This is a genomic window from Intestinimonas massiliensis (ex Afouda et al. 2020), assembly GCF_900626285.1.
GTDB lineage: Bacteria > Bacillota > Clostridia > Oscillospirales > Oscillospiraceae > Flavonifractor > Flavonifractor massiliensis_A.
In genome coordinates, this window is sequence record NZ_LR131147.1 from 2,255,436 (window position 1) to 2,485,439 (window position 230,004).

A 230,004-nucleotide genomic window follows, 5' to 3' on the forward strand; every position below is an offset into this window, starting at 1 on the left:
ACACTCTGAAGGCCCGCACCAAGGGCTACGCCTCCCTGGACTACGAGATGGACAAGTACGAGCCCTCCGAGCTGGTGAAGGTGGACCTGCTGCTCAACGGCGACCAGGTGGACGCCCTGTCCTTCATCGCCCACAAGGACAAGGCCTACCCCCGGGCCCGGCGGCTGTGCGAGAAGCTGAAGGAGAACATCCCCCGCCAGCTCTTTGAGGTGCCGGTGCAGGCCGCCATCGGCGGCAAGATCATTGCCCGGGAAACCGTCAAGGCCATGCGGAAGGACGTGCTGGCCAAGTGCTACGGCGGCGACATCACCCGGAAGAAGAAGCTGCTGGAGAAGCAGAAAGAGGGCAAGAAGAAGATGCGCTCTCTGGGTACGGTCCAGATTCCCACCGAGGCCTTCATGGCCGTGCTCAAGCTGGACGAGGAATGACAAAAAAGACCTGCCGCGATCGTGCGGCAGGTCTTTCCTTTATACGTGCTTCCGGCGTCAAGCCTCATTCAGCTCCATTACAGCCTGGAACAGGCGGTAGATGGCAATGTAGGACTGCTCACGGGTGTAGGTGCCCAGGGGGGAGAAGTTGTTGCTGCCGGTGCCGCTCATGACGTTGATCTGATAGACGAAGTTCACCGCGTCGGTGAACCATACGCCCACCTTGTCGCCGTCGGCGAAGCTGGCGCTCTCCACCTTGCTGGTGTCCATGCCCAGTACCTTGGCCGAGCGCATCAGGAAGGCGGCGGCCTCCTGACGGGTGATGGTGGCGTAGGGGTCAAACACGCCGTTGCCCCGGCCGGAGACAATGCCCAGAGCGTAGGCGGCGATGGCGTTGGAGTTGGTGGTGTCCTTGAAGGGGTACTCATCGATCCAGGCGTACAGGTCCTTGCCGGTCTGCTTCAGCACGATGTCCTCGATGTCCTGGTCCAGCACTTCCTCCAGGGCCTGGATGGTCAGGTCACAGAACTCGTCCCGGTTGATGTTGTTCAGGTACAGGTTCTGCAGATAGGTGGGCACCAGGTTCTCCTCGATGGCGGCGGTGACCTCGGCGTAGGCCCAGGAATCCATCTCACTCTGGGCGGGCAGGGGAGGCAGATACTCGATGTGGCCGTAGCCGTACTTGCCGTTCTCCTGGATGACCACGTACTCGTCAGGCTGGTAGACCACCTGGGTGCCGTCGGGCTGCACCAGGAAGTAGACGGAGGGATCCAGCTTGTCGGCGCCCTCAATGTCCTTGCCGGTGCGGTCGATCAGGAAGGCCTTGGTGCCGTCGTAGGCCACCGCCATGCCCATGTTGAAGCCGGAGGCGTTGGCATACTGGGCGGGAATGACCACCGCGCCCGTCTCGTCCAGATAGCCGTACTTGCCGTTCTGCTTAAAGACGATGAGACCCTCGTTCATGGGCCACAGCTCATCGTACTGGAAGGGGATGACGGTCTGATTGGACTTGTTGACGGCGCCGTACTTGCCGTCCTTCTGCACCATGGCCAGACCGGTGTCGCCGAAGAGCCGGTAGGTGGCGTTGACGCCGGAGTAGTAGTAGGCGGTGTACTGGGGCTGGATGACCCAGTTGAAGCTGGTATCCATAAAGCCCAGCTTGTAGGTCTCGGTATATTCAGAGGCGTCCGCCGTGGCCTGCCACACCGGAGCCAGGCCCTGGTTGAAGGGCAGGGTGTTGGAGATATAGCGGAAGTCCTGCACCGTGCTGCCCCACTCGTCGGTGGTCTGGGGGCCGAAGTATTCGTACTCGTCAAACAGCTTCACGGTGTTGCCCTGGGCGTCCATGTAGCCCGGGTAGCCCATGCCGTAGTCCCAGCCGGGGATCAGACCCTCGTTCAGAGGGCCGGTGGGGTAGAGGTCGGTGTCCAGGGACAGACCGTCGGTGCCGAACATGGAGCTGTCATAGCCCAGGTCCAGGAAGAGCAGGCCGTTGTGGAAGAACACCAGGCTGTCCGCATCCAGATCCTCCGGATACGCGGTGACCTGCTCCTGGTCGCCGAAGGAATAGCGCAGGGGGGTATAGCTGCCGCTGCGGTCCACAAAGCCCAGCTTGTACGCCTCATAGGCGTATTCACCCTCGCCCTCGGTGGTCAGAGTGGCCACCACCGCCTTGCCCTCATTGAACGCCAGGGCCAGATCGTACTGGAAGGGGATCACGGTCTTGCCGGTCTCGTCGATGTAGCCCCACTTGCCGTTCTGCTTCACCGCCGCCAGGCCCTCGTTGAAGGAGCCGGCGTCCTCATACTTGGGGGAAATGAATTCGCTGTAGGTCAGTACGCCCCGCTCCGGAGACTCGTCCCCGGCGGCCAGGGCCCCGGGGAGCAGGGAGAGGGTCAGACAGAGCGCCAGACCGGCCGCTGCCATACGCTTGGTCGTTTGCTTCATGTGCATCTTCCTTTCTTCCTTCGCAGCGCGAAATATTAGACAACTAAAAGTATAGAACAGGAAGGAAGGGAAGTCAATGGAGGGTGCGGTACAATTTTCCCAGGTAAAAAAACCGGCGGAGCCATTTGGCTCCGCCGGCAGAAAACTTATTCGTCTTCTTCCTTCTTGGTGCACACGATGTTCAGCTCGTCCAGCTGCTGCTGGGTGACGAAGCTGGGAGCGCCCATCATCAGGTCCTGGGCGTTCTTGTTCATGGGGAAGGGGATGATCTCCCGGATGGAATCCTCCCCGGCCAGCAGCATGACCATCCGGTCCACGCCGGGGGCGATGCCGGCGTGGGGGGGCGCGCCGTAGGTGAAGGCGTTGTACATGGCGGGGAACTTGGCCTTCACGTCGTCCTCACCCAGCCGAACCAGCTGGAAGGCCTCGATCATGATCTCGGGGTCGTGGTTCCGCACGGCGCCGGAGGACAGCTCCACGCCGTTGCACACCAGGTCGTACTGGAAGGCGGTGATGGACAGAGGGTCCACCTCGCCGGCAGCAGCTTTCTTCAGGATCTCTAGGCCGCCGTTGGGCATGGAGAAGGGGTTGTGGCAGAACTCCAGCTCACCGGACTCCTCGCCGATCTCGTACATGGGGAAGTCCACGATCCAGCAGAACTCGTACCGCTCCTTGTCCATGTGGTTGGGGCAGAAATTGCCCAGCTTGGTGCGCAGCACGCCGGCGGTCTTCTGGGCAGCCAGCAGCTTGCCGGCGGTCAGGCCCACGAAGCAGCCCTTCTCCAGACCCAGAGCCTGTACAACGGCGTCCTTGATGGGCTGGACGAACTTGGCAATGCCGCCCACGATCTCGCCGTTCTCGTCGTAGCGGAACCAGTAGGCCTTCTCGCCCGCCTGGACCTCCACGTCGGCGCACAGCTTGTCGATCTGCTTGCGGGTGCCCTCAAAGCCGGTGACCACCACGGCCTTGACGGTGTTGCCCTCAAAGGGACCGAAGCCGCAGCCCGCCAGCACCTCGGTGGCGTCCTGCACCACCAGGTCGATGCGCAGGTCGGGCTTGTCGGAGCCGTACTTGTCCATGGCATCCAGGTAGGAGATCCGCTGGAAGGGGGCCTCAGAGGCCACGTTGTAGGTGCCGAACTTGGCGAAGATGGGGGGCAGCACGTCCTCCAGCACGGCGAACACGTCCTCCTGACCGGCAAAGGCCATCTCCATGTCCAGCTGGTAGAACTCGCCGGGGGAGCGGTCGCCCCGGGCGTCCTCGTCCCGGAAGCAGGGGGCGATCTGGAAGTACTTGTCGAAGCCGGAGGCCATCAGCAGCTGCTTGAACTGCTGGGGCGCCTGGGGCAGGGCGTAGAACTTGCCGGGGTGCTTCCGGCTGGGCACCAGATAGTCCCGGGCGCCCTCGGGGGAGGAGGCGGTCAGGATGGGGGTGGTGATCTCCATGAAGCCGTGGTCGATCATGGAGGCCCGCAGGGCGGCCACCACCTGGGAGCGGAGGATGATGTTGTTCTTCACCGCCGGGTTGCGCAGGTCCAGGTAGCGGTACTTCAGCCGCTGGGTCTCGTCGGCCTCCCGGCTGCGGTTGATCTGGAAGGGCAGCTCGTTGTGGCGGCAGCGGCCCAGCACCTCGATCTTCTCGGGCACCACCTCGATGTCGCCGGTGGGCAGCTTGGGGTTCTTGCTGTCCCGCTCCCGCACCACGCCGGTGACGGAAATGGCGGACTCCTTGTTCAGGGCTTTAATGGCCTTGACCATCTCCTCAGTCTCAGCCACCACCTGGGTGGTGCCGTAGAAGTCCCGCAGCACCAGGAAGCCAAGGTTGGCGCCCACTTCCCGGAAGTTCTCCAGGAAGCCCGCCAGGGTGACGGTCTGGCCCACATGCTCCATCCGGAGCTCCCCACAGGAGTGGGTGCGGTAGTGGGTACGCACGTTGTCCATGAAAAATCAACTCCAAATCGTAATTAAAGCATGAGATATAACAAATTGAAATCAGAAATTGCCCTTCAGATCCAGGTACCGGCTGTAATACACCTGTACGTCAAAGCTCTGATACAGGGCGGTGCCGTCCTTCTTGGTGACCCCGAAGTGGTCCAGGGCGGTATCCTTCACGTAGTCCAGGAACGCCACGCCGTCCACGGTGTTGAACCAGTTGAACTCCATGCCCTGGGCGGCGCAGTCGGCCTCCAGGCCGTCAATGAGCCCCTGAACGTAGGGCAGGTACTGCCCGGCGGTGGTGCCGTTGGTGAACAGCACGTCAGAAGGTTTAAGGTAAGCGGCGGTAAACATGGTGTAGTCGGCGGGGGTGAAGGTCTCCCGCAGCTGGGGCCGGGCCACCCGGGCCACCAGAGCGGCGGTCTCCGCCCGGGTCAGGCTCCTGTCCGGAGCGAAGGTGCCCCAGCCGTCCACGCCGGTGAGGATGCCCGCGTTGTAGAAGCGGAGCACGGTGGCGTCGTCGGTGTCGGGCAGGGTGGTGATACTGTTGATGGGGGAGAGCATGTCCGCCGGAATCACGCCCCCCATGAGGGTAAGCAGCTCCAGCCGGGTGGCGGCCTTCTCCGGGTCGGGCACGTCGATGCCCAGCTTTTCCAGGTAGGTCACGTAGGAGAAGTACCAGGGCAGGGTCTCTCCGGCGGCGGGGGTAGCCATGGGGATAGCCTCCCCGGTGATGGCCTCGTTCATCCGGGCGGCGATGGCGGCCACCTCGCCCACGGTGAGGATCTTGTCGGGGGCGAAGCCGGCGTCGGTGCCGGTGATAAGCCCCACCTCATAGCACACCTGGGCGGCGTCGGCGTACCAGGCGGTGGCGGCTACGTCGGAGTAGCCAGGGTAGGTGTTCTTGTCGGGGAAAGCCTCCTGGGGGGTGACGGCGGCGGCGGAGCCCACCGTCAGGGCGGCGGCGAGCATGAGAGCGGCCAGTTTTTTCATGGAACGTTCCTCCTAGCAGTAATGGTGATCTTTAGACGGCAGGGGAGGGGGAAAGTTCCATTAAACCTGGGGCTCGGTAATGGGGGTGCCGGCCGCCCGGCCGGCCAGCCCGGCCTGCACCAGGGCCACGGCCTCCGCCGGGATGAGGGTGTTCTGTTCCCCGGTGGTCAGGTCCTTCACCGTCACCTTGCCCTGGGCGATCTCGTCCTCGCCCAGGAAGGCGGCGTAGGGGATGGCCAGCTTGTCGGCGTAGGACAGTTTTTGCTTGAACTTCTTCTTCTCGCAGTGGAGCTGGGCCCGCACCCCCGCCTCCCGCAGGGCGGTGGCGAAGGAGATGGCGGGGGCCAGATCCGCCGTCATGGGCAGAATGAGTACGTCCGCCGGGGCGGTGACCAGGTTGTCGTTCAGGTAGCCCTGGGCCTCCAGCACGGAGAACAGACGGGTGAGGCCGATGGAAATTCCAACTCCGGGGAGTTGTTTATCAGTATAATATTCCGCTAAGTTATCATACCGGCCGCCGGAGCAGATGGAGCCCACCTCCGGGTGGTCCAGCATGACGGTCTCGTACACGGTGCCGGTGTAGTAGTCCAGGCCCCGGGCGATGGTGAGGTCCACCATAAAGTGGTCCTCGGGCACGCCGAAGGCGGACAGGTAGTTCACCACGGTGGTCAGCTCGCTGACGCCCTGGTCGAAGAGCTCGTTCCTGCCCTTGAAGGGCTCCAGGGCGGCCATGGGGTCGTCGGCCGCCAGCAGGGCCAGCAGGGAATCCGCAGCCTCAGCGGGCACGTTGAAATCGTCCACCAGGATGGCCTTTACCTTCTCGGCGCCGATCTTCTCCAGCTTGTCGATGGTGCGCATCACGTCGCCGGCCTGCTCCTCCAGGCCCAGGATGGCGAACAGGCCGTTGAGGACTTTCCGGTTGTTCACCCGGATCTTGAACCGGTTCAGGCCCAGGGCGGTGAAGGTCTTGTAGATGATGGAGGGGATCTCCGCCTCGTTGATGATGTCCAGGGCGCCGTCGCCGATGACGTCGATGTCCGCCTGGTAGAACTCCCGGTAACGGCCCTTCTGGGCGCGCTCGCCCCGGTAGACCTTGGCGATCTGGAACCGCCGGAAGGGGAAGGTGAGCTCATTCTGATGGAGGGCCACATACTTGGCCAGGGGAACCGTCAGGTCAAACCGCAGGGCCAGGTCGGTGTCCCCCTTCTGGAAACGGTAGATCTGTTTCTCGGTCTCGCCGCCGCCCTTGGCCAGCAGCACTTCGGACGCCTCCACCGCGGGGGTGTCCAGGGGGGTGAAGCCGTAGAGGGAATAGCTTTTGCGCAGAATATCCACCATCCGGTCGAACTGCACCTGCCGGGCGGGCAGCAGCTCCATGAAGCCGGAGAGGGTGCGGGGTTTTACCTGAGCCATAGTAACGCTCCTTTATTAAGAAAGTAAAAAAGGCGCTCCCGTCCCTTGTCACGGGACGAAAGCGCCTGCTTTCGCTGTGTGGGCGGTAGTCCGCTAGCAATCGTATGCCAAAAACGGCCAAATGTCAATGAATTTCCGAAAAATCAGGCGGTAAAGGGCTTGGTTTTCGGGTTGACGATATCGCGCCAGTCCAGGTCGCCCCGCTCCAGGCCGTGGATCAGGATCTCGGCGGTGGCCACGTTGGTGGCGTAGGGTACGTTGTTCTGGTCGCACAGGCGGGTGATGTACTGCAGGTCCGCGTCCAGGTCGTTGGACTGGGGGTCGGAGAAAAACAGCACCATGTCGATCTCATTGTAAGCGATGCGGGCGCCGATCTGCTGGCTGCCTCCGTGCTCGTGGGAGAGGAAGAGCTGCACCGGCAGGCCTGTGGCCTCCGCTACCAGACGACCCGTCGTGTTGGTGGCACAGATCGTGTGCTTGGATAAAATGCCGCAGTAGGCGATACAGAACTGGACCATCAGCTCTTTCTTTCGATCATGGCTCATCAACGCGATGTTCATAAATTCATCCTCTCTTTTCCATAGTAAGAATAAGTATTATCGGATCCGCATGAGGGGCGTTTTCTGCCCCAGCAGGCGTTTGGCGATGTTCAGATAGGCTGTGGCTGCGCCCCGGTTGGCGTACAGGATCAGCGGCTGTTCCCGGTTGGCGCACAGCATCACCTGGGGATCCTCCGGCACGATGCCCAGCAAAGGCAGACCGGCGGCGTCCATGGCGTCGTCGATGGTGGTGTGCAGGCGGCGCAGCAGCTTGGGCTGTACCCGGTTGACCACCAGATGGATCCGGGGAACCGTGCCCCGCAGCAGGGTAACCGTCCGCTGGGCGTCCCGCAGAGCGGAGGAATCGGTGGTGGATACCACGATGGCCCGGTCGGCGCCGCAGCAGGCCAGCCGGAACCCCTCTCCCAGTCCCGCCGGGGAATCCATCAGAATAAAGTCATACTGTCCTTTGGCCTGCCGGATCAGGTCCCGCATGGCGTGCTCGCTCAGGGGCTCGGCCGGCAGGGTCACCGGCGCGGTGATCAGGCTCAGACCCTGGATCACCGGGTGGGGCACCGCCGCCTTCTCCAGAGGGCAGCGTCCGCACAGCACATCGGTAAAATCCATCAGCGCCCGGTCGCTGAGCCCCAGGCTCAGGTCCAGGTTCCGCAGACCGATATCCATATCGATGCACAGCACCTTTTTCCCCAGGGCCGCCAGGCAGGAACCCATGCCGGCGGTGAGGGAGGTCTTGCCCGTGCCGCCCTTACCGGAGGTGATGACGATTGCAGTGGACATAGGCACACTCCGTTTCAACTATCAATACCATATCATGGTTTCACAATAGAATCAATCATTTTTTGTGCAAAGTGCGATAAAAATTCCCGCTATATGGGCACTTTCTGCATTTTCGCCCAACGGCGGGGGTAGCCCTTGGGGGTGGGAGCCACTTTTTCCACCACCACCACCCGATGGGTGACCTCTGTGCCCGGAATGGTGTAGTCCACCCGGGGGAGGAGACGGCCCCCCAGCTTGGAGATGGCCCGGGCGGCCTCCTCGGTCTCCGCTCCGCTGTCCACGCTCTTCATGGCCAGGAATCTGCCCCCTACCTTTACATAAGGTAAGCACAGCTCGGCCAGAAGCTCCAGGGAGGCCACCGCCCGGGACACGGCAAAGTCGAAGCTGTCCCGGAAGCCGCTCTTCAGGGCCTGCTCCTCCGCTCTGGCGTGGAGGCAGGTCACATTGTCAAGCGAAAGCACTTCACAGACGGAGCTTAACCAGGTCACCCGCTTGCCCAGACTGTCCAGCAGGGTGAGGTCCAGGGAGGGCTCCAGGATCTTCAGGGGCAGACCGGGGAAGCCGGCGCCGGTGCCCACATCAATGAGGGTTTTATGGTGGAAATCCTCCCCGATGGTGAGCAGGGCGGCGGAGTCCAGGAAGTGGAGGTCCACCACCTGGTCGGGGTCGGTGATGGCGGTCAGGTTCATCACCTGGTTCTGCTCCAGTAGCAGACGCCCATATTCTGCCAATTGTTCGGCGCCGTTTGGGGTGTGGATACCCAGGGCGTCCAGCCCCTGCTGCAGCCGGGGGAGCTGAGGCAGGAAGTCGATAGGTTTTTCGTCGGGCATGGGTTTGGCTCCTTTTCAGAGACTGTTTCCGGAGGAAAAGCCGGTCAGGGTTTTACGGTGATTTCCTGGCGCAGCTCCGGCCGGATGAGGCGGGCCGCCATGGTGGCCAGCTCCCCGCGGCTCAGGGTCCCGTTGGGATCGAACGTGCCGTGGTCGTCTACGCCGGCCAGGATCCCGGCCTGATAGAAGGGCAGCACCGTCTCCTCCACCTCACCCTCGCAGTCGGGCACGTCGGTAATGTCGTTGATGGGCTCCAGCAGATCGCCGGACACCAGCCCCAGCAGCCGGACGAAGTCCAGCCGGGTGGCTGTCTGGCCCATGTAGCCCATTTGGTAAAGGTCGGCTCCAAGGACGGTCTCCAGGTACCAGACGGTGTCCCGGTACCACAGATCGGTGGAAGGCCGCCGGGTGGCCGTCCACAGGTCTTCATAGTAGGCGTCGTCGTACTGGTTGGGATCGCTGAGCTGGAAGCGGAGGGAGGGGGTGCTGTTCCAGATCATCCAGGTGGTGGTGCCGGTGTAGTCGGTGCCGTTGAGGTTCAGGGTGATCGGCTGGCCGTCAAATGCCTGCCAGCTCTGGTCGGCATTGAAATAGAGGTACTGGATGTTGCGGCCGTCCACCCAGTAGCCGGTGGAGATGTTGTTGTCAAAGGCGAAGGTGGATCCGTCCGACCGGGTGAGGGTCACCTGGCCCCAGTCCGCCGGGGCGTGGGGCAGATCGCCGCTGCCGCCATTGAGAATGTGGTGGATGCGTGCGGCCAGGGTGGCGGCTTCCCCGATGGTGACAGTGGCGTCGGGGGAGAACTTTCCCTCTCCGGTGCCGTTGATCAGGCCGGTCTCATAGCACAGGGCAACGGCGTCGGTATACCAGCTGCCGTCAGCCACATCGGTAAAGGAGGCGGGTTCCCGCACGGCGGGGAAGAGGTCCTCCTGATCGGTCCCGGCAGCCAGCGCGGGGGTCAGGAGCAGGGAACCGGTCACAAGCAATGCAAGCAGTCGTCTCATCGTGTTACCTCCCTTTCTCAGTCAGGCAAAACGGGTGTAGATTGCCATTATTACATCCTCAGCTAAAATTGGCCAGCAGGGGAGGGATGCCCAGCACCAGGCTGACCACCAGGCCCACCACGCATACCAGGGCCAGCACCCCCATGGAGGCTTTTTTGGAATAGGTTTCATCCGGCTGGCGCAGGGTCCACAGAGCGATGGCCAGCAGACCGGCAATACCCGGGCAGGCAAACAGGGGAGCCACTCCGGTCAGGTAGGCGCCCTGGTTGAAGAAGGGGTACAGGTTGAGGAAGATCAGGCATACCATGTATACGATGCCCACCCAGGCCAGGATGCGCTTGATGGGGGAGGCGGGGGTATAGGGCTCCCGCTCCTCCTCCTGGGGCCTGTTGTCCTCAGGCCGGTCACTCATGGCGGTCCTCCTTCAGCAGATCCCGGATCTCGGTGAGCAGCACTTCCTCCGCCGAGGGCTTGGGGGGCTGGGCGGCCTTGGGGGCCTCCTTTTTCCGGTGGAAGGCATTGATGCCCTTCACCAGCAGGAAGATGACAAAGGCCATGATGAAGAAGTTGATGACGGCGTTGATAAAGCTGCCCAGCATCAGCTGGCCGCCGCCGGGAAGCTGGAAGGTGAGGGAGGCGGCCAGAGATTCGCTGTCTCCCGTCAGCATGCCCAGCAGGGGATTGATCACGTCGTTGACCAGGGAGTTGACAATGGACTGGAAGGCGCCGCCGATGATGACGCCCACAGCCAGATCCATCACATTGCCCCTGGCCACGAATTTACGAAACTCGGCCAGAAAGCCGGTGGTTTTCTCTTTTGCAGACATAGGTTCTCCTTACGCTTTTTTGGGTACCAGTACTTCCTTGCCGCCCATGTAGGGACGCAGGACTTCGGGGATCTTGACGGAGCCGTCGGCCTGGAGGTTGTTCTCCAGGAAGGCGATGAGCATCCGGGGAGGCGCCACCACGGTGTTGTTCAGGGTGTGGGGCAGGTACATCTTCCCGTCGGCGCCCTTGACCCGCATCTTCAGGCGGCGGGCCTGGGCGTCGCCCAGGTTGGAGCAGGAGCACACCTCAAAGTACTTCTGCTGGCGGGGAGACCAGGCCTCGATGTCGCAGGACTTGACCTTCAGGTCGGCCAGGTCGCCGGAGCAGCACTCCAGCTGACGGACGGGGATATCCATGGAGCGGAACAGCTCCACGGAGTAGCGCCACATCTGCTCATACCACTTCATGGAATCCTCGGGCTTGCACACCACCACCATCTCCTGCTTTTCGAACTGGTGGATGCGGTATACGCCCCGCTCCTCGATGCCGTGGGCGCCCTTCTCCTTGCGGAAGCAGGGGGAGTAGGAGGTGAGGGTCTGGGGCAGCTTGTCCTCAGGGATGATCTGGTCGATGAACTTGCCGATCATGGAGTGCTCGGAGGTGCCGATCAGGTACAGGTCCTCCCCCTCGATTTTGTACATCATGGCGTCCATCTCGGTCTGGGACATGACGCCCTCCACCACGTTGCCGTGGATCATGAAGGGGGGCACGCAGAAGGTGAAGCCCTTGTTGATCATAAAGTCACGGGCGTAGGCCAGCACCGCCTCGTGGAGCCGGGCGATGTCGCCCATCAGGTAGTAGAAGCCGTTGCCGGACACCCGGCCGGCGGCGTCCATGTCGATGCCGTCAAAGGACTCCATGATCTGAGTGTGATAGGGGATCTCAAAGTCGGGCACCACGGGCTCGCCGAACCGCTGGACCTCCACATTGCAGGAATCATCGGGGCCAATGGGCACGGAGGGGTCAATGATGTTGGGGATCTGGAGCATGATGTGGCGGATCTTCTGGGCCAGTTCATCCTCCTGGGCCTCCAGCTCGGCCAGCCGGTCGGCGTTGGCCTTCACCTTGGCCTTGGCCTCCTCGGCCTCAGCCAGCTTGGAGGGGTCCTTCTTGGCCTGACCCATCAGCATGCCCACCTGCTTGGACAGGGCGTTGCGCTGGGTGCGCAGTTCCTGGGCCTCGGCGATGGCGGCACGGTTCTGGCTGTCCAGCTCCAGCACCTCGTCTACCAGGGGCAGCTTCTGGTCCTGAAACTTCTTTTTGATGTTTTCCTTGACGGCGTCGGGATTCTCCCGAACAAAACGAATATCCAGCATGGTTGATTCACCTCAAAATTTTGATTGTTCCACGTGAAACAGAAAAGACACAGGAAATAGCGTTGTTATGTTCAGCCCAGCCAGGACACCAGCTGCTGCCAGGCCTCCAGGGGGTTGTAGATCTCCAGGTCAGCGGGATCGGCGTACTGCTCGTTGTACAGAGCCAGCTTCTCCTCAGTGACATAGGTGTTGTCGGCGGTCAGCTCCTGGTGGGCCAGGAAGTCCCGGGCGTCGCTGTACCGGCCCTGGTTGTACAGGCCCCGCAGGGTGTTCAGATCGGACAGGGCCTGAAGGACGGCCTGCAGATCCTCCTGCTCCTGCTGGGACAGGGCGCTCTGTTCCTCCACCTGGGCGGTGAGCTGTTCATTCTCTTCCTGCAGCTCCTCCACCTGGGCTTTCAGTTCATCGTTCTCCTTCAGCTTGTTCTCCAGGGATTCCACCGCGGAGTTGGAGGTCTCCTGCAGGTTGTTCATGGCCTCCTGATTGGCCCGGTGCTGCATCATGAAGGACATGAGCAGCAGCACGAAGGCGGCGGCAAAGAGAATCATCAGGTAGAACAGCACCGGATTGCGCTTGGTGGGCTTTTCATGCTCGGCGGCATGCTGGAGGCTGTCCTCCGGTTTGTGTTCCTTGGGCGTGCTCAAAGCGTCTGACCTCCCTTCCCGGGAAGCTGCTCCAGCAGCTCCAGCAGGGCGTTGAGATCGTCGGGGTCGTAGTACTCCAACTCGATCTTGCCCTTTTTCTTGCCGTTGACGATATGGACCTTCCGGCCAAACCGGGTGGCCAGGGATTTTTCCGCTTCCTTATAATAAATAGATAAGTCGGGGCCGGCGGAAGCAGGGGAGGGGACCTCCTTTTCTCCGGCAGACAGCCGCTTGGCCAGGGCTTCGGTCTGGCGGACGCTGAGGCCGTCCTCCACCATCTTCTTGGCCAGCTGCATCTGCAGCCCTCCGTTGGGGATGGACAGGATGGCCCGGGCGTGTCCGGCGGACAGCTTGCCCTCCTCCAGCAGCTGACACACCGGATCGGGAAGAGCCAGCAGCCGCAGGGCGTTGGCCACGGCGGGACGGGACTTGCCCACCCGCTGGGCCACCTCCTCCTGGGTGAGGCCATACTCCTCCACCAGAACCTTATATCCGTTGGCCTCTTCAATGGGGTTCAGGTCCTCCCGCTGGAGGTTTTCGATGAGGCCCAGCTCCATGACCTTCCGGTCGTCGGCCTCAATGATGACAGCGGGCACCTCGGTGAGGCCGGCCAGCTTGGCGGCCCGCCACCGCCGCTCTCCTGCGATGATCTGATAGTAGCCGGAGGACAGCCGCCGCACCGTCAGCGGCTGGATGATGCCGTGGGTGCGGATGGAATCCGCCAGGTCCTGGAGGGCCTCCTCCTCAAAGCGTTTCCGGGGCTGTTTCAGGCCCGGCTCCACCTGGGAGATGGGCAGGGAGAGGGAGCCCCCCTCCTGGGACTGGAGGGCGGCGTCCCCCAGCAGAGCGCCCAGGCCCCGGCCCAGGCCGCGTTCGACAGCCATGTCATTCGCTCCTTTCCATGCGTGTCACGGCGTATTGATTGTGCTCCAGCACCTCGGCAGCCAGGGCGGCGTAGGCCTCGGCGCCCCTGGACAGGGGGTCATAGGCGGACACCGGCTTACCGTAGCTGGGTGCTTCGGACAGGCGGACGTTCCGGGGAATCACCGTGGCGTATACCTGACCGGGGAAGTGGCGCTTGACCTCCTCCGCCACCTGCATGGACAGGTTGGTGCGCCCGTCATACATGGTGAGCACCACGCCCTCCAGGGCAATGGACGGATTGAGGGAGCGCTTGACAATGCGGATGGTGGACAGCAGATCGCTGAGCCCCTCCAGGGCGTAGTACTCGCACTGTACCGGCACCAGCACCGTGTCGGCGGCGCACAGGGCGTTGAGGGTGAGCAGCTCCAGGGAGGGGGGACAGTCAATGAGGATGTAGTCGTAGTCGGAACGGACCAGAGACAGGGCGTCCTTCAGCCGGTACTCCCGCCGGTCCATCCCGATCATCTCCACGGTGGCCCCGGTGAGGGCCTTGTTGGAGGGGATCACGTCGGCATAGGGGGTGGAGACGATGGCCTTGGCGGTCTCTGAGCCGTTGAGCAGGACGTCATATACATTGGGGGCGATGGTCTTGTCCACCCCCAGGCCGGAGGTGGTGTTGGCCTGGGGATCGAAGTCGCACACCAGCACCCGCTGTTCCAGCTTTTTCAAGGCGGCGGCCAGGTTTACACAGGTGGTAGTCTTTCCCACGCCGCCCTTTTGATTCACGATTGCGATGGTCTTTGCCATAGGACACCTGCCTTTTTCTTCAATCACCAGCGTACCCACCTATTATATCTTCTCTTTCCCGCTAATTCAACCGAAAAAACATACAAGAACCTTGTTTCACGTGAAACGCCGCAGACAGAGCCAAGCCCCGCCTGCGGCGTTTCACGTGAAACATTATCCCTTTGGTATGGTGATGGTCAGCAGGATGGAATCCTCGGTCTCCTTCCGCTGGCAGTTGGCGTTGACCCCGGCGTTTTTCATCAGGGACAGCCCCCGGGTCACGGTGTTGAGGAACAGCCGCACATCCTTGATGACAAAGGTGGGCTTTTTCCGGGGCTTGTCCGCCTGGCGCAGCAGATCCTCCACATACTGCTCGGTGCGGGCCACCGTCAGCCCCTGCTGGGCCACATACCGGGCGGCCTCCAGCTGGGCCTGGGGGGTCGCCAGCCGCAGCAGGGCACGGGCGTGGCGCTCGGTGCAGCCGTGCTCCCGCAGCAGAGCCAGAGCCTCCGGGGGCAGCTTCAGCAGCCGCAGCTTGTTGGCCACCGCCGACTGGGATTTGCCGATCCGGCGGGCGGCCTCCTCCTGGGACAGGTGGTAGGTCTCAATCAGCCGGGCCAAAGCGGAGGCCTCCTCCACAAAGTCCAGGTCCCGGCGCTGGAGGTTTTCCACCAGAGCCAGCAGGGAGGACTCCTTGCTGTCCACGCTGACCACGATGCAGGGCACCTCGGTCAGCCCCGCCATCCGGGCGGCCCGCAGCCGCCGCTCCCCGGAGATCAGCTCATAGCCCTGGGTGCTCCGTCGGACCGACAGAGGCTGGAGCACCCCGTGCTCCTTAATGCTGGCGGCCAGCTCCTCCAGCCCTTCCCGGGAAAAGTGGCGGCGGGGCTGGTCCGGGTTTGGGGCGATCACGGCCACCGGTAAGTACAGCACCTTGTTGCTCTCAAACAGCCCCTTGCGGCGTAATAACGGCATAAAAAGCCCTCCTTCATGGCAAAACGGTAGGTTGATAACCATATATTACCATATTTTGCCGCGAAGGAGGGGGAAGTCCGTCGATTGGGAAATATTTTCCAGGGAAACCTGCTACGCCCGCAGGAAGCCCTTGCCGAAGATCTCGCTGGAGTTGGCCACGATGAGGAAGGCGTGGGGGTCCATGGCCTTCAGCTCGCGGCGGAGGACCACCGCCTGGCCCCGGGAGAGGACGGTGAGTACCACGTGGTGGACCTCATGGGTGTAGGCCCCCTGGGCCTGCCACACGGTGGCGCCCCGCTCCAGGTTGTGGGTGACATAGTCGCAGATGGCCTCCGGATTGGAGGTGATGATGAAGAAGGCCTTCCGGCGGTTGAAGGACTCGATGGCGGAATCCACCAGCACAGACTTGAGGGCCAGGCCCAGCAGGGAGCACAGGCCCGCCCGCACATCGAAGATCACCAGGGCGGCGGCGGCGATGGCCACATCGGACACCAGCAGGGCCCGTCCCACGTCCATACCGGAATACTTCTTCAGGATCATGGCGGCAATATCGGTGCCGCCGGAGGAGGCCCCGATGTTGAACAGAATGGCGGAGCCGATGGCGGGCAGGATGACGGCAAAGAGCAGCTCCAGCATCAGCTGGTCGGTGAGAGGGCCGTCCAGGGGGCAGACCCAGGAGAACAGCTGCACCAGACCGGCATAGAGGATGGAGCAGTACACCGTCCGGAAGCCGAAGCCCTTGTCCAGCAGCAGGAAACCCAGCACCAGAAACAGCAGGTTGATGATGGAGTTGAAGGTGGAGGGGGAGAGCTGAGGGAACAGCTTGCCCAGCAGCACCGCCAGGCCGGATACGCCGCCCATGGAGAAGTTGTTGGGGAATTTGAAAAAGTACACACCTACTGACACCAGAGCGGTGCCCAGGCTCATCAGCAGGAAATCACGAGCCAGTTCTTTCGGGGTGAGCTTCATGGCCCTTTGCCTCCTCAGCGGGTGCTCTCAACGGCACTCCACACATTATAGCCCGACGAAGCGGGGATATTGCCGATCCGCCACAGAGACACTCCGGTGATGCCGAACATCCGGGCCAGCTGGAGCTTGTCCAGCACGCTCTGTTCGTTCTCGTACCACACCTTGTACAGACTGCCGTCCTCGGTGGTGTACAGGGCGTAGGGGTTGCGGTATTTGTCGGAATAGGTCACCACCGTGTCCGGCTGGTTCAGCCGGGCGGTGAGGGTGGACAGGGCCGGATGGTAGATGGTGGTCTCCAGCAGGCGGCCGTCCGCATCCACGTGGAATCCTGCGGTGCCGAAGGAGATGGCCAGGGCCACCTTGCTCACGTCCTGCACCCCGGTGTCCTTGTCGGTGATGTCCCGCAGGGCCTCATACACGCTGGCGAAGGGGGTGACGGGGGAGTTGGTGTTGGCGGTGCCCACATAGGAGCCGGGCACGGAAGTCCACTGATAGTCGTGAGCCATCAGGATCACCTTGTCGCACACCTCACCCAGGCCCCGGTAGTCAAAGCCGGTGTACCAGGTATCCGGCTGGACGCAGACGTACAGGCTCTTGCTGGCGGGCAGGGCGTCCCGCAGTTCCTCCATAAAGGTAACATAATTCTTTTTTATGGTATCTCCCTTCAACGCCTCAAAGTCGATGGTCAGGCCGCTGTAGTCGGCGGAGGCCGCCACCAGGGCGGAGATGGCCTGGGACCGGGCCTGAGCCGAGCCGGTGACTGCCGCCACGGTGGAGGTGGCGGTGCCGTCGGCCAGGGTGATGCTGTCGGCGGCGGAGGCGTAGACGTTCAGGTTGTAGGGCACCTGATTGCTCTCAAAGTAAGAGGTAGCGGGGGTCACGTCGTTGGGCTTGATCCACTCGTTTCCATTGGCGGAGGTGGAGTTGAGGGTGGGGCCGTCCGCGCCGTACTCCATCCTTGCCCAGCCTACGCTGACGGCGTCCATATCGGCGGTCAGGTTGATCTGGGAGTAGGAGGAGAAGGCGTAGAAGCCGTGGAGCCATTCCGTCTTGGAGGTGTACCGCTCATATACCCGCACCAGCATGGCGGCCGCCTCCTCCCGGGTGGCGGAGTGGGTGGGCAGGAACTTCAGAGAGCCGTTGGGGCCGGCCACCCCGTTGATCATGCCGATGTCGTAGGCGATGGCAATGTAGCCCTGATTGCGGCTCACGTCGTCAAAGGGGAGGGAGAGGGAGGACAGGTCCTGGGCCAGGGTGTCGTACCCCAGGGCCCGCACCAGCATGATGGCCATCTCCTCCCGGCTGATGTAGTCCTCCGGCCGGAAGGCGCCCGAGGGGTCCATCACGTCGTGGGCCCGGGCGGTCTCCACGGCGGAGTAATACCAGGCGGAGGAGGGACAGTCGATGTACGAGGGGCTGGCGGGGGACACCATGTCCCAGCCGAACATGCGGCACAGCACCGTGACGAACTGGCTGCGGGTGATCTCATCCCCGATGCCGAAGGTGCCGTCGGGATAGCCCTGGATCAGGCCGTAGTCCGCAGCCTGCTCCACCACCTCCTGGGCCCAGTGACCCTGGGCGTCGGAAAAGGCGGCACGGGCGGAAAGGGGGGCGGCGGATACCACCAGCAGGGCGGCCAGCGCCCCGGTGCAGATTCGTTTGAGCATAGATAAAGACCTCCTTTATCAAAAGGAACAGGAAATACACCTGCATTGTACCAAATTCCCAGCCAAAGTACAAATGGAAAAGCGTCTCCCTTTTTGTGGAAAATGAGACGGCAAGCCGGATTCTTTCCACAAAATTTCTAAAAACGGATGACGAATCAAAGGTTTTTTGATAGAATATAGTCGTTGCAGGAGCCTTACCCATTGGGATACAATAGAAGTAAATTTTCTTGAAGGAGAAGAAGATATGAAGCAGCTGGAGGATCGTATTCGCGCTGACGGTAAGATCCGCGAGGGCGGCGTACTGAAGGTGGACAGCTTTCTGAACCATCAGATGGATGTCAAACTGTTTCAGGATATGGGCAGGGAGTTTCTGCGCTTGTTTGGGGACTGCGGAGTGACCAAGATTTTGACCATCGAGGCATCGGGGATCGGGATCGCGTGTGTTGCTGCGCAGTTTTTTGATTGCCCGGTGATCTTTGCCAAGAAGAACAAGACCAAGAACATCGCCGGCGACGTATACACCTCCAAGGTGGAATCCTTCACCCACGGCAAGGTATATGACATCATCGTGTCCAAGGAATTCCTTCATCCCGAGGACCGGGTGCTTATTATTGACGACTTCCTGGCCAACGGCAGCGCCCTCCAGGGCCTGATCAAGCTGGTGCGGGACGCGGGCGCCACCCTGGTGGGCGCCGGCATCGCCGTGGAGAAGGCCTTCCAGCCCGGCGGCGACCTGATCCGGGGCATGGGGGTAAGAGTGGAATCTCTTGCAAGAGTAAAGAGTATGAGTGTAGAGGGCGGCGTGGAGTTCTGCGACTGAGCTCCATCCGCAAGTTGACAAAGCGAGACCGGCTGCCGCAGACGGAGCGCAATGCTCCGTGATGAGCGGATGATGAAGGCAAATGCGCCCTATGGCGCCCGTCTGGGAGCGGGGGAAACCCTGTGAAAGGCAGCCGTTTGGAATAGAGGGACCTTACTGTAACATCAACATGATACAAGGAGGAACTGAAATGAAGAAAAGACTGCTTGCAATGCTCCTGGCGGGCGCCATGATTTTTGGCCTGGCTGCCTGCGGCAGCACCGAGGAGACCGCTGAGAGCCCCGCCGGTGAGAACACTCCCGCCGGCACCCAGGAGACCGGCGAGGCCAAGACCGTCAAGGTGGGCATGATCTGCATCGGCGACGAGAACGACCAGGGCTACACCTACAACTTCATCCGCGGCATGGAGGATGCCAAGGCCAAGCTGTCCGAGATGGGCATCGAGACCGGCGAATGGGTGGTCAAGTACAATGTGGGCGAGGATTCCACCTGTGAGGACGCCAACATTGAGCTGGCCGACGCCGGCTGCGACATTATTTTCAACACCTCTTACGGCTTTGAGGACTACATGCTGAAGGTAGCTCCCGACTACCCCAACATCCAGTTCGTGGGCTGCACCAACCAGCAGTCCGCCGTGGATGACCTGGACAACACCCACAACGCCTTTGCCAACATCTACGAGGGCCGCTACCTGGCCGGCGTGGTGGGCGGCATGAAGCTGCAGCAGATGATCGACGAGGGCACCATCACCGCGGACCAGGCCGTCATCGGCTACGTGGGCGCTTACCCCTACGCCGAGGTGATCTCCGGCTTTACCGCCTTCTACCTGGGCGCCAAGAGCGTGTGCCCCAGCGCCACCATGAAGGTCAAGTACGTCAACTCCTGGTCCGACGCCACTGAGGAGGCCAACGCCGCCAAGGCTCTGTGCGACGAGGGCTGCGTGCTCATCTCCCAGCACTCCGACAACACCACCCCCGCCACCGCTGCCCAGGAGGCCGGTGCGTTCCACTGCGGCTACAACAACGACATGACCGGCGTGGCTCCCGACGCCTCCCTGATCTCCACCCGCATTGACTGGTCCGTGTACATGACCTACGCCATCTCCGCTCTGGCCAACGGCGAGAACTTCGATCAGGACTGGACCGACAACATGGCCGACGGCGCTGTGGTGCTCACCCAGCTGAACGAGGCCATTGCCGCCCCCGGCACCCAGGAGGCCATTGATAAGGCCGAGGCCGACCTGGCCGGCGGCATGCACGTCTTTGCCGGCCCCCTGTCCGGCCACGACCACTGGGATACCACCAAGACCTGGAGCATCGGCGAGGGCGAGTACTTCGCCGAGTCCGACCTGAGCCAGGATGGCGGCCTGTCCGCCCCTCAGTTCGCCTGGATCATCGACGGCATTACTGAGGAATAAATCATCACCCCAAGCAATCACCCCAAGCACACCGGGAGGAGGGCCTGCGGCTCTCCTCCCGCTCCCTGCGTATAGAGAAAGTGAGAAAGAGGAGATTCCAATGAACAAGAAGCTGCTGAGCCTGCTGCTGGCGGGCGCCATGACCCTGAGCCTGGCCGCCTGCGGCAGCAGCGGAGACACCACCGAGAGCCCCGCCGCCGGCGAGACCACCCCCGCCCAGACCGAGAGCGGCGCCCCCGAGGGCACCACCGTCAAGGTGGGTCTGATCTGCAACGGCGACGAGAACGACCAGGGCTACACCTACAACTTCATCCAGTCCAAAGACAAGGCCACTGAGGCCCTGGCCGCCGAGGGCATCACTGTGGAGTGGGTCACCAAGTTCAACATCGGTGAGGACTCCACCGCCGAGGATGCCAATATCGAGCTGGCCGACGCCGGCTGCCAGCTGATCATCAACAACTCCTACGGCCTGGAGGACTACATGCTGAAGGTGGCCCCCGACTACCCCAATGTGCAGTTTGTCTCCTGCACCAACCAGCAGTCTGCCGTGGATGACCTGGACAACACCCACAACGCCTTTGCCAAGCTGCACCAGGGCAGCTATGTCTGCGGCGTGGCCGCCGGCATGAAGCTGAATCAGCTCATCCAGGAGGGCACCCTCACCGAGGACAACGCCTATGTGGGCTATGTCTCCTCCTTCCCCTATCCCGAGCCCCTGTCCATGCTGACCTCCTTCTACCTGGGCGCCAAGAGCGTGTGCCCCACCGTAGGCGTGAAGGTCAAGTACATCAACTCCTGGGGCAACCTGACCGAGGAGGCCAACGCCGCCCAGGCCCTGTGCGATGAGGGCTGCAAGGTCATCACCAACTACACCGACGGCTCCGCCGCCGCCACCACCGCCCAGTCCAACGGCGCCTACTATGTGGGCTACACCGCCGACGTCACCTCCGTGGCCCCCGAGGCTGCCATCATCTCCACCCGGGTGGACTGGTCCATCTACATGGAGTACGCCATCCGCTGCATTGCCAACGGCGAGGAGATTGCCCAGGACTGGTCTGACGACATGGCCTCCGGCGCCGTGGTCATGACCACCCTGAACGAGGCTGTGGCCGCTCCCGGCACCGCCGACGCCATCGCCAAGGCCGAGGACGACCTGGCGGGCGGCATGTACGTCTTCACCGGCCCCCTGACCGGCACCAACACCTTCGACGGCAGCGCGTGGAGCCTGGCCGAGGGCGAGCACTACGTGGAGTCCGACGTAGCCAGCGGCGGCCTGTCCGCGCCCCAGTTCTGCTGGGTCATCGACGGCATTACCGTGGAGTAATTCCCGGCGCCTGCCTGTGGGTAAAGATGCCCGTCCGGAAGGACGGGCATTTTGCCTTGGGCGGGCCCCGCCCCGTTTTTCCCGGGAAAGGGGGGAGGGCCTGCCGGAACCGGCGGCTTTTTTCAGTATTTCTCCGGGGCCGATTTACGCGGCAGAAAAAGTTTGATATAATCCAAACCAGAGAGTGTGCAGAAGGTACGCGCGCAGCGCGCGCAGAGAAAGGATGAGTGGCTTGGAACAGGTAAGCGCCATTCGGCTCCAGGGCATCACCAAGCGGTTCGGGCCGGTCGTGGCCAACGACAGCATCGACCTGGAGGTGGAGCGGGGTCAGATCCTCTCCCTGCTGGGGGAGAACGGCAGCGGCAAGACCACGCTGATGAACATGATCTCCGGCATTTATTTCCCCGACGCCGGACAGATCTGGGTGGGCGGAAAGAAGGTCACCATCCGCTCCCCCAAGGACGCCTTTGACCTGGGCATCGGCATGATCCACCAGCACTTCAAGCTGGTGGACGTGTTCACCGCTGCGGAGAACATCGTGCTGGGCCTGGACGAAAAGGGCAAGTTCGACAAGAAGGCGGTGGCCGCCAAGGTGCGGGAGATCAGCGCGCGCTACGGCTTCGACATCGACCCGGACAAGAAGATCTACGACATGTCGGTGTCGGAGAAGCAGACGGTGGAGATCGTCAAGGTGCTCTACCGGGGCGCCGACATCCTGATTCTGGATGAGCCCACCGCCGTGCTTACCCCTCAGGAGACCGACAAGCTGTTTGCCGTGCTGCGCAACATGAAGGCCGACGGCAAGGCCATCGTCATCATCACCCACAAGCTCCACGAGGTGATGGAGATCTCCGACAAGGTGGCGGTGCTCCGCAAGGGCAAGTACATCGGCACCGTCAACACCGCCGACACCAACCCCCAGAAGCTTACCGAGATGATGGTGGGCCGGGCGGTGAGCCTGAACATCGACCGCCCCGAGGCCAAGTACAAGGACCTGCGGCTGGAAGTGAAAGGCCTGACCTGCCGCAACCCCGAGGGGGTCAAGACCCTGGACGACGTGGGGTTCCAGGCCTTCGGCGGGGAGATCCTGGGCATCGCCGGCATCGCCGGCTCCGGCCAGAAGGAGCTGCTGGAATCCATCGCCGGACTCCAGCACACCGAGGGGGGCAGCGTGCTCTACTATCCCCCCCATCCCAAGAGTGAGATCGCCGGCCAGCATGTGCCGGTGGACCGGAACGGGGAGGAGCTGCTGGGCAAGACCCCCAGCCAGATCCAGAAGATCGGGGTCAACCTGGCCTTCGTCCCCGAGGACCGGCTGGGCATGGGCCTGGTGGGCAGCATGGACATGGTGGACAATATGATGCTCAAGACCTACAAGAGCCACCGGGGCCCCATGGTGGACCGGAAGCCCCCCAAGGCGCTGGCCCAGCGGCTGATCCAGGAGCTGGAGATCGTCACCCCCGGGGTATCCACCCCGGTGCGCCGCCTGTCCGGCGGCAACGTGCAGAAGGTGCTGGTGGGCCGGGAGATCGACTCCAACCCCACCGTGCTCATGACCGCCTACCCCGTCCGGGGCCTGGACATCAACTCCTCCTACACCATCTATCACCTGCTCAACCAGCAGAAGATGAAGGGTGTGGCCGTAGTGCTGGTGGGTGAGGACCTGGACGTGCTGCTGGAGCTGTGCGACCGGATCCTGGTGCTGTGCGGCGGCAAGGTGTCCGGCGTGGTGGACGCCCGTACCGCCACCAAGGAAGAAGTCGGCCTCTACATGACCCACGTAGGCGGCGGAAAGGAGAAGGCGTGATGCATACATCGGAACATAAAACGCCCCTGGTCCGGCTGGCCAAGCGGGAGCATATGAATCCCGGGGCCCAGTGGGCCATCCGCATCGCCGCCATCCTGCTGGCTCTGGTGGTGGGCGGCCTGGTGATCTGGATCTCGGGCAGCAACCCCATCGCCGGCTACAAGACCATCGTGGTGGGCTCCCTGGGCAAGACCAGCGCCTTCCGGCAGACGGTGAAGAACTTCATCCCCCTGCTGGGCACCGCCCTGGCCATTGCCCCCTGCTTCAAGATGCGCTTCTGGAACATCGGCGCCGAGGGTCAGATCACCGCCGGCGCCATGTGCGCCACCTACTTCGCCCTGTACTGGGCGGATAAGCTGCCCCAGGTGCCCCTGCTCATCGTCATGTTCGTGGCAGGCGCCATCGGCGGCGGCATCTGGGCCCTGATCCCCGCCTTCTTCAAGGCCAGGTGGGGCACCAACGAGACCCTGTTCACTCTGATGATGAACTACATCGTCATCGGCTTCGTCAAATACCTCCAGGGCGGCCCCTGGGAGAAGATGCCCCGGGGCAGCCAGCAGATCGCCCAGTTCGACTCCAACGCCTGCCTGCCCAAGGTGGGCGGCGTGTACTGCGGCTGGATCATCGTGCTCATCCTGGTGGGCGTCATGTTCTGGTACATGAAGTACACCAAGCAGGGCTATGAGATCGCCGTGGTGGGCGAGAGCGAGAACACCGCCCGGTACGCCGGCATGAACGTGCCCTTCATCATCATGCGCACCATGTTCCTGTCCGGCGCCATCTCCGGCGTGGTGGGCTTCATGCTGGCCTCCGGCGCCAACAACACCCTGTACGACGGGGTGGCCGCCGGTGTGGGCTTTACCGCCATCACCGTGGCCTGGCTGGCCCAGCTCAATCCCTTCGCCATGGTGGGCATCTCCGCCATCCTGGCCATCCTGGAGAAGGGCGCCGACAGCCTCCAGACCGAGATGCAGGTGCCCGCCTCCATTTCCGACATCATTACCGGCGTGCTGCTCTTCTTCATGCTGGGCTGTGAATTCTTCATCAACTACCGCCTGATCTTTGCCGGCAGCGGCAAGAAGCAGGACAACAAAAAGGAGGTGGGGGCATGAGCTGGCTGATCGCACTGATCACCGCCGCCGTCGTCACCGGCGCGCCCCTGCTGTTCGGTACCGCCGGTGAGATCCTGTCCGAGAAGTCGGGCAACCTGAACCTGGGCGTGGAAGGCATGATGTTCATGGGCGGCGCCATCGGCCTGGGCGCGGCGTTCTACTATGAGAAGGCCGTGGGCACGGCGGTGTCCGGCCCCCTGGCGGTGGTGCTGGCCATCCTGGCCTCCTTCGCCGCCGGCGCGGTGGGCGCCCTCATCTACTCCTTCCTCACCATCACCCTCCGGGCCAACCAGAACGTCACCGGCCTGGCCCTGGCCATCTTCGGCACCGGCGTGGGCCAGTACGTCGGCGAGCTCATGCGGGTGAAGGAGGGCGGCTTCGTGGCCGTCAGCAACGAGCTGAAGGGCTACTTTCAGAATTCCCCCTTCCCCCAGGCCCTCCGGGATATCCCGGTGGTGGGGGAGCTGATCTTCGACTACAACATCTTTGTCTACCTGGGCGTGATCATGGCCGTCATTATGGGCCTCTACCTCAACCGCACCCGGTCCGGCCTCTACCTGCGGGCGGTGGGTGAATCCCCCGCCACAGCGGACGCCGCCGGCATCAACGTGGGCCGGTACAAGTACCTGGCCACCGTCATCGGCGGCGGCCTCTCCGCCGTGGGCGGCATGGTGTACATTATGACCACCGCCGGCTGCGTGTGGAACCACGAGGGCCTGTCCGGCGAGGGCTGGCTGGCCGTGGCGCTGGTTATCTTCTGCCTGTGGAGCCCCTACCACGCCCTGTGGGGTTCGGTGCTCTTCGGCGGCCTGATGATCCTCTACCTCCGCCTGGTGCTCCCGTTTTTCCCCACCCAGCTCTACAAGATCCTGCCCTATGTGGTCACCGTCATCGTGCTGATCCTGACCTCCATGCGCAACAACCGCGAGAAGCAGCCGCCTGCAAGCCTCGGTTTGGCCTACTTCAGAGAAGAGCGGTAACAGAAAAAATCCGGCGGACGGCATTTGCCGTCCGCCGGATTTTTATAGTGGAATCACCTGCTGCCGGTCGGTGATGGGGACGCAGGCGGGGTGACAGTGCCCCTCCTCCCGGAAATATCTGCAGTATTTCCGGGGGTCCCGGTGGGCGTCGGTGCACAGGAAGGTGCAGCCGGCAGGGGCCAGATCCTCCAGCACCTCCTTGCCCACCGCCCGGCGGCTGTAGCCGCCGTTGGAGATGATGTACCGCTCCGCCGGGGGCAGGGCGGGGGAGAAGTACCGCCTGGTGCCGTGGTGGGGCAGCTTGACCAGTTGGTAGCGGGGCTGGAACCGCCCCTTCTCCTTCAGGAAGGAGATCACCGCCGGGGGCGCGTCTCCGGGGAAGAGCACCTTGTCCTTCCACTGAAAGATGATGCCACAGGCGTTGACCCCGTTCACCAGCACATGGTACTGCTGCCTGGCAAAATCGGCCAGAGGCTGGAGATCTTCAGGGTAGGGGGGCCGGAGGCCGTCTGTCTCGTCCCCCCACAGGTCCAGCCGCAGCCGGTCGGCCTGGCGCAGGGCCGCCTCCAGGGTATCCAGGGCGTCCAGACGCCCCGCCTCGGCCAGAGGGCCGTCGTGGAGGAGAAGCAGGTAGCGCTCCAGCGCCCCGGTCAGCCGGGGGCCGTCCTCCAGCAGCCGTCCGTTCCCGCCCTGATCCGCCAGGGCAAGGAAGGCGGCCTCCATAGCCCTGTCTGCCTCTTCAAAGCTCTTTCCGCCGCATACCGGCAGGCTCTTCAGGGCGGGCTCCACCTGGGGCCACAGCACCTCCAGCTTTTTCCCCTCCAGGGGAATCACGTCTCCGGCCTGGAGCATCTGCCGGTAGGCCGCCTCCCGCTCCAGGATGGGCAGCAGGTCCATCAGGCCCCGGGCCAGCTCGTGGGCCAGGGTGCGGGGCGGTGCGGTGAGGTACAGCCGGGCGTAAGCGGCGGCCAGTACCGCCCTTCCCCCCAGGATGGTCCAGGGCAGGTAGGCGGTATCCACCGGCGGCGCGGTACAGAACATGGGCGGGGCGTCCTTCCCCAGATTGAGGAAGCCCCGGTAGTGGTCGGTGTGGAGGTGGGAGATCAGGATATGGGTGGGCATCAGGTCGTTGATCTGAGCGGCGATGGCGGCGTAGGCAAAGTCCCGGGCGGTCAGGCTGCCGTCAGCGGCCTGATTGTCGCTGCCGCAGTCCACAATGAGCCGGGCCCGGCGCCCCTCCAGCACCGCGCAGTCGCCGCACCGCATCCGCTTGATCTGCAATTTCAAGGGTATCCCTCCCTCCGTTATCACCAGCATAACACAGGCGGAAAAAAACGGCAAGGGCCGGACGCCTGCTCCTGACGTCCGGCCCTCACCGAAGGAAAGAGGATACAATGAAATGAAAAGAAACTGTCTCTTGCAGTTCTTAAGATACAGGAGAATTGTTAAGGAAGAAACGGAAAATCTGTTACAGAAGTTTTAAATCCCCGACTTTTTCTGTAAACTTCCTGTAAGGTTGAAAAAACCTCCCAGAACGTGGAAACAGGCAGCGGTGCGCTCCGCTGCCTGCTTCTATGATTGGAGGATAGAATGAAAAGAAGCTTTGTCTCTTGCAGGTATTATGGTAACAAGGGTTTGTTACAAAAGCTAGGTGGGTTTTGTTACAAAACCATTAAATCACCGCAGCCCCTCAAAAAAATCCTGGAGGATCTTGGCGCATTCCCTCTCCAGCACGCCGCCGTAGATCCGGGGCTTGTGGTTGAACCGCTCCTCAAACAGATTGAGCACCGACCCGCAGCAGCCCGCCTTGTCGTCCTTGGCCCCGTAACACACCACCGGGATGCGGGCGTTGACGATGGCCCCGGCGCACATGGGGCAGGGCTCCAGGGTGACGTACAGGGTGCAGTCCTTCAGCCGCCAGCCCCCCAGCGTCTCACAGGCCATGGCGATGGCCTCGATCTCCGCGTGGCCCAGGGCGGTATGGCGGGTCTCCCGCCGGTTGCGGCCCCGGCCCACCACAACGCCGTCCTTCACGATGACGCAGCCCACCGGCACCTCGCCCTCGGCCATGGCCGCCCGGGCCAGCTCCAGGGCCTGGGCCATATAGGTCTCCCGCTCCGTCACGGCGCTCCCTCCTCCTGCATCTGATCTATCTTGTTATAGCATATTTGGGGCCGGTGTGCTATAATCTTTTTTTAAGTATGGCTTACTTTTCGTTTGCGCAGGTGATAGTTTGTGATTGAAATTTTCCTCATCGCGGTGAGCCTGGCTCTGGACGCCTTTGCCGTGTCGGTATCCAGCGGCATCGCCATCCCCGGCTTCGGCTGGAAGCAGGCGGTGAAAATGGGGATCTGGTTCGGCGCCTTCCAGTTCGCCATGCCCCTGGCGGGCTGGCTGCTGGGCAGCAGCGTCAGCCAATACATAGAGGCGGTGGACCACTGGGTGGCCTTCGGCCTGCTGGCCCTCATCGGCGGCCGCATGGCCTGGGGCGCCGTCCGGGGCGGCGGCGAGGAGGAGGAAGCCCCCGCCGACCTGTCCGCCAGGCGGCTGTGCCTGCTGGCCATCGCCACCAGCATCGACGCCCTGGCGGTGGGGGTGTCCATGGCCTTTATGAAGGTGGACGTCCTGTTTTCTTCCCTCATCATCGGCATCGTGGCCTTTGTCCTGTCGGTGGTGGGGGGCCTGGCCGGCCGGCGGCTGGGCAGCCTGTTTCAGAAGCGGGCGGAGCTGGTGGGCGGCCTGGTGCTCATCGGCATCGGCATCAAGATTTTGGTGGAGCACACCCTGGGGGGCTGACCATGGGTATCTGGGAGCGGCTGAAGCTGAATATGGATGCCCACCGGCTGGTGGCCCTGGTGGGGGCGGGAGGCAAGACCTCCACCCTCTATGCCCTGGCCAGGGAGGGGGTCCAGGCGGGCAAGCGGGTGGTGGTGACCACCACCACCCACATCATGCCCCACCCCGATCTCCCCCTCACCGACTGCATGGAGGAGCTGCCCGCCCTGCTGGAGCGGTATCCGGCGGTGACCCTGGGCAGGTTCCTCCGGCCGGACAAGCTGTCTGAGGCCGGGCGGCCGGAGGCATGTCTCCGCTGGGCGGATCTGGTGCTGGTGGAGGCGGACGGGGCCCGGCTGCGGCCCTTGAAGGCTCCGGCGGACCACGAGCCGGTGATCCCCCATGGGGCCTCGGCGGTGATCGCCGCAGCGGGGCTGGACTGCCTGGGCAAGTCCATCGGGGAGATCTGCCACCGGCCCGAGCGGGTGGCCGCTTTGCTGGGGGTGGGGGAGGACCACATGCTCACCCCCGCCGACGTGGCGGCGGTGCTGTCCAGCCCTCTGGGGAGCCGGAAGGGCGTGACGGAAGATATGGCCTTCCGCTGCCTGCTGAACAAGGCGGACACCCCGGAGCGGGAAGCCTGGGGAAAGGAAATTCAGGACATTCTGGCCCGGCAGGGCATTTACAGTATCGTGACCCACTATACAGAAAAGGAGCGGGGCGGAGCATGCTTGTTTTGATCAAAGGAGCGGGAGACCTGGCCACCGGCACGGCGGTACGGCTGCACCGGGCGGGGTTTCCCATCGTCATGACCGATATCGACCAGCCCACGGCGGTGCGGCGGACGGTGGCCTTCTGCCAGTGCATGTACGACGGCGTGACCGAGGTGGAGGGCATCACCGCCCGGCGGGCGGCCAATGTGGAAGAGGTCCGGGCCATCCTGGCGGCGGGGGAGATCCCGGTGCTGGCCGACCCGGAGGCCCAGATTCTGAAAGAGCTGCACTTTGATGCGGTGGTGGATGGGATTCTGGCCAAGAAAAACCTGGGGACGCGCATCACCGACGCCCCCATCGTGCTGGCCCTGGGTCCCGGCTTTACCGCCGGGGCGGACTGCCACGGGGTGGTGGAGACCAAGCGGGGCCACGACCTGGGGCGGCTGCTCCTGGAGGGTTCCGCCATTCCCAACACCGGCGTGCCCGGGAACATAGGAGGCTATACAACAGAGCGGATCATCCGCGCCCCCGACGACGGACCCTTTGAGCCGGTGGCGGCCATCGGCCAGAAGGTGGAGCTGGGAGAAGTGGTGGCCCGTGTCAACGGGATTCCCGTCACCGCCCAGCTCACCGGCATTGTCCGGGGGATGCTCCCCGCCGGGATCCCGGTGACAAAAGGCATGAAGTCGGGGGATATCGACCCCCGGTGTGAGGTCCACAACTGCTTCACCGTCTCCGACAAGGCCCGTGCCATCGGCGGCGGGGTGCTGGAAGGACTGCTGTACTTCGGAAGGAGGGCCGGCCTGTGGAACGACTGATCCTGTGCGGCGGGGGCCACGTGTCTTTGGAGCTGGCCCACATCGCCGCCCGGCTGGAATTTGAGCTGATCGTCATCGACGACCGGGCGGAGTTTGCCAACGGGGAACGGTTTCCCATGGCCAGCCAGGTGCTGTGTCTGCCCTTCCTGGAGGCCCTGGACCAGCTGGGCAGCCGGGAGGACGACTACTACGCCATCCTCACCCGGGGCCACGCCTTCGACAAGGAGTGCCTGGAGCATGTGCTCCGGGGGAAATACGCCTATGTGGGCATGATCGGCAGCAAGACCAAGGTGGCCGCCGTGCGGAAGGCCCTGGAGGAAGAGGGCTTTTCCCGGGAAACCCTGGACGGGGTGTATGCCCCAATCGGCCTGAAGATCGGGGGCCAGACCCCGGCGGAGATCGCCGTGTCCATCGCCGCCCAGCTGGTGGAGCAGCGGGCCAGGCGGGGCCCCGAGGCGGTCAGACCGCCTGAGGGGCCGGGAGTGCTGTGCACCATCGTGGAGAAGCACGGTTCCGCTCCCCGCGGCGTGGGCACCTGGATGCTGGTGCGGCCCGACGGCACCTGCGCCGGCACCATCGGCGGCGGCGCGGTGGAGTACCAGGCCAGGCAGGACGCCCTGTCCCTGTGGCAGGCGGGGGTGGCTGAAAGCACCCGGGAGTACGACCTGTCCCACGCCGCGGCGGAACTGGGCATGGTGTGCGGCGGCCGTGTGAAGGTGGAATTCAGGCTGCGGAAACAATAAGTCGGAGGGCCGCCGGGCGTATGCCCGGCGGCCTGATTTTTTTGAAACCGTTTGCCTCTCCCAACCGTGTATAGGGCAGAAAGGAGGGAGCCCGCTTGGACACATGGAAGGAGCCGGACTGGCTGGCCCGGCAGTACGGCCCGGCGGTGTACCGCCTGGCCTTTGCCCGGACGGGAAGCCGGGCCGACGCGGAGGACGTGATGCAGGAGGTCTTTGTCCGCCTGCTGAAGGCAAAGCCGGACTTTGCCGACCGGGAGCACGCCAAGGCCTGGCTGCTGCGGGTAGCGGCCAACTGCGCCAACGACCTGTTCCGTGCGCTCTGGCGGCGGCGGGAGGAACCTATGTCTGAATCCCTGCCCGCCCCGGAGGAACCAGAGCCGGGAGGAGTGGTGGAGGCGGTGCTGGCCTTGCCCCCAAAGTACCGCGCGGCGGTGCATCTGTACTATTACGAGGACCTGAGCGTGGCGGAGATCGCCGCCATTCTGGGCAAGAGCGAGGGTGCGGTAAAGTCCCGGCTGTTCCGGGCCCGTGCCCTGCTGCGGCAATGGATGGAGGAGGATGAAGATGTTTCGCACGGAGTATAAGCGGGAGATGGACGCCATGTCCCCCAGCCGGGAGGCCATGGCCCGGCTGGAGACGCTGACCAGGGGGGAGACCCGGGAAAAGCCTGAAAAGCGGTTTGGCCGCCGTGCGGCGGTAGCTCTTGCCCTGTGCGCCGCCCTGGCGGTGACGGCTGTGGCGGCGGGGCCGTCGGTGTGGAGCGCCCTGCGGGAGCATCTGGGGCCTTTTGAAACCTACGGTCAGAAGCTGGAGGGTGTCCAAACCGTCGACGGAATAGAGGTCAAGCTGCTGGAAGCGGTCACCGACGGGTACAGCGCCCGGGTGTACTATACCCTCACCGACCTGGAGGGGGATCGTTTGAGCGAAAACACCGTGGTTTCCGGGGGTGTGAACGGCGTCAGTCTGGGAGCAGTGAGCCGGGTGGAGGGACGGGTGATCTCCTACGACCCGGACGCCCGGACTTTGCTGGTGGAAAAGACCCTGATGGGCGCGGACTTCACCCAGCCCGCCGCCCTGACCGTCCAAGCGGCCGACTCCGCCCGGCGGGAGTTATACGCTGTGCTGCCCGTCACCATTCCGGACACCCCCATCCAGACCGTCCAGGGGGACGGCAGAGGGGCGGCTCTGCCGGGGCAGAACACCGTGACCGACCCCAACTGCGGCGACTATGTGCTCTCCACCGTGGGCTTTGACGCCCGGGGACGGTTCCACGCCCTGGTGCTCTTTGGGGAGCAGTTTAGCGACCTGACCGCCGCTGCCGTGCCCTATGTTCCCGGGGCGGAGGGCATGGACCGCTATCCGGGGGAGAGCGATTTTGTGGAGGTGGAGCACGGCGAGGACAACATCACCACCGGCGTGACCCCGGAGCAGGTATCCTATGTGGAGCTCAGCGGCTCCTACCGCGGGGAGGAGGAGCCGGTGGAGCTGAACGTGACCTTCCCCCTGGACCTCCAGCCGGTGGAGTGTTGGAGCCTGAAGCCTCAGCGGGCGGTGGGTGGTGTGGAGGTGGAGAAGATCCACCTGTCTCCCCTGAGCCTGGCGGTTTTCTACCGGGGCAGTACCACGGGCTTCGCGGGCCAGGCGACCATTGAGCGGAAGGATGGCACTCAGGTACCCCTGCGGCTTCAGATCGGCTGCTCGGAGACCGCGGAGGACCGGGACCTGCACTATGACTTCTGGAGCTTTGACGAGCCGGTGGAGCTGGAGGACATCGCTTCCGTCACCATTGCCGGGGAGACCTTCCACCTGACCTGACAGTAAAAATCAGGCGGCAAAAAGCCGCCTGATTTTTTTGCAGGAAAAAGGCCCCCTGCTCCGTCTAATCAGGTAAAATGGAGAAAAGGAGGGGAGAGCCATGGGAGGCAGACCGGGCAGCCAGGCCGATCTGGAGCGGCTGATGGAGCACTATGGCACGGATATCCTGCGGCTGTGCGCCCTCCACCTGGGGGATCCGGCCCTGGCGGAGGACGCCGCCCAGGAGACCATGCTGCGGGCCTGGAGAAATTACGGCTCCTACCGTGGGGAGGCGTCGGAGCGCACCTGGCTGATCGCCATCGCCCTGAACGTGTGCCGGGATCTGCTCCGCTCCCCCTGGCGCACCAGGCGAGCGGGCCCGGAGGCCCTGCTGAAGCTGGCGTCGGCGGGGCCGGAGTATGACGACACCCCCCTGCGGGCGGTGTACGCGCTGCCCCGGAAATACCGGGAGGTGATCCTGCTGCGCTACTATGAAGAGCTGTCCCTGGAGGAGATGGCCCGCATTCTGAGGGCCCCGCCGGGCACCGTGTCCGCCCGGCTCACCCGTGCCAAGCAAAAACTGCGGCCCATGCTGGAGGAGTGGTATTATGACTGAACTGGGCAGAGCCCTGGCCCGGCCTGTGGCGGGTCTGGTTTTTGACGAGAACAGGAAGGAAGCCGTTCGTCGGCGGGCGTGCTCCGCCGGTGGACGAAGGGTCCGCCGGGCGCTGGTGGCCCTGGCCCTGTGCGCCGCCCTGGCGGTGACGGCGGTGGCGGCGGGGCCGTCGGTGTGGAGCGCCCTGGCTGAGCACCTGGGGCCTTTCGGGGCATGGCTCACTCCCCTCACCGGCAGCAGCACCAGCGCCGGGGTAGAGCTGGAGGTGGTGGGGGTGCTGTCTGACGGAACGACGGCCCGATTCTACCTCACCGCCCACGACACAGTGGGCGGGCGGCTGGACAGGCATACCTCGGTAAAGTTTGACCTGGAGGGGGCGGTCAGCTGGGGCGGGTCGGCGGTGGCCTTTGACGGGGAGAGCGACACCCTGCTGCTGGAGCTGGAGGCCATAAACCTGACGGGGGAGGATCTCGTCCTGTCCGGCGGCACCCTCACCCCAAATTCCTATCAGGTCTCTGTGGAGCCGGAACTGGCGGACGGGCTGGAGGTCTCCCAAACCTATGAGGAATTGCCCGGCTTTTCCACCAGCATGGGCTTTGATGGGGAAAACAACTTCCACCTGCGGATAAAACTGGCTGAGGGATATGGTCTTTCCGCCCGCTCCGCCGCCTTTGTGACCTTCTCCGACGGCTCCGCCTGGTCCAACCAGGCGGAGCAGGTGTCTTACCTGTCCGACGGTCAGGACCTGCGGCTGGCGGGGATCACCCGGGAGAACTGGGACCGGGTGGAAAAAATCTGGCTGGTTACCGGCTATACCGGTCCTCTGGAGCCTATCCGGGGGGAGTGGACCCTCACCCTGGACCCGGTCGCCGCGGAGATACGGAGTACCGGGGAGGGCTTTTCCCTAAAACACGCCGGTGTGACCGTGACCCAGGTGCAGCTATCCCCCCTGGGGGCGGTGGTCACCTATACAGGGGAGGAGGATGCGCTTACCGCCGAAGCGCTCCGGGTGGAGACGGCGGCGGGGAAGGTCCCCGCCTGGGGGTCCTTCTCCGGCTGGAACTGGGGTGGGGAGGGGACGGCTATCTGGCGTTATGAGACCCCGATGGAGCCGGAGGACGTCGTTACCGTCACCCTCCTGGGAGAGACCATCCCCCTTACCCGTTGACCTTCCGGCGCCCTGTGGTATCATAGGAGCAGAAGGGCAGGTGACAGCTTTGCTGTTCCATCGGAAGGAGAAAACCTACGGAGACTATCTGGCGGAGTATATCGGACATGTGGAGGCAGGGGAGCTGGCCTTCGTGCCCTGGGTGTACTGCGCCCTGGCCCGGGGCACAGACAAGCAGAAGGAGGCCGCCGCCCGCACGCTGGCCCAGGTGCTGGCGGGACTGAGCTCCGACGGCCTGGTGGCCATGGACCTGCGGATGCGGGAGACCACCTCCATGGAGTGGAGCATCGACTGGCGCGCCCTGCACTTGGAGGACTTTTTTGCTAAAAATCTGTCTCCCGAGGCCTGCCGGGCGGTGCTGGTGTTCTCCACCTTTCACCCCAACGGCTACATCCGGGAACAGGCGGTGGCCGCCCTGGGGACCGACCCCCGGGCCCTGCCCGCCGTGCTGCTGCGGTGCAACGACTGGGTGGCCCAGGTGCGGCAGGCGGCTCTGGAGAGCCTGACACACCTGCTGGATCTCGCCGGTGTGGTGGAGATCGCCGCTTCCCTGCCCGTTCTGGAAAAGCTGCGGCGGAGCGGGCGGTGCCGACTGGACGATATATTGCCCCTCTTTGTCCGGGCCTTTCAGCGGGACCCCAATCTGCTCCCGCTGGGGCTGGAGAGCGGGGACGTGCGGGCCCGGCGGCTGTGCATCTCGCTGCTGCCAGACCTGGAAAATGTGGATATCCACGCTCTGACCGAGCGGGTGAAGCATGAGCCCGACCCCTTCCTGCGCAAGCTGCTCTATCAGACCCTGCTGGACCTGGGGGCGGACGGGATGGACCTGAGCCGCCGCTTTCTATCTGATAAATACCCGCCCAACCGGGTGCTGGCCCTGGAGTACCTGGCGGAGCACGGGGCGGAGGACCTGTTCCGGCAGGCCGTGGCCCTGCTGATGGACAAGAGCGGCCGGGTGCGGGCGGCAGCCCGTGAGGTGGTGGTTCAGGCTGACAAGGAATTCAACTTGCACCGGTTCTATCTGGACCGTCTGTCCCTCCGGCCTGCCGTGGCCATTCTGGGCCTGGGGGAGACGGGAAACCGGGAGGATTGCCAGGTAATTGGGAACTTTTTGGCCCATCCGCAGCCCGCTGCGGTGCGGGCGGCCATGACCGCTCTCATGGGGCTGGACCCGGAGAGCTGGACCGGCGCCGTCACCGAACAGCTGGCCACCGACCAGCCGGGGGTGGTCAAGACGGCGGCCCTGCTGCTGGGCAAACACCGGGGCTTCGACCAGGACCGGGTGTTTGCCATTTTGCAGGCCTCCCGGGTGGAAAACACCAGGCTGAAGTGCGCTGTCCTATTGTTCCGCACCGGAAAGTGGGATCGGCTGACCTATGCCCTGGCGCTGCTGGGGGGCGGGTACGAAAAGCTGGACCAGGCCTGCCGCCTGGAGCTGATGGCCTGGATCCACGCCTATAACCGCAGCTATGCCGCCCTGGGGGAGGGGCAGCGGCGGCGCATTCTGGCTCTGCTGGACGAGAAAGAGGCGCATCTGCACCCCGCCGTGGTGAATCAGCTCCGGTTTCTGAGCAAGTAAAAAATTCCGCCGGGACCCGGCGGAATTTTTTTGTTCCCGGCGAAACAAAACGGCCTGTCCTGTGGTGTAATAGACAGAGAAAGGAGGGAGGACCATGGCCTATACCAGGCAAGAGCTGGAGGAGCTGGTGAACCGCCACGCCCCGGCGGTGTACCGCCTGGCTTATGCCCGGACGGGCAGCCGGGAGGACGCGGAGGACGTGATGCAGGAGGTCTTTCTCCGCCTGCTTCGCCGGTCGCCGGAGCTGAACGGGGAGGACCACCTGCGGGCCTGGCTGCTCCACGCGGCGGCCAACTGCGCCAACAGCCTGCACCGCCGCCCCTGGCGGCGGCATGAACTGCCCCTGGAGGAGGACACCGCCCAGGCTGCCCCGCCGGAGCACGACGAGGTCTTGACGGCGGTGTTGGCCCTGCCGGAGAAGTACCGGGTGCCGGTATGCCTCCACTACTGCGAGGGCTACACCACGGCGGAGGTGGCGGCCATTTTGGGAAAGAAGGAGGCCACCGTCCGCACCTGGCTCTTCCGGGCCAGAGGACTGCTGCGGGACATGCTGACAGAGGAGGGAACTTATGAGCTTTAACGGAACAGACATCCGCCGGGCGCTGGAGGCGGCGGGCCCCACCCCGGCCCAGCTGAAGGACCTCACCGATAAACTGGAGGCGGCCCAGGCTGCTCCCACCCGCCGTCGTGCGGGCCGCCGGGCGGTCATAGCCCTGGCCCTGTGCGCCGCCCTGGCGGTGACGGCCGTGGCGGCGGGGCCGTCGGTGTGGAGCGCCCTGGCTGAGCACCTGGGGCCCTACGCCCCCTTTGCCCGGGAGATGGAGGGCACCGCCAGCGATCAGGGCATCCGGCTGGAGCTGGTGAGTGCCGTCAGCGACGGCTATACCGCCCGGATCTTCTACACCCTCACCGACGAGGCGGGGGACCGCCTCAACGCCGACCACACCAAGGTGACGGCCCAGCTGGAGGGGAGCGATCTGGGGGTTGTCCTGCTGGGCAGCAGCATTGTCTCCTATGATGCCGACAGCGGCACCCTGCTGATGGAGGCCGGCGTGGAGGGAGTGCATACCAGCCAGCCCCTGGAGCTGGTGATGGAAAAGATCGACCCGGCCTCCTACATGCTCTGGGACAGCCGCTTTCCGGCGGCGGTGCCGGAAGAGCCCCTGGAGACCGAGACTACGGAGGATGGGGACGTGGTGCTGAAGGCGGGCCAGAACCCTCAGACCAGCCCGGACACCGATGTGGTACAGATATCCTCCGTGGGCTTTGACGGGGAAGGCAACTTCCACATCCGCCTGGAGCTGGCGGAGGGCATCGACGGCACACTGGTGGCCAGGCCCTGCAACGCCGCCGGGGAGCCCCTGGGGACTGCCAGTGCGGTCCCCGTGGAGGGGGGCGTGGACTGCCTGGTGGAGGGATTTGCCCCGTCGGACGGGGCGGATCTGGCGTATATCCAGGTGTCCGGTCCCTACCGGGGCCCGGAACCTGTCATTGAGGGGGAGTGGACCCTGCCGGTGGAGCTGGAGGCGGCGGAGCAGAAGGTGATTCAGGTGGGCCGCACCCTGGAGGACGGGGTGTATGTGGACCGTGTGGAGATCTCCGGCATGAACATCGCCGTTTTTTTCCGCAGCGAGGACGTGGACTGGTTCACCCTCTGGGCCACCGACAGTACAGGGGAGACCTTCGGCGTGCCCCTGAAATACATGAACCGGGGCGTCGATCCGAAAAATTTGAGCTGCGGCCTGTGGAGCTTTGAGACCCCCATGGATCTGGAGGATATTTCCTCCGTCACCTTCCTGGGGGAGACTTTCCCACTGACATAGTGGAAACCCCCGGGCGGCCATTTGGCCGCCCGGGGGTTTGTTCATGCCAGATCGTCCGGTTTATCCACATCGGACAGCTCTTTTGGGGAAAACGCCTCTACCAAAATCAGCCGGTCCGGGTGGCGGCGGATCACCGCCCCGCCTCCCACGTCGCCTGCGAGGGCGGCCAGCTCCCCGAACAGATCCCGGGGGAAGATCACCGGATTGCCCCGCCGTCCCGCCCAGGACAGGGCGCAAATGGCGGTTTTTGATTGCTGAAAGGAATCTATTATCCTGATAATACTTTTAGTGGTCAGATAAGGCTGGTCGCACACCGAAAACAGCACCCCATCCAGGTCGTCCATGGCGGACAGGCCCAGCCGGACGGAGGCGGAAATCCCCTCTGCGGCGTGGTCGTTGCGCAGGGGGAGAAAGCCGGAGTTTTCCCCAGCCGCCAGGATCTCGGGGTAGGGGGAGCACACCGCCAGCCGGTGCAGCCCCGCTTCCGCCAGGGTGTCCATGGCCCGACGATAGAGGGGGACGCCCTCTACTTCCGCCAGCAGCTTGTTGGAGCCGAACCGCTTTCCCTGGCCGGAGGCCAGCAGGACCCCGCCGAGCCTCAACGCCAGAACTGGCTGGGTCCGCGGTGGACGTACCGGCCCAGACCCTCGGCCACCACCTTGCCGCCCTCCACGGCCACCTGGCCGTCCAGCAGCACGGTGTCGGTGCGGCCCGCCATCTCCATCCCCTCGTAGGGGGTGTAATCCACCCGCTGGTACTGCTGGTCAGCAGTAATACGCCAGGTATGATTGGGATCAAAGATTACGATGTCGGCATCGCTGCCCACCTGCAAAGCGCCCTTCTGGGGGAACATGCCGAAGAGCTGGGCGGGGTGCTGGGCCAGGGCCAGCATCATCTGATGGGGGGTGATGCGGCCGGATTGGACGCCGTAGGTGTACATCAGGGCGGGCCGGTGCTCGGTGCCCGGAATACCGCCGGGAATGGCGGAGAAGTCGTCCTTCCCCAGCTCCTTGGTGGGGTGGAAGTTGAAGGAACAGTGGTCGGTGCCGATGGTGTCGATCTCGCCGTTCTCCAGAGCCTCCCACAGGGCGTCCACGTCGGACTGGGGCCGCAGGGGAGGGGCGCAGACGTACTTGGCCCCCTCGAAGCCGGGGAGCCGGTACTTTTCCTCGGTCATGGTCAGGTACTGGGGACAGGACTCCAGGTACACCTTCTGGCCCCGATCCCTGGCCCGCCGGGCGGCCTCCAGGCCCCGCCGGGTGGACAGGTGGACCACATTCACCGGGTACCCCGCCTGCTCCGCCAGAGCCAGCCAGCGGGTGACCGCCTCCGCCTCCATGACGGCGGTGTGGGACAGGGGGTGGCTGGCGGGGGTCAGCTTTCCGGCAGCCTTCAGCTCGGCGATGGCGGCGTCGATCAGGTCGCCGTTCTCACAGTGGCAGCCCACGATGCCCCCCTCTTTGCCCACCGCCTTGATGACCTGATAGGCCACGGCGTCGGACACCCGGATATTGGCGTAGGCCAGATATACCTTGTAGGAGGTGACCCCCTGCTCGGTCATCCGGGGGATCTCCTCCAGAATCCTGGGGTCCCAGTCCTTGATGGTCATGTGGAAGCCGTAGTGACAGGAGGCGTGGCCGTCGGCCCGACTGTGCCACTCCTCCAGAGCGGACTGGAGGGAGGCCCCCCGGGCCGTCTCGGCGAAGTCCAGCACGCAGGTGGTGCCCCCGGCCAGGGCGGCTCTGGTGCCGCTCTCCCAGTTGTCGGCGGTCTCCCGGATGGTGCCCTTGTTCATCTCAAAGTGGGTGTGGGTGTCGATAAAGCCGGGAAAGACCAGCTTGCCCCCGGCGTCGATCACCTGGCTGTCCCCTGCGGGCAGGTTGGAGCCGATCTCCGCGATTTTCTCCCCATCCACCCGCAGGTCGGCCTTTACCGGCCCCTCCGGGCAGAGCAGAGTGCCGTTTCGAATAAGGATAGACATAGAAACTGCCTCCTTCTCAACTCAAAGCCGGACCAGGATCACCGGCACCGCCAGCTTGATGGCGCCCACCACCACGGTCATGAAGAACAGCAGCAGCAGGGCCTTGCCCCGGCTCTCAAAGGCGTCCTCCCACCGGTCCAGCATCCGGGTAAAATTGGCCACCCGCTGCTGCCGGCCGATCAGGTCGGCGATGCTCTTGATGGTGGAGAACACGGTGTAGGCCATCCACAGGGGCAGGGCGGCGATGGCGATGGACCCCATGCCGGTGGTGGTGATGTAGAAGACGACGGTGGTGACAAAACTGGCCAGCGTAAAGAGCATGTAGAACCAGACGCCCACCTTGGCGGCACGCACGTTCATAGTCGTTAATTCCTTTCCCTCGGTGTGATATGGTTTTCCGCAAAGGCGGCCAGCAGGGCGTCCATGTCCGGTTTCACCAGCATGGGCTCCCCGGCTGCCCGGATGCCGTTGGCCACGTCCTTCAGACCGTTGCCAGTGACGATGCTCACCACCGTGCTGTCCGGGGAGATGAGGCCCAGCTCCAGGGCCTTTTTCACACCGGCGGTGCCGGTGACCCCGGCGGGCTCCCCGAACACCCCCTGGGTGCGGCCCAGCAGGCGCATGGCGGCCAGAATCTCCTCATCGGACACGTTTACCGCCACGCCGTTGGATTCCCGGATGGCGTTGAGGGCCTTGTCCGGGTTCCGGGGCACGCCCACGGCGATGGAATCGGCCAGGGTGTTCTCCTCCATGGGCTCCCAGGGTTTGCCCGTCTGGATGGCACGGTTCAGGGGGCAGCAGCCCTCCGCCTGGACGGCAATGAGCCGGGGCAGCCTGTCGATGAAGCCGGCGGCGTACAGGTCCTTCAGACCCTTCCAGGCTCCGGCGATGGTGCAGCCGTCTCCCACCGACAGGGCGACAAAGTCGGGCACCTGCCAGTTCAGCTGCTCCATAATCTCCAGGGTCACCGTCTTTTTGCCCTCCGACAGGTAGGGGTTGATGGCGGCGTTGCGGTTGTACCAGCCCCAGCGGTCAATGGCGGCCTTGGACAGCTCGAAGGTGTCCTCATAGGACCCGTCCACGCTGATGACGGTGGCCCCGAAGATCCGCAGCTGGGCCACCTTGCCCTTGGGGGCCCGGCTGGGCACGAAGATATAGGTCTCAAATCCAGCGGCGGCGGCGTTGCCCGCCAGGGAGGAGGCGGCGTTGCCGGTGGAGGAGCAGGCGATGGTGTGGGCCCCGGCCTCCCCGGCCTTGGCCACCGCCATGGAAGAGGCCCGGTCCTTCAGGGAGGCGGTGGGGTTGAGGCCGTCGTCCTTCACGTACAGCTTCTTGAGCCCCAGCTCCTTTGCCAGCCGGTCGGCCTGGTACAGGGGGGACCAGCCCACCCGCAGGGGCGGCGGGGGAGTGGTGTCCTCCACTGGCAGGAAGGGCCGGTACCGCCACATGGAGCGGTCATCGCTCCGGGCCAGATCCTTGGGAGAGAAGTCCCGCCGGATGGCGGCGTAGTCGTATTGGATGTCCAGGATGCCCCCGCAGGTGCAGGTGGTGAGATCGGGGGCGGCCGCATACTCCTTGCCGCATTTGACGCACTTGGCGCCCAGGACGTATTTCATGGAAAAGCCTCCTTTTTACAGGATCTTGAGCACGCCCGTCTCCTCATTGAAGGAATTGATCAGCTCATCCAGATCGGCGGCCTGCCGGTGGATGCCCTTCCAGGTCTTTTCCTCGTCGTACCACAGGTCGTTCAGGTCGTGCATGTCCTTGCCCTGCTGCTCCACCCAGGTGTAGTACTTCAGGTTGTGGATGCGCTTGCGGTCGTAGTAGTTCAGCTCGGCCATGCTGTCGGTGCGCAGACCCAGCAGGTGGAGGGCGTGATCCACCGCGGCGTCCCTGCCGGTGTAGGGGCCGTACTGCTCCTCCAGCTCGGCGATGCGGGAGCGGTACATATCGGCGGAGTCGGTGAGGACGGTGCACACCACGTCGTGCCCGGTGAGCTCGTAGTACTTGGCCATCTTCACGCAGCACAGCACGTTGGCGATGCCGCTGATGCCCAGCAGGGACAGCTGGTCCAGGGTCTCCTCCGGCACCCCGGCCTCCTTCAGGTAGGCCCGGCCGGCGGGGTCGTTGAACAGCCGCAGCAGCCGCTGGGAATCCTCGTCGTCAATGTCGATGACCATATCGGTGTTCTTCACATTGTGGATCCAGGGGATGTGCTTGTCACCGATGCCCTCGATCCGGTGGTCGCCGAAGCCGTTCTCCAGGATGGTGGGGCACTGGAGGGCTTCGCCCACCGCCAGCTTCATCTGGGGATAGACCTCCTTCAGATAGTCCCCGCAGCCGATGGTGCCGGCGGAGCCGGAGGTGAAGCAGGCGCCCGCCAGCTTGTCGCCGGGGCGCTTGATGGCCTCAAAGGTTTCGGCAATGGCGCTTCCGGTGACCTGATAGTGCCACAGGTGGTTGCCCATCTCCTCAAACTGGTTGAAGATCATGCAGTCGGGCTCCTGCCGCAGCTCCCAGGTCTTGTCAAAGATCTCCTTCACGTTGGACTCGCAGCCCGGGGTGGCGATGACCTCGCCGGCGATCTGGCTGAGCCACTCGAACCGCTCCTTGCTCATACCGGCGGGCAGGATGGCCACCGACTTGACCCCCAGCAGCTTGGAGTTGAAGGCGCCGCCCCGGCAGTAGTTGCCGGTAGAGGGCCATACAGCCCGGTGGTAGGTGGCGTCGAACTGGCCGGTGACCAGCCGGGGCAGCAGGCAGCCGATGGAGGCGCCCACCTTGTGGCAGCCGGTGGGGAACCACTTGCCCACCAGTGCCACGATGCGGGCGGGCACGCCGGTGAGGGCGGGGGGCAGCTCAATGTAATTGGGCACCGCCTGGTACAGCCCGCCGGACTGGGTGGGCTGGTTCTTCCAGGTGATGCGGAACAGGTTGGCCGGGTCCACGTCCCACAGGCCCACGTGCTTCAGCCGCTCTTTCATCTTCTCCGGCACGGTCTCCGGATGCTTCATATTCTCATAGGTGGGGAGCACCACCTTGTTTTCCCGGGCCTTTTGGATGTTGCGCGCCAGCGCCTCCCGGTTGACGGTCAGATCGATCATGGAAGAAAGCCTCCTTATACAGCGAAATACTTACCACAATGATATCACAAGACGGGCGGAAATCAAGCAAAACCGCTCTTTCCTTTTTCCTGCGGGTAGGGTATACTGGAGGCATAATAAAGGAGGTGCGTTTTATGGAAGTCGGGAGAAGCATCCCCCGTGTGGACGCCGCCGACAAGGTGACCGGCCGCGCCAAATACACCGACGACCTGTGCCCCCGGCCCGTGCTGGAGGCCAAGATCTTACACAGCACCATCGCCAACGGCTGGGTCAAATCTATGGACATCTCCGCCGCTCAGGCTCTGCCCGGGGTGGTGAAGGTGCTCACCTGCTTTGACGTGCCGGACATTCAGTATCCCACCCCCGGCCACCCCTGGAGCGTGGAGGCGGCCCACCAGGACGTGTCCGACCGGAAGCTGCTCAACCGCCGGGTGCGCATCTACGGAGATGACATTGCTGCCGTGGTGGCCGAGGATGAGGTCACCGCCCAGCGGGCCCTGAAGCTCATCCGCGTGGAGTACGAGGAGTACCCCGTCATGCTGGAGCCGGAGCAGGCCATGGCGGAGGGCGCCGTGGCCATCCATGAGGAGCACCCGGACAACATCCTGGCCCGCATGGACCTGCGCACCCCCATCGCCGATGACCGGTTTGAGAATGTGGAGCAGGTACTGGACGATTCCGAGTTCTATCAGTTCCGTGGCCGCTACGCCACCCAGCAGGTGCAGCACTGCCACATTGAGAACCCGGTATCCTTCGCCTGGATGGAGGCGGGCCGCATCCATGTGGTCACCTCCACCCAGATCCCCCACATCGTCCGCCGGGTGATCGGACAGGCTCTGGGTATCGGCTGGGGCAAGGTCCAGGTCATCAAGCCCTACATCGGCGGCGGCTTCGGCAACAAGCAGGAGGTGCTGTACGAGCCTCTGAACGCCTGGCTCACCACCCAGGTGGGGGGCAAGTGCGTCCGGCTGGACGTGAGCCGGGAGGAGACCTTCCAGAACACCCGCTCCCGCCACCCCATCTCCTTCGACGTGGCGGCGGCGGTGGACAAGGACGGCAACATGATGGCCCGGTCCTGCACCGCCATCTCCAATCAGGGGGGCTACGCCTCCCACGGCAACGCCATCGTGGCCAACGCCATCACCGGATTCCGGCAGCTCTACCCCGACCGGATCGGCCACCACTCCATCGCCTACACCGTGTACACCAACCGGCCCGCCCCCGGCGCCATGCGGGGCTACGGTATTCCCCAGTGCAACTTCGCCGTGGAGTGCATGATGGAGGACATTGCCCGCAAATTCGGCTTTGATCCCATTGAGCTCCGGCTGAAGAACATCATGCCCCTGGGGTACGTGGATCCCTTCAACGGCATCACCTGTCACTCCACCGGCCTGAAGGAGTGTATCCAGAAAGGCAGGGAGGCCATCGGCTGGGACGAGCTGCGGGAGAAATACAAGGACCAGACCGGCCCGGTGCGCCGGGGCGTGGGCATGGCCTGCTTCTCCTACAAGACCGGCGTGTATCCCATCTCCCTGGAGACAGCCTCCGCCCGGATGGTACTCAACCAGGACGGCACGGTGCAGCTCCACCTGGGCGCCACCGAGATCGGCCAGGGCGGCGACACCGTCTTCTCCCAGATGGCCGCCGAGGCCATCGGCATCCCCACCGAAGATGTACACATCGTCTCCTTCCAGGACACCGACACCGCCCCCTTCGACACCGGGGCCTACGCCTCCCGGCAGACCTATGTCACCGGCAAGGCCATCAAGAAGGTGGGCACGGAGTTCCGGCAGAAGCTGCTCACCTACGCCGCCGAGCTCTTCCCCGAGGCCAGGGACCTGACCATCACCGGCCGGTTCGTCACCGACGGGGCGGGGGAGCAGCTCATCTCCCTGGAGGAGCTGGCCACCACCGCCTTCTACTCCCTGGAGCACTCCGTCCACATCACCGCCGAGGGCACCAATCACTGCAAGGAGAACACCTTCGCCTTCGGCTGCTGCTTTGCCGAGGTGGAGGTGGATATCCCCGTGGGCAAGGTGAAGGTGCTGCGGCTCATCAACGTCCACGACTCCGGCAAGCTCATCAATCCCGCCCTGGCGGCGGCCCAGGTCCACGGCGGCATGTCCATGGGCATGGGCTACGCCCTCAGCGAGGATATGAAGTTTGACCCAAAGACCGGCCGGCTGCTCAACGGCAACCTGCTGGATTACAAGATGCCCACCTCCATGGACCACCCGGACCTGACCGCCCTGTTCGTGGAGACGGACGATCCCTCCGGGCCGTTCGGCAACAAGGCTTTGGGCGAGCCCCCGGCCATCCCGGTGGCCCCCGCCATCCGCAACGCGGTGCTGTACGCCACCGGCGTGGCGGTAAATACCCTGCCCCTGTCTCCCCAGAAGCTGGTGGAGGAATTTACGAAAGGAGGGCTCATCGGCCATGTATGATATCGGTTCCATCTATCAGGCGACCTCGGTGGCCGACGCCATCCGGGCCCTTCAGGCCGACCCCGCCGCCCTGGTCATCGCCGGCGGCACCGACGTGCTCATCAAGATCCGGGAGGGCAAGCTGGCCGGCTGCTCCCTGGTGTCCATCCACGAACTGAAGGAGGAACTGGAGGGGATCACCCTGGCGGCCAACGGCGACGTGGAGATCGGCCCCCTGTCTACCTTCCGGGACGTGACCTTCAGCGATGTGATCCGCCAAAAAATCCCCGTGCTGGGTGAGGCCACCGACATGGCCGGCGGGCCCCAGCTGCGGGCGGCGGGCACCATCGGCGGCAACGTGTGCAACGGCATCACCTCCGCCGACTCCGCCTCCACTCTGACCGCCCTGGACGCCGTGCTGGTGGTCCGGGGTCCGGCGGGCGACCGGAAGGTGCCTATCTCCCAGTGGTACAAGGGCGTGGGCAAGGTGGACCTGGCCCACGACGAGCTGCTGGTGAAGATCGTCATTCCCCGGGAAAATTACGAGGGCTTTACCGGCCACTACATCAAGTACGCCCAGCGCTCCGCCATGGACATCGCCACCCTGGGGGTGAGCTGTCTGGTGAAGCTGAGCGGCGATAAAAAGACCGCCGAGACCGTCAAGCTGGCCTTCGGCGTGGCCGGACCGGTGCCTATGCGGGCCCCTGCCGCCGAGGCGGCGGTGTCCGGCCTGCCCATCGGCCAGGCCATTGAGAAAATCGGCAAGGCCGCCCTCCAGGACGTGAACCCCCGCACCAGCTGGCGGGCGTCCAGGGAGTTCCGCCTCCAGCTGGTGGAGGAGCTGTCGGGCCGGGCCCTGCAGGAGGCCGCCCGGAAAGGAGGCGCTGCCGTATGATGGAAGTGCTGCATTGTACCGTAAACAACAAGCCGGTGGAGGTGGGCATCGACCCCCGGGAATCCCTGGCGGACACCCTGCGGCAGCGGCTGGGGCTCACCAGCGTGAAGAAGGGCTGCGAGGTGGGGGAGTGCGGAGCCTGTACCGTCCTGGTGGACGGAGTGGCCATCGACTCCTGCATCTACCTGTCCGTCTGGGCTGAGGGCAAGACCATCCTCACCGTGGAGGGGCTCCAGAACGAGAACGGGGAGCTGACCCCGCTGCAGAAGGCTTTTGTGGAGGAGGCCGCCGTCCAGTGCGGCTTCTGCACCCCCGGTATCATCATGAGCGCCGTGGAGATCGTGGGCTCCGGCAAGCTGTACACCCGGGACGAGCTGCGCAAGCTCATCTCCGGCCACCTGTGCCGCTGCACCGGCTATGAGAACATCCTCAACGCCGTGGAGCGGGCGGTGAACGAGGCCCACAAGTTCGTGGGCAAAGAGGAATAAACGGGAAAGGGGAGGCGCCTGACAGGCGCCTCCCCTTTGACAAATACGGATAAAAAAAGACCTGCGGCTCTGCCGCAGGTCTTTTTTGTGTTTTAGCACATGGGCTTCAGGTCGGGGGAGACAATCAGGGTGGCCTCAGTGGCGGCCTGGATCTGCTCCACGGTGAACTCGGGGTTGTACTCCACCAGCTCCAGACCCTTGTCGGTCACGTTGATCACGGCCATCTCGGTGATGATCTTGGTGATGCAGTGCACGGCAGTGTAGGGCAGCTTGCACTTCTTCAGAATCTTGGGCTTACCCTTGGCGGTGTGCTCCATAGCCACGATGACTTCCTTGGCGCCCACCAGCAGGTCCATAGCGCCGCCCATGCCGGGCATCTTCTTGCCGGGGATGATCCAATTGGACAGGGAGCCCTCCTCGTCCACTTCCAGGCCGCCCAGGATGGTGGCGTTGACGTGGCCGCCGCGGATGAAGCCGAAGGAAGTGGCGGAGTCGATGTAGCAGCCGAAGGTGTCGGCGCAGGCGGGGGAACCGCCGGCATCGATCTTATAGCGGGGCTCGGCGTTCTCGGGAGTGGGCTTGGGGCCGGTGCCGATAATGCCGTTCTCGGACTGGAGGATCACGTGGACCCCCTCGGGCAGATAGGCGGGAATCAGGGTGGGCAGGCCGATGCCCAGGTTGACCACGTCGCCATCCTTCAGCTCCTGAGCCACGCGCTTGGCGATAAAGCCCTTGATCTCAGACTTCTCCATTACAGCTTACCTCCATCCACGATGTAATTGACAAAGGCGCCGGAAGTGACCACGTTCTCGGGCTCAATGTCGCCCACTTCCACCACGTTGTCCGCCTCGGCGATGACCACGTCAGCGGCGGTGGCCATAACGATGTTGAAGTTGCGGGTGGTGCCCTTGTACCAGATGTTGCCGAACTTGTCGATCATGTGGCCGCCCAGCAGAGCAAAATCAGCACGGATGGGCTTCATCAGCAGGTACTCCTTGCCGTCGATGGTCTGCTTGCCCAGGCAGAAGGGAGAATCCTCCACGATGGTGCCCACGCCGGTGGGGGTGAGCACGCCGCCCAGACCGGCGCCGCCGGCCCGGATCATCTCAGCCAGGGAGCCCTGGGGGATCAGGTCCACCTGCAGGGTCTTCTCCACCATGCCCTGAGTGCCCACGTCGGGGGTCATGCCCACGTGAGTGGCGATGACGTGCTTGACCTGGTGATTGTGCACCAGCTTGGCCACACCATAAAACTCCTCACCGTTGGGGCCGGTAGCCATGCCGCAGTCGTTGCCGATGATGGTCAGGTCCTTGGTGCCCTTCTTGGCCAGACCCTCAATGATGTGATGGGCGCTGCCGCAGCCCAGGAAACCGCCGTACATGATAGTGGCGCCGTCGGGGATCATGTTCACGGCTTCCTCTACGGAAATAATCTTGTTGCGCACGATTGTTACCCTCCTAATATGTAAATTAAGGGAATCAGGCAAGGCGTGCCGGGCGGCGCCCGGCACGCCTTGTTATTATTTTAACACTTTTCGAAGATGGTGGCAACACCCATGCCGCCGCCGATGCACAGAGTGGCCAGGCCCTTCTTGGCGTCGTCACGCTTGAGCATCTCGTGGAGCAGGGTGACGATGATGCGGGCGCCGGAGCAGCCCACGGGGTGGCCGATAGCGATAGCGCCGCCGTTGACGTTGACCTTGCTCATGTCGAAGCCCAGCTCACGGGCCACGGCGATGGACTGAGCGGCAAAGGCCTCGTTGGCCTCGATCAGGTCCATGTCGTTGATGGTCAGACCGGCCTTGGCCATAGCCTGACGGGAAGCGGGCACGGGGCCCACGCCCATGATCTTGGGATCCACGCCGCCCTGGCCCCAGGAGACCAGCTTGGCCATGGGCTTCAGGCCGTACTTGGCAACAGCCTCGCCGGAGGCCAGGATGATGGCGGCAGCGCCGTCGTTGATGCCGGAAGCCTGACCGGCGGTCACGCGCTGCACGTGCTTGCGGGCGTCAGCCTCGTGGATCTGAGTGGGCTCAAAGGTGTGGACGATCTCGTCCTCCACGCCCTCGGGACCGCAGGGGAAAGCACCCTTCAGCTTGGCCAGACCCTCAACGGTGGTGCCGGCGCGGGGGAACTCGTCCACCTTGAACTCCACCATTTCCTTCTTCTTCTTCACCATCACGGGGACGATCTCATCGTCGAACCGGCCGGCCTTCTGAGCGGCCTCGGTCTTCTGCTGAGAGGCGGCGCCGAAGGCGTCCAGCTCCTCGCGGGTGATGCCCCACACGTCGCAGATGTTCTCGGCGGTGGTGCCCATGTGATAGTTGTTGTAAGCGTCCCACAGGCCGTCCTTGATCATGGTATCGACGACCTTCTTGTCACCCATGCGGGCGCCCCAGCGCTCGTTGGGCAGGGCGAAGGGAGCGGCGGACATATTCTCAGTGCCGCCGGCCACGATCACCTCGGCGTCGCCGGCCAGGATGGCGCGGGCGCCCTCGATGACGGTCTTCATACCGGAGCCGCACACCATGCCCACGGTGTAGGAGGGCACGGAGTAGGGGATGCCGGCCTTCACGCTGACCTGGCGGGCCACGTTCTGGCCCAGGCTGCCGGTGAGCACGCAGCCGAACATGACCTCGTCCACCTGCTCGGGCTTCACGCCGGAACGCTTCAGGGCTTCCTTCACCACGGTGGCGCCCAGGTCCACGGCGGGCACGTCCTTCAGGCTGCCGCCGAAGGAGCCAACAGCGGTACGGCAGCAGTTGACAACATAGACTTCTTTCATGTACATAGACCTCCAAATATTATTTTGAATTTTCCCATGCAAAAACACCCTTCAAGCAAGATTATACCTCTGCGTTTAAAAAAAATCAACTGCGGAGACAGGGGATTTTTGGACATTCCATTCACGGTTTATCCAAAAAAAGTAGATATTTTTTCAAAATTTTATCTAAAGTGGCGAGAAGAAATAAAGCCCGGCGCGCACCGCTTTTCGTCGGTGCGCACCGGGCATTGTTTTACTGTTCCAGCAGAGCCCGCTGGGCCTGGGAGAGGAGCGCGGTATCCGTGTCGATGCCGTATTTCTCCAGCACGGCCATGGTGTTGGACGCGCTCTTCTGCAGGGTGATCCGGATGGTATGGGTGCCGCTCTGCTCGGCGGAACCGGCGGGAGCGGTGCCGGGCGTCTTGGCGGAGGTATCCTCCTTGCCACTGTCCGTCATCCGGTAGGTCAGCTCCAGGTCGCAGTAGCAGCAGTTTTCCTTCCGCGCCCGGTCATCCAGCAGGTAGCGCCGGCCCAGGTCGCCGGCGGCCAGGTCGGCCTTGACGGCCTCCTCCAGCTCGGTGAGGGCCTCGGCGGGCAGATACTCCTCGGAGTAAGTGCCCCGGGCGGTACCCTCTTCCCACACTGCGGTGAGTACCGCGTCCACCAGCCGGTCGCTCTCCGTCACGCCGCTCAGGTAGGTGTCCGCCGTCAGACCGGGGGTGTTGAGCAGGGCCTGGAGCAGGGCAGCGGGGGAGTCGAGATCGGCCAGGGTCTCCTCAGATACCGGCAGGTAGTAGTACCGCTCCATCACCGAGCCGTCGATGAGGGTGTAGGTCAGCCGCAGGTCGGTGCCCCCCTCAGTCTGGACTTCCAGCCCGTCCTCCTCTACGGTCCAGCCGCTGGCCCGGGTGTTGGCGGCCTCCTCCAGAACGCCTTTTTCCTCCACGATCCGCTGGTGGAGCTGCGTGACCTGTTCAATGAGGGCCGGGTCAGTGATGCCGTAGGTGACCCACTCCAGATCGTCGTCCGGGTGGGACTCCACACCGGCCACAAAGACCGACTGGACCTGGGCGGTGGCGGGCACCCGGCTCTCAAAGCCGAAGCCGTCCAGCTCCATCAGGAACATGGCGGCCGCCAGCACGGCCAGGAATACGGTGCAGCCCTTCCAGCAGGGCTTGAACACCCAGAAGCTCTTGCGCAGCAGCATGGCGGCCACGAAGCAGCCGAAGGCGCCCCAGACCAGCATCCACACCAGCAGCACCCAGGCGCTGCGGGGCAGCAGGGAGGAGAAGATGTTGTCAAACATGGTGCCCAGAGCGATGGCGCAGCAGAAGGCCACGCCGTACTGGAACACAGGCCGCACCCAGGATATGCTGACTACGTCCCCGGCGCTCTCCAGCTCCCGGCGGCGGTACACCACCAGGGCCAGACCGGCCAGGGCCACGCCCACCAGGGCCAGCAGGAACACATAGCCCAGGCCGGTAAAATAAGCGCCATCCATCCCAGGAGCATAGTCGATGCCGGTGTGACAGCCCAGAAGGGCGATGGGAGTGAGCCAGACGGCGATGTCCTCCAGCCAGGTGGCGCCGGTGAAGCCGAAGAGGAACCGGCTGGCCATGCCCTGAAACAGGTAGCACACCCCGGCAGCCAGTACGTTCAAAATGCCGTAGAAGGCGGGCAGAGCCAGGATGTGGCCGGTGAACATGGCGCAGAACACGGCGAAGGAGTAAAAGAACAGGTTGAGCATACTGGTGACCACCAGCCAGGTGAACAGGCTGCTGAACACCAGCAGGCCAAAGGCCCCCTCCACCGCCACCGACAGCAGGAATACCACCACGTTGGGCACGATGAGGAAGGCCAGACCCGACAGGTAGTTGGTCAGAAACAGGCCCTCCCGCCGCATGGGCAGGGTGTGGAAGAAGCCGGCGGAGCGGCTGTTATAAAGGTAGGAGAACACCGCCATGGCGGCCAGAATGCCGAAGAGGAAGGAGAGCGCAGTGGCGGTACTGATGGAGCCGGCCAGGTAATTCAAAGGGAGCAGCCGGGTGGTGGCCCGGTCCATATGCTCCCCATTCACCAGCACGTTCACCGGCAGCAGCATCAGCCACAGAAAGCCGTACAGTCCCCAGATGGGCCAGAACCGGGACAGATTTTTCCGGAACAGGGTCATATTAAAGCACGATGTCACGGACCGCATAGTCCTCACCTCCCAGCTCATAAATAAAGATCTCCTCCAAAGTCAGGGGCAGGGCCTCCAGCAGGATGGGGGCGAAGGCGGCCAGCCGGTTGGTGACCTCAGTGGCGTTGCCCCGGACGATGAGGGTGTGGATGCGGCCCACCTGGGACACGTGGAGCACCTCCAGGTCCTCCGGCAGCTGGGGCATCTCCCGCTCCTGGAACACCACCTGCATCTTGACCACGTTCTCCTGCAGATCGCTGAGGGACCGCTCGATCAGCACCTTGCCGTGGGACAGGATCCCCACGTGGTCGCACACGTCCTCCAGCTCCCGCAGGTTGTGGGAGGACACCAGCACCGTGGTGCCGTGCTCGGCCACGTCTCCCATCAGCAGGGACCACACCTGCCGGCGCATCACCGGGTCCAGGCCGTCCACCGGCTCATCCAGCACCAGCACCTCCGGCCGGCAGCACAGGGCCAGCCAGAAGGCGGCCTGCTTCTGCATGCCCTTGGACAGGCGGCGGATGGCCTGCTTCTCGTTCACCGTGGAGAACACGTCCTTCAGGGCCTCGTACCGCTTCTGGTCGAACCGGGGGTAGAAGCCCCTGTAAAAGCGCATCATGTCCCGGGTGGAGGCCGACAGGAAGTAGTACAGCTCGTCGGGAATGGCGGCAATGCGGGCTTTGGCCGCCGGATTTTCATAGATGGGGTTGCCCTCCAGCAGCACCGAGCCGGAATCCTGCCGGTAGATGCCGGTGACGTGGCGCAGCAGGGTGGACTTGCCCGCCCCGTTGGGGCCTACCAGGCCGTAGATGGAGCCCTTGGGCACCATCATGGTCAGCCCGTCCAGGGCCCGGAACCCGTCAAAGGTCTTGACCAGGTTTTTTGCTTCGATCATTGCCCTCTCTCCTCTCTGGCCTGTTTACGGCCTGCGGCTTCCTCCAGCCGCCGGGCCAGCTCCTCCGCCGTCATGCCCAGGAACAGCAGTTCCGCCGCCGACGCGTCGAACTGCTTCAGCAGCCCCTCCCGCCGGGCGGCGTTCACATCCGCATGGGGGGCGGCAAAGGAACCCTTTCCCGCCACGGTGTAGAGGTAGCCCTCCTGCTCCAGCGCCTCATAGGCCCGCTGGATGGTGTTGGGGTTGATGGCCAGGGAGGAGGCCAGGGCCCGCACGGAGGGCAGCTTGTCCCCCGCCTGGAGAGCCCCTGTCACCACCAGGTGCCGCAGGCCGTCCTTCACCTGTTCATAAATAGGCCGGGCATCCCGGTAATTGAGTTGGATCATAGCTCCGTCTCCTTTCGGAAACTGTATTAGGTGAAATAGTACAGTCAGTATACCCGGGAGGCGGAGAAAAGTCTTTAATTATTTCTGACGTTTTCCTTTCAGTTTTGGTTTCCCCGAAAAACGGCAAATTTCCAGTGACAAGGCCGGGGTGAAAGGGTATAATAGGGGGCAAAAGGAGGGACGTATCGTGCGGGAAGAGGGATGGCAGGCTTATCTGGACTGTGTCAGGGAACTGCTGACCTCCCCCCAGGTGCAGGCCATGCGTCAGATCCGCCACCACCCGGGGGTGAGCTGTTACGAACACAGTGTATTCGTCTCCTACACCGCCTTCCGCCTGGCGGAGAAATGGAGGGGCGACAGGCGCGCGGCGGCCCGGGCGGGGCTGCTCCACGACCTGTATCTCTACGACCCCAAGAGCCTGCCCTCCTACCGGCAGTGCTTTGCCCACCCGGTGGCCGCCCTGCGCAACGCCTGGGCCCTGTGCGGGGAGCTGACCCCGGCGGAGGCCGACGGCATCCTGTGCCACATGTGGCCCATGGCCCGCCACATTCCCCGCTGCCGGGAGGCGGCGGCGGTGTGCCTGGCCGACAAGCTGTGCGCCACGGCGGAGGTGCTGAAGATCTGGAAGGGCACCCGCCTGCGGCGGGCGGCCCTGGCGGTCCGGTCCGGCGGGCGTACAGATTAGGTAAAGAAGCCGTCAAAATTTCCCCGGAAATTGTGAAAGCCCACTAAGAGTAAAAAGTCGTCTGATTTTTTTGAAAAATACGGTGCTTTTTTTGCCACTGTTTGTTATAATCGTAGCAGATGGCAATTCTTTAATTCTGAGGTGATCCCATACTATGAACGCGACTGGAGCGGTGATCTTTCTTCCCAGAGAGGGAAGCGGCGTTTCGCCGATGCTGCAGGAGCTGTTATTTGACCCCGCCGCCCGCTGGCTGGCCCAGGCTCTGTCCGCCGCCGGTGTGGAGCGGTTTTTTGTGGTTTGCCACAGTGATGACCGGGAGAAGGCCCAGATCTGTTTTCCGGAGGGTACGGAGTTTGTGACCGGCGTCAGCGAGGATGCGGTGGAGCAGCTGGTGTCCTTCCTGAACGGTCTGGAGGGCAAGACGGTGGTCATTACCAAGCCGGTGCTGCTGGACTGGCAGGAGGCCAGACAGCTGGTGGCCGACCAGAACGCCGGCGCCCTGGACAACAAGGACACCGGTATGTACCGCCTGGACGCCGCGGCGCTGGCCGCCGCGCTGGGGGAGGGCACCGGCCTGGAGGAGGCCCTGAAGGAGAACGCCGATATGCTGGGCGGCCGCAGTGTCTGGTTCCAGGGCGGCTACGCCATCCGCTCGGGCTGGAGCGGCCGGGCGGAGGCCGAGATGACGGCCCGGCAGTACGGCGCCGTCCGGCTGATGCGCGCCGGTGTGCGGGTGATGGACCCCACCAACTGCTACATCGGGCCCCGGGTGCAGGTGGGGGAGGGCACCGTGATCCTCCCCGGCACCATTCTGCGGGGGGAGACCGTCATCGGCAAGGGCTGTGAGATCGGCCCCAACACCATGATCCGGGACTGCACTGTGGGGGAGAGCGTGACAGTGAACGCCTCCCAGCTCAACGAGAGTATTGTGGACGACGGCACCACCGTGGGTCCCTTCGCCTACATCCGGCCCAACTGCCATGTGGGTCCCCACGTGAAGGTGGGCGACTTTGTGGAGCTGAAAAACTCCAACATCGGCGAGGGCACCAAGATCTCCCACCTGACCTACGTGGGGGATTCCGACGTGGGCAGCCGCGTCAACTTCGGCTGCGGCACCGTGACGGTGAACTACGATGGGGCCCAGAAGTACCGTACCACCATCGGGGACAACGCCTTTATCGGCTGCAACACCAACCTGGTGGCCCCGGTCCGGGTGGGGGAGGGGGCGTACACCGCCGCCGGCTCCACCATCACCGACGAGGTGCCCGCCGATTCCCTGGCCATTGCCCGGGCCCGTCAGAGCGTGAAAAAGCAGTGGGCGGCCAAGCGCCGTGCCCGCAGAAGGTAAACTCATCCCATCGGGATGAAAATATAGAGATTTACGTGAGAGGATGTTTGAAGAAATGATTGCACACGGTAAGGACATCAAGATCTTTTCCGGCAATTCCAACCCCGCCCTGGCTGAGGCCATCTGCAAGGAGATGGGCATGGAGCTGGGCAACGCCGAGGTGGGCGCTTTCTCCGATGGGGAGAACTTTGTTTCCATCTATGAGACCGTCCGCGGCTCCGACGTGTTCGTGGTCCAGTCCACCTGCTCTCCTGTCAATGACAATCTGATGGAACTGCTCATCATGATCGATGCCCTGAAGCGGGCTTCCGCCGGCCGGATCACCGCTGTGGTCCCCTACTTCGGCTACGCCCGTCAGGACCGTAAGACCAAACCCCGCGACCCCATCTCCGCCAAGCTGGTGGCCAATCTGATCACCCGCGCCGGCGCCGACCGGGTGCTGACCATGGACCTGCACGCCAACCAGATCCAGGGCTTCTTCGACATCCCCGTGGATAACCTGCTGGGCAACCCCATCTTCAGCAACTACCTGCACGAGCGCTATGCCGGTCAGGAGGACGACGTGATCGTGGTCTCTCCCGACGTGGGCTCCGTGGCCCGTGCCCGCGCCTTTGCCCAGAAGCTGGGCATGGGCCTGGCCATTGTGGATAAGCGCCGCCAGAAGGCCAACTCCTCCGAGGTCATGAACATCATCGGCGACGTCCACGGCAAGAAGGTCATCCTCTTCGACGACATGGTGGACACCGGCGGATCCCTGTGCGGCGCGGCTCAGGCTCTGGTGGAGCTGGGCGGCGCCACCGAGGTGGTGGCCTGCGCCAGCCACGGCGTCCTCTCCGGCCCCGCTGTGGAGCGCATCCAGAAGAGCGTCATCAAGGAGGTCATCTTCCTGGATACCGTGCCGCCCCGCGCCGGTGTGACCTGCGACAAGATCAAGTATCTCTCCGTGGCCCACATGTTCGCCGAGGCCATCGAGCGTATTTATGAGGAAGTATCCGTCTCCAAGCTGTTTGTGTAAGAGAGCGGAACCATACCGGACAAAGGCGGGGGCGAGCCCCCGCCTTTGTCCGCTTTAAGGAGCGTCTATGTTTTTCAACAAAAATCGAACCTCCGGGGTGGAGTGGCTGCTGGTGGGCCTGGGCAACCCGGGGGACAAGTACGAAGGCACCCGGCACAACGTGGGCTTTGCCGCCATCGACCAGCTGGCGGAGGAGCTGAATGTGCCGGTGCAGAAGCTGAAGCACCGGGCCCTGACCCAAAGTGTGGAGCTGGGGGGCGCCAGGGTGCTGCTCATGAAGCCCATCACCTATATGAACCTGTCCGGCGAGGCGGTGGGGGAGGCGGCCCGGTTTTACAAGGTGCCCGCCGACCACGTGCTGGTGATCTCCGACGATGTGTCCCTCCCCGTGGGCAAGCTGCGGGTGCGCCGGGGCGGCTCCGCCGGGGGCCACAACGGTCTGAAGAGCATCATCCAGCACCTGGGCACCGACCAGTTTCCCCGGGTGAAGATCGGGGTGGGCCAGAAGCCCCACCCCGACTACGACATGGCCGACTGGGTGCTGGGCAAGTTTGCCGGCGAGGACCTGAAGACCATCTCCCAGGCAATTGAGCGGGCGGGAAAAGCGGCCGAGTGCTGCATCGCCCACGGCCCCGACCAGGCCATGAACCGGTTCAACGGCTGAGGGGCTGTTTCCAAATCGTAACTTGCTTTTTCCCATTGCCCCGGTTAGCATAGGGAAAGCGGGGCCTGCGTCCCGCTTTCTTTTGCTGTATCCAGGCGGGAGGGAAAAACCATGGCCAAGCGCAGACAGTTTTACCAGCTGAGCCCGGTGTGCTACCGGATCTCCCTGTGGAAGGAGGGGCTGCTCAAGTCCCTGGCCGACCGGAGGTCCGGGTTCCGGGCCGCGGAACTGCGGCAGGAAGAATCCCTGCCCGTCATTGTGAAAAGCCACCGCTCCCCGGTGCTGCGGCGGCTGGAGGGGGTGGACATGGCCCTCCAGCGGAGCAAGCGGGCCAACCTGGCCCTGGCCGCCGGGTGCATCGACGGCATTGTGATCCGGCCGGGGGAGAGCTTCTCTTTCTGGCGGCTGGTGGGGAACCCCACCGCCAGGCGGGGGTTCCGGCCCGGCCTGACCATTGCCAGCGGCCGGTTGGGCACCGGCGTGGGAGGGGGGCTGTGCCAGGCGGGCAACCTGATCCACTACCTGGTGCTCCACAGCCCCCTGACGGTGACCGAGCTCCACCACCACTCCGACGCACTCTTTCCCGACGACCGGCGGCGGGTGCCCTTCGGCACCGGCACCTCCATTTTTTATCCACACATCGACTACCGCTTCCGCAACGACACCGGCCAGCCGGTCCAGCTGCGGCTGTGGCTGGAGGAGGACGACCTGTGCGGCGAGCTGCGCAGCCAGACCCCCTTCCCTCTGCGCTACCGCCTGCGGGAGGAGGACAGCCACTATGTGAAGGAGGGGGCGGACTACTACCGGGTCAGCCGGGTGTACCGCCTGAGCCTGAACGGAGCCGGGGAGCAGGTGGACAGGGAGCTGCTGCTGGACAACCACTCCAAGGTGCTCTTTGACCCCGCCCTCATTCCCCCGGACCAGCTGCGGGAGGCCTCCCGATGACCGGGCCTTTGCTGGAACGGGTGCGGGCCAACAGCCTGACCCTGGGAGACCGGCCCGCCCTGACGGCGGGGGCGGACACCATCCTCTGGCGGGACCTGTGGCCCATGGCCCAGAGCCTGGCCGCCCGCCTGCGGGAGGCGGGGGAGGGTCCGGTGGCCCTGTCCGGCAGTCCGGACCGGGTGTGGCTCCCGGCGGCCTTTCTGGCCTGCCTCATCGCCGGGCGGCCCTACCTGCCCCTGGATCCCGGCCTGCCCCTCCGGCGGCAGCGGGAACTGGCCGCGGGGCTGGGGGCCCAGTGGCTGGAGGAGGGGGAGGCTCTGGCAGGCTTCGGCTCCGGCCGGAGCTGTCACCCGGCGGAGGACGGGGGACGGCTGGCCTACCTCCTGTTCACCTCCGGCACCACCGGCGCCCCAAAGCCGGTGGGCATCAGCCTGCGCAACCTGGAGTCCTTCCTCCGCTGGGCGGTCACCCTGCCCGGCCTGGCGGACAGCGCCGGGGTGACGGCGGTGGGGCAGGCGGCCTGGTCCTTCGACCTGTCGGTGGCCGACCTGTACCTGGCCCTGACCCAGGGCGGCACCCATGTGGCCCTGACGGAGGAGGAAAAGGGGGACTACCCCGCCCTGCTCCGCCGGCTGGAGGCCTGCGGCGCCGCCCTGCTGGTGACCACTCCCACCTTCCTGCGGCTGTGCCTGGCCGAGCCGGGCTTTTCCCCCAAACGGCTGCCCCACCTGCGGACGGTGTTCTCCTGCGGGGAGGCCCTGCCCCCCGCCGCCGCCCGGCGGCTGCTGGACCGCTTCCCCGGCTGCACCCTGCTCAACGCCTACGGCCCTACCGAGGCCGCCTGCGCCGTCACCGCCGTCCCCATTTCCCGGGACATGTGTACCGGGCCCCTGCCCATCGGCCGGGCGGGGGAAGGGGCGGTGTCGGTGACCCTGGAGGAGGGGGAGCTGATCCTGACCGGGGAGAGCGTGGCCCCCGCCTTTGGGGGCCGCTACGCCACCGGCGACCTGGGCTATGTGAAAGAGGGCCTGCTGTACTGGGCGGGCCGGAAGGACCACCAGCTGAAGTACAAGGGCTACCGCATTGAGCCCGCCGAGATCGAGGGGGTCCTGGAGTCCCTGCCCGGCGTGGAGCGGGCGGCGGTGCTCCCCCGCCGGGGCCCCGGCGGGGAGGTGCGGGGCCTGACGGCCGTGGTGGAGGGCCCCGCCCACACGGAGGACCTGCGGACGGGCCTGGCCCGGCTGCTGCCCTCCTGCAAATGCCCCGGTCGGTGGGTGCGCGTGGACCGCATCCCCCTGACCCCCAACGGAAAATGCGACCGGAAACGGCTGGAGGAGATGATACAATGAACCTGGAGGACTCTGTCCGGGACCTGCTGGTCCGGGCCTGCGGTACCCAGCGGGCCCTGCTGCCCGGCACCGACCTGCTGGCGGAGGAGCTGCTGGACTCCCTGGCCTTCATCGAGCTGCTGGAGGGCCTGGAGGACCTGGGGATCACCCTCCAGCCCACCCGCATCCCCAAAGAGCGATTCCGCACTGTGGACAGCATCCTGGCCCTGGTGCGGGAGTACGCCGGGTAGCCCCCGGGCCCGCCGCCCCGGGGCCTGTGCGCCCGTGACTTCCAGATTTTTCTATTTCCGAGGTGTGACATGAAACAGCTGCTTTCCGCCCTCAACGACATACCAGAATACCGCTCTCTGACGGCGGCCATCGACAACGGGGCCTGCCCCGTGGCCTTTTCCGGCCTGTCTGCGGTCCACCGGGCTCACTTTGCCGCCGGGCTCCACCAGGAGCTGGAGCGGCCGGTGGTGGTGGTATGCGCCGACGAGGGGGAGGCCCAGCGGATGGAGAAGGACCTGGCCGCCCTGTCGGGGGAGCAGGTGGCCGCCCTGTCCGCCCGGGAGTTCACCTTCCACAACGCCGCCGTGGTGTCCCGGCAGTATGAGCACCGGCGGCTTTCGGTGCTCCGCTCACTGGCGGCGGGGGAGTGCCCCCTGCTGGTGTGTACCGTGGAGGCCGTCCTCCAGCGCACCATCCCCAAGACCCTGCTGACCCAGGCGGCCCAGGTGGTGCGGATGGGGGAGAGCCACGACCTGAACGAGCTCACCGAGACCCTGTCCGCCGCGGGCTACACCCGGTGCGAGCAGGTGGAGGGCGTGGGTCAGTTTGCCCTCCGGGGCGGCATCCTGGACTTTTTCTCCCCCGCCCATCCCAAGCCGGTGCGGGTGGAATTTTTCGGGGACGAGATTGACGCCATGGGTCTCTTTGACCCGGACACCCAGCGGCGCATCGAAAACATCAGCGAGGCGGAGATCCTCCCCGCCGCCGAGGTGCTCCCCCAGTTTGCCCCCGGGGGCTACGGCGGCCTGCTGGAGCTGCTGGACGGCCTCATTTCCCGGGTAAAGAGGCGGAAGGGGAGCGACAAGCTGCTCAGTACTCTGGAGGAGGACCGGGAGAAGCTGGCCCAGGGGGTGAGCTTCCCCGCCATGGACCGCTACCTGGAGCTGATCTATCCCCAGATGGCCACGGCTGCCGACTACTTCCCCGAGGACGCGGTGGTGGTGCTCAGCGAGAGCCCCCGGGTGGCCGAGCGGGGGAAGAACTACCTGTGGCAGCTGGGGGAGGACGCCAAGACCCTGCTGGAGCGGGGAGAGCTGGCGGGTGAGCTGGCCCGGCTGGCCCGCACCCCGGAGGAGCTGTGGGAGACGTTGGCCGAGTGGCCGGTGTGCTTCCTGGACTCCTTCACCTCCTCCCAGTACCCCATGCGGCCCCGGACGGTGCTCAACCTGCTGGCCAAGCAGCTGCCCTCCTACGGTGCCAGCCTGGAGACCGCCGTCTCCGATCTGGCCCACTATGTCTCCGAGGGCTTCCGCACCGTGGTGCTGGTGAGCAGCGAGCAGCGGGCCCTGAATCTCCAGTCCCTGCTGCGGGAGCAGAAGATGACCACCGCCGTGGACTTCCAGCTCCACGACCTGCCCGCCTACGGCAAGGCGGTCATCGCTGTCGGCGGCGTCTCCGCCGGTATGGAGTACCCGGTGGGCCGGCTGGCGGTGCTCACCGAGGGCCAGTCCGCCCTGGGCAAGAAGCGCAGGAGCAAGCCGGTGACCAACCGGCAGAAGCTGGGCTCCTACGCCGACCTGTCCCCCGGCGACCTGGTGGTGCATGAGCACCACGGGGTGGGCCGGTTCGTGGAGATGACCAAGATGACGGTGGACGGGGTGGAGAAGGACTTTGTCAAGATCGCCTACGCCGGCAGCGACGTGCTCTACGTCCCCGCTACCCAGCTGGATCTGGTGAGCAAATACATCGGCTCCGGGGAGGACGGCCAGGAGACCAAGAAGCTGTCCAAGCTGGGGGGTACCGACTGGGAGAAGGCCAAGACCCGGGCCAAGAAGGCGGTGAAGGACCTGGCCAAGGGCCTCATCCAGCTCTACGCCCAGCGGCAGCGGCAGCCCGGCTTCGCCTTTTCCCCCGACTCTCCCTGGATGAAGGAGTTCGAGGAGGAATTCGAGTACGCCGAGACCGACGACCAGCTGCGCTGCATCGCCGAGATCAAGCAGGACATGGAGCAGCCCCGGCCCATGGACCGGCTGCTGTGCGGCGATGTGGGCTACGGCAAGACCGAGGTGGCCTTCCGGGCCATCATGAAGTGCGTGCTGGACGGCAAGCAGGCCGCCATTCTGGTGCCCACCACCGTGCTGGCCCGGCAGCACTATCTGTCCGCCAAGCAGCGGTTTGCCAAGTATCCGGTGGAGATCGACGTGGTGAGCCGGTTCCGCACCCCCGCCCAGATGAAGGACACCCTCCGGCGTCTGGAGGCGGGGCAGATCGACCTCTTGATCGGCACCCACCGGCTGTTCCAGAAGGACGTGAAGTTCAAGGACCTGGGTCTGCTGGTCATCGACGAGGAGCAGCGCTTCGGCGTCCAGCACAAGGAGAAGCTGAAGGAGCTCTCCCGTCAGGTGGACGTGCTCACCCTGTCCGCCACCCCCATCCCCCGCACCCTGAACATGGCCCTGTCGGGCATCCGGGACATGTCCACTCTGGAGGAGCCCCCGCTGGACCGGCAGCCGGTGCAGACCTACGTGCTGGAGCACGACTGGGGGGTGCTCTCCGACGCCATGCGCCGGGAGCTGGAACGTGGAGGCCAGGTGTACTACCTCCATAACCGGGTGGAGACCATCACCCGCACCGCCGCCCGCATCAAGGAGATGCTGGGGGAGGACGTGGAGGTGGCGGTGGCCCACGGCAAGATGAGCCAGGAGGAGCTCAACGAGGTCATGACCCGCATGAGCGAGGGTGAGGTGGATGTGCTGGTGTGCACCACCATCATCGAGACCGGTATCGACATCGCCAACGCCAACACCCTCATCATCGAGGACGCCGACAAGATGGGCCTGGCCCAGCTCCACCAGATCCGGGGCCGGGTGGGCCGGTCCACCCGGCGGGCCTACGCCTACCTGACCTACCGCCGGGGGAAGGTGCTCAGCGAGGTGGCCTCCAAGCGGCTGGGGGCCATCCGGGAGTTCGCGGAATTCGGCTCCGGCTTCAAGATCGCCATGCGGGACCTGGAGATCCGGGGTGCCGGCAACGTGCTGGGCCCGGAGCAGAGCGGGTTCCTCCTCAGCGTGGGCTACGACATGTACCTGAAGCTGCTGGAGGAGGCGGTGCTGGAGGAGCGGGGGGAGAAGCCCCAGCGGCCCACCGAGTGCGCCGCCGACCTGTCGGTGGCCGCCTCCATTCCCGACCGGTACGTGCCCTCCCCCGAGCAGCGGATGGACCTGTACCGCCGCATCGCCGCCATCCGGTCGGAGGCCGACGCCGACGACGTGATGGATGAGCTCATCGACCGGTACGGCGACCCGCCCCGGACGGTGAACAACCTGATCTCGGTGGCTCTGCTGCGGGCGGACGCCGCCGCCAACGGCATCTCCCAGATCGACCAGAAGGGCACCAACCTGAACTTCTACCTGGACGAGTTCGACCTCCAGCGGGTGTCCGCCCTGTGCGGGATGGACAAATACCGCTCCCGGCTGCTCTTCTCCGCCGGGGAGAAGCCCTACCTGTCCCTGCGGCTGAAAAAGGGGGAGGACGCCCTGAAATTCGGCCGCAAGCTGGTGGAGGACTACGCCGGAACGGCTCCCAAAGCGGCTGGATGAAAGTGGAATTCTTCATAAATATACCCCGCTTTTCTTGCCTAAACGGATAAAATGGTGTACACTGTACCCTGCTTGATGCAATAAGGAGGATTTTGAACGATGAATTGGAAAAAGCTCCTGTGTGCCGGCCTGTCCGGTGCGCTGCTGCTAGGCACCCTCACCGGCTGCACCCAGCCTACCGATCCCACGCCCACCGGCACCCCCGCTGCCGACGACGTGGCCTATCAGACCGCCGGGATCACCCGGGACACGGTGCTCTTTACCGCCAACGGCGAGGACGCGGTGGCCGACGAATATCTGTACTGGCTGCTCAACGCCGTCGCCCAGGCCAAGAACAGCGGCTATCTGGCCGATGACGACGCCTGGGAGGAGGAGATCGACGGCACCCCCACCGCCGACTACCTGAAGCAGGCCGCTCTGGAGAGTACCAAGCTCTACACCGTGGCTATGAGCAAGCTCAAGGAGGAGGGCATGTCCCTCAGCGAGGAGGAGCAGACCAATATCCAGAGCCAGATGGACAGCCTGTCCTCCAGCCTGGAGATGTACTACGGCGTCACCCTCCAGGAGTACCTGGACCAGCAGTGCATTTCCCGGGCGGCCTACCAGAAGATGGCCTTTGAGATCCCTGTGCTGGTGAGCGACCTCAAGGACAAGTATGACGAGGCCGGAGAGTTCGAGGCCACCGACGAGGACATCCAGAAGATGATCGAGGACGAGGGCATCCACAGCTGCAAGCACATCCTGCTGGCCTTCCCCACCAATGAGGACGGCAGCGATGTCACCGACGAGCAGAAGGCGGAGGTGAAGGCGGAGGCCGACGCCCTGCTGGCCGAGATCCAGGGCGCTGACGACCCTGTGGCCGCCTTTGAGGACGCCATGAATGAGAAGAGCCAGGACGGCCGGGATCCGGACACCAACGAGCTGGTAAAGCCCGGGGGCTATACGTTCTTCTCCGACGGCTCCATGGTGGACGGCAGCGGCAGCCTGGTGAGCGCCTTCGTACAGGCGGGTGTCGCCCTGGAGGAGGGCGAGATCAGCCAGCCCGTGGAGACCGATTACGGCTACCACATCCTGCTGGGCCAGAGCGCCGACAATGAGGACACCCGTGGGGTGTACGCCAACTATGCCATGAACCAGATCATCGACCAGTGGATGGCCGACGCCACGGTGGAGACCACCGCCGCCTACGATGCCCTGGACCCCAAGGCTTTCTATGACAAGCTGATGGAACTGGCCAAGCAGTGGCAGGCGGAGAAGGAGGCCGAGGCGGCCGCCCAGGCTACCGCCAGCCCCGCAGCGGAGACGGAAACTCCCGCCGCCAGCGAGGCTCCGGTGGAGAGCCCTGCTGCCTGAGCACAACCCGGACCCAGAGATGCAGCCCGCCAAAAAAGACCGATCGCTTTTTTGGCGGGCTGTTCTTATAACAGCCATTTTGCAGGGGAGAACGGAGGTACCATGGAGAAACGGGGAACGAGACAGCGGAAGCTGAGCCGGGTGCTGCGGGCCGGCCCGGAGCGTCCGGTCCGGGCTGCCCTGCCGGAGAAGTAGGGGATGGCCGGGGCCATTCGGGTGCTGGCGGTGGAGGATGATCCCGCCACCCGCACTCTGCTGTCCGCCGTTCTGTCCGGCCTGGAGGAAATCGAGCTGTGCGGCCTGGCCGCCGACGGGCTGGAGGGGTTGGAGCTGCTGGAAAAGCTGCGGCCCGATGCGGTGCTGCTGGATCTCATCATGCCCGGCCTGGACGGACTGGGCTTCCTGCGGGCCATGGGCAGGAAGAAGGACCGGCCGGTGGTGGTGATCACCTCCCAGGCCGCCGGCCCGGCTCTCATCCGCCATGCCCTCAGTCTGGGGGCCAGCTACTACCTGGTCAAGCCCCTGAATTTCCAGGTTCTGCCCGCCCTGCTGGAGGGACTGTGCCTCCAGCCCCTGATCCAGCGGGGTGTGGAGCTGCTGGAGGCCATGGGCGCCCGGGGCCGGGGGGTGACCGCCGCCGCCCGGGCCGCCGCTGTGCTGGCCCGGGACGGGGAGGCCCTGCTCAAGCAGGCCTACGCCCCCACCATCGCTGCCGACGGCACCAACTACGCCGGCGTGGAGAAGAACATCCGCGCCATGGTGGACAAGCTCCACCGGGCCGCCTCCCCCGGCTACCAGGCCCTGCTGGGGGGCCTGCCCGGGATCCGGCCCAGCAACCTGGTGTTCCTCAGGGCCCTGGCCCGGGCGCTGTCACAGCCCGGCTGAACATTCTTTTTGCCCCCTGCCGGTTTTCCCCCGAATCCGGCAGGGGGTTTTGCTATACTTGTCCACAGGAAAAAACTGGATGGACAAGGAGGGAGGACCTATGAGCAGCTGGCACGGACAGAGCGCCGGGCAGGTCCTGAGCGAGCTGGAGACCGACCGGGAGCGGGGTCTGAGCCGGGAGGAGGCGGAGGGCCGTCTGGCCCGGTACGGGCCCAACCGGCTGGAGGAGACCCGGCGGCGGAGCCTGCCCCTGCGGCTGCTGGGACAGCTGAAGGACCCCATGATCCTGGTGCTGCTGGCGGCGGCGGCCCTGTCCCTGTGGGCCGGGGGCGGGGAGGACTGGCTGGACGCCGCCATTATTTTAGGCATCGTGGCGGTAAACGCCTGCATTTCCCTGTCCCAGGAGGACAGCGCCCAGCGGGCTCTGGACGCCCTGCGGCAGATGTCCGCCCCTCAGGCCCGGGTGATCCGGGGCGGCCGGGAGATCCGGCTGGACGCCCAGGCCCTGGTACCGGGGGACATCATCAGGCTGGAGGCGGGGGACCTGGTGCCCGCCGACGGCCGCATCCTGGAGGCGGCGGGGCTGGAGACCGACGAGAGCGCCCTTACCGGGGAATCCGCCCCGGTGTCCAAAGAGGCGGCCGGACCCCTGCCCCAGGACACCCCGCTGGCCGAGCGGACCAATATGGTGGCAGCCTCCACCGTGGTCACCCGGGGCCGCTGCCGGTGCGTGGTCACCGCCACCGGTATGGATACGGAGATGGGCCGCATCGCCGGTCTCCTGCTGGAAAAGGGAGAAAGCAAAACGCCTTTACAAAAAAAGATGGGGGAAATTTCCGCCACCCTCTCCTTTGTCTGCCTGTGCGTGTGCGCGGTGATGTTCGGGGTAGGGGCCCTCCAGGGCCGGAACCTGCTGGACATGTTTCTGACGGCGGTGAGCCTGGCGGTGGCCGCCATTCCCGAGGGCCTGCCCGCCATCGTCACCATCGTGCTGGCCATGGGGGTGGGCCGGATGGCCAAGCGCCGGGCCATTGTAAAAAAACTGCCGGCGGTGGAGACCCTGGGGTGTGCCGGGGTGGTGTGCTCGGACAAGACGGGCACTTTGACCCAGAACAGGATGACGGTCACCGAGGTGTGGACCCTGGAAAAGGGAAAGCGGCAGGAGGCTCTGACCATCGCCGCCCTGTGCGGGGATGCGGTGCTGTCCTGGCGGGGCCGGGAGCCGGTGGCCGCCGGGGACCCCACCGAGGCGGCCCTCACCGAGGCGGCGGCCCGGGAGGGGCTGGACAAGAACCAGCTGGAGGCCCAGTATCCCCGGAAGGGGGAGCTGCCCTTCGATTCCCAGCGCAAGCTGATGACTACCATCCATGCCCGGCCCGGCGGGGGCTTCCGGGTGCTGGTGAAAGGGGCCCCCGACGTGCTGGCTCCCCGGTGCAGGCTGTCCCCTGAGATGCTCCGGTGGGTGAATGCCCGGAATGAGGGCATGGCGGACCGGGCCCTGCGGGTGCTGGGGGTAGCCTGCCGGGAGCTGGAGTTCCTCCCCCGGGAGCTGAACAGCCGCACCCTGGAGCAGGAGCTCACCTTCGTGGGCCTCATCGGTATGATGGACCCGCCCCGGCCGGAGGCTAGACGGGCGGTGGAGCAGTGCTTTGCCGCCGGCATCCGGCCGGTGATGATCACCGGCGACCACAAGCTCACCGCCGTGGCGGTGGCCCGGGAGCTGGGCATTTACCGGCCCGGGGACCTTGCGGTCACCGGAGAGGACCTGGACTTCCTGCCCCAGGAGGCTCTGGAGGAGGAAGTGGAGCGCTTCTCGGTGTACGCCCGGGTGTCGCCCGAGCACAAGATGCGCATCGTAAAGGCCTGGCAGGCCAACGGAAAGGTGGTGGCCATGACGGGGGACGGGGTGAACGACGCCCCCGCCCTCAAGACCGCCGACATCGGCTGCGCCATGGGACGCAGCGGCACCGACGTGGCCAAGGGGGCGGCGGACATGATCCTCACCGACGACAACTTTGCCACCATCGTGGCCGCGGTGGAGGAGGGGAGAGGGATCTACGCCAACATCAAGAAGGCCATCCACTACCTGCTCTCCTGCAACATCGGGGAGATTCTCACCATCTTCTGCGCCACCGCCCTCCGGTTTCCCCAGATGCCCCTGACCCCGGTACAGCTCCTGTGGCTTAATCTGGTCACCGATTCCCTCCCCGCCCTGGCCCTGGGGGTGGAGAACGCCGAGGAGGGCATCATGGAGCGCCCACCCCGGGACGCCAAGGCCTCCCTCTTTGCCGGGGGCTTCGCCTTCCGGCTGGCCTGGCAGGGAGTGATGGTGGGGGCGCTCACCCTGGCGGCCTGGTTCCTGGGCTGGGCAGTGCTGCCGGAGGGGGGCGCGGGGGCGGCCAACACCATGGCCTTTGCCACCCTCACTCTGTCCCAGCTGTTCCACGCCTTCGACGTGCGCAGCGAGGAGGCCTCCTTGTTCCACATCGGCCTGTGGACCAATCCGGCCATGAACAAGGCCTTTCTCATCGGCCTGGCCATGCAGCTGGCGGTGCTGCTGGTGCCCCCGCTGCAGCTGGTGTTCGGCACCGTGGCTTTGACCCTGCCCCAGTGGGGGACGGTGCTGGGCCTGGCCCTGACCCCGGTGGTGGTGTGCGAGGCCGTGAAGGCCGTGGGCCGGAGCGGGGTGCAGCGCCCCCACCGCCAGCCTGCCCGGGTATAAAGAAAAACCGGCGGACGCTTTTGGCGTCCGCCGGTTTGATGTATCTGCTCAGTTGTTCTGGGTCTTGCGCCACTCGTTGAGCACCGCGCAGAACACCAGGGAGAGGAAGCTTTCCTCCGCGTTGGCCGAGCGGGAGGTGAGGGCGATGGGCACCTTGGCGCCCACCACCGCGCCACAGGTGACGGCGTGGGCGTGGATCAGCCAGCTCTTCACCAGGGTGTTGGCGGCGATCAGGTCCTGGGCGATGATGCCGTCGAAGCCGCCGCCCGCCCAGGGACAGTCGTAGTGCTTCAGCCGGCAGGCCTCCTTGGAGATAATCAGGTCGTAGGAGATGGGGCCCCACAGCTCGCAGTCGGCAAAGGGGTGCTGCTTCTGCTCGGTGACCAGCCGCTGGGCCTCGATGGTGTCGGGCATGTGGAAGTTCACGTTCTCCACCAGAGCCATCAGGGCCAGCTTGGGGTTCTCATAGCCGAAGGCCTTCAGGGCGTCGGCGGTGTTCTTGATGATGGCCTTCTTCTGGGTGGGGTTGGGATTGACGATCACCGTCATGTCCGACAGGGCCAGCAGCTTGGGGTACTCGGGGATGGAGGCCAGGGACACGTGGCTCATGAGCCGGTCGGTGCGCAGGCCGTTTTTCCGGTCCAGCACCGGCATCAGGAAGTCACGGGTGGGCAGGTTGCCCCGCATCAGGATGTCGCCGTCGCCGCAGTGGATGATGTCGATGGCGGCCTGGGTCACATTATGTCCGGGAGGGGTATCCACCATGGTATAGGGTTCCTTGTCCAGCCCCAGCTTCTCCAGCTGGACCATGGTGCGGGCCCGGTCGCCCACCAGCACAGGCTGCACAAAGCCCTCCTTCTGGGCCTGGAATACACCCTGGAGCATGTTTTCACCGTCGGAGCCCGCCAGTACCACCCGCAGGGGGGAGTCAAGTTTGGGGACCCGGCTGATAATATTATCGAAATTTTTCAGTTCCATGGGAAACACCCCTTTTACGTTCATTCAGCCCGCGGCGTACCGGGGCATCTTCCATTATACTGGATGGTTCAGCGGAATACAAGGCCATTTTAGCGGGGAAGCCCGGGAAAACAACAAAACGCCCGCTTTTCAGCGGGCGTTTTGGAGGAAACAGATCAATCCACCGGGCGGATCAGGATAAAGGGGGTCAGCTCCCGGGACTGGCCGGCGGGATTGTCCCGGATCAGGCCCTTCAGGGTCTCATCATCCAGGGTGATGGAGGAGGCCTTGCCCAGGATCTCCACGTTCAGGTCGTTGGCATCCACGATCATGGCCTGGACACCGGTGGCCGCCTCGATCTCGTCGCACACCTTGCCGGGATTCTCCGGGATGCGGATGCCGAACTCGCCGTACTCCTGGAACTCGTGGTCATAGAAGCCGTCCAGACCGGACACCTCCTGGCCCACCATCTCGTAAAACACGCCCCGCTTGCCGAACAGCTTGCCGATGCCGGCGCAGAAGGCGGCCCAGATCACGAACAGGGCGCCCCGCTCGTTGATGGCAAACTGCATCTTGTAGGGGCTGTCCACGCCGATGCCGGCGGTGGAGTGGGAGGCAAACCGGGACAGGAACTTGGCCAGCCGGCCCACCTTCATGTCCTTCTTGTACACCACCCGCTTCTGGCACAGGCCGATGATCTTCTCACTGGAGGAGAGCAGATCGCCGGGCTGCCACAGGGGCTTGACGTACTTCTCCACCAGGTCGATGTAGCTCTCGCCCACCTGGACAAAGTGGGTGTGGATGGCGTGGCGGGCGTAGGTCTTTCCGTTGACCTCTATATTGACGCTTTTTCCCTCATTGGCGCGGAATTCCATGACAAAAACCTTCTTTATCATTTAGTCCCCATTATTATAGCCACCAAAGAGAGAATGTGCAACAAAAAGTTTCCTTTTTTCAGATGCCCTTGTTCTGGGGGATATCGGGCAGGGAATCGAAGCCCTTCTGCAGGTCGGCGTCGGTGGGGATATAGTCGGTCATCTTCCCGCTGAGGTAGTTCTCATAGGCGGTCATGTCGAAGTAGCCGGTGCCGGTGAGGCCGAAGAGGATGGTCCTGGCCTCGCCGCTCTCCTTGCACTTCAGCGCCTCGTCGATGGCTCCCTTGATGGCGTGGGCGGACTCGGGGGCGGGGAGGATGGTCTCCTTCTTGGCGAACAGCACCGCCGCCTCAAAGACCTTGGACTGCTCGTAGGCCACCGCTTCCATATACCCGTCGTGGTATAGCTTGGACAGGATGGGGCTCATGCCGTGGTAGCGCAGGCCGCCGGCGTGGTTGGCGGAGGGGATGAAGCCGCAGCCCAGGGTGTACATCCGGGCCAGGGGAGTGACCTTGCCGGTGTCGCAGAAGTCGTAGGCGTACTTGCCCCGGGTGAGGGAGGGGCAGGAGGCGGGCTCCACCGCCACGATGCGGGGATTTTTGATGCCCTTCAGCTTGTCGGCCATGAAGGGGGCGATGAGGCCGCCCAGGTTGGAGCCGCCGCCGGCGCAGCCCACCACCACGTCGGGGTACTCCCCCAGCTGCTCCATGGCCAGCTTGCTCTCCAGGCCGATGATGGACTGGTGGAGGAGCACCTGGTTGAGCACGCTGCCCAGCACGTACCGCTTGGTGCCGCCGCTGCCCACGGCGGCCTCCACCGCCTCGGAGATGGCACAGCCCAGGCTTCCGGTGGTGCCCGGATTCTCCGCCAGGATCTTTTTGCCGATCTCGGTGGTGGGGGAGGGGGAGGGCGTGATGGAGGCGTCGAATACGTTCATCACCGCCTTGCGGAAGGGCTTCTGCTCATAGGAGCACTTTACCATAAATACGTCGCAGGTCAGCCCAAAGTAGGAGCAGGCCTCGCTGAGGGCGGTGCCCCACTGGCCGGCGCCGGTCTCGGTGGTGACCCCGGTGAGGCCCTGCTGCTTGGCGTAGTAGGCCTGGGCCACGGCGGAGTTCAGCTTGTGGGAGCTGGAGGTGTTGTTGCCCTCAAATTTATAGTAGATCTTCGCCGGGGTGTCCAGTGCCTTCTCCAGGGCGTAGGCCCGGATCAGGGGGGAGGGGCGGTACATCTTGTAGACCTCCTGGATCTCCTCGGGAATGTCCACATACTCCGTGACGCCGTCCAGCTCCTGGCGGGCCAGCTCCTCACAGAAGATGGGGGACAGGTCGGCCACCGACAGGGGCTGGAGGGTGCCGGGGTGGATCAGGGGATCGGGCTGCTCGGCCATGGCGGAGCGGAGGTTGAACCATTTCTGAGGCATCTGGTCTTCGGTCAGATACAGGCGGTGAGGGATCTTTGTCATGTTCATGCACTCCTTTGCATTTTGTTTTGCGGGAGAGGGCATGAAAAAACGCCCCCGTCCCAAAGATTCTCTGGGACAAAGGCGTAAAACCTCTGCGGTGCCACCCGGATTGACGTATGGAACGACCATACGCCCGCTCACTTTCCCGCGCCAGCCAGCACGAGCTCCCCTGATAACGGGCGGAGTCCCCGTCGCGCTACTCGGTCTCCCTTTCGCTGTGCCCTCAGAAGTCCATTCACCCGGACGCCGCCTGCCGCGATCCCACCACCCGCGGCTCTCTGTGAGGCCTTGATACCGGACTACTCCTCTTCTTCATCGGTTTGCCGATTTAATTTGCTACAGTATAACCGACCGCCTGCCCCTTGTCAAGCCCCTTTTTCCAAAAAACGTATAAACCGGCGGCGGACCGCTATACTACAACAACAGGTCGGAACAGAACGGGAGGGAAGGTTTTGGCGGAACAGCGGGAAAAAACGGTGCCCCACCCCAGGAAGGAGCCCCGGTACGACGGGCCCCTGACCGTGGACCGGCTGGAAGGGATCTTTGCCGGCAGCGTGGACTTCACCCGCCGGACGGCGGCCCTGGAGGGGGAGAGCGCCTGCACCCTCACCCTGTGCTATCTGGAGGGCATGGTGCGCATGGAGCGGGTGAGCGACTATGTGCTCAAGCCCCTGGCGGAGGACGAGGGCCTGCGCCGGTGCGCCACTCTGGCCCAGGCCATGGAGCGGATGGAATCGGGTGCCCTCTACAACCTGGGGGTGGCCCGGCGGACCACCCTGGACCAGGGAGCCTTTGATCTGGTAGACGGCTGGTGCCTGCTGTTTTTTCCCGGGGAATCGGACGTGCTGTCCTTTTTTGTGGGCACCGAGGAGAAACGCTCGGTGTCCGCCCCGGACAATGAGACGGTGCTCAAGGGGTCCCGGGACGGCTTCGTGGAGAGCGTGCGCACCAACACCAGCATCGTCCGCCGCCACCTGAAGGCCCCTGAGCTGCGCATTGTGGAGGAGCTGGTGGGCCGCCAGTCGGTGACGGCGGTGGACGTGCTCTATATTGAAGGCCTCACCGACCCCACCCTGGTAAACGCGCTGCTGGACCAGCTCCGGGCCATCGACATCGACGGGGTATTCGCCACCGGCAACATTGAGGAGTATATCGTCCCCGCCCAGCGCACCCCCTTCCCCCTGGTGCAGTACACCGAGCGGTCCGACCGCTTCTGCGCCGGGCTGTCCGAGGGGCGGGTGGGCCTGCTCATCGACGGCATCCCCCTGGGCTACCTCACCCCGGCGGTGCTGGGCAACTTCCTCCAGGCCCCCCAGGACAAGTCCTCCAGCTGGCTGCTGGCCACCACCCTCACCCTGCTGCGCTACCTGTGCATGATCGTCACCCTCTTTCTCCCCGCCCTCTACGTGGCCATGGTCACCTTCCACCAGGAGATGATCCCCACCAGGCTGGCCCTGTCCATCATCGCCGCCAAGCAGGACGTGCCCTTCCGGTCCGGCTTTGAGGTCATCGTCCTGCTGCTGGCCTTTGAGATCCTCCAGGAAGCCGGCCTGCGGCTGCCCCAGTCCATCGGCCAGACCGTGTCCATCATCGGCGGTCTGGTGGTGGGCAGTGCGGCGGTGGAGGCCAAGATCGTCTCGCCCGCCGTGCTTATCGTGGTGGCCATCGCCGGCATCGCCGGGTACACCATGCCCTCCCAGGAGCTGTCCGGCGCCCTGCGGCTGTGGCGGTTCCTGCTGGCTCTGCTGGCCAGCGTGGCCGGGCTCTTCGGCGCCATTATCGGGGCCGCCGCCCTGGTGGTCCACCTGGCGGGGCTGGAGAGCTTCGGCGTGCCCTACCTCACCCCCTTCGCCGTCAGCGCCGGGAAGGAGGCCAGGGAGCACGTGTTTCTCCGCCGGCCCCTGCCCCAGATCAAGGACCGGCCTCCCGCCCTCCACCCGCTCAACCGGAGGAAGCAGCGATGAGGCGGGCGGCAGTTGTTCTGCTGGCGGCGGCCATGGCCCTCCTGTCGGGCTGCGCCCCTCTGTCCCTCACCGGCATGCTGCCCTACGCCCGGGAGATCGAGGACATGGAGCTGGTGCGTACCCTGGGGGTGGACGGGGACGGGGAGGGCGTGACGGTCACCGCCTCCGGCGGCACCCGGGAGGGGGAGGAGGCCCGCGTGGTGTCCGGCCGGGCCGATACCGTCAGTGCCGCCGTCCTCACCATGCAGTCCCAGGGCTCCTCCTACCTGTACTTCGGCCACGTGGGCCAGCTGCTGCTGGGGGAGGAGCTGGCACGCCGGGGGGTGAACCCCTCCCTGGACTACGTGCTCCGGGATGTGGAAATGCGGCTGGAGACCGCCCTCTACCTGGTGCGGGACGGTGAGGCGGGACAGGCCATGGCCGCGGCGGCGGAGGACGGCTCCGCTACCGACCGGCTGGAGGCCCTGGCGGAGGATGTGGGCCTTACCGCCGACACCATGACCCGCTCTGTCAAGGATGTGCTGGCCGATCTGGAGGACCGGGGAGCCTCCTTCGCCCCCGCCCTCTCCGCCGACGATACCCTCACCGCCGCCGGATACGGCATTCTGAAAGATGGGGCTCTGGTGGGCTGGGCGGATCAGGACGCCGCCCTGGGCATCAACCTGATCCTCAGCCGGGTGGACGCCGACGTGGTGGAGGTGGCCCCGGAGGGGCAGGAGAGCGCCGCCCTCCGGGTGGTGGGGGCCCGCAGCCTTATCCGCCCGGTGTTTGAGGGGGATGCCCTCACCGGCCTGCGGGTGGAGTGCCGGGTGGAGGCCAACCTGGCAGAGGGCCCCTCGGCGGCGGATGACGGCAGGCGGCAGGCGCTGTGTGACGCTCTGGCCCAGGTTGAGCGGGACCGGATCCAGGCCGCCCTGGACCTGTCCGCGGCGTATAATGCCGACTACCTGGGCCTGTGCCGGGCGGCGGCCCTGTTGGCCCCCTGGCACAAGCACGACCTGCTGGACGGGGTGGAGATGAAAGATCTGACCCTCACCGCCCAGGTGGAGGCGGTGATCCAGCGCAGCTACCACGCCGACGGATAGCCGCCTACTATTATAAAAAGAAAGGGGGCCCACTATGGCCGACCACCGGATCTCTCTGCGCCAGCTGCTCACCCTCACCTTTGCCGCCCTGCTGTCTCCTGCCATACGGGTGCTTCCCGGCCGCACCGCCCGGATCGCCGGGGAGGGGGGCTGGCTGGCCGCGGTGGCCGCCCTGCCGGTGCTGCTGGGGCTGTGCTGGGTGCTCTTTGCCCTGCTCAAAGGCGGAAACGGCGGCCTGGGCCAGACGGCGCTGAAGATCCTGGGGCCCGTTCTGGGCCGGGTGGTGGTGGGCCTCTATCTGTTCTGGGGGATGTTCCTTCTGGCCGCCAACGCCCGGCTGGTGGCCCTCCGCTTCCTCACCGTTAGCTACCGCAACGCACCCCTGGCCCTGTTCCTGGTCGCCCTGCTGGCCCTCACCCTCTGGCTGGCAAGCAAGCCGGTCCGGGTGCTGGCCAGGACGGGGGAGGTGTTCTTCCTGGCGCTTGCCATCGGCCTGGGCCTGTCCCTGGCCATGGGGGCCTTCCAGATGGACCCGGGCCGTATCCTGCCCCTGTGGGGAGAGGACCTGCCCAGGATCGGCGCCACCGCCCTGCCGGTGCTGGGCCTGCTGGGCTATGCGGTATTCTCCGCCTTCCTGGGAGGAAGTGTGGAACAGCGGCCCGGCGGCCGCCGGAAGGCTATGAAATGGGCGGTCGGCCTGTGCCTGACGCTGACCGCCCTCCAGGCGGTATGCCTGGGCAATTTCGGCCCCGGCCTCACCGTGCGGATGAACACTCCTTTCTTTATGATGGTCAAGGGCATCGGCATCGAGGGTACCTTCCAGCGGGTGGAATCGGTGATCCTGGCCCTGTGGGTGCTCTCCGATCTGGCCCTGCTGGCCCTGCTTACCTGGGCCTGCTCGGAGATGACCTGTACCATCCTGCCTGTCAGAGAGCGCAGATGGACGGTGCTCCCTCTGGTGCTGCTGGCTCTGGCCGGAGCGCTGTGGCTCTTTCCGGACGCCTTTTTCCTCAGCCGCACCATGGACCGGCTGGCCCTGTGGGGCAATCTGATTGCGGGCTTTCTCCTGCCCCTGCTGCTGCTCCTGGTAAAAAAGCTGCGGCGGCAGGTATAGAGCGCCTATATCTTGTGCATGCTAGGGGGTGGAGACCGGCTTATTTTGTTGTCTCCGGCCGCCGGCAAAAAAACTCTGAAAAAAGTGAAAAAAGCTGTTGACAAAAGCGCCTGCCGGTGGTATTCTATCTGAGCGCCTCACGAGAGGGCACCGAGAACTGAAGGAATTCAGGAGAGACCGAGGTAGAACCTGGACGGACTTCTGAAAGAAATCAGAAAAAAGTGCTTGACAAACTTGAGAGTGCGTGATAAAATAAACGAGTTCGAGCCGAGAGGCAAGAACAGTTTGAAAAGTTCTTGAATCAAGAATTCGGAGCTGAAAAGCTCCGAAAAAACTTGAAAAAAGTACTTGACAAACGAAAACGAAAGTGCTAAAATAAATAGCACGTCAGCCCTTCCGGTTGACAAGAGCGTGTACCTTGTAAATTAAACAACGTGAGAGAAACACGAAGCACCAGAAAGGACGAGAAGTCCTTCTGACAAGCGCAAGCTTGAAGAAGGCTCTTGACAAATTTCTTTGAAGCTATGAATTAGGCTTCAATAAAATTGATTTAAGGAACGAAAGTTCTTTAGATACCATTTTATTGAGAGTTTGATCCTGGCTCAGGATGAACGCTGGCGGCGTACTTAACACATGCAAGTCGAACGGAGTGCCTATGAAAGAGGATTCGTCCAATTGATTAGGTTACTTAGTGGCGGACGGGTGAGTAACGCGTGAGGAACCTGCCTCGGAGTGGGGAATAACAATCCGAAAGGATTGCTAATACCGCATGATGCAGTTGGGCCGCATGGCTCTGACTGCCAAAGATTTATCGCTCTGAGATGGCCTCGCGTCTGATTAGCTAGTTGGCGGGGTAACGGCCCACCAAGGCGACGATCAGTAGCCGGACTGAGAGGTTGACCGGCCACATTGGGACTGAGACACGGCCCAGACTCCTACGGGAGGCAGCAGTGGGGAATATTGGGCAATGGGCGCAAGCCTGACCCAGCAACGCCGCGTGAAGGAAGAAGGCTTTCGGGTTGTAAACTTCTTTTCTCAGGGACGAAGAAAATGACGGTACCTGAGGAATAAGCCACGGCTAGCTACGTGCCAGCAGGCGCGGTAATCCGTAAGTGGCAAGCGTTATCCGGATTTACTGGGTGTAAAGGGCGTGTAGGCGGGATTGCAAGTCAGGCGTGAAAACTATGGGCTTAACCCATAGCCTGCGTTTGAAACTGTAGTTCTTGAGTGCTGGAGAGGCAATCGGAATTCCGTGTGTAGGGGTTAAATGCGTAGATATAAGGAGGGACGCCAGTGAAGAAGGCGAATTGCTGGAAAGTAACTAGCGCTGAGGCGCGAAAACGTGGGGAGCAAACTGGCTTAAATCCCCTGGTGGTCCACGCCGTAAACGATGGATACTAGGTGTGGGGGGTCTGACCCCCTCCGTGCCGCAGTTAACACAATAAGTATCCCACCTGGGGAGTACGATCGCAAGGTTGAAACTCAAAGGAATTGACGGGGGCCCGCACAAGCGGTGGAGTATGTGGTTTAATTCGAAGCAACGCGAAGAACCTTACCAGGGCTTGACATCCAACTAACGAAGCAGAGATGCATTAGGTGCCCTTCGGGGAAAGTTGAGACAGGTGGTGCATGGTTGTCGTCAGCTCGTGTCGTGAGATGTTGGGTTAAGTCCCGCAACGAGCGCAACCCTTATTGTTAGTTGCTACGCAAGAGCACTCTAGCGAGACTGCCGTTGACAAAACGGAGGAAGGTGGGGACGACGTCAAATCATCATGCCCCTTATGTCCTGGGCCACACACGTACTACAATGGTGGTTAACAGAGGGAGGCAATACCGCGAGGTGGAGCAAATCCCTAAAAGCCATCCCAGTTCGGATTGCAGGCTGAAACCCGCCTGTATGAAGTTGGAATCGCTAGTAATCGCGGATCAGCATGCCGCGGTGAATACGTTCCCGGGCCTTGTACACACCGCCCGTCACACCATGAGAGTCGGGAACACCCGAAGTCCGTAGCCTAACAGCAATGGGGGCGCGGCCGAAGGTGGGTTCGATAATTGGGGTGAAGTCGTAACAAGGTAGCCGTATCGGAAGGTGCGGCTGGATCACCTCCTTTCTAAGGAGACTTCAACAGAACAAGTTCTGTTGTAACGTCCTAAGGTCAGCTTTCTGGAGTGAATGAGCTTTCACGTTGTTTAATTTAGAGGGTACACGCGTACAGATGGGCCCATAGCTCAGCTGGCTAGAGCGCACGACTGATAATCGTGAGGTCGGTGGTTCGAGTCCACTTGGGCCCACCACTTCTCTCTCGATGGGGGTATAGCTCAGCTGGGAGAGCACCTGCTTTGCAAGCAGGGGGTCGTCGGTTCGAGCCCGACTATCTCCACCAATTCAATATTGGATTGAAGTATCTGAGATTCAGGTATTTCAATCTGGTCTTGAAAGAGGCTGGAAGTCAGCACCTTGAAAACTGAACAATGCAGAAGAAAGTACAAGAGCAAGCAACAGAGGGCAAACAGCAATGTTGTGGAACTTATAAATGATAGAATGGCGATAGCTGTTCTAGTGAATGGGTAAAACAATGTAGCCAATTGCAAACTTCTGTGATGCCTGCATAATTCATGATCGAATAGAGAACAGCTCAGAAATGAGACTGTTCTACTAAGGTCAAGCTATAAAGAGCGCAAGGGGAATGCCTTGGCATCAGGAGCCGATGAAGGACGTGACAAGCTGCGATAAGCTGCGGTGAGCTGCACATAAGCTTTGACCCGCAGATTTCCGAATGGGGAAACCCGGCGGAGCAATACTCCGTCAGCCTGCGTTGAATCAAATAGGCGTAGGTGGGGAACCGCCTGAACTGAAACATCTAAGTAGGGCGAGGAAGAGAAATCAACAGAGATTCCGCAAGTAGTGGCGAGCGAACGCGGAAGAGGGCAAACCGGAGGATTTATCCTTCGGGGTTGCGGACCGACACAACGGCAGGATAGTTTAGCTGAACGGTATGGGAAGGCCGGCCACAGCGGGTGATAGCCCCGTAGGCGAAAGACGAATCCTGTCAGTCGAGTTCCAGAGTACCGCCGGACACGTGAAACCCGGTGGGAAACTGGGGGGACCACCCTCCAACCCTAAATACTACCTGATGACCGATAGAGGAGCAGTACCGTGAGGGAAAGGTGAAAAGGACCCCGGGAGGGGAGTGAAACAGAACCTGAAACCTTGTGCTTACAAGCACTCAAAGCACGTTAAGGTGTGATGAGGTACCTTTTGTAGAATGGTCCGGCGAGTTATTGTTACTGGCGAGCTTAAGGTATTCAGTACCGGAGGCGAAGGGAAACCGAGTGTTAATAGCGCGCATAAAGTCAGTGGCAATAGACCCGAAACCGGGTGACCTATCCATGGGCAGGTTGAAGTGGAGGTAAAACTCCATGGAGGACCGAACGCACGCCCGTTGCAATGGTCGGCGATGACCTGTGGATAGCGGTGAAATTCCAATCGAACTCGGAGATAGCTGGTTCTCCCCGAAATAGCTTTAGGGCTAGCGTTAGCTTAGATTACCGGAGGTAAAGCACTGAATGGGCTAGGGGCCGATAAGGTTACTGAACCCTATCAAACTCTGAATGCCGGATAATTGATGGTTAGCAGTCAGACTACGTGAGATAAGTCTCGTGGTCAAAAGGGAAACAGCCCAGACCCACAGCTAAGGTCCCAAATGTATGCTAAGTGGAAAACGATGTGGAGTTGCGAAAACAACCAGGATGTTGGCTTAGAAGCAGCCACTCATTAAAAGAGTGCGTAATAGCTCACTGGTCGAGTGACTCTGCGCGGAAAATATAACGGGGCTAAGCATGCAACCGAAGCTTGGGATTGCCGCAAGGCAGTGGTAGGGGAGCGTCGTGTACGGGGTGAAGTCGTAGCGGAAGCAGCGGTGGACTTTACACGAGTGAGAATGCCGGAATGAGTAGCGAGAATTATGTGGGAATCATAATGGCCGAAAATCTAAGGTTTCCTGGGGAAGGTTCGTCCGCCCAGGGTAAGCCGGGAGCTAAGGCGAGGCCGCGAGGCGTAGTCGATGCACATACGGTTGAAATTCCGTAGCCACCGAACTTTAAGTACACTGACACATGGAGATAGCGGGACCCGGGCGTTGGTTGACCCGGGCGTAAGGGACCGAAATCAAGTAGGGAAGTCCGCGATGCTCTGTGGCGAGAAAAGGTGTATGGTATACTAAGGTGCCCGTACCGCAAACCGACACAGGTAGATGAGGAGAGAATCCTAAGGCCAACGGGAGAAGGGTTGTTAAGGAACTCGGCAAAATGACCCCGTAACTTCGGGATAAGGGGAGCCTCCTACGGGAGGCCGCAGCGAATAGGCCCAAGCGACTGTTTACCAAAAACACAGGTCTCTGCTAAATCGAAAGATGACGTATAGGGGCTGACGCCTGCCCGGTGCTGGAAGGTTAAGAGGAGAGCTTAGCGCAAGCGAAGGTTTGAATCGAAGCCCCAGTAAACGGCGGCCGTAACTATAACGGTCCTAAGGTAGCGAAATTCCTTGTCAGGTAAGTTCTGACCCGCACGAATGGCGTAACGACTTGGGCACTGTCTCAACAGCCCACCCGGCGAAATTGTTGTACTGGTGAAGAAGCCAGTTACCCGCAACTAGACGGAAAGACCCCATGGAGCTTTACTGTAGCTTAATACTGGAATTCGGTAAATCATGTACAGGATAGGTGGGAGGCTTGGAAGCCTGGGCGTCAGCTCAGGTGGAGCCACCCTTGGGATACCACCCTTGATTTGCTGGATTTCTAACCTGCGGCCGTGAATCCGGTCGGGGGACACTGTTAGGTGGGCAGTTTGACTGGGGCGGTCGCCTCCTAAAAGGTAACGGAGGCGCTCAAAGGTTCGTTCAGCACGGACGGAAACCGTGCATTGAGTGTAAACGCATAAACGAGCCTAACTGCGAGACCGACGGGTCGAGCAGTAACGAAAGTTGGAGTTAGTGATCCGGCGGTATGCAAGTGGAAGTGCCGTCGCTCAACGGATAAAAGCTACCCTGGGGATAACAGGCTGATCTCCCCCAAGCGTCCACAGCGACGGGGAGGTTTGGCACCTCGATGTCGGCTCGTCACATCCTGGGGCTGTATTCGGTCCCAAGGGTTCGGCTGTTCGCCGATTAAAGTGGCACGCGAGCTGGGTTCAGAACGTCGTGAGACAGTTCGGTCCCTATCTGTTGCGGGCGTAAGAGATTTGAAGGGAGCTGTCCTTAGTACGAGAGGACCGGGATGGACGTACCTCTGGTGCACCAGTTGTCCTGCCAAGGGCATAGCTGGGTAGCTATGTACGGACGAGATAAACGCTGAAGGCATCTAAGCGTGAAACTCTCCCTAAGATTAGATCTCTCATCCTTCGGGAGTAAGGCACGTCGTAGACTATGACGTTGATAGGTCGGAGGTGGAAGCGCGGTAACGCGTGTAGCTGACCGATACTAATAAGCCGAGGGCTTGACCTTAACATGATGAATGCAGGCGCTTGCCTGGTACGATCTCTGCNGTAAGGCACGTCGTAGACTATGACGTTGATAGGTCGGAGGTGGAAGCGCGGTAACGCGTGTAGCTGACCGATACTAATAAGCCGAGGGCTTGACCTTAACATGATGAATGCAGGCGCTTGCCTGGTACGATCTCTGCATTGTTCGGTTTTGAGGGTGCTGACAATAGCGACGCGTAAACGGCCCGTTGGTCAAGCGGTTAAGACGGCGGCCTCTCACGCCGCAAACGTGGGTTCGATTCCCGCACGGGTCACCATTTTCCTCTTGACAAGAGGGCCACAAGTGAATATAATAACTTATCGTTGAGAAGAACGGTAAGGAGAAGAAAGTTGTTGAAGTTTCTTTTGCTTACTTTTCTTTTCAAAGAAAAGTACAGTTGGTGTTGATTGCGGTGAGGGTCCACCCGTTCCCATCCCGAACACGGAAGTTAAGCTCACCTGCGCCGAAAATACTTGTCTGGAGACGGACCGGGAAGATAGGTAACGCCAACACAAACCAGAGGGGTCTGGCCTGACCAGGCCGGACCCTTTTGATATTCCTCCTTAGCTCAGTCGGTAGAGCATGCGGCTGTTAACCGCAGGGTCGTTGGTTCGAGTCCAACAGGGGGAGCCAAAAGAAATGTGGCTTGCCGCCACAAATGTGACGGCAAGCCCACTTTTTCAAATTGTGGAACGGCATATGGGCCTTTAGCTCAGTTGGTTAGAGCAGCCGGCTCATAACCGGCCGGTCCACGGTTCGAGCCCGTGAAGGCCCACCATTTAGGGGTATAGCTCAGCTGGTAGAGCATCGGTCTCCAAAACCGAGTGCCGAGGGTTCGAATCCTTCTGCCCCTGCCAGACGAATCCAGTTGATAAACTGTTTGTGATAAAATGAGTAGAAATGGCGCGGTAGTTCAGTTGGTTAGAACGCCGGCCTGTCACGCCGGAGGTCGAGGGTTCAAGTCCCTTCCGCGTCGCCATTATGCTGCTGTAGCTCAGTCGGTAGAGCGCATCCTTGGTAAGGATGAGGTCTCCGGTTCAAATCCGGATAGCAGCTCCAAAAAGCCTTGAAAACTTCGGTTTTCAAGGCTTTTTTGTTGCAATATCTGACTTTTTGGCGCGGGTCAAAATGCGGGTCAGTTGGTTGACCCACACCGTGACCCACACGCGGAAAGGGCCGGAAAGGTTCAAAGAGTGACGGGCAGGAAGTTTGCGCTTCCTGCCCGTCTTTTTCTCTGCCTTACATGACTTGTTCCATAAAGCTGCCCATGGTGGCGGCTGCCTCGTCCTGCTTTTGCCTTGTTGCGTGGGTATAGGTGCGGAGGGTGAACCCGGCATCGTAGTGCCCCAGCATGGAGGACACCGTCTTTACGTCTACGCCGTTCTGCAGGGCTGTGGTGGCGAAAGTGTGCCGCAGGTCGTGGAAACGGATATGGGGGAGCCCAGCGTCCTTTAGATAGGGGAGGGGAACAGGTAGGGGCTGTCCGGGTGCTTGTCGTGCTCCTGGATCAGCAGACCCACCGCCGTCTGTGGGATGGACACCAGGCGGACGGAGTTTTCCGTCTTGGGCCGGGTGAGCTCCAGGGAGCCATCCGGGTTGCGGACATACTGCTTGCTGACGGAGATCGTCTTACCCTGGATATCTACGTCGTCCCATCGCAGGGCCACCAGTTTACCCTTCCGCAGGCCGCTGACCAATTCCAGATAGAACATGGGAAGGAGATCTTGGGCTTTGGCCGCCTTCAGATAGATGTGCATGTCTTCAGAGGGAAGAATCTGCATCTCAATCTTCCGGGGCCTTGGAGCAATGCAGTCCTCGGTGGGATTCCTGGGTATCAGCCGCGTTCCTTCACCGCCCGTTCCAGGGCAGCGTGGAGCATGAGGTGGACGCTGTGGACCGTATCTGTACTCGCCCTTGATGGGCCAGAGTGGTCAGTTGGTTCAGGTTCTTGCCCCAGGCCCGCAGCTTCGACAGGATGTGCTTGAGTTCTTCCATCACATAAATGGCTGATTCAGGGCGGCATTCAGCAGATACTCCTGTTGGCTCAGCCCGGAGCGTCTGACCTTGGCGTTAATCTGCCTCCTTTCGGCTGGGGTTACCCGGAAGGCGATCACCTGGTTTCTCGTTCACGTTGTCATATTTTTTCCCTCCACGTAAAAATTTGGTATGCTGCCGCTCCCTTTTTGGGAACGACAACATACCAAAAATTTTTGTGGATAGCCATACCAAAAGGCCAGAGTTAAGAGAAAGTTATCAATCGCAACCGCCGTTTTGTTTCCTGCGGCGCAAGCTTTACGGTGTGGAGGTGAGGCGTAGATGCCGGTCAGGGGAAAGTGGGTGCGGACTTCTGCCAGCAAAAAGGTGTTTGGCGGCCGCCTGCCCCGCCCAAGGGTGGGTAAAATTGTGCCCGTCTACAAGGAGATTACACAGCGGTTTACAGTGAGGCACACGGGGCGTGTTGTGCTTTTCCTTGCAGACTGCCTATTTTTGAGGGGAAGGTCATACCGGACATTCTGCCGCTTCCGTCAAAGGAGCATAAGTGTCGTCCAGGACGAAAACCCGCACATAGGCTGCTTCAGTGGAATAGAAATCCACCTGACCCAGGTTTTGTACGCCGGCGGCCGTCACCTGATCGGCAAGGACCTGGCTATCCAGCAGTTTTCCGTCTGCACGATAGACGGCAAAATAGAGAGAATATTGTTTTTCCTCCTGGGTGGAATTTTGAACCGAAGCAATGACGCTGACCTTTCCGCCACTGCCAGCCACAGCGCTGGCGGAAAGGACACAGGCCTCTGTCCTGGGCCCTTTTACCACAGCAATAGAGGTATTGTTGGACGCAAGATTCTCTTCCAAGGGCTCTAAACCCTCGGCGGTGGCTTCCACCGTGAGGAACCGGTTATTTTCCATCCCCTGGGCCAACTGGAAGGTGACAAAGGTGCCCTCACCGCTGGCAGGGGCGGTCACAGTCTGGGTGGCCAGCAGGGTGGCGCCGGCGGAGTCATACAGCTTCACGGTGAGATCACCCAAGTCAGTCTGGCCCCGGTTGACCACCAGCGCCTTGACCTGGGTGGAGGCGCCGTCGGAGGAGGCCACAGCTCCCTCTACTGAGACGTCGGACAGGCGCAGGGAGAAGGAAGCGGTGTTGTCCTCGGAAGTCCGGTCAGTGTAGCCGGCGGCGCTCACCTTGACGGTGAGGTCTCGATAGACGGACAGGTCCTCACCCAGGGGCACACTGATGTAAAAGATATCGGACTGGCCGGAGGCCAGGGAAGCCTCAAAGGCGCTGCTGCTCAGGACCTGGCTGCCCGATTTCACCTGGATGTTCACAACATCCACGTTGGCCATGCCGTGGTTGGCCACCCGTACCGGGATATCCAGGGTGCCGCCCTTGACCAGGGACTGCTCCAGATAGGTGGCATGCTCAACGGCCAGGTCGCAGTAGGGAGTGACCGAGTAAGTGGTCAAGCGAGCGGTGCCGCTGAGGTAGTTTTTCTGGCTGTCATCCAGCCCCCGCTCACAGGCGGTGATGGACAAGGTGCCGTTTGAGAGGAACGCGGCGGAGAAGCTGCCGATATTTCCCGTGGTTCCGGTGAGAGCCATGGGCTCGCCCCAGCCGGTGCCGTCGTTAAAACTGGCATACAGGGTGCTCTTGCGGAACTCGTCGTCCTCCAGATAGACAATGGCCTCCATCCCTGTATCGCTGCGCAGGTATTGGTAGCGGTCGGTGTCCGCCGCCAGAGCCACGGTGTCCTGGCCGATTTGAATGGCTCCATCGGAATACCAGACCAGCTGGCCGCCGGTGATGGCGGGCTTGAGGTCGGCCACGTCGTTATGGGTCACCTGCTCCAGGGTGGAGCCGTCAAAGTGGAAGATCTCCCGGTCGGCAAGGGTGTTGGGGTCTCCGTCAGTGTCGGCGGAGAACCAGATGTCCTCTCCGTCGGCCGCCAGGCCGTCCACCAGGTAGAGATTGTCAACCAGGGTGTCCGGGTACCACTGACCCTCCGCCAGCCGCTGGATGGAGTAGGTCTTTTCGCTGCCGCCGAAGGGGCTGTTGGCCGAGTTGGAGACCCAGACTACCGCAAATTTCCCATCCACCATAGTCATATCCATGGTGGAGTCGTAGTACTCCGTACCGAATTTTCCCATCCGGCTAAACGCGTTGGACGCAGGGTCAAACCGGTAACAGGTGATATCCAGCAGGGCGGGAATGGTCTCGTCCGTATCCTCTGCGGTGAGCGAGCGGGTGGCATCCTGCCACACCAGGTAGACGGTGTCGTTGATGGTTTTCAGCTTGGGGTTGAAGTCGGCGGTTTCATCATCGCCGATCTCCACCGTGGTCGGGGTGCTCCACCTGCTGCCGTTGTAGTAGCTGTAATAGAGCATGGTACGGTTATTGGCCTCCGGACGCCGATCCTCTCCCGGGTCGTCGGTCCACACCGCCACCTGCCGTCCGCCGGACAGAGCGGCCGTCTGGACGGTGGCATAGGGGTAGATCCCACTACCGGTCACCTCTCCTGCGGTGAGGACGGTATTTTCCTCTCCCACCGCCTGAAGGTCCAGCACCGGGTCGGGCTCCAGTCCCAGGTAATCCCGGGATTGGGGCTGCCAGTCGGCCTCCTGCAGCGCCATCAGGGAGAGAGAGGCGGTATCCGCTTCCTCCCCCCAGAGGTAGATCTTCTCACCCTCAAAAATGACCAGATCGGCCGAGAAGCAGAAGAAGGTGGCCTCGGCGCCGATGCTGCCCTGGAAGGTGCAGGAGGAATCCTGCTCTGTCATGGGAATCTTGAACGCCACCTCGCCGGTCCCCTTGCCGTAGATGCCCGCGCTGGCAATGGAGTCCCAGCCCAGACCGCCTGCCACCTTCATCTCCAGGGAGGCCTTTATGTCGATGGGCTCTACTTGAAGGGCATCACTTGTCTCGTTGGAGTAGAGGGTAATGTTGAAGGTGACCTTGGGATTGATGGAGCCGGAGATGTAGAAGGGGACGCTGGCGGCGTAGAGCTGGAAGGTCTGGGTCACCCCGCCCTCAAAGCTCACCCCCACGGTGCCTTTGGAGAGGACGATGCCGTACTGGCCGTTGTCGTATTTGACGATCTTGCCCTCGGCGCAGCCCAGAATGCTGGCCGAGCAGTCCACCACAAAGGCGCTTTTCTGTATGGTGATCCCTGCCCCGCGGCTCTCCAGAAGGTGGCGCAGGCCCTCCATATCCAGGCCTTCCTTCGTCTGGTGGCTGTACTCCAGGGCGTCCTTGATGGTGTCGAAGGCGATATCCTCCTCTTTCTCCTCGTCTACCTTCACCCCCAAAAGGGCCTGGACGGTGCCGTCCCGCTCTACCTTGAGAGAGATGGAGACATCTTTGGGCAGATCAACCCCAAAGGAGAACTCCGACAGGAATTGGCCTCCGCTGCTGGGAGCCGTGGCGTCAAAGGTATCGCCCAGGACCAGGTCCAGGTTCGCCTGCTCGGCGAGAAGTGCGGCACCCAGCTGGACGGCCTCCACCTGGCCGCCGTACTCCATGAGAAGGTACAGCTTCTTGTCTGCCTTTAACCGGAAGGAGATGTTCCCGCCCTCGGTAAAGCCCTCCTGGATCTCCCAGCCGTCGGCGGGATCCAGGGTCTGGGACAGATACAGCTTCCCTGACTGGCCGTTCCAGTTGACCTGGACGTAGAGGTCGGTCTGCTCGGTCAGGCTGCCGGCATAGAACTTGAGGGAGTTGTGGAGCAGGTCGGCGTAGTCGTCTTCCGGGCTGTGGCGGGCGTAGACCGCCTGGACGAAGGGTTTGGTGGTGGGGTAGGCACCGGTTCTGGGGTAGAACTCAATGGTATTAAAGGTAGAGAGTACCTCCAGCGGCAGGGATACGTCGAACATCTCCGGTTGGGTGAAGGAGACGGTGGAGTTGGGCTGTTCCTCCACAAAGGCGGTGGAGATGGAGGTCTGGCCATCTGCCGTGGTGGCGGAGGCGCCCAGGTAAGTCAGAGTGACGTTGGAGACGGGCTGCTCTACCTGGGGACCCACGTCCGCGATGAAGTCGAAGTTCCGCTGGCTGAGGGAGCTGTAATAGTCGGCATCGTGGAATTCGTAGTTGTCCTTGCCCAGAATGGCGTAGGCTGCGTATCCGTTCCAGGTGGGGCTGTCCCATCCAGACTTCCCGGGGGTGTAGTAGAGCACGCAGTTATCATTGAAGGTGGAGTCATACATTCCGGATTCGCATACCCACGAGGGGGCGTTCCCCAGGAAACGGAAGGTGTTGACGCTGGAGTCTCGGAATGTCCGATCGCCCAGTTCTGTCAGAGATTCCGGCAGGACCAGCAGGGAGGGCAGGCCGGTACAGGAGGAAAAGGCGTCGCCCTGGATGCGCTCCAGTCCCTCCGGCAGGTCGATAGAGGACAGGCTGGTACAGCCTGCAAAAGCATTGCCGTTAATGTTCTTAAGTCCCTCCGGCAGGTCAATGGAGGGCAGGCTGGTACAGCCTGAAAAAGCGTTGGCTCCGATCGTCTGTACGCTCTCAGGCAGCGTGACGCTGGTGAGGTTTCTGCAGCTCCAGAACATTTGGGCGGGGATGATGGTCCAGCCATCCGGGATGACGGCGCTGGTAAGGCCGTCACAGTCCTCGAAAATACCACTTTTAAAATAGCTGGAAGAGGAGGGAAGAGAAATGCTGGTGATCTGGTCGCAGTAGGCAAAGGCGTCGAGGTCGAAGGAGACCCCTTCTGGAATGTCCAGATGGCCGGCGATGCCCGAACTACGGAAGGCCTCCTTACCAACAGTGGTGAGTGAGGCGGGCCAGCGGATGCCCGTCAGGCTGCTGCAGTAAGCGAAGGCGTATTGATCGAGGGTGGTTACGCTGTCCGGCAGGTTCAGAGTACCGGCGAGAGCAGAGCAGCTGCTAAAAGCGTTGGAGCTGATGGTTGTCAGCGCGGCGGAGAACTTCACGTCGGAAAGGCTGGTACAGTCCCTGAAGGCCCCCACACCTACTGTTTTTACACTGTCCGGCAGGTCAAGACGGGAAAGGCTGCTGCAAGAGGATGCAAAGCCATCGGGGATCCTGGTCAGCCCATCCGACAGGTGTATCTCTTTCAGGTTCTTGCAGCCGGACAGCAGATATTTGCCTGTCCAGATCTCAGGCCCTTCAAATGTGACCCCTTCGAGGCAGCTGCAGTTGGCGAAGGCGTAATCTCCGAGATCGGTGATCCGAGCAGGGATGGTGAGGTGACTGGGCAGGCCGCCGCTGAGCCACTCAAACGCGTGAGAGCCGATACTGGTGAGGGTGGAGGGCAGATTGATTTCCCCGCAGATATCGCTGAAAGCGCCGGAGAAGTAGCGGCTGATGTGGGTGATGCCCTCTCCTACCGTCACCGTCAAGCGGATGCTGCTGTCGCTGTCGTTGTAGGGCTCCAACGCATTGAACCAGGGCGTAAGCCCAACGGAGGAATAATCCTTCATGGCGCCGGTGCCGGAGAAGGTCAGGGTCTCCGCCTCCAGATCCAGTTCCCAGGAGATGCTGGTACCGTCGCCGCTCTTTCCGCAGTAGCCGGAATAGGCCACATCACCGCTTGCCAGGGTGGAAAGCTCCTCCGTGTCTTCCGGGAGGACGGTGGTCCCGCCTTCTGATGGAAGCAAGGTATCTTCTTCCACAGGCGGGACTGATGGTTGAGACTCCGGTGAATGGGTTGGTGCCTCTGCTGCCCGCGGCATCGGGGTCAGACTGAGTAAAAGACAGAGTGCCAGTGTCGCTGAAAGAAATCGGGTTGGTTTCCACATAGCAAATACACCTTTCTTTTCTATCTTTCCTAAAATCTGTATACATAAAATAAGTGTAGCACGTTGCAATGCCGTTTGCAAAGAAATCTGGACAAGTACAGGTATTTTATTTTATATGGTGTAACAGGTGTATGTTGCACGGTATCCAGGGACCGGCGGCTCTGTGGGTGCCTAGCGTTCCGATGATAATCAACAGAAAGCATACGGAAGCAGCAAGGGAAGACGCCAGCAATGAAACTGCTGAAACACTAAGGATTGGGAAACAGAGGCAAATGCACTCCGTTTTGTGGAGGAGACGCTCCGCAGCGCCCCTCTTTTTTTCCGCTTCATTGCAAGACGACCAGATGGACGGTCTGGCGTGTTCCGGTCTTGTGAGTCACGGTACTGCTGTCCGGAGGAGCATTTCGGGGAAAAGCCTTTCTTATTTGGCACGGGTCCTTGCTCCGATTCAGACCGGCGGACGGTTCCGGCGGAAAGCACGTTGACAGTTGTCAAAGCTTCTGGCATCGGCACCTTCATTTACCGCGCCGCCCCGGATATTTTAAAAATAGCAGGCAGTTTTCAGGCTGTCAGGCTTGCTGTTTTTTTGCATAGAGTCTTGTATAAAAATCCTTTTCTTCCCTGGAAATCCTTTCCCTCCTGCAAAGTGCAGCCGCGGCGCCTGAAGTCAAAAGCAGGGAGAAGCCAGAGCCCCAGCCAACGGCATGATGCCGGTGACCAAGGCGCTGGTTTTGCCCCTTGCCCGTGGGAGCCCTTTTTTGAGTCCTGACAGCTTCCGCGCAGAAGCTGCCGCGTATCATGCGTTATGCCTTTTTTTAACCGCGGTCTGGCACTTTACAGTGCTATCTATCACACTTCGATAAAAAGGGAACACTTGTCAACTGCGTCAGACAGTAATGCGGACCCGCCGTCCCTTTTTTAAGGTACTGGTCGATTCCGTCCCCCGATCCGGGGGCAAGCCTCCGGATCGGGGGATGATTGCCCATGGGCTATCAAGCGGACTGTCGAAAAAAACCATGCACTTGTTTCCACTCAAGAGTGAATTACCTTGTAGTTTTTGGGGAGCCGGAGGGGTGGGCTGGGTGTTGACAAACTATGAACTAAGTATTGACAAACTATGAACGTCTGGTATTATTAAACTATATATCCCCGGTAAGTCTTTTGAAAATTGGAGGTATGTATGAAAAAAGCGATTAGTTTCTTGCTGTCGGCAGCCATGCTGCTGGCCCTGGCTGCCTGCGGTAGCGGCGGCAATCCCTCCGGCGCGCAGAACAGCGCCGCCCCCCAGAGCAGTGAGGCCCCCTCCGGCTCCGACGCCGGCGACACCTTCAAGATCGGCATTGTTACCGGCACCGTCTCTCAGTCCGAGGACGACCGCCGCGGCGCCGAGGCCTTCCAGGCCATGTATGGCGAGGACCGGGTGGTTCTGGCCACTTACCCCGACAACTTCACCGATGAGGTGGAGACCACCATCCAGAAGATCGCCGGCCTGGCCGATGACCCCGACATCAAGGCCATCGTTGTCAACCAGGCGGTTCCCGGCACCACCGAGGCCTTCCGTCAGGTCAAGGAGCGCCGCCCCGACATCATTTGCATCGCCGGCGAGTCCCATGAGGACCTGCCCGAGATCGGCTCTGCCGCCGACCTGGTGTGCAACAACGACTTCGTGGCCCGCGGCTACCTGATCATCCGCACCGCCCATGAGCTGGGCTGCACCGACTTCGTGCACATCTCCTTCCCCCGCCACATGGCTTATGAGACCATGAGCCGCCGCGTGGCCGTCATGCAGAAGGCCTGCGAGGAGTTCGGCATCCAGTTCCATCAGGAGACCGCTCCCGACCCCACCTCTGACGTAGGCGTCGCCGGCGCCCAGGCCTACATCCTGGAGAAGGTGCCCGAGTGGGTCCAGAAGTACGGCACTCAGACCGCTTACTTCTGCACCAACGACGCCCACACCGAGCCTCTGCTCAAGCAGCTGTTCAAGTATGGCGGCTACTTCATCGAGGCCGACCTGCCCTCTCCTCTGATGGGTTATCCCGGCGCTCTGGGCCTGGACCTGACCGAGGAGGCCGGCGACTTTGAGAAGATCCTGGCCAAGGTGGAGGAGGCCGTCTGCGCCACCACCACCGACGACGGCGTGAGCGGCGCCGGCCGGTTCGGCACCTGGGCTTACTCCTACGGCTACACCACTTCCGCCGGCCTGGCCCAGCACGCCATGAACGTCATCAACGGCGAGAGCGACCTGAAGGATATGGACGACATTGCCAAGGCCTATGAGGTGTTCTCTCCCGGCGCTGAGTGGAACGGCTCCGGCTACACCAACGCCACCACCGGTGTCAAGTCCGAGAACATCTTCCTGGTGTACCAGGATACTTATATCATGGGCGATCCCGGCTACTACATGGGTTCCACCGACGTGGAGGTGCCCGAGGAGTATTTCACCACCGCCTAATCTATTTCTCCAATGGTTCATTCCAAACAGCAGGGGGAGGAATTTCTCCCCCTGCTGTTTTCAAAGCGGGAGAGGAGTAAAAGAACACTATGGAAAACAACAACGCTCCCTTGCTGGAAATGCGGAACATCAAAAAGGACTTCTTCGGCAATCAGGTTCTGAGCGACATCAACATCACCCTGCAGGCCGGCGAGGTGCTGGGCCTTGTGGGCGAGAACGGTGCCGGCAAGAGCACGCTGATGAAGATTCTCTTCGGCATGGACGTCATTCGGGAGACAGGCGGTTATGAAGGCGAAATCCGGCTGAACGGTCAGACGGTGAAATTTGCCACGCCCTTTGAGGCGCTGGCCGCCGGTATCGGCATGGTACATCAGGAGTTTTCCCTGATCCCCGGCTTTACCGCCGCCGAAAACATCCTGCTCAACCGGGAGCCCACCAAGCGGAACATCGTCTCCGAGATTTTCGGGCCCCGGCTGGATACGCTGGACTACAAGACCATTGCGGACCGCGCGGAAAAGGCCATCGACAAGATGGGCGTCCGGATCAACGCCGACATGGTCATCAGTGATATGCCCGTGGGCCACAAGCAGTTTACCGAGATCGCCCGTGAGCTGAGCAAGGAGCAGCTGAAGCTGCTGATTCTGGACGAGCCCACCGCCGTTCTGACCGAGAAGGAGGCCGAGGCCCTGCTGGACTCCATCCGGAACATGTCGGCCCAGGGGATCTCCGTTATCTTTATCACCCATCGTCTCCACGAGATCCTGTCCGTGTGCGACAAGGTGGTCATCATGCGGGACGGCTATGTGGTGAAGGAGAGCCCGGCGAAGGAGATCGACGTGCCGGAAATCACCCGCTGGATGGTGGGCCGGAATGTGGAGTCTGCCTCCGTCTCTGAGGCCCGGGAGCTCCCCGATGCCAAGACCATCATGTCCATCCGCAAGCTGTGGGTGGACATGCCCGGCGAGACGGTGCGCAACATTGACCTGGACATCAAGGAGGGAGAGATCCTGGGCATCGGCGGCCTGGCCGGCCAGGGCAAGCTGGGTATCCCCAACGGCATTATGGGCCTGTATGAGGCAGGCGGCACGGTGGAGTTTGAGGGCAAGCCCATCCCCCTCAACAGCCCCAGAAAGTGCCTGGATGCCTCCTTGGCCTTCGTCTCGGAGGACCGGCGGGGCGTGGGCCTGCTGCTGGACGAGTCTCTGGAGTGGAACGTGGCCTTCTCAGCCATGCAGATCCAGAATAAATTCCTCAAAAACTTCGGCCTGTTCTCCTGGCGGGACGAGCGGGCCATCCGCGCTGTGACCAATCAGTATATTGACGAGCTGAAGATCAAATGTACCGGCTCCCAGCAGAAGGCGAAGGAGCTCTCCGGCGGCAACCAGCAGAAGGTGTGTCTGGCCAAGGCATTCGCCCTGCAGCCCAAGTTCCTCTTCGTCTCCGAGCCCACCCGGGGCATCGACGTGGGCGCCAAGGCGCTGGTGCTGGAGGCCCTCAAGCGGTTCAACCGGGAATACGGCGTTACCGTGGTGATCATCTCCTCCGAGCTGGAGGAGCTGCGCCAGTCCTGCGACCGGATCGCCATCGTCTCGGGAGGGCGGATCGCCGGCATCCTGCCGGCCACCGAGTCCTCGGAGGCCTTCGGCACGCTGATGGTCAGCCAGGTGGTATAAGGAGGACGTCATGGACAAAACATTGGAAAAGAAAAACGGGTTCAAAGCCCTGCTGGACAGCTATGGCCTGCCCCGGATGATCATCACCTGCTTCGTCCTGCTGCTGTTTATCATGGCTCCCATCGTGGGCGCCAACCTGACCATGCAGGTGGGCAACGTGATCAACCGCTTCAGCTGGAACGCGGTGCTGGTGCTGGCCATGGTGCCCATGATCCACTCCGGCTGCAGCCTGAACTTCGGCATCCCCCTGGGTATCATAGCCGGCCTGCTGGGCGGCACTCTGTCCATCCAGTTCGGATTTACCGGGGTGGCCAGTTTCTTTATGGCCATCCTGCTGGCCACGCCCTTCGCCCTTCTGCTGGGCGGCGGCTACGGCTGGCTGCTGAACCGGATCAAGGGCGGCGAAATGATGATCGCCACCTATGTGGGCCTGGCCGCCATCTCCTTCATGTGCATGATGTGGCTGCTGCTGCCCTACACCAGCCCCACCATGGTGTGGGGCCTGTCCGGCCAGGGCCTGCGTACCACCATCTCCCTGGACGGCTTCTACGGCGGGACCCTGGCCAACTTCCTGCGGATCCCCATTGATCCGGAGAGCGGCCTGTACTTCCCCACCGGCGCCATCCTGTTCTTCGCGCTGCTGGCCTTTGCCATGTGGGCCTTCCTGCACACCAAGACCGGCACCGCCATGACCGCCGTGGGCTCCAACCCCCAGTTCGCCCGGGCCTCCGGCATCAGCGTGGACAAGATGCGCCTGCTGTCGGTGATCATGTCCACCTGGCTGGGTGCGGTGGGCATCCTGGTCTACCAGCAGGGCTTCGGCTTCATGCAGCTGTATACCGCCCCCAACAACATGACCCTGCCCGCCGTGGCTGCCATCCTCATCGGCGGCGCCGCCGTCAACAAGGCGTCCATCCCCCATGTGATCATCGGCACCATCCTCTACCAGAGCGTAGTCACCCTGACGCCCACCGTCATGACCGCCATGATCCACATGGACGTGAGCGAGGTGGTGCGTATCATCGTCTCCAACGGCATGATCGTCTACGCGCTGACCCGCGTCATTAAGGGGGGGGCAAAATGAAACGGAAACAAACCTCTAAATTCAGCCTCAAGCGGCTGATCCAGGACAATTCCGTGCCCATCATGTTCGTTGTGATCTGCCTGATCTGCCTGCCCCTGGCGGGCTACTCCCCCTCCTACCTGATCAATGAGCTGATTACCCGCATGGGACGCAACACCTTCCTGATCCTTGCCCTGCTCATCCCCATCATGGCGGGCATGGGCCTGAACTTCGGTATGACTCTGGGGGCCATGGCCGGTGAGATCGCCCTGATCCTGGTGGTGGACTGGCAGATCTGGGGTATCCCCGGCATCATCCTGGCTATGATCATCTCCATCCCCATCTCCATCCTGCTGGGCCTCTTCTGCGGCAACCTGCTGAACAAGGCCAAGGGCCGTGAAATGGTCACCAGTTACTTCATCTCCTACCTCATGAACGGTGTCTACCAGCTGGTGGTGCTGTTCCTGATGGGCCCTGTGATTCCCATCATCCACGCCACCCTGAAGCTGCCCCGGGGCTACGGTGTCCGCAACACCGTCAGCCTGCTGAGCATGCGCCAGCAGCTGGACAACCTGCTGGCCATCAATGTGGGCGGCGTCAAGATCCCGGTGCTCACCTTTATCATCATCGCGGTGCTCTGCCTGGTCATCGTCTGGTTCCGGCGCACCAAGCTGGGGCAGGACATGCGGGCGGTGGCCCAGGACATGGAAGTGGCCCGGGACGCCGGCATCAATGTGGACCGCACCCGCATCATCGCCATTGTGATGTCCACAGTGGTGGCGGGCTTCGGCATGATTATCTATCTGCAGAATCTGGGCAACTTCCCCACCTACACCGCCCACGTGCAGATCGGCACCTTCAGCATCGCGGCCCTGCTGGTGGGCGGCGCGTCGGTGGAGAAGGCCTCCATCGGCAACGCCTTCCTGGGCGTGCTCCTGTTCCACATGATGTTCATTCTGGCGCCGGAGGCGGGCACCACCATTACCGGCGACTCCATGATCGGCGAGTATTTCCGTACCTTCGTGTCCTACGGCGTCATCACCGTGGCTCTCGTCCTGTATGAGACCAGAAAGCGCAGGGTCAAGAACGAAACCGGCTATCTGCTGGCGCTGGCCCAGAAGGAAGAGGAGGCGCGTGCGAAATGAACCGTCGCAGACTTGTATTCCGGCTCCTGCTGGTCCTGATCCTGGTGGCCATCGCCGGTGTGATGATGGTCATTGGCCGGGGTCATACGGTATACTTTGACAACAAGGCCCTGGAGTACCAGGGCACCACCTATGAAGCGCCCTACAAGATCGAGATCCATGTGGGCAACAGTGCCGACGGCGACGCCCTCTCCAAGCTCTATGACAACGAGCGGGCCTCGGCCGATCAGATCGGCCAGAAGATCACCGTCACTCTGGTTGTCACCCAGGAGAAGGGCGGAGACGAGGAGGCCCCGGTGACCTACACCATCCCCCTGCCCTACGGCATGGACGGCCCCATCATCAACCTGCCTGCCTACCTGGCCGGGCTGCCGGAGGAGGCCTACCTCTCCGAATTCGTCCCGGTTATCACCGAAGAGCCCGAAGAAACCGTGGTCATCGACGACGGTATGGGCCTGGGCGATTTCTGATTTTACAAAAGCGATCCTGCCTGCATCAAGCGGGCAGGGTCGCTTTATATTTGATCTGCCTCTGTGAGCTTGGATGCAGATTCTATAAAAGGCAGGCGCTTCCATCTGTCCAAATTTGCGTCAGTGTGGTATGATACAGGGGAACCCATGAAAGGGCGGAGACAGGGACGCCGTGCCTGTCCGAAACATACAGTGCCTGAAGGACCGGATGGTGACCAATTCCGGTCCGTATGGAAGAAAAAGAGACTGTTCATATGGCCTCCTTTGGTAAAAATATGGATTTTCGTCTGAATTCTGCCAGAAGGGGCTGTCAAAAGAGGGACTGATGTGTTATATTCTTGCCGATAGCAAAGACCCGCCCTTGTGCTGCTTCCTGTTCCGGTGGAGGCGCCTGGGCCTGATGATAATAGCAATGTGTGAAAGGAAGGTTCATGATGGCACGGGAAAAAGCGGATTCCATGAATGTAAAGAAGACTGTATCCAAAAAGAAAACTGAGACTGCCACGGCGAAGACTGCTCCCGCAGTGGAAAAGGTCACCCCTGTAGAGAAAAAGGCTGCTCCCGTGGTGGAAAAGGCCGCTGCTGTGGAGAAGAAGGCCGCCCCTGTTGAGGAAAAGGCCGCTGCTGTGGAGAAGAAGGCCGCCCCTGTTGAGAAAAAGGCCGCTCCTGTTGAGGAGAAGGCCGCCCCTGTTGAGAAAAAGGCTGCTGCTGTGGAGAAGAAGGCCGCCCCTGTTGAGGAGAAGACCGCTCCCGTCGAGAAGAAGACCGCTCCCGTCGAGAAGAAGGCCGCCCCTGTTGAGAAAAAGGCCGCCCCTGTTGAGGAGAAGACCGCTCCCGTCGAGAAGAAGACCGCTCCCGTCGAGAAGAAGGCCGCCCCTGCTGAGAAAAAGACCGCTCCTGTTAAAAAGACTGCTTCTGCTGTGAAAAAGGCGGCACCCGCCGGAAAGAAGAAGGCTGCATCCGCCGGAAAGAAAGCCGCACCCGTTGAAGAAAAGGCTGTGCCCGTTGAGGAAAAGACAGTGCCCGTTGAGGAGAAGGCCGTGTCCGTTGAGGAAAAGGCTGCCCCCGTGAATGAGACGGCCAACCTGCCCCGCAGGAGCGTGGCGTTCATCGGTTCGGAGTGTCACCCCTTTGTCAAGACCGGCGGTCTGGGCGACGTGATGTACGCGCTGCCCCGGGAGCTGGCCCGGCTGAACTGTGACGTCCGGGTCATCCTGCCCCGCTACGCCTGCATCCCCCAGGAATACCAGAACAAGATGATCTACCGGGGCGAGTTTTACATGGACCTGGGTAAAACCGGGCGCAATTACTATGTGGGGATCATGGAATATATCTGGGATGGCGTGGTGTACGACTTCATCGACAATCAGGAGTTCTTCTCCTCCGGCAATCCCTATACCAATCTGGTGGACGACATCCCCAAATACTGCTTCTTCAGCAAGGCAGCCCTGGCCGCGCTGAATTATATGAACTGGATCCCCGATATCGTCCACTGCCACGACTGGCAGACGGCTCTGGTACCGGTATATCTGCGCACGCTGTTCAAGGATTCCCCGGTGGGCCGGGCCCGGTCTGTCCTCACCATCCATAACCTCCGGTTCCAGGGAATCTACAACATTCCCACCATCCAGTACTGGTCCGGCCTGCCTGACGAGGTGTTCGGCATGGGCGCCCTGCAGCAGGACTGGGTGAACGCCAACATGCTCAAGGGCGGCCTGGCCTACGCCGACCGCATTACCACCGTCAGCGGCACCTATGCCGGTGAGATCCAGACCAGCGAATACGGTGAGGGGCTGGAGGATCACCTGCGCTACCACAGCGGCAAGCTCAGAGGTATCGTCAACGGCATCGACTACGGCATGTGGAACCCGGAGACTGACCCCGCTCTGGCGGACAACTACAGCCTGGGCAACGTGCTGGACCACAAGATGGCGAACAAGCTGGCCCTCCAGAAGGAGCTGGGTCTGGAGCAGGACACGGGCAAGTTTGTCATCGGCCTGATCTCCCGCCTGACCAACCAGAAGGGGCTGGACCTGGTCAACGCCATCATTCCCCAGGTATTGGACGGCAATACCCAGGTGGTGGTGCTGGGCACCGGCGACAAGCAGTACGAGGACGCCTTCCGCTCCTATGAGAATGCCTACAAGGGCACCTTCAGCGCCTGTATCCAGTATGATGAGGGCAGGGCCCACCGGATCTACGCCGGCGCGGACGCCCTGCTGGTGCCCTCCCGCTTTGAGCCCTGCGGCCTGACCCAGCTCAACGCCATGCACTACGGCACCCTGCCTATTGTGCGGGAGACCGGCGGCCTGAAGGACACCGTGGAGCCCTATAACGAATTTACCGGCGACGGCAACGGCTTTACCTTCGACCGCTACGACGCAGGCCTGCTGCTGGATGCCATCAACCGGGCCAAGACCCTCTATTTTAATAACCGCTATCACTGGGACGAGGTCGTCCAGCGCGATATGGCGAAAGACGTTTCGTGGGAGAAGTCGGCGAAGCAGTACAAGGATCTGTACCTGGAACTGACCCAGTGGTGAGCTGAAAAACACCGGAAGAAATACAAAAAGTCTGTACCGTGGAGACACGGTACAGACTTTTTTATAGGGATTCAGGGATCTGACGCGGAAAACGACCGGACCCGGTTCGACCTTATCCCGCCTGCTGCGCGCAGGAACAGCGTTAAACAAAGGCCGGCCGTGGCCGCTCCGTCACAGCGCCAGGATGCGGGCGGGCAGGTCCTCGATGGGTTCGCATTCCCGGATGGAGAAGTGGTACTTCTTGGTTATGCCCAGCTTGGTCCCGTTCTGATAGTCGTTGAAGGAGCTTTTCCGCTCAAAGGAGCGGGAAGGCCCGTTTTTCAGATAGATCTGCCGCAGGATGTCGATCTCCTGGAATACGGCGATGCCGCCGATGTCGTCGCACGGCCGGTCGAACTTCCAGACCACAAAGATGGGGATGTCCTTCCCGTCCGCCCGGTCCTGGGCCTTCCGCTCCAGGTAGCTTTGCAGCTTGGGCTCGTCCACAGCCAGGGATTCCCGGGGGTAGAGGTGAATAAACTGCTTGGACTTCATAAAGGCCTGCCCCGATAAGTACTTTGCCTCAATGCGGCAGATCAGCCTGCCGTCCTTGCTGAACACATCAATGTCCGGATTCTTGTTTATTTTGGTGGGGCTGCAGGAACAGCCTGTGGTCTGGGCCACGAATCTCATCAGCTCCTGGACCAGATCGTCCGAGTTAAACAGGTCCCGGGTAAAGGGATAGTCCAGCTTGGAGCGGCCCAGGCACTTGTGACAGCTGCCGCACAGCAGGGGGATCTCTTTGGGGTTTACCGAACAACTCAGCATGATCTGACAACCTCCCATAATAAGATTACTCTCATTATAGCAGAGATGAAAAAAGATTGCAGAAAAAGTGGTTGTAGGTTATAGTAAGTAGAAAGGCCCAAGGAAATGGATGTGGATCAGTTTGAAGCCCATTTTAAAATATCGTGGGGGAAAGCAAAGGGAAATCCCGGATTTCATTGATCGGGTGCCCCGAAAGTATCACCGCTATTTTGAACCGTTCTTAGGTGGGGGAGCGGTTTATTTTTATCTGGAGCCGGAGCAGGCCGTGGTAGGCGACGTGAACCGGAAGCTCATCACCTTTTATCAGCAGCTGCGGGACCAGTACCCGCTCATGCGCCGGCAGCTGGACGAGCTCCAGCGGCAATACGAGGAGAACCAGACGGAGTACGAGGCGCTGAAGGCCCAATATCCCGACGAACACTGCGAAAACCGGAACGAGGCGCTGTATTATAGGATCAGAGCCCAGTACAACCACCCCACCCGGGAACTCCTGGAGGGTGTGACCTACTTCTTTATCAATAAAACGGCCTACTCCGGCATGATCCGCTACAACAGCAGCGGGGAATACAATGTGCCGTTCGGACGGTACCGCCATCTGAACGCAAATGCCGTGACCCAGGCCCACAGCGAACTGCTGCGGCGCGCCACCGTGCTGTGCGCCGATTATCGGGCCCTTTTCCAACAGGCGGAGGGGGAGGATTTCATGTTCCTGGATCCCCCATACGACTGCATTTTCAATGACTACGGCAATATCGACCGGATGAACGGCTTTGACGAGGCCGAACACCGCCGACTGGCCGCCGACTTCCGCAATCTTAGCTGCCGGGCCCTGATGATCGTGGGCAAGACCCCCCTCACCCAGGAGCTGTACGGCCCCTACATCCGGGGGGAATATCAAAAGCGCTACGCGGTAAATATCCGCAACCGCTTCCAGTCCCAGGCCACCCATATCATCGTTCAAAATTACAAATAAGCAGACCGCACTGGAAAAATCGCATATTTTGTGAACAAACTTTGCTGTTTTTGTAAACGTTAGCACTCTCCGCTTGACAGTGCTAATCTGTGGTGCTATAACATAGTTGTTCCAAGAGAGAGGGATCCAAAGGATCCCTTCCGCAGGGCAAAAAATAAGTGCTATGAATGGAGGAATGACTTATGTTGCCCAGCATTTTTGGTGAGAATCTGTTTGATGACTTCTTTGATGATGACTTTGGGATGTTTCCCATGTGGAATAACCGCAGCCCCCTGTATGGCAAGCACGCCAAGAACCTGATGAAGACCGATGTGCGTGAGACCGAGGACACCTACGAGGTGGACATCGATCTGCCCGGCTTCAAGAAGGACGAGATCAACGTGGACCTGAAGGACGGCTACCTGACCATCAGCGCCGCCAAGGGCCTGGATAAGGACGAGACGGACAAGAAGGGCAAGTACATCCGTCAGGAGCGTTACGCCGGCGCCTGCAGCCGCAGCTTCTATGTGGGCGATGTGGAGCCCAAGGATGTGTCCGCCAAGTATGAGGACGGTATCCTGAAGCTGTCCATGCCCAAGCAGGCCAAGAAGGAACTGCCTAAGCAGTCCACCATTGCCATCGGCTGACAGAACACAAAAGGGCGCTTCCGCTGAGGCGGAAGCGCCCTTTTTTTATGCCCATGGGGGCCGGACTTTGACTTTGTCCGGGATCCGTGATAGCATAAAACAAACTATGGTTCTATTGGAAGGAAGGAATGGATATGGGGCTGGAACGGGGAGAAAAGCGGGCCGCTTCGGGCAATTCCCTCAGCGATTGCGCCGCCCTCTTTACCAGGGAGAGGATCGGCGGCATCTCTGCCGAGCGGGTGCCCACCGGCTTTCCCACCCTGGACCGGAGCCTGAACGGGGGACTGTTCAACGGCCTGTTCGTGCTGGGCGCGGTGCCCGGCCTGGGCAAGTCCACCCTGGCCCTCCAGATCGCCTACAACCTGTCGGGCAGAGGCTACCCGGTGCTCTACTTCGCCCTGGAGATGAACCGGGCCTGGATCACCGCCAAGGCCCTCTGCCGGGCCGACTTTGCCCTCCACCAGGAGCCCGGCTTTCAGGCCGCCGACCTGCTGAACCTGGAGAAGCGGTTTTCCGACGGGGAGTGGGAGCGGATCAACCAGGCCAGAGAGCTGGTGGAGCGGGAGGGGCAGAACCTCTACCTCTACGAGCAGGGGCCGGAGCTGACCCACATCGGCCAGATCCGGGAGCAGATCCATCAGTTCCGGGAGCGGTACCAGGCGGCCGGCGGCAGCCGGCCTATCCTGGTGGTGGTGGACTATCTGCAGATCCTGACCCCACGGGACCCGGTCTCGAAATTCAGCGACAAGCAGATCGTGGACGACAATGTGCGGGAGCTGTGTGCCATCCGGGACCAGGAAAAGGTCATGATCCTGCTGATCAGCGCCCTGAACCGGTTCAGCTATAACAAGGAGATCTCCCTGGAGAGCTTCAAGGAATCCGGCTCCATCGAGTACTCCGCCGACGTGATCCTGGGCATGCAGTACCAGGGCATGGAAAAGACCAGGGGGAAGGGGGCCTTCTCCCTGGAGGACGCCAAGGCCCGGAACCCCCGGCAGCTGGAGCTGACCCTGCTGAAAATGCGGTACGGCCAGGACGGGGTGCGTATCCCCCTGGAGTTCTACAGCGGCAGCTCCTATTTCCGGGAGCTGAAGGGAACGGAGGAGGCAAGGCCCCTCCGGGTCCAGGAGCTGCGGGAGCGGTTCGGCGCCTTGCCCATCCGGTATCACGACGGCTTTCACCAAAAAGCCCGCCAGCTGAGGGGGTGAGGGTATGGAACAGTTTCTCATGAACAACTGCAAGATCGCCAATGAGCTGCGGAAATACCGGGACCTGACCGGCTGCGTCAACCGGGTCAGCCTGTCCGACGACCCGAACAACTACGCCGATTATGTCATCACCCGGGAGCTGTCCTACCTGGATATGGTGACGGCCAACGCGGTGTACTCCCTGTGGCGCTCGGGAGAGGGGAAAAACGGCTTCCGGGCAGAGACCATCGGCCAGATCATGGCGGGAGACATGGACCGGCGGCTGCGGCCGGAGAAGCAGGACGAGATGGAGGCCCGGCTGCAGCGGCTGGCCGAAACGGAGCTGTACATCCTGGCCGACCACGACCAGCAGGCCCGGCAGGAGGTATATGAGGGCCCCCTACTGCCCCTCACCTGGGAGAGCGGCAAAAGCCGGCTGCGCTTCCGCTTCCGGCAGGACGGGCAGATGCCCCTCTACCAGTACGCCGAGGAGCGGAACCAACTGCTCCGGCTGCCCGTCAGCCTCCTGCGGGACGACGAGACCCTGGGCCAGACCAGGCTGAACAACAACGACCGCACCCTGCTGCTGCGCCACTATTTGCTCCAGGAGCTGGAGATCGTCCGCTACCCGGGCAACCGGGTGGACCAGCGGGAGCTCCGGCTGCTGAAGCGGGACGAGGCGGGCAGCGAGTACGGTCTGCTCTGGACCCTGGGCCTGTCGGCGGAGGAGAAGAACCAGGCCGCCGAGGCCAAACGGGCCCAGCAGACCATGGAGCTGCTGCTGGACAACTGGCGGAAAAGCGGCTATGTAACAGAGGAGCAGTATCAGCCCCTTCCACCGGAAAAAGGTTACGGAATCCTGCTGCTGCAAAGTAACGAACCGGAGAAAAAGAGAAACGGAAAAGAGAAAAAATGAAATAACCCATTTTTATCCATGCACGAACTGACTGGGGTACAACGGATTGCGGATTGTTCCATCCCTATAATCTAATAAGATTGAATGGGATAGAACAAGAATTTAGAACTTCGTTCTAGCCCCATTCGGCTGCGGCCCCTGTAAGAGGCTTTTTTAAAGTAAAACAACCACCCGACTTCCACTGGAAGCCGGGTATTTTTTTCTGTTTCGTGCCGGGGAGCGTGCTCTGATCCGTGGGCAGGGAACAGACGTGGTACATAAATGGGACCTGCCGGTCCCATCGGGTGAAATAGTGAAGAAAATAAACGAAGGACGGGAGACGAGGGACGGGGGACGAAGGCTTGGCCCCTATCGGGTCCCGGTGAAAAAAGAAACAGAAAAAAACAATCCCCGTCTGCGAAAGACCTGCTAACAAAAGTCAAGTAAAACTTTCAAAGGAAACGAGCAAAGGAAAAGGGTGCACCAAATTAAACCGCTGTGCATTTCAAAAAATGGCGGTCAGCCAGACAGTATAGAGCTGGGAAATCAGCCATGCTCCAGAGAATCCAGGTAGGCTTTCACAGAAGCGTAGTAGATGCGCAGGAACTTGTTGGCGGAGGCCATCATGTAGACACGGTAGGGCTTACCTTCAGAGCGTTTCTTGTTCATGAACTGGTAGACCGGCTCATCCATTGGAGCGCATTGCAGGAGGACCCCCATCACCAGAAAGAGCGTCCTTCGCAGTGAGGCAGATCCTCTCTTGGAAATGTTACGGCTACGGACATCCACTTGTCCAGATTGGTAAGGTGGGGCGTCAATGCCTGCAAAGGCCACCAGCGCTTTCTTGGAATGAAAACGGCGTACATCGCCAATTTCAGCTATGAGTTGGGGGCCGAGGGTTGGGCCAACACCAAACATCTCCATCACCACAGGATACTCCGGTAGAGAAACGGCCAGGGACTGCATCTCCTGCTTGAGAGCAGCTAACGCGGCGGAAGTTGCCCGGAGTTGGGAAACAGCCTGTTCTACCAAAAGTTTTGCCGTATCCGTTTTCGGCATGACACCGAAGTGTCCACATGCAGAGGCGTATATGTCCAGTGCCTTATCCTCGCTAAAATTGTAGCCGTGCTTTCTGCACCACTTCTGGTATTGGGTGGTAAAGGCCTTTTTAGACAAACCACAGACACACTCACAATGCCAAAAAGCGGCTACAAAATCCACCCACTTCTCGCTGCCATCGGCGCGGGGTGGACTGGTAAACAGGCGGTTTGCATCAGGGAAAGCGGTGTCCAGCAGGGAGATTAGGTTGTTCTTCAGCATGGTCCGTACTTTGGAATACTGCTGGTACTGCCGGTAGCAGGTCTTCAGCATGAGCCGGGTGTCCTCCTCCGGGACATATTTCGGTAGTGTGAGCCAGTGGTCAAGGCCGTAGTTGGCCAGTTTCACGGCGTCCTTCTTGTCAGTCTTGCCTCGTCTTAAACTGTTGTTCCCATAGTCATGCACCAGCATTGCATTGACTACGGAGACATAAAGTCCCGCGTCGTGGAGCAGCCAGGCCACCGGCGCGTGGTAATTACCCGTGGATTCCATCACCACACGGGTCTCACCGTCCAAACTTTTGAGCAGCCCTGCCAGTTCGTTCAGTTCATTGGCGGTGTGTCGCACTTCAAAGGGTGAAACCACCACCTCACCGAAGGGGCGCATGACGGCGATCATGCTTTTCCCTTTGGAAACATCGATGCCAACGCTGTTCATCCACATTCCTCCAATACTAAAGAATCTGCAACCGGAATCCATCTTTTCTCGTTGCCGATTCAATCTATTGGGTGACGCGAACTCCCCGGCATCCGGTGGCTCAACCTGCTGAAATCGAACGCTACAACAAGAGGATGGCTGACAGTCTTTCGTACGGACTTACAAGCCCAAGGAGTGAGTGGTCAGCCAGTTGCTCCTCTTATTGTAGCTTAGGCACGAGATGGAGGGAAAGCCGGACTGGCTGCCCGGCTTTCCTGTCCAAATTTATTGTAATAGTCGTACGGACTTACAAGCCCAAGGAGTGAGTGGTCAGCCAGTTGCTCCTCTTATTGTAGCTTAGGCACGAGATGGAGGGAAAGCCGGACTGGCTGCCCGGCTTTCCTGTCCAAATTTATTGTAATAGGGAATGAGGAGAACCTATGAGCATTGATGTGAATTGTACCGCCTGGCAGGGCTTCCGCACCGGCGAGTGGCGGCATTTGGTGAACGTGCGGAATTTTATCCAGAAAAATGTCACTCCGTATATGGGAGACAGCACTTTTCTGGCCGGGATTTCCACAAAAACAGCTCAGGTGTGGAAAAAAGCCGAGGCCCTGATCATTGAAGAGGTGAAGAAGGGCATCATCGACGTGGAGACCCATGCCGTCTCCGGCATCGACAACTTTGCCCCCGGCTACATCGACCGGGATAACGAGGTCATCGTGGGCCTCCAGACCGACGCCCCGCTGAAGCGGATCGTCAACCCCTTCGGCGGAATCCGCAACGCCACCTCCGCCCTGGAGCAGTACGGCTACCAGCTGGACCCGGAGATCGAGCGCCACTTCCGCCTCTACCGCAAGACCCACAACGAGGGCGTGTTTGACGCCTACCCCAAGCGCACCCGGCTGGCCCGCCACGCGGGCCTGCTCACCGGTCTGCCCGACGCCTACGGCCGGGGGAGAATCGTGGGCGACTACCGCCGGGTGCCCCTGTACGGCACCGACTTCCTCATTGAGGAGAAGGAAAAGGACCTGGATATGCTGGACGGCCCCATGACCGACGAGCGCATCCGCCTGCGGGAGGAGGTCCAGATGCAGATCCGGGCTTTGCGGGAGATGGCCTCCATGGCCGCCAAATACGGCTGCGACATCACCCGCCCGGCGGAGAACGCCCATGAGGCGGTGCAGAACCTGTACATGGCCTACCTGGCGGGCATCAAGGAGAACAACGGCGCCGCCACCTCCCTGGGCCGCACCTCCACCTTCCTGGATATCTACATCCAGCGGGATCTGGACAACGGCGTGCTGGACGAGGAGGGCGCCCAGGAGCTCATCGATCAGTTCGTCATCAAACTGCGGCTGGTGCGCCACCTGCGCACCCCGGAGTACAACGAGCTCTTCGGCGGCGACCCCACCTGGGTTACCGAATCCATCGGCGGCATGGGGGTGGACGGCCGCACCCTGGTGACCAAGAACTCCTTCCGGATGCTCCACACCCTCACCAACCTGGGCACCGCCCCCGAGCCCAACCTGACGGTGCTGTGGAGCAAGGACCTGCCCCAGGGCTTCAAGGACTACTGCGCCAAAATGAGCATCGACACCGACTCCATTCAGTACGAGAGCGACGAGCTGATGCGCCCCATGTACGGGGACGACTACTGCATCGCCTGCTGTGTGTCCGCCATGGCGGTGGGCAAGCAGATGCAGTTTTTCGGCGCCCGGGCCAACCTGGCCAAGAGCCTGCTGTACGCCATCAACGGCGGCGTGGACGAGGTGAAGGGGGGCGTCATCGTCCCCGGCATCGAATTGGACCGGGACGAAGTGCTGGACTACCCCAAGGTGCTGGGCAACTACAAAAAGGTGCTGTCCTACGTGGCGGAGCTGTACGTGGACACCATCAACATCATCCACTACATGCACGACAAGTACGCCTACGAGAGCAGCCAGATGGCCCTTCACGACACCCTGGTGGAGCGGCTGGCCGCCTTCGGCGTGGCGGGGCTGTCCATTGCCGCCGATTCCCTGTCCGCCATCAAGTTCGCCAAGGTACGCCCCATCCGCAACCAGGAGGGCATCGCCGTGGACTTTGCGGTGGAGGGGGATTTCCCCAAGTACGGCAACGACGACGACCGGGTGGACGACATCGCCGTGGAGCTGGTGTCCTACTTCTCCGCCGAGCTGAAGAAGCACCCCCTGTACCGGAACGCCATCCACACCCTCTCCGCTCTCACCATTACCTCCAACGTGATGTACGGCAAAAAGACCGGCGCCACCCCCGATGGCCGGAAGGCGGGGGAGCCCTTTGCCCCCGGCGCCAACCCCATGCACGGCCGGGACAAGAGCGGCGCCCTGGCCTCCCTCAACTCGGTGGCCAAGATCCCCTACCGGGCGGTGTGTCAGGACGGGGTGTCCAATACCTTCTCCATCGTGCCCAACGCCCTGGGCAAGACCGAGGCCGAGCGGGTGGACAACCTGGTGCACATCCTGGACGGCTACTTCATCCAGGGTGCCCACCACCTGAACGTGAACGTGATGAACCGGCAGCTGCTGGTGGACGCCATGGAGCACCCTGAGCAGTACCCCACCCTCACCATCCGGGTGTCCGGCTACGCGGTGAATTTCTCCCGCCTCAGCCGGGAGCAGCAGCTGGAGGTCATCAAGCGCACCTTCCACGACCAGATGTAACCGCCGTTTCCGCATTGTAACCAAATATGCCTTGACAAAAAGAGGTTACAGTTGTACCCTGAACATACGAAGGGTACAACTGTAACCTTGATTTGTCTGGAGGGAGCATCATGGCCGAGTTTCTGCGCACCCTGCTGGTGCTGACGATATTGGGATCGGTCCTCACCGGCCTGTTGCTGGCAGTCCGGCCCCTGATCAAAAGCAAAACGGTCTTTTACTACCTGTGGCTGCTGGTGCTGCTGCGGCTGTGCCTGCCGGTGGGGGTTACCATCCCTCTGCCCGCCCAGGCGCCGGAGGAACCGGCACGGACGGAGGTCCAGCAGCCTGTGACCCAGCCTGCCCAGACGGAGGTCCTGCCTGTCCAGCCTCAGACCCCCTCCGGACAGCAGGGGGGAGCGGCGGAGCCTCAGCCGGAGATCCAGGAGAGCGAGCCCGCCTTTGACTGGCGGGGACTGCTCACCAGCCCGGCCCTGTGGCTGACTGTCTGGGGAGTGGGGGCGGCCTTCTGCCTGGGCCGGCAGGTGTGGGGCTACCGGCGCTTTGCCCGGATGGTAAGGAAAGCCGGGGAGCCTCCGGAGCAGGAGGCCATGGCCCTGCTGGCGGCCCTGGACCGGGAGGGCCGGGTGGGCCTGACCGTCTGCCCCTATGTGTCCACCCCCATGCTGCTGGGGGTGCTCCGGCCCGCCATCGTGCTGCCCCGGGGGGTGGAGCCTGACCGGCTGGGGGACATTCTGGCCCACGAGCTGACCCATGCCCGGCGTCAGGACCTGCTATACAAGTGGTTTGCCGCAGCGGTGACCAGCCTCCACTGGTTCAACCCCCTGATGATCGTGGTGCGCCGCCAGCTGAACCGGGCCTGCGAACTGTCCTGCGACGAGGCGGCCACCAGGGGCCTGGACGCCGCCGGACGGCGGCACTATGGGGAGACCCTGCTGGCCATGGCGGCAGGGCAGTCCCCCAGAGGCCTGCCGGCCGTGACCCTGTGCGAGGAAAAAAAGCACCTGAAGGAGCGGCTGACGGCGGTGATGAAGCCTGTGAAAAAAGGCCCGGCGGCCGCCGCCCTCACCCTGGCGCTGGTGCTGATCCTGACGGGGTGCGCCGCTATTTTCGGGGCACAGCCCACCCCCTCCGCCGGGCCGGAGCCAGACCCGGTCATGACCCCCGACCCGGACGCCCTGCTGCGCAATCCGGTTCTCTACGACCTGGCCAACGGCCTGACGGCGGCTCTGCCCGCCAACCTTTCGGAGGACCTGCTGGTGGAGACCCCGGAACAGGGAGAGATCTTCCTGTCCGTCTATGACAGGCGCAGCTATGAGGCGGCGGGGGGCACCGGCGGTACGGAGGGCATGGGGTGGATCTTCTCCATGACCCGCTATGACCAGATCGACTTTGAGCAGAGCCTTACCGAGGACAACAGCGGCCGCAGCTTCTTTGCCCGGGGGGACGGCTGGTATTACGCCTGCCTCACTCCCACCGACGTGCGGTTCTACTCGGAGGAGGCCGACCAGACCCACGCTCTGGCGATCTGGGAGATGCTGAACCGGCGGCTGCCGAAGGAGGCCCTGCCCGATTTCATTGCCCGCAACGGCCTGGAGCCGTTCACCAGCGGGGACTATCTCAATGCCGACGGTACCCTGTGGGGCGGCCAGCATGTCTACATCAGCTACCATACCCCCGATTGGAGCGAATCCATTACCTTGCTGCTCTCCCAGCCCGCCAGGCAGGGGGAGGACGGTATCTGGTGCGTGGAGGGGTATTTCAACAACCAGATCGGGGGCAGTACGCTGGTGATGCCCCGGGACACCGGCATGACGGCGGCGGACTACTACACCCAGCTCCAGAAGGGAGCCGACCAGGGGCGGCAGACCGATCTGCTCACCCCGGAGGGGGCGGCCCTGGACTGGCTGTCCGGCCGGTATGACGGGGTGACCGCCGATCAGCTCACCCCGGTGGAGGGGGAGCCCGCCTGGGATCTGTGGTACCGGGAACTGAGTCCCATCATGGGTGAGGCCCTGACGGTGGGCACCCTGGTGTATGTGGATGGAGCGTACACGCAGGTGGAAAACAGGATCAGTGAGCCGCCCTATTACCCCACTTTGTATACCCGGCTGTGGGTCAAAGCTGATGCCCCCGGCACCATCAACGGTCCTGCGGTGCGGTACGACGCGGGGGAGAAGGGTTCGGTCATCTTCCTGGAGCAGGACGGCCTGGTGAGAGTAGAGCACGATGGCGAGGTATCCTGGTACCGGGATGCCTATGACTACGAAAACACCCCTTATGAGGTGATGGCGGACCTGATCCAGGCGTGGAAAGAGGCAGATGCCGCCGCCGCTGCTCCCGTGGCCGACGTGCATGAGGCGCTGGACCGGGTGTTTGCGGACCGTGGCAGCTTGGAGTATTTGGGATTCCTCGCCGGACCGGAGGGCGGGATCAATACCGCCTATGTGTCCCGGGAGGAACTATCTCAGATCCACGAATGGCTGTCTGCCTGCACCTGGGAGGAGGTGGCGGAGCTACCCCAGGACGAAGGGACGGAGGACAGCTCTGACCCGCCCGCCGGGTGTGATAGACTGTGGCTGATGGGTAAGGGCGACCTCATTATGGGCTGGGACGATCCCTATGTGAGTTACAACCCTTCCTACGATGCCGCCCAGGTCGGAGCCGGCACCCAGTACTGGCACTGCACCCAGGGCTATGAGGAGCTGTATACCAGGCTGGCCGGGCTGTGGGCCGGGCTTCTGGCCGGGCAGTGAGGATGAGAATGGAGGGAACGGACATGAACACCGTGGAAGAAAAGATCACCGAGGCGGAGCTGGAGGTGATGGAGGTACTGTGGGATGCGGGGGAGCCCCGCACCCTGGGCCAGATCAAGGAGGCCCTGTCCGAGAAGAACGGGGACACCACCAAGACCCTGCTGCGGCGGCTGTGCGCCAAGGGGGCGGTGGGCCAGGAGAAGCGGCAGGTGTACTGGTACACCCCCCTGGTGAGCCGGGAAGAGGTGCGGGGCAGCCGCACCAAAAAGCTCATCGACAAGCTGTATGCCGGGTCGGCCCGGAACATGGTGGCCGCCCTGGTGCAGGCCGACCAGCTGGACCGGGAGGACATCGCCCAGCTGCGGGCGCTGCTGGATGAGCTGAGCAAAGGGCAGTGAACAGACCGCCCGAACGAGAAAGGATGATCGGAACATGAAGCCAAACCATCAGCTTCTGGCAGTCTTGGCCCTGCTTGCGGCCCTGGCTTTGTCGGGATGTACCGCCCCTTCCGGGCCGGATCCTGTACAGTCCCCGGCACCGGAAGCCGTGTCCTCTCCGACAACGGCGCCCAGCCCCTCCGCCGTGCCGGAGACCGAAGCGCCCGGCCACACTTACTCCGACGAGGAGGTGGCCCAGGCCAAGGCGGCGGCGGAAGCGGAGTTTGCCAATCTGACGGGATGCACCCTGGTGAGTATGGACTATGACCCCCAGCGCTCCTATGAGGCGGCGGCCCAGTACTGTCCGGATGCCGATGAAGCGGAGCTGAACAACTGGATCGTGCTGTTTGCCACCTTTACCACCGACGAAAATCAGGCGGTCCTGGAGCCAAACAGCACCTATAAGGATTATATGTATATTCTTCACCGGGAGAATGCGGACGCCCCCTGGATCGTCATGGATGGGGGCTATTGACAGATTGAACAGGGAAAGAAGGGACTGGTAGTATGGCGGAGTTTCTGCGCACTCTGCTGACCCTGACGATGCTGGGGTCGGCCCTTACCGGCCTGCTGATGCTGGTACGGCCTTTGATCAAAAGCAAAACGGCTTTTTATTACCTCTGGCTGCTGGTGCTGGTGCGGCTGTGCCTGCCGGTGGGTGTGACCGTCCCTCTGCCTGCCCAGGCTGCGGAGGAGCCCGCGGGGACGGAGATCCAACAGGCCGTGACCCAGCCCGCTCAGCCGGAGCAGGTCCAGCCTCCGGCTCAGGACGGAGCGGCGAATGTCCAGCCCCAGCCGGAGACCCCTATCCGGTTCGCCGTTGACTGGCGGGGACTGCTCACCAGCCCGGCGCTGTGGTTTGCCCTCTGGGGGTTGGGCGCGGCGTTCTGCCTGGGACGCCAGGTGATAGGCTGCCGCCGGTTTGCCCGGCTGATACGGGAAAACGGGGAGCCCCCGGAGCCAGAGACCCTGGCCCTGCTGGCCCGGCTGGACCGGGAGGGCCGGTTCCGTCTGATGGTGTGCCCCTATGTGTCCACCCCCATGCTGCTGGGGATGATGAGACCCACCATCGTGCTCCCACAGGGTGTGGAGCCCGACCGGCTGGGGGACATCCTGGCCCACGAGCTGACCCACGCCCGGCGGTATGACCTGCTGTACAAGTGGTTTGCCGGAGTGGTGACCAGCCTCCACTGGTTCAACCCCCTGATGATCGTGGTGCGCCGCCAGCTGTCCCGGGCCTGCGAGCTGTCCTGTGACGAAGCGGTGGTGAAACGGCTGGACGCCGCCGGACGGCGGCACTACGGGGAGACCCTGCTGGCCATGGCCGCCGGGCAGCCCCCCAGGGGCATGGGGATGCTGGCCGCCACCCTGTGCGAGGAGAAGAAGCATCTGAAGGAGCGGCTGGTATCGGTCATGAAGCACCGGCGGCAGGGCCCGGCGGCGGTGGCAATCACCCTGGTGCTGGCCATCGGCCTCACCGCCTGCGCCGCGGTGCTGGACGCCCAGCCCACCGCCAGCTCCCGGCCGGTGTCCGACCCGGAGGCCCTGCTGGACGACCCAAACCTGTATCAGCTGTCCAACGGCCTGACGGTGGCCCTGCCCGCCGACCTGACGGACGACCTGCTGGTGCAGACCCCGGAGGAGGGCAATACCTTCTTCTCCGTCTACGACAAGCGCAGCTACGAGGCGGGGGGCGGCGCCGAGATGGACATGGGCTGGATCTTCTCCCTGGCCCGGTATGACCAGACAGAGTTTGAGGAATCCCTGGTCACCGACAACAGCGGCCGGACGTTTATCGCCCGGGAGGACGGCTGGTATTACGCCTGGCTGTTCCCCACTGATGTGCGTTTCTACTCGGAGGCGGAGGACCAGACCGGGGACCTGGCGATCTGGACCAAGCTGAATGACCGGCTGCCGGAGGAGATCTTTGCCGACTTTCTCTCCCGCAACGGCCTGGAGAGCTTTGACGAGAGCGAGATCTATCACGACGGCTGCTTCTGGGACAGTGAGCACGTCTACGTGCGCTATGAGGGGACGGAATCGGTCACCCTGCTGATGTCCCAGCCCGCCAACCAGGGGGAGGGCGGCATCTGGTGCGTGGAGGGGTTGTTCTACAACGGGTACGGCAGCTCGGTCCGGGTCCTGCCCCTGAACACCGGTCTGCCGGCGGCGGAATACTACGCCGGTATCCAGAAGGAGGCGGATGAGGGACACCGCACCGATCTGCTCACCCCGGAGGGGGCGGCCATGGACTGGCTGGCCACACGGTATGACGGCGTCACCGCCGATCAGGTCACCCTGGTGGAGGGGGAGCCGGCCTGGAATCTGGCCCAGCGGGTCCTGTGGCCCGCCATGAGTGAGGACGGCTCTGTGCGCCTGACCTATGAAGAGGGGGGAGAGACCCGGACCGACACCTATCAGGGTTTGATCCCTATGGGACAGCTGGGGAACTGGCCCTGGGTCAAGGCCCAGGCCCCCGATTCCAGCGGCGGCAGCACCCTGGTATACAGCCGTAACGGGACCACGGTCATTTTTGCGGCGGACGGCCTGGTGGTTGTGCAGCTGGACACGCCGGCGGGAACCGTGGACTGGTACCGCTGGGCCTGGGACCCCGGTACCACCCCCTATGGGCAGCTGCTCCAGAGCTGCCTGGAGCAGCTGGCGGATGGAACCAATGAGCCGCCCGCCCACACCTATTCCGACCAGGACGTGAGCGAGGCTTATGTGGCGGCGGAGAACTACTTCGTGGAACAGTTCCCCGGCTGCCAGCTGATGAGCGTGGATTACGAGCCTACGCGTTCCTATGAGGTGTCTTATGATTACCGGCCCACCGACGACCAAACGGAGCTGAACAACCGCATTGCTATTTCCATGAGCTTCTTTACCGGTGAAGGTCAGGGGGAGTTAGAGCCCGATGCCTACCATTTTAACGTGATGCTGATCCTCCGGCGGACAGACGAGGATTCGCCCTGGACGGTGTGGGACATCGACTGGTCCCGGGCGTGGAATGTCTGATGCCCCTTCTCAAACAGAGAGAGGAGGGGTACAATAGGGGCAGATCACAGAAAAAAGGAGAGATGCCCGATGGAAACGGTCAGGACCCTGACCCATGAGCAGGTCATGGAGATCATCCCACACCGGGACCCCATGCTTTTGATCGACACGGTTTCGGAGCTGGTGGAGGGGGAGCGGATCACGGCGTCCTTTTACGTGGACCCGGACCGGGAGATTTTCAAAGGCCACTTCCCCGGCGACCCGGTGCTGCCCGGCGTCTATACGGTGGAGGCCACCGCCCAGGCCGCCGACCTGATCCTGATGACCAAGCCGGCCTACGCGGGCAAAACGCCCCTGTTCCTGGGCATCGACCACGTGCGCTTCCGGAAAAAGATCCTGCCGGGGGACACCATGGAGATCCGGGCCAGCCTGCTCAGCGAGCGGGCGGAAAAGGCCATCGTCACCTGCCGGGCGGAGGTATACACCGGCGGAGAGCTGGCGGCGGAGACCGAAGTCACCATCGCCATGCGCTGACCGAACAGAAAAACAGGCCCGGAGCCGCGTCCAGCGGCTCCGGGCCTGTTTTTGTTTTATGATCAGTCCAGGGAAATGACCCAGTTCAGATCTCCGTAGGTGGCCGTATCCTGAGTGCGGACCATACCTCCCCCCAGGCCGTCCCACCAGGCGTCGTGCTCATAGACCAGCTGGACGGCGCCGATTTCCACTGCCGTGATGGGTTCCTCCACCCAGCTTGGGGCGGAGGCCAGCTGGACGTTCACGTGGCCGGAGGTGTAGCTGCGGAAGCCCTCTCCCGCGTCGGGATAGCGGGTTCCGGAGGCCCCGATGAAGGTGACCTGATGGTGGAAGAGGGAGGCTCCCGTCAGGAGAAGCCCGTCCTCAGTCTCCTCCTGGTGGGCGTACACCGACAGCTGCCGGCCGTCCTCGCTCACCAGGGCGGTCACCGTCCCCTCGGCAAAGGTCCGGCTGTCTGAGCAGGCGGCCTGGGCATCCGCCGGAGTGAGGGTCAGGGACCCGGTGTGGGAGCCGCCCCCCTCCAGGTCCAGCAGCTCATAAGTCAGCTCTTCCACCGGTTCCTCCGGCAGCTTGTAGAGGAAGGGCATATGGACCCGGGAGCGGTAGCCCTCCTCCCGCCAGGCCACCTCCGGCCCGCAGTCCAGTCCCACAAGGGAGATCCACGCCCGGCCCTGAGGCGCAAAGCCGTTGTAGGGCAGCCATTCGGAGTAGACCTGATCCCCCTGCTCCAGGGGGACGCCGTCGGCGTACACCCGCAGCTGCCGGGTGGCCAGCTGGTGGGCCTCCTCCTCCGGGCTCACCAGGTAGAGCTCCAGCAGCAGGTAGTCCCCCTGGCTCACGCCGTCCAGCTGGCACAGCCAGTCCCCCTCGGTCCAACGGTCGGCCGCCTCCACCACCATGACAGGCCCGGCGGAGGCGCCCACGCCCGTGAAGTAGCGGACTACCCACCGTACACCGGCGGCCAGGGCCTGATAGTTGACCGCCCCCAGCACCACTGCCAGGCAGAGGACTGCCGCCGCCAGCTGCCGGGCGGTCACCCGACGCCGGGCCGGTTTCTGTTCCGCCGCCGCCAGGGTGCCCTCCACCAGGGCCTGGCTGGGGCCCGCCCGGTCAAAGAGTTCCCGATAGGTCTGTTCCGTCATAGCTCTTCCGCTCCTTTCCATGCGTCCCGCAGCAGAGCCCGCCCCCGGGAGAGCTGGCTGCGGACGGTGCCGGGGCTGCGGCCCAGGATGGACGCGATCTCCTCGGTGGCGTAGCCCTCGTAGTAGTAGAGGTGGAGCACCGCCCGGTATTTTTCGGGCAGCCCCTCCAGAAGCTCCAGCAGCTCCCCCTCCTCAGGATTCCGGGCGGGGATGGCCTCCGACAGGGCCACCGTATTCCGCCTCCAGAAGGAGCGGTGGAGCTTTTTGCAGCAGTTTACCGTCACCCGCAGCAGCCAGGCCTTCCGGTGCTCCTCCTCCCGAAAGGCGGGGGCGGACCGGAGATACCGGAGAAAGACCTCCTGGAACACATCGTCGGCGTCATGACTGCTGTGGGTCTGGGCCAGGGCCAGACGGTACACCATATCCCCGTAGGCCTCCACCGCCTGGCGCAGACTGTCGGTTTCTCCCATGGCACTTCCCCCTTTCCACCCCTAACATCCCTGAGCGGGCGGTTTTGCTGCACCCGGCACAGAAAAAACGGGCGGCCTTCCCGGCCGCCCGCAGACGTCTATTCCACTGACCGGACGTGAAGCACGTCCCCGTCCACCGAGAAGCGCACCTCCAGCCCGGCGAAGGCCATGCCGTACACCCGGTCCGGATCGTGCTGGTAGGAGGGACGGGGGTCCCGGGAGAGCACCCCGATCAAAGCCTCCCGCTTGCCCTCCGGCACCCTGTCCAGCAGCTGGGCCGGAAAGTCCACCTCCAGCACCTTGCCCCCCACGTTGCCGGTAAAGCCCCCGGAAGCCTCCGGGTGGGAATCGGCGTAGGGCAGGTAGGGTTTCACGTCCAGGATGGGGGTGCCGTCCATCAGGTCCGCCCCCGACACCACCAGCACATGGCCCAGATTGGGATCCTTCTCGATCCCCTCCAGTTTCACGCAGGACAGGCCGATGGGGTTGGGACGGAAGGGGGAGCGGGTGGCGAACACCCCCATGCGGGTGTTGCCCCCCAGACGGGGAGGCCGCACCGTGGGGGACCAGGTATCCCGCACCGCCTCAGAGAACTGCCAGATGAGCCACAGGTGGGAGAACTCCTCCAGCCCCCGCAGGGCATCCGGGCTGCGGTACTCCGGCTCAAAGACTACGGTGGCCTTCAATTCCTCCACCAGCCCGCTCTGCCGGGGGATGCCGAACTTGGTGGGGAAGTCGCTGCGGATGGTGGCGATGATGTGCATGGGAATCATTTGTTTCCCTCCTGTGCCTTTTTCAGGGCGGCCTCCACCGGCCGGGATTTGACGGGCTTGTTGATCTGGCGGATCAGGGCGGCGATCTGTCCGGACACCTGTTCCACCTCCGCCTTGAAGGTGGTGGCCGACAGCCGCAGGGCCCCGTGGCCCAGGATGATGAGCTGCTCGGCTCCGTCGGAGGTGGCCACCCGCACCTGGTGGTGTTTCCCGATCTCATAGGTGGTCCGCTCGATATAGGTGTCGGCGGTCTCCGCCTCTTTGGTATACACCACGTAGATATTGTGGTATTTATATACGTCCTGTATACTTCTGGGCACCTTGTAGGCGTCGAATACCAGGATGACCACATTCTTTTTGAAGCCCTGGTAGTTGCTCAGCAGGTCCATCAGCATCTGCCGGGCGGCGTCCAGGTTGGTGCGGGCCACCTGCTTCAGCTCCTCCCAGGCGAAGATGATGTTGTACCCGTCCACCAGCAGGTACTCCGGCCCCTTGTTCTGGGTCTGGACGTTGTACTTGCCCTCGTCCAGGCTGGTGCGGGCGGGCTTGGGGGGCGGGGTAAAGGCCCGGCGCTCCACCTTGCCGTAGGTCCGCTCAAAAATGGCCAATAACTCCTTGTCCTGTTCCAGAGACAGGCCCCGGTCCACCGGGCGGGCAGGCGCGGGGGAGGGGCTGTCCGCCTCCCGGGGAGGCTCCAGGGACAGACCGCTGTCCACGTGGGCCATCTCCTTCACCTGGTCCCATTTTACATTGTAGCCCGCCCCGTGGGCGCAGAACACCGAGCCGGTGGGGTTGTCCACGTCCCGCTCCGGGTCGTAGCCCAGGGCCTCCACCACGGCCTGCTGGTCGTGGCAGGGGAAATAGCCCTTCAGGGAGCAGCTCAGCCGTCCCATGCCCCTGGTGTAGGCGGCCACCTCCCGGCCGTAGTCCCGCAGCCCCGCCACCGGGGCGGATCCGGTGAGGACGGTCAGCTCCCCGGCAGTTTCCGGCGGGTCGCAGTCGCCCCCCATCCGCTGGATGTCGCTCATGGCCCGCCCCACCTGGGGAGAAGGCACCTCCAGCCGGAAGGAGTACCAGGGTTCCAGCAGAACGGATTCCGCCTCCATCAGCCCCTGCCGCACCGCACGGTAGGTAGCCTGCCGGAAGTCGCCTCCCTCGGTGTGCTTCAGGTGGGCCCGGCCTGCCAGCAGGGTGATCTTCACGTCGGTGAGGGGGGAGCCGGTGAGCACCCCCGGGTGGGCCCGCTCGGCCAGATGGGTGAGGATGAGCCGCTGCCAGTTCCGGTCCAGCACATCCTCCGGGCAGGCGGTGGCCAGTTCCACACCGCTGCCCCGCTCTCCCGGCTCCAGCAGCAGGTGGACCTCAGCGTAGTGCCGCAGGGGCTCATAGTGGCCCACCCCGATGACGGGGGCGGCGATGGTCTCCCGGTACACGATGCCCCCCTGCCCGAAGGACACCGCCATGGAAAAGCGCTCCGCAATCAGCCGCTGCAGAATCTCCAGCTGGACCTCTCCCATCAGCTGGATGTGGATCTCCTGCAGGCCCTCGTTCCACACCAGGTGGAGCTGGGGATCCTCCTCCTCCAGCTGGCGCAGCTTCTGCATAGCGGTCACCGGGTCCTGCCCCTCCGGCAGGATCACCTGATAGGTGAGCACCGGCTCCAGAGCGGGGGGCGCCCCCTCCGCCTCAAAGCCCAGGCCCTGGCCCGCCGCCGCGGCGGACAGGCCGGTAACCGCCACCACGCTCCCCGCCGGGGCCTCCTCCACCGGCTGGAATTTCCGGCCGGAGTACAGCCGCAGCTGGTCGGCCTTCTCGCTCCAGCCCGGGCCCTCCAGCAGAGTTTTCACTTTCAGACTGCCGCCGGTGATCTTCATCCAGGCCAGCCGCACCCCCTGGTCGTCCCGTGAGATCTTGAAGATCCGGGCACCGAAATCGGTGGGATACACCGGCCGGGGGGCGTACCGCTCCAGACCCTGGAGAAATTCCGCCACCCCCTCCAGCTTCAGGGCGGAGCCGAACCAGCAGGGGAACAGCTTCCGCCTGGCGATGAGAGCGGTGAGGGCCCCGTCCGGCACCGAGCCGCTCTCCAGATAATCCTCCAGCAGGCCCTCGTCGCACAGGGCGGCCTGCTCATACAGGGTGGGCTTGTCAGAGAAGTCGGCGCAGCCCTCGTCCAGCTGGCTTTTCAGCTGCTCCAGCAGGGCGGCCCGATCCGCCCCCGCCAGGTCCATCTTGTTGACGAACAGAAAGACGGGCACCTGATAGCGCTCCAGCAGCTTCCACAGGGTGTGGGTGTGGCCCTGGACCCCGTCGCTGCCGCTGACCACCAGAATGGCGCAGTCCAGCACGGATAGGGTGCGCTCCATCTCGGCGGAGAAATCCACGTGGCCGGGGGTGTCCAGCAGGGTGAACTCCACCGTCTCCAGCGGCAGCAGGGCCTGCTTGGAGAAAATGGTGATCCCCCGCTCCTTCTCCATGGGGTCGGTGTCCAGAAAGGCGTCCCCGTGATCCACCCGCCCCAGCTTTTTCAACTGCCCGCAGGTGTAGAGCAGCCCCTCCGTCAAAGTGGTCTTCCCCGCATCCACGTGGGCAAGGATGCCCACCGCCAGTCTTTCCATAGCCGACTTCCTTTATATAAGATGTAGTTCAGTATACCATGTTTCCGCTTTTGGGGCAACGGAAAGCCGGGAGAAGAAACATCTGACCGGCAAGTATAGAAAAATTAATTGAAAATACCATATTTTTTAAACAAAAAATCTGGAATCGCTTGCAATCTCAGGACAAGATGGTATAATAGCACCGGTTAGCATATTTGAGAATCTTAAGAGCAAAGAAAACTAGGAGGAATGTGAAATGGGCAATTCCCATAAGTACGTTTATCTGTTTTCAGAGGGCAACGGCTCCATGCGGGAGCTGCTGGGCGGCAAGGGCGCCAACCTGGCTGAAATGACCAACCTCGGCATGCCTGTGCCTCAGGGCTTTACCGTCACCACTGAGGCCTGCACTCAGTACTACAATGACGGCCGCCAGATCAACGAGGAGATCCAGGCTCAGATCTATGAGTATCTGGCCAAGATGGAGGAGATCTGCGGCAAGAAGTTTGCCGATCCCGAGAATCCCCTCCTGGTTTCCGTCCGTTCCGGCGCTCGCGCTTCCATGCCCGGTATGATGGACACCATCCTGAACCTGGGCCTGAACGACGTGGTGGTCGAGGGCCTGGCCAAGTTCACCAACAACCCCCGCTTCGCTTACGATTCCTACCGCCGGTTCATCCAGATGTTCTCCGACGTGGTTATGGAGCTGTCCAAGAAGCGTTTTGAGGAGATCATCGACGACGTCAAGGCCAAGAAGGGCGTCAAGCAGGACGTGGAGCTGGACACCGACGACATGAAGAACCTGGTCGTCCTGTTCAAGGAGTTCTACAAGAAGGAAAAGGGCGAGGACTTCCCCCAGGATCCCAAGGTCCAGCTGATGGAGGCCGTGAAGGCCGTGTTCCGTTCCTGGGACAACCCCCGCGCCAATGTGTACCGCCGCATGAACGAGATCCCCTACGACTGGGGCACCGCCGTCAACGTGCAGGCCATGGTGTTCGGCAACTCCGGCAACAACTCCGGTACCGGCGTGGCCTTCACCCGTAACCCCGCCACCGGCGAGAAGGCTCTGTTCGGCGAGTACCTGATCAACGCCCAGGGCGAGGACGTGGTGGCCGGCGTGCGTACTCCTTCCCCCATCTCCAAGCTGCATGAGGAGATGCCTCAGGTGTACGAGCAGTTCGCCGACATCGCCAACCGCCTGGAGCAGCACTACAAGGATATGCAGGATATGGAGTTCACCATCGAGAACGGCAAGCTCTACATGCTGCAGACCCGTAACGGCAAGCGTACCGCTGTGGCCGCTCTGAAGGTGGCCGTGGACCTGGTGGACGAGGGCATGATCGACGAGAAGGAAGCCGTCTGCCGCGTGGAGCCCAAGCAGCTGGACGCTCTGCTGCACCCCACCTTCGACGCTGAGGCCCTGAAGAAGGCCCAGGTCGTGGGCAAGGGCCTGGCCGCCTCCCCCGGCGCTGCCTGCGGCCGCGTGGTGTTCACCGCTGAGGACGGCAAGGAGTGGCATGCCCGGGGCGAGAAGGTCATCCTGGTCCGTCTGGAGACCTCTCCCGAGGATATCGAGGGTATGCAGGTCTGCCAGGGCATCCTGACCGTCCGCGGCGGCATGACCTCTCACGCTGCCGTTGTGGCCCGCGGCATGGGCACCTGCTGCGTGTCCGGCTGCGGCGACATCGTGGTGGACTACGAGAACAAGAAGTTCACTCTGGCCGGCAGAGAGTATCACGAGGGCGACTGGATCTCCCTGGACGGCTCCACCGGCAACATCTACGGTGAGGCCATTGCCACCGTGCCCGCCGACCCCAACTCCGGCTACTTTGGCCGCCTGATGGGCTGGGCCGACAAGTATCGTCAGCTGAAGGTGTACACCAACGCCGACACTCCCCGCGATGCCGCTCAGGGCTATGCCTTTGGCGCTCAGGGCATCGGCCTGTGCCGTACCGAGCACATGTTCTTCGAGGGTGAGCGCATCAAGGCCATGCGCGAGATGATCGTGGCCGACAACACCGAGGACCGCAAGAAGGCCCTGGCCAAGATCATGCCCTACCAGCAGGGCGACTTTGAGGGCCTGTATGAGGCCATGCAGGGTTACCCCGTGGTCATCCGCTTCCTGGATCCCCCGCTGCACGAGTTCCTGCCCACCAAGGAGGAGGACATCAAGGAGATCGCCGACGAGATGGGTATCACCGTGGAGCGCCTGCACGAGGTCATTGCCTCCCTGCACGAGTTCAACCCCATGATGGGTCACCGTGGCTGCCGTCTGGCTGTCTCCTATCCTGAGATCGCCGAGATGCAGACCACCGCTGTCATCAACGCCGCCATCAACGTGCAGAAGAAGCACCCCGGCTGGAACATGGTTCCCGAGATCATGATCCCCCTGGTGGGCGAGGTCAAGGAGCTCAAGTACGTGAAGGACGTGGTGGTAGCTACCGCCGACGCCATCATCAAGGCCTCCGGCCTCGACATGAAGTATGAGGTCGGCACCATGATCGAGATCCCCCGCGCCGCCCTCACCGCCGACGAGATCGCCAAGGAGGCCCAGTTCTTCTCCTTCGGCACCAACGACCTCACTCAGATGACCTTCGGCTTCTCCCGCGACGACGCCGGCAAGTTCCTGAGCTACTACTACGACAAGAAGATCTACGAGTCCGATCCCTTCGCTCACCTGGATCAGAAGGGTGTGGGCAAGCTGGTGGCCATGGCCGCCAAGATGGGCCGTGAGACCCGCCCCGACATCCACCTGGGTATCTGCGGCGAGCACGGCGGCGACCCCACCTCCGTGGAGTTCTGCCACAATGTGGGCCTGGACTATGTGTCCTGCTCTCCCTACCGTGTGCCTATCGCCCGTCTGGCTGCCGCTCAGGCCGCTATCAAGAATCCCCGGTCCTAAACCGTCCCGGGCTGCATAAGCCAATGAAAACCGCCCCGGTCCAAGCTGGACCGGGGCGGTTTTTCGCGCTCTGCACAGCGGTACCTGTCGCAATGGAGGCTCCTTCTGAAAATACCTGGAAGTCATATAGGATTTATTTTGTTAAAACAGCAAAATACCTATTGACTAAATAGAGAATCTGTTATAATATGCACATATAAAATAATGATTATCGTTATTGTTATTATTAAAACAGAAAAGGAGGAAGTACCATGCTGTTTAAGACCACGGAACAACACGAAGCCCTGCGGGCTAAGATCCGTGCCTTCGCCGAGGCGGAGGTAAAGCCCCAGGCCTTCCTGATGGACAAGGAGAACCAGTTCCCCGACGAGGCCATCAAAAAGCTGGGTGAGTTGGGCCTTATGGGCATTCCCTATCCCAAGGAGTACGGCGGCGCCGGGCTGGATGCCCTGAGCTACGCCATCGCGGTGGAGGAGCTGTCCCGGGTGGACGGCGGCACCGGCGTCATCCTGTCGGCCCACGTGTCCCTGGGCTCCTGGCCCATTTTTGCCTACGGCACCGAGGAGCAGAAGCAGAAGTACCTGGTGCCGCTGGCCCGCGGCGAGAAGATCGGCGCCTTCGGCCTGACCGAGCCCAACGCCGGCTCCGACGCCGGCGGCACCGAGACCACCGCCGTGGACAAGGGCGACCACTGGCTGCTCAACGGCGGCAAGATTTTTATCACCAACGCCCCCAAGGCGGACACCTACGTGGTCTTTGCCGTCACCACCCCTGACATCGGCACCCGGGGCATCTCCGCCTTCATTGTGGAAAAGGGCTGGGAGGGCTTCTCCTTCGGCGACCACTACGACAAGATGGGCATTCGCTCCTCCTCCACCGCAGAGCTGATCTTCAACGACGTGAAGGTACCCAAGGAGAACCTGCTGGGCAAGGAGGGCCAGGGCTTCAAGATTGCCATGTCCACCCTGGACGGCGGGCGCATCGGTATCGCGGCCCAGGCTCTGGGCATCGCCCAGGGGGCCTATGAGGCCGCCGTGGAGTACGCCAAGGAGCGGATCCAGTTCGGCAAGCCCATCGGCTTCAACCAGGCCATCGGCTTTAAGCTGGCCGACATGGCCACCAAGCTCCGCTGCGCCCGGCTGCTGGTGTATTCTGCCGCCGACCTGAAGGAGCACCACGAGCCCTACGGCACCGAGTCCGCCATGGCCAAGATGTACGCCTCCGATATCGCCCTGGAGGTCACCAACGACGCGGTGCAGATCTTCGGCGGCACCGGCTTCCTGAAGGGCATGGACGTGGAGCGGATGTACCGGGACGCCAAGATCACCACCATCTACGAGGGCACCAACGAGATCCAGCGGGTGGTCATCTCCTCCGCCATCCTGGGCAAGCCCCCCAAGAGCGAGGGCGGCTCCTCCAGCCGGCCCAAGAAGCCCGCCCCCGTCACCGGTGTGCGCAAGCGCATCCTGCTGAAGGAGGGCTCTGCCGCCGATCAGGTCAACGCCCTGGTGGAGCACCTGAAGAAGGACGGCCACGACTTTACCGTGGGCATTCCCATGGATACCCCCATCAGCCAGGCGGAGCGGGTGGTATCCGCCGGTCAGGGCATCGGGGACAAGAAGAACATGAAGCTCATCGAGGACCTGGCCCGTGCCGCCGGCGCCGCCGTCGGCTCCTCCCGCCCGGTGGCCGAGACCCTGAAGTATGTGCCCCTGGACCGGTATGTGGGTATGTCCGGCCAGAAGTTCAAGGGCAACCTGTACATCGCCTGCGGCATTTCTGGCGCCGTCCAGCACCTGAAGGGCATCAAGGACGCCTCCACCATCGTGGCCATCAATAAGAACGGCAACGCCCCCATTTTCAAGAACTGCGACTACGGCATCGTGGGCGACGTCAATGAGATCCTGCCCCTGCTGGCCGCCGCCCTGGACACCGGGGAGAAGCAGCCCGCACCTCCCATGGTGAAGATGAAGCGGCCCGCGCCTCCCAAGCCCGAGCCCATCGGCAAGCGGTTCGTGTGCGGCGGCTGCGGCTACGAATACGTCCCCGAGCTGGGCGACCCCGACGCTGAGATCGCCCCCGGCACCCTGTTTGAGAACCTGCCTGAGGACTGGGTGTGCCCCGAGTGCGCCGAGGGCAAGGACATGTTCATTGAAGCCTGAGTGCGCAGGCGCGCGCAGCAGAGCCGCCGGAGCATGACAATATCGTGCGCGGAGCCGCACAACCATATAAAAGGAGGGAATACCATGTATTGCGTCCGCAACGTGACGGAAGATCTGTACTGGGTGGGAGCCAACGACCACCGGCTCCACCTGTTTGAAAACATCCATCCCATCCCCCGGGGCGTGAGCTACAACGCCTACCTGCTGCTGGACGAAAAGACCGTCCTCTTCGACACCGTGGACTGGTCGGCCTGCCGCCAGCTGCTGGAGAATGTGGAGTATCTGCTGGAGGACCGGCCCCTGGATTACCTGCTCATCAACCACATGGAGCCCGACCACGGCGCCTCCATTGAGGAGATCCTGATCCGGTGGCCGGAGGTGAAGGTGATCTCCACCGAGAAGGCCTTCATGTTCATGCGGCAGTTCGGCTTCCACGTGGACGGCCATGAGCTCATCGAGGTGAAGGAGGGGGATACCTTCTCCTTCGGCAAGCACAACGTGGCCTTCGTGGGCGCCCCCATGGTCCACTGGCCCGAGGCCATGGTCACCTTCGACACCACCAACGGCGCCCTCTTCTCCGCCGACGCCTTCGGCTCTTTCGGCGCCCTGGACGGCAAGCTGTTCGCCGACGAGGTCAACTTCGACCGGGACTGGATCGACGACGCCCGGCGTTATCTGACCAATATCGTGGGCAAGTACGGCCCCCACATCCAGCTGCTGCTGAAGAAGGCCGGCGGCATTCTGGACCAGATCAAGTACATCTGCCCCCTCCACGGTCCCGTATGGCGGAAGGATCTGGGGTATTTCATCGACAAGTACGACAAGTGGAGCCGCTACGAGCCGGAGGAGAAGGGCGTGCTCATCGCCTACGCCTCCATGTACGGCAACACCGAGGCCGCAGCCCAGGCCCTGGCCGCCAAGCTGTGCGAGAAGGGCGTGACCAATGTGTGGGTGTACGACGTGTCCAACACCCACGTGTCCTACCTGGTCAGCGAATCCTTCCGGCTGAGCCACATCGTGCTGGCCAGCGTCACCTACAACCTGGGGATCTACCCGGTGATGCACGACTACCTCATGCACCTGAAGGGGCTGAACCTCCAGCACCGCACCTTCGCCATCATCGAAAACGGCTCCTGGGCCCCCAAGTCCGGCGATCTGATGCAGAAGTTTGTGGACGAGGAGCTGAAGAACATGACCGTCCTCAACGAACGGCTCTCCCTGGCTTCCGCCCTCCACCCCGACAAGGCGGGCGAACTGGAATCCCTGGCCGACGCCATTGTAGAATCCATGGCCTGATCCTGCGCACCGGCAGAACAGAAAAACTCCCCCCGCGCATTTTGAACTGCCCCAACTTGTGCAGACAGTACAAAAAAGAGCCCTGGTAGGAAAGATTGAGTTTTAGGCGGAGAGGCGTCGCGCAAGCGGCGCCTCTCCAGTTTTCAACTGGATGCGCTCATGGTTGTAAAACTGGATGTAACGGTCAATCATCTCGTTAGCCTCAGAGAAAGAGACGGGTTTGTGTCGGTAAATACATTCTGTTTTGAGGATAGAGAAGAAATTCTCTGCCATGGCATTGTCATAAGGGTTTCCGCATCTTGACATAGACGGCGTAATGCCGTATGTTTGAGTCAGCTCAAAATATGCTTGTGAGGCGTACTGAGCACCCTGGTCGCTGTGGAGCTGCAACTCTGCAGCGACCCTCTTTTTCTCTCGCTTCATGGCCAGACGAATCGTGTCCAGAACCAGATTCACAGTTTGTTCTGTCCCGGTTTTGTAGGCCACAATGCTATTGTCATAGAGGTCCCGGATCATGGACAGGTACAGTACGCCCTGGTTGGTGTGGATATAGGAGATGTCCGTTACCCATTTGCTGTTGGGCTTGTCCGCATAAAACTGCCGGTTGAGCAGATTTTTGTACCTGTGAACCTGCTGCCCCATTTGCTGCCATTTCCTGCGGCGGCGGATTTAAGACAGCAGATCGTACTTTTTCATAATTCGCAGCACAGTTTTGGGATTACAGAAAATATTTTGACTTTTCAGCCATATCCACATCCGCCGGTACCCGTAGGTACGCAAGGTGCGTTCCCGCTGCCGTGCAATCATTTCCGCAAGAGTGGCATCCTTTTCTGGTCTGCCCAGGCGATGGACAAAGGCGTAGTAGCCGCTTCTGGATACTCCAAAGAATTTACACATGACTGCCACTGGATACTCAGTTCTGTGACGATATATGACATGGTATTTTACCCTTGCCCTCACCTCCTTCCTGTGAAGCACAGAAAATCCCGCAGCAGCTTATTCTCCATACGAAGCCGCTGGATTTCATAGGCCTGCTCTGACACAATGTCTCTTGGTGCGGCGCCTTTCCTCGGCCGTCCTTTGGGCCGCGGGAGAATGCCGGCTTCCAATTTGCGTTCTTTTCTTCGCTCACGCTTAAGCAGCCTTTTTACCACCTGCTTATCCTGAAAGCCGTAGTATTCTGCAACTTCCCGCTGGGTTTTCCCCTCTGCTATCATTGCCTTGATTTCAGGCAGCAGCACTTGAACGTGTGTGTAATTTCGTTTTCCCATGACAAGACCCCCTGATGTAGTCTATTTTCCTACATCAGGGGGTCTTTTGTCACTGTCCGTTTTTACTGGACCTGTTCATTTGGCGCGGGGGGAGTTTTTGCTGATATGCGGATATCGGGGAGTTGGACTGCTCCTTAGAAAAGCACACCCTGCTCCATGTCTTCCCGTACGATCTGGCGCAGTTTCTCCTTCAGCGGGGGATCATACTTGTCCATAAAGGGAGTCACGTCGGTAAAGGAGTCCAGGAAGTCCATGTAATTGCTGCCGCCGGCAACACCCTTCCGGGTGTGGAAATCGTGGATGTCATATTCCGTGGGGAGCTTGCAGTAATTGCGGTGCTGATACTCCTTCAGTACCAGGGTCTTGACGGTGTCGCTGGAGCGCTCCTTTTGGCATTTGCATAGGTAGCGGATCGCCTGGAAGGGGAACAGAGCGCGGGTACCGGTCAGGGTATAGGGGAACTCCTTGCGCAGTTCCTTCAGCGCGTGAATGACCACGGGAGCCGTCACCTCGCCAAAGCCAATATCCTCTACGCAGATCACCGACAGACGCTTCCACAAAAACTCCTCCATGTCGGCGCTGGTAACATACAGCTCATAGCCGCAGCGCACGGCGGTATCCTCATCGGCGTGGCGGATGCTTTTTTGCAGCGCCGAAATCACCTCGTCCGCCGGAAGCCCGTTGCGGGTAGTCACCTTTTCGTAGGGGTCATAAGACGGTCCGAAATCGTATGTAGTATCTCTGTCCATGGCGCTTCCTCCCATCCCGAAAATCATAAATACGGCTGCCGCTCCACTGCGGCGGCTTCAGAAGTAAGGCCATAGTATCATCCGGTCTGGGGAAAGTCAACACGGAAAGTTATTATAAATTTCTATAGATCTATAAGAAATTACAGTTGGTTTCAAGCGGAAAAGTTCCTGTTTTTGTGTTGACTCCCGCAGGGGGGCATGGTATTAATTTTAATAATGAATCGGGCGAAAAAAGAAGAAACGTGAAGAGAAAGAAACACGCGGAAAAGAAGAATAATGGAAGAAAAGGAGATGCTCTCAACATGAAGAAACGGTTTCTCTCTGCTGCGCTTGCCCTGGCGCTGCTGCCCTCCCTGCTCCTGACGGGCTGCGGCCCCAAGAAGGTGGACCCCAACGCGGACGCCTCTTCTACTCCCGCTGCTGGTGAGGAGACCAGCCCCATCGTCACCGAACTGACCTCTCCCGTGGAGATCGAAGTGTGGCACACCTACTCCGATTCCTACGAGACCTGGTTCCAGGAGGTCACCGACAAGTTCAACGAGACCCACGAGAACATTCACGTCACCCTCCAGCTCCAGCCCGGCGACCAGTATGAGGCCAAGGTCATGGCTGCGGCCAAGTCCGGCACCCTGCCCAACATCATCCGCTCTCAGGCGGTGAATATGACCACCTATGCCAACCAGGGCATGCTGGTGGACATGAATGACTACATCTATAACGAGGAAGTGGGTTACCCCAACTTCGATGAGGACATCAACCCCGGCCTGGCCACCCTATACGATCAGTGGGACGGCGCCCGGTATGCCATCCCGCTGTTCATGGGCGGCAACGTGTTTTTCTACAACAAGACCATGTTTGACGAGCTGGGTCTGGAGCCCCCCGCCAAGTGGTCTGATGTGGAGGCGGTAGCCACCGCCGTCAGTGAAAAGATCGGCAAGCCCGGCTTCGGCTTCCAGGTCATGGTGGACGGCTTTATGGAGATGCTCATTCAGGACGGCGGCCAGGTGGTGGATGTGGACACCAACACCGTGGAGTTCGACTCCGACATTGCCAAGGACCGCATCGCCTGGTATCAGGACCTGCTGGACAAGGGTGTGGCCCGTCTGGTGGGCGATGACAAGCACTTCACCAACCCCTTCGCCAACGGCGACGTGGGCTGCTACGTGGCGCTGTCCGGCAACCTGGGCTATCTGACCCAGGCTGTGGGCGACAAGTTTGAACTGGGTGTGGCGCCCCTGCCCCAGGAGGGCCCCGTCCAGTTTGTCAGCCTGAGCGAGCCCATCTTCGCCATCACCAAGAGCACCCCTGAGGAGGAGCTGGCCAGCTGGACCTTTATCAACTACCTGCTCAGCCCCGAAGTGAACGCTGACTGCGCTTCCGTGTTCGGCGGCCTGCCCGCCACCGAGTCCGCCATCAACACCGACCTCTACCAGCAGTTCCTGAACGAGAACCCGGTGGCCCAGGCCGTGCTGGCCGAGAAGGACGCCTTCGGCTACGTGCCCGCCATCGACGGTTTCTATGATGTGCGCACCAGCCTGGACCGCGCTCTGGAGGAGGTATTCCTGGGCATCAGCGACGTGGATACCGCCCTGGCCAACGCCAAGACGACCGCTCAGCAGGCGATCGACTGACCGGGCTGTCTTTCAGACGCTTCCAATCCAATCATTCGGACATGGCCTGCAGCCCTTTCCTCCGGGAAAGGGTGGTGCAGGCCATGTTTCCAGGCACGGACAGGAACATGACGGCCCCACACGGCATTACGGGCGAAAGGACTGAGAGTGGAAATGAATATACGGATCGAACACCTGAGAAAAGAGTTCGCCGGGACAGTGGCCCTGGACGACCTCTCCATTACCTTCCAAAGCGGGAAGCTCACAACTCTGCTGGGTCCCAGCGGCTGCGGCAAGAGTACCCTGCTCAACCTGATCTCCGGCATCCTGCCCGTCAGCGGAGGCGGGATCTTCTTCAGCGACAAGGAGGTCACCAAGCTGCCGCCGGACAAGCGCAATGTGGGTCTGGTGTTCCAGAACTACGCCCTCTATCCCCACATGTCTGTGTGCGACAATATCGCGTTCCCTCTGGAGATCAAAAAGGTGCCCAAGGCCAAGCGGCGGGAGCGGGCCTATGAGCTGGCCCAGCTGCTCCAGATCTCCGATTATTTTGAGCGCAAGCCCTCCCAGCTCTCCGGCGGCCAGCAGCAGCGTGTGGCCATCGCCCGGGCGCTGGCCAAGGAGCCGGATATCCTGCTCCTGGACGAGCCGCTGTCCAACCTGGACGCCCGGCTGCGCCTGGAGATGCGGGAGGAGATCCGCAGGCTTCAGCTCAAGACGGGGATCACCACCATCTTCGTTACCCACGACCAGGAAGAGGCGCTGAGCATTTCCGACTACATCCTGCTCATGCGCAAGGGCACCATTCAGCAGTACGGAGTGCCTCAGGAACTCTATGACAAACCCGCCAACAGCTTTGTGGCGGACTTCCTGGGCAACCCGCCCATCAACATGTTCAACGTGACAGTGGAGGGGACCGACCGGCTGGCGACGGAGGACGGTATCATTTTCCACTATCCCACAGGGGCGCTGGAGCCCGGCCGGAAGGTGCAGTTCGGCGTGCGCAGCGAGGCCTTTATGGTCACCGACCAGGCTGAGATGGGCACGCCCGCTCTGGTGAGCAATGTGTTCCTGAACGGGAAGGAGACCCTCTATCTGCTCCAGATCGGCGGCCAGAGTGTCCGTGCCACCTTCAACGGCGCGGTGCGCTTCGGACAGGGGGACACCATCCTGATTTCCGTGGGTGCAGAGCACAGCCACCTGTTTGACGCCGAGAGCGGCGCGGTGCTCTGAGGGGAAAGGAGGGACCCGGAATGCTGAAAAAGAAACGAAAGGACAGAGGCTATCCCCTTACCCCCCGCACCTTCGGGGAGCCGCTGCTCTATCTGCTGCCCTTCCTCCTGATTATCTCCATCTTCATGATCTACCCCATCGTCACCATTTTCTCCAGCGCTTTCTTTGAGAACTACGACTATCTGAAGGGCACCTTCACCGGCTACGGCCTGGACAATTTCCGCCAGATCTTTGCCGACCCCACCTTTCTGGCCTCTCTGCGCAATACCTTCTTCTATGTGGTCACGGTGGTGCCCATCTCCACCGCTCTGTCCCTGCTCATTGCGGTGCTCCTCAATCAGAAGATCCACTTTCAGGCGTTCTTCCAGTTCGCCTACTTTCTGCCCATGGTCACCGCCCTTATCGCGGTGGGCGTGGTGTGGAAGTGGATGTACCACTATGACTATGGTATCATCAACTTCTTTTTGAGCTGCTTCGGGCTGGAGCCGGTACACTGGCTGGAGGACCCCAATGTGGCGCCCATCGCCCTGACCATCTACGGGATCTGGAACAAGCTGCCCTTCACCATCATCCTCTTCCTCTCCGGCCTGCAGACCATTGACGAGCAGTACTACACCGCCGCCCGGGTGGATGGTGCCAAGAGCGGGCTCATCTTCCGGCGGATCACTCTGCCCATGCTCTCGCCCACCATCGCCCTGGTCATGATCATCAATGTGATCAACACCTCCAAGGTGTTCAACGAGGTCTTTGCCCTCTTCAACGGCAAGCCCGGCCCGGCCTACTCCCTTTATACCATGGTCTTTTACATCTATGAGAATTTCTATAACCGGTGGAACGTGTCCATCGCCTGCGCGGCGGCTATCGTGCTGTTCCTCATCGTCTTTGCGCTGACCCTGCTGCAGATGGGGGTGCAGAAGCGCTGGGACTACCGGTAAAAGGAGGAGAACGGCTATGAAACGGAAAGCTTCCCGCGTCGCCATATACGCGCTGCTGATCGTGGGCGCGCTGACCATGCTGCTGCCCTTTTACTGGATGATCATCAGCGCCTTCAAGACCCCTGAGCAGATCGCCCAGATGCCGCCGCTGTGGTTCCCCACCTCCTTCCGGCTGGACAACTTTGAGTATGCCATGACCTACGCCGCCTTCGGACGGTATATCTTCAACTCCCTGCTGGTCACGGTGTGCAACATGGTGTGCACCATGATCATCACCATCCTGGCGGCCTTTGCCTTTTCCCGGCTGTCCTTCCCGGGCAGAGACGTGATCTTCTCCATTTTCCTGGGCTTTATGATGGTGCCCTTTGAGCTGGTAGCCATCACCAACTACGGCACCATTGTCCAGATGGGCGGGCTGGATTCCTACACGGCATTGATCTTCCCATATACGGCCAATGTGCTGTATGTGTATATCCTGCGCAACTTCTTCCTGGGCATCCCCAACTCCCTCTATCACGCCGCGCGGATCGACGGGGCATCCAACTTCAAGTACCTCACCCGGATCATGATTCCCGTGGCCAAGCCTGCGCTGGTCACCATCGCCCTGCTCAACGGCATCGACACCTGGAACTCCTTCCTGTGGCCCATGCTCATCATCAACGATCCCAACATGCGCACGGTGACCATCGGTCTGACCAGCTTTGTCCAGGACGCCGGCATCCGCTATGAGCGGCTGATGGCCGCCGCCTGCATCGTGGTGCTGCCCATGATCATCCTCTTCCTCTTTGCCAGAAAGTATATCATTACCGCCATGGCCCGGGGCGGTATCAAGGGCTGACTGCGGCCAATCAAGCCACAAAAAAACGCTGCCGGCGGAGAAATCCGCCGGCAGCGCTTTTTCCGTTATTTTCCCTGGAGCAGCTTCTCCTTATGCCGCTCAAAGACCGAGAGGATCAGATCCTCGTGGAGAGTATCCCGCAGGTAGACCAGGTTGAAGTCCTGCCCCGCCGAGAAGCCCTCCACCTCTACCGGCCGCAGCAGACCGGCCTCCAGCTCCCGGCGCACGGTGGATTCGTAGAGGAAGGTGATGCCGATGTTCTCCTCCACCAGATGCTTGATGGCGTTGATGTTGCAGATTTCCTGCACCCCGGCGAACTGGGAGACGCTCAGTCCGCGCTCCTTCAGCGCATTCTCCAGACAGGTGCGGTTGTCGATCTCCACCTCCCGGAGAATGAGCTTTTGGGAGAACAGCTCCTCCATAGCCACTTTCCGGCCGCCTAACGGGGAGCCAGGGCCGCACACCGGCAGCAGCCGCTCCCGGGTGAAAAACCGGCCGGTGTACAGGTCTGGATCAAAATCCCCGTCCAGATAGGCCAGCAGGATATCGCCGTCCAGCAGCTGCTGAAGGAGAACGTCCTTGTATTCCACCGTCATGCTGAAGCCTACCGCTTCGTCCTCCGCCATGCAGCGGCCCAAAATAGGGGGGAGCACAAATTCCCCCATGGTGCAGGTGGCCCCCAAAAAAATCTGGAAAGGTCCGTCCGCCGCCAGAACCCGCTGCTGAATGAAGCGGCTCTCTGCGGCGATTTTCTGGGTATAGCGGCGCAGCTGCTCCCCCCGCTTGGTGAGAGCCAGGGTCTTGCCGTCATAAAGAAAGAGCTTGCCTTTATATACATCCTCCAGGTAGTGGATATGCTGGCTTACCGTAGGCTGTGAAACGTGAAGATTCTTTGCCGCCTTGGTATAACTCTTTGTTTTGCACAGCTCCAAAAACGTATCATATCTAAAGTCAAGCATATTCTATCCTCTTCTTCGTCGGAAAACGGCGATGCTTTACATGATTATATAAATTATGACCGTAAGGCGGATATTTGTCAACTGACAAATGGGGCCGGTTGCATTGCCGGCGGCGGTGTGGTAGACTGTTGTGCGCCAAAGCAAGGATGGCGTCCGGACGCTGCGGCATCTGAGACAGAGAGGAAAACGGCGATATGAGACAAAACCTGAGCGATAAGCGGGTGGTCTTTCTGGTGGCCATGGTGTGCTGCTTTTTGTGGGGCAGCGCCACCCCGGCCATCAAGATCGGCTACCAGGTGTTCCGGATCGACACCGGGGATACCCAGAGCATCATCCTGTTTGCGGGTATCCGGTTTTTGCTGGCGGGACTGCTGGTTGTGCTCTTCCAGAGCCTGCTGCAAAGGCGGTTTCTCCGCCCCCAGAGGGAGGCGCTGCCCAGTATTTTTGCCCTGTCCATGGCCCAGACCGTGGTGCAGTACCTGTTTTTCTATGTGGGACTGGCCCACACCAGCGGGGTCCACGGCACCATCATCTCGGGCACCGGCGGCTTTTTCTCCATCCTGATGGCCAGCCTGATCTTCCGCTATGAGAAGCTGACCGGGGCCAAGGTGCTGGGCTGTGTGGTGGGCTTTGCGGGCATCGTGGTGATGAACCTGTCGGGAGTGACGGGGGAGAGCCTGTTCCAGGTGTCCCTGCTGGGGGAGGGGTTTGTGCTGTTTTCCCAGCTGTCCTACTCCCTGTCCGGCATTCTGGTCAAGCGCTTTTCCGGCCGGTTCGATGTGGTGATGCTCAGCGGCTGGCAGTTCGTGCTGGGCGGGAGCATCATGATCCTGGTGGGGCTTCTGACCGGCGGGCGGATCGGGCTGCCCTCCCGGCCCTGGGCCTACCTGCTGATGCTCTACATGGGCCTGATTTCCGCCGTGGCCTACTCCCTGTGGGGGCTCCTGCTCAAGTACAACCCGGTGAGCCGGGTGTCCATCTTTACCTTCCTCACACCCCTGTTTGGGGTGCTGCTCTCCGCCCTTTTCCTGGGAGAGGCGGAGCAGGCCTTTTCCCTGCGCACCCTGGCGGCCCTGGTGCTGGTGTGCGCGGGTATCTATGCCGTCAACCGCCGGCAGGCAGACGCGTCTTAAGCACAAATAAAAAGGAAGCCGCCCTTCGGTTCATACCGGAGGGCGGCTCTCCTTTTGCGCAGAAACAGTCGGCTTACTTCTTCAGGCTCAGGATCTCGCGGGCCTCGTCGGGGGTGGCCACCTTCTTGCCGAACTCCTCGATGACGCGGCGGGCGCGCTCCACGAACTGGACGTTGCTCTCAGCCAGCACGCCCTTGGAGTACATGACGTTGTCCTCCATGCCCACGCGGATGTGGCCGCCCAGGGCCACGGCGCCGTACAGCATGGTCATGGCGGAGTGACCCACGCCGAAGCAGCTCCAGGTGGAGCCGGGGCACAGGGACTCCATGGTCTCCTTCATGAAAATCAGGTTCTTCATGGTGCCGGGGATGCCGTTGGCGCAGCCCATGCAGAACTGGAAGTGGAGGGGAGCCTTCAGCACGCCCTTCTTCAGGTAGTACTGGGCGTTGGCGATCATGCCGGGGTCAAAGGCCTCGATCTCGGGCTTGATGCCCCACTCCTGCATGTTCCGGCCCAGCTTCTCCAGGAAGGCGGGGGGGTTGAGGAACAGGCCGGTGTGCAGCCAGTTCATGGAGCCGCAGTCGTAGGTGCCCATCTCGGGGCGCAGCTCCTTCAGGTGGACCATCCGCTCGTCGTCGTCGGCGGTGAGGGCGCCGGAGGTGGTCATGTTCACAATGATGTCACAGTCAGGGTGATTGGTGTGCAGCAGCTCCACGGTCTCACGGAACTTGTTCTTGTCCATGGTGCCCTTGCCCTGGTCGTCCCGCATATGCAGGTGGGCGATGGAAGCGCCGGCCTTCCAGCAGGCGTACACGTCCTCAGCGATCTCGGCGGGGGTCATAGGCACGTTGGGATTGTTCTCCTTGGTGGGCCAGGCGCCGGTGGTGGCTACGGTAATAATGGTCTTGTCCATACTCATGTTGATGCACCTCATTTTTTTAAAATTGTCTGACGGCGGCCTTTGCCGCGGTCAGTGGGTCTGGTACAGACGCTGGAATTCCTCCTCCAGCCAGGGACGGAACTGGGGATGGGCGATGGAGATCAGGGCCTTGGCCCGCTCCGTCACCGTCAGGCCCCGCAGGCATACCGCGCCGTACTCGGTGGCCACGTAATGGGTATTGGTCCGGGTCAGCGTGACGGCCGCCCCCTGGGGCAGCAGGGGCAGAATGCGGGACTGGAGCTGTTCCTCGCCGGTTTCCTTGTTTTTCACCGTGTAGGTGGAGCGCAGGGTGATGATGGACTTGCCGTCCGGGGCCATCTGGGCGCCCACGGCGGTGTCCACCTGACCGCCGCTGCCGGAGATCTGGCGGGTGCCCACGCTCTCCGAGGCGCACTGTCCGGACAGGTCGATCTGGAGCGCGGCATTGATGGACACCATGGCCCGGTTGGCAGCTATTACGTTCAGGTCGTTGGTGTAGCACAGGGCCTTGTGCAGAATGGACGGGTTGTCGTCCACAAAGTCGTACAGGGCATGGCTGCCCATGGAGAAGCAGGTGACGGTCTGAAAGGGGTGGAGGGTCTTGCGGGTGTTGTCCACCACGCCGCTGAGGATCAGATCCATGGCGGCGTCGGACAGGGATTCGGTGTGGATGCCCAGGTGCTGCTTGTGGGTCAGCTCGGCGGCCAGGGCGTTGATGGTACTGCCGAAGCCCAGCTGGATGGTGTCGCCGTCCCGCACCAGGTCGGCCACCACCTTGCCCAGCTGCCGGTCCACCTGGTCCGGCTCCTTGGAGAGGAGGGCGGCGGGGTAGCGGTCGGACTCCAGGATGGCGTCCGCCTGGGAGATGTGGATGGTCACGTCTCCAAACACCCGGGGAGCGTGGGAGGCCACCTCCAGCACCAGCCGGCGGGCCCTGGGGATCAGGGCCTGCTCCAGACAGGCGCAGCCCGCCAGGGAAAAGTAGCCGTGCTTGTCCATGGGGGAGACGGTGAGCACCATGCAGTCGTACTCCGGCACCGCATGGGTCCAGTCCCGGGCCACGTTGCGCAGGTGGTTGGGAATGAAGGAACAGATGCCCAGCTGATCGGAGATCTGCTGGATCTTGTTGTAGAACACCGACTGCACCTGGAAGGAGTCCCGGCAGGCCGGGTCGGTGAGCAGGGCCACCGGCTCCAGCGGCAGGTAGTGGAGCACCCGCACCTGCCGCAGCTCCTTGGCCCGGCGGTGGAGAGCGGCGGCATAGTCGGTGGCCAGCAAGGGACCGCCGGCCAGATAGAGGGTGTCTCCCGATCTGACCCGGGCGGCCTCCTCATCCGCCGTGGTGCGCTTGCGGCGGTATTCTTCCTGGAACACAGAAAAACTCCTTTCTGTGCACAACGGCGGAGCGGGGTACCCGCTCCGCCGTTGAATCGCTTATGTGGATGCCAAAGAGATCAGGCGTACTTGCGGATGGCGGCGGCACCCTTTTCGGTGACACGGAGCTTCCGCTTGAACAGACCGCCCTCAACCACATAGCCCTGGCGGGTCAGGTGGGAGCAGATGGCGGACATCCGCATGGACTTGATGCTGTTCTTCTGCACGAACTCAGCCTGCTTCTCGGGGGCCTCCTTGACCACCTTCAGCAGCTGGACATACAGGGGGCTCAGGCCCTCCTTGGCCATCTCGGCCTCGGTGCTGGACAGAGCGGGGAGAGCAGCCATGCCCTTCTCGGTGATGGAGAAGGTGTAGAACTTGGAGCCGCTCATGCCGGCGCGGACGATGTAACCGCCCTGGTCCAGGTTCTCAATGGCGGCGCCGGAGGTCTTGGAGTCCACACCCAGGGCGTCGGTCAGGTCGGACATGTAGCAGTGGCCGATGCGCAGCATCTGCAGGATCTGCTTCTCCATGTCGCCCAGCTTCACGTCCTTGCGGTTGGTAGCGGTGGGCACGCGCTCCCAGCTGGGCTGGCCGAAGTACTTGGGCTTGCCGGTGAGGGAGGCGATGACGGCCACCACCAGGGTGACCACCAGACCCAGAGTGGCCAGGTAGACGTACTTGCCCACATCAAAGATGCCGGTGAGCTGGAGCAGGGTGAACACGGCCATGGTGATCATGCCGCACACAGCGCCCCACAGAGCGCCGCGGCTGTTGAACTTGGGCCAGATGGCGCCCAGGCCCAGCAGGATGGCGGGAGGCACCAGCCAGCAGTTGGCGAAGGCAAACAGGTAGGTGGGGCCGCCGGGGAACTGGCAGAGCACGAAGGTGACCACGCCGATGAGCAGCATGATGATCTTGGACATCTTCAGGCTGGTCTTGGCGTCGGCCTTGGGGTTGATGAGGCGCTGATAGATGTCGCGGTTGGCAACAGCGGAAGCGCCCAGAGCGGAGGTGGAAGCGGTGGAGATGGAGGCAGCCACGGCGCTGATGACCACCAGCGCGCCGAACAGGGAGATAAAGGTGCTGGCGATGAAGCCGTAGGTGCCGGTGGGCAGCACGGTGCCGCCGTTGAGGGTCAGCTTGTCGGAGTAGAAAGCGCCCATGTAGCCGCCGATGAGGCACAGAGGCAGCACGAACACCACGATCAGGATGATGGCGGCGGCCACGAAGGAGTTACGGGCAACCTTCTCGCTGCGGCAGTTGGCCACCTTCATCCAGTAGTAGTTGTTGCCCCACACCAGAGCCACGGCGAAGCAGACAATGAAGTTAAAGATAGAGGGATAGGTGAATTTCATGCCGGGCAGAGCACCCACGAAGCCCTCATTCATGAAGTTTCCGGCGCTCCAGTTGGCGGTGATGGCGTCCAGCCAGCCGAACTTGCCAGCCAGCAGGAAGAAAGTGGCGGGCACCACGATGACGCCGATGAGGACCTGGAACAGGTCGGTGATGGTGGTGGCCCACAGACCGGAGACGAAGGTGAACACGATGATGACGGCGAAGATGACGGCGGTGATGGCCAGACGGTTCCAGCCGGTGAAGGCCGCGATGTTGTCCACGCTGGACACCACGTTGTTGGCCATGATGCCGCACATGCCGATGACGGAGGTGATGGCTACCACGGAACGGGTGTGGCCGTCATAGCGCATCTCCAGGAACTCGGGCAGGGTCTGAGCGCCGCTGCGGCGGATGAAGTTGGCGTACAGCAGGCCGAAGATCAGCAGACCGCACACTGCATAGATGCAGCCCCAGCCCAGGCCGCCCAACAGACCATACTGGATGGTGAAGCCGGGAGCCAGGGTGACGGTGGTGCCGGCAAAGCCGATGGCACATACGCCTACCGTGTTGATGGGAGTGGAGATCTCACGGCCGGCCAGCACGAAGTCGGAGGATTCCTTAACCCACCGCTTGCTGATCAAGCCAGCGCTCATCAGGAAAGCGCAGAAGATCACGAATATGATAATAAATACCACATTACTGTCCATGCTTGTTCCTCTCTTTCACAAATAACTTTACACACATACTATGGGGACGAAACTCAGTCGACAAAAGCAACCACACGGGACCAGCCGGCGGAGGCGGCCTTGATGCTCACGGGGAAGCAGCTGACCTTGAAGCCGGTGACGGGCAGCTGATCCAGGTTGGTCAGCTTCTCAATGTGGCAGTAAGCCTTGTCGCGGCCCACGCGGTGGGCTTCCCAGATGATGGAGGCGTCGTGATTCTTCTCGAACTCGGCACCCTCGAAGGGCAGAGGCACGTCCCAGCTCCAGCCGTCGGTGCCCACCACGTGCACGCCGCGGTTCAGCAGCCACATGGTGGCCTCGTAGCTCATGCCGGCGCCGGCCACCAGGTACTCGGGCTTGCCCCAACGGTCATCGGCGTCGGTGCGCAGCAGCACGATGTCGCCTTCCTTCAGGGTGTAGCCGATCTTCTCAAAATACTCCTCCACGTCCTTGGCGGTGATCTTGTATCCGTCGGGCTTGTCGTGGAAGTCCATCACCACGCCGTCGCCCACGAACCAGTCCAGAGGCACTTCGTCGATGGTCCAGGCCTTCTCGCCGCCGTTCATGGTGGGGTAATAGTGGTAGGGGGCGTCCACGTGGGTGCCGGAATGGGTGCACACCTGCAGGAACTCGATGCCCCAGCCGTTGCCATCGGGCAGGTCAGCCACAGTGCAGCCCTTGAAGAAACCGGCCATCTGCTCGGCGGTGTCCTTGTGGTTGCAGTACTGGATCTTGGGGATCTGGATCGGGGGATCGCTGGGCAGTCCGTCTTCAATGGGAATGGACAGGTCAATGATTTTCATCGCAAAACACACTCCTTTTCTCAGTCCATACAATGGTTGCTGCGTTCCAGAGTAAAAGCAAATGATGTGCCAACTTCAAAAAACTTCCGAACAAAACGGGAATCTCTTGGGAGACAGGAGAAAGAGGAAAAATGGCAAATTTTGAATCCGGCAAATAGACGTAAGGAAAACTTAACAGTCGGGTATTCGGAAGGGACGATTTTTTACCAAAACCATTGGGACGTAAGGAAATGGAAGCTTTGTAAGGAAAATAATACATGTAATAAAAAACTTACATATTTTTTCATAAGAAACGTTGGAAATGGGCGGTTTTGTTCTGTAAATAATGAAAAAACATAAAAATCTTAGATTTATATAAAAGAAAAGGTTAAATTTCGGTTAGAATCACTATTGTAAAACAAGCTGCGGCTTGCTATCGTAGTTAAGTCTATGGTTGACTTACGTGGAGAGTATGGGTAATAAGAGGTGATCCCGCTTGGAAAACTACATCGATCCACAGACCATGCTGGAATTTATCGAAGGCCTGGCCGCTATGGCAGTGCTGGACAAGGATGGAAACTACACCTATGTCAGCCCGGGCTGGGAGCGCTACACCGGTCACACCGCCCGGGAGGCCATTGGCCGGAAGGTATGGGAGATGGTGCCCGACACCCACGCCCCAGAGGTCTATGCGACGGGCAAGCCGGTGTTTGCCAAGGCCGTCAGGGCCGAGGGAGTCCCCGCCTTTACCAGCTATTTTCCCCGGTTTGACAAGAAGGGCCAGCTGTGCGGGGTCTTTTTATATGTCATTGTCCATGGCATGGAGGACGCCCAGAGTCTGACCCGGCGGATCGGTGAGCTGTCCAGCGCGGTGGAGTATTACCAGCAGGAGCTCTCCCGGGAGCGGGGAGCCCGGTACGGTTTGGACAATATCATCGGCAAGAGCGCGGCGATCGTGCGGTTAAAGGAGCAGATCCTCCAGGCCGCCCGGTCCACCTCTACCGTACTTATTGAGGGAGAGACGGGCAGCGGCAAAGAGCTGATTGCCCACTCCATTCACGCCGCAAGCGCCCGAAAGGCGGCCAATTTTGTCCGGGTGAACTGCTCGGCCATTCCCGCGGAGCTGATGGAATCGGAGTTTTTCGGCTACGCCGCCGGTGCGTTCACCGGCGCCTCCAAAAAGGGCAAAATGGGCCGGTTCCAATTGGCCAACGGGGGCTCCATCTTCCTGGACGAGGTGAACCTGCTCACCACCACCATGCAGCCCAAGTTCCTCCGGGTGCTTCAGGAGATGGAGATCGACCCGGTGGGCGGCGACAAGAGCATCCCCATTGATGTACGGGTCATCGCCGCCTCCAACATCCCGCTGGAGGCCCTGGTGGAGACCGGACAGTTCCGCAGCGACCTGTATTACCGGCTCAACGTCATCCGCATCCAGGCGCCCACGCTGCGGGAGCGGAAGGAGGACCTGCCCCTGCTGGTGGACAACTTCATCCACCGGCTGAACTACCAGCTGGGTATGGTCATTGAGGGGGTAGCCCCCGGCGCCATGGAACTGCTGATGGACTACGACTGGCCGGGCAACGTCCGGGAGCTGCAGAACGCGGTGGAGAGCGCCATGAACGCCACCGATTCCCATGTGCTGCGCCGGAAGGACTTCCGCCAGCTGGAGCAGCGGATGCAGGCCAGAAAACGCCGCCAGGTGGCGGGCGGGGGAGCCGGGGACTACCGGCTGCGTCCGGCCCGCCGGGCCTTCGAGCGGGAGCTGATCCGGGATGCGCTGGCCGCTGCCGGCGGCAACCGGGTAAAGGCGGCAGAGCTGCTGGATATTTCCCGCACGGTGCTGTATGAGAAGATGGAGCAGTACCAGCTGAAATAAGAAATTTTACTTTTATATAGAGAAAACAGAGAAACCGGAAAGGAATGGAGAGTATGTCTGAGAAAAAACTGAGAGAAGCTGTTGTGGTGGCCTGTGGCCGCACCCCCTATTGCAAGGCCAATAAGGGCTCCTTTGCCAACGTCCACCCTGTGGAGTACGGCGCCCAGGCCCTGCTGGGGGTGCTGAACAAGGTGCCCCAGCTGAAGCACGAGGACATCGGAGACGTGATCGTGGGCTGCTCTATGCCTTTCGGCGTCCAGGGCGCCAACATGGCCCGGCTCATCGTGCAGCGGGCCGGCCTGCCCGACAGCGTCACTGCCCAGACTGTGAACCGCTTCTGCTCCTCCGGCCTGCAGACCATCGCCACCGCCGCCAACGCCATCCGCTGCGGCGAGGAGGACGTGATGGTCGCCGGCGGCGTGGAGTCCATGTCCATGGTGCCCATGCTGGTGGGTATTGAGGACGCTGATCCCTGGCTGATGGAGCACCGCCCCGAGGTGTATGTCACCATGGGCATTACCGCTGAGAACGTGGCCCGCCGGTGGAACGTCTCCCGGGCGGACATGGACGCCATGGCTGCGGAGAGCCACCGCCGGGCCGCCCTGGCCCAGAATGAGGGCTTCTTTGACGATCAGATCATCCCCATCACTGTCCCCGGCCCCGACGGCCAGGATGTGGTGGTGACCAAGGACGAGGGCATCCGCCCCGGCTGTAATGTGGAGAGCCTGTCCCAGCTGAAGCCCTGCTTCCTGGAGGACGGCCTGGTCACCGCCGCCACCTCCTCTCAGCGCACCGACGGCGCCGGATTTGTGGTGCTCATGTCCGAGGAAAAGGCTCAGGAGCTGGGCCTGAAGCCCCTGGCCCGCTTTGTGGCCTTTTCCACCGGCGGCGTGCCCGCCGAGGTCATGGGCGTAGGCCCCATCGAGGCGGTGCCCAAGGTGCTGAAAAAGACCGGCATGACCATCGATCAGATGGATGTCATCGAGCTCAACGAGGCCTTTGCCTCCCAGGCTCTGGTGGTCATCCGCACCATCGGCATGGATCCCGCCAAGGTCAACCCCTGGGGCGGCGCCATGGCTCTGGGTCACCCCCTGGGCGCCACCGGCGCCATGCTCACCTGTAAGGCCCTGAGCTACCTGAAGCGCAACGGCGGCAAGTACGGTATGGTAACCATGTGCATCGGCGGCGGCATGGGTGCGGCCGGCATTTACGAGATGCTGTAATCCAGATTTTATCCATCCGGCCCTTTGCGGTCACATAATTTTGTTATGTGACCGCAAAGGGCTGTTTTCATGCCTTTATGGTCTTTACTTCACCAAAAACAATGTGGTATAATTGGACGGATATTTTATGACGTGGTTTTTAAAACCAGAAAGGAGGGCCACAATTGGAGGAGATCCGTGAACTGAAAGAGCGCCTGGAGCAGGAGCGGCCGGTGGCGTGGGAGGATTTTCCCGATATTGGCCTGTATATGGATCAGCTCATCAGCTATATGCCCCGGCAGCTGATCCACTATGGAGAGGGTGAAGCGCTCACCTCCGCCATGGTGAACAACTATATCAAGGACGGTGCCATGCCTCGGGCGGAGGGCAAGCGGTACTCCCGCACCCATCTGGCCTACCTCACCGCCCTGTGCGCGCTCAAGCAGGTGCTGTCGGTGAAGGACGCCGGGCTGCTGCTGGACGCGGCGGGGGCGGGGCAGGAGCCCCAGGCCCTGTACGCCCGCTTCCTGGAGGAGCTGGACCGGGCCCTGGACGTGACCGCCGGCAGCCTGGACGCCACCGCCGGGGAGGATGAGCTGGCTCCCCTGGCCCTGTCCCTGGCTCTGCGCAGCTACGCCGATAAGCTGGCCTGCCAGCGGCTGCTGGAGCTGATCCGGTCCCGCCGCCCTCAGCTTGAGAAGGGTAAAAAAACCAAAAGCAGCCGGGAACATCCCGCTGATTGAATACAGGAGGCTATAGTTGTATGAACGATTACGTTTTGTTGACGGATTCTTCGGCGGATTTGTCAGACGAACTGGTGCGGGAGCTGGATATCCAGGTACTTCCCCTGTTTTTTACCATGGGGGACAAGACCTATCAGAACTGGCCGGACAACCGGGAGATGGACCCGGCTGACTTTTACCGCAGTCTGCGGGAGGGGGGTATGGCCACCACCTCGGCGGTGAATGTGGGGGACTATACCGAGGCCCTTACCCCCATTCTGGAGGCGGGAAAGGATGTGCTGATCCTGGCCTTCTCCTCCGGCCTGTCCGCCACCTGCCACTCTGCCCAGATCGCCGCCAAGGAGCTGATGGAGCAGTTTCCGGAGCGGAAGGTGTGCGTGGTGGATACCCTGTGCGCCTCCCTGGGCCAGGGTCTGCTGGTGTGGTATGCCGCCCGGATGCGTCAGCAGGGCAAGAGCCTGGAGGAGGTCCGGGACTGGGTGGAGGCCCATAAGCTGAATCTGTGCCACTGGTTTACCGTCAGCGACCTGATGTTCCTCAAGCGGGGCGGCCGCGTCTCTCCCGCCACCGCCATGCTGGGCACCATGCTGTCCATCAAGCCGGTGATGCACGTGGACGACGAAGGACACCTCATCAAGGTGGGCACCGCCCGGGGCCGCGGGGCCTCCCTGAAGGCCCTGGTAGACCACATGGCGGAGACCGCCCTGGACCCCGAAAATCAGGTGGTATTCATCAGCCACGGCGACTGCCTGGAGGACGCCCGGAAGGTGGCCGACGACGTGAAGGCACGCTTCGGCGTGAAGGAAGTGGTCATCAACTACGTGGGGCCGGTCATCGGCGCCCACTCGGGACCGGGCACTGTGGCCCTGTTCTTTATGGGGAGCAAGCGGTAATGGAAGATGTAAAGTGGATGGAAGTGACCCTGGACACCACCCGGGGAGAGCTGGACGAGCTGTGCGCCAAGCTCACGGGCAACGGCGTCACCGGGTTCGCCATTGAGGATGAGGAGGACTTCAAGTCCTTCCTGGAGAACAACCGGCAGTACTGGGACTATGTGGACGAGGAGCTGCTGGAGCAGATGAAGGGCGTATGCCGGGTGAAGTTCTACGTCACCGACGACGACCACGGGAAAAAGCAGCTGGCGGAGTGGACGGCGGGGATCGACACCCCCTACACCCTGTCCTCCCTGGGAGACAACGACTGGGCCCACTCCTGGCAGAAATACTACAAGCCCATGGCGGTGGGGGAGAAGCTGTATATCGTGCCCGAGTGGATGCGGGAGGACCCGGTGCCGGAGGGAAAGGTGCCCCTGTACCTGAACCCCGGCCTCACCTTCGGCACCGGCAGCCATTCCTCCACCCAGCTGTGCCTCATGGGGCTGGAGGAGTACACCGTCCCCGGCAAGCCGGTGCTGGACCTGGGCTGCGGCAGCGGCATTTTGTCCATCGCCGCCCTGGCTCTGGGTGCCTCCCACGCCGCGGCGGTGGATATCGACCCCAAGGCGGTGGATGTGGCCTATGAGAACGCCGCCCTCAACGGCATCGGAAAGGACCGCTACCGGGTGCTGGCGGGCAATGTGCTGGACGACGGGGATCTGGTGGCCGACCTGGCCAAGGAGAAGTACGCCCTGGTGCTGGCCAACATCGTGGCCGACGTCATCATCCCCCTGTCCGCCCAGGCCGGGGAATTTATGGACGAGGGGGCGGTGTTCCTGTGCTCGGGCATCATCGACACCCGGGCCGACGAAGTGGCCGCCGCCCTGGAGAAAAACGGCCTCCACGTGTTCCGCAGGCGGGAGCAGAAGGGCTGGGTCTCCCTGGCCGCCCGCCGGTAAGCCGAAAAAGAGAGGGAACGGATCTCCCGGACGGGAAATCCGTTCCTTTTTTGCGCCCGCTGTGGTACAATATGGGATAAAAGCGAGGTGGAATCCATGGCGAGAAAAGCCAGGGTGGTGCATATGGAGCTTCCCGCCGGACGGCGGGTGCTGGCCATCAGCGATATTCACGGCAACCTGCCCTTCTTCCGGGGCGTGCTGGCGGCGGCCAACTATACGGCGGACGATGTGCTGGTGCTGGTGGGCGATCTGGTGGAAAAGGGACCGGACAGCCTCACGCTGCTGCGGGCGGTGATGGAGCTGGCCCAACAGAATACGGTGTACTGTCTGAAGGGCAACTGCGACAACCTGGTGTGGGAGTTCGTGGAGGAGCCGGGAGCGGATGAGGACCCCTTCTATGACCACTATTTAAAGGTATGGGGCGACCGGTGCCTGCTGATCCAGATGGGCCGGGCGGCGGGGTTGGACCCGAGGGGGCCGGAGGACCTGCCCGCCCTGCGGCAGGTGATCAGGGAGCATTTCGGCCCGGAACTGGCCTTTCTGGGGGCCATGCCGGAGATTCTGGTCACCCCCGACTACCTGTTTGTCCACGGCGGTGTGGCCGACGAGGAGCGGCTGGAGGGTCTGGACGCCTGGCGGTGCATGAAAAACGACGACTTTTTGTCCCAGGGACACTCCTTCCGCCGGTGGTGCATCGTGGGCCACTGGCCGGTGACCCTCTACCACCCCCATGTGCCCTCCGCCGCCCCGCTGCTGCTGCCGGAGCGGCACATCGCCAGCATCGACGGCGGCTGCTCGCTGAAGCTGGACGGCCAGCTCAACGCCCTGGAGCTGCCCCGGACCTCCGGCGGAGCCTTCCGCTGGTACGCCTATGACGGCCTGCCCACCGCCGTGGCCCTGGACCCCCAGGCCCCGTCGGAGGATTCGGTGAATGTGCGCTGGGGCCGCAACGTGCTGGAGGTGCTGGAGCGGGGCAAGTACCTCTCCCGCTGCCGCCACCTGGAGACCGGCCGGGAGCTGGAGGTGCTCACCGAGTACCTTTACACCCGGGACGGGGTCACCCGGTGTGAGGATTCCACCGACTACCGACTGGGGATCGAGCGGGGGGACCGGGTGTCGGTGGTGCGCCGGCTGCCAGACCGGGCGCTGGTGAAGAAAAACGGTGTCACCGGCTGGTACTTTGGCCGGTTAAGTGAAAAAAGATAGAAAAACCCTTGACTTTCCGGATTTCCGCGGATATACTATTAGAGCCGCTTTGAATGGGTAAGAAGCGCGGAGGCGCCCGGGAGCAGGGCAACAGCGAGACACGCAGACCAAAAAACAGGTCGGCCGCAGGCCGGCGGCATTTTTGGCGGAGTGTTGAGCGGTTGGCCGTCGCAGAGGGCGCGCAGCGTGACAAGCAAGCGGAACCCCGGTTCCCGCCCCCGATAGCGAGCCCGTAATGAAGGAGTTGAAACTACATGCATGCGATCATCGAGACCGGCGGCAAGCAGTACAAGGTGGCGGAGGGCGACACTCTGTTCATCGAGAAGCTGCCCAACGAGGCCGGCGACACCGTGACCTTCGACAAGGTTCTGGCTGTCATTGACGGGGACAAGATCACCGTGGGCACTCCCGTGGTGGAGGGCGCCAAGGTGGACGCCTCCGTGGTGAAGAACGGCAAGGGCAAGAAGATCCTGGTCTTCAAGTATAAGCCGAAGAAGGGCTACCGGAAGCGTCAGGGCCATCGTCAGCCCTACACCAAGGTGACCATCGGCGCCATCTCCATGTAAGATGACTACCGTCTCCTTTCACATGGAGGGCAGCCGCATCGTGGGCTTCACAGTGAAGGGCCACAGCGGCTATGCCGAAGCGGGGAGCGACATTGTCTGCGCTGCCGTTACCAGCGCCGTCCGACTGGTGGAATGCGCCGTCAACGACGTGCTGGGGCTGGAAGCCTCGGTGAAGGTAAAGGAGCGGGACGCGTCCATTTCCCTGCGTCTCCCCGGCGGACTGGGCCAGACCGCTGAGAGCACCTGTCAGACCCTTCTGACCGCTCTCATGGTCCACATGACCAGTCTGCACGAGGAATATCCCGACTATGTGCTGGTGCTGGAGGAGGACTGACCTCCCCGCACAGCGTTTCATCAACACACAAGTTTGGAGGTGTGACACCATGCTGAACATCGGTATTCAGTTCTTCGCCCACAAGAAGGGCGTTGGCTCCACTCGTAACGGCCGTGATTCCGAGGCCAAGCGTCTGGGCGTGAAGCGGGGCGACGGTCAGTTCGTTCTGGCCGGCAACATCCTGGTCCGCCAGCGGGGCACCCATATCCATCCCGGCGTCAACGTGGGTAAGGGCAGCGACGACACTCTGTTCGCCATGAAGAGCGGCAAGGTCAAGTTCGAGCGCCTGGGCAAGGACCGCAAGCAGGTTTCCATCGTGGAGATCGCTCAGTAATTGCCTGAAATATGGGTAAACTAAGCCCCGGACGGAATCCCGTTCCGGGGCTTTTTCTTTGAGAACAAGGAGGAACTATGGCAGCACCCTTTGTAGATACCGCCCGCATCACGGTGAAGGCGGGCAACGGCGGCAACGGCGCGGTGGCCTTCCACCGGGAGAAGTACGTGGCCGCCGGCGGTCCCGACGGCGGCGACGGCGGCCGGGGCGGCAGCGTGGTCCTGGAGATCAATCCCCACATGTCCACCCTGATGGACTTCCGCTACAAGCGCAAGTACGTGGCGGGCAACGGCATGGACGGCCAGGGCAAGCGCTGCTCCGGCAAGGACGGGGAGGATCTGGTCATCAAGGTCCCCAAGGGCACCGTGGTGCGGGACGCCGCCACCAATGAGATCATCTGCGACATGTCGGAGACCGACCGCTTCGTGCTGGCCAGGGGCGGCAACGGCGGCTGGGGCAACAAGCACTTTGCCACCCCCACCCGTCAGGTGCCCCGGTTTGCCAAGGCGGGGCTGCCCGGCCAGGAGCGGCAGGTCATCCTGGAGCTGAAGCTGCTGGCCGACGTGGGCCTGGTGGGCTTCCCCAACGTGGGCAAGTCCACCCTGCTGTCGGTGGTGTCCAAGGCCCGGCCCAAGATTGCCAACTACCACTTCACCACCCTGTTCCCCAACCTGGGTGTGGTGTATGTGGAGGAGGGGGTATCCTTCGTGCTGGCCGACATCCCCGGCATCATTGAGGGAGCCGCCGAAGGGGCCGGTCTGGGCCACGACTTCCTGCGGCACATCGACCGGTGCCGGCTGCTCATCCACGTGGTGGACGTGTCCGGTTCCGAGGGGCGGGACCCGGTGGCCGACTTTGACGCCATTCAGGAGGAGCTGAAGGAGTACGGCTCCGGCCTGGAGAACCGCCCCATGATCGTGGCGGGCAACAAGGTGGATATCGCCGCCGACCGCACCGGCTTGGAGGCCCTGAAGGCCCATGTGGAGGCCCTGGGGATGCCCTTTTATGAGATCTCCGCCGCCTCCCAGCTGGGCACCCGGGAGCTGATGTTTGCCGCCGCCCGGGAGCTGGAGCACCTGCCCCCCATCACGGTGTACGAGCCCACCTATGTGGAGCGGCCTCCGGAGGTGGATATGTCGGAGCCCCTCAACATCATCCACGAGGACGACACCTGGATCGTGGAGGGCCCCTGGCTCCAGCGGCTCATGGCCAACGTCAACTTCGGGGACTACGAGTCCCGGAACTGGTTCGACAAGATGCTCCGCCAGTCCGGCCTGTTCGACCGGCTGGAGGAGATGGGCATCAAGGACGGGGACATCGTCTCCCTGTACAACCTGGAATTCGAGTATCAGAGATAAGGAAACCGGGCCTGCTTGTACGGCGGGCCCGGTTTTTTGCCTATTGATTGACGGGGATGACCACGTCCCCTACGGTGACGGAGGCCACCTCATCCAGCGGCCGAATGGTATCGAAAATCATGCCCTTCTGGCAGGAGACGGAATCCTCTCCCCGGGTGCAGGTGCCCCCGGCGTGGGACAGGTCCAGGGTGGTGCCGTCGGTATAGGTGATAGACATGGGCAGAGGCTCCAGCCAGTCGGTGGTACCGTCGTCCGAGGAATAGATGGTGTAGTCCGCCTGGATGGACAGGGGGGAGAGGGTGACGGTGTTGAGCACGGCCTCCGTCCCGTCCAGCGTAAAGCTCTGCCCACAGGGCAGGACCCGGGAGGAATCCTCAAAGTCCAGCCGGAAGGTCAGCGTCCAGCTCCCCTCCGCCAGAGTAGTGGGGGAGGTGTAGTCCTCTCCGTATACCTGCAGGTCCTGGAACCGGGCGGTGAAATTTCCGGGCTCCAGAGGGAGGTTGCCGGTGCGCAGCTCGACAAACTGGATGGCGCTGTCGGAGGGGTCGGCATCGTAGAACCAGCGGCTGCCGCCGCTGGCTCCCCGGTAGCCCTGGAGGGAAGCATCGTAGGACTGGAAGGTCAGGGGCAGAGCGTCGGTGGCCGGGTCGGGGGCCCGGGCCAGAATGTCATCGTCCACCAGGGGCGCTCCATCCTCCCGCTGGATGGTGTACACCACGGTATAGCTGTAGGTATCTCCCACGATGGCGTCGGCGGTGATGGTGATGCCGTTGTCGGTGGCCGAGGCCCCCACGGGGTAGCCGATCTTGTCGATGACCTGGGTCTGGGCGGAGGGGCCGAAAATGGCGGAGAAGGCCGCCCCAACGTCTCCCAGAGCGCCGGTGGCCCCCGCCACCCCCAGGCTGAGCACCAAAGCGGCAGCCACCCCTGCGGCGGCCAGACGGCGGATGGGCAGGACCCGGCGGGGAGCGGCTGTCTCCGCCGCCGTCATCAGCCGGTCCGCCATATGTTCCTTCTGCTCCGGGGTGAAGCGGAGCCGGTCCATGGTATCTTTATACTGTTTCATGTCAGTTCCTCCTGTTCCAGGTAGGTCCGCAGCTTCTGCCGCCCCCGGTCCAGCCGGGTGAAGACGGTGGCTGGCTTTTCCCCCAGCAGGGCGGCGATCTCCTTGGCGGAATAGCCCTCGTAATAATAGAGGTAGATGACGGCCCGGTACTTGGGGGGCAGCAGCTCCAGCGCTGCCAGCAGGCTCCCCTCCTCCGGCTGGGGGGCGGGCACCGCCTCCGCCGCCTCCAGGGCCACCGTGGTCCGGTGCCAGTGGCTCTTCAGGTGGTCCTTGCACAGGTTGACGGCGGCGCGGATGATCCAGGCCCGCTCGTGGTCCGGGCTGTCAAAAGTTTGGGGCGTTTGCAGCAGCTTGAGAAAGATATCCTGACAGATATCCTGGGCGTCGGCGGTGCTGCCCAGATAGGTGTAGCTCAGCCGGAGGATCAGGTCGGAGTAGGTATCCACCAGCCGCTGGGCTTCCGCCCGGTCCAGCATCATGTCTGTCACATCCTTTCGGTAGGATTGAAAAGCGCTTTCACCCAGAATACGATTGGGAGGGGCCGGATTCTTCATTTCCCATAAAAAAGGCGGAAGCCGGCGGCTTCCGCGTTTTCCGTTATTTTTCAGGAGGCTTGACGGGGGGACGGCCCATCAGGTCGTCCTCCTTGGTGTGGAGGAACTTTTTGATCACAAAGATCAGCGCTACGGCGGAGACCCCCAGCAGGGTATCCACCGGGGTGGAGTGGCTCACCACCAGCTGCCGGGCGATGGCAAACAGCAGCACATCGGTGACCGCCCGGGGAGTGTGGAGAATGAGCATCTTCATAAACTCCAGGCCCACGATGATGTTCATGGTGCTGGCCAGAAACTGATCCAGGCTGAATTGCCCCATCAGCAGGTATTCCAGAGAATCCTTCCCGGTCAGCACCATCTGCACCACGGTGACCACCAGAATAAATACCGCAAGGATCAGCTCCAGCACCCAGGCGGTTTTCAACAGGGCAAGTACGGCTTTCGGCTTCATCGGTTGTCTCCTTTCCGGCAGGGATTTGCTGAAAAAAGTATAACGGAAGGCGGGCGTGCCGTCAACCATTCCGGGAATAATGCTGAAAAGAGCGGGGATACTTGGAAAGGGAATTGACTTGGCGGCGGAAATGTGATAAGATACCGGCAGTTGAAAAGGGAGTAGTTTGAAAGTCGTTCCGTCAACATCACGGCCGGTTGCCGGCCTGGCGGTACGCGCCCGATGCGGTAACAAGACTTTTCGGCAACTGTCGTCATGGACGGCGGTTGGCGGGGGGTCTTTTTTTGTTGCCCTCTCGCTTTCATTCCAAAAAAGGGAAGGGATCATAATGGCAGAGCAATATTACAGCAAGACCGTCGCCCAGGCGCTGGAGGCCCAGCAGGCCAGCCCGAAGGGCCTGACCGACCAGCAGGCCCGGGCCCGGCTGGAGCAGTACGGGCCCAACAAACTGTCCGAGGGCAAGAAGAAGAGTGTGCTCCAGATCTTCCTGGAGCAGTTCAAGGATCTGCTGGTCATCATCCTCATCATCGCGGCCCTCATCTCCGCCGTGTCGGAGAATGTGGAGAGCACTATCGTCATTTTCGCCGTGCTCATCCTCAACGCCATCCTGGGCACCGTCCAGTATCTGAAGGCGGAAAAGTCCCTGGAGAGCCTGAAGGCCATGTCCTCCCCCTCCGCCAAGGTGCTCCGGGGCGGCGTCCGGGTGGAGATCCCCTCCGCCGACGTGGTGCCCGGCGACATTGTGCTGCTGGAGGCCGGCGACATGGTGGTGGCCGACGGCCGCATTCTGGAAAACTTCTCCCTGAAAGTCAATGAGAGCTCCCTCACCGGCGAGAGTGAGGGCGTGGACAAGACCGCCGACGTGATTGGCGGCGGCCAGGTGGCCCTGGGCGACCAGAAGAACATGGTGTTTTCCGGCTCCCTGGTGACCTACGGCCGGGCCACCGTGCTGGTCACCGGCACCGGCATGGACACCGAGCTGGGCAAGATCGCCGCCCTGATGAACCAGACCCAGCAGCGCAAGACCCCCCTCCAGCAGAGCCTGGACAACTTCTCTGCCAAGCTGGCTATCGTCATCATGGCTATCTGCGCCGTGGTGTTCGTCCTGTCCATCTTCCGCACCGGCATGGGGGTGCTGGACTCCCTCATGTTTGCCGTGGCCCTGGCGGTGGCCGCCATCCCAGAGGCCCTCAGCTCCATCGTCACCATCGTGCTGGCCATGGGCACGCAGAAGATGGCCAAACAGAACGCCATCATGAAGGACCTGAAGGCGGTGGAGAGCCTGGGCTCCGTTTCCGTCATCTGTTCGGACAAGACGGGTACCCTGACCCAGAACAAGATGACCCCCCAGAAGGTGTACGCCGACGGCTCCCTGCTGGAGGGAGACGACCTGGAGCTGGTGAACGACGTGCAGCGCCTGCTGCTGAAAGCCGCCCTGCTGGCCAGCGACGCCACCAACAACCAGGAGACCGGCGCCTCCATCGGCGACCCCACCGAGGTGGCCCTGGTCATGCTGGGCGAGAAGTTCGGCGTGGACGAGGAGAGCTACCGCGCCCAGCATCCCCGGCTGGGTGAGCTGGCCTTTGACTCCGACCGCAAGCTGATGAGCACCCTCCACGACATCGACGGAGTGCCCACCCTGTTCACCAAGGGCGCCATCGACGTGCTGCTGAACCGGTCCAAGTGGCTCCTTACCCGGCAGGGCAAGGTGGAGATGACCCCCGAGCGGAAGGAAGAGATCGCCCGGGTGAATATGGAGCTGTCCATGGAGGGCCTGCGGGTGCTGGCCTTTGCCTGCAAGGAGCTGGACAGTGTCCGGCCCCTGACCCTGGAGGACGAGAATGAGTTTACCTTCATCGGCCTCATCTCCATGATCGACCCGCCCCGGCCCGAGGCGGTGCAGGCGGTGGCCGACGCCAAGCGGGGCGGTATCCGCACCATTATGATCACCGGCGACCACAAGATCACCGCCTCCGCCATCGCCAAGCAGCTGGGCATCTTCCGGGAGGGAGACGAGGCCGTGTCCGGCCTGGAGCTGGACCAGATGACCGACGCCGACCTGGACCAGCGGCTGGAAAAGATCTCGGTGTACGCCCGGGTGTCCCCCGAGCATAAGATCCGCATCGTCAACGCCTGGCAGCGGAAGGGCTGCATCGTGTCCATGACCGGCGACGGCGTCAACGACGCCCCCGCCCTGAAGAAGGCGGACATCGGCGTGGCCATGGGCATCACCGGTACCGAGGTGTCCAAGGACGCCGCCTCCATGATCCTGGCCGACGACAACTTTGCCACCATCGTCAAGGCGGTGGTCAACGGCCGCAGCGTGTACGCCAACATCAAAAACGCCATCCAGTTCCTGCTCAGCGGCAACACCGCCGGCATCTTCTGTGTGCTGTACGCCTCCCTGCTGGCCCTGCCCGTGCCCTTCCAGCCGGTCCACCTGCTGTTCATCAACCTGCTTACCGACTCCCTGCCCGCCATCGCCATCGGCATGGAGCCCGCCCGGAAGGGTCTGCTGGACCTGAAGCCCCGTGACCCCAAGGAGCCCATCCTCAACCAGCCTCTCCTGGCCCGCATCGGCGGCCAGGGCCTGCTCATCGCCGTGGTCACCATGATCGCCTTCTACCTGGGCTACCAGGGGGGCGACGCGATGATGGCCTCCACCATGGCCTTTTCCACCCTCACCCTGGCCCGGCTGTTCCACGGCTTCAACTGCCGGGGCGCCGAATCCATCTTCCGCCTGAAGCTGACCACCAACAAGGCCTCCATTGCCGCATTCTTTGCCGGCGTGGTGCTGCTGCTGGCGGTGCTCTTCATCCCCGGCCTCAAGGGCCTGTTCCAGGTGGCCCCCGCCTTCGGGTTTGCCAACCTGGGGGAGATCGTGCTGCTGGCCTTCCTGCCCACCCTGGTCATCCAGATCGTCAAGGTGATCTGCGACCTGCGCCGGGGCAAGGCGGACTGATACAAAAGAAGAATACCGGCCCCGCCTGTCAGACAGGCGGGGCCGGTATTTTTTCACAGGATCTCAGCCCAGATTGTAGTCGATGATCAGTGCGTCCAGGGACCAGAAGTCGTCGTCGGGGATGGACCAGTAGTCGTCGTCCCCCAGCGCCACCTGTACCAGGGTGGTCTGAGGCTCCAGATAGCCCAGCTCAGGCAGCTTCTCATAGGTCAGATCCATAAACAGCTGTACCCATTCCAGCTCGTAGGCCCGGTACTCCTCGTCGGTCATCTGGTCGGGATAGCGGCTGTTCAGCTCGTCGGCGGCGCCGTTGGACAGCTCCTCCGCCACCTGGTGGAAGATGTCGATGGGCTCCACCGTCACCTTTACACTGAAGGTGGTGTCATCCATCTCGGAGGCGGAATCCACCGAGTACTTGGAGTGGGCGTAGATTTGCCGGTACATGGTGGACAGCTCCTTCAGCAGGCTGTCCTGCTCCTCCTGGGACAGCTCGCTTTCCACAAAGGAATCCAGGAAGAACTGGGCCTCGGTCTCCAGACTGCCGTCGTAGACATCCGCCACCTCCTCCTCCGAGCTGTCGATCAGCTTCAGAAAATCCGGGTCGGCTTTGCCCAGATAGTTTTCATCCAGGACGCCCTGGACGTAGCATTTCGCATCGTCGGCGCTCAGGCCGCCGCCGCAGGCGGACAGGGGGATCAGCAGTGCCAGGGACAGGGTCAGGGCCAGTGCGGTGGTCTTTCCTTTCATGGATGCTCATCCTCTCATCTTCAATTTTGTGCTGCACTCAGGAGCAGAGATCAATGATGGCCTGGGTAAAGATCTTGGCGGCGGTGAGCTGGTCGGCGATGCAGGTGTGCTCATCGGCGCCGTGCATGTTGCCGTTGAAGCCGGGCATGGCGCAGCCGAAGGCCACGCCGCCGGGAATGTCGTGGACGTAGGTGCCGCCGCCGATGGCCAGGCACTCCCCCTTGTTGCCGGTGTACTGCTCATAGCAGTTCAGCAGCACCTTGACCAGGGGAGAATCGGCGGGGGTGTGGTGGGGCTCCTGCATGTCGCCCCGGGCGGTCATGCCGAACTTGGCAAAGGAGGTCTCGGCCACGGCCTTGCAGTTTTCCTCGTCGGCGCAGAGAGGCACCCGGCTGTCAAACTGGCCCTCCAGGCCGGTGGGGGTGACCTCCAGCAGGGAAAAGGCCAGAGTGAGGGGGCCGGAGATATCGTCGGACTGGGCGATGCCCAGCGCTTTTCCGTCGCAGTCCCCGTGGGGGAACAGGGCGTTCAGGGCGTGGAGACCGGCGGTGGAGCCCACTTTGGCCAGGGGCAGGGCGCACAGCAGGTCCAGCAGGGCGGTGATGGCGTTGTTGCCCTCCGCCGGGGTGGAGGCGTGGGCCCCCTTGCCGTGGCACAGGATGTGCAGGTCGTCTCCCTCCTCCTTCAGCTCGTAGGAGGCGCCGGTGCGCCCGGCAGCGGCGTCGCAGTAGGGCTTGGCCGCCTCAGCGGACAGGCCGGCGATGACGCAGCTGGCCTCCGGCGGCACCACGTTGGTGCGGAAGCCGCCGTGGAGCTCCTTCACCCGGGGAGTGGCCTCCTCGGCCGCCCAGGTCTTGGTAAACACCGGCCGGTAACTGCCCTTCTCGATGTTGATGAGGGGAAACTCGGCGTCAGGAGAGAAGGTGTAGGGGGCGTAGGGTTCCTTGCTGTAGTAGTAGGCCAGGTCCGCCGAGCCGCTCTCCTCATCGGTGCCCAGGATCAGCCGCACGTTCTTTTTCAGCGGCACGCCCAGATCCTTCACCGCCTGCATGGCCATCAGCACGGCGCAGGCGGGGCCTTTGTCGTCGTCGGTGCCCCGGCCGTAGAGCATCCCGTCCACTTCCTTGGGCTCGTAAGGCCCGGTCACTGTCCAGCCGGTGCCCTCGCCCACCACGTCCAGGTGGCACAGGATGTGCAGGACGGTCTCCTCATCGTTCAGGTCCACCGTACCCACATAGTTGTCATAATTCTTCACGGCAAAGCCCAGCTCACCGGCCAGTTTCAGACCCTCCGCCAGGGCGGCGGCGGGGCCGGGGCCGAAGGGCATGCCGGGCTGTGCGTCCTCCCGGACACTGCGCACCCGCACCAGCCGGGAGATGTGGCCCACCAGCTGAGCGCGGCGGGCGGGGTCGTCAAAATAGGAATTGATCTGCTGCTTGTCCATAAAGGGCGATTCCTCCTTCATTTTAGTTGGATTCGTTAGGCTCCTCCTCGCCGGCGGTGCCTGACAGCTCTCCCAGGTATTTGTACACCGTGTACCGGGACACCTGGAGCCGTTTGGCCACAAAGGGCACCGACTTGCGGAAGGAGAAGGCGTTCTTCTGATCCAGCAGGGCGATGATCTTCATCCGGTCCCGCTTGTTCAGGGCGTTTACCGGCTTGCCCACCGCCGCCAGGCACTCCTCAAACAGATTGCCCAGCTGCTTGTCTCCCCCGTGCCACATGGCGCTCTGGAGGTCGGCCTCGGCGCTCATCAGGTCCACCAGGATCCGGTTGGCGTACACCAGGGAGGAGTAGTCGAAGTTGATGCCCAGGGCCAGATTGTAGTCCTCCCCGATCAGGTGAAAGGTGCTGCTCTTGATCTGCTGCCCCGACGGGGTGGTGGCATACAGATTGACAAAGTCGGTGACCAGGGCGTCCTGGTCCAGCTCCCGGGCGGTGCCCAGAATGTCCATGGTGGAGCCCACCGTCCGGCCGGAGACGTGGCCGTTGTAAATTGATAAAATGGGGTGGCTGGGATCTCCCATATCGTGGACCAGGGTTTCACAGGTGGAGCCGAACATCTCGGCGATTCCCCGGGCCGTCCGGTCCAAAAACTCAAAGGCTTCCTCTCGATCCATTGTAAGCAACCGCACGCTCCTCTTTCAGTGATGTGATATTATCTCTATTGTACTGTCGGCCGGTGGAAATTGCAAGGTGATTTACACACTGGGTCGGAACTGTTATACTGAGGAAAAAGGAGGGACGGCCATGACAGAACACAGTGGAGCGGAGCGCCGGACGGCGGTGGCCCGGGCGCTGGAGGAGGCGGAGGGGCCGCTGAGTGCGGCGGCGCTGGCCCAGCGCTTCTCCGTCAGCCGCCAGATCATCGTGGGAGACATCGCCCTGCTGCGGGCGGGCGGCGCCCACATCCTGGCCACGCCCCGGGGCTATGTGCTGGAGCGGCGTCAGGACGGGGTGGAGCATACCGTGGCCTGCGTCCATACCCCGGAGCAGATGGAGGCTGAGCTTACCGCCATTGTGGATGCCGGGGGCGAGGTGGTGGACGTGATCGTGGAGCATCCGGTCTATGGTCAGCTTACCGGCATATTGGGGCTGAGCAGCCGATATGATATAGGGGAGTTCATCCGGCGGGTGGAGGCCCACGGGGCCAAGCCGCTGTCCGATCTCACCGGCGGAATTCACCTGCATACCATCCGCTGCCGGAACGAAAAAAGTTTCGAAAGGGTGCAAAAAGCCCTTGCAAATGCGGGGTTTTTGCTCAATATGTGAAATTTAACACAGTAAAGAGACGGCGGAGTTGTTAATTCTGACAAAAAAGTGTTGCCAAATTGTGAATAATAGTGTATGATGAAGTTGAATCCTTGGGTTGGGGAGGCTTTTAGGATTCGAATTTATAAGGGAGGGTTATTATGAACTCACCACGAATGCAACGCTTCGGAAGAATTCTGCTGGTAATCTTTGCCCTGGCGTGTATCCTGACGACAGTCGCCTTTGCTGAGGGCGACTCCACCGCCGATATTGCGGCCTGGGGTACCATCGCATCCCTGCTGCCCCCCGTGGTAGCCATCGTTCTGGCTCTGATCACTAAGGAAGTGTATTCGTCCCTGTTCCTGGGCATCATCGTCGGCTGCCTGCTGTATACCAACGGCAACGTGGTGGCTGGCCTCCAGGATTTCGTGTCCCGTCTGTGCGGCAACGCCGGCGGCAACATGGGCATCCTGATGTTCCTGGTCATTCTGGGCACCATGGTGGCCCTGATGATCCGGGCTGGCGGCTCCAAGGCCTACGGCGACTGGGCCGTCAAGCACATCAAGACCAAGTCCGGCGCCCTGTGGGCCACCTTCATTCTGGCCATCGTTCTGGGCGTGGACGACTACTTCAATAACCTGACCACCGGCAACGTGATGCGTCCCGTCACCGACGGCCATCACATTTCCCGCGCCAAGCTGTCCTACATGTGCGACGCTACCGCCGCTCCTGTTTGTATCATGATGCCCGTGTCCTCCTGGGCCGCGGCCGTCACCGGCGTTATCAACAACGAGGAAGTTGGCTTCCAGATCTTCCTGAAGGCCATTCCCTATAACTATTACGCCATCCTGACCATGGTCTTCATCATCGTCATGACCAGCCTGAATGTAGACTACGGTCCCATGAAGAAGCACGAGGACAACGCCGCCAAGGGCGACCTCTACACCACCCCCGAGCGGCCCTTCGCCGATGCCACTGAGATGAAGTTCAATCCCAACGGCAAGGTCATCGATCTGGTCATCCCCGTCATCGTCCTGGTTATCTGCTGCGTGGGCGCCATGGTCTTCGTGGGCTTCCAGAACGGCGGTACCGACGTGCTCACCGCTTTCGCCAACACCGACGCTTTCTCCGCTCTGCCTCTGGGCTCTCTGATCGCCCTGATCATCTCCATGATCTTCTTCATGGTGCGCCGCTCCATGAAGTTCACCGAAATGATGGACTGCCTGCCTGAGGGCTTCAAGCAGATGGTGCCCGCCATCCTGATCCTCTGCCTGGCCTGGACCATCGGCGACGTGACCAAGGCTCTGGGCGCTCCTGAGTTCGTGGCCGGTATCGTGGCCGGCTTCGGCGACAGCCTGCACAACTTCCTGCCCGCCGTGGTGTTCATCATCGCCGCGTTCCTGGGCTTCGCCACCGGTACTTCCTGGGGTACCTTCTCCATCCTCCTGCCCATCGTCATCCCCGTGTTTGCCGGTGTGGACGCCACTGCCCTGACTGTGGCTGACATCGGCCCCGGCCATGACATCCTGATGATCGCCATTGCTGCCACTCTGGGCGGCGCGGTTATGGGCGACCACTGCTCGCCCATCTCCGATACCACCATCATGGCCTCCTCCGGCGCTCAGTGCTACCACCTGAATCACGTGGCCACTCAGCTGCCTTATGCGGCCACTGTGGCGGCGGTGTGCTTCGTCAACTACATCCTGGCCGGCTTTATCCGGAACGTGGCCATCAACCTGATCATTGCCGTGGTCTCCATGGCTGTGGTGCTTCTTATCATCGGTAAGGTCAACCACTCCATGACCACCCATTCTCAGCGCGACTAACTACATAGCAGCCTGAGTGCGCCGGCTTCCGCCTGTAAGCGGAAGCCGGCGCTTTTTTGTACCCATGGACAAATAGGGGGTGCTACCGTATAATATCCTTAAATGAAGCCGGCAGAATGGGGGAAAAGCGCCATGTTCGTCACCATACGGCAGACCCAGGCCAACGGGAAAAACCTCTTTCAGGTGGAAGGGGAGCGGGGTATTCTGTTCCGGGCCCGGACGCCATGGGCCGATATCCGGATCCCGTTTCAGGTGGAAAATCTGCGGGAGCTGACCTTTACCGACGCCAATGGGAACGAGGTTTTCCACACGTTCTACAACATCCTGGAGAACACCATGCAGGCCCTCTCCCGATACAAATACCTGTTCGGTACTGCCACCAAGCTGGGTGAGTATCAGGTGGTGTCTCCGGATGGAGCGGTACAGGGCGCCTTTTATACCCAGATCGACGGGGTCCTTACCACCCAGATGACCATTGAATGCCGGGACCGGACCTACGACTGCTATGCGCGATCCCTGGGAAAGATCTATGTCATCAGTGTGTTTGATGGGGAACGTCAGATCGCCCAGATCACCAAGCCCCTGGACGTGCGGGACCGGCTGGATATCTATTATCTGCATCTGGACGACGGGTACCGCAGTCTGCTGCCCATCCTCAGCTTTTTCACCATCTATGTGGATGCCCAAAAATTCAACCGACCGGGGCAGATCACGGCGTACTCGGTGGAAAAGTCCTGGAGCTACTCTTTTGACAAAAACAACGACAGGTATGACCCGGACTGGATCAGGCGCACCTTTGGACAGGGGGCCGCCGACCACCTGGACTATCTGCTGAAGAAGCACCCGGAGAAGCGGAGCATGGACCCGGAACGGGCCAAACGGAACCGGAGGCTGATCATTGGGATCCTGGCAGCGGTGGGGCTGGTGCTGGTGATAGTCGTGGCGGCCCTGGTCTGGATGCTGTTCCGGCCCAAAACCGCCCTGTCCCCGGCGGAGTTTTCGGCGCAGATGAGCGGATACGGATATACCGTCACGGAAGGGGCCCCATCCGGTGTGGAGGACAGCTGGGAGCTGTCCTATGAGGCCCGGGGGGAGGACTACAGCCTGGAATATCTGTCCTTCCCGTCAGAGACGGCAGCGGAGCAATTTTTTATGCAGGCGAGGGACCAGCTGGCAGAGAAGCAGGGGACATACATGGAGTGCAATCTGATCAACAGTCAGAAATATACCCTGACCGCCGGCGGAACGTATTGTGTCCTGTCCCGGATCGACGACACGGTGATCCTGTGCGCCGCGCCGGAGGCGGACAAGAGCGAGATCAAAGAGATATTAAAGGAACTGGGCTATTAGGCAAAAAGAGGTCCCTGCCTCCGCCGTGAACAGGTCCAGTAAAAACGGACAGTGACAAAAGACCCCCTGATGTAGGAAAATAGACTACATCAGGGGGTCTTGTCATGGGAAAACGGAATTACACACACGTTCAAGTACTTCTGCCTGAAATCAAGGCAATGATAGCAGGGGGGAAAACCCAGCGGGAAGTTGCAGAATACTACGGCTTTCAGGATAAGCAGGTGGTAAAAAGGCTGCTTAAGCGTGAGCGAAGAAAAGAACGCAAATTGGAAGCCGGCATTCTCCCGCGGCCCAAAGGACGGCCGAGGAAAGGCGCCGCACCAAGAGACATTGTGTCAGAGCAGGCCTATGAAATCCAGCGGCTTCGTATGGAGAATAAGCTGCTGCGGGATTTTCTGTGCTTCACAGGAAGGAAGTGAGGGCAAGGGTAAAATACCATGTCATATATCGTCACAGAACCGAGCATCCAGTGGCAGTCATGTGTAAATTTTTTGGAGTATCCAGAAGCGGCTACTACGCCTTTGTCCATCGCCTGGGCAGACCAGAAAAGGATGCCACTCTTGCGGAAATGCTTGCACGGCAGCGGGAACGCACCTTGCGTACCTACGGGTACCGGCGGATGTGGATATGGCTGAAAAGTCAGAATATTTTCTGTAATCCCAAAACTGTGCTGCGAATTATGAAAAAGTACGATCTGCTGTCTGAAATCCGCCGCCGCAGGAAATGGCAGCAAATGGGGCAGCAGGTTCACAGGTACAAAAATCTGCTCAACCGGCAGTTTTATGCGGACAAGCCCAACAGCAAATGGGTAACGGANCTGGGTGGGCTTGGTGGTAGGTTTGGCGGAGGGCTTGGTAGTGGGGGCGGCGGAGGGCTTTGAGGAGGGCTGGGATTCGGGCTCCTGGCTTTCCTCAGTCACAGGCGCGGAGGACTCGGGGACGGCAGGGGTGGTCTCGGCCACGGGTGCGGAGGACTCGGGGACGGCGCTCTCCACCACAGGGGGCGTGGTCTGGGTGTCGGGGGTGTCGGTGCCGCCGCCGCAGGCGGTGAGCAGGCTCAGGGTCAGCGTTCCGGCCAGGGCCAGAGCGAGAAAACGACGATTCATATCAGATAACTCCTTTTTCCTGTTTTGCGTTTCGGATTATTGGACGGTACCTGGGAGAAAAAAGTTCCCTGCAATTGCGAAAAAAAGAGACCTGCCCCAAAGGAGCAGATCTCAATGAGTTATGGGTTCTCCTGTTCATCCCTGTCCATGGGGGCCAGAGGAAGCACCAGGGTGATCCGGGTGCCCACGCCGGGCCAGGAGGTGACCTCGAACCAGCCGCCGTGCCGGTCGGCGATCCACTTGGCGATGGACAGGCCCAGGCCGGTGCCGCCGGTCTGGCGGGCCCGGCTCTCGTCGGTGCGGTAGAAGCGGTCGAAGATGTGGGGCAGGCTGTCGGCATCGATGCCCTGGCCCTCGTCTTCCACCGACAGGCGGGCCAGGCCGTCCGCCCCCTCAGCCCAGATGGTGATGCGTCCCCCCTCGGGGGTGTACTTGCAGGCGTTGTCCACCAGCACCCGCAGGGCCTGCTTGATGAGCCCCAGGTCGGCCCATACCGGCACCGGCAGGGACCATCGGGCGGAAAACTTGTGCTTCTGGTCGATCATCTGGGTCTCCCGCAGTACCTCCCCCGCCACCTCGGTGAGATCAAAGGGCTCAAAGCTCACCTTCATGGAGTCGTTGTCCCCCCGGGCCAGGAAGAGCAGCTGCTCCACCAGCTCCTTCATGGAATCGGCCTCCTGCCGGATGGCGTCAATGGCCTCCTGCCGGGTGGCCGGGTCATCCTTGCCCCAACGGTCCAGCAGGTTGGCGTAGCCCTGGATGACGGCGATGGGGGTGCGCAGCTCATGGCTGGCGTCGGACACGAAGCGCATCTGGGAGCGGTAGGCGGCGTTGATCCGGTCCAGCATGGAATTGATGGCCTGGGCCAGGGTGCGCAGCTCCTTCTGGGTGCCGGTGACCGAGATCCGCCGGTCCAGGTGGGTGGCGTTGATCTCGTCCAGCTTGCCCGCCAGGGCCTGGAGCTCCTCCGGGGACATGCCCTGAGCCGCCTGGTTCAGCCGGGCTGCCGCCGCCGCCAGCTCCTGGATGGGCCGCAGGGTGCGGCGGATGGTGCCCGCGTTTTTCAGCAGGTTGAGCACCAGACTGATCAGCTGGCAGATCAGCAGCACCCGGGCGGTAAAGACGAAAATGGCCGCCGGGCGGGACAGGTCCAGCCGGATGGTGCAGCTCTCCCCCTGGCATTCTGTGATCAGGGTGTAGCTGGTGGTGCCGCCGGAGGAGAAGGTGACCAGGGGCAGCAGGTCCGCCGTTCCCGGGTCAAAGTACCGCTCTCCGCCCTCCAGCTCCGGCGGGCAGGGCAGCCAGTGGGGCAGGCGGAGTCCCTCCGCCGTCTTTGTCCCCGCCGAGACGGTATAGCTGCCCGCCTCCATCCACTCCGTGGCCTCTTGGGAGGGGACGCCCCGCTCCTCCGCCAACTGGGCCAGCCTGGCGGCCTGCCCCTCCGACCAGGCCACCAGACCCCCGCAGAACAGCAGCACCAGCAGCAGGTCCAGCATGAAATAGATGCCCAGCAGCCGGAAAAACAGCTTGCTGTTGAGCCGGGCTACAATGGAGGACTGGAACCGCCCTCCCTTCCGGCCGGATTTACGGGCCATAGCAGACGCCCGCCTTTCAGCTGTCCAGCCAGTCCAGCACCGGCTCCAGCTGGTCCTGGCTCACCCAGTCGGCGCCCCGGCGGATGGCCTCCAGGGCCGAGCGGGACTGGGGGTCGTGCCTGCCGGAGAGCACTTTCTCCATGGCGGCCATCATCATTTTATTGAGGCCCTTCACCCGGGCGGGGGCGTAGCCGCCCCGCAGGTAGAACAGGGGGATCTCCCCCAGACGGTTGTCCTCCCGCAGCTTGGACGGGTCCCCCTCCGGCGCCAGACCCACGGCGCAGATCCCCGCCACCTTCAGGCGGGATGCGGCCTTCTTCAGGCCCATGATCTTGCCTGCCCGCAGCCAGCCCAGGTAGAGCACCCGGGTGCTGCCCGGCAGACCTGCCGCCTCCTCCAGCCGGTAGAGGGGCAAGCCGGTCTGGTGGTGGAGCAGGGTGGCGTACTGGGCGGTGAAGCCGGTGGCGCTGGTGTAGACGATGGCGGATGCGCTCATGGATGCTCCTCCTCCCGGATGGTATAGCCCACACCCCGGACGGTGTGGATCAGTTTGATGCCGAACTGTTCGTCCAGCTTGGAGCGGAGGAAGCGGATGTATACGTCCACCGCGTTGGTCTCCCCGGCAAAGTCGAAGCCCCACACCTGGTCCAGCAGGGCCTCCCGGGTGAGCACCTTCTCCTTGTGCTCCAGCAGGCAGCGCAGCAGATCAAACTCCCGGCGGGTGAGGGCCACCTGCTGGCCGTTCACCGCCACCTCATGCCGCTCGGTGTCCATGGTCAGGGGTCCGGCGGTGAGCAGGGGAGCGCTTTCCTCCGGGCGGGCGGGCCGCTTGCGCAGGGCCGCCCGGATGCGGGCCAGCAGCTCCTCGATGGCAAAGGGCTTGGTGACATAGTCGTCCGCCCCCATGTCCAGACCGGACACCTTGTCCACCACCGTGTCCCGGGCGGTGAGCATGATGACGGGCACCTGGCTCTCCCGCCGCAGACGCCGCAGCACCTCCATCCCAGACAGGGCGGGGAGCATGATGTCCAGCAGCACCAGGTCGAAACCGCCGCTGAGGGCCCGGTCCAGTCCCGTCCGGCCGTCAAAGGCCTTTTCCACCGTGTAGCCCTCGTACTGGAGCTCCAGCTCCACCATCCGGGCCAGCTTTTCCTCGTCCTCTACCAGCAGGATCCGCTCCCCCATGGAGCAGCACCTCATTTCTTGTCGTGATGATTTTCGTGAAAATAGCGCTGGGCCTCGTCCTTCATCTTCTCCACCGTATCGCCTACGGTACGGGCGGCCCGGTTGACCGTCTCCCCGGCAGGGCTGTCGTCAAAATCCGGCCCGGTCAGCCGGTACCGGCAGCCCAGCAGCAGCCCCAGCACCAGCAGCGGCAGGCAGATCCAGAAGGCCAGGATCAGCAGCAGGATGGAGATGAGCAGCGGGATGCTCACCATCAGCTCCTCCCGGCGCCACACCTCCAGGCTGTCCTGCAGCCCCCGGCGGAGCAGATCCTGAATCATATGCCAGAATCCGCCCTTCTGCTCATCGCCCGGCTCCGGCTCCGCCGCCGGTTCCGGATAGGAGGCCGAGGGGCCGCTCTCTCCGCCGGTTCGGGTGGAGTAGTGGGCGCTGTGTCCGGCGCCGGCATGGATTCTGCCCCGCTTTTCCAGCAGGATGAGGGCGTCCAGCACGCTGCCCCCCGCCTCCTCCAGGACAGCCTTGGCCTCCTCATAGGAGATGTCGGCCTTTTCCCGCAGGCGCTCCACCTGCTCCAATGTAATATCCATAACAACACGCCCCTTCCGCGGTATGGTACCAGTATACCCGCTCCCCGCTGAAGATGGTATTTAGGAACTGTTAAAATCCCATTAAATTGCCTTTCAGGCTGGTTTCATTATACTATGGGGGAAAATGGGGTGCAAGTGCCCGCTTTACCCGCAGAGCGATCCATGGTATAATATCACCAGTTGCCGCACAATGTGCGGCAGGATCCCATGGATCCAGGTGTTTTGTGAACAAAACGCCTGCTGTTGATGTTACACCATAGCTGAAATCGGCGGGGCCGATTTTACGCCGCTTTGCGGCGCGCAAGTCCATAGGGACTTGCGGCTATGGTATAATCAAGCATCCAAAGGAAAGGAGACGGCCAGATGGCACGGTGGAAGCGGATGATGGCCTGCCTGTGCGCGGCGGTACTGGCGGTGACCCTGCTGGCGGGCACCCAGGCCATGGCGGACAGCGTGGAGATCTACCTGATGGCGGAGAACGACCAGATGCTGGATCTGCCGCTGGAGGCCATGCCTGTGTGGATCGGCGGGGCCATCTATGTGCCCTACCATGCCTTCGACTGGACCTATACCGGGGTGAACCTGGGGGTATCCTATGGCCAGGACCGTACCGGAACGGAATATAAATTTACCTTATACAGCTTGAGCGGTACGCTGGTATTCGACATCAATGCCGGCACCTGCGTGGAGCAGTCCAGCGGGGAGGACATGGATATGAAGGCTGTGCTCCGCAACGGCCGGGTGTTCGTCCCCCTGGCGGGGGTGTGCCGCTATTTCGGGCTGAATTACAGCTATACTCCCACCAACTACGGCACTCTGATCCGCATTACCAACGGACAGGAGTGGCTGAGTACCTCCCAGTTCGTGGATTCGGCGGCCAACCCCATGCGTATCCGGTACAACGAGTACCTGAAGGCCATGGGCACCAGCTCCAGCCCCAAGCCCACCACTTCCTCCGGCGGGGGCGGGAGCACCGCCGCGCCTTCCGCTACCCCCAGCCCGGACGAGACCGACCAGCGGCAGCTGACGGTGGCCCTGGCCTTCCAGTGCACCGGCACCGGAGCGGAGGAATTGCTGGATCTTCTGGATGGGGCGGGAGTGAAGGCCCTGCTCTTTTTCCGGCCGGAGACGCTGGCCGACAACGAGGCGGCTATCCGCCGGGCGGTAGGCTCGGGCCATACCGTGGGCCTGAGCGTGCCCGCCGGAGACAGGGAGAAGGCTCTGGCTGCCCTGGAGGAGGGCAGCCGGTGGCTGGAGGACACCCTCTGTCTGCGCACCCACCTGGCTCTGCTGGAGGAGCCGGAGAAAAACGTGACCCGGGCGGCGGAGGAGGCGGGCTGGGCCTGCTGGTCCGGCGATCTGGACGCTCGGGATGACGGCCGCAGCCGGAGCGTGCAGCGCTCCGCCCTGCTCAGCGCCCTGGAGGACCAGCGGGGCACCGTCCGGGTGCTGCTGGATGACAGCGCCAATATCGTGGGTATGCTGGAGCAGGCCCTGACCCGCATGAAGCAGGAGAGCTACCGCTTCCGCCTGCTGGTGGAGACTGATTTTTAAACGGGGGAAGCCATGAGCACCGTTTATCTGGACAACTGTACCGCCGCCTTTCCCAAGGCGCCGGGGGTGGGGGAGGCCATGGCCCGGGCGGTCCTGCGGCCCGGGCGGTCGGAGGACCGCCCGGAGACAGTGGGGGAGAGGCTGCTGGCCCTGGCCCACGCCCCGGCGGGGAGCGCCCTCCGGTTCACACCCGGCCCGGACTGGGGGTTGGAGCGGCTGCTCTCCGCTCTGCTCAAGCCGGGAGACAAGGTGCTTACCTCTCCCATGGAGCGGGGAAGCGTGTACCGCACCCTGGAGCGGCTGGGGGCGGCGGCGGAGCTGCTGCCCTGCACCGGGCGGGGTGAGTTGGTCCTGGACGGCCTGGAAGGAAAAATGACCGCCGATGTGAAGGCGGTGGTGCTCACCCACGCCTCCCACGTCTCAGGCGCGCTGTTCCCCATGGGCCAGGTGGGGGCACTGTGCCGGGCGAAGGGGATCTTTTTCCTGGTGGATGGAGCCCAGACCCTGGGGGTGCTGCCGGTGGATATGGACGCCTGGAACATCGACGGGCTGAGCTTCCCCGGCTATACCGGCCTGCTGGGGCCGGAGGGAGTGGGCGGCCTGGCCCTGTCCCACCGCCTGGCGGAGCTGCTGCCCCCCTTCCCGGACGATCCGGCCAACCTGCCCGGCATTGCCGGCCTGGGGGCCGCCCTGGACTATCTGGAGGAAGAGAGTCAAGGCCTGCGGGAGCGGCTGGGAAAGCTGTCCCGCCACCTGTGGGCCCGGATGAAGGAACTGGATGGCGAGGGCCTGCGGGTGCTGGGGAGGGACGATCCCCACGGCCGGGCGGGGCTGGTGTCGGTGGAATTCACCGCCCGGCCCAACGGGGAGATGGCCCGGGTGCTGGCAGAGCGGTACGGCATCCGGTGCGCCTGGGGGATACTGGGCGCTCCGCTGGCCTGCCGCACGCTGGGCTGCGGGCCTCAGGGCGTGGTGCGGTTTTCCGTCAGCCCCTTTACCACATTTGGAGAGATCGATTGTTTGGAAGGGGCGGTAGAGCAGCTGCTCTGAGCCTCCGCAACCGATAGTTGCCCCTGCGAAAAGCAGAGTGGGTGGCACTTTTTTCCCAAAACGGATAAACTGGCTCCAGGAGGGATGCCCAATGAATATTGAGATCGCCGACCGGCTGGTGGCCCTGCGGCGGGAGCATGGCTACTCCCAGGAGGAGCTGGCCGCCCGGCTGGGGGTGAGCCGCCAGGCTGTCAGCAAGTGGGAGCGGGCGGAGTCCTCCCCGGACACCGACAACCTGATCACGCTGGCCCGGCTGTACGGCACCTCTCTGGACGAACTGCTCCTTCAGGACACCCGCCCGGGTGAGACGGAGGAGGACCGGGAGACCCGGGAGGTCTTTGAGGCGGCCCAGGCCTGGGAGGACGCCGAGGCGCGGCTGGAGAAGCAGCGGAAAAAGAAGTGGAAAGCCCGGAAGGAGAAGCTGCTGTGGCTGCTGACCCTGGTGATGATGGTAGGGCTCCCCATTGTTACTCACCTGATAGGGCTGGACGCGGCTTATCCTGTGGTGATCACAGTGGTCTATCTCATCACCGGATTTTTGCTGGACAACTGGCATCCGGGCTGGATGCTCTACCTTACCATTCCCCTCTACTACATGATAGTGGCACGGCTGGGAGGATAAAAAAAGGATCTGCCGAAGGCAGATCCTTTTTTTATCTGATTACAGGTGGATGGCGGTACCGGTCTTGCCGGCCACGCCGTCCTTGGCCTTCTCCAGCAGGGTGATGAGGGCGGAGCGGCCGGGGGCGCTCTCGGCGAACTCCACAGCGGCCTGCACCTTGGGCAGCATGGAGCCGGGGGCAAAGTGGCCCTCCGCCATGTACTTGCGGGCCTGGTCGGGGGTCAGCTCGTCCAGCCACTGCTCGTTGGGCTTGCCGAAGTTGATGGCCACCTTCTCCACGGCGGTGAGGATGATGAGGGTGTCGGCGTTGACCTGCTTGGCCAGCACGCAGGAGGCGAAATCCTTGTCGATGACAGCGGCCGCGCCCTTCAGATGGTGGCCCTCGGTCTTGTACACCGGGATGCCGCCGCCGCCGCAGGCCACCACCACCAGACCGGCCTGCACCATGTCCCGGATGGACTCGATCTCAATGATGGACTGGGGCTTGGGAGAGGCGACCACACGGCGGTAGCCCCGGCCGGCGTCCTCGATGACGTTGTAGTCACGCTCGGCCACCAGCTTGTCGGCCTCCTCCTTGGTCATAAAGGCACCGATGGGCTTGGTGGGGTGCTCAAAGGCGGGATCGGCGGGGTCAACCTCCACCTGGGTGAGCACGGTGGCCACACCCTTGTTGATGCCCCGGTCCAGCAGCTCCTCCCGCAGACCGTTCTGCAGGTCGTAGCCGATGTAGCCCTGGCTCATGGCCACGCAGACGGACAGGGGGCAGGGAATGTACTTCTCCGGATCGGAGCGGGTCAGTTCGGTCATGGCGTTCTGGATCATGCCCACCTGGGGGCCGTTGCCGTGGGCGATGATGACCTCGTGCCCCTCCTCGATCAGGTCGGCGATGGCCTTGGCGGTCTGCTTCACGGCGATCATCTGCTCGGGCAGGTTGCTGCCCAGCGCGTTGCCGCCCAGTGCGATTACGATGCGCTTGCCCATATGAAAAACACCTCGGTCGATCTTATTCGAAATAGTGCGGCCCGTCCGCACGAAGTCAGGCAGGTGGACCTATGCGGACGGGCCATTGGAATGAAGGGAAAAGAAATGGAAGTCTATCTGTTCAAAAGCAATGAGTGATTACTTGTTGAACCAACGGGCGAGGCCGCGCTCCTCCAGAGCCTTCAGAGTGGCCTGGGGATCCTTGCACTTGGCCAGGAAGATCATGGCGGCGATGATGTAGGGCTTGAAGGAAGCCTCCTTGTACAGAGGATCGCGGTAACGGTCAAACACGGAGGCCTCGACCTCGCCGTCCTTGCAGGAGACGTCGTTGATGTCGGCGGGCAGGCAGTGCATATACAGGGCCTTGCCGTCCTTGGTGGTCTTCATCAGCTCTTCGGTGCAGCACCAGTCCTTGTAGTTGGCGTTCTGAGCCAGCAGCTCCTTCTCCAGAGCCTTGATGCCGTCGCTGTCGCCCTCGGCGTACAGGTTGGTGCGCTTCTCCATGGCGGCGAAGGGAGCCCAGCTCTTGGGATACACGATGTCGGCGTCCTTGAAGGCCTCAGCCATGCTGTGGGTCTTGGTGAAGGTACCGCCGGACTTCTCGGCGTTCTTCTTGGCGACCTCCTCCACCTCGGGCATGACCTCGTATCCCTCGGGGTGAGCCAGGACCACGTCCATGCCGAAGCGGCTCATCAGGCCGATGATGCCCTGGGGCACGGACAGGGGCTTGCCGTAGCTGGGGCTGTAAGCCCAGGTCATGGCGATCTTCTTGCCCTTCAGGTTCTCCACGCCGCCGAAGTGGTGGATGATGTGCAGCATGTCGGCCATGGCCTGAGTGGGGTGGTCGATGTCGCACTGCAGGTTCACCAGGGTGGGCTTCTGCTCCAGCACGCCGTCCTTGTTGCCCTGGGTCACGGCGTCCATGAACTCGTGCATGTAGGCGTTGCCCTTGCCGATGTACATGTCGTCCCGGATGCCGATGACGTCGGCCATGAAGGACACCATGTTGGCGGTCTCACGGACGGTCTCGCCGTGGGCGATCTGGCTCTTGCCCTCGTCCAGGTCCTGGACCTCCAGGCCCAGCAGGTTGCAGGCGGAGGCGAAGGAGAAGCGGGTACGGGTGGAGTTGTCGCGGAACAGGGAGATGCCCAGGCCGGACTCGAAGATCTTGGTGGAGATGTTGTTCTCACGCATGTAGCGCAGGGCGTCGGCCACGGTGAAGACGGCCTCGATCTCGTCGTCGGTCTTCTCCCAGGTCAGGAAGAAGTCGCCGTTGTACATCTCCTTGAAGTTGAGCTTGTTCAGTTTGTCAATATAAGCCTGCAGCTTGGCGTCCATGTGGATCGTCTCCTTTTCAATATTCAGAATTTATAAGTAAATGGGCGAATGTTCTTACTTAATGTCGTTGTTGGTCTTGCCGGCGCGGAACTGAGACACATCGGCGGTCTTGTTCTCCTCCTTGTACAGGCCGGGCACGGCGGCGTACAGGGCGGCGCAGGACACCAGATCCTGCTTCCAGGTGATCTCGTTGGGGGCGTGCGCCTGGCTCTCGGCGCCGGGGCCGAAGCCCACGCAGGGGATGCCGTAGCGGCCCTGGATGGCAACACCGTTGGTGGAGAAGGTCCACTTGTCGATCAGGGGACGGTGGCGCAGGGACATGGCGCCCTCGGGCCCGATGCGGTTCTCGCCGAACAGGGCGTGGTGGGCATCCACCAGAGCCTGCACGTGGGCGGCGTTCTCCTTGTTGATCCAGGTGGGGAAGTAGGCCTCGGTCTCGTACACCTCGCCGGTCCAGGAGGGACGGTCGTACATGTACATGGACACCTTCACGTCGTCGCCGTACTTCTTCACGTTGGGCAGGTTGCGGATCTCCTCCAGGCAGGAATCCCAGGTCTCGCCGGCGGTCATGCGGCGGTCGATGGAGATGGAGCAGGAGTCGGCCACAGCGCAGCGGCTGGGAGAGGTGTAGAAGATCTGGCTGGTGGTGCAGGTGCCGCGGCCCAGGAAGCGGGCGTCCTCGTAGTGCTCGGGGTTGTACTTGGGGTTGAGCATCTTGACCAGGCCCTTGATCTCGGTGGAGTCGGCGTCGTCGTTCTCGTTCAGGGCACGGACATCCTGGAGAATGTCGGCCATCTTGTAGATGGCGTTGTCGCCCCGCTCGGGAGCGGAGCCGTGGCAGGACACGCCCTTCACGTCCACCCGGATCTCCATGCGGCCCCGGTGACCGCGGTAGATGCCGCCGTCGGTGGGCTCAGTGGAGATGACGAACTCGACCTGCTCCTTCTTGATGCCCTTGGCGGGGAAGAACTTGTTGACGATGTACTGCCAGCACATGCCGTCGCAGTCCTCTTCCTGGACGGAGCCCACCACCATGATCTTGTAGCCGGCGGGGATCAGGCCCAGCTCCTTCATGATCTTGGTGCCGTACACGGCGGAGGCCATGCCGCCCTCCTGGTCGGAGCCGCCGCGGCCGTAGATGACCTCGTCGTCCTCGTAGCCCTTGTAGGGATCGTGGGTCCAGTTGTTGATGTTGCCGATGCCCACGGTGTCGATGTGGGAGTCGATGGCGATGATCTTGTCGCCCTGGCCCATCCAGCCGATGATGTTGCCCAGACCGTCCACCTCGACCTCATCGTAGCCCAGCTTCTCCATCTCGGCCTTGATGCAGGCGACCACTTCCTTCTCCTCGCAGCTCTCGCTGGGGTGGGAGATCATGTCCCGCAGGAAGCGGGTCATGTCGGCCTTATAGCCTTCGGCAGCGGCTTTGATCTTCTCAAAATCCATGTCAGTGACCTCCATTAACGTATTTTTTTCCTTTTCTTCATCCCAAATGGGTCATGCTTATTGATAGGGGTGCTGGGGAGAATCGGTGGTGGGGTACTCGCCGTCCCAGATCACCCGGCGGAACTTCAGGGGATCGGTGTTGCCCTCGGTGGAGAACATCAGCACCTGGCTGAACCGGTTCAGCTCCAGGGCCTCCCGCAGCTCCTTGTAGGTGTCGTCGCACATGATGGCGTCCAGAACGCCCATGCCCACAGCGCCGGACTCGCCGGAGATCACGGTGGGGTCGCCCTTCACGGGCACGCCCAGCATCCGCATGCCCTTGGCGCTCACCCAATCGGGGCAGGACAGGAAGGCGGTCACGTGGTTGCGCAGGATGTCCCAGGAGATGGTGTTGGGCTCGCCGCAGGCCAGACCGGCCATGATGGTCTGGAGATCGCCGGTGACGATCCGGGGCTTGCCGTCTCCCGCCAGAGCGCCCTGATACAGACAGTCGGCGGCGCGGGCCTCCATCACCACAAACTTGGGGGGATCATTGGGGAACAGGTTGGTGAAGTAGCCCACCACGGCGCCGGCCAGAGAGCCCACGCCCGCCTGCACGAACACGTGGGTGGGGCGGTTCACGCCGCACTGGCGGAGCTGCTCGGCGGCCTCGTTGGCCATGGTGCCGTAGCCCTGCATGATCCAGGAGGGGATCTCCTCGTAGCCGTCCCAGGCGGTGTCCTGCACAATGACACCGTGCTCGGTCTGCTCGGCCTCGGCAGCGGCCATGCGCACGCAGTCGTCGTAGTTCACGTCCTCGATGGTGACCTGAGCGCCCTCCTTGGCGATGTTGTCATACCGGGACTTGGAGCTGCCCTTGGGCATATGTACCACGGCCTTCTGGCCCAGCTTGTTGGCGGCCCATGCCACGCCGCGGCCGTGGTTGCCGTCGGTGGCGGTGAAGAAGGTGGCCTGACCGAACTCCTTGCGGAAGGCCTCGCTGGTCAGGTAGTCATAGGTCATCTCGGATACGTCCCGGCCCATCTCCTTGGCAATGTACTTGGCCATGGCGAAGGAGCCGCCCAGCACCTTGAAGGCGTTCAGGCCGAAGCGGTAGGACTCGTCCTTCACGAACACGCCGCCCAGGCCCAGATACTTGGCCATGCCCTCCAGCTGAGCCAGGGGGGTGATGGAGTACTGGGGGAAGGAGCTGTGGAAGAAGCGGGCCTTTGCCACGTTGGACAGGGACATGACGGAGAGCTGCTTATCCTCGCTCTTGGGCATCTTGTTCAGGACCCATTTGATCTGGTCTTTCATCGAACTGTCGCCTCCAAAATGTTTTTGAAGCCTGCTAAACTTTTAGCCTATTTCTGAGTAAATCATACCACGTGTGGAGCAGATGTCAAGAGGGAAAACTAAAAATTTTCATGTAAAGCTAAAAAATTTTTTGGTACAGGAAAAATCACGGTGTAGCAATGCCTGAGCCCTTTTACACGTTACAGTAAGAGAAGAAAAAAGAGGCCCTGGTGCGGGGCGGGAGGAGCCGCCGGACCAGGGCCCTGGGGGAGGCCGCCTGGCCTTCGCGGAGGGTGGTAAATCGGAACGAAAAATTACTTCTTTTTGTTGTAGAAGGTGTCCTCCATAGGGAGGGTGGTGCGGAGGATGTGGTCCCGGGCGTAGTAGGCCCCCTGCACCGCCGGAGCGGTGGGGATGGTGGCGATCTCGCCGATGCCCTTGGCGCCGTAGGCGAAGGGGAGCAGCTCCTCCTTCTCCACGTAGATGGCGTGGATGTCGGGGATCTGGTCGGCCCGCATGAGGCCCAGGGTGCCGAACTTCACCTGGGGCACGCAGTCCTTCAGGGTGAATTTCTCCGTCAGGGCGTAGCCCAGACCCATGAGCACGCCGCCCTCGATCTGGCCCTGAATGGAGATGGGGTTGACCACCTTGCCCGAGTCGTGGGCGGCCCACACCTCTTTTACCTTGCCCTCGTCGTCCAGGATGACCACGTGGGTGGCGAAGCCGTAGGCCACATGGCTCTTGGGGTTGGGCACGTCGGCCCCCAGCTTGTCGGTGGGGTCGAAGAACTCGGCAAAGTACTCCTTGCCCTCCAGCTTGCTGAGGTCGCCGCCCACGGCGTCCAGGTCCTTCTTCACGTCCTCGCACACCATGCGCACCGCCTCGCCGGTGATGAGGGTCTGGCGGGAGCCGGAGGTGGTGCCCGAGTCGGGGGCTACCTCGGAGTTGGCCCCCATGTTCTTCAGCTTCTCCTTGGGCAGGCCCAGGGTCTGGGCCATGATCTGCACAAAGACGGTGAAGCAGCCCTGGCCGATGTCGGAGGCGGCGGAGTACAGCTCCACCACGCCGTTGTGAATGACCACCTTGGCCCGGCCCTTGTCGGGCAGTCCCACGCCCACGCCGGAGTTCTTCATGGCACAGGCGATGCCCGCGTGATCCATGTTGGCCTCATATACGTCCTTGACGGCCAGCAGGGTCTCCTTCAGGGCGGTGGAGCAGTCGGCGATCTGGCCGTTGGGCAGCACCTTGCCCGGCTCGATGGCGTTGCGGTAGCGGATCTCCCAGGGGGAGATGCCCACCTTCTCCGCCAGCAGGTTGATGTTGGACTCAAGGGCAAACTCGCTCTGGCACACGCCGAAGCCCCGGAAGGCGCCGGCGGGGGGGTTGTTGGTGTAATAGCCAAAGCCCCGGATATCGGTATTCTGGTAGCAGTAGGGGCCCACCGAGTGGGTGCAGGCCCGCTCCAGCACCGGGCCGCACAGGGAGGCGTAGGCGCCGGTGTCAAAGTAGATCTCGCAGTCCAGGCCGGTGAAGATGCCGTTCTCGTCGCAGCCCAGGGTGAAGGTGCCCTCCATGTAGTGGCGCTTGGGGTGGAAGGTGATGGACTCCTGCCGGGTCAGCTTTACCTTCACCGGCCGGTTCACCTTCAGGGCGGCCAGGGCGGCCAGGTGCTGCACTGACACGTCCTCCTTGCCGCCGAAGCCGCCGCCCACCAGCTTGTTTTCCACCACGATGCGCTCGGGCTCCCAGCCCAGCATGATGGAGATCTCCTTCCGGGTGTCGTACACGCCCTGGTCGGAGGTGTACACCTTCACCCCGTCCTTGTAGGGGAAGGCCACCGCGCACTCGGGCTCCAGGAAGGCGTGCTCGGTGAAGGGGGTCTGGTAGCGCTGGGTGACCACGTACTTGGAGTTGGCCAGGGCGGTCTTGGCGTCCCCCCGGGTCACGTGGCGCTGCTGGCACAGGTTGCCCTTGGAGTGGACCAGCGGGGCGTTCTCCGCCATGGCCTCCTGGATGGTGCGCACCGGCTCCAGGGGCTCGTAGTCGATCTTCACCAGCTTTTTGGCTTCCCGGAGAATGTCCTCATTCTCCGCCACTACCAGACAGATGGCGTCCCCCACGCAGCGGGTGACGGAGCCCTTGGCGATGAACACGTCCCAGTCCTGCTGGAGGTGGCCCACCTTGTTGTGGGGCACGTCGTCGGCGGTGAGGACGGCCAGCACGCCGGGCAGAGCCAGGGCCGCGCTGGCGTCGATATCCAGGATCCTGGCCCGGGGGTACTGGGAGCGGACAGCGGAGCCGTACACCATGCCGTCCATCCGCACGTCGTCGCAGTACTCGCCGGTGCCCAGCACCTTCTCCCGCACGTCGGTGCGGAAGGCCCGGTCGCCCACCTGGTAGCGGTCCCCACCCTCCAGGGCGGGGTCGATCTTCTCCTCCCCGCGGAGAATGGCGGCGGCCAGGGAGATGCCCTCGATGATCTTCTTGTAGCCGGTGCAGCGGCACACGTTGCCCCGGATGGCCTTCTTGATCTCCGCCTCGGTGGGGTTGGGGTTCTGGTCGATCAAAGCCTTGCCCGCCATCACCATGCCGGGGATGCAGAAGCCGCACTGGACGGCCCCCACCGAACCGAAGGCGTACACGAAGGCCTCCTGCTCGTCATAGCTCAGGCCCTCCACGGTGAGGATGGTCTTGCCCACCGCCTTCTTGGTGGTGAGGATGCAGGCCCGGACGGTCTTGCCGTCCACAATGATGGTACAGGTGCCGCAGGCGCCCTCGCTGCACCCGTCTTTGACCGAGGTCAGATGGAGGTCGTCCCGCAGGTAGCGCAGCAGGGGTTTGTCCTCCTGGGTGGTACGCAGGACGCCGTTGACGGTAAAGGAATAGCTCTCGCTCATCTGAGGTACCTCTTTTCCGATAGGGGAATAGCCCGCCGCCCATTGGACGGCAGGCTGGTTTTCCCGGTTATTCCGTTATTTCAGCAGATAGCTGTAGTTGTCGTACACCGCGCAGATCAGGCGGCGGATGGGATCGTACAGGCCGCAGCTCTCGTCGGCCACGTCGTACTCCTTCACCTGGCCGTCCAGGCGGACCCGGGTGTTGGTGCCGTTCAGCTTCAGGAAGCCCTGGTTCCCGCTGTTGTCAAAATCCTCCTCGCTCCAGAACAGGGTGAACTTATCCTTGTAGGGGTTGGAGTCGTAGGGGCAGAAGGTGCCGCAGTTGCCGCACTCGTTGCACATGCCATCCATGTGGATGATCTGGCGCTGGCGCATGCCAGGCACCGCCACCGCCACGTTGGCCCGGTTGGGGCACACCTCGGTGCAGGTCTCGCACACGGTGGCGCAGCCCAGGCAGCGGATCTCGCTGCTGTTCTTGCAGTCGGCGCACAGCTCGCCCCGCTTGGCCAGGGGGGCGTTGTAGTCGGGGTTGACGTTCTTGTCCACATAGGTGTCCACGTCAAAGTCCTGGATGGCCCGGGCGGCCTTGGTAGCGTCGGCAATGGCCTCCACCACGGTGCCGGGGCCCTTCATGCCGTCACCGATGACGAACACATTCTTCACGGAGGCCTCCAGAGTGTCGGCGTTGACCACAGCCTTACCTCTCTTGTCCACCTCCAGGCCGTTGGCGGTGTACAGGGCGGTGTCCACCTTCTCGCCCACGGCGGTGATGACGGTGTCGGCGGCCACCTCAGCCACCTTGCCGGTGTCCACCGGGGAGCGGCGGCCGGAGGCGTCGGGGGCGCCCAGCTCCATCACATGGCAGGTGAGGACCCCGTCCTTCACGCCCACGGGAGCCAGCAGCTCCTGGAACTCCACCCCGTCCTCCAGGGCGAACTCCAGCTCCTCCTGGTCGGCGGGCATGTAGCGCTTAGTGCGGCGGTACACCAGAGACACGGTCTCCACCCCGTCGATCCGCTTGGCGGCCCGGGCGGCGTCCATGGCGGTGTTGCCACCGCCGATGACCACCACGTGCTTGCCCAGGTTCAGGCTGCCGGGGTTCTTCTTGGCGGCCTCCAGGAACTCGATGACGTTCATTTCCTGGCCGTACTCCAGGCCGGCGCTGCCCTTGTTCCAGGCGCCGGTGGCCAGGAGCACGTGGGTGTAGCCCTGCTTAAAGAGCTCCTGCACGTCCTTCACTTCGGTGTTCAGTTCCACCTTCACGCCCATAGCGTTCATCAGCTTGACGTCGTTGTCGATGGCGGCGTCGCTGATGCGGAAGGCGGGGATCACGTGGCGGACGATGCCGCCCAGGGAATCCTTCCGCTCAAAGATGGTCACGTCCACGCCGGACCGGCCCAGGAAGTAGGCGGCGGACATACCGGCGGGGCCGCCGCCGATGACGGCCACCTTCTTGCCGGCCACGGGGGCGCCGGGCTTCAGCTTGGGCAGCAGGGCGTCGAACCCGCCCTCGGCGGCACGCAGCTTCTGGGTGCGGATATACACGCTCTCCTCGTAGGCGTTGCGCATGCACTTGTCCTGGCAGCGATGGGAGCAGATGGTGCCGGTGATGAAGGGCAGGGCGTTGCGGTGGGTGATGATCTCCAGGGCCTCCTCATACTTGCCGGCGTTCACCCGCATCAGGTAGGCGGGGATGTCCTGCTCAATGGGGCAGCCGCTGCGGCAGGGGGCGGAGAAGCAGTCGATAAGGGGCACCTTCTTGTCGGCCTTGCGGCTGGGAATGGGCTTCATGGGCTTCTGGTAGTGGCCGTCGGCGGCGAAGGCAGTCATCATGCCCTCCACCTTGGCGGGGTCCACTCCGGCCCAGGGGCCGTAGGGGATGTCCATGAGCAGATTGCCGATCTGGCTGAACCGCTGGTAGCCGCCGGACTTGAGCACGGTGGTGGCCATGGTGATGGGCCAGATGCCGGCGTCAAACAGGTCCTTGATGTTGTAGTAGTCGGCGCCGCCGGAGTAGGAGATCCGCAGCTTGCCATTAAATTCGCGGGCCAGCTTGCCCGCCAGGGACAGGGACAGGGGGTACAGGGAGCGGCCGGACATGTACATCTCCTCGCTGGGCAGCTCCCCGGCCTTCACGTCCACGGGGAAGGTGTTGGTCAGCTTCACGCCGAACTCCAGGCCCCGCTCCGCCGTCAGCTTCATCAGCCGCTGGAACATGGGCACCGCGTCGGCCCACTGCAGATCCTCCACGAAGTGGTGGTCGTCAAAGGCGATGTAGTCGAAGCCCAGGCCGTCCAGGGTCTTGCGGGCGAACTCATAGCCCAGCAGGGTGGGGTTGCACTTGACGTAGGTGTTCAGGTTCTTCTCGGTGATGAGGTAGGTGGCGATGCGCTCGATCTCGTCGGGGGGACAGCCGTGGAGGGTGGACTCGGTGATGGAGTCGGAGACTTTGGGAGAGATGGCCTTCACATAAGCCTCGTCCACGTTCTGGAACTTGTCCAGGTTGCCCAGGGCCCAGTCCATGCACTCCTGCCACACGGGGGTGGCGGAGGCGTCCTTCATGCCCTCAATGTACTTGTCGATCTTCTCGCTCTTGATGCCCGCCAGGTCGTAGCCCACACTCATGTTGAACACGAAGCCGTCGGGATCGCCCAGGCCCAGCTCTTTCGCCAGCAGCTTGCAGGCGAACCAGCCCTTCACGTACTCGTCAAAGGCCTGGGGCACATACAGCTCGGTGGACCACTCGCAGTTGTAGCACTCATCCTCGGCGGTGATGCAGGGCTTGGCCACGCACTTGCTCAGCTCGTCGCCGTCCATGATCTGCACGGTCTTCAGCTCAAAGAACCGGGCGCCGGCGGCATAGGCGGCGATCAGGTTCTGGGCCAGCTGGGTGTGAGGGCCGGCGGCGGGGCCGTAGGGGGACTCGATCTTCTCCTTGAACATGGGCAGGGCCTTGCCGTTGTCATGGCGTACCAGCTTGGACACGCCGAAGATGGAGCCCTGGTTCCTGTACTCGGTCAGGACCCAGTTCATCAGGTTGGAAAAAGGAATGGGGCGCATAATGTCGCTCATATGATTCGACCTCCAAATTTGATCAATTGATATCAGTAGGTGCGATGATTCAGCTCGCCCCACAGCTTCTTGGCCTGCTCCATGGTCCAGGCGTTGATGCGCTCTTCATCAATGCCCACGAACTCCCGGTCCTTGTACAGCACCTTGCCGTTGATGATGGTGGTGCGGCAGTTCTTGCCCATCATGCCGAAGAGCATGTGGCCGTCGATGTTCTCGGCGGAGAAGGGGGTGAAGGGCTTGTAGTCCATGACGATCACGTCGGCGGCGGCGCCGGGCTTCAGCACGCCCAGGGGCTTCTTGAAGTAGCGGGCGCAGATCTTGGCGTTGTTCTCAAACAGCATGCCGGTGGCCTCGCACCAGCCCACATTGGGCAGGCAGGCGTTGTGGCGCTGCATGGGCAGCAGCACCTTCAGGCTCTCCAGCATGTCGTGGGTGTAGGCGTCGGTGCCCAGGCCGATGAGGATGCCCTTGCCGTACATCTGGAGCACCGGGGAGCAGCCCACCGCGTTGCCCATGTTGGACTCCGGGTTGTGGCACACCATGGTATTGGTCTCCTTGATGATGTCCAGCTCGGCGGGGGAGACGTGGATGCAGTGGCCCAGCATGGTCTTTTCCCCCAGAATGCCGTTGTACAGCAGCCGGTTCACCGGGCGGCAGCCGTAGTTGCGCAGGGAATCGTACACGTCGTTCATGCCCTCGGCCACGTGGATGTGGAAGCCGGTCATGCCGTCGTTGGCCTTCACCATCTCCTCAAAGGTCTTGTCGGAGATGGTGAACAGGGCGTGGCCGCCGAACATGGCCTTTATCATGTCGTCGTCCTGCTCCTTGGCCCACTTGGCGAAGTCGGCGTTCTCCTGGATGGACTGGCGGGTCTTTTCCTCGCCGTCCCGCTCGGACACCTCATAGCACAGGTTGGCCCGGATGCCCAGCTCCTGGCACACGTCCTTGATGGCGAACAGGGAGCCGGGGATCTCGCAGAAGGAGGCGTGGTGGTCGAAAATGGTGGTGACACCGTCCCGGATGCAGTCCAGCACCGTGGCGTAGGCGCTGGCGCGGGTTCCGTCCAGGGTCAGGTGGCGGTCGATGTTCCACCACATCCCCTCCAGCACCTCCAGGAAGTTGGTGGGATTGTTGCCCTCGATGGACAGGCCCCGGGCCAGGCCGGAGTAGATGTGGGTGTGGACGTTGATGAGGCCGGGCATGATGACCCCGCCCCTGGCGTCCACAAATTCCGCGTCGGGGTACTTGGCCTTCAGATCGGCCAGGTTTCCCACTTCCTTGACGGCCTCGCCGTCCAGCACCACCGCGCCGTCCTCCAGGTAGGGGAGCGACGGGTTGCGGGTAATCACTTTTCCGTTTCCAACCAGCAGCATCTGTGGTTCCTCCTATCATATATGATATTCTTTTTTCCAAGAAAAAAACGTCCATTCCTCAGAGAATGGACGCCAGCGTTCCGGGAGGGCGGCGGCGTGCGCGCAACCTCCAGACGAATTCCAGGTCCATCCAGCCCGTGCGCGAAAGCACTCCGTTGCAGCCACAACCAAATGATAAAAATTTGTGAAACATGAACAGAATAGTTTGCTCTACGGGTCTATATTACCACGAAAACCACGGGCGTGCAACACCTTTGTGAGAAAAACTAAAAAATTTTTAGCCCACATAATTTTATTGCAATTGCGTCATTCTGTGGTAAAATAAAAGCACCGAAAGACGACAATTTCCATCATTTCCATCAAAGGAGAGACGCGCCGTGTTAGAAGCCTCTACGCTGCAATTCCTGTTCAAACTGGCCAAGGGAATCGCCAGCCAGTTTGGCCCCAACTGCGAGGTGGTAGTCCACGACCTGGCCACCAACGACCCGGAGAGCTCCATTGTCGCCATTGAAAACGGGCAGGTCACCGGCCGCAAGGTGGGGGACGGTCCCTCCCACGTGGTGCTGGAGGCTCTGCGGGGGGAGAACAACGAGCTGCACGACCACCTGAGCTACCTGACCAAGACCAAGGACGGCAAGATCCTCAAGTCCACCACCATCTATATCCGGGATGATGACGGGACCCCCATCGGCATCTTCGGCATCAACTACGACATCACCCTCATGCTGGCCATGGAGACCGCCCTGAAGCAGTTTACAGCTACCGAAAAAGAGGAGAAGGAGCCGGAGGCCATCTCCCGCAACGTGTCCGACCTGCTGGATGAGCTGATCCAGCAGAGCGTGAAGATCGTGGGCAAACCGGTGGCCCTCATGAGCAAGGAGGACAAGGTGAAGGCGGTGCAGTTCCTCAACGACACCGGCGCCTTCCTCATTACCAAGAGCGGCGACAAGGTGTGCAAGTTCTTCGGCATCTCCAAGTACACCCTGTACAGCTACATTGACGAGGCCAAAGAGTAAAAAGCCCGGAAAGTGCCCGGCTCCGCAAGGAGCCGGGCACTTTTTTATTTACTTGGATTCCTTTTCCTTGGGCAGGATCAGGTTCAGGATAATGGCCATGATGGTGGCCACCACCACGGAGGAGGAGCCGAACACGGTGTTTACCCAGCCGGGGAAGCCCTCGCCGGCCAGGCAGCCGGACACCTGAGTGATGCCAACGCCCAGGGCCACGGACAGGCCCACCACGGAGCTCTTCCGGGGCGTGAAGCCGCCCTCGGTGATCATACGGATACCGGTCATGGTAATGGTGGCGAACACGGAGATGGTGGCGCCGCCGATGACGCACTGGGGAATGGTGGTGAGCAGGGAGGCAAACTTGGGCACCAGGCCGGCCACCAGCAGGATGAGGGAGGCCAGCACGAACACCGCCCGGTTGATGACCTTGTTGACGGTGACGATGCCCACGTTCTGGCTGTAGGAGGCGGTGGGCAGGCCGCCGAAGAAGGCGCCCAGGATGCTCATGATGCCCTGGCCGATGATGCCGCCGGACAGCTCCTTGTCGGTGGGCATCCGGTCCATGCCGCCCATGGTGGTGGAGGACAGGTCGCCAATGGTCTGCACTGCGTTGACCACATACACAATGGCCAGGGAGACGCAGGCGGAGGGAATGAACTTGATTTCAAAAGGCATGACCTGGGGCAGGGCAAACCAGCTGGAGGAGCCGATACCGGACAGATCCACGATCCCCATGAAGTAGGCCAGGATGTAGCCCACGATCATGCCGAAGAGGATAGCGCCCAGCTTGAAGATGCCCTTGGTGAAGTTGGACAGGATGACCACCACCGCCAGGGTGACGAGGGCCACCACCCAGCTCTTCACGTTGCCGAACCACTCGGTGCCCGCGCCGCCGGCCATGTACTTCACGGCGGTGGGGTAGAGGGACAGGCCGATGGTGAAAATCACCGTGCCGGTGACCAGCGGGGGGAACAGGGGGCGGATCCATCTGACGAAGATGCCGAACACAATGGCCACAATGCCGCCCACGATCTCAGCGCCCAGAATGGTTGCAATGTCAAATTCCGCGCCGATGGCCTGCAGAGTGGGAATGTAAGCGAAGCTGATGCCCATGATCACCGGCAGGCCGGAACCGATCCGCCCGAAAATGGGGAAGAGCTGGAGCAGGGTGGCCAGCGCGGTCAGAATCAGGGAGACCTGGATCATCAGGGTTTTTTCCGCCTCCGACAGACCGCAGGTGTTGGAGACCAGAATAGCCGGCGTAATGATGCCGACCACGGCCGCCACCACGTGCTGCAGACCCAGGGGGACCAGCTGGCCCGGCTGGGGAATGCCTTTCCACTGGAATACGGTATCAGCGCTGCTGAGTTTCGGTGTACCCATTCCTGTCACCTCACAAAAATTTTTTAGCGCAAACAATATTTTTTACAATCAAACTATAACCGATTTGGACCCCGGATGCAAGGAAAATATGAAAACCGGCAGCCAAAAAGCAACGTGAATTTTTGTGGGAAATAGACAAAACAAAGGGAGCCAAATGGTAGAATCCGTTATAAAACGCCAATAAATAGACCGTAAAGTTTAAAAAAGCGGCCGTCCGAATGGACGGCCGCTTTTCTGCGGAACCATGCTTACTTAACGGCGACAGCCTCGATCTCGAAGAGGGCGCCCTTGGGCAGAGCGGCCGACCCATGCGGCTTTGCCGCATGGGGACCCGATTACATTTCCGCGGGCAAAATGAATTTGCCCTGCGGCGAGGTTTTGCTGTGCAAAACGCTCGGACGCGCCACTTGGCGCGATTCCAGGTGGCCGTGCGCTGCCTCGCTGTGGTTCTTACTTAACGGCGACAGCCTCGATCTCGAAGAGGGCGCCCTTGGGCAGAGCGGCCACCTGGACGCAGGAGCGGGCGGGAGCCTCGCCGGTGAAGTACTCGGCGTAGATGGCGTTGATGGCGGCGAAGTCGTTGATGTCGGCCAGGAACACGGTGGTCTTGGTCACATCGCAGAAGTCCATACCGCCGGCCTTCAGCACGGCGCCCAGGTTGTCCAGAGCCTGACGGGCCTGGGCCTCCACACCGGCGGGCAGCTCCCCGGTGGCGGGGATCAGGCCCAGCTGGCCGGAGGTGTACAGGGTGTTGCCGGCCAGCTTGGCGTGGCAGTAGGGGCCCACGGCGGCGGGGGCGTTGGCGGCGGAAATGGTCTGATTCATAAAAAAATTCCTCCTTATTAAAATATATGTCCTTTCAATTCCATTATAATCGGGTACAGAAAAAAATCAAGGACAACTTAAAAATTTTTTGCCTCCGCCAGAAAATCGTGGGAAAGGCTTCACAAAAGGGTAAGAGGGTCTTTGCAAATAATTAAGAAAATTTTGTTATCCTGAGACAAACAAAAGGGAGGAAACGATATGGAACCGATTCTGCGTGTGGAGCATCTGGTGCGGGAGTACGGCCTGACCCGGGCCATCAGCGATGTGAGTTTTTCGGTGGATCAGGGGGAATTCGTGGGCATCATGGGGGCGTCGGGCAGCGGCAAATCCACCCTGCTCAACTGCGTGTCCACCATCGACAGCCCCACCGGGGGCAAGATCTGGGTGGAGGGGAGAGAGGTGACCCGGCTGAAGCCCAGGGAGATCTCCCGGTTCCGGCGGGAGCGGCTGGGCTTCGTGTTCCAGGACTGCAACCTGCTGGACACCCTCACCGCCTTTGAGAACATCGCCCTGGCCCTCACCATCCGGGGGACGGCCCCGGGACTGGTGGAGAAAAAGGTGAAGGAGACCGCCCGCCTGCTGGAGATCGCCGACTGCATGGGCAAGTACCCCTATCAGATGTCCGGCGGCCAGCGGCAGCGGACGGCGGCGGCCCGTGCCATCGTGACTGGCCCCGCCCTGGTGCTGGCCGACGAGCCCACCGGGGCCCTGGACTCCAAGTCCGCCAAGCTGCTGCTGGACCGGTTTGAGGCGTTGAACAGCCAGCGGGAGGCCACCATCCTGATGGTCACCCACGACGCCTTCACCGCCAGCTACTGCCACCGCATCCTCTTTCTTCAGGATGGGGCGGTGCTCACCCAGCTGGAGCGGGGAGCGAAGAGCCGGAAGGAATTCTTCCGGGAGATCATCGGCGTGGTGACCCGGCTGGGAGGTGACCAGAGCGATGTTCTCTAAGCTGGCCTGGAAAAACGTCCGCCGCAGCGTGAAGGACTACGGGGTGTGGTTCCTCACCATCGTGTTCGGCGTGTGTCTGTTCTATGTGTTCAACGCCCTGGAGAACCAGTCGGTGCTCCGCTTTCTGGCCCAGAACCCCAAGGTCAATATCGTGGAGGCCATCCAGCGGCTCATCGGTATGCTGTCCGTCTTTGTGTGGGTGGTGCTGGCCTTCCTGATCCTATACGCCTCCGGCTTCCTCATCCGCCGCCGGAAGAGCGAGCTGGGCACCTACCTGCTGCTGGGTATGGAGCGGTGGCAGGTGGCCCGGCTGCTGCTGGCCGAAACGGTGTGCATCGGGGTCCTGGCCCTGGCCGCGGGGCTGGCGCTGGGGGTGGCGGCCGCCTGGGGCCTGAGCGCCTTCACCGCCAGGCTGTTCGCCGTGCCCATGACCTACTTCACCTTCTCGGTGTCCTTGCCCGCCCTGGCCAAGACCGCCCTGGCCTTCGCCGCCATCTTCCTCCTGGTGATGGTGTACCACGCCTTCGCCGTCTCCCGGTGTAAGCTCATCGACCTGATACGGGCCAACCGGGTAAACCAGACCATGCGCCAGCGGAGCCTGGGGGCGTCGGTGGCCCTTTTCCTGGTGGGGATCGTCCTGCTGGTCATCGCCTACGCCATGCTGCTCACCCGGGGCCTGCTGCGGGTGGATACCCTGTTCTGGGTGATGATCGCTCTGGGCAGCCTGGGTACCCTGCTGTTCTTCCGGTCCCTGTCCGGCTTCCTGCTGCGGATCTGTCAGAGCAGCAAGAGCCTGTGGTACAAAAACTTGAACCTGTTCGTGCTGCGGCAGTTCAACGCCCGCATCAATACCACCTACCGGTCCATGACGGTGATCTGCCTCATGCTGCTGCTGGCCCTGGGCATCACCGCCAGCTCGGTGGGCCTGAACAACACTGTGGAGCAGATGACCAATGAGCGGTACCCCCGGGATATGCAGCTGATCTTCTGGAACGAGGCCGGGGACCCGGAGCCCGACCTGGCCGGCATTTTAAAGGAGGGGGGCTTTGACCCGGAGAGCGAGTGCACCGCCTGGTATGCCTTCCCCCTGTACCAGGGAGAGCGGTGCCCGGTGGTGACCCAGGCCGACTACGATGCCCTGACAGAGCGCTGGGGAAAGTCGGGTGCGGACGCCTTCCTGGCGGGGGAAGGGGCGGAGGTCCTCTCCGACGGAGCGGTCCAGGACGCCCCCCTGAGCTACTGGTGTTTTCTGGCCGACTACGCCGGGGACAAAAACGCCGCCGAGGAGAAATTTGATGAGGCGCTGTCCGGCCTGGCGAAGCTGGGCGGCTTCAGCTGGTCCAGCAAGCTGCAGAACTGGATGGATCTGATGGGCACCAAGGTGCTGGTGCTCTTCATCGGCCTGTACCTGGGTGTGGTGTTCCTGCTGGCCTCGGCGGCGGTGCTGGCCCTCCAGCAGCTGACCCAGGCCGCCGATTCCGCCGGACAGTACCGGATTCTGTCCCTGCTGGGGGCCCCGGCCAGAATGCGGGGGCGGGCGGTGACCGCCCAGGTGTTCCTGGCCTTCTTCCTCCCCCTGTCCCTGGCCCTGGTCCACGCCGCGGTGGGCATGACCGCCGCCAACGCCGTCATTGCCGAGGTGGGGAAGGTGGATGCCGCCGCCTCCTCCGCCGTCACCGCCCTGCTGCTGGTGGTGGTGTACGGGGGCTACTTCCTGGCCACCTGCTGGGGAAGCCGCAGGATTTTGCGCACTTCCCGGTGAAAATATGAAAAAACCCTTGCAATCGGCCTGGAAATGTGCTATCATACCTCTTACGTGTGAGAGTAGGCGCGGTTTTCGCGCGCCAAAGGATAGCAACATACCCCATACCGGGGTCGAAAGGACGATGTAGCGTGGATATTACCAAGCTGGTTCTGAGCATTATTGATGTGGCGGCCTGCCTGTTCCTGATCGCTGTGGTGCTGCTCCAGTCCGGCAAGAGCGCGGGCCTGTCCGGCGCCATCGCCGGTGTGGCGGATACCTTTATGACCAAGAACAAGGCCAAGACCTGGGACGCCAAGCTGGCCAAGATCACCAAGTGGGTGGCCATTGGCTTTATGGTCCTGACCTTTATTATCTGCCTGCTCTGAGAAACCCAAGAAAACGCCCTTCCGGCTTCGGAAGGGCGTTTTTTGTTGAGTGCGCCCTCAAACAGGGGTATAATACAGACAAGCGCACAAAAGAAAGGAAATGTTTATGAATCAATCAGAGGAATTGATGGGTAAATATCAGGCTACAGGCCGGGGCTTCGGCTTTTTCATTCCCCAGGACGGCACCAGCCGGGCGGATGACTGTTTCCTGCCGCCCCGGGCCCAGGGCAGCGCCTGGAACGGGGACACGGTGGCCGTGGTGGTCACCGAGGAGGACCCGGCCACCGGCCGGCGGACGGCCAGGGTGACCCGGGTGGTGGAGCGGGCCAACAAGACGGTGATCGGTGTGCTGGAGAAGCACGACCATGCCCTGTGGCTCAAACCGGACAGCGAGCGGCTGCCCGGCCTGATCCAGGTGGTGACCAAACGCCGGAACCTGCACTCGGGGGAGCGGGTGGCGGTGTCCATGACCAGCTTCGGCGGTGACCGCCACCCCCCCATGGGCACCCTGAAGGAGACCTTCGGCCCCGCCGACAAGCGGCAGAGCGCCGTGGCCGCCATCCTGTACAGCCATGACGTCCACCGGGAGTTTCCGCCGGAGGTGATGGACCAGACCATGGCCATCCCCCAGTTCGTCCAGACCGCCGCCATGGTAGGACGGCTGGACCTGCGGGACAAGACCGTCATCACCATCGACGGGGCCTCCTCCAAGGACTTTGACGACGCGGTGAGCCTGGAGGAGGACGGTCAGGGCCGCTGGGTGCTGGGGGTCCACATCGCCGACGTGAGCCACTACGTCCAGCTGGGCACCCCTCTGGACCTGGAGGCCTACGAGCGGGGCACCTCGGTGTACTTCGCCGACCAGGTGGTGCCCATGCTGCCCGAGGCCCTGTCCAACGGCATCTGCTCTTTGAACCCCCAGGTGGACCGGCTGGCCCTGTCCTGCATCATGACCCTGGACAAGAGCGGCGCCGTGGTGGATCACAAGATCGCCAAGTCGGTGATCCGGTCCACCGAGCGGATGACCTACGGGGACTGCAACAAGCTGCTGGCGGGGGAGGACCCGGCCCTGGCGGTGAAATATGCCCACATCCTGCCCATGCTGAAGGACATGGATTCCCTGGCCAAGGTGCTGGACGGCCGCCGCCGCCGGCGGGGCGGGCTGGACCTGGAGACCCAGGAGAGCCAGGTGGTGTGCGACGAGAACGGTGAGCCGGTGGCGGTGGTGCTCCGCCGCCAGGGGGAGAGCGAAAAGCTCATCGAGGCCTTTATGCTGGCTGCCAACGAGTGTGTGGCCGAGCATCTGGCGAAGGCCGGGAAGCCCTGCGTCTACCGGGTCCACGAAAAACCCTCCCAGGAGAAGACCGACGCCCTGCGGGCCATGGTGGCCCCTCTGGGCTACGACCTGAAGACCGCAGACGGCCCCGGCCTGCAGAAGCTGCTGGACTGGGCCAAAGGCAAGCCGGAGGAGGGGGCGGTGTCCATGATGGTGCTCCGCTCCCTGATGAAGGCCCGGTATGACGGGGAGAACCTGGGCCACTTCGGCCTGGCCGCCCCCTTCTACTGCCACTTCACCTCCCCCATCCGCCGCTACCCCGACCTGATGGTCCACCGCATCCTCACTTCTCTTCTGGACGGCAAGTGGGACAAGGAGGGCCGGAAGCTCACCGCCGCCGTGCCCCGGGCCGCCCTCCAGTCCTCCCAGCGGGAGCTGGCCGCCCAGGAGAGCGAGCGGGAGATCGAGAAGCGGTACCTGGCGGAGTATATGACCCACCACATCGGGGAGAAATTCACCGGCTCCATCACCGGCGTCACCCGGTTCGGCCTGTTCGTCATGGTGGCCGGCGGGGTGGAGGGCCTGCTGCCGGTGGAGGCCCTGCCCGAAGGCCCCTGGGAGTACGACGAGGCCCGCATCACCCTCCAGGGCCCCAACGGCCATTACACCCTGGGCATGGAGCTGGAGGTGGAGTGCTCCGCCGCCGACCCGGTGTCCGGCCAGGTGGACTTCATTCTGCCCGGCGGCGTGCCCGTACCGCCCCGGAAACCCAAAAAGGAGGAGCGGCCCAAGCCCTCTCACCGGAAGGAGGGAAAAGGCCGCGGACGCTCCATGCACGTACCCAGGCGCCGCAAGGGGGGCAAAAAGCGATGACAAGGCGCTATTTGCTCCTGCCTGTATTACTGATCGTATTGCTTTTAGTGGCCTGCGGCAGCCAGGAGCCGGTGGTTCTCACTCCGGAGACGGCAGCACCCACCGCCGCCCCGACGCCGACGCCTACGCCCACGCCGGAGCCCACCCCCACCCCTGACCCGGCGGCGGAGCTGCTGGCGGGCATGACGGTGGAGCAGAAGGTGGGCCAGCTGCTGGTGGCGGGTATCAACGGCACGGAGCCCGGTGATGACGGCGCCCGGGCGGTGGCCGATTACCAGGTGGGCGGGATCATCCTCTTCGGCCGGAACGTGGAGAGCGCCGGACAGCTCACAAATCTGACCAACGGCCTGAAGGAGCTGAACGGGGATTATGTCCCTCTGTTCCTGTGCGTGGACCAGGAGGGGGGACGGGTGGACCGGATGCCGCCGGAGGTGGCCGATCTGCCCTCCGCCTACGACTATGTCCAGGCCGGGGGAGACCCCCTGGCCCGGGGAGAGGTGCTGGCGGCCCAGTGCGCCGCCTTCGGGTTCAACCTGGACTTCTCCACCTGCCTGGACGTGTGGTCCAACCCGGAGAATACCGTCATCGGGGACCGGGCCTACGGCACCGACTGGGAGACAGTCACCCGGGCGGGGCTGGCGGTGAATGAGGGCCTGGAAGCGGGCCGGGTCATCCCGGTGGTGAAGCACTTTCCCGGCCACGGGGATACCCTGGCCGACTCCCACGTGGCCCTGCCGGTGGTGGACAAGACGGAGCAGGAACTGTGGCAGAGCGAGCTGAAGCCCTTCCAGGCCGCCGTGGACCAGGGAGCCCCGATGGTGATGGTGGCCCACATCCTGATGCGTCAGCTGGACCCCAACTACCCCGCCTCCCTGTCCAACCGGGTGGTCACCGGCCTGCTGCGGCAGGAGATGGGCTTTGACGGGGTGGTGTGTACCGACGATCTCACCATGGCCGCCGTGTCTGACAGCTGCGGCATGGGGGAGGCGGCGGTGCTGGCGGTGGAGGCGGGCTGCGACCTGCTGCTGGTATGCCACCAGGCGGACAACCTGGCCGCCGCCCGGGACGCCCTGCTGGCGGCAGTGGACAGCGGCCGGATCTCCATGCTGCGGCTGGACGAGAGCGTGTACCGCATTTTATCCCTGAAGCTGGACCGGAATCTGACCAACGACCCGGTGGCCGTTCCCGACATCGACGGCCTGAATGAGCAGATCCAGGCCATTTTACCGTAAAAAAATCCCGTCCGCACCGCGGACGGGATTTTTGCGCTTCTTATTTGGCGTAATCCACCACTTTGGTCTCCCGGATCATGTTCACCTTGATCTGGCCGGGGTACTCCAGCTCTTCCTCGATCTTCTTGGCGATGTCCCGGGCCAGCAGCACCATCTGGTCCTCGCTGACCTTGTCGGGGGCCACCATGATGCGGACCTCGCGGCCCGCCTGGATGGCGTAGGACTTCTCCACGCCGGGGAAGGAAGAGGTGACCTCCTCCAGCTTCTCCAGACGCTTGATATAGTTCTCCAGGTTCTCACGCCGGGCGCCGGGCCGGGCGGCGGAGATGGCGTCGGCGGCCTGAACGATGCAGGCCACCACGGTGCGGGGCTCCACGTCGTTGTGGTGGGCCTCGATGGCGTGGACCACATCCTCGTTCTCCCGGTACTTCCGCGCCAGCTCCACGCCGATCTGCACGTGGGAGCCCTCCACCTCATGGTCGATGGACTTGCCCAGGTCGTGGAGCAGACCGGCACGCTTGGCCTGGGCCACGTCGGCGCCGATCTCAGCGGCGATGAGGCCCGCCAGATGGGACACCTCGATGGAGTGGTTGAGCACGTTCTGGCCGTAGCTGGTGCGGTAGCGCATCCGGCCCAGCAGCTTGATGAGCTCGGGGTGCAGGCCGTGGACGTTGGTTTCGAACACGGCGCGCTCGCCCTCGGCCTTGATGGTGGCGTCCACCTCCCGCTTGGCCTTCTCCACCATCTCCTCGATGCGGGTGGGGTGGATGCGGCCGTCCTGGATCAGCTTCTCCAGGGCGATGCGGGCGATCTCCCGGCGGACCGGGTCAAAGCAGGAGACCGTAATGGCCTCCGGTGTGTCGTCGATGATCAGATCCACACCGGTCATGGTCTCCAGGGTGCGGATGTTGCGGCCTTCGCGGCCGATGATGCGGCCCTTCATTTCGTCATTGGGCAGGGGTACCACACTGACGGTGGCTTCCGCCACATGGTCGGCGGCGCAGCGCTGAATGGCAAGGGACAGGATCTCCTTGGCCTTCTGGTCGGCCTCCTCCTTGAACTGAGCCTCGATCTCACGGACCTTCATGGCCGACTCGTGTGTCACTTCCTCGGACAGCTGGTCGATCAGGTAGTTCTTGGCCTCCTCGGCGGTAAAGCCGGAGATCCGCTCCAGGACCTCCATCTGGGTCTTCTTGACGGTGGCCACCTCTTCCCGGGCCTCGTCCAGCTCGGTTAGCTTCCGCTGCAGGGTGTCCTCCTTCTTCTCGATGTTCTCAGTCTTGCGGTCCAGGTTTTCTTCCTTCTGCTGGAGCCGGCGCTCCTGCTTCTGCAGGTCGGCCCGACGCTCCTTCACCTCGCGCTCATACTCGTTGCGGGCCTGGAGGATCTCCTCCTTGGCCTCCACCAGCGCCTCACGCTTCTTGCTCTCGGCGGACTTGATGGACTCGTTGATGATGCGCTTGGCCTCCTCCTCCGCGCTGGAGATCTCCTTCTCGGCGACCTTCTTGCGCCACTGGATGCCGGCGGGGAAGCCTATGGCAAGTGCGACCACAGCGGTGATCACACAGGCGATGATTGTCTGCATCAAGGCTGAAACACACCTCCCTTTCTTGGATTTTCAATGTTCGAACTTGGCATATTGAATGGACGCGGCCGGACAGACTTGTCCAAACCGCACAAAAACCGAAGAACGTACCCCTCGTTCTTCAAAATACTACACCTAAACTATTTTAAGGCCTAACACGTCCTTCTGTCAAGGAAATTCGTATACGCACAAAAACCCCCGGACCCGTTGGGGCCCGGGGGAAAAGAAGCCAATCAGCCCTTCTGCTCCGGCAGGGAGTCGTCCTCCCGGATCCAGTCCTCTACGTGGACCACGGAGTACTCCGTCTCCGTGTTGCGGATGACCACCCGCTGGATGCCGGCGTTGATGATGAGCCGGCGGCACATGGAGCAGGAGGTGGAGCCGGAGATGAGGGCGCCGGTGGACGGGTCCACACAGGCCATGTACAGGGTGGCACCCAGGGTCTCGCTCCGGGCGGCGGAGATGATGGCGTTGGCCTCGGCGTGGACCGAGCGGCACAGCTCGTACCGCTGACCGGAGGGGATCTTCAGAGCCTCCCGGGTGCAGTAGTTCAGATCCACGCAGTTCTTCCGGCCCCGGGGGGCGCCGTTGTAGCCGGTGGCGATGATCTCGTCGCTCTTCACGATGATGGCCCCGTAGTGCCGCCGCAGGCAGGTGGCCCGCTCCGCCACGGTCTGGGCGATATCCAGATAATAATTCTCCTTGTCAATGCGTCCCATAGCCTGTCCTCCTGCGGTTTTTCTCCCAGTATACCGGCTTTTCCCTTCCGGCGCAAGGGGGTTCCCGTGCTGAATTCACATATTGTTTACGTTTGCTTCCTTGACGAAAAAAGCCGCAGGCGGTATCATAATATTCAGAAAAATTTAATCTTTCAGGCTGAAGGAGACGACCATAGCTCATGCTCATGAACTTTTTCAGAAAATTGATGTACGGGCGGTATGGCAGCGACCAGCTCTCCTTTTTCCTCCTCATCGTGTATGTGATCCTGATCCTGCTGTCCGGCCTGCCCCATATGGGCTTCCTCTCCTGGGTGGCGCTGGTGGTGCTGCTGTGGGACGTGTACCGCATGTTCTCCCGGCGGTTTGACCGCCGGCGGGCGGAAAACGCCCGGTTCCTGGCTATGGCGGGTCCCGCCATCCGCTGGGTAAAGATGCGCCGCACCATCCACCGGGACAAGGAACACCGTTACTTCAGATGTCCCAACTGCGGGCAGTACCTGCGGGTGCCCCGGGGCAAGGGGAAGATCACGGTGAGCTGCCGCAACTGCGGCGCCAGTTTTGAGGAGCGAAGCTGAGTTTTTGCGCCCCCGGCCGGCGCGCCACCGGCGCGCCGGCTTTTTGCAGCCTTTCAGGAAGAGAGCGGGTGAAAGAAAATGAGACAGTGCATGGACGCCGACAACCTCCACCGCCGGCTGAAGAAGATCATCGGGCAGCTCAACGCCATCGACCGGATGGTGGACGAGGATGTGCCCTGCGAGGAGATGCTCATGCAGATCAATGCCGCCAAGAGCGCCCTCCACAAGGTGGGCCAGGTGGTGCTGGAAGGTCACCTCAACCACTGCGTCCGGGACGGCATCGAGCACGGGGACGCGGACAAGACCATTGCCGAGTTTGCCAAGGCCATCGAGCATTTTTCCCGCATGAGCTGAAAGGAGCTTTTTTCTCCTTTACAGAGGTGCGTTCCGGTGGTAATCTGAAGTCAGAAGGCAGATATCTGCCCCAAACTTTGGAAAAGGAGCGTGAGTTTATGGAAGAAAAAGTCCCTGTCCTGGCCCGCAGAAAGCTGTTCAGCACCACGTCTGCCCAGGAGGTAGGAAAGATCCGCGCCGCCCTCACCGAAGCGGGCATCCCCTTCCACATCGGCCAGTCCGATATGACCCCGCCTGTAGGCGTCCACGGTGCGCTGGGCCTCCATGCCGACGCGCCCTTGCCCGCCTATGAGTACACCTTCTACGTCCATAAGGACGATGTGGAGCTGGCGGAAAGCGCCCTGGCCGGGATCGTGGAGTAGGCCGCGAGAAAGGAGCGTAAGCCCATGGCTGAGAAAGTGCCCATCTTTTCCCGCAGGAAACTGTTCAGCACCACGTCCTCCCAGGAGGTGGGAAAGATCCGCGCCGCCCTCACCCAGGCGGGCATCCCGTTTCACATCGGCCAGTCTGACCTGACCCCGCCTCTAGGGAAAGGAGGGCGGCTAGCGCTCCATTATGAAGCGCACCTTCCCTTCTATGAATACACCTTCTATGTCCACAAGGACGACTTGGAAATGGCGCAATCCGCCTTGGACGGAGCTTCCTTGGAATGAGCGACCAAACAAAAACTGCCGCACATCGTGCGGCAGTTTTTTATTTCCCCACGCAGAAGCGCTCAAAGATCCGGGCGGTCACGTCCTCCCGCAGGTTGGCGCCGGTGAGCTCGCCCAGGGCCGACAGGGCCTCCTCCACGTCGGTGAGCAGGGCGTCGGGGGTAATCCCCGCCGCCAGGCTGTCCTCCGCCCTGGCCACGTCCTCCAGGGCCCGCCGGGCGGCGTCCGCCTGCCGCAGGTTGGTGAGCAGCTCCCCGGCCGCCCCCTGGTTCCCGGCGGGGAAGAACCGCTCCACCGCCTCTGCCAGCTCGTCCAGCCCCTGGCCGGTCTTGACGCTGACCTCCACCACCGGAGGCATGGGGTCCAGAGTAAGGACGGGAACGGGGGCGGAGGGCAGGTCCCCCTTGGTCCACACCAGGATGGTGGGGGCGTGGGTCATGGCCTCCTCCAGCAGATGGGCGTCCTCCTCCGTAAAGGGCACCGAGCCGTCGCACAGCAGCAGCACCAGGGCGGCCTCTTCCAGGGCGGCCCGGCTCCGCTCCACCCCGATGCGCTCCACCTCGTCCGCCGTCTCCCGGATGCCGGCGGTGTCGATGACCCGCAGGGTCACGTTCCCCAGCCGGCAGCGGGCCTCCACCGTGTCCCGGGTGGTGCCGGGCACAGACGTGACGATGGCCCGCTCATACCCAGCCAGGGCGTTGAGCAGGGAGGACTTGCCCGCGTTGGGCCGGCCGATAAGGGCGCAGGGGATGCCCCCCGCCAGATACCGGCCCCGGTCGTAGGTGGCCAGCAGGGCGGACAGAGCCGTTTTGGCCTGCTCCAGACCCTTGTGGATGGTGTCCGCCCGGAAGGGGTCAATGTCCTCGTCCGGGTAGTCCAGCACCGCGTGGAAGTGGGCCAGCAGGTCCACCAAACCGTCGTAGATCCCCTGCACCCGGCGGCTCAGGGCCCCGGACAGCTGCCCGGCGGCCTGGTGGACGGCGGCGGGGGTCTCCGCGTCGATCAGATCGGCCACCGCCTCCGCCTGGGTCAGGTCCAGCCGTCCGTTGAGCAGGGCCCGCTTGGTGAATTCCCCCGGTCCCGCCTGCCGCACGCCCTGGGCAAACAGCGCCTCCAGCCCCAGGGCCAGCACCATGGGGGAGCCGTGGCACTGGAGCTCCGCCGTGTCCTCCCCGGTGTAGCTGTGGGGGCCGTGGGAGATGGTGGCCAGAGCCTGGTCGATGGGGATACCGTCCGCCCCCAGCAGGGTGCCGTATACCAGCCTGCGGTCCCCGTAGGACCGCAGGTCCCGCCCGCCGGCGGGGCGGAACACGGCGGCGGCGGCGGCTATGGCTCCGGGGCCGGAGAGACGCAGGATGCCGATGGCCCCGGGGGCCGGACCGGTGGCGATGGCGGCGATGGTATCGGACATGGGATCACCTCAGAAAGAAAATTCGGTTGCTCAGATTATACCAGATTTCGTCCCACTTGGGGAGGGAAAAACTTTGGCGAAAGCGACGTTACTTTTCCTCTTGACGAGTTTTATGTCAACGATTTCTGAATATCCACAGGGGGTGCAAAACTGTGGAAAACCATGTGGACAATGTGGAAAACCATTTATAGGACTGACTTTTACCAAAAGCTTACCAGCAGCCCACAATGTATATTTGCCTGTATACGATCTGTCAAAAGGAATTTATGGTCGCCACTCCGCCGCCGCTGTCAAATTGGTAAAAAAGATACACCAAATTTAGGCAATGTGACCCTTGAATCCCTAGATTTCAGATGCTAAACTATTATTAGCACTAAAAAATATTTTTATGGAGGCGATAGACATGGGTCACCATGGGCTGTTGGGGCGGTATCTGACCTTCTTGATTGGTGTGGTGTGCTCCGCGCTGGGTATCGCGCTCATCACGCTGGCGGGGATGGGTACGTCGGCGGTGTCCAGCCTGGCCTATGTGCTGACTTTTGTGTTCCCCGGGGTGTCCCTGGGGTGTTTCTCCTTTGTGGTCAACTGCGTTATGCTGGGGGGCCAGATCCTGCTGCTCCGGCGGAAGTTCCCCCTGATCCAGCTGCTGCAGATCCCCTTCACCTTTGTGTTCTCCTGCTGCATCGACCTGTGGATGGGGCTGCTGGCCCCGCTGGTGCCGGCGGCCTATGCCGGACGGTGGGTGGTGCTGCTGCTGGGGTGCGGCTTCCTGGGGCTTGGGGTGGCCCTGGAGGTGGTGCCCAATGTACTCATCCTGCCCTGTGAGGGCTTTGTGCGCACCTGCAGCCAGGTGTTCGGCTGGGACTTCGGCAAGACCAAGACCGGGTACGACCTGACCATGGTGGCGGCCGCCCTGGTGGTGTCTCTGGTGTGCCTGGGTTCGGTCCACGGCCTGCGGGAGGGTACGGTGGTGTGCGCCCTGACAGTGGGGACCATCTCCCGGTTCTTCTGCCGCCAGATCAACCGCCTGCTGGAGCGGCGCTCCGATGCTCACACCCGGGTGCAGGAATCAGTTGGTTAATAAAACGGAAAAACCGCCGCGGACCATGGGCCTGCGGCGGTTTTTTGCACGTTTTGGAGGCTTATTTCAGCCGGCTCAGAATGACCTGAGCGGCCTTGACGCCGGAGGCGCCCGCTTGTGCCAGGCCGCGGGTGATGCCCGCGCCGTCGATCCCACGGGGCCAAGGCCCCGCGGGAGCCCTGATGATTTGATCCGCACGGCGGAAATGAATTCCGCCGGCGGCAATGCTTCGCATTGTGTGGGCTCCGGGCGGGCTTATTTCAGACGGTTCAGAATGACCTGAGCGGCCTTGACGCCGGAGGCGCCCGCTTGTGCCAGGCCGCGGGTGATGCCCGCGCCGTCGCCCACGGCAAAGAAGCCGGGCAGGGAGGTCTCCAGCTCGCCGGACAGGGCCAGACGGGCGGAGTAGAACTTCACCTCGGCGCCGTAGAGCAGGGTGTCGTAGTTGGCGGTGCCGGGGGCGATCTTGTCCAGCTGATAGATCATCTCAATGATGTCGTCCAGCTGCCGCTTGGGCAGGGCCAGGGACAGATCCCCGGGGACGGCGGCGGTGAGGGTGGGCCGGACGAAGGACTTGCTCATCCGGTGCTCGTTGGTGCGGATGCCGCTGACCAGGTCGCCGAACCGCTGCACCAGCACGCCGCCGGCCAGCATATTGCTCAGGGAGGCGATGTGCTTGCCGTAGCGGTAGGGCTCGTTGAAGGGCTGGGTGAACCGGTTGGACACCAGCAGGGCAAAGTTGGTATTCTCGCTCTGGAGGGCGGGGTCGGAGTAGGAGTGGCCGTTGACGGTGTTGATGCCCTCCACGCTCTCGGCCACCACATGGCCGTAGGGATTCATGCAGAAGGTGCGCACCTGGTCGCCGTACTGCTTGGTGCGGTAGACCAGCTTGGACTCGTACACCACATCGGTGATGTGCTCAAACACCTTGGCGGGCAGCTCCACCCGCACGCCGATGTCCACCTGGTTGTTGATGAGCTGGATACCCAGCTCCTTGCACTGGTTGGAGAACCACTCGGCGCCGGAGCGGCCGGGGCCGGCAATGAGCCAGGTACAGTCGATCTCGTCCCCCTTCTCGGTGATGAGCCGGTAGCCCTCACCGTTCAGGTTCTCGATCTTGGTCACCGCGGTGTGGAACCGGAACTCCACGCCCTTGCGGCACTCCTCATAGATGCTCTGGAGGATCTTCAGGTTGTTCTCGGTGCCCAGGTGCTTGCACCGGGCCTGGAGCAGGTGGAGATCGTGCTCCAGCGCCTTCTTCTCCAGCTCCCGGGCTGCCGGGGTGTCGGTGGAGAACACCTTGTCGGTGGCTCCGTGCTTCATGTTGATGGAGTCCACGTAGTCGATCAGGCTCATGACCTCTTCCTTGGGCATGAAGTCGGTGAGCCAGCCGCCGAAGGCGGTGGTGAAGTTGTATTTGCCGTCAGAGAAGGCGCCGGCGCCGCCGAAGCCGCACATGGTGCCGCACACCTTGCAGTGGATACACTCCTTCACCTTGCCCGCCACGATGGGGCAGCTGCGGGTGTAGATGTCGGCGCCCTGGTCCAGGGCCACCACCTTCAGACCGGGGTTGCGGTGCATCAGCTCATACCCGGCGAAAATGCCGGCCTCTCCACAGCCCAGAATGGCAACGTCGTAGCGTGTGTTCATGCGCGATCTCTCACTTTACGTCATATTAGGACGGCATAGCCCATGCCAATCCAATTTGATATTATACCAAAGAGCAATACCTTTGACAATGGCGATTTGTCATTGCAGCTAAAAAATTTTTAGGAAGCCGGAGTGTAGGGAGCCACCTCCACCCCGGTGTAGTACCACTTTAAAATCTCCTCGTAAGTTTTGCCCTCCTTGGCCAGGGCGTTGGCCCCGTACTGGCTCATGCCCACCCCGTGGCCGTAGCCGGTGACGGAGAAGGTCACCCCGTCGGCGGAGGCGGTGACGGTAAAGCTGGTGGAGCGCAGGCCGAAGAGGGTGCGCAGGGCCCCGCCGGAGAAGGTAACGCCTCCCACGTCCACCGTCTCCACACCCCCGGCGGAGTTGGGCACCAGGTTCTGGAACCATCCGGCGGGATCTCCGGACAGGTCGGCGTCCGGGTACTGGCCCAGCAGCTTGGTTTTGAACTCATCCAGGGTAAAGGAGGCGGTGGAGTGGTAGTTGGGCACCTCCTCCCCCTCGGGGCTGTCCACTCCGGTGAGATAGGGCACCGAGTTGCCCCACACCTCCACCGCGTCCACCGTCCGCCCGGCGGCGGAGGAGAAAAACACCGCCTGGATGGGCTGGCCGCCGTACAGGATGGCCATACCGTCGGTGTCCGCCACGGCGGCGGTGATCTTGGCGGCATACTCCGCCGCCGCGTCCCCCCAGTTGGCGGCGGCCTGGTCCGGATCTATGTAGGCCTGGCAGCAGGTGATATCGGTACACACGTCGGCGTCCGGGTGGTTTTCCACCGTGCGGCCCAGCTTGGACAGGGTGTAGGTCCGGGCGGCGGTGGCCTGGGCCTTCAGGGCCTCCGGCTCAAAGGAGGCCGGCATCTCCGCCGCCACCACCCGCCACAGGTACTGGTCCAGCCCCAGTGTGAGTACGCTGCCGTCGGACAGGGCCACCCGGATCTGGGTCTGGCTGTCCGCCGAGGGCTGGGGGGTCACCACTGTCCGGTCGATGGGCAGCTCCCCGGTGGGGGCGGCCTCCTCCGGCGTCTCTGTGCCCGTCGTGCCGAAAAAGAGAAGGGGGAGCAGGAACAGGATCAGCAGCAGAATCAGCGCTGTGGCCGTCACCTGCCGGGCACCCCACCGTTGTCCATTTTTTTGCAAGTTATTCTTCATCATAATTCACTTTCCGGCCGCGCTGCCGCCGCCTCCTTCCAGCTGTTTTGCCAAAAAATCCGCGGGATGATTCCTTCCGGATTGACGGCGGATCAAAAAGAGACTACAATGGGTGCAATTCAAACTTGGGCGAAGGAGCGGGTTCGAATGCAAAATGCGGAGCAGGAGGCCTTTGCGGGTTTCCTTAACAGTCTATGCGCGGAATATCAGAAGCATAACCAGATCGATCCGGCATATTATGAGCGGTATAATGTGAAACGGGGCCTGCGCAACGCCGACGGCACCGGCGTCATGGCGGGTGTGACCCAGATCGGTAACGTCATGGGCTACTATGTGCAGGACGGAGAGCGGATCCCTGCGCCCGGCAAGCTGGTGTATCGGGGCATCGACGTGGAAGAACTGGTGAACGGTTTCGTCAGCGAGAACCGGTTCGGCTTTGAGGAGACGGCCTATCTGCTCCTCTTCGGCGTGCTGCCCACCCGGGAGCAGCTGACCACGTTCCAGAAGATCCTCAGCGAAAATCACGACCTGCCCCATATGTTCACCGAGGATATGATCATCAAGGCCCCCAGCCCCGACGTGATGAACAAGCTGGCCCGGTCGGTGCTGGCCCTCTATTCCTATGACGACAATCCGGAGGACATGTCCCTGTCCAACCAGCTGCGGCAGGCCATCCAGCTCATCGCCCGGGTGCCTGTTATCGTGGCCCACGCCTTTGCGGTGAAGCGGCACTACTACGACAATGAATCCCTTTACCTCCACCGGCCCCAGCCGGGGCTCAGCGTGGCGGAGAACTTCCTCTATTCCGTCCGTCACGACAACCAGTTCACCGAAGAGGAGGCCCGGCTGCTGGACCTGTGCCTGGTGCTCCACGCCGAGCACGGCGGCGGCAACAACTCCGCCTTTGCCTGCCGGGTGCTCTCCTCCTCCGGCACCGACATCTACTCCTCCATCGCCGCGGCGGTGGGAGCCCTGAAGGGCCCCCGGCACGGCGGCGCCAACAAGAAGGTTATGGAGATGTTCGGCTACATCGAGGAGGCCGTGAAGGACTGGAAGGACGACGACGAGGTGAAGGACTTCCTGGGCAAGCTGCTGCGGAAGGAGGCGGGCGACAGGTCCGGTCTGATCTACGGCATGGGTCACGCCATCTACACCCTGTCCGATCCCCGTGCGGTCATCCTCAAGCGGTTTGCCAAGAAGCTGGCCGCCGCCAAGGGAATGGAGGATGAGTTTGAGCTCTTCGAGACCGTGGAGCGGCTTACCCCCGAGGTGCTCCTCTCTGTCAAGGGAGAGACCAAAGTGGTGTGCGGCAATGTGGACCTGTTCTCCGGCATGGTGTACAAGATGATGGGTATTCCCCAGGAGCTGTACACCCCGCTGTTCGCCGTGGCCCGCATCGTAGGCTGGTGTGCCCACCGCATCGAGGAGGTCTATCAGCCCGGCAACCGGATCATCCGGCCCGCCTACAAGGCGGTGGCTCCCATGCGCACCTTCGTGCCGCTGGATCAGAGATAATACAAAAAGGACACGCCGTGAGGCGTGTCCTTTTTTGTGTCTTACTTCTTGGTGGGATAGAGCCCCATGACCATCCGGCGCCACACCACATACCCCTTCTTGTACAGGTAGCGGGTGCGGGCCATCTTCTGGGCCTGATCGTAGCAGGCGTTCAGCTCCGCCATGTGGGCCACCGGGTCGGATTCCCAGGAAACCAGCTTCTTGCGGAACTTCTCGAACTGCCAGCAGTAGATCATCCGGTACCAGGCCTGGCTCTCCTGGGAGGCGTCCTGCTTCCAGTAGGCCCCGAACTGCTCCTCCATGGGGGCGAACATCACCTGGTCCATCTCCTCCGGGGTGCACAGGCCCTGGTCGATGGCCATATCCACGATGTCGGTGCCCGGCAGGAAGTTGAGGCCGTGGAGCTGCAGCTCGTAGGGGGAGGGGAACTGCTTCACCAGGTAGTAGGATTCCTTCAGATCCTGGATGGTCTCAAAGGGGTGCTGGAGCATCAGGTCGAAGCTGCCCCAGAACACCCCCGCCTCCCGGATGGCCTTGATGGCGTTCAGGATCTCCTCCTGGGTCTCATACCGGTGGAAAATGTCCCGGCGCACCCGCTCCGAGCCGGACTGGATGCCCATGATGACCTCGGTGAGGCCCACGCTCTTCAGCTTCTTCAGAGTTTCCAGATCCACCATTTTGGGGTGGGACCAGATGGTAAAGGGCATGTGGATCTTCTTGCCGTACTCCTTCACGAACTCGTCCACCCAGCCGGGCAGGTTGGGGAAGATCTCGTCGTAGAAGTGGATGAACACCAGCTTCCTGCACTTCTTCTTGGCCTCCACCAGCTCGTCGATGACGCTCTTCACCGAGCGGGTGCGCACCCCGTGGATGCCCTTGGGCAGCAGGCGGCGCAGGTTGACGCAGCAGCAGTAGGAGCAGGTGAAGGGGCAGCCCCGGGAGGCGATGACCTCATAGCTGCGGGTGGACAGCTGGGGGTCCCCCTCCACCAGGGTGTCGTGCTCGATGTAGCAGGCGCCGGTGCTATCCACCACCGGCAGGCCGCACCGGTCCACCTCATTTACCAGGCCGCCGATCTCATTGCAGTGGGGCTCCGCCCCCTCCAGCCAGCACAGGGAGGGGATGTCGGTGTAGTCGGTGCCGTTGCGCAGGGCGTTGGCCAGCCGGCACAGGTTCTCCTCGCCGTCGGCCCGCAGGACGAACTTGGCGCCCCGCTCCAGCATCCGCTGGGGGAACATGGTGGCAAAGGCGCCGCCGCAAACCACCGGGGCGGGACCGGCCGCAAGGGCGGCGTCCAGCACCTGATACACCGTATCCAGATACATGGAGCTCATCACCGACAGACCCACCAGCACCGGCTTGGTCTCCGCTACCACCTGGCGGAAGAGCTCCAGCTCCTTGTGGGTGGTGGGGCTGGGCCGGACGGAGTTGAAGTCCTTGTAAAAGACGGTGCGCACGGCATAGCCCGCCCGTTCCAGAGCGGCCTGGAGATAGCGCACACCCAGGGCCTTTTTGTTATAAAAGGCCACCAGCACCACGGTGGGCTTGGCGGCAGCTGAGATTTCCGGCATGATAAAAGAACCTCCTGACAAAAATCCAAAAAACAACAAAAAATGAGGGCAATAACAGAACTATTATATCGGACAGGGAAGAAAAGTCAAGGCCGCCCCCCTTCAGAACAGCCAGAACAGGATGTCCTCCGAAACCGTCATCCCGGCCCTGCGCTGGAGGGCCAGGGAGGGGGAATTATCGGTGAATACCTGGCCGTAGGCGTACTGTCCCCGGGACAGGGCCAGGGATACCACACCCCGGAGCAGGGCCTCTCCGATCCCCCGGCGGCGGTAGGAAGGCAGCACCTCCAGCATGCCGATGGCTCCCTCGATGTGGAACCCGGCGAACCCGGCGGGTTGTCCGTCCACAAAGGCCCCCAGCATCCCCCGGTCCATGGCTCCTTCCATGTATTCCACGCCGCCGAAGGCGTGACTGTAGTGGTCGTATACCCACCGGGCCCAGGAGCGGTCCAGCAGCCGCAGTTCCCCGCCGAAGGGGAGAGGCGCAGGGGGCTGAGCCTCCATCCAGGCGGACTGATAGCAGATCTGTTCCGTTTTCAGCCCGAACCGGGCGGCCAGCTCCTCCTTATACCACAGCTGGTGGCCGGTGAGGATGGTGCAGCCCTCCATCAGGGGGAGCATCCGATCCAGAGCCCCGCGGGTGTCCGCTCCCAGCATGTACACCTCCGCCAGCCGGTCGTACAGCAGCACCCCGTCGCCGGCGGCGTACAGCAGCTCCGCCGAGCCCCGGCGGATGGGCTCCAGCATGTCCAGATAGAGCAGCTTATTTCGATTCAGAAAGTCCAGCGCGGTTTCGGCGCAGCACATGGCGGGCCTCCTTGTGTAACGGCAGGGAAATGATAAAGCTGGTCAGGGATCCGTTGCTCTCGCACCGGATGGTGCCCCCGTGGAGCTCCACGATCTCCTTGGCGATGGCCAGGCCCAGGCCCGCCCCGCCGGTGCGGGAGGAACGGGCGGCGTCCAGCCGGTAGAATTTATCAAAGATGTTGGACAGCTCCCCCTCGGGGATCTCCAGGCCCTGGTTGCGGATGGTGATCTCGGCGTACCGACCCTGGGCGGCGGCCTCAATGTCCACCTGCCCGCCGGGGGTGGAGTAGCTTACCGCATTGCGCAGCACGTTGTCGAATACCCGGGCCAGCTTGTCCGGGTCTCCCAGCACCACCAGGTGGGGCTGGATCTGGGGGACGCAGGTCAGGTCCTTTTCGGCGAACAGGGGATAGAACTCGTCAGCCAGCTGCTCCAGCAGCATGGACAGCTGGATGGGGCCCTTTTCGCCCGTACCGCTGTCCAGGTCCATCCGGGAGATGTCGAAGAACTCCGCCAGCAGCTCCTCCAGCCGCCGGGCCTTGTCCAGGGCAATGCCGGTAAATTTGGCCCGCTGCTCCGCCGTCAGACCCGGGTCGTCGTGCAGCAGGGTGAGATAGCCCACCACCGAGGTAAGGGGTGTTTTCAGATCGTGGGCCAGGAAGGCCACCAGGTCCCCCTTTCGCTGTTCGGTCTCCTTGGCGGCGGCCTCCCGGGCGGAGAGCTGCTGCCGGATGGCGTTCAGATCCTCCTGGATAGGCTTCAGCTCCCGGGACAGGGCCACCGGCTCCGTGCCGGCGGACAGCAGCTGCTGAGTGGCGGCGCGGATCTCGTCCAGCCAGCGGGTGAACCGGCCCATGGCGATATAGAAGGCGATGAGCATCAGGACCATCATGCCGATGGTCAGCACATCCTGCTTGTTGCTGCGGATATACTGCTGGTAGAGCTGGTCGGCGGCCTCCGACGACTGGCCGAACAGGGTCTGGGCCCCCCACACGAAGATTTTGTAAATGGGGTCCTGGAGCACGCCGTCCACCACCACTTCCAGCAGGAACAGTCCTACGGCTCCGACAATGAGGGTGCCCACGATGACCCACAGCAGCATTTTCAGCTTCAGCCGGGTGTATTTCTCATTCACAGGCCTCTCCTCCTTGCATGTGGTGCCGGGCGGCAGAGCGCTTGGCAAACCGGCCCACCGACCACAGCCCACCCAGCAGCATGACTTCCAGGAAGGTGGCGAACCGCCACAGCACCATCCCCACCGCCAGGTGCTGGCCGAAGATGGGACCCATGAACAGGAAGAAACTGCCCTCCGCGCCGCCGGCGTTGCCGGGCAGCATGATGACCCGGGAGAGCACCATCACCAGGCACTGGACCATCACCATCTCCCAGAAGGAACAGCCGGTGAGGCCCAGACCCCGGTAGAGGAAAAAGGGGACGGCGAACAGGGCGGTGAGCTCCACGAACATGCCGAAGTACAGCCCCAGAAGCATCCGGCGGTTGTCCTTCAGGGTCCGCAGCTGCTGGCAGAACTCATCCACCTTGCCCATGCCCTTGTCCACCATGCCCGGCTTGGCCATCACCTTCCAGTGACGGGAGAGGAACGTGAGGATGCGGCGGATGAGCCGCTGGATAGGCTCCGGCCGGACGGCGGTGAACAGAGCCAGTCCGCACAGGAACAGGTACAGGGCGATGAGGGCCCCCGCACCCGCCACGGCGGAGCCCAGGCTCTCCTGCCGCCAGAACAGCTCGTAGAACAGGGCGGCCACGGCGTAGCAGGTGTACACCATGGTGTTGGCCACCGCCTTCCAGGTGTAGATGGATGCGGTGTAGGTAGCGGGCATCCCCGCGTCGTACATCAGCTTGAGCTGTACCGGCGCCCCGGCGGGGCCCAGTTTGTAGTAGAATTCCCCGATATAGGCCGCGTCGAAGCAGCCCAGCAGATTCACCGGACAGTCCAGGGAACGGCCCATGCCGAAGAAGATCAGCGCGTCCACGCTCTCGCTGAAGGGAACGCACAGGGCGGCGGCCGCCAGCCACAGGGGCCGGATCTGGGCCAGCAGCTCCCTGGGGTCCATGGTGCGGCTCACATAGACCATCAATCCCACCAGGATGCCGCCCCCGATGGTCAGGCCCACAATGGAAAAGATGCGGTTGAACAGGGCCTTTTTACTCCGCTTTTTCGTGGAGGGTCCCTCCTTAATATCAGTACTTGCAGATGAGCGTCCCGCCGCATTTGCAGCGGTAGCGCTCCGGGTGGAGCACCAACGGGGAAGCCTTGGCCCGGGGGAATTCCTGACCGCAGCGGGTGCAGACCACCAGATGCCGTACCGGTCTGGTGTCAGGCACCCCCAGCTCTCCGCAGGTGCCGGTGCGGGAGATGGCGTAGCCGAAGGCGGCGTTCATCCGCCCGGCGTAGCTCCGCCACAGGGAGCCGTGGTTCCGGCAGGCGGAGCAGGTGTGAAGCACCTCATGGGCCAGGGTCTGAAGACAGGCCCGGTCGGTCCCCTCCAGCAGCCGGTGGGTCAGCTCAATGGTAAAGCTGCCGTCCTTCTGGCGGATGCAGCAGCCGAACCGGGTCACCGCCCGGCGGTTGATCTTCACATGGGGGTCAATGCGGTCGGATACCGGAATGCCCAGAGAACGGGCCTGCTCCAGCACCTGAACCAGCAGCTTGTCAAAGCGATCCATACAGTGCCTCCTGGGTTGCATACCAGGCATTGTATCATCTTTCCCCGAAAAAGTCACTACCTCCCCCCTGTGAGGAAAAGTTGTGATGATTTTCTTACGATGGGTCCGGCGGCTTGACGGCCCCGGTTTCCTTCCTTATAATAATATGAAATACGGCGCAAAAGGAGGGAGAGCCCGTGGAAGCCAATGTTCTGGTGGTGGATGACGAGCCGGAGATCGCGGACCTGATGGAGGTCTATCTGAAAAGCGAGGGCTGTACCGTGTTCAAGTGTGCCACCGGCACCCAGGCCCTTGCGGTGGTGGACAGCGAACGGCTGGATCTGGCCATCCTGGATGTGATGCTGCCCGACATCAGCGGCTTTACCCTCTGCGGGGAGATCCGCAAGAACCACCGGTTTCCCGTCATCATGGTGACTGCCAAGGCGGAGGACATCGACAAGATTACCGGCCTGACCATCGGGGCGGATGATTATATTACCAAGCCCTTCAACCCCCTGGAGCTGATGGCCCGGGTCAAGGCCCAGCTGCGGCGGTACACCCGGTACAACGAGGCGGACAAGGCCCCAGACAGCCGGGACATCATTGACTTCAACGGCCTGGTCATCAACCGGGCCACCCACGAGTGCTGGCTGTATGACAAGGAGCTGAATCTCACCCCCATCGAGTTCGATATCCTGTGGATGCTGTGTGAGAACCGGGGGCAGGTGATCTCTGCCGAGCGGCTGTTCGAGGCGGTGTGGAAGGAGAAATATCTGGACCGGAACAACACGGTGATGGTCCACATCCGCCGCCTGCGGGAGAAGATGGGGGAGCCCTCCCGCAACCCCCGTTTTATCAAGACCGTTTGGGGCGTTGGGTATAAAATCGACTGAGCCTCCCTCTCTGAGGGAGGTGGCCCGAAGGGCCGGAGGCCGGAGGGAGTATTCCTCTAAATCATAAAAAAATTTGAAAAACTTGTTGACAAGTGGGGACGAATCGGGTATACTATCTCTTGCCCTGTTCGTCCGGGCAAGAAACGGCGGCATAGCTCAGTTGGCTAGAGCATGCGGTTCATACCCGCAGTGTCCCCGGTTCAAATCCAGGTGCCGCTACCAGACCCAAAAGACGGCACGCGCCGTCTTTTGGGACTCCATTTCAGGGAAGCGGTTCCCGCCCGCTTGGGCAACATGGCCCGTTGGTCAAGTGGTTAAGACACCGCCCTTTCACGGCGGTAACACGAGTTCGAGTCTCGTACGGGTCACCAATATGGAGGCGTAGCTCAGCCGGTAGAGCACTTGCTTCACACGCAAGGGGTCACAGATTCGAGTTCTGTCGTCTCCACCAAAAAAGGACATCCGAAAGGATGTCCTTTTTGTTTTGCCCGGCGGTGCCGGAAGCGCTACCTTATATATAAGCGGCTGAGTGCACGCACCTGTGCAACTTTTTGAAAAAAGCAAAAAAAGTAGGGAACAAAATCCCATAAATAGCGTCTAAAACCACGTCAACCATGTGTAAAAACGCACGATATGGAAACGGAAGAAAAAGCTCGGAAACAGGGAGGAGCTAATATTACGCTTTCATTACAAAGCCTCCGAAACGCTTGACGGTTGGGGGGTGGTCGTGTATATTATGCATGTAAGTTCATGAAGGGGAGGCCTCCTCTCCTGATGGACAAAATTTAAGAAGGAGGAATTTCCGATGAGAAACCTCAAGCGGGCGCTGAGCCTGGTTCTGGCTGCCATGATGCTGATCGGCATGATGGTCGTCTCCGCCGGCGCAGCTTCCAAGGATTTCACCGACAAGGCTGAAATCAAGCACCCTGAGGCTGTCAATACCCTCGTCGCCCTGAACGTGATCAGCGGCAAGGAGGACGGCAGCTACTTTGATCCCAATGGCACCCTGACCCGTGCCGAGATGGCCAAGCTGGTCACCTACGTGCTGAACGGCGGCACCGAGCCTGTCCTGGGCACTAAGGTCACTCCTACTTACAAGGACATCAAGGGCCACTGGGCTGAAGCTTACATTGAGTACTGCACCAGCATGAACATCATTGTCGGCGACGGTACCGGCAAGTTCAATCCCGAGGGCACCCTGACCGCTTCTCAGTGCGCCAAGATGCTGCTGACTGCCATGAACTACAAGGATGACGTGTTTGGCTTCACCGGCAACAGCTGGGAGATCAACGTCAACCGCGAGGCTAACGCTGCTGGTCTGTACAAGAACCTGGGCGGCGTGGCTGCTTCCCAGCCCATCACCCGCGACAACGCTGCTCAGATGGTTTACAACGCCATCCAGTCCAAGACCATGAAGCTGTCCTGGAGCCAGGACATGACCACCGGCCAGATCACTCAGACTTACAACCTGACCGGCAACTCCCTGTTTGAGGACAAGTTCGGCGGCCAGATCTTTGTGGGCAGCTTCGACGGCAACAGCGACACCCTGTCCATCAAGGACGGCTACATCCAGGTTACCGGCAACCTGACCACCGATGACACCACTCAGGTCAAGGCCAAGACTGCTACCTTCCCCTACACTCTGGACATCGCCGGTGTGGGCGAGGACTTCAAGGTCATCTACAAGGAAGGTACCGGCGGCACCGACGGCAAGCCCGACGCTAACGACACCATCTATGGCGTCTACAACGCCGGCACCACTGACGTGCTGAAGGTCACCTCCAACGACATCAAGTCCGCTAAGGATTACGCCACCGCTGGCAAGATTAAGGTCGACGGCACCGAGTACGAGCTGGCCACTCCCGCCAAGGATCAGGTCCTGGTCGTGACCGACTTCGGCGCTGTTGCCAACGTGACCGCCACTACCGGCGACGTCGCCGAGGCCAAGACCGCTTTCTCCGCTCTGTCCGGGGCTAACGGCAACACCGTGAAGTTCATCCTGAACGAGGATGGCAAGGTTTCCAAGGCTTATGTTCAGACCTATGAGCTGGGCACCGTGACCGCTGTCAACAGCGAGAAGGTCAGCATCAGCGGCCTGGGCTCCATCAAGATCGCTGACAACGCCGTTTACAGCGGCATTGCCAAGAACGACGTTGTTGTCTACAGCAAGCTGTACAACAAGACCGCTGCCGACGCTTATGTCGTTGTCACCAAGGCCGAGACCGTGTCCGGCACTGTCAACGGCTACAAGAATCAGGAGAACGTGACTCTGGACGGCACCGTCTACAAGATCTACAACGGCACTGATATGATCGAGAACGTGGGCGGCGAGACCGGCGTCAAGGCGTTCGGCGACAGCTCCTTCGGCGAGACCTTCACTCTGTACCTGGTGAACGGCTATGTCCGCGCCGCCGTGCAGACCTCCGAGTCCGCCAGCAACTATTCCCTGGTTCTGGATGCCACCGGCAGCAAGGGCAGCACCTTCAATCCTCTGAAGTTGCAGGTTCTGGCCGCTGACGGCACCAAGAGCATCATTACCGTCGATAAGGACAGCACCAGCGATCCCAAGAAGGGCGACATCGTCACCTACACCGGCACCGCCGACAAGGCTCTGGTGAAGGTTGAGGCCCTGGGCAAGGATATGCCCACCAGCAGCAGCAAGGACTTCTACAACAAGACCTCCAAGACTGTTGAGGGTGTTGTGACTGCCGGCGACGCCGTCCTGTTCGTGAATGTGGGCACCGAGTACAAGGCCTACAACATCCGCAGCCTGGGCGACATCACCACCACCAGCAAGGACTGCAAGATCATCGTGAAGGACGGCAAGGTCGTTGCCGCCTCCATCGATCTGGGCAGCACTCCCTCCGGCGCCACCTCCACTGCCATCTACGGCATGGTGATCGCCGACAACGGTACCGTCAAGATTGACGAGACCGTGTACACCAGCTACACCGTGTGGACCACCGACGGCGAGAAGACCGTCAACGTGAAGAACGGCGGCAAGCTGACTGTTGGCACCATCTACAAGTATGAGCCCACTGCCGACAACACCTACGCTGCTGACGCCTTCAAGGCCCACGGCGGTGAGCAGGCTGCCATCAAGAGCTATGACCAGACCGACAAGCTGCTGACCTACATGACCGGCCGCAGCGGCGAGGCTCCCAACGCCACCTTCGCCAAGACCGAGACCAAGGCTGTTGCCGACAACCTGACTGTCCTGTACGTCAACTGCAAGGACAACACCGCCGGCGACGAGATCGGCATCAACACCTATGATGATATCACCGATCTGTACAACGCCCTGATCATCACCAACGATGACGGTGTGATCACTCACATTGTGATCGAGACCTCTGGTGAGGTTGATGTGAAGGCCTGATCTGTTCTGAACAGACGCAGGTAAACAAACAGCAAGCCCCCGGACAATGTCCGGGGGCTTGTTCTTGCATTCTGAGCCGGTTTAACGGATCCCCAGATAGTAGTAGGTCCTGCTGCTGCGGTTAATCCGGATATAATCGTAATCAGAATAGTTGTATACGGTAAACCCCGTGCTGGTCAGCTTCAGCGCGACCCTACCTGCGTCGGTCTGCACCGGCTTATCCCACAGGGCCAGACCGCCATACACCTGGGGCGTGGAATCATTGCCGAAACCCATCATGCTGGAACGCTCCACCACCAGAACGGCCTTGGGCTGAAAGCCCAGGCTGATGGACTGGCTCTCTGCACTGTTGCCCAAGTATGCGCCTACCACGATCCCGCTTTTTTCCCCAAGCGCGCCGTCAATCGTCTTGAAATCCTTATTGAAATCTGTGCGCAGGAAATTGTCATTCGGCTCCCATTGATGTAGCCCGTAGTGTTCCGTGTAAGATGCCATATTACATTCCTCCCTTTACCCTTGCGCGGCAGGGCCTTTGAGGTGTACGCCTGCTGCGCTGGGATATTTGTCATGCCCGGGACCGGCGATTTTCCCTTCCAAAGGGACTTTTTTCGGCCTTTTCTTTTTGCCTGAGCATGGGAAAAGCCCCCGCCTTTTTGCCGTGCAACAAAAGCGGAGGTTCCAAAAGGTATAGAGGGGGTTATAGCATGGCAAACTATACACAGCACTATCAGCTGCACCAATGGGAGCCGACGGACGACTTCTTACGCACAGACTTCAACACGGACCTTGAAAAGATAGACGATGCACTGGGAGAAAAAAGCGGGATTGTGACGGGCTCGTATACAGGCAACGATGCGGAAAGCCAATCCATCAGTCTGGGCTTTCATCCGCAGGCCGTCCTGGTACTGGAAAACACCGGTCTGGCAGGCACTGGCGGCGGCACATATTCACAAGTCTATGGCGGCCTCGCCTTGCGGGACAAACCGGTGGAAGTGGCCAAGACAACGGCCCTGCAAATCAACGATACCGGCTTTACGGTTTACAACTATTCAGATTTTGACTATATCCGGATCAACCGCAGCGATAGAACTTACTATTACCTGGCAGTCAAATAATGTAAAAAGCAGGCTCCCGGGATGTCCCGGGAGCCCGCTTTTTACTTAGATCAGTCGAGAGCGCTTCAATTAGCCGATGTCGACCTTGTTGGAGGTCTCGATGATGATGGTGGAGATGATGTTGGCATCATCGCCGGTGGCGCCCTTGGTGATCACGATGGCGTTCTTCAGGTCGGTGATGTCGTCATAGGCGTTCACACCGATCTCCTCGCCAGCCTTATCAGCGTCGGCGTCCACGTACAGGATGACCACGTCGTCAGCAACAGCCTTGGTGGTCTCGCCGGACCAAACAGCGTTGGGAGCGGTGCCGCTCTTGGTGGTGTAGTAGGTCAGCAGCTTGTCGGCCTCGTTGTAGTTCTTGATAGCAACAGCGGTGCCGCCGTGAACGCCAAAGGCGGTGGCATTATCGTAGTTGTTATCAGAGGTGGGCTCATACTTGTAGATGTTGCCCTTGGTCAGAGTGCCGGTCTTCACGTTGACGGTCTTCTCACCATCGGTGGTCCACAGAGTGTAGGAGGTGTAGTAGGTGTCGCCAACCTTGATGGTGCCGTTGTCGGCAGTCACCATGCCGTAGATGGCAGTGGAGGTGGCGCCGGAGGGCTTGCCAGCCAGGTCGATGATAGCGGCAACAACCTTACCGTCCTTGGTCACGGCCTTGTAGTTCTTGCCGGTGGTGGTGATGTTGCCCAGGCTGCGGATGCTGTAGGCGGAGTAAGCGGAACCAGTGGCACCCACGCTCTTGCCGTCAGCGGTCTGCACGAACAGCACGCAGTTGGTGTCGGTCACAGTGCCCTCCAGGGTCTTGGAGGTCTTGCTGTAGAAGGCGGAGGTGCTGGTGGTACCGGTGGCCCAGTCGGCCTCGATCTTCACCAGAGCCTTGTCAGCGGAGCCGGTCCAGGTGACAATGTCGCCCTCGTTCAGAGTGCCGACGCTGTCCTTGTCCACGGTCAGGATGGTCTTGGTGCCGTCAGCAGCCATGACCTCGATCTTCAGAGGATTGAAGGTGTTGCCGGCGGTGCCGCCGTTGACCTGCAGCACCAGGGAGTAGTTGCTGGCGGTCTCGGAGGTCTGAACAGCGCCGTACACGTAGCCGTTCACCAGGTACAGGTTGAAGGTCTCACCGATGTCGCTAGTGCCGAAAGCGGTGATACCGGTCTCGCCGCCGATGCTGGTGAAGGTCAGAGCAGCGTTGCCGTAGATCTTGTAAACGGTGCCGTCCAGGGTCACGGTCTCGTTGCCCTTGAAGCCGTTCACGGTGCCGGAGACGACCTGAGCCTTCTCCACGACGCTGTAAGCGCCGTCGTCATAGGCGTTGGTCTTGTAGGAAGTGGTGATCACGACCACGTCGTTCTTGGCGATGCCGCTGTAAACGTCGTTGTCAGCGATCTTGATGGTGCCCACGCCGTTGTTCATGGTGACCTTCTCGCTGTTGACAGCGGTCACGGTGGCCAGCTTGGAGGTCACAACGTAAGCGGTAGCGATCTTGCCGTCGGAATCAAAGACGAACTTGATGGTGTTGCCATTGGCAGCCTTCAGAGCGGTGGTCAGAGCGCTGTTGGTGCTGCCGTTACCGTCAGTGGCGGAAGGAGTGCTGGCAGCAGACACGTTGTAGTTGGTCACGACAGTCACGGTGTTCAGGGTGTCGTACTTGGCGCCGTCCACAACGACCTTGGCGTCAGAGGACTTCTGATCGCCGATCAGGCCGCAGTTGGTGTTCAGCACGCGGGTAGAACCGGTGTTGTACACGCCGTAGATGGTGTCCTTCTTGTCGGGCTGGTCAGCGATGCCGCCGGTGCCGTCCTTGAAGAGGACGCGGACCTGCTCGCCGATGTTGGACAGAGCCAGGTCGGAGGGGAAGTAAGCAGCAGTGCTGCCGCTGTTAGCGGTCTCCAGGCGGCCGGTCACCTTGATCTCACCGTCGGTGGAGGCGGCGCCGGTGCTCTTGTTGCCCTCGAAAGTGCCGACCCAAACCTGGCCGCCGAACTTGTCAACGAACAGGGAGTTGCCGGTCAGGGTGTAGTTCTGGGTGATCTGACCAGTGGTCATGTCCTGGCTCCAGGACAGCTTCATGGTCTTGGACTGGATGGCGTTGTAAACCATCTGAGCAGCGTTGTCGCGGCTGATGGGGGCGGAAGCAGAAACACTGCCCAGCTCCTTGTACAGGCCGGCGGCATTAGCCTCACGGTTGACGTTGATCTCCCAGCTGTTGCCCACAAAGCCGAACACGTCGTCCTTGTAGTTCATGGCAGTCAGCAGCATCTTGGCGCACTGAGAAGCGGTCAGGGTGCCCTCGGGATTGAACTTGCCGGTACCGTCGCCAACAATGATGTTCATGCTGGTGCAGTACTCAATGTAAGCCTCAGCCCAGTGGCCCTTGATGTCCTTATAAGTAGGAGTGACCTTGGTGCCCAGGACAGGCTCCACACCGCCGTTCAGCACGTAGGTGATCAGCTTGGCCATCTCGGCACGGGTCAGGGTGCCATTGGGATCAAAGTAGCTGCCGTCCTCCTTGCCGCTGATCACGTTCAGGGCGACGAGGGTATTGACAGCCTCAGGGTGCTTGATTTCAGCCTTGTCGGTGAAATCCTTGGTAGCTGCGCCGGCGGAGACGACCATCATGCCGATCAGCATCATGGCGGCCAGAACCAGGCTCAGCGCCCGCTTGAGGTTTCTCATCGGAAATTCCTCCTTCTTAAATTTTGTCCATCAGGAGAGGAGGCCTCTTATGCAAAAAACGAGAAAATCTTTGCAGCCCAAGGGCTGTGCGGCCTCCGGGTAGCCATAAAGGCAGCCCGCGTGCTTGACGGGCAGAATGGGTGCTGACAGAATAGTACTGTTTTCCATCCACTGCAGAGAAAGAAAAGGAGGATATTATGGCGAGGAAGCGGATCGAAAAGAATCTGGCTTTTGACGAGGAAAAGGGCCGATACTATGCTTATTTCGACTATGGGCGGGACGGCGCCGGCCGCCGGATCCGGGGTACCAGGATGTTTTCCAACCCGGACGAAGCACGGGAGGCCCTGTGTGAGTTTGAGCTGCGGAAGCTCCAGCACCGTCTGCGGCCGCCGGTCCGGATGACAGTGGGGGAGTGGCTGGACTATTGGCTGGAGGAGGTCATCCGCCCCAATCGGGAGGGCACCACCTACTACTGCTACCGGGGCATTGCGTGGAATCATATCATCCCTGCCCTGGGCCGGATTCCCCTCCAGGACCTGGAGGCCCGCCATATCCAGCGTTATTACGGAGAGATGCTGCGGGAGAAGAAACTGGGCACCAATACCGTCCACAAGCACCACATCCTGCTCCACACCGCCCTGAAGGCCGCCTTCCGCCAGGGCATCCTGCCGGAAAATCCGGTAGACCGGGTGGAGCCGCCCCGCCTGGCCTGCCCCCGCCAGTACTTTTATACGCCGGAGCAGTTGAGCACCCTGTTTTCCCTGGTGGAAGGCGACAGGCTGGAGCTGGTGGTCAAGCTGGCAGGCTACCTGGGCCTCCGCCGCAGTGAGATCTGCGGCCTGCGCTGGGAGAATGTGGACTTGGAACAGCACCTAATCCACATCTGCACCGTCCGTACAACCGCCGGCGGCACGGTAGTCCAGAAGCAGCCCAAGACCAGCCACTCCATCCGCAAGCTGGGCATTGCCGGACTGGAGGATCTGGAATGTATCCTCTGCCGGGAGGCTCAGCGCCAGGCTGCCCGCAAAAGAACAGATCCCCACTGGATTGACAGCGGGTACGTGGTAGTCCGACCGGACGGCGGACCCAGTGATCCAAATCGTGTTACCAGCACCTTCCACAGCTTTATTCTGGATCACCACCTGCCGCCCATCACCATCCACGGCCTGCGCCACACCTTCGCCAGCGTGGCCAACAGTGCCCGGGTGCCTCTGCTGGACATCGGCAAGACCCTGGGCCACAAGGACTGCGCCATAACCGGCCGGGTGTATACCCACATTTTCGACCAGACCCACCAGGAGGTGCTCAATACCGTGGCCGCCTGCATCGCGGCGGGGAAATAAAAAAGGGGGGCCTGCCGCAACTGCGGCAGGCCCCCCTTGGGCTTTCTCGGATTCAGTTCATACCCAGCCGGGCCAGCAGATACCCCACCACGCCGGTGATCAGGGCGGCCACCACCGACTCCCACCGGCGGGAGGGCCTGTCCTTCAGGGTATTCAGGTCGACGGACATGGAGGCCAGCTGGGAGATGATCTGGCTGTACTGGGTGGTGACTGCCGTCATCCCCCGCTCCAGCTCTCCCAGCCGGTCGTAGATCTTCTCATGGGCGCGGGAGCGTTCCGACTTTTCAGTCTGCATCTGCCGCTCCAGCGCCTCCACACGCGTCGCCGTGGAGCAGGCCCCGCCGGTCATGGAACATTCCCGCTCTCCCATGGGCTACTCCCCTTTGCTGTCCGCGATTTTTTGAGCCTGGGTGCCGAAATAAAAGGCGATGATAACGGTGAATACCGTCAGGAACTGATCCGCCTGCACCTTCCCCGTGACCGCCAGAAGGGAAAAGACCCCGGTCAGAATGATGGTCACGATGCTCTTTACGTCGATGAGATTTTTCAGCCGATCCAACACCGGCTTACACCTCCTTGTCGAACAGGCCCAGCCGGTCCAGCAGCACGATGGTCTGCAGGTTGGGCTCGTAGATGTTGACCTGTCCGTCGGCCGACTGGTTGATTACGCCGATGGCCACCGCCTTCTTCACGCTGGCCTGGGCCCAGTCGGGCATCTCCTTGATCTGGTGATAAATGGTCATGTCGTCCTCCTCCTCAGGGTTCGCCTCCTGCTTGGGCGGCTCTGGCTTCGCCGCCGCCTGATACAGCGGCATGGGGGGCGGATATTTGCCCGCCCGGATCATGGCACTGGTGTACTTGCCGCCGTCGCTCCACTGGATGTGAGGCCGGTCGGGGAAGGACTTCCAGTCCCCGCCCCACTCAAAGCCCATCTGCTTGGCGATGGCGGCCGCCTTCTGGAAGAAGGCCAGGTCGTCAAATTCGTGGCCCTTCACGTTCTTACAGAAGTCAAAGGCCAGTCCGGCCTTCACGCCGTGGAAGCTGGGCGTCTTGGATTGGCTGGTGCCGTTGTTGTAGCAGTAGAGCTGATACTCGTCGTCCCGTACCGTGCCGGTCACCAGCACCGCCAGCCCGGCCTGCCTGCACAGCTGCTGCCATACCCGGCAGTTGGCGGCCACGTCGGAGCGAAGATCGTCGATATTACGACTGTTCAGCATGAGTATACACCTCCCATCCACTAGGATATGCGTCCGGTGCCCAGACGTTCCCGTCGATGAGAGATTTGTATAACGTGCCGTTGTAATTGACGATGTCCCCCTTATTATAGGCGTCGTGGGCGCCGCTGGGCTGGGACCAGATGGGATAGCCGCCGTCGTCCAGACCCAAGGGGCTGTAGAGGGCCGGAGTGGAGACGGGAGACCACTCCGCCGCGCTGGTGTGGGCCTGTACCACCTTGTAGAGCTGGGGGTCGCCCACCTCGTTGGTCCCGTAGGTCACATATTCCCCAACGGTATAGGATACCCCCACCTGATAGGCCGGGAAAATGGTGGGCACCTCCATGGCCCGCTTCTCTCCCAGAGAGGCGGCTAACAACTGCAGGACCCGGCGGAACTGCTCGGCGCGCTGTAGCCGGTCACTCATCGTTCGTCACCCCCAGAAGCATATTGAGCACCTGATCGGTGTCCGGTTCGGGCTCCGGCGCCGCAGGCGGCTCTCCCGGCGTCACCCCGGTCAGCACCCCGTCCTGGATCTCCAGCTGGCAATAGCCCCGGCACCCCCATACCGCTGCCTCCAGCTCAGGCGGTACCGCCACCCAGCCTTCCAGCCAGCACTCCGTCCGATGGCTCTGGCTCTGAAGCCCGTGACCTCCGTCTGCCCGGGCCGCGATTTCGATAATGGTAAGCATCTCTGTTTCCTCCTTTCTATGAAAGAAGGAAACAGAGATGCTTCTTGTATGGTTTTGTACAACAAAACAGAAAAAACAGCAGCGAGCCTGTCAAAAGACAGGCTCGCTGCTGTTTTTTGTGTGTGAACAGAGAGGTAAAAGAGAGAGTAGAGAGGAGGTTGGTTTGTCAATTCTTCCTGACGTGATTATCATACACGACGGTACTCTCTCATTGGTGAACGGACTGTGAACAGAATATAAAGGTATTATAAAGGATCCTAAGAAATGCTTAACCGCCCATGTAGGAGAAGTGCATATAATCGTGATAGCCCTGGGAGGCGTCGCTGCTGTCCGCCCAGGCGTCGCCGCCCCAGCTCCAGCCGTGCTCGGCAAAAATGCGCACCACCGAGCTGTCCGGCCCGATGGAGTAGGGGTTGCTGCCCGGCTGCCACAGGCTGCCTGCCAGCGCCTGGCCGTCCCGGACCTGGTAGTTCTCGTTGGCGTTGATGTCGATGGCGGTGCCGCAGTTGTGCTCACCGGTGGCGGTGTCACCCCGCCAGGAGTAGCCGCCGATGTCGTGGATGGGGAACTGCTCAGGGTCGTTGTAGATCTCAGTAAAGATGGCCTTCACATCCTCGGCAATGGCGCTGTGGATGGACAGGGACATGGTGGAACTGACCTTGGTGCCGCCCTGGAGCTTCCACACCGGGATGGTGATAGTGGTCATGGCCGCCTTGGCCTCGTCCTGGTTGGCAAAGCGCCGCTTGGTGGAGTCGCCGAACAGCAGCTCATATTTACGCTGGTTCTCTCCCTGGAATTTCAGCCAGAAATCCTGCTTCCAGTAATCATCGTAGGAGGCCAGGCCCTGATCCACCTGCTCCAGGAAATCGGCTTCCTCCCGCTCCGCCTGGGTCATGGGCCGGTAGTACAGAGTATAAGTGCTGCAGGCGGAGCTGACCTGGCTCACCTGGCTGTCGGACCAGCTGTAGTTGTAGTACTTCAGTTCATCCAGATCCAGCTGGTAGGGGAGACTGGACAGATAGGTGCCTACCTGGACGGACACCTGCTGGTCGGGCAGAATGGGCTGTCCGTTCTGCACATTCAGAATACGGACTGTAATATCCTTTGGTGTGTATCGCAGACAGGAATCAACCACCTCCAGCACACGCATGACCAGCACCGTGCCGTCGCACCGCTGGATGGAATCGGCACAGCCGAAGGAGCCGTCACTCTTGCCGTTGATGATGCCCAACTCCGCCAGACCGGCCACCGCCTGTTGGTGCAGGGGGTCCATGGCGGTCCAGTCGGAGAGAAGGGCGGGGTCCTGGGTCTGGCCCCAGACGTAGTAGCTGTCCCAGGCATCCTCCGGCAGGGCGTTGTACAGCAGAACCGCCGCGTCCTGCCGGGAAATATTGCCGTTCAGGGTTTCTGCGGAGACCGGCAGGTTGTCCTCCGCACGGAGCAGGCCGGACTCCACCGCCGCGGTGTAGCCTGCCTGGTCCCAGGCCAACCCGGAAGCGGCGGCGCTCTGGTAGGCATCGGCGGCAAAGGTGCGGGTAAGCATGGTCAGAAACTGGCCCCAGCTCATGGTGGCGGAGGGAGCCATCTGCCCGCTGCCCACGCCCTGGATAATACCCAGCTCGGAGGCCTCCATCAGGTCGGAATAGGCCCAGTGGCTGGCAGGCAGATCGCTGTACCCGGCGGCCAGGGCGGGAACGGTCAGGGTCAGGGCCAGAGCCCCGGCCAGAACAAGGCTTTGGACACGGTGTTTAGCAGACATGGGGATCCCTCAACTCCTTTTCAGATTTCATGTACTTATTCTAGTATGTGTCAGTTAAAAATGCAAGAAATGGGAGGAAACTTGCCGAAAAAAGGGACCTTTGCTTTACAAGCGGAGGAAAGGGCCGTATAATCGAAAAGAATGGGCCGTGAGGGCCCGGAAGGGAGGGGCCGGAATGAACGACAGTCTGCTGTGTTGTCCCATCTGCGGCGGGAAACTGAGCCGGGAGGAGGGACGCTATATCTGCCCCGGCGGCCACAGCTACGACAGAGCCAGGGAGGGGTATGTCCACCTCCTGCCGGCCAACCGGAAACACGCCAGGGAGCCGGGGGACGACAAGGGCATGACGGCCGCACGGAACCGGTTTCTTTCCAAAGACTACTACGCCCCCCTGCGGGAGACCCTGTGTACCCTGGCCCTGGAGCGGGTGGGCCGTGAGGGCACGGTGCTGGACTCCGGCTGCGGCGAGGGGTATTACACCCAGGGGGTGTGGCAGGCCCTGACCGGAGCGGGGAAGGCCGTCCGACTGGCGGGCATTGACCTGTCCAAGCCCTCGGTACGTCTGGCGGCCAGGCGGCTGCCTGAAGGAGAGTTTGCCGTGGCCTCCGCCTACCATCTCCCGGTTGGGGCGGAGACCATTGACCTGCTGCTCAACTGCTTTTCTCCGCTGGCCCTGGAGGAATTCCGGCGGGTGCTCCGTCCCGGCGGGGCCTTCCTGTATGTGGTGCCGGGGGCGGACCACCTGTGGGAGCTGAAGCAGGTGCTCTATGACACCCCCTACCGCAACAAGGAGGAGGACATCCCCTATGAGGGCTTTTCCTACGAAAGGGTGGTGCCGGTGAAGTACAAGATGGCGGTGGCGGGGGAGGACCTGAAGGACCTGTTCCAGATGACCCCCTACTACTGGAAGACCCCCAAGGAGGGGGCTGCCAGACTTGCCGCGCTGGACGGACTGGAGATCACGGCGGACTTCCGGATCCATGTGTTCCGCCGAAGTCCCCCTCTTGCACAATAAGCCGGGCTATGATATAGTAGTTGGGCAAAATCCGCCGGGAAAATCGTCCGGCGGTTGGATTTAAGGTCGCGCCCCGGAGAACCGGCGGGCGTTTGGGTACGAAAGGGAGTTTCGATGCCTGTGGGGACCTTGAATCAGGCAAACCGAAACGAAAGGAAGTATCGTACTCATGGAGATCAACGGCGAGCAGGTCAACGAGGTCGTGAATTATGCCGACCTGGGTCTGTCCCCGGAAGTGATGAAGGCCATCGAAAAGAAGGGCTACGTGCAGGCCACCCCGGTGCAGGCCGGGGCCATCCCCTATTTTATGGACTGGAAGGACGTCATTGCCAAGGCCCCGACCGGCACAGGCAAGACCTTTGCCTTCGGCATCCCGATGGTGGAGCACATCGACCCGTCCAGCGAGGACGTGCAGGCCCTGGTGCTGGCCCCCACCCGGGAGCTGGCGGTGCAGATCCAGGAGGAGCTGCGGGACCTGTGCGAGTTTAAGGAAGGGGTGCGCACCGTCTGCCTGTACGGCGGCGCCCCCATCGACAAGCAGATCAACACCCTGAAGAAGAAGCCCCAGATCGTGGTGGCCACCCCCGGCCGGCTGATGGACCACATGAAGCGGCGCACCGTCCGGCTGGACAAGGTGGAGACGGTGGTGCTGGACGAGGCCGACCGGATGCTGGACATGGGTTTCGTGCGGGACGTGACCCGCATCCTGGACCAGATCAAGCACCGGAGGAACATGGGCATGTTCTCCGCCACCATCAGCCGGGAGGTCATGGATATCTCCTGGGTGTATCAGCGGGACCCCATTGAGATCACCGTCCGGCCGGTGGAGGAATCCAAGCCGGACATCACCCAATACCGCATTGACCTGGACGGCCGGGAGCAGAAGCTGGACACCATCGTGGCCCTCATCACCCACGGGGAGTACGAGCGGGCCATCGCCTTCTGCAACACCAAGAACATGACCGACCGGCTGGCGGGCTTATTGAAGATGCGGGGCATCTCCTGCGAGGCCATCCACGGGGACATCCAGCAGCGGATCCGGGAAAAGACCCTGGAGAAGTTCAAGAAGGGGGAGATCCGGGTGCTGGTGGCCACCGATGTGGCGGCCCGGGGCCTGGATATCGACGACGTGGACGCGGTGTTCAACTACGACGTGCCCGACGAGCTGGAGAACTACACCCACCGCATCGGCCGTACCGGCCGTGCCAAGCGCCACGGCGTGGCCTATACCTTTGTGGCCACGGTGACCGAGGGAATCCGCATGGACGACATCATCCGCAACACCAAGGCGGAGGTCCAGCAGCTGAAATACGACAAGGACGGCTGCCTGATGCTGGTGCAGTCCTGAGATGAGGGCCGGACGATGTCCGGCCCGTCGTTTTTTCTTGCCACGGTGGGTATAAGCGTGATATCATACCGGTATACTAGAACAGCATAAGGAGATTGGACCCTGTATGATCGAATTTCACACGCCGGTCCCGGCGGACAAGCCCTGGGTGGACGAGCTGTTGGCCCGGTGCAGCTATCGGGGCTGTGATTATAATTTTACCAATATGTTTGTCTGGCAGAAGGCCTACGGTCTGGAGATCGGCCGGTGGGAGGACTTTCTGGTGACCCACCTGTGCGGGCGGATGGGGTGCAGCTACATGTATCCCGCCGGCTCCGGGGACATTGCCGGGGCCATCCGGGCTCTGGAGGAGGACGCCGCCAGCCGTGGGGAGCCCCTCCGGCTGGTGTGCCTGACCCGGCGGCAGATGGCGGAACTGGAGGAGTTTTTCCCCGGCCAGTTTGACTATCAGGCCGACCGGGACGGTTACGACTACCTGTATGAGATCGACCGCCTGGCGGATCTGGGGGGCAAGAAGCTCCACGCCAAGCGGAACCACATCAACCGGTTTATTGAGAACAACCCCACCTGGGTGTATGAGGAGATCACCCCGGAGAGCCTGCCTGAGTGCCTGGAGATGGACAAGCAGTGGTATCTCCGCTCCCTCCAGCGGGAGGGTGAGGCCGAGGAACGGGACCTGGGTGACGAGGGCATCGCCCTGCGCACTGCCATGGAGTACTACCACCAGCTTGGCCTGGAGGGCGGCCTGATCCGGGTGTACGGCGAGGTGGTGGCCTTTACCATGGGGGACCACCTGACCGAGGACACCTTTGATGTCCACTTTGAGAAGGCGTACAGTGAGCTCCAGGGGGCCTATACCATGATCAACCGGGAATTTTCCCGCTGGGTGCGGGAGCATCACCCCAAGGTGAAGTACCTGAACCGGGAGGACGACATGGGGGTGGAGGGTTTGCGGAAAGCCAAGGAATCCTACTATCCCGACCTGATGGTGGAGAAGTACGCCGCCATCCTGCGGGCCTGAGCGTTGGCCCTGCCAGTTGCCAATAGAAAGGAGCGATCTCATGATAGACATTCGACCCTCCCGGCCGGAGGAGGCCGAGGCCCAGAAGCGGCTGTGGCAGCAGGCTTTTGGGGATGACCAGCGGTATATTGACTGGTTTTATGAATGCTGCTGGCATCCGGAAAACATGCTCCTGCTGTTGGAGGATGACAAGCTGGCCTCCATGCTGGCGCTGCTGCCCCATGACCTGACCCTGCCCGGCGGCGAGAGGGCCAAGGCTTTTTACGTATACGCCCTGGCAACTGATTCGGCGGTGCGGAGCAAGGGCTACGGCCGGCAGCTGTTGCACTATGTGGATTTCCACCTGAATGCCCGGGGCGCCGACTGTGTCACTGTGGTGCCTGCCGAGCCCAGCCTGTTCAAGTTTTTCGGCACGGTGGGCTTTTCCACCGGCTTTTCCACCCGCAAGGTGGAGCTGCTGAAGGATGAGGCAGGGGAGCCCCGGCCGGGAGACTGTGTGGAACCTGCGTCTCCCGAAACCTATAACGCCATCCGGGACCGGCTGCTGGAGGGCACCCCGTCGGTGCTTTACGGGACGGAGCTCATCCGCTATCAGGAGGGCATGAGCCGTCTGTCCGGCGGCGGGCTGTACCGGATCATGACAGGGGACGCGGAGGGCTGCGCGGCGGTAGAGTATGTGGACAAGGACAGCGTGCTCTTCAAGGAGCTGCTGGTTCCCGAACCCCAGATGGTCTGCCGGGCGCTGGCGGTCTTTTCCAGACTGCTTCCCGGCCGCCGCTGCTACGTGCGCACCCCCGCCAGCTGGGATGGGGTGTCGGGCAGCTACATTCAGCCCTTCGGAATGATCAAATGGTATCACCCTGACAAGGCCAGATTGTGGCAGGAGGACACCAAAGGATATATGGGCCTGGGCTTTGACTGAGCCAGAGGGCGGCACAGCGTGCTGTGCCGCCCTTTTTGAATAAATGGCGCCTGCATCATGCAGATTAAAAATTTCATTTTTTATCTGATGCGAATATTTATATCAAACTATATGAATAAAAATATAGAATATTTTAGCACTCTAGCGAGAAGAAGTGATAATTTTGGGTATTTTGGAATCGGAAGGATCAAAAAGTGCTTAATCATTCGTGGACACAACATTGGATATTTGTATTTCTATGAAAGACACATGCAAGAAATGGTGGAGTAACCATCAAATTAGAGGGTTTGGACTCTTGACGGGACGGCCTGTTTGAGATAAAATAAACGAACTCTATAAGATGGTGCTTCTTGTCGAGAACCGCCAAGGGTGTTTTGTATCCAGATCGGCTGCCGGGGGCGGCCGGCGGTGAAGGAGAGGAAGCAGCAAAATGCAGTTCGCCGGGAGCAGCTCTCCCGGCGGCTGTGTGTCATAGAAGTACGCAGCGGAAGGTATCGAGAAAGGTATAGGAAGTGAAGAAATGGCAAAATACATTTTGAAAAGAGTGTTGATGGCAGTGATTACGCTGTTCATTGTCATCTGTCTCACCTTTTTTCTGATGAACGCCGTTCCGGGCAACCCGTGGCTATCGGAAAAAACCCCCAGCGAAGCCACCATTGCCGCCCTGAACGAAAAGTACGGACTGAATCAGCCGCTGATCGTCCAGCTGGGCAAGTATCTGGAAAACCTGGCCCATCTGGATTTCGGCACCTCCATCAAGATGCAGAAGGACCGGCCCGTGCTGGAGATCATCCTGAACATGTTCCCCATCTCGGCGGGCATCGGCGCCATCGCCATCCTGTGGGCTATCTTGGTGGGCGTCCCGTTGGGCTGTCTGGCAGCGTATAAGCGAGGCACCTGGGTGGACAGCCTGCTGCGGGTGATCTGTACGGTGGGTATCTCCATGCCGGGATTTGTGGTGGCGACTATGCTGCTGCATGTATTTACCGGCGGCATAGAGGGACTGAAGTTCTTCCCCACGATCTTTGACGGCTCACCCAAGAGCTATGTGCTGCCCTGCCTGGCGCTGGGCTTCTACCCCATGTGTTATCTGTCCCGCCAGACCCGGACGGCCATGCTGGACTCCATCAATCAGGAGTATATCAAGACCGCCCGCGCCAAGGGCCTGAAGAACAAGACCATCATCTTCAAGCACGCCCTGCGCAACGCCCTGATTCCGGTCATTACCTACCTGGGTCCCCAGATCGCCTTTACCCTGTGCGGCGGCTTCGTGGTGGAGACCGTGTTTACCATCCCCGGCCTGGGCCGCTACTTTGTCTCGTCCATTTCCAACCGGGACTATCCCCTGATCATGGGTACCACCATCTTCCTGGCGGCCTTTATCATCGCCATGAACCTGATCGTAGACCTGCTGTACAAGCTGGTGGATCCGCGCATCAACCTGAGCAAGGGAGGGAACTGAGTTGGCAGAGAAGAAGCATAAAAAAGTACTCGGCTCCCTTCAGCCGGACATTGATGACATCCTGAGCTGGAACGACCTGCCGGAGAACGCCTTTGAGCCGGCCAGCGCTCAGGAGAAGGAGAGCTTTATCCAGGACCGCAAGAGCGTGTCCTATTGGAAGGACGCCTGGCGGCGTCTGCGCCGCAACAAGGTGGCCATGGTGGCCATGATCATCGTGATCCTCATCGGCCTGTTTGCCTTTATAGGCCCCATGATCGTGCCCTACACCTATGACCAGGTGATCAGCGGCGCCAACAACATCCACCCCTGGCACTACTCCCTGGAGGACCAGGCCCGCATCAATGAGTATATGGAGGAGCACAACGGCTCCTCCAACCTGTCGCCTGAGGAGGCGGTGGAGCAGGCCCGTGCCGAGGCCGCCGAGCAGGGCGAGACCCTCTCCGCCGTGGAGGAGGCCAAGATCCGTGCCACCGCCAAGGCCAACCAGGGCAAGAGTGAAGAGCATGTCACCGAGAAAGAGGCAGCCAAGGCTCTTGGCATCAAGACCAAGCCTTTTGGCTATACTGATGAGGAGCTGCAGCGCATGGCGGACGGCGAATTCGTGTTCCCCCATGTGTTCGGCTGTGATACTCAGGGCCGTGACATCATGGTGCGTACCATGATCGGCGCCCGGGTGTCCATGATCGTCGGCATCTGCTGCGCCATCATCGTGCTGGTCATCGGTGCCCTGTACGGCTCCATCTCCGGCTACTGCGGCGGCAAGGTGGACGCGGTCATGCAGCGTATCGTGGAGATCATCTACACCATCCCCGAAGTGCTGGTGATCCTGCTGCTGGGCTCCACCCTGAAGCCCATCTTTGAGGAATTCCAGAACTCCGGCGACGGACCCCTTCAGAAGCTGGTGACCCTGCTGGGCGCCAACCTGATCTCCATCTTCATCGCCTTTGGTCTGCTGTACTGGGTGACCATGTCCCGCCTGATCCGGGGCCAGATCCTCCAGCTGAAGCAGCAGGAGTACGTCACCGCCGCCCGGGCTCTGGGCGCCGAGGGCGGGCGCATCATCCGGCGCCACCTGCTGCCCAACTGCATCGGCCAGATCGTGACCACCACCTTCCTGCAGATCCCGTCCGCTATCTTTACCGAATCTTTCCTGTCCTTCCTGGGCATGGGCGTTTCCGCCCCCATGACCAGCCTGGGCTCCATGTGCTCCGACGCCCTGGGCGGCCTGAGCACCTATCCCTATCGTTTGTTTATCCCCGCCGCCATCCTGAGCCTGATGATCCTGTGCCTGAACCTGTTTGGTGACGGCCTGCGGGACGCTCTGGATCCCCGGCTGAAGAAGTAAGAAAGGAGGAGACAACATGGAACAGAACGAAAAGAGCGGCAAGCTGCTGGAAGTGAAGGATCTCCACGTCTCCTTCTTCACCCCCGCCGGCGAGGTCAAGGCGGTGGGCGGCATCAGCTATGACCTGGACTACGGCGAGGTTATGGGCATTGTGGGCGAATCCGGCTCCGGCAAGAGCGTGGAGGCCTACTCCATCATCGGCCTGCTCCAGTCCCCCGGCAAGGTCATCGGCGGGTCCATCACCCTGGAGGGGGAGGATGTGCTGGCCAAGAGCAAGGAAGAGATGATCGCCCTGCGTGGCTCCAAAGTGGCCATGATCTTCCAGAACCCCATGACCTGTCTGAACCCGGTGTACACCATCGGCAACCAGCTGATTGAGGCCCTGAAGGCCCACGACAAGAAGGTCCCCAAAGAGGAGGCCGCCAAGCGGGCCATGGAGATGCTGGAGCTGGTGGGCATCAACAACGTGGAAAAGCGGATGAAGCAGTACCCCCATGAGCTGTCCGGCGGCATGCGTCAGCGTGTCATGATCGCCATGGGCCTGATCTGCCATCCCCAGCTGCTGATCGCCGACGAGCCCACCACGGCTCTGGACGTGACCATCCAGGCTCAGATCCTGGAGCTGATGAAGGATCTGCAGAAAAAGACCCATATGGGCATCATCTTCATCACCCACAACCTGGGCGTGGTGGCCGAGATCTGCGACAAGGTCTCCGTCATGTACGCAGGCAAGATGGTGGAGCAGGGCCCGGTGGACGACATTTTCTACAAGCCCGGTCACCCCTACACCATGGGCCTGCTGCGGTCCATGCCCCGTGTGGATGCCGAGAGCTATGAGCGCCTGATCCCCATCGAGGGCACCCCCGTGGATATGCTCAATCCCCCCGAGGGCTGCCCCTTTGCCCCCCGGTGCGAATATGCCATGAAGATCTGCCTGCAGAAGATGCCCCCCTATGTGGAGCTGGGCGACAACCACCGCTCCGCCTGCTGGCTGCGGGTGCAGGAGCAGCTGGAGCGGGAGAAGGCCGGCAAGCCTGCGGGCGAGACCGAGGAGAAGGAGGCGGGCGGCCGTGAGTGAGAAAAACGATATCCTGGTTCAGGTGGACCACCTGACCAAGTACTTTGGTGTCAAGGGCATCAAGGGTCCCGGCGTCCAGGCCGTGGAGGACGTGTCCCTGTTCATCAAGCGGGGCGAGACCCTGGGCCTGGTGGGTGAGTCGGGCTGCGGCAAGACCACCCTGGGCCGCACCATTCTCCAGCTGCACGAGCCCACATCCGGCCGGATCATCTACGACGGCCAGACCATCTACCAGCATGAGTATCCCTTTGAATGCAAGACCATGACGGTGAAGGGCAAGGACGGCTCCGTCCATGAGGAGCGCGTTCTGGTGAAGAAGGCGGTGCCCAAGGCGAAAACAGTGAACATGCTGCCCTATCGCCGGAAGATGCAGATCATCTTCCAGGATCCCTCCGCCTCTCTGGATCCCCGTATGACGGTAGGCGAGATCATCGGCGAGGCGCTGGATATCCACAAGCTGTGCCCCGGCAAGCAGGAGCGGGCCGACCGCATCAAGGAACTGCTGAGCATGGTGGGCCTGAATACCGAGCACGCCAACCGCTACCCTCACGAGTTTTCCGGCGGCCAGCAGCAGCGCGTGGGCATTGCCCGCGCCCTGGCGGTGCGCCCCGAGTTCATCGTGTGTGACGAGCCCATCTCCGCCCTGGATGTGTCCATTCAGTCCCAGGTGGTGAACATGCTGGAGGATATGCAGCAGGATCTGGGCCTGACCTACCTGTTCATTGCCCACGACCTGTCCGTGGTGCGGCACATTTCCAACCGCATCGGCGTCATGTACCTGGGCACCCTGGTGGAGCTGGCCGAGAGCTATGAGCTGAACAAGCACCCCATCCACCCCTATACCAAGACCCTGCTGTCCGCCGTGCCGGTGCCCGATCCCCAGGTGAGCCGTTCCCGCCAGCGCATCGTGCTCCAGGGCGACATCCCCTCTCCCATGAATCCGCCTTCCGGCTGCCGCTTCCACACCCGCTGCCCCTACGCCACCGAGAAGTGCAAGGAAGCGGTGCCTCAGCTGAAGGAGCATTCTCCCGGCCACTGGGCTGCCTGCCATCTGCTGGGGTAAGCGACGGGGAGCATAGGGAAAGATTTAACAGATTTGCAATATATTCTTTACAGTCTTGCAATAATTGTGGTATAATACCCCATAATTCGTAAAAGGCCATGGCCTTTTCGGCGTCCGTGTAACGGACGCCGAGGGAATTTCCCTACTTGTGTATCACGCCGACAGGCGAAAGGATACAAAATTGAAAGATGGAGGTCCAAATATGAAAAAGAGAAAGCTCCTGTCTCTGCTTCTGTCCGGGGCCATGGTGGCCGGTCTGCTGGCCGGCTGCGGCAACGGTACGCAGAATGCAGATTCCTCGCCCAGCGCCGAGGAGACCGGAAGTACTTCCGGTGACGCCTTTGAGCTGACTGTCAACATCGCTTCCGAGCCCCAGACCATCGACCCCGCTCTGAACAGCGCGGTGGACGGCGCCATCATGATCAGCCACATGTTTGAGGGTCTGATGCGCTGGAATGACAGCGGCGCTGAGACCACCGGCTCCGACGGTACCTGCAACAACGCTGAGCTGGGCTACGGCCAGGCCGAGAGCTACGACAAGGACACCAACGCCGACGGCACCGTCACCTACACCTTCCACCTGCGGGACGGCATCAAGTGGTCCGACGGCAAGGACGTGACCGCTCAGGACTTCGTGTTCTCCTGGCAGCGTCTGGTCACTCCTGAGACCGCCGCCGACTACAACTACATGATCGACTGCGTGGTGAACGCCAACGAGATCATGGCCGGCGAGAAGGATCCCAGCGAGCTGGCTGTTTCCGCTCCCGACGACAAGACCTTCGTGGTCACCATCACCTCCGACCTGCCCTACTTCACTGAGATTTGCGCCTTCCCCGCCACCTTCCCCGTGCGCCAGGACATCGTGAGCAACGACCAGTGGACCTACAGCCCCGACACCTACATCTCCAACGGCGCTTACAAGATGACCAGCCGCGTGACCAACTCCGAGATCGTCATGGAGCCCAACGAGTACTACTACAATGTGGATTCCCTGGGTCCCCAGAAGATCACCTTCAAGCTGATGGACGATGCCAACGCCATGCTGTCCGGCTTTAACTCCGGCGAGCTGGACTTCATCGAGACCATGCCCACCGACGAGGTGGCCGGCCTGCTGGCTTCCGGCGATCTGAAGATCGTGGACTACATCGGCACCTACTATGTGTGCTTCCAGACCCAGAAGGCTCCCTTTGACAATCCTCTGGTCCGTGAGGCCTTCACTCTGGCCGTTGACCGCACCTATATCGTGCAGCAGATCACCCAGACCGGTCAGGTCGAGGCTGGCGGCTTCGTGCCCGCCGGCGTGTACGATGCCGAAGGCGCCACCGGCGACGACTTCCGTACCGTGGGCGGCGACTATTACAAGCCCACCGACGCTGACTACGAGGCCAACTGTGAGCGCGCCCGTGAGCTGCTGGCCGAGGCCGGCTATCCCGACGGCAAGGACTTCCCCGTTGTCACCTATCTGTACAACACCGACGACAGCCACAAGGCCGTTGCCGAGGCTCTGCAGAACATGTGGCAGACCGTGCTGGGCGTGACCGTGCAGCTGGACAACCAGGAGTGGGCCACCTTCCTGCAGACCCGTAAGGACGGCGATTACTCCATCGCCCGTAACGGCTGGATCGCCGACTACAACGATCCCATGTCCTTCCTGGATATGTGGCTGACCGGCGGCGGCAACAACGACGCTCAGTACGCCAACCCCGAGTACGACAACCTGATCCAGCAGGCCAAGGCCGCTACCGATCCTGCTGAGCGCATGAGCCTGATGCACCAGGCCGAGGATCTGATTATCGGTCAGGACTACGCTCTGTGCCCCCTGTACTTCTACACCCAGAAGTACATGCTGGCCGACGGTATTCAGGGTATGTACTACACCCCCCTGGGCTACTTCTTCTTCGACCACTGCACCCAGGGCTGATTTCAGCCACCCAAAAGGGCGGAGCCAACCGGCTCCGCCCTTTTTGTGCCCGCTTTTATCAGAGAACGGGGAAAAACCATATGGTTTTTTGTGTGCTTTGACGGATGAATAAATATTGCATTTTATTGAATACCGTGTATAATAGGACATAACCAATAAGGAAACCCAAAGAGGTTAGAATGAATAGGAGAGAATACAAAATGAAGCACCTGAAGAAGCTGGCCCTTCTGGGCCTGACCGCCGCCATGTCTCTGAGCCTGCTGGCCGGCTGCGGCGGCACCACCGGCAATGCCGAGACTCCCAACACTGACAGCAGCGCTCCCGTGACCGAGAGCCAGGCTCCCGCTGATGAGACCACCCCCGCCGGTGACTTTACCACCGTAGAGGCCGGCAAGCTGCACATGTCCACCAACGCCGCCTTCCCTCCCTATGAGATGATCAAGGACGACGGCACCTTCGAGGGCATCGACGTGGAAGTGGCCCAGGCCATCGCCGACAAGCTGGGCCTGGAGCTGGTTGTGGACGACATGGACTTTGACGCCGCTCTGCTGGCCGCTCAGAATGGCCAGAGCGACATGGTCATGGCTGGTGTTACTGTCACTGACGAGCGTAAGGCTGTTATGGACTTCTCCGAGAGCTATGCCACCGGCGTGCAGGTGGTCATCGTGAAGGAGGATTCCCCCATCCAGACTGTGGACGATCTGGCCAACGCTGACATGATCGGCTGCCAGGAGGCCACCACCGGCTACATCTACTGCTCCGACACCCCCGAGAACGGCGGCTATGGTGAGGATCACGTCACCGCCTATGCCTCCGGCGCTCTGGCTGTCCAGGCTCTGGTCAAC

At 62.1% G+C, this 230,004-nt stretch carries 195 protein-coding genes, 11 tRNA genes, 3 rRNA genes and 1 pseudogene (2 of these 210 running past the window's edge); 120 read left to right on the forward strand and 90 right to left on the reverse strand.

Annotated features, from left to right (window positions below):
• A protein-coding gene (gene lepA / locus E0E41_RS11275) for a translation elongation factor 4 (protein WP_130869990.1) crosses the window boundary here: on the forward strand, positions 1 to 428 show its final stretch. The gene continues 1,381 nt to the left of window position 1, outside the view; 428 of the gene's 1,809 nt are visible here — the last part of the coding sequence; its start codon lies beyond the left edge, outside the window; its stop codon occupies positions 426 to 428.
• A gap of 57 nt (positions 429 to 485) precedes the next feature.
• Here lepA and E0E41_RS11280 read toward each other — a convergent pair whose 3' ends face one another.
• The 17 genes from E0E41_RS11280 to E0E41_RS11360 form a co-directional block, all read right to left on the reverse strand.
• Positions 486 to 2,375: a WG repeat-containing protein gene (locus tag E0E41_RS11280; protein ID WP_242623764.1), complete on the reverse strand. Its 1,890-nt coding sequence runs from the start codon at positions 2,373 to 2,375 to the stop codon at positions 486 to 488.
• Positions 2,376 to 2,521: 146 nt separating this feature from the next.
• Positions 2,522 to 4,315, reverse strand: a complete 1,794-nt coding sequence (aspS, locus tag E0E41_RS11285; protein ID WP_130869992.1) for an aspartate--tRNA ligase — start codon at positions 4,313 to 4,315, stop codon at positions 2,522 to 2,524.
• A 51-nt stretch (positions 4,316 to 4,366) separates the two neighbouring features.
• Entirely contained in the window at positions 4,367 to 5,302 is a 936-nt protein-coding gene (locus tag E0E41_RS11290; RefSeq protein WP_130869993.1) for an S-layer homology domain-containing protein, read from the reverse strand.
• A 60-nt stretch (positions 5,303 to 5,362) separates the two neighbouring features.
• Entirely contained in the window at positions 5,363 to 6,715 is a 1,353-nt protein-coding gene (hisS, locus tag E0E41_RS11295) for a histidine--tRNA ligase (protein ID WP_130869994.1), read from the reverse strand.
• 143 nt (positions 6,716 to 6,858) lie between these two features.
• Positions 6,859 to 7,275, reverse strand: coding sequence for a methylglyoxal synthase (locus E0E41_RS11300; RefSeq protein WP_087341273.1), 417 nt, complete (start codon positions 7,273 to 7,275; stop codon positions 6,859 to 6,861).
• Positions 7,276 to 7,311: 36 nt separating this feature from the next.
• Positions 7,312 to 8,052, reverse strand: a complete 741-nt coding sequence (minD, locus tag E0E41_RS11305) for a septum site-determining protein MinD (RefSeq protein ID WP_130869995.1) — start codon at positions 8,050 to 8,052, stop codon at positions 7,312 to 7,314.
• Between the two features lie 89 nt (positions 8,053 to 8,141).
• Complete coding sequence (gene rsmG, locus E0E41_RS11310) at positions 8,142 to 8,882, reverse strand: 16S rRNA (guanine(527)-N(7))-methyltransferase RsmG (RefSeq protein ID WP_130869996.1); 741 nt, start codon at positions 8,880 to 8,882, stop codon at positions 8,142 to 8,144.
• 44 nt (positions 8,883 to 8,926) lie between these two features.
• Complete coding sequence (locus E0E41_RS11315; protein WP_130869997.1) at positions 8,927 to 9,886, reverse strand: S-layer homology domain-containing protein; 960 nt, start codon at positions 9,884 to 9,886, stop codon at positions 8,927 to 8,929.
• Between the two features lie 58 nt (positions 9,887 to 9,944).
• Positions 9,945 to 10,298, reverse strand: a complete 354-nt coding sequence (locus tag E0E41_RS11320) for a hypothetical protein (RefSeq protein ID WP_130869998.1) — start codon at positions 10,296 to 10,298, stop codon at positions 9,945 to 9,947.
• A complete protein-coding gene (mscL, locus tag E0E41_RS11325; RefSeq protein ID WP_130869999.1) occupies positions 10,291 to 10,713 on the reverse strand; it encodes a large-conductance mechanosensitive channel protein MscL in 423 nt (140 codons plus the stop codon). Before mscL ends, E0E41_RS11320 begins: the two co-directional genes overlap by 8 nt.
• Before the next feature lie 9 nt (positions 10,714 to 10,722).
• On the reverse strand, positions 10,723 to 12,030 hold the full coding sequence (serS, locus tag E0E41_RS11330; protein ID WP_130870000.1) for a serine--tRNA ligase: 1,308 nt from the start codon (positions 12,028 to 12,030) through the stop codon (positions 10,723 to 10,725).
• A 71-nt stretch (positions 12,031 to 12,101) separates the two neighbouring features.
• A complete protein-coding gene (locus E0E41_RS11335; protein WP_130870001.1) occupies positions 12,102 to 12,674 on the reverse strand; it encodes a hypothetical protein in 573 nt (190 codons plus the stop codon).
• Complete coding sequence (locus tag E0E41_RS11340) at positions 12,671 to 13,558, reverse strand: ParB/RepB/Spo0J family partition protein (protein ID WP_130870002.1); 888 nt, start codon at positions 13,556 to 13,558, stop codon at positions 12,671 to 12,673. Before E0E41_RS11340 ends, E0E41_RS11335 begins: the two co-directional genes overlap by 4 nt.
• A gap of 1 nt (position 13,559) precedes the next feature.
• On the reverse strand, positions 13,560 to 14,345 hold the full coding sequence (locus tag E0E41_RS11345) for a ParA family protein (RefSeq protein ID WP_130870003.1): 786 nt from the start codon (positions 14,343 to 14,345) through the stop codon (positions 13,560 to 13,562).
• A gap of 153 nt (positions 14,346 to 14,498) precedes the next feature.
• Positions 14,499 to 15,299, reverse strand: coding sequence for a ParB/RepB/Spo0J family partition protein (locus E0E41_RS11350; protein ID WP_130870004.1), 801 nt, complete (start codon positions 15,297 to 15,299; stop codon positions 14,499 to 14,501).
• Positions 15,300 to 15,410: 111 nt separating this feature from the next.
• Positions 15,411 to 16,268 carry a YitT family protein gene (locus E0E41_RS11355; protein ID WP_130870005.1) on the reverse strand — a complete coding sequence of 286 codons (858 nt, stop codon included), beginning with the start codon at positions 16,266 to 16,268 and terminating at the stop codon, positions 15,411 to 15,413.
• Between the two features lie 14 nt (positions 16,269 to 16,282).
• Positions 16,283 to 17,935 (reverse strand): S-layer homology domain-containing protein, encoded by a 1,653-nt coding sequence (locus E0E41_RS11360; protein ID WP_130870006.1) that lies wholly within the window; start codon positions 17,933 to 17,935, stop codon positions 16,283 to 16,285.
• Between the two features lie 244 nt (positions 17,936 to 18,179).
• Here E0E41_RS11360 and E0E41_RS11365 point away from each other — a divergent pair, with 244 nt between their 5' ends.
• The 6 genes from E0E41_RS11365 (at position 18,180) to E0E41_RS11390 (ending at position 25,395) form a co-directional block, all read left to right on the forward strand.
• The gene (locus E0E41_RS11365) at positions 18,180 to 18,755 is read left to right on the forward strand and encodes a xanthine phosphoribosyltransferase (protein ID WP_130870007.1); all 576 of its coding nucleotides are present in this window, start codon (positions 18,180 to 18,182) and stop codon (positions 18,753 to 18,755) included.
• Between the two features lie 190 nt (positions 18,756 to 18,945).
• Positions 18,946 to 20,172 carry a BMP family ABC transporter substrate-binding protein gene (locus tag E0E41_RS11370; protein ID WP_130870008.1) on the forward strand — a complete coding sequence of 409 codons (1,227 nt, stop codon included), beginning with the start codon at positions 18,946 to 18,948 and terminating at the stop codon, positions 20,170 to 20,172.
• Positions 20,173 to 20,272: 100 nt separating this feature from the next.
• A complete protein-coding gene (locus E0E41_RS11375; RefSeq protein WP_130870009.1) occupies positions 20,273 to 21,496 on the forward strand; it encodes a BMP family ABC transporter substrate-binding protein in 1,224 nt (407 codons plus the stop codon).
• A gap of 232 nt (positions 21,497 to 21,728) precedes the next feature.
• Positions 21,729 to 23,303, forward strand: coding sequence for an ABC transporter ATP-binding protein (locus tag E0E41_RS11380; protein ID WP_130870010.1), 1,575 nt, complete (start codon positions 21,729 to 21,731; stop codon positions 23,301 to 23,303).
• Positions 23,303 to 24,415, forward strand: a complete 1,113-nt coding sequence (locus E0E41_RS11385; protein ID WP_130870011.1) for an ABC transporter permease — start codon at positions 23,303 to 23,305, stop codon at positions 24,413 to 24,415. Before E0E41_RS11380 ends, E0E41_RS11385 begins: the two co-directional genes overlap by 1 nt.
• On the forward strand, positions 24,412 to 25,395 hold the full coding sequence (locus tag E0E41_RS11390; RefSeq protein WP_130870012.1) for an ABC transporter permease: 984 nt from the start codon (positions 24,412 to 24,414) through the stop codon (positions 25,393 to 25,395). The genes E0E41_RS11385 and E0E41_RS11390 overlap by 4 nt, the downstream gene beginning before the upstream one ends.
• A gap of 42 nt (positions 25,396 to 25,437) precedes the next feature.
• On the opposite strand, the gene E0E41_RS11395 is transcribed toward E0E41_RS11390, so the two are convergent.
• Both E0E41_RS11395 and E0E41_RS11400 read right to left on the reverse strand, forming a co-directional pair.
• On the reverse strand, positions 25,438 to 26,682 hold the full coding sequence (locus tag E0E41_RS11395; protein ID WP_165450540.1) for an MBL fold metallo-hydrolase: 1,245 nt from the start codon (positions 26,680 to 26,682) through the stop codon (positions 25,438 to 25,440).
• Between the two features lie 390 nt (positions 26,683 to 27,072).
• The gene (locus E0E41_RS11400; protein WP_278045185.1) at positions 27,073 to 27,519 is read right to left on the reverse strand and encodes a nucleoside deaminase; all 447 of its coding nucleotides are present in this window, start codon (positions 27,517 to 27,519) and stop codon (positions 27,073 to 27,075) included.
• A 111-nt stretch (positions 27,520 to 27,630) separates the two neighbouring features.
• On the opposite strand from E0E41_RS11400, the gene E0E41_RS11405 reads away from it, so the two are divergent.
• From E0E41_RS11405 to E0E41_RS11455, 11 genes are all read left to right on the forward strand, one after another.
• Positions 27,631 to 28,191, forward strand: a complete 561-nt coding sequence (locus tag E0E41_RS11405) for a manganese efflux pump MntP (protein WP_130870014.1) — start codon at positions 27,631 to 27,633, stop codon at positions 28,189 to 28,191.
• Between the two features lie 2 nt (positions 28,192 to 28,193).
• Positions 28,194 to 28,910: a selenium cofactor biosynthesis protein YqeC gene (gene yqeC / locus E0E41_RS11410; protein WP_130870015.1), complete on the forward strand. Its 717-nt coding sequence runs from the start codon at positions 28,194 to 28,196 to the stop codon at positions 28,908 to 28,910.
• Entirely contained in the window at positions 28,898 to 29,701 is an 804-nt protein-coding gene (gene yqeB / locus E0E41_RS11415) for a selenium-dependent molybdenum cofactor biosynthesis protein YqeB (protein ID WP_130870016.1), read from the forward strand. The genes yqeC and yqeB overlap by 13 nt, the downstream gene beginning before the upstream one ends.
• Positions 29,689 to 30,444 carry an XdhC family protein gene (locus tag E0E41_RS11420; protein WP_130870017.1) on the forward strand — a complete coding sequence of 252 codons (756 nt, stop codon included), beginning with the start codon at positions 29,689 to 29,691 and terminating at the stop codon, positions 30,442 to 30,444. The genes yqeB and E0E41_RS11420 overlap by 13 nt, the downstream gene beginning before the upstream one ends.
• A 95-nt stretch (positions 30,445 to 30,539) precedes the next feature.
• Entirely contained in the window at positions 30,540 to 31,028 is a 489-nt protein-coding gene (locus E0E41_RS11425) for an RNA polymerase sigma factor (RefSeq protein WP_130870018.1), read from the forward strand.
• Positions 31,009 to 32,259, forward strand: coding sequence for a DUF4179 domain-containing protein (locus E0E41_RS11430; protein ID WP_165450541.1), 1,251 nt, complete (start codon positions 31,009 to 31,011; stop codon positions 32,257 to 32,259). The genes E0E41_RS11425 and E0E41_RS11430 overlap by 20 nt, the downstream gene beginning before the upstream one ends.
• 100 nt (positions 32,260 to 32,359) lie before the next feature.
• A complete protein-coding gene (locus tag E0E41_RS11435) occupies positions 32,360 to 32,854 on the forward strand; it encodes an RNA polymerase sigma factor (protein WP_130870020.1) in 495 nt (164 codons plus the stop codon).
• The gene (locus E0E41_RS11440) at positions 32,847 to 34,022 is read left to right on the forward strand and encodes a hypothetical protein (RefSeq protein WP_130870021.1); all 1,176 of its coding nucleotides are present in this window, start codon (positions 32,847 to 32,849) and stop codon (positions 34,020 to 34,022) included. The genes E0E41_RS11435 and E0E41_RS11440 overlap by 8 nt, the downstream gene beginning before the upstream one ends.
• Before the next feature lie 40 nt (positions 34,023 to 34,062).
• Positions 34,063 to 35,601 carry a hypothetical protein gene (locus E0E41_RS11445; RefSeq protein ID WP_130870022.1) on the forward strand — a complete coding sequence of 513 codons (1,539 nt, stop codon included), beginning with the start codon at positions 34,063 to 34,065 and terminating at the stop codon, positions 35,599 to 35,601.
• A gap of 94 nt (positions 35,602 to 35,695) precedes the next feature.
• The gene (locus E0E41_RS11450; protein ID WP_130870023.1) at positions 35,696 to 36,181 is read left to right on the forward strand and encodes an RNA polymerase sigma factor; all 486 of its coding nucleotides are present in this window, start codon (positions 35,696 to 35,698) and stop codon (positions 36,179 to 36,181) included.
• Positions 36,171 to 37,424: a hypothetical protein gene (locus E0E41_RS11455; RefSeq protein ID WP_130870024.1), complete on the forward strand. Its 1,254-nt coding sequence runs from the start codon at positions 36,171 to 36,173 to the stop codon at positions 37,422 to 37,424. Before E0E41_RS11450 ends, E0E41_RS11455 begins: the two co-directional genes overlap by 11 nt.
• A 41-nt stretch (positions 37,425 to 37,465) precedes the next feature.
• On the opposite strand, the gene E0E41_RS11460 is transcribed toward E0E41_RS11455, so the two are convergent.
• The 5 genes from E0E41_RS11460 to E0E41_RS11480 are packed head-to-tail and all read right to left on the reverse strand — an operon-like array spanning position 37,466 to position 42,509.
• Positions 37,466 to 38,026 (reverse strand): nucleotidyltransferase family protein, encoded by a 561-nt coding sequence (locus E0E41_RS11460; RefSeq protein WP_242623765.1) that lies wholly within the window; start codon positions 38,024 to 38,026, stop codon positions 37,466 to 37,468.
• A complete protein-coding gene (gene hydA, locus E0E41_RS11465) occupies positions 38,023 to 39,405 on the reverse strand; it encodes a dihydropyrimidinase (protein WP_130870025.1) in 1,383 nt (460 codons plus the stop codon). The genes E0E41_RS11460 and hydA overlap by 4 nt, the downstream gene beginning before the upstream one ends.
• Before the next feature lie 21 nt (positions 39,406 to 39,426).
• The gene (locus tag E0E41_RS11470) at positions 39,427 to 39,765 is read right to left on the reverse strand and encodes a hypothetical protein (protein WP_130870026.1); all 339 of its coding nucleotides are present in this window, start codon (positions 39,763 to 39,765) and stop codon (positions 39,427 to 39,429) included.
• 5 nt (positions 39,766 to 39,770) lie between these two features.
• Positions 39,771 to 41,021 carry a threonine synthase gene (locus E0E41_RS11475; protein ID WP_130870027.1) on the reverse strand — a complete coding sequence of 417 codons (1,251 nt, stop codon included), beginning with the start codon at positions 41,019 to 41,021 and terminating at the stop codon, positions 39,771 to 39,773.
• A 15-nt stretch (positions 41,022 to 41,036) separates the two neighbouring features.
• Positions 41,037 to 42,509, reverse strand: a complete 1,473-nt coding sequence (locus E0E41_RS11480; protein WP_130870028.1) for a pyridoxal-phosphate dependent enzyme — start codon at positions 42,507 to 42,509, stop codon at positions 41,037 to 41,039.
• Between the two features lie 134 nt (positions 42,510 to 42,643).
• Between E0E41_RS11480 and xdhA the strand changes: the two genes are divergently transcribed.
• The 3 genes from xdhA to xdhC are packed head-to-tail and all read left to right on the forward strand — an operon-like array spanning position 42,644 to position 46,315.
• Positions 42,644 to 44,953 (forward strand): xanthine dehydrogenase subunit XdhA, encoded by a 2,310-nt coding sequence (gene xdhA, locus E0E41_RS11485; protein WP_130870029.1) that lies wholly within the window; start codon positions 42,644 to 42,646, stop codon positions 44,951 to 44,953.
• Positions 44,946 to 45,827 (forward strand): xanthine dehydrogenase subunit XdhB, encoded by an 882-nt coding sequence (xdhB, locus tag E0E41_RS11490; RefSeq protein ID WP_130870030.1) that lies wholly within the window; start codon positions 44,946 to 44,948, stop codon positions 45,825 to 45,827. The genes xdhA and xdhB overlap by 8 nt, the downstream gene beginning before the upstream one ends.
• Positions 45,824 to 46,315, forward strand: a complete 492-nt coding sequence (gene xdhC, locus E0E41_RS11495; RefSeq protein WP_130870031.1) for a xanthine dehydrogenase subunit XdhC — start codon at positions 45,824 to 45,826, stop codon at positions 46,313 to 46,315. Before xdhB ends, xdhC begins: the two co-directional genes overlap by 4 nt.
• A 92-nt stretch (positions 46,316 to 46,407) precedes the next feature.
• On the opposite strand, the gene E0E41_RS11500 is transcribed toward xdhC, so the two are convergent.
• The 6 genes from E0E41_RS11500 to E0E41_RS11525 form a co-directional block, all read right to left on the reverse strand.
• Complete coding sequence (locus tag E0E41_RS11500; protein ID WP_130870032.1) at positions 46,408 to 47,067, reverse strand: 3-oxoacid CoA-transferase subunit B; 660 nt, start codon at positions 47,065 to 47,067, stop codon at positions 46,408 to 46,410.
• Entirely contained in the window at positions 47,067 to 47,759 is a 693-nt protein-coding gene (locus tag E0E41_RS11505) for a CoA transferase subunit A (RefSeq protein WP_130870033.1), read from the reverse strand. The genes E0E41_RS11500 and E0E41_RS11505 overlap by 1 nt, the downstream gene beginning before the upstream one ends.
• A gap of 80 nt (positions 47,760 to 47,839) precedes the next feature.
• Entirely contained in the window at positions 47,840 to 49,099 is a 1,260-nt protein-coding gene (locus tag E0E41_RS11510; RefSeq protein ID WP_130870034.1) for an acetyl-CoA C-acetyltransferase, read from the reverse strand.
• Positions 49,100 to 49,331: 232 nt separating this feature from the next.
• Positions 49,332 to 51,275, reverse strand: coding sequence for an ABC transporter permease (locus E0E41_RS11515; protein WP_130870035.1), 1,944 nt, complete (start codon positions 51,273 to 51,275; stop codon positions 49,332 to 49,334).
• The gene (locus E0E41_RS11520) at positions 51,250 to 52,152 is read right to left on the reverse strand and encodes an ABC transporter ATP-binding protein (RefSeq protein WP_130870036.1); all 903 of its coding nucleotides are present in this window, start codon (positions 52,150 to 52,152) and stop codon (positions 51,250 to 51,252) included. The genes E0E41_RS11515 and E0E41_RS11520 overlap by 26 nt, the downstream gene beginning before the upstream one ends.
• Positions 52,149 to 52,538 (reverse strand): GntR family transcriptional regulator, encoded by a 390-nt coding sequence (locus E0E41_RS11525; protein WP_130870037.1) that lies wholly within the window; start codon positions 52,536 to 52,538, stop codon positions 52,149 to 52,151. The genes E0E41_RS11520 and E0E41_RS11525 overlap by 4 nt, the downstream gene beginning before the upstream one ends.
• A 187-nt stretch (positions 52,539 to 52,725) precedes the next feature.
• Here E0E41_RS11525 and E0E41_RS11530 point away from each other — a divergent pair, with 187 nt between their 5' ends.
• The 11 genes from E0E41_RS11530 to E0E41_RS11580 all read left to right on the forward strand — a co-directional run bounded on the left by E0E41_RS11530 (position 52,726) and on the right by E0E41_RS11580 (position 67,313).
• The gene (locus tag E0E41_RS11530) at positions 52,726 to 53,223 is read left to right on the forward strand and encodes an HD domain-containing protein (protein ID WP_165450542.1); all 498 of its coding nucleotides are present in this window, start codon (positions 52,726 to 52,728) and stop codon (positions 53,221 to 53,223) included.
• A gap of 154 nt (positions 53,224 to 53,377) precedes the next feature.
• Positions 53,378 to 54,571 (forward strand): DapH/DapD/GlmU-related protein, encoded by a 1,194-nt coding sequence (locus E0E41_RS11535; protein ID WP_130870038.1) that lies wholly within the window; start codon positions 53,378 to 53,380, stop codon positions 54,569 to 54,571.
• A 55-nt stretch (positions 54,572 to 54,626) separates the two neighbouring features.
• The gene (locus E0E41_RS11540) at positions 54,627 to 55,586 is read left to right on the forward strand and encodes a ribose-phosphate pyrophosphokinase (protein ID WP_130870039.1); all 960 of its coding nucleotides are present in this window, start codon (positions 54,627 to 54,629) and stop codon (positions 55,584 to 55,586) included.
• A gap of 67 nt (positions 55,587 to 55,653) precedes the next feature.
• Positions 55,654 to 56,250 carry an aminoacyl-tRNA hydrolase gene (pth, locus tag E0E41_RS11545; RefSeq protein ID WP_130870040.1) on the forward strand — a complete coding sequence of 199 codons (597 nt, stop codon included), beginning with the start codon at positions 55,654 to 55,656 and terminating at the stop codon, positions 56,248 to 56,250.
• 111 nt (positions 56,251 to 56,361) lie between these two features.
• The gene (locus E0E41_RS19155) at positions 56,362 to 57,195 is read left to right on the forward strand and encodes a VanW family protein (protein WP_130870041.1); all 834 of its coding nucleotides are present in this window, start codon (positions 56,362 to 56,364) and stop codon (positions 57,193 to 57,195) included.
• Positions 57,192 to 58,544, forward strand: a complete 1,353-nt coding sequence (locus E0E41_RS11555) for an AMP-binding protein (protein ID WP_130870042.1) — start codon at positions 57,192 to 57,194, stop codon at positions 58,542 to 58,544. Before E0E41_RS19155 ends, E0E41_RS11555 begins: the two co-directional genes overlap by 4 nt.
• Entirely contained in the window at positions 58,541 to 58,774 is a 234-nt protein-coding gene (locus E0E41_RS11560) for an acyl carrier protein (protein ID WP_130870043.1), read from the forward strand. Before E0E41_RS11555 ends, E0E41_RS11560 begins: the two co-directional genes overlap by 4 nt.
• Before the next feature lie 69 nt (positions 58,775 to 58,843).
• On the forward strand, positions 58,844 to 62,353 hold the full coding sequence (gene mfd, locus E0E41_RS11565) for a transcription-repair coupling factor (RefSeq protein WP_130870044.1): 3,510 nt from the start codon (positions 58,844 to 58,846) through the stop codon (positions 62,351 to 62,353).
• 99 nt (positions 62,354 to 62,452) lie between these two features.
• The gene (locus tag E0E41_RS11570) at positions 62,453 to 63,706 is read left to right on the forward strand and encodes a peptidylprolyl isomerase (protein WP_130870045.1); all 1,254 of its coding nucleotides are present in this window, start codon (positions 62,453 to 62,455) and stop codon (positions 63,704 to 63,706) included.
• 198 nt (positions 63,707 to 63,904) lie between these two features.
• Positions 63,905 to 64,591, forward strand: a complete 687-nt coding sequence (locus E0E41_RS11575; protein ID WP_130870046.1) for a response regulator — start codon at positions 63,905 to 63,907, stop codon at positions 64,589 to 64,591.
• A 100-nt stretch (positions 64,592 to 64,691) separates the two neighbouring features.
• Positions 64,692 to 67,313 (forward strand): cation-translocating P-type ATPase, encoded by a 2,622-nt coding sequence (locus tag E0E41_RS11580; protein ID WP_130870047.1) that lies wholly within the window; start codon positions 64,692 to 64,694, stop codon positions 67,311 to 67,313.
• A gap of 48 nt (positions 67,314 to 67,361) precedes the next feature.
• Here E0E41_RS11580 and E0E41_RS11585 read toward each other — a convergent pair whose 3' ends face one another.
• The 3 genes from E0E41_RS11585 to E0E41_RS11595 all read right to left on the reverse strand — a co-directional run bounded on the left by E0E41_RS11585 (position 67,362) and on the right by E0E41_RS11595 (position 70,610).
• On the reverse strand, positions 67,362 to 68,291 hold the full coding sequence (locus tag E0E41_RS11585) for a phosphate acyltransferase (protein ID WP_165450543.1): 930 nt from the start codon (positions 68,289 to 68,291) through the stop codon (positions 67,362 to 67,364).
• Positions 68,292 to 68,446: 155 nt separating this feature from the next.
• Positions 68,447 to 69,166 (reverse strand): F420-0--gamma-glutamyl ligase, encoded by a 720-nt coding sequence (locus E0E41_RS11590; RefSeq protein ID WP_242623766.1) that lies wholly within the window; start codon positions 69,164 to 69,166, stop codon positions 68,447 to 68,449.
• A 58-nt stretch (positions 69,167 to 69,224) separates the two neighbouring features.
• The gene (locus E0E41_RS11595) at positions 69,225 to 70,610 is read right to left on the reverse strand and encodes a TrpB-like pyridoxal phosphate-dependent enzyme (RefSeq protein WP_130870050.1); all 1,386 of its coding nucleotides are present in this window, start codon (positions 70,608 to 70,610) and stop codon (positions 69,225 to 69,227) included.
• A 452-nt stretch (positions 70,611 to 71,062) separates the two neighbouring features.
• Here E0E41_RS11595 and E0E41_RS11600 point away from each other — a divergent pair, with 452 nt between their 5' ends.
• From E0E41_RS11600 to E0E41_RS11665, 14 genes are all read left to right on the forward strand, one after another.
• Positions 71,063 to 72,574, forward strand: coding sequence for a spore germination protein (locus tag E0E41_RS11600; protein ID WP_130870051.1), 1,512 nt, complete (start codon positions 71,063 to 71,065; stop codon positions 72,572 to 72,574).
• The gene (locus E0E41_RS19160; RefSeq protein WP_130870052.1) at positions 72,571 to 73,659 is read left to right on the forward strand and encodes a Ger(x)C family spore germination C-terminal domain-containing protein; all 1,089 of its coding nucleotides are present in this window, start codon (positions 72,571 to 72,573) and stop codon (positions 73,657 to 73,659) included. Before E0E41_RS11600 ends, E0E41_RS19160 begins: the two co-directional genes overlap by 4 nt.
• A 34-nt stretch (positions 73,660 to 73,693) precedes the next feature.
• The gene (locus E0E41_RS11610; RefSeq protein ID WP_130870053.1) at positions 73,694 to 74,773 is read left to right on the forward strand and encodes a GerAB/ArcD/ProY family transporter; all 1,080 of its coding nucleotides are present in this window, start codon (positions 73,694 to 73,696) and stop codon (positions 74,771 to 74,773) included.
• Between the two features lie 579 nt (positions 74,774 to 75,352).
• A 16S ribosomal RNA gene (locus tag E0E41_RS11615) occupies positions 75,353 to 76,884 on the forward strand.
• A 107-nt stretch (positions 76,885 to 76,991) separates the two neighbouring features.
• Positions 76,992 to 77,068: transfer RNA gene (locus E0E41_RS11620), tRNA-Ile, on the forward strand.
• Between the two features lie 13 nt (positions 77,069 to 77,081).
• Positions 77,082 to 77,157, forward strand: a tRNA-Ala gene (locus E0E41_RS11625).
• Positions 77,158 to 77,433: 276 nt separating this feature from the next.
• Positions 77,434 to 80,273: ribosomal RNA gene (locus E0E41_RS11630) — 23S ribosomal RNA — on the forward strand.
• A 220-nt stretch (positions 80,274 to 80,493) separates the two neighbouring features.
• A tRNA-Glu gene (locus tag E0E41_RS11635) sits at positions 80,494 to 80,568 on the forward strand.
• 119 nt (positions 80,569 to 80,687) lie between these two features.
• Positions 80,688 to 80,803 (forward strand): 5S ribosomal RNA (rrf, locus tag E0E41_RS11640).
• Together the 16S, 23S and 5S rRNA genes with 8 tRNA genes alongside form the textbook arrangement of a ribosomal RNA operon.
• 45 nt (positions 80,804 to 80,848) lie before the next feature.
• Positions 80,849 to 80,924 (forward strand) — tRNA-Asn (locus E0E41_RS11645).
• A 68-nt stretch (positions 80,925 to 80,992) separates the two neighbouring features.
• A tRNA-Ile gene (locus E0E41_RS11650) sits at positions 80,993 to 81,069 on the forward strand.
• 3 nt (positions 81,070 to 81,072) lie between these two features.
• Positions 81,073 to 81,148, forward strand: a tRNA-Trp gene (locus E0E41_RS11655).
• Between the two features lie 45 nt (positions 81,149 to 81,193).
• Positions 81,194 to 81,270: transfer RNA gene (locus E0E41_RS11660), tRNA-Asp, on the forward strand.
• Positions 81,271 to 81,274: 4 nt separating this feature from the next.
• Positions 81,275 to 81,350 (forward strand) — tRNA-Thr (locus E0E41_RS11665).
• A 294-nt stretch (positions 81,351 to 81,644) separates the two neighbouring features.
• On the opposite strand, the pseudogene E0E41_RS18980 reads toward E0E41_RS11665, so the two are convergent.
• The 4 genes and pseudogenes from E0E41_RS18980 to E0E41_RS11680 form a co-directional block, all read right to left on the reverse strand.
• Positions 81,645 to 81,722: pseudogene (locus E0E41_RS18980) on the reverse strand (hypothetical protein); the annotation flags it as partial.
• Positions 81,723 to 81,742: 20 nt separating this feature from the next.
• A complete protein-coding gene (locus tag E0E41_RS18985; RefSeq protein ID WP_242623767.1) occupies positions 81,743 to 82,072 on the reverse strand; it encodes a hypothetical protein in 330 nt (109 codons plus the stop codon).
• 213 nt (positions 82,073 to 82,285) lie between these two features.
• Positions 82,286 to 82,405, reverse strand: coding sequence for a plasmid mobilization protein (locus E0E41_RS19350; protein WP_438819459.1), 120 nt, complete (start codon positions 82,403 to 82,405; stop codon positions 82,286 to 82,288).
• A gap of 385 nt (positions 82,406 to 82,790) precedes the next feature.
• Positions 82,791 to 87,911, reverse strand: a complete 5,121-nt coding sequence (locus E0E41_RS11680) for a leucine-rich repeat domain-containing protein (protein WP_165450544.1) — start codon at positions 87,909 to 87,911, stop codon at positions 82,791 to 82,793.
• A gap of 622 nt (positions 87,912 to 88,533) precedes the next feature.
• Between E0E41_RS11680 and E0E41_RS11685 the strand changes: the two genes are divergently transcribed.
• The 7 genes from E0E41_RS11685 (at position 88,534) to E0E41_RS11715 (ending at position 97,398) form a co-directional block, all read left to right on the forward strand.
• Complete coding sequence (locus tag E0E41_RS11685; protein ID WP_130870055.1) at positions 88,534 to 88,821, forward strand: hypothetical protein; 288 nt, start codon at positions 88,534 to 88,536, stop codon at positions 88,819 to 88,821.
• A 411-nt stretch (positions 88,822 to 89,232) separates the two neighbouring features.
• Positions 89,233 to 90,504 (forward strand): DUF3798 domain-containing protein, encoded by a 1,272-nt coding sequence (locus tag E0E41_RS11690; RefSeq protein WP_130870056.1) that lies wholly within the window; start codon positions 89,233 to 89,235, stop codon positions 90,502 to 90,504.
• Between the two features lie 89 nt (positions 90,505 to 90,593).
• Entirely contained in the window at positions 90,594 to 92,177 is a 1,584-nt protein-coding gene (locus tag E0E41_RS11695; protein WP_130870057.1) for a sugar ABC transporter ATP-binding protein, read from the forward strand.
• 10 nt (positions 92,178 to 92,187) lie between these two features.
• Positions 92,188 to 93,261 (forward strand): ABC transporter permease subunit, encoded by a 1,074-nt coding sequence (locus tag E0E41_RS11700; RefSeq protein WP_130870058.1) that lies wholly within the window; start codon positions 92,188 to 92,190, stop codon positions 93,259 to 93,261.
• Entirely contained in the window at positions 93,258 to 94,385 is a 1,128-nt protein-coding gene (locus E0E41_RS11705) for an ABC transporter permease (protein ID WP_130870059.1), read from the forward strand. Before E0E41_RS11700 ends, E0E41_RS11705 begins: the two co-directional genes overlap by 4 nt.
• On the forward strand, positions 94,382 to 94,855 hold the full coding sequence (locus E0E41_RS11710) for a DUF6672 family protein (protein ID WP_130870060.1): 474 nt from the start codon (positions 94,382 to 94,384) through the stop codon (positions 94,853 to 94,855). Before E0E41_RS11705 ends, E0E41_RS11710 begins: the two co-directional genes overlap by 4 nt.
• 1,067 nt (positions 94,856 to 95,922) lie before the next feature.
• Positions 95,923 to 97,398, forward strand: coding sequence for a glycogen synthase (locus E0E41_RS11715; RefSeq protein ID WP_438819468.1), 1,476 nt, complete (start codon positions 95,923 to 95,925; stop codon positions 97,396 to 97,398).
• Positions 97,399 to 97,569: 171 nt separating this feature from the next.
• Here E0E41_RS11715 and E0E41_RS11720 read toward each other — a convergent pair whose 3' ends face one another.
• Complete coding sequence (locus tag E0E41_RS11720; protein ID WP_130870061.1) at positions 97,570 to 98,205, reverse strand: hypothetical protein; 636 nt, start codon at positions 98,203 to 98,205, stop codon at positions 97,570 to 97,572.
• Between the two features lie 121 nt (positions 98,206 to 98,326).
• Here E0E41_RS11720 and E0E41_RS11725 point away from each other — a divergent pair, with 121 nt between their 5' ends.
• The 4 genes from E0E41_RS11725 to E0E41_RS11740 all read left to right on the forward strand — a co-directional run bounded on the left by E0E41_RS11725 (position 98,327) and on the right by E0E41_RS11740 (position 101,907).
• The gene (locus tag E0E41_RS11725; RefSeq protein WP_130870062.1) at positions 98,327 to 99,178 is read left to right on the forward strand and encodes a DNA adenine methylase; all 852 of its coding nucleotides are present in this window, start codon (positions 98,327 to 98,329) and stop codon (positions 99,176 to 99,178) included.
• A 182-nt stretch (positions 99,179 to 99,360) separates the two neighbouring features.
• A complete protein-coding gene (locus tag E0E41_RS11730) occupies positions 99,361 to 99,804 on the forward strand; it encodes an Hsp20/alpha crystallin family protein (RefSeq protein WP_130870063.1) in 444 nt (147 codons plus the stop codon).
• A 134-nt stretch (positions 99,805 to 99,938) separates the two neighbouring features.
• Complete coding sequence (locus tag E0E41_RS11735) at positions 99,939 to 101,012, forward strand: DnaB-like helicase C-terminal domain-containing protein (protein ID WP_165450545.1); 1,074 nt, start codon at positions 99,939 to 99,941, stop codon at positions 101,010 to 101,012.
• A 4-nt stretch (positions 101,013 to 101,016) separates the two neighbouring features.
• Positions 101,017 to 101,907, forward strand: coding sequence for a hypothetical protein (locus E0E41_RS11740; protein ID WP_130870065.1), 891 nt, complete (start codon positions 101,017 to 101,019; stop codon positions 101,905 to 101,907).
• Positions 101,908 to 102,432: 525 nt separating this feature from the next.
• Here E0E41_RS11740 and E0E41_RS11745 read toward each other — a convergent pair.
• Complete coding sequence (locus E0E41_RS11745) at positions 102,433 to 103,641, reverse strand: IS110 family transposase (RefSeq protein WP_130870730.1); 1,209 nt, start codon at positions 103,639 to 103,641, stop codon at positions 102,433 to 102,435.
• A gap of 419 nt (positions 103,642 to 104,060) precedes the next feature.
• Between E0E41_RS11745 and pflB the strand changes: the two genes are divergently transcribed.
• The 6 genes from pflB to fabZ all read left to right on the forward strand — a co-directional run bounded on the left by pflB (position 104,061) and on the right by fabZ (position 113,022).
• Entirely contained in the window at positions 104,061 to 106,304 is a 2,244-nt protein-coding gene (gene pflB / locus E0E41_RS11750) for a formate C-acetyltransferase (RefSeq protein ID WP_130870066.1), read from the forward strand.
• 110 nt (positions 106,305 to 106,414) lie between these two features.
• Complete coding sequence (locus E0E41_RS11755; protein ID WP_130870067.1) at positions 106,415 to 109,057, forward strand: M56 family metallopeptidase; 2,643 nt, start codon at positions 106,415 to 106,417, stop codon at positions 109,055 to 109,057.
• 23 nt (positions 109,058 to 109,080) lie between these two features.
• Complete coding sequence (locus E0E41_RS11760) at positions 109,081 to 109,455, forward strand: BlaI/MecI/CopY family transcriptional regulator (protein ID WP_130870068.1); 375 nt, start codon at positions 109,081 to 109,083, stop codon at positions 109,453 to 109,455.
• A 34-nt stretch (positions 109,456 to 109,489) separates the two neighbouring features.
• Positions 109,490 to 109,969 (forward strand): hypothetical protein, encoded by a 480-nt coding sequence (locus E0E41_RS11765; protein WP_130870069.1) that lies wholly within the window; start codon positions 109,490 to 109,492, stop codon positions 109,967 to 109,969.
• A gap of 32 nt (positions 109,970 to 110,001) precedes the next feature.
• Positions 110,002 to 112,509, forward strand: a complete 2,508-nt coding sequence (locus E0E41_RS11770; RefSeq protein ID WP_130870070.1) for a M56 family metallopeptidase — start codon at positions 110,002 to 110,004, stop codon at positions 112,507 to 112,509.
• Between the two features lie 69 nt (positions 112,510 to 112,578).
• Entirely contained in the window at positions 112,579 to 113,022 is a 444-nt protein-coding gene (fabZ, locus tag E0E41_RS11775; RefSeq protein WP_130870071.1) for a 3-hydroxyacyl-ACP dehydratase FabZ, read from the forward strand.
• 62 nt (positions 113,023 to 113,084) lie between these two features.
• Here the strand turns inward: fabZ and E0E41_RS11780 are convergent, their stop codons facing one another.
• The 4 genes from E0E41_RS11780 to E0E41_RS11795 form a co-directional block, all read right to left on the reverse strand.
• Positions 113,085 to 114,164 (reverse strand): hypothetical protein, encoded by a 1,080-nt coding sequence (locus tag E0E41_RS11780; protein WP_130870072.1) that lies wholly within the window; start codon positions 114,162 to 114,164, stop codon positions 113,085 to 113,087.
• The gene (locus E0E41_RS11785; RefSeq protein ID WP_130870073.1) at positions 114,161 to 114,634 is read right to left on the reverse strand and encodes an RNA polymerase sigma factor; all 474 of its coding nucleotides are present in this window, start codon (positions 114,632 to 114,634) and stop codon (positions 114,161 to 114,163) included. The genes E0E41_RS11780 and E0E41_RS11785 overlap by 4 nt, the downstream gene beginning before the upstream one ends.
• A 98-nt stretch (positions 114,635 to 114,732) precedes the next feature.
• Complete coding sequence (gene tsaA, locus E0E41_RS11790; RefSeq protein ID WP_130870074.1) at positions 114,733 to 115,407, reverse strand: tRNA (N6-threonylcarbamoyladenosine(37)-N6)-methyltransferase TrmO; 675 nt, start codon at positions 115,405 to 115,407, stop codon at positions 114,733 to 114,735.
• Positions 115,404 to 118,025 (reverse strand): translation factor GTPase family protein, encoded by a 2,622-nt coding sequence (locus E0E41_RS11795; RefSeq protein ID WP_130870075.1) that lies wholly within the window; start codon positions 118,023 to 118,025, stop codon positions 115,404 to 115,406. The genes tsaA and E0E41_RS11795 overlap by 4 nt, the downstream gene beginning before the upstream one ends.
• A 235-nt stretch (positions 118,026 to 118,260) precedes the next feature.
• On the opposite strand from E0E41_RS11795, the gene ppdK reads away from it, so the two are divergent.
• The 3 genes from ppdK (at position 118,261) to E0E41_RS11810 (ending at position 124,361) form a co-directional block, all read left to right on the forward strand.
• Positions 118,261 to 120,903 carry a pyruvate, phosphate dikinase gene (gene ppdK / locus E0E41_RS11800; protein WP_130870076.1) on the forward strand — a complete coding sequence of 881 codons (2,643 nt, stop codon included), beginning with the start codon at positions 118,261 to 118,263 and terminating at the stop codon, positions 120,901 to 120,903.
• Between the two features lie 251 nt (positions 120,904 to 121,154).
• On the forward strand, positions 121,155 to 123,065 hold the full coding sequence (locus E0E41_RS11805) for an acyl-CoA dehydrogenase family protein (protein ID WP_130870077.1): 1,911 nt from the start codon (positions 121,155 to 121,157) through the stop codon (positions 123,063 to 123,065).
• An 84-nt stretch (positions 123,066 to 123,149) separates the two neighbouring features.
• Entirely contained in the window at positions 123,150 to 124,361 is a 1,212-nt protein-coding gene (locus E0E41_RS11810) for an FprA family A-type flavoprotein (RefSeq protein ID WP_130870078.1), read from the forward strand.
• A gap of 102 nt (positions 124,362 to 124,463) precedes the next feature.
• Here E0E41_RS11810 and E0E41_RS11815 read toward each other — a convergent pair whose 3' ends face one another.
• The 4 genes from E0E41_RS11815 to E0E41_RS11830 form a co-directional block, all read right to left on the reverse strand.
• Positions 124,464 to 125,030 (reverse strand): IS3 family transposase, encoded by a 567-nt coding sequence (locus tag E0E41_RS11815; protein ID WP_278045195.1) that lies wholly within the window; start codon positions 125,028 to 125,030, stop codon positions 124,464 to 124,466.
• On the reverse strand, positions 125,031 to 125,258 hold the full coding sequence (locus E0E41_RS11820; protein ID WP_130870080.1) for an IS3 family transposase: 228 nt from the start codon (positions 125,256 to 125,258) through the stop codon (positions 125,031 to 125,033).
• A 59-nt stretch (positions 125,259 to 125,317) separates the two neighbouring features.
• The gene (locus E0E41_RS11825) at positions 125,318 to 125,632 is read right to left on the reverse strand and encodes an imidazolonepropionase (RefSeq protein WP_130868367.1); all 315 of its coding nucleotides are present in this window, start codon (positions 125,630 to 125,632) and stop codon (positions 125,318 to 125,320) included.
• Between the two features lie 134 nt (positions 125,633 to 125,766).
• On the reverse strand, positions 125,767 to 126,381 hold the full coding sequence (locus E0E41_RS11830; RefSeq protein ID WP_130870081.1) for a hypothetical protein: 615 nt from the start codon (positions 126,379 to 126,381) through the stop codon (positions 125,767 to 125,769).
• Positions 126,382 to 126,683: 302 nt separating this feature from the next.
• Here E0E41_RS11830 and E0E41_RS11835 point away from each other — a divergent pair, with 302 nt between their 5' ends.
• The 4 genes from E0E41_RS11835 to E0E41_RS11850 all read left to right on the forward strand — a co-directional run bounded on the left by E0E41_RS11835 (position 126,684) and on the right by E0E41_RS11850 (position 130,997).
• Positions 126,684 to 128,012 carry an ABC transporter substrate-binding protein gene (locus E0E41_RS11835; RefSeq protein ID WP_130870082.1) on the forward strand — a complete coding sequence of 443 codons (1,329 nt, stop codon included), beginning with the start codon at positions 126,684 to 126,686 and terminating at the stop codon, positions 128,010 to 128,012.
• Between the two features lie 153 nt (positions 128,013 to 128,165).
• Complete coding sequence (locus E0E41_RS11840; RefSeq protein ID WP_130870083.1) at positions 128,166 to 129,224, forward strand: ABC transporter ATP-binding protein; 1,059 nt, start codon at positions 128,166 to 128,168, stop codon at positions 129,222 to 129,224.
• A 20-nt stretch (positions 129,225 to 129,244) separates the two neighbouring features.
• A complete protein-coding gene (locus tag E0E41_RS11845) occupies positions 129,245 to 130,159 on the forward strand; it encodes a carbohydrate ABC transporter permease (protein ID WP_130870084.1) in 915 nt (304 codons plus the stop codon).
• Between the two features lie 16 nt (positions 130,160 to 130,175).
• On the forward strand, positions 130,176 to 130,997 hold the full coding sequence (locus E0E41_RS11850; protein ID WP_130870085.1) for a carbohydrate ABC transporter permease: 822 nt from the start codon (positions 130,176 to 130,178) through the stop codon (positions 130,995 to 130,997).
• 65 nt (positions 130,998 to 131,062) lie between these two features.
• On the opposite strand, the gene E0E41_RS11855 is transcribed toward E0E41_RS11850, so the two are convergent.
• On the reverse strand, positions 131,063 to 131,956 hold the full coding sequence (locus E0E41_RS11855; RefSeq protein ID WP_130870086.1) for a LysR family transcriptional regulator: 894 nt from the start codon (positions 131,954 to 131,956) through the stop codon (positions 131,063 to 131,065).
• A 194-nt stretch (positions 131,957 to 132,150) separates the two neighbouring features.
• Here E0E41_RS11855 and E0E41_RS11860 point away from each other — a divergent pair, with 194 nt between their 5' ends.
• The gene (locus E0E41_RS11860; RefSeq protein ID WP_130870087.1) at positions 132,151 to 133,089 is read left to right on the forward strand and encodes a DMT family transporter; all 939 of its coding nucleotides are present in this window, start codon (positions 132,151 to 132,153) and stop codon (positions 133,087 to 133,089) included.
• Positions 133,090 to 133,162: 73 nt separating this feature from the next.
• Here the strand turns inward: E0E41_RS11860 and E0E41_RS11865 are convergent, their stop codons facing one another.
• The 4 genes from E0E41_RS11865 to E0E41_RS11880 form a co-directional block, all read right to left on the reverse strand.
• The gene (locus E0E41_RS11865) at positions 133,163 to 134,008 is read right to left on the reverse strand and encodes a 3-keto-5-aminohexanoate cleavage protein (protein ID WP_130870088.1); all 846 of its coding nucleotides are present in this window, start codon (positions 134,006 to 134,008) and stop codon (positions 133,163 to 133,165) included.
• A 51-nt stretch (positions 134,009 to 134,059) separates the two neighbouring features.
• Positions 134,060 to 135,382, reverse strand: a complete 1,323-nt coding sequence (locus E0E41_RS11870; protein WP_130870089.1) for an acetyl-CoA hydrolase/transferase family protein — start codon at positions 135,380 to 135,382, stop codon at positions 134,060 to 134,062.
• An 80-nt stretch (positions 135,383 to 135,462) separates the two neighbouring features.
• Complete coding sequence (locus E0E41_RS11875; protein ID WP_130870090.1) at positions 135,463 to 137,427, reverse strand: sodium:solute symporter family protein; 1,965 nt, start codon at positions 137,425 to 137,427, stop codon at positions 135,463 to 135,465.
• A gap of 53 nt (positions 137,428 to 137,480) precedes the next feature.
• The gene (locus tag E0E41_RS11880) at positions 137,481 to 138,248 is read right to left on the reverse strand and encodes a cyclase family protein (RefSeq protein ID WP_130870091.1); all 768 of its coding nucleotides are present in this window, start codon (positions 138,246 to 138,248) and stop codon (positions 137,481 to 137,483) included.
• A 475-nt stretch (positions 138,249 to 138,723) separates the two neighbouring features.
• On the opposite strand from E0E41_RS11880, the gene E0E41_RS11885 reads away from it, so the two are divergent.
• The 10 genes from E0E41_RS11885 (at position 138,724) to obgE (ending at position 147,683) form a co-directional block, all read left to right on the forward strand.
• A complete protein-coding gene (locus tag E0E41_RS11885; RefSeq protein ID WP_242623768.1) occupies positions 138,724 to 140,106 on the forward strand; it encodes a sigma-54 interaction domain-containing protein in 1,383 nt (460 codons plus the stop codon).
• Positions 140,107 to 140,159: 53 nt separating this feature from the next.
• Positions 140,160 to 141,329 (forward strand): thiolase family protein, encoded by a 1,170-nt coding sequence (locus E0E41_RS11890; RefSeq protein WP_207303215.1) that lies wholly within the window; start codon positions 140,160 to 140,162, stop codon positions 141,327 to 141,329.
• A gap of 164 nt (positions 141,330 to 141,493) precedes the next feature.
• On the forward strand, positions 141,494 to 142,051 hold the full coding sequence (locus E0E41_RS11895) for a DUF1836 domain-containing protein (RefSeq protein WP_130870092.1): 558 nt from the start codon (positions 141,494 to 141,496) through the stop codon (positions 142,049 to 142,051).
• A 20-nt stretch (positions 142,052 to 142,071) separates the two neighbouring features.
• Positions 142,072 to 142,944, forward strand: a complete 873-nt coding sequence (locus E0E41_RS11900; RefSeq protein WP_130870093.1) for a DegV family protein — start codon at positions 142,072 to 142,074, stop codon at positions 142,942 to 142,944.
• Entirely contained in the window at positions 142,944 to 143,885 is a 942-nt protein-coding gene (gene prmA / locus E0E41_RS11905; RefSeq protein ID WP_130870094.1) for a 50S ribosomal protein L11 methyltransferase, read from the forward strand. The genes E0E41_RS11900 and prmA overlap by 1 nt, the downstream gene beginning before the upstream one ends.
• Before the next feature lie 96 nt (positions 143,886 to 143,981).
• Positions 143,982 to 145,091 (forward strand): metallophosphoesterase, encoded by a 1,110-nt coding sequence (locus E0E41_RS11910; protein ID WP_130870095.1) that lies wholly within the window; start codon positions 143,982 to 143,984, stop codon positions 145,089 to 145,091.
• A 254-nt stretch (positions 145,092 to 145,345) separates the two neighbouring features.
• Entirely contained in the window at positions 145,346 to 145,657 is a 312-nt protein-coding gene (gene rplU, locus E0E41_RS11915; RefSeq protein ID WP_130870096.1) for a 50S ribosomal protein L21, read from the forward strand.
• Position 145,658: 1 nt separating this feature from the next.
• On the forward strand, positions 145,659 to 145,991 hold the full coding sequence (locus E0E41_RS11920; protein WP_087343864.1) for a ribosomal-processing cysteine protease Prp: 333 nt from the start codon (positions 145,659 to 145,661) through the stop codon (positions 145,989 to 145,991).
• 49 nt (positions 145,992 to 146,040) lie between these two features.
• A complete protein-coding gene (gene rpmA, locus E0E41_RS11925) occupies positions 146,041 to 146,325 on the forward strand; it encodes a 50S ribosomal protein L27 (protein WP_130870097.1) in 285 nt (94 codons plus the stop codon).
• Positions 146,326 to 146,402: 77 nt separating this feature from the next.
• Positions 146,403 to 147,683, forward strand: coding sequence for a GTPase ObgE (obgE, locus tag E0E41_RS11930; protein WP_130870098.1), 1,281 nt, complete (start codon positions 146,403 to 146,405; stop codon positions 147,681 to 147,683).
• Between the two features lie 40 nt (positions 147,684 to 147,723).
• Here the strand turns inward: obgE and E0E41_RS11935 are convergent, their stop codons facing one another.
• The 3 genes from E0E41_RS11935 to E0E41_RS11945 all read right to left on the reverse strand — a co-directional run bounded on the left by E0E41_RS11935 (position 147,724) and on the right by E0E41_RS11945 (position 149,754).
• Complete coding sequence (locus tag E0E41_RS11935; protein WP_130870099.1) at positions 147,724 to 148,749, reverse strand: DUF4179 domain-containing protein; 1,026 nt, start codon at positions 148,747 to 148,749, stop codon at positions 147,724 to 147,726.
• Positions 148,746 to 149,228 (reverse strand): RNA polymerase sigma factor, encoded by a 483-nt coding sequence (locus E0E41_RS11940; RefSeq protein WP_130870100.1) that lies wholly within the window; start codon positions 149,226 to 149,228, stop codon positions 148,746 to 148,748. Before E0E41_RS11940 ends, E0E41_RS11935 begins: the two co-directional genes overlap by 4 nt.
• 118 nt (positions 149,229 to 149,346) lie before the next feature.
• Positions 149,347 to 149,754: a hypothetical protein gene (locus E0E41_RS11945; protein ID WP_130870101.1), complete on the reverse strand. Its 408-nt coding sequence runs from the start codon at positions 149,752 to 149,754 to the stop codon at positions 149,347 to 149,349.
• Positions 149,755 to 150,082: 328 nt separating this feature from the next.
• On the opposite strand from E0E41_RS11945, the gene E0E41_RS11950 reads away from it, so the two are divergent.
• Positions 150,083 to 152,716, forward strand: coding sequence for a cation-translocating P-type ATPase (locus tag E0E41_RS11950; RefSeq protein ID WP_130870102.1), 2,634 nt, complete (start codon positions 150,083 to 150,085; stop codon positions 152,714 to 152,716).
• Between the two features lie 63 nt (positions 152,717 to 152,779).
• Here E0E41_RS11950 and E0E41_RS11955 read toward each other — a convergent pair whose 3' ends face one another.
• From E0E41_RS11955 to E0E41_RS11965, 3 genes are read right to left on the reverse strand one after another with little or no spacing between them, the layout of a single operon-like run.
• On the reverse strand, positions 152,780 to 153,463 hold the full coding sequence (locus E0E41_RS11955; protein WP_130870103.1) for a hypothetical protein: 684 nt from the start codon (positions 153,461 to 153,463) through the stop codon (positions 152,780 to 152,782).
• 37 nt (positions 153,464 to 153,500) lie between these two features.
• Positions 153,501 to 154,907, reverse strand: a complete 1,407-nt coding sequence (locus E0E41_RS11960; RefSeq protein ID WP_130870104.1) for a Sapep family Mn(2+)-dependent dipeptidase — start codon at positions 154,905 to 154,907, stop codon at positions 153,501 to 153,503.
• A 22-nt stretch (positions 154,908 to 154,929) separates the two neighbouring features.
• Complete coding sequence (locus E0E41_RS11965) at positions 154,930 to 155,583, reverse strand: helix-turn-helix transcriptional regulator (protein ID WP_130870105.1); 654 nt, start codon at positions 155,581 to 155,583, stop codon at positions 154,930 to 154,932.
• A 130-nt stretch (positions 155,584 to 155,713) separates the two neighbouring features.
• Here E0E41_RS11965 and E0E41_RS11970 point away from each other — a divergent pair, with 130 nt between their 5' ends.
• From E0E41_RS11970 to E0E41_RS19285, 5 genes are all read left to right on the forward strand, one after another.
• Positions 155,714 to 156,235 (forward strand): transcription repressor NadR, encoded by a 522-nt coding sequence (locus E0E41_RS11970; RefSeq protein WP_130870106.1) that lies wholly within the window; start codon positions 155,714 to 155,716, stop codon positions 156,233 to 156,235.
• Between the two features lie 140 nt (positions 156,236 to 156,375).
• Positions 156,376 to 158,040 (forward strand): Na+/H+ antiporter NhaC family protein, encoded by a 1,665-nt coding sequence (locus E0E41_RS11975; protein WP_130870107.1) that lies wholly within the window; start codon positions 156,376 to 156,378, stop codon positions 158,038 to 158,040.
• A gap of 132 nt (positions 158,041 to 158,172) precedes the next feature.
• The gene (locus tag E0E41_RS11980; RefSeq protein WP_130870108.1) at positions 158,173 to 159,390 is read left to right on the forward strand and encodes a hypothetical protein; all 1,218 of its coding nucleotides are present in this window, start codon (positions 158,173 to 158,175) and stop codon (positions 159,388 to 159,390) included.
• A gap of 104 nt (positions 159,391 to 159,494) precedes the next feature.
• A complete protein-coding gene (locus tag E0E41_RS19280) occupies positions 159,495 to 159,809 on the forward strand; it encodes an imidazolonepropionase (protein WP_130870109.1) in 315 nt (104 codons plus the stop codon).
• Between the two features lie 200 nt (positions 159,810 to 160,009).
• Positions 160,010 to 160,270, forward strand: coding sequence for an IS3 family transposase (locus E0E41_RS19285; RefSeq protein ID WP_165450546.1), 261 nt, complete (start codon positions 160,010 to 160,012; stop codon positions 160,268 to 160,270).
• 344 nt (positions 160,271 to 160,614) lie between these two features.
• On the opposite strand, the gene E0E41_RS11995 is transcribed toward E0E41_RS19285, so the two are convergent.
• The 4 genes from E0E41_RS11995 to E0E41_RS12010 are packed head-to-tail and all read right to left on the reverse strand — an operon-like array spanning position 160,615 to position 163,862.
• Positions 160,615 to 162,090 carry a sensor histidine kinase gene (locus tag E0E41_RS11995; RefSeq protein WP_130870111.1) on the reverse strand — a complete coding sequence of 492 codons (1,476 nt, stop codon included), beginning with the start codon at positions 162,088 to 162,090 and terminating at the stop codon, positions 160,615 to 160,617.
• Positions 162,091 to 162,106: 16 nt separating this feature from the next.
• Complete coding sequence (locus E0E41_RS12000) at positions 162,107 to 162,586, reverse strand: hypothetical protein (protein WP_130870112.1); 480 nt, start codon at positions 162,584 to 162,586, stop codon at positions 162,107 to 162,109.
• Positions 162,583 to 163,275, reverse strand: a complete 693-nt coding sequence (locus tag E0E41_RS12005) for a response regulator transcription factor (protein ID WP_130870113.1) — start codon at positions 163,273 to 163,275, stop codon at positions 162,583 to 162,585. Before E0E41_RS12005 ends, E0E41_RS12000 begins: the two co-directional genes overlap by 4 nt.
• An 11-nt stretch (positions 163,276 to 163,286) precedes the next feature.
• Entirely contained in the window at positions 163,287 to 163,862 is a 576-nt protein-coding gene (locus E0E41_RS12010; protein ID WP_130870114.1) for a ubiquitin, read from the reverse strand.
• Positions 163,863 to 164,225: 363 nt separating this feature from the next.
• Here E0E41_RS12010 and E0E41_RS19165 point away from each other — a divergent pair, with 363 nt between their 5' ends.
• The 3 genes from E0E41_RS19165 to E0E41_RS12025 all read left to right on the forward strand — a co-directional run bounded on the left by E0E41_RS19165 (position 164,226) and on the right by E0E41_RS12025 (position 167,088).
• Positions 164,226 to 165,416 (forward strand): hypothetical protein, encoded by a 1,191-nt coding sequence (locus tag E0E41_RS19165; protein WP_130870115.1) that lies wholly within the window; start codon positions 164,226 to 164,228, stop codon positions 165,414 to 165,416.
• A gap of 12 nt (positions 165,417 to 165,428) precedes the next feature.
• A complete protein-coding gene (locus E0E41_RS12020) occupies positions 165,429 to 166,466 on the forward strand; it encodes an aminotransferase class V-fold PLP-dependent enzyme (protein ID WP_130870116.1) in 1,038 nt (345 codons plus the stop codon).
• A gap of 91 nt (positions 166,467 to 166,557) precedes the next feature.
• Positions 166,558 to 167,088, forward strand: a complete 531-nt coding sequence (locus E0E41_RS12025; protein WP_130870117.1) for a helix-turn-helix domain-containing protein — start codon at positions 166,558 to 166,560, stop codon at positions 167,086 to 167,088.
• Between the two features lie 39 nt (positions 167,089 to 167,127).
• Here E0E41_RS12025 and arcC read toward each other — a convergent pair whose 3' ends face one another.
• The 7 genes from arcC to ssnA form a co-directional block, all read right to left on the reverse strand.
• The gene (gene arcC, locus E0E41_RS12030) at positions 167,128 to 168,069 is read right to left on the reverse strand and encodes a carbamate kinase (RefSeq protein WP_130870118.1); all 942 of its coding nucleotides are present in this window, start codon (positions 168,067 to 168,069) and stop codon (positions 167,128 to 167,130) included.
• 138 nt (positions 168,070 to 168,207) lie between these two features.
• Positions 168,208 to 169,407: a knotted carbamoyltransferase YgeW gene (ygeW, locus tag E0E41_RS12035; protein WP_130870119.1), complete on the reverse strand. Its 1,200-nt coding sequence runs from the start codon at positions 169,405 to 169,407 to the stop codon at positions 168,208 to 168,210.
• 54 nt (positions 169,408 to 169,461) lie between these two features.
• The gene (locus E0E41_RS12040) at positions 169,462 to 170,853 is read right to left on the reverse strand and encodes a YgeY family selenium metabolism-linked hydrolase (RefSeq protein WP_130870120.1); all 1,392 of its coding nucleotides are present in this window, start codon (positions 170,851 to 170,853) and stop codon (positions 169,462 to 169,464) included.
• A 57-nt stretch (positions 170,854 to 170,910) separates the two neighbouring features.
• Positions 170,911 to 172,149, reverse strand: coding sequence for a diaminopropionate ammonia-lyase (dpaL, locus tag E0E41_RS12045; protein ID WP_130870121.1), 1,239 nt, complete (start codon positions 172,147 to 172,149; stop codon positions 170,911 to 170,913).
• Between the two features lie 293 nt (positions 172,150 to 172,442).
• Positions 172,443 to 175,025, reverse strand: a complete 2,583-nt coding sequence (xdh, locus tag E0E41_RS12050; RefSeq protein WP_130870122.1) for a selenium-dependent xanthine dehydrogenase — start codon at positions 175,023 to 175,025, stop codon at positions 172,443 to 172,445.
• A 75-nt stretch (positions 175,026 to 175,100) separates the two neighbouring features.
• Positions 175,101 to 178,097, reverse strand: coding sequence for a putative selenate reductase subunit YgfK (gene ygfK, locus E0E41_RS12055; RefSeq protein ID WP_130870123.1), 2,997 nt, complete (start codon positions 178,095 to 178,097; stop codon positions 175,101 to 175,103).
• A gap of 32 nt (positions 178,098 to 178,129) precedes the next feature.
• A complete protein-coding gene (gene ssnA, locus E0E41_RS12060) occupies positions 178,130 to 179,470 on the reverse strand; it encodes a putative aminohydrolase SsnA (RefSeq protein ID WP_130870124.1) in 1,341 nt (446 codons plus the stop codon).
• 377 nt (positions 179,471 to 179,847) lie between these two features.
• On the opposite strand from ssnA, the gene E0E41_RS12065 reads away from it, so the two are divergent.
• Positions 179,848 to 180,486, forward strand: coding sequence for a helix-turn-helix transcriptional regulator (locus E0E41_RS12065; RefSeq protein ID WP_130870125.1), 639 nt, complete (start codon positions 179,848 to 179,850; stop codon positions 180,484 to 180,486).
• A 48-nt stretch (positions 180,487 to 180,534) separates the two neighbouring features.
• On the opposite strand, the gene E0E41_RS12070 is transcribed toward E0E41_RS12065, so the two are convergent.
• Positions 180,535 to 181,863, reverse strand: a complete 1,329-nt coding sequence (locus tag E0E41_RS12070) for a uracil-xanthine permease family protein (protein ID WP_130870126.1) — start codon at positions 181,861 to 181,863, stop codon at positions 180,535 to 180,537.
• A 450-nt stretch (positions 181,864 to 182,313) separates the two neighbouring features.
• Positions 182,314 to 182,688 (reverse strand): RidA family protein, encoded by a 375-nt coding sequence (locus E0E41_RS12075; RefSeq protein WP_130870127.1) that lies wholly within the window; start codon positions 182,686 to 182,688, stop codon positions 182,314 to 182,316.
• Between the two features lie 198 nt (positions 182,689 to 182,886).
• Between E0E41_RS12075 and E0E41_RS12080 the strand changes: the two genes are divergently transcribed.
• The 5 genes from E0E41_RS12080 (at position 182,887) to nagZ (ending at position 189,153) form a co-directional block, all read left to right on the forward strand.
• Entirely contained in the window at positions 182,887 to 183,642 is a 756-nt protein-coding gene (locus E0E41_RS12080) for an ABC transporter ATP-binding protein (protein WP_130870128.1), read from the forward strand.
• On the forward strand, positions 183,632 to 185,404 hold the full coding sequence (locus E0E41_RS12085; protein ID WP_130870129.1) for an FtsX-like permease family protein: 1,773 nt from the start codon (positions 183,632 to 183,634) through the stop codon (positions 185,402 to 185,404). The genes E0E41_RS12080 and E0E41_RS12085 overlap by 11 nt, the downstream gene beginning before the upstream one ends.
• Before the next feature lie 131 nt (positions 185,405 to 185,535).
• A complete protein-coding gene (secG, locus tag E0E41_RS12090) occupies positions 185,536 to 185,772 on the forward strand; it encodes a preprotein translocase subunit SecG (RefSeq protein WP_130870130.1) in 237 nt (78 codons plus the stop codon).
• A gap of 100 nt (positions 185,773 to 185,872) precedes the next feature.
• Positions 185,873 to 187,921, forward strand: a complete 2,049-nt coding sequence (gene rnr, locus E0E41_RS12095; RefSeq protein ID WP_278045186.1) for a ribonuclease R — start codon at positions 185,873 to 185,875, stop codon at positions 187,919 to 187,921.
• On the forward strand, positions 187,918 to 189,153 hold the full coding sequence (gene nagZ, locus E0E41_RS12100) for a beta-N-acetylhexosaminidase (RefSeq protein ID WP_130870132.1): 1,236 nt from the start codon (positions 187,918 to 187,920) through the stop codon (positions 189,151 to 189,153). Before rnr ends, nagZ begins: the two co-directional genes overlap by 4 nt.
• A gap of 40 nt (positions 189,154 to 189,193) precedes the next feature.
• Here nagZ and rny read toward each other — a convergent pair whose 3' ends face one another.
• Both rny and E0E41_RS12110 read right to left on the reverse strand, forming a co-directional pair.
• Positions 189,194 to 190,738: a ribonuclease Y gene (rny, locus tag E0E41_RS12105; RefSeq protein WP_130870842.1), complete on the reverse strand. Its 1,545-nt coding sequence runs from the start codon at positions 190,736 to 190,738 to the stop codon at positions 189,194 to 189,196.
• Positions 190,739 to 190,971: 233 nt separating this feature from the next.
• A complete protein-coding gene (locus tag E0E41_RS12110; protein ID WP_130870133.1) occupies positions 190,972 to 191,457 on the reverse strand; it encodes a deoxycytidylate deaminase in 486 nt (161 codons plus the stop codon).
• Positions 191,458 to 191,636: 179 nt separating this feature from the next.
• On the opposite strand from E0E41_RS12110, the gene E0E41_RS12115 reads away from it, so the two are divergent.
• From E0E41_RS12115 to E0E41_RS12130, 4 genes are all read left to right on the forward strand, one after another.
• Positions 191,637 to 192,032: a hypothetical protein gene (locus tag E0E41_RS12115; RefSeq protein ID WP_130870134.1), complete on the forward strand. Its 396-nt coding sequence runs from the start codon at positions 191,637 to 191,639 to the stop codon at positions 192,030 to 192,032.
• 78 nt (positions 192,033 to 192,110) lie between these two features.
• The gene (locus E0E41_RS12120) at positions 192,111 to 192,386 is read left to right on the forward strand and encodes a metal-sensing transcriptional repressor (RefSeq protein ID WP_130870135.1); all 276 of its coding nucleotides are present in this window, start codon (positions 192,111 to 192,113) and stop codon (positions 192,384 to 192,386) included.
• A 98-nt stretch (positions 192,387 to 192,484) separates the two neighbouring features.
• Positions 192,485 to 192,748: a hypothetical protein gene (locus E0E41_RS12125; protein WP_130870136.1), complete on the forward strand. Its 264-nt coding sequence runs from the start codon at positions 192,485 to 192,487 to the stop codon at positions 192,746 to 192,748.
• A gap of 24 nt (positions 192,749 to 192,772) precedes the next feature.
• Complete coding sequence (locus E0E41_RS12130) at positions 192,773 to 193,039, forward strand: hypothetical protein (protein ID WP_130870137.1); 267 nt, start codon at positions 192,773 to 192,775, stop codon at positions 193,037 to 193,039.
• 40 nt (positions 193,040 to 193,079) lie between these two features.
• On the opposite strand, the gene mnmE is transcribed toward E0E41_RS12130, so the two are convergent.
• On the reverse strand, positions 193,080 to 194,450 hold the full coding sequence (gene mnmE, locus E0E41_RS12135) for a tRNA uridine-5-carboxymethylaminomethyl(34) synthesis GTPase MnmE (RefSeq protein ID WP_130870138.1): 1,371 nt from the start codon (positions 194,448 to 194,450) through the stop codon (positions 193,080 to 193,082).
• A 73-nt stretch (positions 194,451 to 194,523) separates the two neighbouring features.
• Here mnmE and E0E41_RS12140 point away from each other — a divergent pair, with 73 nt between their 5' ends.
• Together E0E41_RS12140 and E0E41_RS12145 are read left to right on the forward strand one after the other, a co-directional pair.
• The gene (locus E0E41_RS12140; protein ID WP_130870139.1) at positions 194,524 to 194,772 is read left to right on the forward strand and encodes a hypothetical protein; all 249 of its coding nucleotides are present in this window, start codon (positions 194,524 to 194,526) and stop codon (positions 194,770 to 194,772) included.
• Between the two features lie 81 nt (positions 194,773 to 194,853).
• On the forward strand, positions 194,854 to 195,531 hold the full coding sequence (locus tag E0E41_RS12145) for a YczE/YyaS/YitT family protein (RefSeq protein ID WP_130870140.1): 678 nt from the start codon (positions 194,854 to 194,856) through the stop codon (positions 195,529 to 195,531).
• Positions 195,532 to 195,592: 61 nt separating this feature from the next.
• On the opposite strand, the gene E0E41_RS18540 is transcribed toward E0E41_RS12145, so the two are convergent.
• From E0E41_RS18540 to spoIID, 3 genes are all read right to left on the reverse strand, one after another.
• Positions 195,593 to 195,766: a hypothetical protein gene (locus tag E0E41_RS18540; protein ID WP_165450547.1), complete on the reverse strand. Its 174-nt coding sequence runs from the start codon at positions 195,764 to 195,766 to the stop codon at positions 195,593 to 195,595.
• Between the two features lie 20 nt (positions 195,767 to 195,786).
• Complete coding sequence (locus tag E0E41_RS12150) at positions 195,787 to 197,181, reverse strand: NAD(P)/FAD-dependent oxidoreductase (RefSeq protein WP_130870141.1); 1,395 nt, start codon at positions 197,179 to 197,181, stop codon at positions 195,787 to 195,789.
• Between the two features lie 119 nt (positions 197,182 to 197,300).
• Entirely contained in the window at positions 197,301 to 198,356 is a 1,056-nt protein-coding gene (gene spoIID / locus E0E41_RS12155) for a stage II sporulation protein D (RefSeq protein ID WP_242623769.1), read from the reverse strand.
• Positions 198,357 to 198,500: 144 nt separating this feature from the next.
• Between spoIID and E0E41_RS12160 the strand changes: the two genes are divergently transcribed.
• Positions 198,501 to 199,868, forward strand: a complete 1,368-nt coding sequence (locus E0E41_RS12160; RefSeq protein WP_130870142.1) for a citrate/2-methylcitrate synthase — start codon at positions 198,501 to 198,503, stop codon at positions 199,866 to 199,868.
• 41 nt (positions 199,869 to 199,909) lie between these two features.
• On the opposite strand, the gene E0E41_RS12165 is transcribed toward E0E41_RS12160, so the two are convergent.
• The 5 genes from E0E41_RS12165 to E0E41_RS12185 form a co-directional block, all read right to left on the reverse strand.
• On the reverse strand, positions 199,910 to 201,439 hold the full coding sequence (locus E0E41_RS12165; protein WP_130870143.1) for a B12-binding domain-containing radical SAM protein: 1,530 nt from the start codon (positions 201,437 to 201,439) through the stop codon (positions 199,910 to 199,912).
• 102 nt (positions 201,440 to 201,541) lie between these two features.
• Complete coding sequence (locus E0E41_RS12170) at positions 201,542 to 202,246, reverse strand: GNAT family N-acetyltransferase (protein ID WP_130870144.1); 705 nt, start codon at positions 202,244 to 202,246, stop codon at positions 201,542 to 201,544.
• A complete protein-coding gene (locus tag E0E41_RS12175; RefSeq protein ID WP_242623770.1) occupies positions 202,203 to 203,381 on the reverse strand; it encodes a sensor histidine kinase in 1,179 nt (392 codons plus the stop codon). The genes E0E41_RS12170 and E0E41_RS12175 overlap by 44 nt, the downstream gene beginning before the upstream one ends.
• Complete coding sequence (locus E0E41_RS12180; RefSeq protein ID WP_242623771.1) at positions 203,374 to 204,381, reverse strand: lysylphosphatidylglycerol synthase transmembrane domain-containing protein; 1,008 nt, start codon at positions 204,379 to 204,381, stop codon at positions 203,374 to 203,376. The genes E0E41_RS12175 and E0E41_RS12180 overlap by 8 nt, the downstream gene beginning before the upstream one ends.
• Positions 204,382 to 204,448: 67 nt before the next feature.
• A complete protein-coding gene (locus E0E41_RS12185; RefSeq protein ID WP_130870146.1) occupies positions 204,449 to 204,934 on the reverse strand; it encodes a SprT-like domain-containing protein in 486 nt (161 codons plus the stop codon).
• Between the two features lie 176 nt (positions 204,935 to 205,110).
• Here E0E41_RS12185 and vanR point away from each other — a divergent pair, with 176 nt between their 5' ends.
• The 5 genes from vanR (at position 205,111) to E0E41_RS12210 (ending at position 209,185) form a co-directional block, all read left to right on the forward strand.
• On the forward strand, positions 205,111 to 205,806 hold the full coding sequence (vanR, locus tag E0E41_RS12190) for a VanR-ABDEGLN family response regulator transcription factor (RefSeq protein ID WP_130870147.1): 696 nt from the start codon (positions 205,111 to 205,113) through the stop codon (positions 205,804 to 205,806).
• Between the two features lie 145 nt (positions 205,807 to 205,951).
• Positions 205,952 to 206,028, forward strand: a tRNA-Met gene (locus E0E41_RS12195).
• A gap of 74 nt (positions 206,029 to 206,102) precedes the next feature.
• Positions 206,103 to 206,177 (forward strand) — tRNA-Glu (locus E0E41_RS12200).
• A gap of 4 nt (positions 206,178 to 206,181) precedes the next feature.
• Positions 206,182 to 206,257 (forward strand) — tRNA-Val (locus tag E0E41_RS12205).
• A gap of 354 nt (positions 206,258 to 206,611) precedes the next feature.
• On the forward strand, positions 206,612 to 209,185 hold the full coding sequence (locus E0E41_RS12210; RefSeq protein WP_130870148.1) for an S-layer homology domain-containing protein: 2,574 nt from the start codon (positions 206,612 to 206,614) through the stop codon (positions 209,183 to 209,185).
• A gap of 81 nt (positions 209,186 to 209,266) precedes the next feature.
• On the opposite strand, the gene E0E41_RS12215 is transcribed toward E0E41_RS12210, so the two are convergent.
• Positions 209,267 to 209,680 (reverse strand): hypothetical protein, encoded by a 414-nt coding sequence (locus E0E41_RS12215; RefSeq protein ID WP_130870149.1) that lies wholly within the window; start codon positions 209,678 to 209,680, stop codon positions 209,267 to 209,269.
• Between the two features lie 209 nt (positions 209,681 to 209,889).
• On the opposite strand from E0E41_RS12215, the gene E0E41_RS12220 reads away from it, so the two are divergent.
• Entirely contained in the window at positions 209,890 to 210,300 is a 411-nt protein-coding gene (locus E0E41_RS12220) for a hypothetical protein (RefSeq protein WP_130870150.1), read from the forward strand.
• Positions 210,301 to 210,369: 69 nt separating this feature from the next.
• Here E0E41_RS12220 and E0E41_RS12225 read toward each other — a convergent pair whose 3' ends face one another.
• Complete coding sequence (locus E0E41_RS12225) at positions 210,370 to 212,976, reverse strand: S-layer homology domain-containing protein (protein ID WP_130870151.1); 2,607 nt, start codon at positions 212,974 to 212,976, stop codon at positions 210,370 to 210,372.
• A 197-nt stretch (positions 212,977 to 213,173) separates the two neighbouring features.
• Between E0E41_RS12225 and E0E41_RS12230 the strand changes: the two genes are divergently transcribed.
• Positions 213,174 to 214,319 (forward strand): site-specific integrase, encoded by a 1,146-nt coding sequence (locus E0E41_RS12230; RefSeq protein ID WP_130870152.1) that lies wholly within the window; start codon positions 213,174 to 213,176, stop codon positions 214,317 to 214,319.
• A gap of 52 nt (positions 214,320 to 214,371) precedes the next feature.
• On the opposite strand, the gene E0E41_RS12235 is transcribed toward E0E41_RS12230, so the two are convergent.
• The 6 genes from E0E41_RS12235 to E0E41_RS12260 form a co-directional block, all read right to left on the reverse strand.
• The gene (locus tag E0E41_RS12235) at positions 214,372 to 214,689 is read right to left on the reverse strand and encodes a hypothetical protein (RefSeq protein WP_130870153.1); all 318 of its coding nucleotides are present in this window, start codon (positions 214,687 to 214,689) and stop codon (positions 214,372 to 214,374) included.
• Between the two features lie 3 nt (positions 214,690 to 214,692).
• The gene (locus E0E41_RS12240) at positions 214,693 to 214,881 is read right to left on the reverse strand and encodes a hypothetical protein (RefSeq protein WP_130870154.1); all 189 of its coding nucleotides are present in this window, start codon (positions 214,879 to 214,881) and stop codon (positions 214,693 to 214,695) included.
• 4 nt (positions 214,882 to 214,885) lie between these two features.
• Positions 214,886 to 215,536, reverse strand: a complete 651-nt coding sequence (locus E0E41_RS12245; RefSeq protein WP_130870155.1) for a M15 family metallopeptidase — start codon at positions 215,534 to 215,536, stop codon at positions 214,886 to 214,888.
• On the reverse strand, positions 215,520 to 215,960 hold the full coding sequence (locus tag E0E41_RS12250) for a carbohydrate-binding protein (protein WP_130870156.1): 441 nt from the start codon (positions 215,958 to 215,960) through the stop codon (positions 215,520 to 215,522). The genes E0E41_RS12245 and E0E41_RS12250 overlap by 17 nt, the downstream gene beginning before the upstream one ends.
• On the reverse strand, positions 215,953 to 216,225 hold the full coding sequence (locus E0E41_RS12255) for a toxin-antitoxin system toxin subunit (protein ID WP_242623772.1): 273 nt from the start codon (positions 216,223 to 216,225) through the stop codon (positions 215,953 to 215,955). Before E0E41_RS12255 ends, E0E41_RS12250 begins: the two co-directional genes overlap by 8 nt.
• Positions 216,226 to 216,493: 268 nt before the next feature.
• A complete protein-coding gene (locus E0E41_RS12260) occupies positions 216,494 to 217,984 on the reverse strand; it encodes an S-layer homology domain-containing protein (RefSeq protein ID WP_130870157.1) in 1,491 nt (496 codons plus the stop codon).
• 175 nt (positions 217,985 to 218,159) lie between these two features.
• Between E0E41_RS12260 and E0E41_RS12265 the strand changes: the two genes are divergently transcribed.
• The 10 genes from E0E41_RS12265 to E0E41_RS12310 all read left to right on the forward strand — a co-directional run.
• Positions 218,160 to 218,999 carry a putative RNA methyltransferase gene (locus tag E0E41_RS12265; RefSeq protein ID WP_130870158.1) on the forward strand — a complete coding sequence of 280 codons (840 nt, stop codon included), beginning with the start codon at positions 218,160 to 218,162 and terminating at the stop codon, positions 218,997 to 218,999.
• A 169-nt stretch (positions 219,000 to 219,168) separates the two neighbouring features.
• Positions 219,169 to 220,347: a DEAD/DEAH box helicase gene (locus tag E0E41_RS12270; RefSeq protein ID WP_130870159.1), complete on the forward strand. Its 1,179-nt coding sequence runs from the start codon at positions 219,169 to 219,171 to the stop codon at positions 220,345 to 220,347.
• A gap of 106 nt (positions 220,348 to 220,453) precedes the next feature.
• A complete protein-coding gene (locus tag E0E41_RS12275; protein ID WP_130870160.1) occupies positions 220,454 to 221,368 on the forward strand; it encodes a DUF2156 domain-containing protein in 915 nt (304 codons plus the stop codon).
• A gap of 40 nt (positions 221,369 to 221,408) precedes the next feature.
• Positions 221,409 to 222,290: a GNAT family N-acetyltransferase gene (locus E0E41_RS12280; protein WP_130870161.1), complete on the forward strand. Its 882-nt coding sequence runs from the start codon at positions 221,409 to 221,411 to the stop codon at positions 222,288 to 222,290.
• Positions 222,291 to 222,810: 520 nt separating this feature from the next.
• Entirely contained in the window at positions 222,811 to 223,752 is a 942-nt protein-coding gene (locus E0E41_RS12285; protein ID WP_130870162.1) for an ABC transporter permease, read from the forward strand.
• A 1-nt stretch (position 223,753) separates the two neighbouring features.
• Positions 223,754 to 225,097: an ABC transporter permease gene (locus E0E41_RS12290; protein ID WP_130870163.1), complete on the forward strand. Its 1,344-nt coding sequence runs from the start codon at positions 223,754 to 223,756 to the stop codon at positions 225,095 to 225,097.
• 16 nt (positions 225,098 to 225,113) lie between these two features.
• On the forward strand, positions 225,114 to 226,175 hold the full coding sequence (locus E0E41_RS12295) for an ABC transporter ATP-binding protein (RefSeq protein ID WP_130870164.1): 1,062 nt from the start codon (positions 225,114 to 225,116) through the stop codon (positions 226,173 to 226,175).
• On the forward strand, positions 226,168 to 227,238 hold the full coding sequence (locus E0E41_RS12300; RefSeq protein WP_130870165.1) for an ABC transporter ATP-binding protein: 1,071 nt from the start codon (positions 226,168 to 226,170) through the stop codon (positions 227,236 to 227,238). The genes E0E41_RS12295 and E0E41_RS12300 overlap by 8 nt, the downstream gene beginning before the upstream one ends.
• A 202-nt stretch (positions 227,239 to 227,440) precedes the next feature.
• A complete protein-coding gene (locus E0E41_RS12305) occupies positions 227,441 to 229,159 on the forward strand; it encodes a peptide ABC transporter substrate-binding protein (RefSeq protein WP_130870166.1) in 1,719 nt (572 codons plus the stop codon).
• Positions 229,160 to 229,368: 209 nt separating this feature from the next.
• Positions 229,369 to 230,004 carry the 5' portion of a transporter substrate-binding domain-containing protein gene (locus tag E0E41_RS12310; RefSeq protein WP_242623838.1) on the forward strand. Its footprint extends 225 nt past the window's final position, so only the first 636 of its 861 coding nucleotides appear in the window; the start codon lies at positions 229,369 to 229,371; its stop codon lies beyond the right edge, outside the window.

Excerpts from the sequence above, each read along its gene's own strand:
- E0E41_RS11280 (WP_242623764.1), bottom strand. The coding sequence starts at position 2,375 with ATGAAGCAAACGACCAAGCGTATGGCAGCGGCCGGTCTGGCGCTCTGT.
- aspS (WP_130869992.1), bottom strand. The coding sequence starts at position 4,315 with ATGGACAACGTGCGTACCCACTACCGCACCCACTCCTGTGGGGAGCTC.
- E0E41_RS11290 (WP_130869993.1), bottom strand. The coding sequence starts at position 5,302 with ATGAAAAAACTGGCCGCTCTCATGCTCGCCGCCGCCCTGACGGTGGGC.
- hisS (WP_130869994.1), bottom strand. The coding sequence starts at position 6,715 with ATGGCTCAGGTAAAACCCCGCACCCTCTCCGGCTTCATGGAGCTGCTG.
- E0E41_RS11300 (WP_087341273.1), bottom strand. The coding sequence starts at position 7,275 with ATGAACATCGCGTTGATGAGCCATGATCGAAAGAAAGAGCTGATGGTC.
- minD (WP_130869995.1), bottom strand. The coding sequence starts at position 8,052 with ATGTCCACTGCAATCGTCATCACCTCCGGTAAGGGCGGCACGGGCAAG.
- rsmG (WP_130869996.1), bottom strand. The coding sequence starts at position 8,882 with ATGCCCGACGAAAAACCTATCGACTTCCTGCCTCAGCTCCCCCGGCTG.
- E0E41_RS11315 (WP_130869997.1), bottom strand. The coding sequence starts at position 9,886 with ATGAGACGACTGCTTGCATTGCTTGTGACCGGTTCCCTGCTCCTGACC.
- E0E41_RS11320 (WP_130869998.1), bottom strand. The coding sequence starts at position 10,298 with ATGAGTGACCGGCCTGAGGACAACAGGCCCCAGGAGGAGGAGCGGGAG.
- mscL (WP_130869999.1), bottom strand. The coding sequence starts at position 10,713 with ATGTCTGCAAAAGAGAAAACCACCGGCTTTCTGGCCGAGTTTCGTAAA.
- serS (WP_130870000.1), bottom strand. The coding sequence starts at position 12,030 with ATGCTGGATATTCGTTTTGTTCGGGAGAATCCCGACGCCGTCAAGGAA.
- E0E41_RS11340 (WP_130870002.1), bottom strand. The coding sequence starts at position 13,558 with ATGGCTGTCGAACGCGGCCTGGGCCGGGGCCTGGGCGCTCTGCTGGGG.
- E0E41_RS11345 (WP_130870003.1), bottom strand. The coding sequence starts at position 14,345 with ATGGCAAAGACCATCGCAATCGTGAATCAAAAGGGCGGCGTGGGAAAG.
- E0E41_RS11350 (WP_130870004.1), bottom strand. The coding sequence starts at position 15,299 with ATGCCGTTATTACGCCGCAAGGGGCTGTTTGAGAGCAACAAGGTGCTG.
- E0E41_RS11355 (WP_130870005.1), bottom strand. The coding sequence starts at position 16,268 with ATGAAGCTCACCCCGAAAGAACTGGCTCGTGATTTCCTGCTGATGAGC.
- E0E41_RS11360 (WP_130870006.1), bottom strand. The coding sequence starts at position 17,935 with ATGCTCAAACGAATCTGCACCGGGGCGCTGGCCGCCCTGCTGGTGGTA.
- E0E41_RS11365 (WP_130870007.1), top strand. The coding sequence starts at position 18,180 with ATGAAGCAGCTGGAGGATCGTATTCGCGCTGACGGTAAGATCCGCGAG.
- E0E41_RS11370 (WP_130870008.1), top strand. The coding sequence starts at position 18,946 with ATGAAGAAAAGACTGCTTGCAATGCTCCTGGCGGGCGCCATGATTTTT.
- E0E41_RS11375 (WP_130870009.1), top strand. The coding sequence starts at position 20,273 with ATGAACAAGAAGCTGCTGAGCCTGCTGCTGGCGGGCGCCATGACCCTG.
- E0E41_RS11385 (WP_130870011.1), top strand. The coding sequence starts at position 23,303 with ATGCATACATCGGAACATAAAACGCCCCTGGTCCGGCTGGCCAAGCGG.
- E0E41_RS11390 (WP_130870012.1), top strand. The coding sequence starts at position 24,412 with ATGAGCTGGCTGATCGCACTGATCACCGCCGCCGTCGTCACCGGCGCG.
- yqeC (WP_130870015.1), top strand. The coding sequence starts at position 28,194 with ATGGGTATCTGGGAGCGGCTGAAGCTGAATATGGATGCCCACCGGCTG.
- yqeB (WP_130870016.1), top strand. The coding sequence starts at position 28,898 with ATGCTTGTTTTGATCAAAGGAGCGGGAGACCTGGCCACCGGCACGGCG.
- E0E41_RS11430 (WP_165450541.1), top strand. The coding sequence starts at position 31,009 with ATGTTTCGCACGGAGTATAAGCGGGAGATGGACGCCATGTCCCCCAGC.
- E0E41_RS11435 (WP_130870020.1), top strand. The coding sequence starts at position 32,360 with ATGGGAGGCAGACCGGGCAGCCAGGCCGATCTGGAGCGGCTGATGGAG.
- E0E41_RS11440 (WP_130870021.1), top strand. The coding sequence starts at position 32,847 with ATGACTGAACTGGGCAGAGCCCTGGCCCGGCCTGTGGCGGGTCTGGTT.
- E0E41_RS11450 (WP_130870023.1), top strand. The coding sequence starts at position 35,696 with ATGGCCTATACCAGGCAAGAGCTGGAGGAGCTGGTGAACCGCCACGCC.
- E0E41_RS11455 (WP_130870024.1), top strand. The coding sequence starts at position 36,171 with ATGAGCTTTAACGGAACAGACATCCGCCGGGCGCTGGAGGCGGCGGGC.
- hydA (WP_130870025.1), bottom strand. The coding sequence starts at position 39,405 with ATGTCTATCCTTATTCGAAACGGCACTCTGCTCTGCCCGGAGGGGCCG.
- E0E41_RS11470 (WP_130870026.1), bottom strand. The coding sequence starts at position 39,765 with ATGAACGTGCGTGCCGCCAAGGTGGGCGTCTGGTTCTACATGCTCTTT.
- E0E41_RS11475 (WP_130870027.1), bottom strand. The coding sequence starts at position 41,021 with ATGAAATACGTCCTGGGCGCCAAGTGCGTCAAATGCGGCAAGGAGTAT.
- E0E41_RS11480 (WP_130870028.1), bottom strand. The coding sequence starts at position 42,509 with ATGATCGATCTGACCGTCAACCGGGAGGCGCTGGCGCGCAACATCCAA.
- xdhA (WP_130870029.1), top strand. The coding sequence starts at position 42,644 with ATGGAAGTCGGGAGAAGCATCCCCCGTGTGGACGCCGCCGACAAGGTG.
- xdhB (WP_130870030.1), top strand. The coding sequence starts at position 44,946 with ATGTATGATATCGGTTCCATCTATCAGGCGACCTCGGTGGCCGACGCC.
- xdhC (WP_130870031.1), top strand. The coding sequence starts at position 45,824 with ATGATGGAAGTGCTGCATTGTACCGTAAACAACAAGCCGGTGGAGGTG.
- E0E41_RS11500 (WP_130870032.1), bottom strand. The coding sequence starts at position 47,067 with ATGGAGAAGTCTGAGATCAAGGGCTTTATCGCCAAGCGCGTGGCTCAG.
- E0E41_RS11510 (WP_130870034.1), bottom strand. The coding sequence starts at position 49,099 with ATGAAAGAAGTCTATGTTGTCAACTGCTGCCGTACCGCTGTTGGCTCC.
- E0E41_RS11515 (WP_130870035.1), bottom strand. The coding sequence starts at position 51,275 with ATGCGGTCCGTGACATCGTGCTTTAATATGACCCTGTTCCGGAAAAAT.
- E0E41_RS11520 (WP_130870036.1), bottom strand. The coding sequence starts at position 52,152 with ATGATCGAAGCAAAAAACCTGGTCAAGACCTTTGACGGGTTCCGGGCC.
- E0E41_RS11525 (WP_130870037.1), bottom strand. The coding sequence starts at position 52,538 with ATGATCCAACTCAATTACCGGGATGCCCGGCCTATTTATGAACAGGTG.
- E0E41_RS11535 (WP_130870038.1), top strand. The coding sequence starts at position 53,378 with ATGAACGCGACTGGAGCGGTGATCTTTCTTCCCAGAGAGGGAAGCGGC.
- E0E41_RS11540 (WP_130870039.1), top strand. The coding sequence starts at position 54,627 with ATGATTGCACACGGTAAGGACATCAAGATCTTTTCCGGCAATTCCAAC.
- pth (WP_130870040.1), top strand. The coding sequence starts at position 55,654 with ATGTTTTTCAACAAAAATCGAACCTCCGGGGTGGAGTGGCTGCTGGTG.
- E0E41_RS19155 (WP_130870041.1), top strand. The coding sequence starts at position 56,362 with ATGGCCAAGCGCAGACAGTTTTACCAGCTGAGCCCGGTGTGCTACCGG.
- E0E41_RS11555 (WP_130870042.1), top strand. The coding sequence starts at position 57,192 with ATGACCGGGCCTTTGCTGGAACGGGTGCGGGCCAACAGCCTGACCCTG.
- E0E41_RS11560 (WP_130870043.1), top strand. The coding sequence starts at position 58,541 with ATGAACCTGGAGGACTCTGTCCGGGACCTGCTGGTCCGGGCCTGCGGT.
- mfd (WP_130870044.1), top strand. The coding sequence starts at position 58,844 with ATGAAACAGCTGCTTTCCGCCCTCAACGACATACCAGAATACCGCTCT.
- E0E41_RS11570 (WP_130870045.1), top strand. The coding sequence starts at position 62,453 with ATGAATTGGAAAAAGCTCCTGTGTGCCGGCCTGTCCGGTGCGCTGCTG.
- E0E41_RS11575 (WP_130870046.1), top strand. The coding sequence starts at position 63,905 with ATGGCCGGGGCCATTCGGGTGCTGGCGGTGGAGGATGATCCCGCCACC.
- E0E41_RS11580 (WP_130870047.1), top strand. The coding sequence starts at position 64,692 with ATGAGCAGCTGGCACGGACAGAGCGCCGGGCAGGTCCTGAGCGAGCTG.
- E0E41_RS11585 (WP_165450543.1), bottom strand. The coding sequence starts at position 68,291 with ATGGAACTGAAAAATTTCGATAATATTATCAGCCGGGTCCCCAAACTT.
- E0E41_RS11590 (WP_242623766.1), bottom strand. The coding sequence starts at position 69,166 with ATGATAAAGAAGGTTTTTGTCATGGAATTCCGCGCCAATGAGGGAAAA.
- E0E41_RS11595 (WP_130870050.1), bottom strand. The coding sequence starts at position 70,610 with ATGACAAAGATCCCTCACCGCCTGTATCTGACCGAAGACCAGATGCCT.
- E0E41_RS19160 (WP_130870052.1), top strand. The coding sequence starts at position 72,571 with ATGAGGCGGGCGGCAGTTGTTCTGCTGGCGGCGGCCATGGCCCTCCTG.
- E0E41_RS11610 (WP_130870053.1), top strand. The coding sequence starts at position 73,694 with ATGGCCGACCACCGGATCTCTCTGCGCCAGCTGCTCACCCTCACCTTT.
- E0E41_RS18985 (WP_242623767.1), bottom strand. The coding sequence starts at position 82,072 with ATGCAGATTCTTCCCTCTGAAGACATGCACATCTATCTGAAGGCGGCC.
- E0E41_RS11690 (WP_130870056.1), top strand. The coding sequence starts at position 89,233 with ATGAAAAAAGCGATTAGTTTCTTGCTGTCGGCAGCCATGCTGCTGGCC.
- E0E41_RS11695 (WP_130870057.1), top strand. The coding sequence starts at position 90,594 with ATGGAAAACAACAACGCTCCCTTGCTGGAAATGCGGAACATCAAAAAG.
- E0E41_RS11700 (WP_130870058.1), top strand. The coding sequence starts at position 92,188 with ATGGACAAAACATTGGAAAAGAAAAACGGGTTCAAAGCCCTGCTGGAC.
- E0E41_RS11705 (WP_130870059.1), top strand. The coding sequence starts at position 93,258 with ATGAAACGGAAACAAACCTCTAAATTCAGCCTCAAGCGGCTGATCCAG.
- E0E41_RS11710 (WP_130870060.1), top strand. The coding sequence starts at position 94,382 with ATGAACCGTCGCAGACTTGTATTCCGGCTCCTGCTGGTCCTGATCCTG.
- E0E41_RS11720 (WP_130870061.1), bottom strand. The coding sequence starts at position 98,205 with ATGCTGAGTTGTTCGGTAAACCCCAAAGAGATCCCCCTGCTGTGCGGC.
- E0E41_RS11730 (WP_130870063.1), top strand. The coding sequence starts at position 99,361 with ATGTTGCCCAGCATTTTTGGTGAGAATCTGTTTGATGACTTCTTTGAT.
- E0E41_RS11735 (WP_165450545.1), top strand. The coding sequence starts at position 99,939 with ATGGGGCTGGAACGGGGAGAAAAGCGGGCCGCTTCGGGCAATTCCCTC.
- E0E41_RS11740 (WP_130870065.1), top strand. The coding sequence starts at position 101,017 with ATGGAACAGTTTCTCATGAACAACTGCAAGATCGCCAATGAGCTGCGG.
- E0E41_RS11745 (WP_130870730.1), bottom strand. The coding sequence starts at position 103,641 with ATGAACAGCGTTGGCATCGATGTTTCCAAAGGGAAAAGCATGATCGCC.
- pflB (WP_130870066.1), top strand. The coding sequence starts at position 104,061 with ATGAGCATTGATGTGAATTGTACCGCCTGGCAGGGCTTCCGCACCGGC.
- E0E41_RS11755 (WP_130870067.1), top strand. The coding sequence starts at position 106,415 with ATGGCCGAGTTTCTGCGCACCCTGCTGGTGCTGACGATATTGGGATCG.
- E0E41_RS11760 (WP_130870068.1), top strand. The coding sequence starts at position 109,081 with ATGAACACCGTGGAAGAAAAGATCACCGAGGCGGAGCTGGAGGTGATG.
- E0E41_RS11765 (WP_130870069.1), top strand. The coding sequence starts at position 109,490 with ATGAAGCCAAACCATCAGCTTCTGGCAGTCTTGGCCCTGCTTGCGGCC.
- E0E41_RS11770 (WP_130870070.1), top strand. The coding sequence starts at position 110,002 with ATGGCGGAGTTTCTGCGCACTCTGCTGACCCTGACGATGCTGGGGTCG.
- fabZ (WP_130870071.1), top strand. The coding sequence starts at position 112,579 with ATGGAAACGGTCAGGACCCTGACCCATGAGCAGGTCATGGAGATCATC.
- E0E41_RS11780 (WP_130870072.1), bottom strand. The coding sequence starts at position 114,164 with ATGACGGAACAGACCTATCGGGAACTCTTTGACCGGGCGGGCCCCAGC.
- E0E41_RS11785 (WP_130870073.1), bottom strand. The coding sequence starts at position 114,634 with ATGGGAGAAACCGACAGTCTGCGCCAGGCGGTGGAGGCCTACGGGGAT.
- tsaA (WP_130870074.1), bottom strand. The coding sequence starts at position 115,407 with ATGATTCCCATGCACATCATCGCCACCATCCGCAGCGACTTCCCCACC.
- E0E41_RS11795 (WP_130870075.1), bottom strand. The coding sequence starts at position 118,025 with ATGGAAAGACTGGCGGTGGGCATCCTTGCCCACGTGGATGCGGGGAAG.
- ppdK (WP_130870076.1), top strand. The coding sequence starts at position 118,261 with ATGGGCAATTCCCATAAGTACGTTTATCTGTTTTCAGAGGGCAACGGC.
- E0E41_RS11805 (WP_130870077.1), top strand. The coding sequence starts at position 121,155 with ATGCTGTTTAAGACCACGGAACAACACGAAGCCCTGCGGGCTAAGATC.
- E0E41_RS11810 (WP_130870078.1), top strand. The coding sequence starts at position 123,150 with ATGTATTGCGTCCGCAACGTGACGGAAGATCTGTACTGGGTGGGAGCC.
- E0E41_RS11820 (WP_130870080.1), bottom strand. The coding sequence starts at position 125,258 with ATGTGTAAATTCTTTGGAGTATCCAGAAGCGGCTACTACGCCTTTGTC.
- E0E41_RS11825 (WP_130868367.1), bottom strand. The coding sequence starts at position 125,632 with ATGGGAAAACGAAATTACACACACGTTCAAGTGCTGCTGCCTGAAATC.
- E0E41_RS11830 (WP_130870081.1), bottom strand. The coding sequence starts at position 126,381 with ATGGACAGAGATACTACATACGATTTCGGACCGTCTTATGACCCCTAC.
- E0E41_RS11835 (WP_130870082.1), top strand. The coding sequence starts at position 126,684 with ATGAAGAAACGGTTTCTCTCTGCTGCGCTTGCCCTGGCGCTGCTGCCC.
- E0E41_RS11840 (WP_130870083.1), top strand. The coding sequence starts at position 128,166 with ATGAATATACGGATCGAACACCTGAGAAAAGAGTTCGCCGGGACAGTG.
- E0E41_RS11845 (WP_130870084.1), top strand. The coding sequence starts at position 129,245 with ATGCTGAAAAAGAAACGAAAGGACAGAGGCTATCCCCTTACCCCCCGC.
- E0E41_RS11850 (WP_130870085.1), top strand. The coding sequence starts at position 130,176 with ATGAAACGGAAAGCTTCCCGCGTCGCCATATACGCGCTGCTGATCGTG.
- E0E41_RS11855 (WP_130870086.1), bottom strand. The coding sequence starts at position 131,956 with ATGCTTGACTTTAGATATGATACGTTTTTGGAGCTGTGCAAAACAAAG.
- E0E41_RS11860 (WP_130870087.1), top strand. The coding sequence starts at position 132,151 with ATGAGACAAAACCTGAGCGATAAGCGGGTGGTCTTTCTGGTGGCCATG.
- E0E41_RS11865 (WP_130870088.1), bottom strand. The coding sequence starts at position 134,008 with ATGAGTATGGACAAGACCATTATTACCGTAGCCACCACCGGCGCCTGG.
- E0E41_RS11875 (WP_130870090.1), bottom strand. The coding sequence starts at position 137,427 with ATGGACAGTAATGTGGTATTTATTATCATATTCGTGATCTTCTGCGCT.
- E0E41_RS11880 (WP_130870091.1), bottom strand. The coding sequence starts at position 138,248 with ATGAAAATCATTGACCTGTCCATTCCCATTGAAGACGGACTGCCCAGC.
- E0E41_RS11890 (WP_207303215.1), top strand. The coding sequence starts at position 140,160 with ATGTCTGAGAAAAAACTGAGAGAAGCTGTTGTGGTGGCCTGTGGCCGC.
- E0E41_RS11900 (WP_130870093.1), top strand. The coding sequence starts at position 142,072 with ATGAACGATTACGTTTTGTTGACGGATTCTTCGGCGGATTTGTCAGAC.
- prmA (WP_130870094.1), top strand. The coding sequence starts at position 142,944 with ATGGAAGATGTAAAGTGGATGGAAGTGACCCTGGACACCACCCGGGGA.
- E0E41_RS11910 (WP_130870095.1), top strand. The coding sequence starts at position 143,982 with ATGGCGAGAAAAGCCAGGGTGGTGCATATGGAGCTTCCCGCCGGACGG.
- rplU (WP_130870096.1), top strand. The coding sequence starts at position 145,346 with ATGCATGCGATCATCGAGACCGGCGGCAAGCAGTACAAGGTGGCGGAG.
- E0E41_RS11920 (WP_087343864.1), top strand. The coding sequence starts at position 145,659 with ATGACTACCGTCTCCTTTCACATGGAGGGCAGCCGCATCGTGGGCTTC.
- rpmA (WP_130870097.1), top strand. The coding sequence starts at position 146,041 with ATGCTGAACATCGGTATTCAGTTCTTCGCCCACAAGAAGGGCGTTGGC.
- obgE (WP_130870098.1), top strand. The coding sequence starts at position 146,403 with ATGGCAGCACCCTTTGTAGATACCGCCCGCATCACGGTGAAGGCGGGC.
- E0E41_RS11935 (WP_130870099.1), bottom strand. The coding sequence starts at position 148,749 with ATGAAACAGTATAAAGATACCATGGACCGGCTCCGCTTCACCCCGGAG.
- E0E41_RS11940 (WP_130870100.1), bottom strand. The coding sequence starts at position 149,228 with ATGATGCTGGACCGGGCGGAAGCCCAGCGGCTGGTGGATACCTACTCC.
- E0E41_RS11945 (WP_130870101.1), bottom strand. The coding sequence starts at position 149,754 with ATGAAGCCGAAAGCCGTACTTGCCCTGTTGAAAACCGCCTGGGTGCTG.
- E0E41_RS11950 (WP_130870102.1), top strand. The coding sequence starts at position 150,083 with ATGGCAGAGCAATATTACAGCAAGACCGTCGCCCAGGCGCTGGAGGCC.
- E0E41_RS11955 (WP_130870103.1), bottom strand. The coding sequence starts at position 153,463 with ATGAAAGGAAAGACCACCGCACTGGCCCTGACCCTGTCCCTGGCACTG.
- E0E41_RS11960 (WP_130870104.1), bottom strand. The coding sequence starts at position 154,907 with ATGGACAAGCAGCAGATCAATTCCTATTTTGACGACCCCGCCCGCCGC.
- E0E41_RS11965 (WP_130870105.1), bottom strand. The coding sequence starts at position 155,583 with ATGGATCGAGAGGAAGCCTTTGAGTTTTTGGACCGGACGGCCCGGGGA.
- E0E41_RS11970 (WP_130870106.1), top strand. The coding sequence starts at position 155,714 with ATGACAGAACACAGTGGAGCGGAGCGCCGGACGGCGGTGGCCCGGGCG.
- E0E41_RS11975 (WP_130870107.1), top strand. The coding sequence starts at position 156,376 with ATGAACTCACCACGAATGCAACGCTTCGGAAGAATTCTGCTGGTAATC.
- E0E41_RS11980 (WP_130870108.1), top strand. The coding sequence starts at position 158,173 with ATGTTCGTCACCATACGGCAGACCCAGGCCAACGGGAAAAACCTCTTT.
- E0E41_RS19280 (WP_130870109.1), top strand. The coding sequence starts at position 159,495 with ATGGGAAAACGGAATTACACACACGTTCAAGTACTTCTGCCTGAAATC.
- E0E41_RS11995 (WP_130870111.1), bottom strand. The coding sequence starts at position 162,090 with ATGGCCCGTAAATCCGGCCGGAAGGGAGGGCGGTTCCAGTCCTCCATT.
- E0E41_RS12000 (WP_130870112.1), bottom strand. The coding sequence starts at position 162,586 with ATGAGCGCATCCGCCATCGTCTACACCAGCGCCACCGGCTTCACCGCC.
- E0E41_RS12005 (WP_130870113.1), bottom strand. The coding sequence starts at position 163,275 with ATGGGGGAGCGGATCCTGCTGGTAGAGGACGAGGAAAAGCTGGCCCGG.
- E0E41_RS12010 (WP_130870114.1), bottom strand. The coding sequence starts at position 163,862 with ATGGATATTACATTGGAGCAGGTGGAGCGCCTGCGGGAAAAGGCCGAC.
- E0E41_RS19165 (WP_130870115.1), top strand. The coding sequence starts at position 164,226 with ATGGCACGGTGGAAGCGGATGATGGCCTGCCTGTGCGCGGCGGTACTG.
- E0E41_RS12020 (WP_130870116.1), top strand. The coding sequence starts at position 165,429 with ATGAGCACCGTTTATCTGGACAACTGTACCGCCGCCTTTCCCAAGGCG.
- E0E41_RS12025 (WP_130870117.1), top strand. The coding sequence starts at position 166,558 with ATGAATATTGAGATCGCCGACCGGCTGGTGGCCCTGCGGCGGGAGCAT.
- arcC (WP_130870118.1), bottom strand. The coding sequence starts at position 168,069 with ATGGGCAAGCGCATCGTAATCGCACTGGGCGGCAACGCGCTGGGCAGC.
- ygeW (WP_130870119.1), bottom strand. The coding sequence starts at position 169,407 with ATGGACGCCAAGCTGCAGGCTTATATTGACAAACTGAACAAGCTCAAC.
- E0E41_RS12040 (WP_130870120.1), bottom strand. The coding sequence starts at position 170,853 with ATGGATTTTGAGAAGATCAAAGCCGCTGCCGAAGGCTATAAGGCCGAC.
- dpaL (WP_130870121.1), bottom strand. The coding sequence starts at position 172,149 with ATGAAAGACCAGATCAAATGGGTCCTGAACAAGATGCCCAAGAGCGAG.
- xdh (WP_130870122.1), bottom strand. The coding sequence starts at position 175,025 with ATGAGCGAGAGCTATTCCTTTACCGTCAACGGCGTCCTGCGTACCACC.
- ygfK (WP_130870123.1), bottom strand. The coding sequence starts at position 178,097 with ATGAGCGACATTATGCGCCCCATTCCTTTTTCCAACCTGATGAACTGG.
- ssnA (WP_130870124.1), bottom strand. The coding sequence starts at position 179,470 with ATGCTGCTGGTTGGAAACGGAAAAGTGATTACCCGCAACCCGTCGCTC.
- E0E41_RS12070 (WP_130870126.1), bottom strand. The coding sequence starts at position 181,863 with ATGGGTACACCGAAACTCAGCAGCGCTGATACCGTATTCCAGTGGAAA.
- E0E41_RS12075 (WP_130870127.1), bottom strand. The coding sequence starts at position 182,688 with ATGAATCAGACCATTTCCGCCGCCAACGCCCCCGCCGCCGTGGGCCCC.
- E0E41_RS12080 (WP_130870128.1), top strand. The coding sequence starts at position 182,887 with ATGGAACCGATTCTGCGTGTGGAGCATCTGGTGCGGGAGTACGGCCTG.
- E0E41_RS12085 (WP_130870129.1), top strand. The coding sequence starts at position 183,632 with ATGTTCTCTAAGCTGGCCTGGAAAAACGTCCGCCGCAGCGTGAAGGAC.
- rnr (WP_278045186.1), top strand. The coding sequence starts at position 185,873 with ATGTTTATGAATCAATCAGAGGAATTGATGGGTAAATATCAGGCTACA.
- nagZ (WP_130870132.1), top strand. The coding sequence starts at position 187,918 with ATGACAAGGCGCTATTTGCTCCTGCCTGTATTACTGATCGTATTGCTT.
- rny (WP_130870842.1), bottom strand. The coding sequence starts at position 190,738 with ATGCAGACAATCATCGCCTGTGTGATCACCGCTGTGGTCGCACTTGCC.
- E0E41_RS12110 (WP_130870133.1), bottom strand. The coding sequence starts at position 191,457 with ATGGGACGCATTGACAAGGAGAATTATTATCTGGATATCGCCCAGACC.
- E0E41_RS12115 (WP_130870134.1), top strand. The coding sequence starts at position 191,637 with ATGCTCATGAACTTTTTCAGAAAATTGATGTACGGGCGGTATGGCAGC.
- E0E41_RS12120 (WP_130870135.1), top strand. The coding sequence starts at position 192,111 with ATGAGACAGTGCATGGACGCCGACAACCTCCACCGCCGGCTGAAGAAG.
- E0E41_RS12125 (WP_130870136.1), top strand. The coding sequence starts at position 192,485 with ATGGAAGAAAAAGTCCCTGTCCTGGCCCGCAGAAAGCTGTTCAGCACC.
- E0E41_RS12130 (WP_130870137.1), top strand. The coding sequence starts at position 192,773 with ATGGCTGAGAAAGTGCCCATCTTTTCCCGCAGGAAACTGTTCAGCACC.
- mnmE (WP_130870138.1), bottom strand. The coding sequence starts at position 194,450 with ATGTCCGATACCATCGCCGCCATCGCCACCGGTCCGGCCCCCGGGGCC.
- E0E41_RS12145 (WP_130870140.1), top strand. The coding sequence starts at position 194,854 with ATGGGTCACCATGGGCTGTTGGGGCGGTATCTGACCTTCTTGATTGGT.
- E0E41_RS18540 (WP_165450547.1), bottom strand. The coding sequence starts at position 195,766 with ATGCGAAGCATTGCCGCCGGCGGAATTCATTTCCGCCGTGCGGATCAA.
- E0E41_RS12150 (WP_130870141.1), bottom strand. The coding sequence starts at position 197,181 with ATGAACACACGCTACGACGTTGCCATTCTGGGCTGTGGAGAGGCCGGC.
- spoIID (WP_242623769.1), bottom strand. The coding sequence starts at position 198,356 with ATGATGAAGAATAACTTGCAAAAAAATGGACAACGGTGGGGTGCCCGG.
- E0E41_RS12160 (WP_130870142.1), top strand. The coding sequence starts at position 198,501 with ATGCAAAATGCGGAGCAGGAGGCCTTTGCGGGTTTCCTTAACAGTCTA.
- E0E41_RS12165 (WP_130870143.1), bottom strand. The coding sequence starts at position 201,439 with ATGCCGGAAATCTCAGCTGCCGCCAAGCCCACCGTGGTGCTGGTGGCC.
- E0E41_RS12170 (WP_130870144.1), bottom strand. The coding sequence starts at position 202,246 with ATGTGCTGCGCCGAAACCGCGCTGGACTTTCTGAATCGAAATAAGCTG.
- E0E41_RS12185 (WP_130870146.1), bottom strand. The coding sequence starts at position 204,934 with ATGGATCGCTTTGACAAGCTGCTGGTTCAGGTGCTGGAGCAGGCCCGT.
- E0E41_RS12210 (WP_130870148.1), top strand. The coding sequence starts at position 206,612 with ATGAGAAACCTCAAGCGGGCGCTGAGCCTGGTTCTGGCTGCCATGATG.
- E0E41_RS12215 (WP_130870149.1), bottom strand. The coding sequence starts at position 209,680 with ATGGCATCTTACACGGAACACTACGGGCTACATCAATGGGAGCCGAAT.
- E0E41_RS12220 (WP_130870150.1), top strand. The coding sequence starts at position 209,890 with ATGGCAAACTATACACAGCACTATCAGCTGCACCAATGGGAGCCGACG.
- E0E41_RS12225 (WP_130870151.1), bottom strand. The coding sequence starts at position 212,976 with ATGAGAAACCTCAAGCGGGCGCTGAGCCTGGTTCTGGCCGCCATGATG.
- E0E41_RS12230 (WP_130870152.1), top strand. The coding sequence starts at position 213,174 with ATGGCGAGGAAGCGGATCGAAAAGAATCTGGCTTTTGACGAGGAAAAG.
- E0E41_RS12235 (WP_130870153.1), bottom strand. The coding sequence starts at position 214,689 with ATGGGAGAGCGGGAATGTTCCATGACCGGCGGGGCCTGCTCCACGGCG.
- E0E41_RS12245 (WP_130870155.1), bottom strand. The coding sequence starts at position 215,536 with ATGCTGAACAGTCGTAATATCGACGATCTTCGCTCCGACGTGGCCGCC.
- E0E41_RS12250 (WP_130870156.1), bottom strand. The coding sequence starts at position 215,960 with ATGAGTGACCGGCTACAGCGCGCCGAGCAGTTCCGCCGGGTCCTGCAG.
- E0E41_RS12255 (WP_242623772.1), bottom strand. The coding sequence starts at position 216,225 with ATGCTTACCATTATCGAAATCGCGGCCCGGGCAGACGGAGGTCACGGG.
- E0E41_RS12260 (WP_130870157.1), bottom strand. The coding sequence starts at position 217,984 with ATGTCTGCTAAACACCGTGTCCAAAGCCTTGTTCTGGCCGGGGCTCTG.
- E0E41_RS12265 (WP_130870158.1), top strand. The coding sequence starts at position 218,160 with ATGAACGACAGTCTGCTGTGTTGTCCCATCTGCGGCGGGAAACTGAGC.
- E0E41_RS12270 (WP_130870159.1), top strand. The coding sequence starts at position 219,169 with ATGGAGATCAACGGCGAGCAGGTCAACGAGGTCGTGAATTATGCCGAC.
- E0E41_RS12275 (WP_130870160.1), top strand. The coding sequence starts at position 220,454 with ATGATCGAATTTCACACGCCGGTCCCGGCGGACAAGCCCTGGGTGGAC.
- E0E41_RS12280 (WP_130870161.1), top strand. The coding sequence starts at position 221,409 with ATGATAGACATTCGACCCTCCCGGCCGGAGGAGGCCGAGGCCCAGAAG.
- E0E41_RS12285 (WP_130870162.1), top strand. The coding sequence starts at position 222,811 with ATGGCAAAATACATTTTGAAAAGAGTGTTGATGGCAGTGATTACGCTG.
- E0E41_RS12295 (WP_130870164.1), top strand. The coding sequence starts at position 225,114 with ATGGAACAGAACGAAAAGAGCGGCAAGCTGCTGGAAGTGAAGGATCTC.
- E0E41_RS12305 (WP_130870166.1), top strand. The coding sequence starts at position 227,441 with ATGAAAAAGAGAAAGCTCCTGTCTCTGCTTCTGTCCGGGGCCATGGTG.